180 protein-coding genes, 3 tRNA genes, 1 other RNA gene, 3 pseudogenes and 1 riboswitch (2 of these 188 only partly in view) are annotated in these 230,686 nt (G+C 58.7%); of the genes and pseudogenes, 93 read left to right on the top strand and 94 right to left on the bottom strand.

The window, feature by feature from the left end; translation table 11 throughout:
• The 9 genes from CENROD_RS01835 to CENROD_RS01795 form a co-directional block, all read left to right on the top strand.
• On the top strand, window positions 1–454 hold the end of the coding sequence (locus tag CENROD_RS01835) for a valine--tRNA ligase (protein WP_041193185.1). 2,576 nt of this gene lie to the left of the window's left edge; the window shows 454 of its 3,030 coding nt (coding positions 2,577–3,030); its start codon lies off the left edge, out of view; its stop codon occupies window positions 452–454.
• 152 nt (window positions 455–606) lie between these two features.
• Window positions 607–1,425: a septum site-determining protein MinD gene (gene minD / locus CENROD_RS01830; protein ID WP_022771362.1), complete on the top strand. Its 819-nt coding sequence runs from the start codon at window positions 607–609 to the stop codon at window positions 1,423–1,425.
• The gene (locus CENROD_RS01825; protein ID WP_022771361.1) at window positions 1,422–1,721 is read left to right on the top strand and encodes a cell division topological specificity factor MinE; all 300 of its coding nucleotides are present in this window, start codon (window positions 1,422–1,424) and stop codon (window positions 1,719–1,721) included. The genes minD and CENROD_RS01825 overlap by 4 nt, the downstream gene beginning before the upstream one ends.
• A gap of 130 nt (window positions 1,722–1,851) precedes the next feature.
• Window positions 1,852–3,036 (top strand): serine hydrolase domain-containing protein, encoded by a 1,185-nt coding sequence (locus CENROD_RS01820; protein WP_022771360.1) that lies wholly within the window; start codon window positions 1,852–1,854, stop codon window positions 3,034–3,036.
• 173 nt (window positions 3,037–3,209) lie between these two features.
• Window positions 3,210–3,812 (top strand): 2-oxoacid:acceptor oxidoreductase family protein, encoded by a 603-nt coding sequence (locus CENROD_RS01815; RefSeq protein WP_022771359.1) that lies wholly within the window; start codon window positions 3,210–3,212, stop codon window positions 3,810–3,812.
• The gene (locus tag CENROD_RS01810) at window positions 3,805–5,058 is read left to right on the top strand and encodes a transketolase C-terminal domain-containing protein (RefSeq protein ID WP_022771358.1); all 1,254 of its coding nucleotides are present in this window, start codon (window positions 3,805–3,807) and stop codon (window positions 5,056–5,058) included. Before CENROD_RS01815 ends, CENROD_RS01810 begins: the two co-directional genes overlap by 8 nt.
• Window positions 5,059–5,098: 40 nt before the next feature.
• A complete protein-coding gene (locus CENROD_RS01805) occupies window positions 5,099–6,112 on the top strand; it encodes a thiamine pyrophosphate-dependent enzyme (protein ID WP_022771357.1) in 1,014 nt (337 codons plus the stop codon).
• 91 nt (window positions 6,113–6,203) lie between these two features.
• Window positions 6,204–7,829 carry an NAD(P)-binding protein gene (locus CENROD_RS01800; RefSeq protein WP_022771356.1) on the top strand — a complete coding sequence of 542 codons (1,626 nt, stop codon included), beginning with the start codon at window positions 6,204–6,206 and terminating at the stop codon, window positions 7,827–7,829.
• 81 nt (window positions 7,830–7,910) lie between these two features.
• Window positions 7,911–8,369, top strand: coding sequence for a universal stress protein (locus tag CENROD_RS01795; RefSeq protein ID WP_022771355.1), 459 nt, complete (start codon window positions 7,911–7,913; stop codon window positions 8,367–8,369).
• A 190-nt stretch (window positions 8,370–8,559) separates the two neighbouring features.
• Here CENROD_RS01795 and CENROD_RS01790 read toward each other — a convergent pair whose 3' ends face one another.
• From CENROD_RS01790 to murB, 6 genes are all read right to left on the bottom strand, one after another.
• Window positions 8,560–9,441 (bottom strand): M48 family metallopeptidase, encoded by an 882-nt coding sequence (locus tag CENROD_RS01790; protein ID WP_022771354.1) that lies wholly within the window; start codon window positions 9,439–9,441, stop codon window positions 8,560–8,562.
• Window positions 9,419–10,177 carry a lysophospholipid acyltransferase family protein gene (locus CENROD_RS01785; RefSeq protein ID WP_041193184.1) on the bottom strand — a complete coding sequence of 253 codons (759 nt, stop codon included), beginning with the start codon at window positions 10,175–10,177 and terminating at the stop codon, window positions 9,419–9,421. The genes CENROD_RS01790 and CENROD_RS01785 overlap by 23 nt, the downstream gene beginning before the upstream one ends.
• 104 nt (window positions 10,178–10,281) lie before the next feature.
• Complete coding sequence (gene gmhB, locus CENROD_RS01780) at window positions 10,282–10,869, bottom strand: D-glycero-beta-D-manno-heptose 1,7-bisphosphate 7-phosphatase (RefSeq protein ID WP_022771352.1); 588 nt, start codon at window positions 10,867–10,869, stop codon at window positions 10,282–10,284.
• A 45-nt stretch (window positions 10,870–10,914) separates the two neighbouring features.
• Window positions 10,915–13,134 carry a glycine--tRNA ligase subunit beta gene (gene glyS, locus CENROD_RS01775; RefSeq protein WP_022771351.1) on the bottom strand — a complete coding sequence of 740 codons (2,220 nt, stop codon included), beginning with the start codon at window positions 13,132–13,134 and terminating at the stop codon, window positions 10,915–10,917.
• A gap of 84 nt (window positions 13,135–13,218) precedes the next feature.
• Window positions 13,219–14,139, bottom strand: a complete 921-nt coding sequence (glyQ, locus tag CENROD_RS01770; protein ID WP_022771350.1) for a glycine--tRNA ligase subunit alpha — start codon at window positions 14,137–14,139, stop codon at window positions 13,219–13,221.
• Window positions 14,140–14,364: 225 nt separating this feature from the next.
• Complete coding sequence (murB, locus tag CENROD_RS01765; protein WP_041193799.1) at window positions 14,365–15,453, bottom strand: UDP-N-acetylmuramate dehydrogenase; 1,089 nt, start codon at window positions 15,451–15,453, stop codon at window positions 14,365–14,367.
• A 122-nt stretch (window positions 15,454–15,575) separates the two neighbouring features.
• On the opposite strand from murB, the gene CENROD_RS01760 reads away from it, so the two are divergent.
• The 6 genes from CENROD_RS01760 (at window position 15,576) to hrpA (ending at window position 25,347) form a co-directional block, all read left to right on the top strand.
• On the top strand, window positions 15,576–16,061 hold the full coding sequence (locus CENROD_RS01760) for a YajQ family cyclic di-GMP-binding protein (protein ID WP_022771348.1): 486 nt from the start codon (window positions 15,576–15,578) through the stop codon (window positions 16,059–16,061).
• 24 nt (window positions 16,062–16,085) lie between these two features.
• Window positions 16,086–17,057 carry an HD-GYP domain-containing protein gene (locus CENROD_RS01755; protein WP_051360272.1) on the top strand — a complete coding sequence of 324 codons (972 nt, stop codon included), beginning with the start codon at window positions 16,086–16,088 and terminating at the stop codon, window positions 17,055–17,057.
• Between the two features lie 415 nt (window positions 17,058–17,472).
• Window positions 17,473–18,063 carry a hypothetical protein gene (locus CENROD_RS01750; protein WP_022771345.1) on the top strand — a complete coding sequence of 197 codons (591 nt, stop codon included), beginning with the start codon at window positions 17,473–17,475 and terminating at the stop codon, window positions 18,061–18,063.
• A 126-nt stretch (window positions 18,064–18,189) separates the two neighbouring features.
• The gene (locus CENROD_RS01745) at window positions 18,190–19,065 is read left to right on the top strand and encodes an HDOD domain-containing protein (protein ID WP_022771344.1); all 876 of its coding nucleotides are present in this window, start codon (window positions 18,190–18,192) and stop codon (window positions 19,063–19,065) included.
• A 342-nt stretch (window positions 19,066–19,407) separates the two neighbouring features.
• Window positions 19,408–21,228 (top strand): glutamine--tRNA ligase/YqeY domain fusion protein, encoded by a 1,821-nt coding sequence (locus CENROD_RS01740; RefSeq protein ID WP_022771342.1) that lies wholly within the window; start codon window positions 19,408–19,410, stop codon window positions 21,226–21,228.
• 165 nt (window positions 21,229–21,393) lie between these two features.
• On the top strand, window positions 21,394–25,347 hold the full coding sequence (gene hrpA, locus CENROD_RS01735; protein ID WP_274518148.1) for an ATP-dependent RNA helicase HrpA: 3,954 nt from the start codon (window positions 21,394–21,396) through the stop codon (window positions 25,345–25,347).
• An 86-nt stretch (window positions 25,348–25,433) separates the two neighbouring features.
• On the opposite strand, the gene CENROD_RS01730 is transcribed toward hrpA, so the two are convergent.
• From CENROD_RS01730 to CENROD_RS01640, 19 genes are all read right to left on the bottom strand, one after another.
• Window positions 25,434–26,819, bottom strand: a complete 1,386-nt coding sequence (locus tag CENROD_RS01730; protein ID WP_022771340.1) for an alginate O-acetyltransferase AlgX-related protein — start codon at window positions 26,817–26,819, stop codon at window positions 25,434–25,436.
• A gap of 217 nt (window positions 26,820–27,036) precedes the next feature.
• The gene (gene rpsQ / locus CENROD_RS01725) at window positions 27,037–27,375 is read right to left on the bottom strand and encodes a 30S ribosomal protein S17 (RefSeq protein WP_081699784.1); all 339 of its coding nucleotides are present in this window, start codon (window positions 27,373–27,375) and stop codon (window positions 27,037–27,039) included.
• Between the two features lie 16 nt (window positions 27,376–27,391).
• Window positions 27,392–27,610 (bottom strand): 50S ribosomal protein L29, encoded by a 219-nt coding sequence (gene rpmC, locus CENROD_RS01720; RefSeq protein WP_022771338.1) that lies wholly within the window; start codon window positions 27,608–27,610, stop codon window positions 27,392–27,394.
• A 14-nt stretch (window positions 27,611–27,624) separates the two neighbouring features.
• On the bottom strand, window positions 27,625–28,041 hold the full coding sequence (gene rplP / locus CENROD_RS01715; RefSeq protein WP_022771337.1) for a 50S ribosomal protein L16: 417 nt from the start codon (window positions 28,039–28,041) through the stop codon (window positions 27,625–27,627).
• Window positions 28,038–28,931: a 30S ribosomal protein S3 gene (gene rpsC / locus CENROD_RS01710; RefSeq protein WP_022771336.1), complete on the bottom strand. Its 894-nt coding sequence runs from the start codon at window positions 28,929–28,931 to the stop codon at window positions 28,038–28,040. Before rpsC ends, rplP begins: the two co-directional genes overlap by 4 nt.
• An 18-nt stretch (window positions 28,932–28,949) precedes the next feature.
• On the bottom strand, window positions 28,950–29,333 hold the full coding sequence (gene rplV, locus CENROD_RS01705) for a 50S ribosomal protein L22 (protein WP_022771335.1): 384 nt from the start codon (window positions 29,331–29,333) through the stop codon (window positions 28,950–28,952).
• A gap of 10 nt (window positions 29,334–29,343) precedes the next feature.
• Window positions 29,344–29,622, bottom strand: a complete 279-nt coding sequence (rpsS, locus tag CENROD_RS01700) for a 30S ribosomal protein S19 (RefSeq protein ID WP_022771334.1) — start codon at window positions 29,620–29,622, stop codon at window positions 29,344–29,346.
• Between the two features lie 12 nt (window positions 29,623–29,634).
• Window positions 29,635–30,459, bottom strand: a complete 825-nt coding sequence (rplB, locus tag CENROD_RS01695; RefSeq protein ID WP_022771333.1) for a 50S ribosomal protein L2 — start codon at window positions 30,457–30,459, stop codon at window positions 29,635–29,637.
• A 2-nt stretch (window positions 30,460–30,461) separates the two neighbouring features.
• On the bottom strand, window positions 30,462–30,788 hold the full coding sequence (gene rplW, locus CENROD_RS01690; RefSeq protein ID WP_022771332.1) for a 50S ribosomal protein L23: 327 nt from the start codon (window positions 30,786–30,788) through the stop codon (window positions 30,462–30,464).
• A complete protein-coding gene (gene rplD / locus CENROD_RS01685) occupies window positions 30,785–31,405 on the bottom strand; it encodes a 50S ribosomal protein L4 (protein WP_022771331.1) in 621 nt (206 codons plus the stop codon). Before rplD ends, rplW begins: the two co-directional genes overlap by 4 nt.
• Complete coding sequence (gene rplC / locus CENROD_RS01680; RefSeq protein ID WP_022771330.1) at window positions 31,402–32,091, bottom strand: 50S ribosomal protein L3; 690 nt, start codon at window positions 32,089–32,091, stop codon at window positions 31,402–31,404. The genes rplD and rplC overlap by 4 nt, the downstream gene beginning before the upstream one ends.
• Before the next feature lie 376 nt (window positions 32,092–32,467).
• Complete coding sequence (gene rpsJ, locus CENROD_RS01675; RefSeq protein ID WP_022771328.1) at window positions 32,468–32,782, bottom strand: 30S ribosomal protein S10; 315 nt, start codon at window positions 32,780–32,782, stop codon at window positions 32,468–32,470.
• 13 nt (window positions 32,783–32,795) lie between these two features.
• Window positions 32,796–33,986 carry an elongation factor Tu gene (gene tuf / locus CENROD_RS01670; protein WP_022771327.1) on the bottom strand — a complete coding sequence of 397 codons (1,191 nt, stop codon included), beginning with the start codon at window positions 33,984–33,986 and terminating at the stop codon, window positions 32,796–32,798.
• Between the two features lie 137 nt (window positions 33,987–34,123).
• Window positions 34,124–36,229, bottom strand: coding sequence for an elongation factor G (gene fusA / locus CENROD_RS01665; RefSeq protein WP_022771326.1), 2,106 nt, complete (start codon window positions 36,227–36,229; stop codon window positions 34,124–34,126).
• A gap of 81 nt (window positions 36,230–36,310) precedes the next feature.
• Window positions 36,311–36,784 (bottom strand): 30S ribosomal protein S7, encoded by a 474-nt coding sequence (gene rpsG / locus CENROD_RS01660; protein WP_022771325.1) that lies wholly within the window; start codon window positions 36,782–36,784, stop codon window positions 36,311–36,313.
• Window positions 36,785–37,067: 283 nt separating this feature from the next.
• A complete protein-coding gene (rpsL, locus tag CENROD_RS01655; RefSeq protein WP_022771323.1) occupies window positions 37,068–37,445 on the bottom strand; it encodes a 30S ribosomal protein S12 in 378 nt (125 codons plus the stop codon).
• 269 nt (window positions 37,446–37,714) lie between these two features.
• Window positions 37,715–37,788: transfer RNA gene (locus CENROD_RS01650), tRNA-Cys, on the bottom strand.
• A gap of 59 nt (window positions 37,789–37,847) precedes the next feature.
• Window positions 37,848–37,923, bottom strand: a tRNA-Gly gene (locus tag CENROD_RS01645).
• 150 nt (window positions 37,924–38,073) lie between these two features.
• Window positions 38,074–39,384: a hypothetical protein gene (locus CENROD_RS01640; RefSeq protein WP_151194565.1), complete on the bottom strand. Its 1,311-nt coding sequence runs from the start codon at window positions 39,382–39,384 to the stop codon at window positions 38,074–38,076.
• 114 nt (window positions 39,385–39,498) lie between these two features.
• Here CENROD_RS01640 and greB point away from each other — a divergent pair, with 114 nt between their 5' ends.
• On the top strand, window positions 39,499–40,089 hold the full coding sequence (greB, locus tag CENROD_RS01635; RefSeq protein ID WP_022771321.1) for a transcription elongation factor GreB: 591 nt from the start codon (window positions 39,499–39,501) through the stop codon (window positions 40,087–40,089).
• Here greB and CENROD_RS01630 read toward each other — a convergent pair.
• The 5 genes from CENROD_RS01630 to CENROD_RS01605 form a co-directional block, all read right to left on the bottom strand.
• Window positions 40,078–40,917, bottom strand: a complete 840-nt coding sequence (locus tag CENROD_RS01630) for a creatininase family protein (protein WP_022771320.1) — start codon at window positions 40,915–40,917, stop codon at window positions 40,078–40,080. The genes greB and CENROD_RS01630 overlap by 12 nt on opposite strands.
• On the bottom strand, window positions 40,914–42,896 hold the full coding sequence (mrdA, locus tag CENROD_RS01625) for a penicillin-binding protein 2 (protein WP_022771319.1): 1,983 nt from the start codon (window positions 42,894–42,896) through the stop codon (window positions 40,914–40,916). Before mrdA ends, CENROD_RS01630 begins: the two co-directional genes overlap by 4 nt.
• 31 nt (window positions 42,897–42,927) lie before the next feature.
• Entirely contained in the window at window positions 42,928–43,452 is a 525-nt protein-coding gene (gene mreD / locus CENROD_RS01620) for a rod shape-determining protein MreD (RefSeq protein ID WP_041193181.1), read from the bottom strand.
• A gap of 345 nt (window positions 43,453–43,797) precedes the next feature.
• On the bottom strand, window positions 43,798–44,703 hold the full coding sequence (mreC, locus tag CENROD_RS01610) for a rod shape-determining protein MreC (RefSeq protein WP_022771317.1): 906 nt from the start codon (window positions 44,701–44,703) through the stop codon (window positions 43,798–43,800).
• Between the two features lie 96 nt (window positions 44,704–44,799).
• On the bottom strand, window positions 44,800–45,843 hold the full coding sequence (locus CENROD_RS01605; protein ID WP_022771316.1) for a rod shape-determining protein: 1,044 nt from the start codon (window positions 45,841–45,843) through the stop codon (window positions 44,800–44,802).
• A 541-nt stretch (window positions 45,844–46,384) separates the two neighbouring features.
• On the opposite strand from CENROD_RS01605, the gene gatC reads away from it, so the two are divergent.
• From gatC to gatB, 3 genes are all read left to right on the top strand, one after another.
• Window positions 46,385–46,693 (top strand): Asp-tRNA(Asn)/Glu-tRNA(Gln) amidotransferase subunit GatC, encoded by a 309-nt coding sequence (gatC, locus tag CENROD_RS01600; RefSeq protein WP_041193794.1) that lies wholly within the window; start codon window positions 46,385–46,387, stop codon window positions 46,691–46,693.
• A 90-nt stretch (window positions 46,694–46,783) separates the two neighbouring features.
• Window positions 46,784–48,313, top strand: a complete 1,530-nt coding sequence (gene gatA / locus CENROD_RS01595) for an Asp-tRNA(Asn)/Glu-tRNA(Gln) amidotransferase subunit GatA (RefSeq protein ID WP_022771313.1) — start codon at window positions 46,784–46,786, stop codon at window positions 48,311–48,313.
• Window positions 48,310–49,812 carry an Asp-tRNA(Asn)/Glu-tRNA(Gln) amidotransferase subunit GatB gene (gene gatB, locus CENROD_RS01590; RefSeq protein WP_022771312.1) on the top strand — a complete coding sequence of 501 codons (1,503 nt, stop codon included), beginning with the start codon at window positions 48,310–48,312 and terminating at the stop codon, window positions 49,810–49,812. The genes gatA and gatB overlap by 4 nt, the downstream gene beginning before the upstream one ends.
• Before the next feature lie 205 nt (window positions 49,813–50,017).
• Here the strand turns inward: gatB and CENROD_RS01585 are convergent, their stop codons facing one another.
• Both CENROD_RS01585 and pyrE read right to left on the bottom strand, forming a co-directional pair.
• Entirely contained in the window at window positions 50,018–50,752 is a 735-nt protein-coding gene (locus tag CENROD_RS01585) for a DUF4124 domain-containing protein (protein WP_151194564.1), read from the bottom strand.
• Between the two features lie 15 nt (window positions 50,753–50,767).
• Entirely contained in the window at window positions 50,768–51,448 is a 681-nt protein-coding gene (gene pyrE / locus CENROD_RS01580; RefSeq protein WP_022771309.1) for an orotate phosphoribosyltransferase, read from the bottom strand.
• A 207-nt stretch (window positions 51,449–51,655) separates the two neighbouring features.
• On the opposite strand from pyrE, the gene CENROD_RS01575 reads away from it, so the two are divergent.
• The 4 genes from CENROD_RS01575 (at window position 51,656) to CENROD_RS01560 (ending at window position 56,742) form a co-directional block, all read left to right on the top strand.
• Window positions 51,656–53,941 (top strand): arginine/lysine/ornithine decarboxylase, encoded by a 2,286-nt coding sequence (locus CENROD_RS01575; protein ID WP_022771308.1) that lies wholly within the window; start codon window positions 51,656–51,658, stop codon window positions 53,939–53,941.
• A gap of 232 nt (window positions 53,942–54,173) precedes the next feature.
• The gene (locus CENROD_RS01570) at window positions 54,174–54,665 is read left to right on the top strand and encodes a chemotaxis protein CheW (RefSeq protein WP_022771307.1); all 492 of its coding nucleotides are present in this window, start codon (window positions 54,174–54,176) and stop codon (window positions 54,663–54,665) included.
• 14 nt (window positions 54,666–54,679) lie between these two features.
• Window positions 54,680–56,359: an NAD+ synthase gene (locus CENROD_RS01565; RefSeq protein WP_041193788.1), complete on the top strand. Its 1,680-nt coding sequence runs from the start codon at window positions 54,680–54,682 to the stop codon at window positions 56,357–56,359.
• A 44-nt stretch (window positions 56,360–56,403) separates the two neighbouring features.
• Entirely contained in the window at window positions 56,404–56,742 is a 339-nt protein-coding gene (locus tag CENROD_RS01560; RefSeq protein WP_022771305.1) for a P-II family nitrogen regulator, read from the top strand.
• Between the two features lie 57 nt (window positions 56,743–56,799).
• On the opposite strand, the gene CENROD_RS01555 is transcribed toward CENROD_RS01560, so the two are convergent.
• From CENROD_RS01555 to CENROD_RS13430, 3 genes are read right to left on the bottom strand one after another with little or no spacing between them, the layout of a single operon-like run.
• The gene (locus tag CENROD_RS01555; protein ID WP_041193179.1) at window positions 56,800–57,867 is read right to left on the bottom strand and encodes an alginate O-acetyltransferase AlgX-related protein; all 1,068 of its coding nucleotides are present in this window, start codon (window positions 57,865–57,867) and stop codon (window positions 56,800–56,802) included.
• Between the two features lie 36 nt (window positions 57,868–57,903).
• Entirely contained in the window at window positions 57,904–58,599 is a 696-nt protein-coding gene (locus CENROD_RS01550; RefSeq protein WP_022771303.1) for a DUF4397 domain-containing protein, read from the bottom strand.
• A 14-nt stretch (window positions 58,600–58,613) separates the two neighbouring features.
• A complete protein-coding gene (locus CENROD_RS13430; protein WP_022771302.1) occupies window positions 58,614–60,617 on the bottom strand; it encodes a polysaccharide deacetylase family protein in 2,004 nt (667 codons plus the stop codon).
• Window positions 60,618–60,856: 239 nt separating this feature from the next.
• Between CENROD_RS13430 and CENROD_RS01540 the strand changes: the two genes are divergently transcribed.
• The 8 genes from CENROD_RS01540 to CENROD_RS01505 all read left to right on the top strand — a co-directional run bounded on the left by CENROD_RS01540 (window position 60,857) and on the right by CENROD_RS01505 (window position 70,490).
• On the top strand, window positions 60,857–62,788 hold the full coding sequence (locus CENROD_RS01540; protein ID WP_022771301.1) for a BcsE family c-di-GMP-binding protein: 1,932 nt from the start codon (window positions 60,857–60,859) through the stop codon (window positions 62,786–62,788).
• Between the two features lie 9 nt (window positions 62,789–62,797).
• Window positions 62,798–64,363, top strand: a complete 1,566-nt coding sequence (locus tag CENROD_RS01535; RefSeq protein ID WP_022771300.1) for a tetratricopeptide repeat protein — start codon at window positions 62,798–62,800, stop codon at window positions 64,361–64,363.
• Window positions 64,364–64,424: 61 nt separating this feature from the next.
• Window positions 64,425–65,765, top strand: coding sequence for a glycosyltransferase family 2 protein (locus CENROD_RS01530; protein WP_022771299.1), 1,341 nt, complete (start codon window positions 64,425–64,427; stop codon window positions 65,763–65,765).
• Window positions 65,766–65,822: 57 nt separating this feature from the next.
• Entirely contained in the window at window positions 65,823–66,047 is a 225-nt protein-coding gene (locus tag CENROD_RS01525; RefSeq protein ID WP_022771298.1) for a hypothetical protein, read from the top strand.
• A gap of 52 nt (window positions 66,048–66,099) precedes the next feature.
• Window positions 66,100–67,968, top strand: a complete 1,869-nt coding sequence (locus CENROD_RS01520) for a polysaccharide deacetylase family protein (protein ID WP_022771297.1) — start codon at window positions 66,100–66,102, stop codon at window positions 67,966–67,968.
• 172 nt (window positions 67,969–68,140) lie between these two features.
• Window positions 68,141–68,926: an exodeoxyribonuclease III gene (locus CENROD_RS01515; protein ID WP_041193785.1), complete on the top strand. Its 786-nt coding sequence runs from the start codon at window positions 68,141–68,143 to the stop codon at window positions 68,924–68,926.
• A 150-nt stretch (window positions 68,927–69,076) separates the two neighbouring features.
• Complete coding sequence (locus CENROD_RS01510) at window positions 69,077–69,535, top strand: NfeD family protein (RefSeq protein ID WP_022771295.1); 459 nt, start codon at window positions 69,077–69,079, stop codon at window positions 69,533–69,535.
• A 40-nt stretch (window positions 69,536–69,575) separates the two neighbouring features.
• Window positions 69,576–70,490, top strand: a complete 915-nt coding sequence (locus CENROD_RS01505; RefSeq protein WP_022771294.1) for an SPFH domain-containing protein — start codon at window positions 69,576–69,578, stop codon at window positions 70,488–70,490.
• Window positions 70,491–70,530: 40 nt separating this feature from the next.
• On the opposite strand, the gene dusA is transcribed toward CENROD_RS01505, so the two are convergent.
• Window positions 70,531–71,568 (bottom strand): tRNA dihydrouridine(20/20a) synthase DusA, encoded by a 1,038-nt coding sequence (dusA, locus tag CENROD_RS01500; RefSeq protein ID WP_081699781.1) that lies wholly within the window; start codon window positions 71,566–71,568, stop codon window positions 70,531–70,533.
• 56 nt (window positions 71,569–71,624) lie between these two features.
• Here dusA and CENROD_RS01495 point away from each other — a divergent pair, with 56 nt between their 5' ends.
• From CENROD_RS01495 to CENROD_RS01485, 3 genes are read left to right on the top strand one after another with little or no spacing between them, the layout of a single operon-like run.
• Window positions 71,625–72,791 (top strand): SPOR domain-containing protein, encoded by a 1,167-nt coding sequence (locus tag CENROD_RS01495; protein WP_022771292.1) that lies wholly within the window; start codon window positions 71,625–71,627, stop codon window positions 72,789–72,791.
• 54 nt (window positions 72,792–72,845) lie between these two features.
• Window positions 72,846–75,500 carry a sensor domain-containing diguanylate cyclase gene (locus tag CENROD_RS12300; protein ID WP_051360271.1) on the top strand — a complete coding sequence of 885 codons (2,655 nt, stop codon included), beginning with the start codon at window positions 72,846–72,848 and terminating at the stop codon, window positions 75,498–75,500.
• Window positions 75,497–78,526 (top strand): bifunctional diguanylate cyclase/phosphodiesterase, encoded by a 3,030-nt coding sequence (locus CENROD_RS01485; RefSeq protein ID WP_022771290.1) that lies wholly within the window; start codon window positions 75,497–75,499, stop codon window positions 78,524–78,526. Before CENROD_RS12300 ends, CENROD_RS01485 begins: the two co-directional genes overlap by 4 nt.
• Window positions 78,527–78,564: 38 nt before the next feature.
• Here the strand turns inward: CENROD_RS01485 and miaB are convergent, their stop codons facing one another.
• From miaB to CENROD_RS01465, 4 genes are all read right to left on the bottom strand, one after another.
• Window positions 78,565–79,899 (bottom strand): tRNA (N6-isopentenyl adenosine(37)-C2)-methylthiotransferase MiaB, encoded by a 1,335-nt coding sequence (gene miaB, locus CENROD_RS01480; RefSeq protein ID WP_022771289.1) that lies wholly within the window; start codon window positions 79,897–79,899, stop codon window positions 78,565–78,567.
• Window positions 79,900–80,027: 128 nt separating this feature from the next.
• Window positions 80,028–80,480, bottom strand: coding sequence for a hypothetical protein (locus tag CENROD_RS01475; protein ID WP_151194563.1), 453 nt, complete (start codon window positions 80,478–80,480; stop codon window positions 80,028–80,030).
• The gene (locus CENROD_RS01470; RefSeq protein WP_041193176.1) at window positions 80,480–81,421 is read right to left on the bottom strand and encodes a GGDEF domain-containing response regulator; all 942 of its coding nucleotides are present in this window, start codon (window positions 81,419–81,421) and stop codon (window positions 80,480–80,482) included. Before CENROD_RS01470 ends, CENROD_RS01475 begins: the two co-directional genes overlap by 1 nt.
• Before the next feature lie 52 nt (window positions 81,422–81,473).
• The gene (locus tag CENROD_RS01465) at window positions 81,474–81,716 is read right to left on the bottom strand and encodes a TIGR04438 family Trp-rich protein (protein ID WP_022771286.1); all 243 of its coding nucleotides are present in this window, start codon (window positions 81,714–81,716) and stop codon (window positions 81,474–81,476) included.
• 160 nt (window positions 81,717–81,876) lie between these two features.
• Here CENROD_RS01465 and CENROD_RS01460 point away from each other — a divergent pair, with 160 nt between their 5' ends.
• From CENROD_RS01460 to murI, 4 genes are all read left to right on the top strand, one after another.
• On the top strand, window positions 81,877–82,188 hold the full coding sequence (locus tag CENROD_RS01460; protein ID WP_022771285.1) for a c-type cytochrome: 312 nt from the start codon (window positions 81,877–81,879) through the stop codon (window positions 82,186–82,188).
• A gap of 15 nt (window positions 82,189–82,203) precedes the next feature.
• A complete protein-coding gene (locus tag CENROD_RS01455) occupies window positions 82,204–82,821 on the top strand; it encodes a YqhA family protein (protein WP_022771284.1) in 618 nt (205 codons plus the stop codon).
• A gap of 115 nt (window positions 82,822–82,936) precedes the next feature.
• Window positions 82,937–84,508, top strand: coding sequence for a fumarate hydratase (locus CENROD_RS01450; protein ID WP_022771283.1), 1,572 nt, complete (start codon window positions 82,937–82,939; stop codon window positions 84,506–84,508).
• On the top strand, window positions 84,498–85,307 hold the full coding sequence (murI, locus tag CENROD_RS01445; RefSeq protein WP_022771282.1) for a glutamate racemase: 810 nt from the start codon (window positions 84,498–84,500) through the stop codon (window positions 85,305–85,307). Before CENROD_RS01450 ends, murI begins: the two co-directional genes overlap by 11 nt.
• A gap of 88 nt (window positions 85,308–85,395) precedes the next feature.
• Here murI and CENROD_RS01440 read toward each other — a convergent pair whose 3' ends face one another.
• Window positions 85,396–86,763 carry an undecaprenyl-phosphate glucose phosphotransferase gene (locus CENROD_RS01440; RefSeq protein ID WP_022771281.1) on the bottom strand — a complete coding sequence of 456 codons (1,368 nt, stop codon included), beginning with the start codon at window positions 86,761–86,763 and terminating at the stop codon, window positions 85,396–85,398.
• Window positions 86,764–87,228: 465 nt separating this feature from the next.
• Here CENROD_RS01440 and CENROD_RS01435 point away from each other — a divergent pair, with 465 nt between their 5' ends.
• The 12 genes and pseudogenes from CENROD_RS01435 to CENROD_RS01385 all read left to right on the top strand — a co-directional run bounded on the left by CENROD_RS01435 (window position 87,229) and on the right by CENROD_RS01385 (window position 100,993).
• Window positions 87,229–88,377 (top strand): methyl-accepting chemotaxis protein, encoded by a 1,149-nt coding sequence (locus tag CENROD_RS01435; RefSeq protein WP_022771280.1) that lies wholly within the window; start codon window positions 87,229–87,231, stop codon window positions 88,375–88,377.
• Between the two features lie 9 nt (window positions 88,378–88,386).
• A complete protein-coding gene (locus CENROD_RS01430) occupies window positions 88,387–88,755 on the top strand; it encodes a response regulator (protein WP_022771279.1) in 369 nt (122 codons plus the stop codon).
• Window positions 88,752–89,069, top strand: coding sequence for an STAS domain-containing protein (locus CENROD_RS01425; RefSeq protein ID WP_022771278.1), 318 nt, complete (start codon window positions 88,752–88,754; stop codon window positions 89,067–89,069). The genes CENROD_RS01430 and CENROD_RS01425 overlap by 4 nt, the downstream gene beginning before the upstream one ends.
• Window positions 89,059–91,239 (top strand): chemotaxis protein CheA, encoded by a 2,181-nt coding sequence (locus CENROD_RS01420; protein WP_022771277.1) that lies wholly within the window; start codon window positions 89,059–89,061, stop codon window positions 91,237–91,239. Before CENROD_RS01425 ends, CENROD_RS01420 begins: the two co-directional genes overlap by 11 nt.
• Window positions 91,240–91,392: 153 nt before the next feature.
• A pseudogene (locus CENROD_RS14210) lies at window positions 91,393–92,703 on the top strand (MCP four helix bundle domain-containing protein); the annotation flags it as partial.
• A 3-nt stretch (window positions 92,704–92,706) separates the two neighbouring features.
• Window positions 92,707–94,260, top strand: a complete 1,554-nt coding sequence (locus CENROD_RS14205; protein WP_476577877.1) for a methyl-accepting chemotaxis protein — start codon at window positions 92,707–92,709, stop codon at window positions 94,258–94,260.
• Window positions 94,261–94,272: 12 nt separating this feature from the next.
• Entirely contained in the window at window positions 94,273–94,842 is a 570-nt protein-coding gene (locus tag CENROD_RS01410; RefSeq protein WP_022771275.1) for a chemotaxis protein CheW, read from the top strand.
• Between the two features lie 67 nt (window positions 94,843–94,909).
• Window positions 94,910–96,559, top strand: a complete 1,650-nt coding sequence (locus CENROD_RS01405) for a methyl-accepting chemotaxis protein (RefSeq protein ID WP_022771274.1) — start codon at window positions 94,910–94,912, stop codon at window positions 96,557–96,559.
• A gap of 100 nt (window positions 96,560–96,659) precedes the next feature.
• Window positions 96,660–98,324, top strand: a complete 1,665-nt coding sequence (locus CENROD_RS01400) for a HAMP domain-containing methyl-accepting chemotaxis protein (protein WP_022771273.1) — start codon at window positions 96,660–96,662, stop codon at window positions 98,322–98,324.
• Window positions 98,325–98,492: 168 nt separating this feature from the next.
• The gene (locus tag CENROD_RS01395) at window positions 98,493–99,302 is read left to right on the top strand and encodes a CheR family methyltransferase (protein WP_041193175.1); all 810 of its coding nucleotides are present in this window, start codon (window positions 98,493–98,495) and stop codon (window positions 99,300–99,302) included.
• Window position 99,303: 1 nt separating this feature from the next.
• Window positions 99,304–99,837 carry a chemotaxis protein CheD gene (locus tag CENROD_RS01390; RefSeq protein ID WP_022771271.1) on the top strand — a complete coding sequence of 178 codons (534 nt, stop codon included), beginning with the start codon at window positions 99,304–99,306 and terminating at the stop codon, window positions 99,835–99,837.
• Between the two features lie 88 nt (window positions 99,838–99,925).
• A complete protein-coding gene (locus CENROD_RS01385; protein ID WP_022771270.1) occupies window positions 99,926–100,993 on the top strand; it encodes a protein-glutamate methylesterase/protein-glutamine glutaminase in 1,068 nt (355 codons plus the stop codon).
• Window positions 100,994–101,063: 70 nt separating this feature from the next.
• Here the strand turns inward: CENROD_RS01385 and flhC are convergent, their stop codons facing one another.
• Together flhC and flhD are read right to left on the bottom strand one after the other, a co-directional pair.
• Window positions 101,064–101,615, bottom strand: a complete 552-nt coding sequence (gene flhC / locus CENROD_RS01380) for a flagellar transcriptional regulator FlhC (protein WP_022771269.1) — start codon at window positions 101,613–101,615, stop codon at window positions 101,064–101,066.
• 58 nt (window positions 101,616–101,673) lie between these two features.
• Window positions 101,674–102,000 carry a flagellar transcriptional regulator FlhD gene (gene flhD / locus CENROD_RS01375; RefSeq protein WP_022771268.1) on the bottom strand — a complete coding sequence of 109 codons (327 nt, stop codon included), beginning with the start codon at window positions 101,998–102,000 and terminating at the stop codon, window positions 101,674–101,676.
• 188 nt (window positions 102,001–102,188) lie between these two features.
• Between flhD and rimO the strand changes: the two genes are divergently transcribed.
• Window positions 102,189–103,577, top strand: a complete 1,389-nt coding sequence (gene rimO / locus CENROD_RS01370) for a 30S ribosomal protein S12 methylthiotransferase RimO (RefSeq protein ID WP_022771267.1) — start codon at window positions 102,189–102,191, stop codon at window positions 103,575–103,577.
• A 133-nt stretch (window positions 103,578–103,710) separates the two neighbouring features.
• On the opposite strand, the gene CENROD_RS01365 is transcribed toward rimO, so the two are convergent.
• From CENROD_RS01365 to CENROD_RS01340, 7 genes are all read right to left on the bottom strand, one after another.
• Window positions 103,711–106,140: a penicillin acylase family protein gene (locus CENROD_RS01365; RefSeq protein ID WP_022771266.1), complete on the bottom strand. Its 2,430-nt coding sequence runs from the start codon at window positions 106,138–106,140 to the stop codon at window positions 103,711–103,713.
• A 127-nt stretch (window positions 106,141–106,267) separates the two neighbouring features.
• Entirely contained in the window at window positions 106,268–106,630 is a 363-nt protein-coding gene (locus tag CENROD_RS01360) for a cyd operon YbgE family protein (protein WP_238551802.1), read from the bottom strand.
• Window positions 106,631–106,639: 9 nt separating this feature from the next.
• Complete coding sequence (gene cydX / locus CENROD_RS12925; protein ID WP_041193174.1) at window positions 106,640–106,765, bottom strand: cytochrome bd-I oxidase subunit CydX; 126 nt, start codon at window positions 106,763–106,765, stop codon at window positions 106,640–106,642.
• A gap of 25 nt (window positions 106,766–106,790) precedes the next feature.
• Window positions 106,791–107,927: a cytochrome d ubiquinol oxidase subunit II gene (cydB, locus tag CENROD_RS01350; RefSeq protein WP_187292345.1), complete on the bottom strand. Its 1,137-nt coding sequence runs from the start codon at window positions 107,925–107,927 to the stop codon at window positions 106,791–106,793.
• A gap of 14 nt (window positions 107,928–107,941) precedes the next feature.
• Window positions 107,942–109,519: a cytochrome ubiquinol oxidase subunit I gene (locus tag CENROD_RS01345; protein ID WP_022771263.1), complete on the bottom strand. Its 1,578-nt coding sequence runs from the start codon at window positions 109,517–109,519 to the stop codon at window positions 107,942–107,944.
• The gene (cydP, locus tag CENROD_RS14525; protein ID WP_022771262.1) at window positions 109,516–109,689 is read right to left on the bottom strand and encodes a cytochrome oxidase putative small subunit CydP; all 174 of its coding nucleotides are present in this window, start codon (window positions 109,687–109,689) and stop codon (window positions 109,516–109,518) included. The genes CENROD_RS01345 and cydP overlap by 4 nt, the downstream gene beginning before the upstream one ends.
• 157 nt (window positions 109,690–109,846) lie before the next feature.
• Window positions 109,847–110,194, bottom strand: coding sequence for a carboxymuconolactone decarboxylase family protein (locus CENROD_RS01340; protein ID WP_041193764.1), 348 nt, complete (start codon window positions 110,192–110,194; stop codon window positions 109,847–109,849).
• A 203-nt stretch (window positions 110,195–110,397) separates the two neighbouring features.
• On the opposite strand from CENROD_RS01340, the gene CENROD_RS01335 reads away from it, so the two are divergent.
• Window positions 110,398–111,891 carry a sigma-54-dependent transcriptional regulator gene (locus CENROD_RS01335; RefSeq protein WP_022771260.1) on the top strand — a complete coding sequence of 498 codons (1,494 nt, stop codon included), beginning with the start codon at window positions 110,398–110,400 and terminating at the stop codon, window positions 111,889–111,891.
• Window positions 111,878–112,471, top strand: a complete 594-nt coding sequence (gene ampD / locus CENROD_RS01330; protein ID WP_022771259.1) for a 1,6-anhydro-N-acetylmuramyl-L-alanine amidase AmpD — start codon at window positions 111,878–111,880, stop codon at window positions 112,469–112,471. Before CENROD_RS01335 ends, ampD begins: the two co-directional genes overlap by 14 nt.
• Before the next feature lie 52 nt (window positions 112,472–112,523).
• Here ampD and purB read toward each other — a convergent pair whose 3' ends face one another.
• Complete coding sequence (gene purB / locus CENROD_RS01325; RefSeq protein ID WP_022771258.1) at window positions 112,524–113,903, bottom strand: adenylosuccinate lyase; 1,380 nt, start codon at window positions 113,901–113,903, stop codon at window positions 112,524–112,526.
• A 182-nt stretch (window positions 113,904–114,085) separates the two neighbouring features.
• On the opposite strand from purB, the gene CENROD_RS01320 reads away from it, so the two are divergent.
• Window positions 114,086–114,715 carry a glutathione S-transferase family protein gene (locus tag CENROD_RS01320; protein WP_022771257.1) on the top strand — a complete coding sequence of 210 codons (630 nt, stop codon included), beginning with the start codon at window positions 114,086–114,088 and terminating at the stop codon, window positions 114,713–114,715.
• A gap of 156 nt (window positions 114,716–114,871) precedes the next feature.
• Here the strand turns inward: CENROD_RS01320 and CENROD_RS01315 are convergent, their stop codons facing one another.
• On the bottom strand, window positions 114,872–116,113 hold the full coding sequence (locus CENROD_RS01315) for an HD-GYP domain-containing protein (RefSeq protein ID WP_022771256.1): 1,242 nt from the start codon (window positions 116,111–116,113) through the stop codon (window positions 114,872–114,874).
• Between the two features lie 91 nt (window positions 116,114–116,204).
• Between CENROD_RS01315 and rfaE2 the strand changes: the two genes are divergently transcribed.
• Window positions 116,205–116,729: a D-glycero-beta-D-manno-heptose 1-phosphate adenylyltransferase gene (gene rfaE2, locus CENROD_RS01310; protein ID WP_022771255.1), complete on the top strand. Its 525-nt coding sequence runs from the start codon at window positions 116,205–116,207 to the stop codon at window positions 116,727–116,729.
• Window positions 116,730–116,871: 142 nt separating this feature from the next.
• Here the strand turns inward: rfaE2 and rpoH are convergent, their stop codons facing one another.
• The 3 genes from rpoH to CENROD_RS01295 all read right to left on the bottom strand — a co-directional run bounded on the left by rpoH (window position 116,872) and on the right by CENROD_RS01295 (window position 119,844).
• On the bottom strand, window positions 116,872–117,792 hold the full coding sequence (gene rpoH, locus CENROD_RS01305) for an RNA polymerase sigma factor RpoH (RefSeq protein ID WP_238551801.1): 921 nt from the start codon (window positions 117,790–117,792) through the stop codon (window positions 116,872–116,874).
• A gap of 135 nt (window positions 117,793–117,927) precedes the next feature.
• Window positions 117,928–118,707 (bottom strand): serine O-acetyltransferase, encoded by a 780-nt coding sequence (cysE, locus tag CENROD_RS01300; RefSeq protein ID WP_022771253.1) that lies wholly within the window; start codon window positions 118,705–118,707, stop codon window positions 117,928–117,930.
• A 93-nt stretch (window positions 118,708–118,800) separates the two neighbouring features.
• Window positions 118,801–119,844, bottom strand: a complete 1,044-nt coding sequence (locus CENROD_RS01295) for an inositol monophosphatase family protein (protein WP_081699780.1) — start codon at window positions 119,842–119,844, stop codon at window positions 118,801–118,803.
• Between the two features lie 143 nt (window positions 119,845–119,987).
• Here CENROD_RS01295 and CENROD_RS01290 point away from each other — a divergent pair, with 143 nt between their 5' ends.
• Window positions 119,988–120,740, top strand: a complete 753-nt coding sequence (locus tag CENROD_RS01290) for an RNA methyltransferase (RefSeq protein ID WP_022771251.1) — start codon at window positions 119,988–119,990, stop codon at window positions 120,738–120,740.
• 23 nt (window positions 120,741–120,763) lie between these two features.
• Here the strand turns inward: CENROD_RS01290 and thiL are convergent.
• The 5 genes and pseudogenes from thiL to CENROD_RS01265 all read right to left on the bottom strand — a co-directional run bounded on the left by thiL (window position 120,764) and on the right by CENROD_RS01265 (window position 128,899).
• Window positions 120,764–121,741, bottom strand: a pseudogene (gene thiL / locus CENROD_RS01285) (thiamine-phosphate kinase).
• 23 nt (window positions 121,742–121,764) lie between these two features.
• Window positions 121,765–122,877 carry a cell division protein ZapE gene (gene zapE, locus CENROD_RS01280; RefSeq protein WP_041193757.1) on the bottom strand — a complete coding sequence of 371 codons (1,113 nt, stop codon included), beginning with the start codon at window positions 122,875–122,877 and terminating at the stop codon, window positions 121,765–121,767.
• A gap of 52 nt (window positions 122,878–122,929) precedes the next feature.
• Complete coding sequence (lpdA, locus tag CENROD_RS01275) at window positions 122,930–124,366, bottom strand: dihydrolipoyl dehydrogenase (protein ID WP_022771248.1); 1,437 nt, start codon at window positions 124,364–124,366, stop codon at window positions 122,930–122,932.
• Between the two features lie 128 nt (window positions 124,367–124,494).
• Window positions 124,495–125,763, bottom strand: coding sequence for a 2-oxoglutarate dehydrogenase complex dihydrolipoyllysine-residue succinyltransferase (gene odhB / locus CENROD_RS01270; protein ID WP_022771247.1), 1,269 nt, complete (start codon window positions 125,761–125,763; stop codon window positions 124,495–124,497).
• Between the two features lie 178 nt (window positions 125,764–125,941).
• Window positions 125,942–128,899 carry a 2-oxoglutarate dehydrogenase E1 component gene (locus CENROD_RS01265; protein ID WP_022771246.1) on the bottom strand — a complete coding sequence of 986 codons (2,958 nt, stop codon included), beginning with the start codon at window positions 128,897–128,899 and terminating at the stop codon, window positions 125,942–125,944.
• 312 nt (window positions 128,900–129,211) lie between these two features.
• Between CENROD_RS01265 and CENROD_RS01260 the strand changes: the two genes are divergently transcribed.
• Both CENROD_RS01260 and CENROD_RS01255 read left to right on the top strand, forming a co-directional pair.
• Window positions 129,212–132,022: a hypothetical protein gene (locus CENROD_RS01260; RefSeq protein WP_022771244.1), complete on the top strand. Its 2,811-nt coding sequence runs from the start codon at window positions 129,212–129,214 to the stop codon at window positions 132,020–132,022.
• A gap of 148 nt (window positions 132,023–132,170) precedes the next feature.
• Window positions 132,171–133,211, top strand: a complete 1,041-nt coding sequence (locus tag CENROD_RS01255; RefSeq protein ID WP_151194562.1) for a hypothetical protein — start codon at window positions 132,171–132,173, stop codon at window positions 133,209–133,211.
• Here the strand turns inward: CENROD_RS01255 and CENROD_RS01250 are convergent.
• From CENROD_RS01250 to rsmD, 3 genes are read right to left on the bottom strand one after another with little or no spacing between them, the layout of a single operon-like run.
• Window positions 133,178–133,654, bottom strand: a complete 477-nt coding sequence (locus tag CENROD_RS01250; protein ID WP_238551800.1) for a universal stress protein — start codon at window positions 133,652–133,654, stop codon at window positions 133,178–133,180. The genes CENROD_RS01255 and CENROD_RS01250 overlap by 34 nt on opposite strands.
• Window positions 133,655–133,693: 39 nt before the next feature.
• On the bottom strand, window positions 133,694–134,200 hold the full coding sequence (gene coaD / locus CENROD_RS01245) for a pantetheine-phosphate adenylyltransferase (RefSeq protein WP_022771241.1): 507 nt from the start codon (window positions 134,198–134,200) through the stop codon (window positions 133,694–133,696).
• Entirely contained in the window at window positions 134,193–134,888 is a 696-nt protein-coding gene (gene rsmD, locus CENROD_RS01240; RefSeq protein ID WP_081699779.1) for a 16S rRNA (guanine(966)-N(2))-methyltransferase RsmD, read from the bottom strand. The genes coaD and rsmD overlap by 8 nt, the downstream gene beginning before the upstream one ends.
• Before the next feature lie 335 nt (window positions 134,889–135,223).
• Here rsmD and ftsH point away from each other — a divergent pair, with 335 nt between their 5' ends.
• The 3 genes from ftsH to glmM are packed head-to-tail and all read left to right on the top strand — an operon-like array spanning window position 135,224 to window position 139,403.
• Window positions 135,224–137,140: an ATP-dependent zinc metalloprotease FtsH gene (ftsH, locus tag CENROD_RS01235; protein WP_022771239.1), complete on the top strand. Its 1,917-nt coding sequence runs from the start codon at window positions 135,224–135,226 to the stop codon at window positions 137,138–137,140.
• A gap of 33 nt (window positions 137,141–137,173) precedes the next feature.
• Window positions 137,174–138,061: a dihydropteroate synthase gene (gene folP, locus CENROD_RS01230; RefSeq protein ID WP_022771238.1), complete on the top strand. Its 888-nt coding sequence runs from the start codon at window positions 137,174–137,176 to the stop codon at window positions 138,059–138,061.
• Window positions 138,062–138,068: 7 nt separating this feature from the next.
• Entirely contained in the window at window positions 138,069–139,403 is a 1,335-nt protein-coding gene (gene glmM / locus CENROD_RS01225; RefSeq protein ID WP_022771237.1) for a phosphoglucosamine mutase, read from the top strand.
• 34 nt (window positions 139,404–139,437) lie between these two features.
• Here glmM and CENROD_RS01220 read toward each other — a convergent pair.
• From CENROD_RS01220 to pdxA, 4 genes are all read right to left on the bottom strand, one after another.
• Window positions 139,438–139,513, bottom strand: a tRNA-Thr gene (locus CENROD_RS01220).
• A gap of 34 nt (window positions 139,514–139,547) precedes the next feature.
• A complete protein-coding gene (locus tag CENROD_RS01215) occupies window positions 139,548–140,060 on the bottom strand; it encodes a ClpXP protease specificity-enhancing factor (protein WP_238551799.1) in 513 nt (170 codons plus the stop codon).
• Between the two features lie 37 nt (window positions 140,061–140,097).
• On the bottom strand, window positions 140,098–140,709 hold the full coding sequence (locus CENROD_RS01210) for a glutathione S-transferase N-terminal domain-containing protein (RefSeq protein ID WP_022771235.1): 612 nt from the start codon (window positions 140,707–140,709) through the stop codon (window positions 140,098–140,100).
• A 331-nt stretch (window positions 140,710–141,040) separates the two neighbouring features.
• Window positions 141,041–142,132 (bottom strand): 4-hydroxythreonine-4-phosphate dehydrogenase PdxA, encoded by a 1,092-nt coding sequence (pdxA, locus tag CENROD_RS01205; protein WP_022771234.1) that lies wholly within the window; start codon window positions 142,130–142,132, stop codon window positions 141,041–141,043.
• 69 nt (window positions 142,133–142,201) lie between these two features.
• Here pdxA and CENROD_RS01200 point away from each other — a divergent pair, with 69 nt between their 5' ends.
• Entirely contained in the window at window positions 142,202–143,896 is a 1,695-nt protein-coding gene (locus CENROD_RS01200) for a hypothetical protein (RefSeq protein ID WP_041193171.1), read from the top strand.
• 171 nt (window positions 143,897–144,067) lie between these two features.
• On the opposite strand, the gene CENROD_RS01195 is transcribed toward CENROD_RS01200, so the two are convergent.
• From CENROD_RS01195 to CENROD_RS01180, 4 genes are read right to left on the bottom strand one after another with little or no spacing between them, the layout of a single operon-like run.
• A complete protein-coding gene (locus CENROD_RS01195; RefSeq protein WP_022771232.1) occupies window positions 144,068–145,435 on the bottom strand; it encodes a THUMP domain-containing class I SAM-dependent RNA methyltransferase in 1,368 nt (455 codons plus the stop codon).
• Between the two features lie 5 nt (window positions 145,436–145,440).
• Entirely contained in the window at window positions 145,441–146,778 is a 1,338-nt protein-coding gene (locus CENROD_RS01190) for a 3-deoxy-D-manno-octulosonic acid transferase (RefSeq protein WP_081699778.1), read from the bottom strand.
• Window positions 146,779–146,791: 13 nt separating this feature from the next.
• Window positions 146,792–147,835, bottom strand: a complete 1,044-nt coding sequence (gene waaC, locus CENROD_RS01185) for a lipopolysaccharide heptosyltransferase I (RefSeq protein ID WP_238551836.1) — start codon at window positions 147,833–147,835, stop codon at window positions 146,792–146,794.
• 27 nt (window positions 147,836–147,862) lie between these two features.
• Window positions 147,863–149,251 (bottom strand): phosphomannomutase/phosphoglucomutase, encoded by a 1,389-nt coding sequence (locus tag CENROD_RS01180; RefSeq protein WP_022771229.1) that lies wholly within the window; start codon window positions 149,249–149,251, stop codon window positions 147,863–147,865.
• 94 nt (window positions 149,252–149,345) lie between these two features.
• Between CENROD_RS01180 and CENROD_RS01175 the strand changes: the two genes are divergently transcribed.
• Entirely contained in the window at window positions 149,346–149,891 is a 546-nt protein-coding gene (locus CENROD_RS01175) for a methylated-DNA--[protein]-cysteine S-methyltransferase (protein ID WP_022771228.1), read from the top strand.
• Window positions 149,892–149,913: 22 nt separating this feature from the next.
• On the opposite strand, the gene CENROD_RS01170 is transcribed toward CENROD_RS01175, so the two are convergent.
• From CENROD_RS01170 to coaBC, 3 genes are all read right to left on the bottom strand, one after another.
• Window positions 149,914–150,348, bottom strand: coding sequence for a DUF192 domain-containing protein (locus CENROD_RS01170; protein WP_238551835.1), 435 nt, complete (start codon window positions 150,346–150,348; stop codon window positions 149,914–149,916).
• Between the two features lie 89 nt (window positions 150,349–150,437).
• Window positions 150,438–152,099, bottom strand: a complete 1,662-nt coding sequence (locus CENROD_RS01165; protein WP_022771226.1) for a putative transporter — start codon at window positions 152,097–152,099, stop codon at window positions 150,438–150,440.
• Between the two features lie 210 nt (window positions 152,100–152,309).
• Entirely contained in the window at window positions 152,310–153,569 is a 1,260-nt protein-coding gene (coaBC, locus tag CENROD_RS01160; protein ID WP_041193169.1) for a bifunctional phosphopantothenoylcysteine decarboxylase/phosphopantothenate--cysteine ligase CoaBC, read from the bottom strand.
• A gap of 207 nt (window positions 153,570–153,776) precedes the next feature.
• Here coaBC and CENROD_RS01155 point away from each other — a divergent pair, with 207 nt between their 5' ends.
• The 7 genes from CENROD_RS01155 to CENROD_RS01135 all read left to right on the top strand — a co-directional run bounded on the left by CENROD_RS01155 (window position 153,777) and on the right by CENROD_RS01135 (window position 159,548).
• Window positions 153,777–155,444 (top strand): CTP synthase, encoded by a 1,668-nt coding sequence (locus CENROD_RS01155; RefSeq protein ID WP_022771224.1) that lies wholly within the window; start codon window positions 153,777–153,779, stop codon window positions 155,442–155,444.
• Window positions 155,445–155,492: 48 nt separating this feature from the next.
• A complete protein-coding gene (gene kdsA / locus CENROD_RS01150) occupies window positions 155,493–156,362 on the top strand; it encodes a 3-deoxy-8-phosphooctulonate synthase (RefSeq protein ID WP_022771223.1) in 870 nt (289 codons plus the stop codon).
• 175 nt (window positions 156,363–156,537) lie between these two features.
• Entirely contained in the window at window positions 156,538–157,821 is a 1,284-nt protein-coding gene (eno, locus tag CENROD_RS01145) for a phosphopyruvate hydratase (protein WP_022771222.1), read from the top strand.
• Between the two features lie 58 nt (window positions 157,822–157,879).
• Window positions 157,880–158,155, top strand: a complete 276-nt coding sequence (locus CENROD_RS01140) for a septum formation initiator family protein (protein WP_022771221.1) — start codon at window positions 157,880–157,882, stop codon at window positions 158,153–158,155.
• A 167-nt stretch (window positions 158,156–158,322) separates the two neighbouring features.
• Window positions 158,323–158,451 carry a hypothetical protein gene (locus CENROD_RS14455; RefSeq protein ID WP_274518147.1) on the top strand — a complete coding sequence of 43 codons (129 nt, stop codon included), beginning with the start codon at window positions 158,323–158,325 and terminating at the stop codon, window positions 158,449–158,451.
• Window positions 158,452–158,629: non-coding RNA, 6S RNA (gene ssrS / locus CENROD_RS14630), on the top strand.
• Between the two features lie 109 nt (window positions 158,630–158,738).
• Complete coding sequence (locus CENROD_RS01135) at window positions 158,739–159,548, top strand: sulfite exporter TauE/SafE family protein (RefSeq protein ID WP_041193168.1); 810 nt, start codon at window positions 158,739–158,741, stop codon at window positions 159,546–159,548.
• Between the two features lie 132 nt (window positions 159,549–159,680).
• On the opposite strand, the gene rplI is transcribed toward CENROD_RS01135, so the two are convergent.
• The 4 genes from rplI to rpsF are packed head-to-tail and all read right to left on the bottom strand — an operon-like array spanning window position 159,681 to window position 161,186.
• Window positions 159,681–160,133, bottom strand: a complete 453-nt coding sequence (rplI, locus tag CENROD_RS01130; RefSeq protein WP_022771218.1) for a 50S ribosomal protein L9 — start codon at window positions 160,131–160,133, stop codon at window positions 159,681–159,683.
• Window positions 160,134–160,144: 11 nt separating this feature from the next.
• Window positions 160,145–160,429: a 30S ribosomal protein S18 gene (gene rpsR, locus CENROD_RS01125; RefSeq protein WP_041193167.1), complete on the bottom strand. Its 285-nt coding sequence runs from the start codon at window positions 160,427–160,429 to the stop codon at window positions 160,145–160,147.
• Window positions 160,353–160,802, bottom strand: coding sequence for a primosomal replication protein N (gene priB / locus CENROD_RS13425; protein ID WP_022771216.1), 450 nt, complete (start codon window positions 160,800–160,802; stop codon window positions 160,353–160,355). Before priB ends, rpsR begins: the two co-directional genes overlap by 77 nt.
• Before the next feature lie 12 nt (window positions 160,803–160,814).
• Window positions 160,815–161,186: a 30S ribosomal protein S6 gene (gene rpsF, locus CENROD_RS01115; RefSeq protein ID WP_022771215.1), complete on the bottom strand. Its 372-nt coding sequence runs from the start codon at window positions 161,184–161,186 to the stop codon at window positions 160,815–160,817.
• Between the two features lie 268 nt (window positions 161,187–161,454).
• Here rpsF and CENROD_RS12920 point away from each other — a divergent pair, with 268 nt between their 5' ends.
• From CENROD_RS12920 to CENROD_RS01095, 5 genes are all read left to right on the top strand, one after another.
• A complete protein-coding gene (locus tag CENROD_RS12920; protein WP_187292317.1) occupies window positions 161,455–162,180 on the top strand; it encodes an energy transducer TonB in 726 nt (241 codons plus the stop codon).
• Window positions 162,167–162,862: a Bax inhibitor-1 family protein gene (locus CENROD_RS01110; protein ID WP_041193166.1), complete on the top strand. Its 696-nt coding sequence runs from the start codon at window positions 162,167–162,169 to the stop codon at window positions 162,860–162,862. Before CENROD_RS12920 ends, CENROD_RS01110 begins: the two co-directional genes overlap by 14 nt.
• Window positions 162,863–162,897: 35 nt before the next feature.
• Window positions 162,898–163,296, top strand: a complete 399-nt coding sequence (locus tag CENROD_RS01105; RefSeq protein ID WP_022771212.1) for a hypothetical protein — start codon at window positions 162,898–162,900, stop codon at window positions 163,294–163,296.
• Between the two features lie 282 nt (window positions 163,297–163,578).
• On the top strand, window positions 163,579–165,447 hold the full coding sequence (locus CENROD_RS01100; RefSeq protein WP_022771211.1) for an Lcl C-terminal domain-containing protein: 1,869 nt from the start codon (window positions 163,579–163,581) through the stop codon (window positions 165,445–165,447).
• A gap of 381 nt (window positions 165,448–165,828) precedes the next feature.
• Complete coding sequence (locus CENROD_RS01095) at window positions 165,829–167,844, top strand: transglutaminase TgpA family protein (RefSeq protein WP_041193742.1); 2,016 nt, start codon at window positions 165,829–165,831, stop codon at window positions 167,842–167,844.
• Window positions 167,845–167,876: 32 nt separating this feature from the next.
• On the opposite strand, the gene CENROD_RS12915 is transcribed toward CENROD_RS01095, so the two are convergent.
• The 4 genes from CENROD_RS12915 to CENROD_RS01070 form a co-directional block, all read right to left on the bottom strand.
• Complete coding sequence (locus CENROD_RS12915; protein ID WP_022771209.1) at window positions 167,877–170,042, bottom strand: caspase family protein; 2,166 nt, start codon at window positions 170,040–170,042, stop codon at window positions 167,877–167,879.
• Window positions 170,043–170,167: 125 nt separating this feature from the next.
• On the bottom strand, window positions 170,168–170,707 hold the full coding sequence (locus CENROD_RS01080; RefSeq protein WP_187292316.1) for a hypothetical protein: 540 nt from the start codon (window positions 170,705–170,707) through the stop codon (window positions 170,168–170,170).
• A 237-nt stretch (window positions 170,708–170,944) separates the two neighbouring features.
• Window positions 170,945–172,456 (bottom strand): Do family serine endopeptidase, encoded by a 1,512-nt coding sequence (locus CENROD_RS01075; RefSeq protein WP_202961168.1) that lies wholly within the window; start codon window positions 172,454–172,456, stop codon window positions 170,945–170,947.
• Between the two features lie 102 nt (window positions 172,457–172,558).
• Complete coding sequence (locus CENROD_RS01070; protein WP_022771206.1) at window positions 172,559–173,050, bottom strand: hypothetical protein; 492 nt, start codon at window positions 173,048–173,050, stop codon at window positions 172,559–172,561.
• Window positions 173,051–173,609: 559 nt separating this feature from the next.
• Here CENROD_RS01070 and CENROD_RS01065 point away from each other — a divergent pair.
• From CENROD_RS01065 to CENROD_RS12290, 3 genes are all read left to right on the top strand, one after another.
• On the top strand, window positions 173,610–174,890 hold the full coding sequence (locus CENROD_RS01065) for a tetratricopeptide repeat protein (protein WP_238551797.1): 1,281 nt from the start codon (window positions 173,610–173,612) through the stop codon (window positions 174,888–174,890).
• Between the two features lie 160 nt (window positions 174,891–175,050).
• The gene (locus tag CENROD_RS01060; RefSeq protein ID WP_022771203.1) at window positions 175,051–176,484 is read left to right on the top strand and encodes a toll/interleukin-1 receptor domain-containing protein; all 1,434 of its coding nucleotides are present in this window, start codon (window positions 175,051–175,053) and stop codon (window positions 176,482–176,484) included.
• Window positions 176,481–179,912: an nSTAND1 domain-containing NTPase gene (locus tag CENROD_RS12290; RefSeq protein ID WP_022771202.1), complete on the top strand. Its 3,432-nt coding sequence runs from the start codon at window positions 176,481–176,483 to the stop codon at window positions 179,910–179,912. The genes CENROD_RS01060 and CENROD_RS12290 overlap by 4 nt, the downstream gene beginning before the upstream one ends.
• 314 nt (window positions 179,913–180,226) lie before the next feature.
• Here the strand turns inward: CENROD_RS12290 and istB are convergent, their stop codons facing one another.
• From istB to CENROD_RS01030, 5 genes are all read right to left on the bottom strand, one after another.
• Window positions 180,227–180,964, bottom strand: coding sequence for an IS21-like element helper ATPase IstB (gene istB / locus CENROD_RS01050; RefSeq protein ID WP_041193651.1), 738 nt, complete (start codon window positions 180,962–180,964; stop codon window positions 180,227–180,229).
• Window positions 180,965–180,977: 13 nt separating this feature from the next.
• Complete coding sequence (gene istA / locus CENROD_RS01045) at window positions 180,978–182,519, bottom strand: IS21 family transposase (RefSeq protein WP_022771022.1); 1,542 nt, start codon at window positions 182,517–182,519, stop codon at window positions 180,978–180,980.
• 111 nt (window positions 182,520–182,630) lie between these two features.
• Window positions 182,631–184,538, bottom strand: a complete 1,908-nt coding sequence (locus tag CENROD_RS01040) for an NAD-binding protein (protein WP_022771201.1) — start codon at window positions 184,536–184,538, stop codon at window positions 182,631–182,633.
• Window positions 184,539–184,725: 187 nt separating this feature from the next.
• A complete protein-coding gene (locus CENROD_RS12285) occupies window positions 184,726–188,184 on the bottom strand; it encodes a WD40 repeat domain-containing protein (protein WP_022771200.1) in 3,459 nt (1,152 codons plus the stop codon).
• Entirely contained in the window at window positions 188,181–189,518 is a 1,338-nt protein-coding gene (locus tag CENROD_RS01030) for a toll/interleukin-1 receptor domain-containing protein (RefSeq protein ID WP_022771199.1), read from the bottom strand. The genes CENROD_RS12285 and CENROD_RS01030 overlap by 4 nt, the downstream gene beginning before the upstream one ends.
• Before the next feature lie 318 nt (window positions 189,519–189,836).
• Between CENROD_RS01030 and CENROD_RS01025 the strand changes: the two genes are divergently transcribed.
• Both CENROD_RS01025 and CENROD_RS12280 read left to right on the top strand, forming a co-directional pair.
• A complete protein-coding gene (locus CENROD_RS01025) occupies window positions 189,837–192,152 on the top strand; it encodes a RyR domain-containing protein (protein WP_022771197.1) in 2,316 nt (771 codons plus the stop codon).
• A complete protein-coding gene (locus CENROD_RS12280; RefSeq protein WP_022771196.1) occupies window positions 192,149–193,771 on the top strand; it encodes an SUMF1/EgtB/PvdO family nonheme iron enzyme in 1,623 nt (540 codons plus the stop codon). Before CENROD_RS01025 ends, CENROD_RS12280 begins: the two co-directional genes overlap by 4 nt.
• Before the next feature lie 344 nt (window positions 193,772–194,115).
• Here the strand turns inward: CENROD_RS12280 and CENROD_RS01015 are convergent, their stop codons facing one another.
• Window positions 194,116–200,859 (bottom strand): CHAT domain-containing protein, encoded by a 6,744-nt coding sequence (locus CENROD_RS01015; RefSeq protein WP_022771195.1) that lies wholly within the window; start codon window positions 200,857–200,859, stop codon window positions 194,116–194,118.
• 300 nt (window positions 200,860–201,159) lie between these two features.
• On the opposite strand from CENROD_RS01015, the gene CENROD_RS01010 reads away from it, so the two are divergent.
• Window positions 201,160–204,099: a VIT domain-containing protein gene (locus tag CENROD_RS01010; RefSeq protein ID WP_151194558.1), complete on the top strand. Its 2,940-nt coding sequence runs from the start codon at window positions 201,160–201,162 to the stop codon at window positions 204,097–204,099.
• A gap of 298 nt (window positions 204,100–204,397) precedes the next feature.
• On the opposite strand, the pseudogene CENROD_RS12910 reads toward CENROD_RS01010, so the two are convergent.
• Window positions 204,398–204,742: pseudogene (locus CENROD_RS12910) on the bottom strand (transposase); the annotation flags it as partial.
• A 249-nt stretch (window positions 204,743–204,991) separates the two neighbouring features.
• Between CENROD_RS12910 and CENROD_RS14025 the strand changes: the two are divergent.
• The 4 genes from CENROD_RS14025 to CENROD_RS00985 all read left to right on the top strand — a co-directional run bounded on the left by CENROD_RS14025 (window position 204,992) and on the right by CENROD_RS00985 (window position 212,028).
• Window positions 204,992–205,432: an Rpn family recombination-promoting nuclease/putative transposase gene (locus tag CENROD_RS14025; RefSeq protein WP_022771190.1), complete on the top strand. Its 441-nt coding sequence runs from the start codon at window positions 204,992–204,994 to the stop codon at window positions 205,430–205,432.
• 28 nt (window positions 205,433–205,460) lie between these two features.
• Window positions 205,461–205,709: a hypothetical protein gene (locus CENROD_RS14020; RefSeq protein ID WP_022771189.1), complete on the top strand. Its 249-nt coding sequence runs from the start codon at window positions 205,461–205,463 to the stop codon at window positions 205,707–205,709.
• A gap of 146 nt (window positions 205,710–205,855) precedes the next feature.
• A complete protein-coding gene (locus tag CENROD_RS12265; RefSeq protein WP_022771188.1) occupies window positions 205,856–208,585 on the top strand; it encodes a CHAT domain-containing tetratricopeptide repeat protein in 2,730 nt (909 codons plus the stop codon).
• Window positions 208,586–208,671: 86 nt separating this feature from the next.
• Window positions 208,672–212,028, top strand: a complete 3,357-nt coding sequence (locus tag CENROD_RS00985) for a caspase family protein (RefSeq protein ID WP_022771187.1) — start codon at window positions 208,672–208,674, stop codon at window positions 212,026–212,028.
• Between the two features lie 159 nt (window positions 212,029–212,187).
• Here the strand turns inward: CENROD_RS00985 and CENROD_RS13420 are convergent, their stop codons facing one another.
• Window positions 212,188–212,463, bottom strand: coding sequence for a hypothetical protein (locus CENROD_RS13420; protein WP_151194557.1), 276 nt, complete (start codon window positions 212,461–212,463; stop codon window positions 212,188–212,190).
• 157 nt (window positions 212,464–212,620) lie between these two features.
• Here CENROD_RS13420 and CENROD_RS12260 point away from each other — a divergent pair, with 157 nt between their 5' ends.
• The gene (locus tag CENROD_RS12260; RefSeq protein WP_022771185.1) at window positions 212,621–216,481 is read left to right on the top strand and encodes a tetratricopeptide repeat protein; all 3,861 of its coding nucleotides are present in this window, start codon (window positions 212,621–212,623) and stop codon (window positions 216,479–216,481) included.
• 88 nt (window positions 216,482–216,569) lie between these two features.
• Complete coding sequence (locus tag CENROD_RS00975) at window positions 216,570–216,911, top strand: Rpn family recombination-promoting nuclease/putative transposase (protein ID WP_022771184.1); 342 nt, start codon at window positions 216,570–216,572, stop codon at window positions 216,909–216,911.
• Window positions 216,912–217,257: 346 nt separating this feature from the next.
• Here the strand turns inward: CENROD_RS00975 and CENROD_RS00970 are convergent, their stop codons facing one another.
• Window positions 217,258–217,893 carry a HEAT repeat domain-containing protein gene (locus CENROD_RS00970; protein ID WP_041193160.1) on the bottom strand — a complete coding sequence of 212 codons (636 nt, stop codon included), beginning with the start codon at window positions 217,891–217,893 and terminating at the stop codon, window positions 217,258–217,260.
• A 69-nt stretch (window positions 217,894–217,962) separates the two neighbouring features.
• Here CENROD_RS00970 and mltB point away from each other — a divergent pair, with 69 nt between their 5' ends.
• The gene (gene mltB, locus CENROD_RS00965; RefSeq protein WP_022771182.1) at window positions 217,963–219,162 is read left to right on the top strand and encodes a lytic murein transglycosylase B; all 1,200 of its coding nucleotides are present in this window, start codon (window positions 217,963–217,965) and stop codon (window positions 219,160–219,162) included.
• Here mltB and CENROD_RS00960 read toward each other — a convergent pair.
• Both CENROD_RS00960 and CENROD_RS00955 read right to left on the bottom strand, forming a co-directional pair.
• Window positions 219,108–221,153 carry a TonB-dependent receptor gene (locus CENROD_RS00960; RefSeq protein WP_051360266.1) on the bottom strand — a complete coding sequence of 682 codons (2,046 nt, stop codon included), beginning with the start codon at window positions 221,151–221,153 and terminating at the stop codon, window positions 219,108–219,110. The genes mltB and CENROD_RS00960 overlap by 55 nt on opposite strands.
• A gap of 73 nt (window positions 221,154–221,226) precedes the next feature.
• Window positions 221,227–221,458: riboswitch (cobalamin riboswitch) on the bottom strand.
• Window positions 221,454–224,930 (bottom strand): class I SAM-dependent DNA methyltransferase, encoded by a 3,477-nt coding sequence (locus CENROD_RS00955; RefSeq protein ID WP_041193722.1) that lies wholly within the window; start codon window positions 224,928–224,930, stop codon window positions 221,454–221,456. It overlaps the preceding riboswitch by 5 nt.
• Window positions 224,931–225,083: 153 nt before the next feature.
• Here CENROD_RS00955 and CENROD_RS00950 point away from each other — a divergent pair, with 153 nt between their 5' ends.
• From CENROD_RS00950 to CENROD_RS00940, 3 genes are all read left to right on the top strand, one after another.
• Complete coding sequence (locus CENROD_RS00950) at window positions 225,084–225,938, top strand: HDOD domain-containing protein (protein WP_022771179.1); 855 nt, start codon at window positions 225,084–225,086, stop codon at window positions 225,936–225,938.
• Between the two features lie 36 nt (window positions 225,939–225,974).
• Window positions 225,975–226,862: an MBL fold metallo-hydrolase gene (locus CENROD_RS00945; RefSeq protein ID WP_022771178.1), complete on the top strand. Its 888-nt coding sequence runs from the start codon at window positions 225,975–225,977 to the stop codon at window positions 226,860–226,862.
• 92 nt (window positions 226,863–226,954) lie between these two features.
• Entirely contained in the window at window positions 226,955–228,448 is a 1,494-nt protein-coding gene (locus tag CENROD_RS00940) for a bifunctional ADP-dependent NAD(P)H-hydrate dehydratase/NAD(P)H-hydrate epimerase (RefSeq protein WP_022771177.1), read from the top strand.
• Between the two features lie 18 nt (window positions 228,449–228,466).
• On the opposite strand, the gene yaaA is transcribed toward CENROD_RS00940, so the two are convergent.
• Window positions 228,467–229,255 carry a peroxide stress protein YaaA gene (gene yaaA, locus CENROD_RS00935; RefSeq protein WP_022771176.1) on the bottom strand — a complete coding sequence of 263 codons (789 nt, stop codon included), beginning with the start codon at window positions 229,253–229,255 and terminating at the stop codon, window positions 228,467–228,469.
• A 159-nt stretch (window positions 229,256–229,414) separates the two neighbouring features.
• Here yaaA and ahpC point away from each other — a divergent pair, with 159 nt between their 5' ends.
• Together ahpC and ahpF are read left to right on the top strand one after the other, a co-directional pair.
• Window positions 229,415–229,978 (top strand): alkyl hydroperoxide reductase subunit C, encoded by a 564-nt coding sequence (gene ahpC / locus CENROD_RS00930; RefSeq protein WP_022771175.1) that lies wholly within the window; start codon window positions 229,415–229,417, stop codon window positions 229,976–229,978.
• Between the two features lie 94 nt (window positions 229,979–230,072).
• Window positions 230,073–230,686 carry the 5' portion of an alkyl hydroperoxide reductase subunit F gene (gene ahpF / locus CENROD_RS00925; RefSeq protein WP_022771174.1) on the top strand. 940 nt of this gene lie beyond the right edge of the window, so only the first 614 of its 1,554 coding nucleotides appear in the window; it begins with the start codon at window positions 230,073–230,075; its stop codon lies beyond the right edge, outside the window.

Raw genomic sequence — 230,686 nt, 5'->3', positions numbered from 1 at the left:
AAACTGGGTGGATGCTTGTCGCAACCTACGCAGCCAGATGGCCTTATCTCCTGCGGCCAGGCCCGCATTGCTGCTGCACCCCGCGCCCGGCGTGGATGCCGTGTTCCTCGACATGGCAACCCCTTTGCTTTGCGGGTTGGCTAGGCTAGAAGGGGTACGTATCTTGCACGATGAAGCAGCTTGGAACACATCGACGCAATCTGCCCCTGTCCTCGTTGCCGCTGACGCGCACCTTTGCCTCGCCGTGGCCGTCGATGCTGCGAGCGAACAAGCCCGGCTGCGCAAGGAATTGGCACGGCTGGAGGCAGAAATTGCCAAAGCACGCGCCAAACTTTCCAATCCTGCCTTCGTTGCCAAGGCCCCACTGGTCGTTGTGGAACAAGAACGTCAGCGATGCACGGAGCATGAGGCAGCGTGCGCAAAAGTACTTCAACAATTGCAGCGATGGGAGTAATACCTTCGCCAGGAACCTGTGGTAGACCCACTGCATGCAGGCTGCGCTTCCTACGTCCCCCATCTTCCCCCATCGGCCTTGCATCGTGGCGGCCAGAGTCCGGTCGAGACCGAATCCGGTATAGTCAGACAGCATTATTGAAAGATTGATTCATGGCAAGAGTAGTCGTCGTTACATCCGGCAAAGGTGGAGTGGGAAAGACCACCACAAGTGCAAGTTTTTCATCAGGATTGGCACTCAAAGGGTACAAGACTGCGGTCATCGATTTCGATGTGGGGTTGCGCAATCTCGATCTCATCATGGGGTGCGAGAGGCGTGTCGTGTATGACCTGATCAACGTCATTCAAGGGGAGGCCACCGTCAACCAGGCTCTGATCAAGGACAAGCACTCTGAAAATCTCTACATCCTGCCTGCATCCCAAACGCGGGACAAGGATGCCCTCACTGTCGAGGGTGTCGAGAAAGTGCTCCACGATCTGGCTGCAATGGGGTTCGACTACGTCATTTGTGACTCCCCGGCAGGTATCGAAGCTGGTGCCTTGATGGCCATGTTCTTCGCGGACGATGCTTTGGTCGTCGCCAATCCGGAAGTTTCTTCGGTACGGGATTCGGACCGGATTCTTGGACTACTTGCCAGCAAGACGAAGCGGGCTGTCGAGTCCCAGGAGCCTGTGAAAGAGCATTTGCTGTTGGCACGCTACGATCCTGACCGGGTCACTGAAGGGCAGATGCTTGAAATGAAAGACATTCAGGACATGTTGCATGTCCCGCTGATCGGTGTGATACCGGAAAGCGAAGTGATTTTGAAGGCTTCCAACGAAGGCATTCCTGTTATCCATTACCATCGTACCGAGCCTTCCGAGGCATACAAAGATGTCGTAGAGCGTTTTCTGGGATCTGTATTGCCCATGCGCTTCACAGAGCCTCGTCCCAAAAGTTTCCTGCAAAAATTATTAGGACCACGAAAATGAATATCGAAACCAAAGAATCCAAGTCCGATTTGTCTACTGCGCTGCTCAAATGGTTTTGGGCTCGCAATTCGGATCGGCAGGAGTCCAGTGCCAAGGTTGCCAGCACTCGCTTGCGCGCCGTGTTCAAAGATCAGGAAACATGGCACAGCCTGCTCCCCGAGTTGCAGCATGAATTGACGGAATTGATCCGGAAATACTATCCCCCAGTTGATCGCGATGCAGTGGTCATCAGTCGCGAAGTGCAAGGTCAACTCGAATTGATCCGCCTAGAGGTGGGAATCAGTGTCACGCACTGAGTTTTGACGCTGTTGGCGTGACGGCAGTCGCGATGGTTCTCGCGACATAACCATGTGTGCTGGCCCTAGCCGGATTGGTGTGGGTTGTCGCTGTCTCCATGGGGCACGATGAATTTCCGACTTCTTGTCGATGCGCTTGCAAGAATCCCCTGCCGATGAAGTAGGCATGTGTCCAGCACGGCTGGATCGCTTGGGGCGTGTACTGCACGAAGAAGTACGCCTCGGCAGACTGCCCGGGGCTGTCGCGTTGGTAGTTCGGCGCGGGCGATGTGTACTGCGCAGCGCAGTGGGAGTGCGTGACCCTGCCTCAGGCAGCTCCATGCCGATCAATGCGATATTTCGCATTTACTCGATGACCAAGCCAGTGATTTCCGTCGCTGCGCTGATGCTCGTCGAAGAAGGCAAATTGCTACTAGGTCAGCCAGTAGCGAACTATCTGCCGGAGTTTTCTTCCCAGCAAGTACTGCACGAAGACGGCGCCCTGCCTCGGCCCGTGCGCCGCCCTATGACTGTCCACGACCTCATGCGGCACACCGCAGGGTTGAGCTATGGTTTTCTGGGCAACAGCAGCGTTCACCGTCAGTACGCCCGTCTGCGTACTCCCTCGTACCCTGGCAGTTTGGCGGAATGGACACAGGAATGCGCACGAATTCCCCTGGTCTGTGACCCTGGGGCTGCTTTCGAGTACGGTCACGCGACAGATGTGTTGGGCCGGGTGATCGAAGTCGTTAGTGGGCAACCCTTGCCATTGTGGCTGCGCTCCCGCATTTTTGAACCCCTCGGCATGGTGGACACGGGTTTTGGCGTGCCGGATTGGCACCACGTGCGCATCGCCGAACCTTTTGCCAGTTGTCCACGCAGTGGGGTACCCGTTCGTCTCCACGATGTTCGCCAACCCGTACCCATGGCTTCTGGCGGAAGCGGGCTGGTCTCGACGGCGACGGATTACGCCCATTTCTTGCAATGCCTATTGCAGCGCGGAGAATTTGGTGGCCAACGCCTGCTCAGCTCGTCGATGGTTGATTTCCTGACTACCGACCACGTGCATGATTTGCCAATATGGAGCGCTGGGTCTCGCACCTTGCTCAGCGATTCGCATGGTTTCGGGTTGGGTGTTGCCGTGCGCACCCGTCGCGGTCCTTCTCTCGTCGCAGGGTCGGTCGGCTCCTACTTCTGGGGTGGGTTGGCCGGGACAACCTTTTTCGTCGACCCTGCAGAGGATTTGCAAGCGATTCTCATGTTGCAAGCCCCCAATCAGCGCGAGTACTACCGCGAGCTATTTAGTAACCTGGTGTACGCCGCCGTGGTGGACTGACTGTCTGACGACATCGTAGCGTAGCCCCGATATCCCCCACACCAGAACCATTGTCGGCAAAAGTTGTCCGCAGCTTTGCCCTGTTGCCCGTGATGTAATCGCGGGTGTTGTCGTCGAAACCCACCGCACTGGCCCGTAGCCTTTCGCGGTGGTGTTTTTTTAAGGATCCAACCATGTTTCAGGTACGCATTCACGGTCGTGGCGGCCAAGGCGTTGTCACCGGAGCGGAGATGATGTCCATCGCCGCGTTCCTCGGCGGGCGTCATGCACAAGCTTTTCCCAGTTTTGGCTCCGAGCGCACCGGCGCTCCGGTCATCGCCTATTGCAGGATGGACGATATCGAGATCCGGCTTCGCGAACCCATCATGCAGCCTGATGCCATCATCATTCAGGATGCCACCTTGCTCCACCAGGTTGGCGTGCTCACCGGGCTGCATAAAGAGGGATACATCCTGATCAATTCCACCCATTCTTTCGAGGACATGGGCCTGGGGGAATTCATCCAGGGCTTGCGCCCCGAGCGTGTGGCCACCGTCCCTGCGACCGAACTGGCGCTCAAGCACGTTGGGCGCCCCGTCCCCAACGTTCCCCTGTTGGGCGCCTTTGCTGCGCTTGGTGGCCCCATCAGCCTCGACGCAGTGCTCCACGCCATAGAACACAAGTTTTCCGGCGCAGTCTGTAGGGGCAACCAGGCGGCAGCGCGGGAAGCCCACGCCATCGTGTTGCAAAAGATGCAAAACAAACAAGACAAACAAGAAGAGGTATGCCATGCTTGAACAGTGCGAAGGTTCCCACGCCGTTGCCAAGGCCGTTGCGCTCTGCCGCCCGGAAGTCATCTGCGCATACCCCATCTCCCCGCAAACCCACATCGTCGAGGGATTGGGGGAATTGGTGAAGTCGGGGGAAATCACCCACTGCGAGTTCCTCAACGTCGAGTCCGAATTTGCCGCATTGAGCGTGGCCATCGGTTCCTCCGCCGCCGGGGCGCGTTCCTACACCGCCACCGCCAGCCAAGGGCTGCTGTACATGGCAGAAGCCGTCTACAACGCTTCCGGATTGGGGCTGCCGATCGTGATGACCGTGGCGAATCGTGCCATCGGCGCCCCCATCAACATCTGGAACGACCACACCGACAGTATGTCGATGCGCGATGCTGGCTGGCTACAAATTTTTGCGGAAACGAACCAAGAAGCGCTTGACCTGCATATCCAGGCCTTCAAGATCGCCGAAGAACTCTCGCTACCCGTGATGGTGTGCATGGACGGCTTCATCCTCACCCATGCCTACGAGCGCGTGGACATCCCGACGCAAGAACAGGTAGACCGCTTTCTGCCTGCCTACGAACCCCGCCAGGTGCTCGACCCCGACGCCCCCGTATCGATCGGCGCAATGGTTGGCCCCGAAGCCTTCACCGAAGTGCGTTACTTGGCCCACGTCAAACAGATGCAAGCCCTCGACCTGATTCCTCAGGTCGCCGAGGAATTCCGCAAGGAGTTTGGCCGTGATTCCGGCGGGCTGATCAAAACCTATCACATCGAAGACGCCAGCACCATCGTCATTGCCATGGGTTCCGTGCTGGGGACGATCAAGGACACCGTCGATGAGCTGCGTGCCCAAGGTGTTTCGATCGGCGTATTGGGAATCACCTCGTACCGTCCCTTCCCGATTTCTGCGATTCGAGAAGCCACAGCAGGCGCATCCCGCATCGTCGTCGTCGAAAAATGCTTTGCCGTCGGGATCGGCGGAATCGTCTCGCGCGATGTGCGCAGTGCCGTGCGTGATCGGCCCCAGACGGTGCTGACCGTCGTTGCCGGTCTTGGCGGACGCCCCATCACCAAGGCTTCGCTGCATACGCTCTTCGAAGACGCCATCGCCGACAAGCTGGAGTGGATGACCTTCCTCGATCTGGACTGGGATGTCGTCAAACGGGTGTTGGAGCGCGAAAAAGCCACCCGCCGTTCCGGGCCTATCGCAGAAGGCATCCTGCGCGACATCGGCGTCGTCGCTGCAGGCATCGCCTGACCTCTGACCTCTTCGGGATCACAGCAAGGATCACAGCACTATGGAACCGACCACCATCAAGTTCTACCAGACGGGCACTTTTACCGTCGGCAACCGGCTGCTAGCGCCGGAACAACGCAGCGTGCAGGCCGATGTGCAGCGCTGCAACTCGCTCAACTCTGGCCACCGCGCTTGCCAAGGTTGCGGGGAAGCGCTTGGGGCGCGCTACGCTATCGATGCAGCCGTGTCTTCCACGGGCGGCAAGCTCATCGCTGCGAATGCCACGGGCTGCCTGGAAGTGTTTTCGACCCCCTACCCCGAAACCTCGTGGCAGATCCCGTGGATTCACTCACTCTTCGGAAACACTGCATCCGTCGCGACCGGCATCGCTGCCGCACTCAAGGCCAAGGGCCGCACCGACGTGCGCGTCATCGCCCAGGGTGGCGATGGAGGCACTACGGACATCGGCTTTGCCTGCCTTTCCGGGATGTTCGAGCGCAACGATGACGTGCTCTACATCTGCTACGACAACGAAGCCTACATGAACACCGGCGTGCAGCGTTCCAGCGCAACGCCGCCAACGGCCCGTACCGCGACAACCATGCCCGTCGGGGACCATCCCGGCAACGAGTTCGGCATTGGCAAAAACGTTCCCCAGATTGCCATGGCGCACGAGATTCCCTACGTCGCCACGGCGACCGTTGCCGATCTGCGCGACCTCGAATACAAGGTCAAAAAGGCGATGACGATCCGCGGAGCGCGATACCTGCACCTCTTCGTCCCTTGCCCGCTCGGGTGGGGATCTGCCTCGCACGACACGATCCGGCTCGCCCGGCTTGCCGTCGAAAGCGGGATGTTCCCGGTGTTCGAGGCAGAACGCGGGGAGATCACCGATGTCCGCAAAATTCGCCGCCAGGTTCCTGTCGAAGAGTACCTCCGGCCCCAACGGCGCTTTGCCCATCTCTTCGGCAAAAGCCCGGATGTGGCAACCCTTGCCCGCCTGCAGGCCATTGCCGACCGCAACATCCGCCGCTACGGGCTGCTCAACACTGTGGCAGATTCGGCCAGCGCCTGATCCCTCTCTGCCCCCGCGCAAGGCTTGTGCGCCGACAACGCACCGATAGCGCGCCGCTGCCGGGGGCCTCGCATTTTCTGGAGCACTAACCATGCAAAAACCCTTTGCCATCACCCTGGACGTGGGCAGTTCGCTGGCCAACCACACCGGCTCGTGGCGTACTTCCCGTCCGGTATACCTGAACCGCATTCCCCCCTGCAACCTGCAATGCCCTGCGGGGGAAAACATCCAGGGCTGGCTCTTCCATGCCGAATCCGGCAATTACGAACAAGCCTGGCGCACCCTGGTCGAAGACAACCCGTTCCCCGCCATCATGGGGCGGGTGTGTTACCACACCTGCGAAAACGCCTGCAATCGCGGCCAGCTTGATGCGCCTGTCGGTATCAATTCGGTAGAACGCTTTCTTGGTGACCAGGCGCTGGAGCGCGGGTGGACATTCGATGCTCCCCGCACACGATCTGGCAAAAAAGTGCTCGTCGTCGGCGCCGGCCCATCGGGGCTGTCCGCCGCGTACCACTTGGCGCGCATGGGTCATGGGGTCACCGTCCTCGAAGCCGGGCCACTGCCTGGGGGAATGATGCGCTTTGGTATTCCGCAGTACCGGCTCCCACGCACGGTGCTCGACGCCGAAGTGCAGCGCATCGCTGAGCTGGGGGTCGAGATTCGCTACAACGCCAAAGTCGGCAATGTGCTTGAAACACAGCAACAAGGCGGATTCGACGCTGTCTTCTTGGCTGTGGGGGCGCACATTGCCAAGCGTGCATTCATCCCTGCCGGGGACTCTGCCAAGATCCTCGACGCCGTTTCCGTCCTGCGGTCGATGGAAGGTGAAGAAAAGCCCCTGTTGGGCCGCCGCGTCGTCGTCTACGGTGGTGGCAACACCGCCATCGACGTAGCGCGAACAGCCAAGAGGCTCGGCGCCACCGAATCGATCATCGTCTACCGCCGCAATCGCGAAAAAATGCCTGCGCACGACTTCGAGGTCGAAGAAGCGCTGCAAGAAGGCGTGCTGATCAAGTGGCTCTCGACGATCAAACAAGCGGGCGAATCATCGATCACGGTCGAAAAAATGGCCCTCGACGAGAAGGGTTTTCCCCAGCCCACTGGCGAGTTCGAGACCCTCGAAGCCGATTCCGTCGTGCTGGCGCTGGGGCAGGATGTCGATCTTTCCTTGGTCGATGGCGTACCGGGGCTCGTCGTGCAAGATGGGGTAGTACAGGTCGACAAGCAGATGATGACCGGCCATGCAGGCATCTTTGCCGGTGGGGACATGGTTCCTGCTGACCGCAACGTCACCGTTGCCGTTGGTCATGGCAAGAAAGCCGCACGCTGCATCGACGCTTGGTTGCAAGGCAAGGTCTATGACCCACCGCCCAAGAGCGAAGTCGCCTCGTTTGACAAGCTCAACACCTGGTACTACAGCGATGCGCCAAAGACCGTTCGTCCGATGCTCGACATCATTCGCCGACAGTCCACCTTCGAGGAAGTACAAGGCGGGCTTGACGAAAGCAACGCCCTGTTCGAGGCGCGGCGCTGCCTCTCGTGCGGCAATTGCTTCGAGTGCGACAACTGCTACGGGGTGTGCCCGGACAACGCCGTGATCAAACTGGGGCCTGGCAAGGGCTTCGAATTCAACTACGACTACTGCAAGGGTTGCGGGATCTGCGTGGCCGAATGTCCCTGCGGCTCCATCAAGATGGTTCCCGAGGACATCTAAGCGTTATTTCCGTTCCCCCGTATTGCAATTGCCATCGCCGCCAGCCTCGCCCATGTTGCGTCCAGCCTCGGGAGCCCAAGCATGTTTGAACGGATCCTCGTCCCCGTAGACGGCTCACCCACCTGCCACAACGCGGTGGTCAAGGCCGTTGGCTTGAGCAAGGCGTTTTCCAGCGCCGTCACGATCCTCTACGTCATCGACCCCTACCCTTTCACAGGGGTGGGAGCGGACTTTGCCTACGGACAGGCGGAGTATTTGAGCGCAGCCTTGGCGGAAGCCCATTCTGCAGTCCATGCCGCCAAGGAACTTTTCGAGGCGGAAGGCATCGCTCCCGGCACTTCCGTGGTCGAAGCGCACACCGTCTGGCGCGGCATCGTCGAAGCTGCGGAATCGTCCCATGCCGACCTGATCGTCATGGGCTCCCATGGCCGCCACGGCCTGGGCAAGCTGGTACTCGGCAGCGTAGCCCACTCGGTGCTATCGCACACCAACCTGCCGGTGCTGGTGGTACGGGACCCTGGGGCACGGCACAAAAAATAATCGCCGCTCGCACTGAGAACCTATTGCAGTAGGCAGGCGAGCCGAAGCAGTGTGCGTGGCGCCGGAGCGCAGGAACCGGAATGTACTGACAGTACATGAGGATTCCGAGCACCGCCGCCGCGTGCAATGCGATGGCGCAGCCCCTACTGGAATAGGTTCTTAGTCAACCAGCCTGGGCCATCAATACCAGTTATCGCGCTCCCAGGCTCTGCTTCGCTCCACCCTGGCTACAGGGCGGTGGTCTCCGCACTGCGGGCCCGCCCAGGGTGATGCCCGGCATCTGGCGTGCAATAGCGCGACGTTGCCGGTAGTCCGCCAACACAGACTCGATCAATGCCCAGAATTGGGGGCCGTGGTGCATGTGGCGCAGGTGGGCTAGTTCATGGACGACCACATAGTCCACGAACGCCATGGGGAAATGGATCAGACGCCAATTCAGACGAATCCGGCCATCGCGGCGCGCGCTGCCGAATCGGGTGCGTGCATTGCCAAGCCGTAGTTGCGTCCACTGCACCCCCAGCATCGGCGCGTAATGATCTAAGCGCTCCTTGCCGAGTTCCATGGCCTGCTGCATAAGCCACGATTGCAGCAGCCCATGGACATTCGCCATGCTGCGCATTGCCATACCCCGCAACGGGGTGACGTTGCCCAGCTCGATCTCGACTACCTTGCCCTCTTCGGCAATGGGGTGCAGAGACAAGACGCTGCGTTCCTCCACAGCAGGAACGTGGATGCGATACATCGCACCCAGAAATGGCAAAACGTCCCCATCTTGCCAAGCATGCTCCGCGCTAAGGGGGGGCTGCACAGGATTTTTGGGGATCCGCAGCCGATCCAGCACCCACTGGGCATGAGCGTGGATCATGCGCTCGATCTGCGCAATCGTCGCATTCCGGGGCGCACGCACCTCCAGCCCCAACACGGTGATGACCAATCGCAAGCGGGTAGTGCGCGTGGTTTTGTGCAAGTAGCCAACCAGCACATCGCCCAACTGCACGGTGCGCTGGGCCTGGGGATGCAGGTGCTCTTCCAGAGGGCACTCCTCTCCCTTATTCCAATCCTTTGGCTTCATCGCAATCCGGATAGGCCTCGGGGTCAATACGACGCATTTCCCCTTCGATCCACGCCTGCACGGTATGCAGCAGTTCCCTGGGTTCCTGCCCCTGCGTTGCGATGGGCTGCCCGAACGCCACGCGCACCACGCCGGGCAATTTGCAAAACCCCTGCTTGGGCCAGCAACGCGCTGTGGCCACGGCCACCGGGACAATCGTTGCCCCCGCCTGCACAGCAAGGCGAACTCCGGCGCTTTGGTATGTGCCTGCCTTGCCCCGGGGGACGCGCGTCCCCTCCGGGAACATGATGATCCACGTGCCCTGACCCAGCAAGCGCGTTCCTTGCTCGATGACCTGCTTCATCGCAACCGCCCGCGCGCTGCGGTCGATGTGAACCATGTCGAGCCGCGCCATCGACCAGCCGAAAAACGGGATCTGCAATAGCTCTCTCTTGAACACGAACGCAAGACGGTGCGGGATCAAAGTCGGAATCCACAGCGTCTCCAGCGCAGACTGGTGTTTGCACAACAAGACCACAGGCCCTTCAGCAGGCAAGTGCTCCAGCCCCAACACTTCCATACGAATCCCCAGCAGGTGGCGAGTACCCCAGATCACGACACGGAACCACCCCACCGCATACCACCAAGCCTGCGCCGGGGATCGCAACAGGGATACCCACCACACGGCCATCGTCCAGGGAATAACCGTGATCCCCATCCAGATCATGTGGAGGAGAGAACGCAAGCAGCGAAGCATGATCCAAGAGAACGGTGCGGGAAAAAGATCGATCAGGACCGGTAACGACGAGTACCGACTATGGCCGACTCGTGAAGACTGTCAACAATGAGCGCTACGCACCGCTACGAAGTGTGAGTACAGCGATCCTTGGCTTGGTGCCGGTCGATCCAATACTGGGCAAAGGCTCCCAGATCAGGGTGAACCATCGTATTGGGCGGAAATTCCGCAGGGAGCGGCGCACCGTCTTCCACAACCGTGTTGCCCGAACACACCAGATGCGGCTCACACCCCACATTGGCGCCAGCGACAAGATCGCGGGCCGAATCCCCCACCACAGGCACCCCGGAAAGGCTGGTTCCGAAACGCTCCGCAATCTGCTCGAAAAGGCCAGAGCGGGGCTTGCGACAGTGGCAGTCTTCATCAGGGGTGTGGGGACAAAAGAAGATCGCATCGATGCGCGCACCGACAGCGGCAAGCTGCTGGTTCATCCGGGTGTGGATCGCGTTGAGATCGGACACTTCCGACAGACCACGCCCTAGGCCAGATTGGTTGGAAGCCAGCACGACGTGCCACCCTGCATGATTGAGGGCAGCAATCGCCTCGAATGCTCCGGGCAAGGGAATCCATTCTTCCAGCGACTTGATGTATTCCGCGCTATTGCGGTTGATCGTTCCGTCGCGGTCGAGGATGACGAGCTTGATAGGGGTCATGGGCAGTCTCCCGGAAGTCGGAAGTCAAGGGGAAATGAGGGGGAATCAAGCCAGCCGTGCCAGATCGGCCACCTGGTTCATCGCCTGATGCAGCGTGTGCAACAGCCGTAACCTGTTGCTGCGAACGACCTGCTCTTCGCACAACACCATCACTTCATTGAAAAAGGCATCGACCGGGGAACGTAACGCTGCCAGTGCTTGCAGCGATGCCGTGTCATCGCCCTCTGCCCGCTTGGCCTGGGCAATGGCCAAAGTGCTTTGCATGGCTTGGTAGAGGGCGCGTTCTGCGGCTTCGGTGAACAGACTTTCTTGCAAAGAGCCAGAGGCCGCCACCGTCGTATCGGACTTGCCCAACAGGTTGGCGATGCGCTTGTTGGCTGCTGCCAGCGCAGCAGCTTCGGGCAATGCCGCAAAGGCGCGCACTGCGGCCAAGCGCCGGGGCAATTCGCACAGACGCTGGGGACGCAAAGCCAGCACGGCATCCACTTCCCGAGTGGTGTACCCCCGTTCCCGTAAATATCCAGCCAGCCGGTCCAAAAAGAAGGTTTGCAATGCGGCGCATACCCCAGCATCCCAGCCTCCTGCCGGGGACGCAGCCCGCACCGCCCCAAAGGCTGCATGGGCGTCGGTCAGCAGCGTGTCAAGATCGAGTGGCAAACCCTTGTCGATGAGCATTCGCACGACGCCCAGCGCGTGTCGGCGCAGGGCGAAGGGGTCTTTTTCCCCGGTGGGAAGGTTGCCAATGCCAAACATGCCGACCAAGGTTTCGAGCTTGTCCGCCAAGGCCAAAACGGTGCCCACAGGGTTGCGCGGCAAGGTGTCTGCGGCAAAACGGGGCTTGTAGTGGTCTTCGATGGCCTCCGCCACGTCCTCGGGCAGCCCGTCGTGCCGTGCGTAGTACGCTCCCATGACACCCTGGAGTTCGGCAAATTCGCCAACCATGTCGGTCAGCAGATCCGCTTTGGCCAAGCGGGCAGCGCAACGAACACGATCCACCAGGGTATCGACTGAAATATCTACGAAGTTGTCGACCAAGGTATCGACCTGGGTGGTATCGCACCTTGCAGGAATGCGCTTGCCTACGGCAATAAGCCTGCCTGCGATGCGTTCGGCAATCGATTCCACGCGCCGCACCCGATCCCCCAACGAGCCTAGCCGATGGTGATAGACGACTTTGTCCAAGCCCGCGACGCGGGATTCCAAGGTCTTTTTGCGATCCTGGTCATAGAAGAAACGCGCATCGCTCAGGCGCGACCGCACCACACGCTCGTTACCGCCCCGGACGGCGGCAGGGTCTGCGGGATCGATGTTGCTGACGACCAAGAACCTGGGTAGCAGCTTGCCCGCAGCGTCCAACAACGGGAAATACTTCTGGTTGGCCTGCATCGTCAGGATCAGGCACTCTTGCGGCACCTCCAGAAAATCCGCCTCGAAGATGCACACCAGCACGCGAGGCCATTCGACCAGCGCGGTGACTTCGTCGAGGAGTGCCTCGTCTTCGAGAACACGAGCACCCTCCCCTTCTGCGGCTTCATGGAGTTGGCGCAGGATCTCTTGCTTACGCTGGGCAAACCCGCACACCACTTTGCCATCCCGGTACAGCACAAGCTCGTATTCGTCAGCGCTGGGGATCGACAACGGCCCCGAAGCCAGGAAACGATGGCCTTGGGTAGTCCGCCCAGCGTGGAGGCCCAGAACGGTCACGTCGACGACAGCATCTCCGTACAGCGCGACCAAGCCATGCGCAGGGCGCACGAAACGCACCACGTTCCATCCGGGCAGGGCGCAGTCCGATTCCAGCGGGTAGCTCATCACCTTGGGGATGGGGAGACGGTCCAGTGCGGTTTCCAGCGCCTGCTGCAGGCCCGCTTGCAGCGTCGCGCCGACGGCAGTTTGCTCGAACCACAGCGCTACGGCCTTGCCATCGGGAACCTGCAGCAGCGTGGGCACCACGGCTTCGACATCGGCCACGCCCAACGCCAGCAGCTTTTTGCGCAGGGCTTGCGTGGGCTGGCCCGCAGCATCCAACCCCACGGAAACGGGCATGAGGCGATGACGCACGGGTTTGTCCGGCGCCTGCGGCAGCACTTGCGTGACGTGGACGGCCAGCCGTCGCGGGGTGGCAAAGGGGGTAATGACCGACTCCGCACCCGCCAAGCCCAGTTGCTGTAACTGCTCCCACAACACCTGGGCCAACGCTGCCCCCAATTTGGCCAGCGCCTTGGGGGGCAGCTCCTCGACCAGCAATTCAACCAAGAGATTCATAACGCGAGATTCATGGCAGGAAAAGACGCACGCAGCGCCGGGGGAAGAGGCAGAGAGCCTATGCAAAGCGAAAGAATGGGCGCTTTAGGAGCCGATGCCTGCCATGCTAGCGACCCATTGCGGCGGAGCCATTGGGAAACCCAGCCGTTGCCGACTGTCCAGATAGCTTTGCGCCACCAGTCTTGCCAGCGTGCGGATGCGGCCAATGTAGGCGGCACGCTCCGTCACGCTGATCGCACCGCGTGCATCAAGCAGATTGAAGGTGTGCGCGCATTTGAGTACTTGCTCATAAGCCGGCAACGCCAACTGCGCTTCCATCAATCGCTTGGCCTGGGCTTCATGGGCGCTGAACGAGGCGAAGAGGAATGCTGCGTCGCTGTACTCGAAGTTGTAGGCAGATTGCTCAACCTCGTTCTGCTTGTACACGTCCCCATAGCGCAGAACGGAACCGTCTGGCGCCTGAGTCCAGGCCAGATCGAACACGTTGTCTACCCCCTGCAGGTACATGGCCAAGCGCTCCAACCCGTAGGTAATCTCCCCGGTGATAGGGCGGCAATCGATCCCGCCAACCTGCTGGAAGTACGTGAACTGTGTTACTTCCATGCCGTTGAGCCAGACTTCCCAACCTAACCCCCACGCGCCCAGAGTGGGGTTTTCCCAGTCGTCTTCGACGAAACGGACGTCGTTGACTCGCAGATCCAGCCCCATCGACGCCAAACTACCCAGATACAGATCGAGGATGTTGCGCGGCGCCGGCTTAAGGACGACCTGGTACTGGTAATAGTGCTGCAAGCGGTTCGGGTTGGCGCCGTAGCGGCCATCCTTGGGGCGGCGACTGGGCTGCACATACGCGGCTTTCCATGGTTCCGGCCCCAGCGCTCGCAGGAACGTGGCGGTGTGCGAGGTCCCTGCGCCCACTTCCATATCACAAGGCTGCAACAACGCACAACCCTGTGCGTCCCAATAGGTCTGCAATTGCAGAATCAACTGCTGAAAGGTCAACATTCGGGGAAGCAGGCCCAAGCCAAAAAGAAAAAGGAGCGGAACAAAGACGTTGGGAAGGTATCAACGCAACCCACGCACCGCAAGAAGATTGCCGAAGGTGCCGTGCAAACAATGCCGTGCCCAAGCAAGAAAAAGCAAGAAAGATTCTACGTAGGGCCTTTGGAGCAGCCGCAAGGCCCAAAAAAATGCCAGGTCAAGGTTCCCATATCCATGCTGGGACAGGCGCTACACCACGACAGGTTCGATTTCAAGAACAACCCCGAACCGCTCGCACACACTGGCCTGGATGGCCCGGGCCAACGCCAGCACCTCCGCACCGGCCGCAGGCCCGCCAGGATGCACAAGCACGATGGCATGACGTGCATACACCCGCGCTGGCCCCATCGACTGGGCCTTCCAACCGCAAGCATCGATCATCCACGCAGCGGCAAACTTGATCGTTCCATCGCCCAGGCGATAGTGAACCAAATGCGGATGGCGACCAATGATGTGCTGAAACTGTTCCTCGCTCACCGTCGGATTCTTGAAAAAACTCCCCACATTACCGAGTCCGGGTTCGCGCGGGTCGGGCAACTTGGCGCTGCGAATCTCGCATACCCAATCGAAGAGCGTGCGCGCATCCGGCTCTGCCCCTCCAGCAGCCAGTAGTCGCTGTTCGATGTCGGCGTACCCTAGCACCGGCTGATACACCTTTGGCAAGGCAAAACGCACGCGGGTGATCAAGGCATGGCCTCGCAGGGATGCCGCACCCTGCTTGTCTGGTTCCTCTTGGCCCGCTCGTTTTCCCTCTGCAAGCCAAGTACCGTAGCGAAATATGGATTGGCGGTAACCAAAGCCACATTCGGCAGCACCTAGTGTGCCGGTCTGCCCCGTGCGCAGGTCGATGTAGTCGAGTTCGTCAAAACGATCTTGTAGCTCCACCCCGTACGCGCCGATGTTCTGCACCGGGGCAGCGCCCACCGTTCCAGGAATGCCTGCGAGGTTTTCCAGCCCGGGCCAGCCGTTATCGAGCGTCCAGGCAACGAAATCGTGCCAAGGCTCGCCAGCGGCAGCCTCGACGATGCGAAGGTGCTCGGTCTCTCGAACCAGCCTGCGCCCGCGCAGCGCAACAGAGAGCACAAGCCCGGGAACGTCGCGAGTCAGCACGATATTGCTGCCCCCGCCCAGAATCAGTATCGGCACGTCGCGCCACGTCGCGTCCCCGAGCAAGGCATGAATATCGGCCTCGCAAGCCACTTGCACCAAAGCTTGCGCTTGCACATCCGCACCCAAGGTGTTGAACGACCGCAGAGAAACATTGCGCAAAACGTCCATGGCAGAATTGTCGCACCCCCCTGCCAAGGTCGATTCGACGCCTGCGTGCATTCCCTCGATACCCATGCAGCGGTGATTTCCGCTCCGGTGCGCGCTTTCTGGTACGTTTTTTTCCTTCTTTTATGCCCTCCTTTGACACGATCTGTGAAGCCTCGGTGGTCGATGTCCGGCACGCTGTCGACAACACCAGTCGCGAGGTAGCCACCCGTTTCGACTTCAAGGGAACCCCCGCAGCGATCGAATGGAAGGACAAAGACATCGTCCTGATCGGCAATGCGGACTTCCAACTCACCCAAATCGAAGACATCCTCCGCAACAAGCTCACCAAGCGCAATGTGGATGTGCGCTTCCTGCAAAAGGGCGACATCCACAAAGCGGGGGGGGATCGGGTCACGCTGACCATCCAGATTCGCAGCGGCATCGATACGGAGCTGGCCAAAAAGATTCAGCGCGTGGTCAAAGACAGCAAACGCAAAGTGCAAGCGCAATTGCAAGATGGCAAGCTGCGCATCAGTGGCGCCAAGCGCGATGATCTCCAAGCCACGATTGCCCTGATCCGGCAAGAGTTCCCCGACGACCCCTTGGGGTTCGACAACTTCCGGGACTGATACGGGAGCCCGCTGCGGTTCTTCGTGGATCCCTATTCCATCGTGGGCGTCGTTCTCCATTCCGAAGACGAGTACGAAGACCTTCTGGCACTCTGGTCGGATCTGGAAGCTGGCCTGGGGGTGGTGCTGACCCACCCTTCCCAAGTCCAAGAGTTTGTGCAGCGCATTGCCCAGTACGACCAGTGGATGCGCGACCTGCTCCAGCGTGACGCCGACGTGGGCTTGTATCTGTTGTTTCAGCTTGCCACGCATTCCCCCGTGGGATACAGCACCTCGCATGCGCTGGTTTGTGCGGTGCTCTGCCACCTGGTATCCCAAGAATTCGCCCTGCCATCAGAGCAGCGGGACGGTTTGGTATATGCAGCAATGACGATGAACATCGCCATGACGACGCTGCAAGACCAACTGGCTACGCAGGGCAGCCGTCCTACCCCGGAACAACAACAGTCGATTTCGGTACACGCCAGCCAGGGCGCGATGTTGCTCGCACGCTTGGGTATCGATGACAACCTGTGGCTACGCATCGTCGAGCTGCACCATAACGAATCTCCCTCTTCTGCACCTGTGCGCTCTGCGCCCACCGAAGAGACGCTGGCGCGCATCCTGCGAGTGATTGATCGCTACGCAGCGATGATCAGCCCGCGCCGTTCCCGCGAAGGGCGCAGCGCCGAAGAATCCGCCAAATACCTGCTGGAACAGACACGGCAATCCGGTTCGGACGTTGAACAAGCGCTGGTTCGTATCGTTGGCCTCTATCCCCCAGGCACCTTCGTGCGCCTGGACAATGGCAGCACGGCCATCGTGACGCGACGCAGCGCTTCCCTCAACCAACCTGACGTCGTCATCGTGCTGCAAGAAGGGGGTGGACTGCTCAAACCCCCGTTGATGCACCCCACGTCGAAGGGGTCACCCAAAATCCAGGCTGCATTACCGTCTTCTGCGGTACAGGAACGTCTCAGCCACCATCGCATCTTGCAACTCGTGGCTCCGGGCTGATTGATTCGCTGTGATTCGAACGCCAAAACACTACTTGAAGTAGCCTATTCCGGCAGGCTACTACACCAAACGTGAACCCAAAAAATCATTCGCTATTGGCTCGGCTGACTGTTTTGCGTGGCACCCCAATGCCCAGCGTCTCTTGCATGTTGTAGAACAGAGTCCTATCGCAAGGGTTGTACAGTGGATTTTTTCGAGCCTTTTTGTCCTGCAATAAGAATCTATTTCAGTAGGCAGGCGAGCCGAAGCAGTGTGCGCAACGCCGGAGCGCAGGAACCGGAATGTACTGACAGTACATGAGGATTCCGAGCACCGCCGCCGCGTGCAATGCGATGGCACAGCCCCTACTGGGATAGGTTCTAAGGCGGTGGTAGACTGGAAATTGGTTCGTTGTAAGCAGGACAGGAGGTTTGCCATGAGTGTGCGGTATGTCAATGTCGTCAACCACCTGCCCGAGACCAAGATGCGCATGTACCCCACCAAAGTCATCAACATCATCGGTGGCCCGGGTAGCGAAAAGTCGCTGTTTTCCGCTGCGATCGTCCTGTACCTCACTTTGCACAACAAGTCGGTCGAAACCATCCCCGACTACGCCAAATCATTGGTGTGGCAGCAGAATTTCGAGGTACTGAAAAACCAGTACTTCATTGCGCAACGCCAGTATCAGATGTTGAGCCTGATCGACGGCCAAGTGCATTTTTTGGTTACGGAATGTTCCTTGCCACAGATTTTGTTCTATAACGAAAACTACGTGGACAACATCTGCGATGTGGCCAAAACCCGGGAACAAATTCTGGAGTGGTACCGCCAAAACGACAACGTCAATATCCTGGTATTGCGTGGAGATCGCAAGTACGTGCGTTCGGGACGATTCCAGGACGAAGAACAGGCGCTGGAAATCGACCGGGGAATGCGCGCCATCCTCGATCGAGAGCAGCTTCCTTACACCGCATTGCCGCCGGAGGTTCCCTCCATTGAGGCTTTTGTCAGGCATCTCCTAACCTGAATCGACCGCATCTTCCCAAGGCTACTTCTTCCCGAGGCCATTCCGTCTGCCTTCCACTCATTGGTCACGCCGCATGGGTTCTGTCCGTTTCCGACAGCATCTAGCCACAACTCCAGAAGCACAACAATGAACCGACCTTCGAGCATCCAGCAAGTCGAGCAAGAACTTTCCGACTCGCAAACCCACAGCATCATCAAAAGCATCGGGATCCCTGCGCGCCCGATGACCTTGGTCAAATTACAGCAGGAAGTGCAGTCGGATGACCCTGATTTGCACAAGATTGCCGAGCTTGTCGTCAGCGACGTCACCATCTCCGTTGCAGTGCTGCGTACCGTCAACTCCTCGGCCTTTTCCCTTTCCCGCAAATGCGAGACTGTCGAGCAGGCTGTAGCACTCGTCGGATTCAAGCGCTTGGAAAATCTGGTCACGACTTTGGTGCTGCGCAACCTCGTCAAGGGAGACCCCCAAAAACTCACCTACTTCTGGGATATTTCTGCCAAGCGCTCCTACGTGATGTCGCGTCTTGCGCGGGGGTTGGGGGTGATCGATGAAGACATCGCGCAGTCCTTCGGGTTGTTTTGCGATGTAGGCATCCCACTACTGATGCAGCGGTTCCCAGAGTACGAGCGCACGCTCGTACTGTGCAACAGCGAAACCGAACGCACGTTCACCGAGGTCGAGCAAAGCATCCATCAGACCGACCATGCGCTCGTCGGTGCCATCATGGCCCGTTCTTGGGAACTATCGACCACGTTATGCCTGTCGATCCGTCTGCACCATGATTACGCCATGCTGGAAGACACCAGAACCCCGGAAGCCGTGACAAAGCTCGTGGCGATGAACCTGATCGCCGAGGCAGCCATCCAGCGCTTTCATTTCATGAAGAGCGTGGAATGGATGAAAGGTGGCAAAGCTGCGGCTTTTGCTCTTTCACTGAGCGACTACGAAGTGGAAGACTGGATCGACCGTCTTTCGTACGATTTGACTTCTTGGTCTGTCTAACGTTTGTAGTACGTACGCAAAACCGCCCCAGCACCTTTATACCCACTTTCCGTACTGCTTTGTACTATCTGTGTGGGGTTGCCTAACTGGGACAATTTTGCGTAAGAACCCATTTCAGTAGGCAGGCGAGCCGAAGCAGTGTGCGTGGCGCCGGAGCGCAGGAACCGGAATGTACTGACAGTACATGAGGATTCCGAGCACCGCCGCCGCGTGCAATGCGATGGCGCAGCCTCTACTGGAATAGGTTCTAAGTCCAAGTTTGTTGGGCAGTCCAGCGCAACACCACAACAGGGGTGGACGGACGTGCGGGAGGGGTCAAGGTAGGCCCCATACAATGAATAGATGAGTTCCCCTACCCCATCTGTCTGCCAGGGCGGTGGTACCCAACCTCCTGGCAAGCCCCTCCCCCCAAGCAATTTCCTTCGGCAAATCATTGAGTCCGATTTATCCCGGAACGCCTATGCCCAGCGCTGCTGGGGGGGCACTCCGGGGGATGCGGCGCACCATCGGCGCGGGGTTCTAGATCCGGCTCGCATCCGTACACGCTTCCCCCCGGAACCGAACGGATATTTGCACGTTGGCCACGCCAAAAGCATTTGCCTCAATTTCGGGCTGGCGCGGGACTATGGCGGGGTATGCCATCTCCGCTTTGACGACACCAATCCGGAAAGGGAAAACCAGGAGTATGTCGACGCAATCATCGACGCTGTGCGCTGGCTCGGGTTCGACTGGCATGATGGGGAAACCAGTCATCTCTACCAAGCCAGCGACTACTTCGATTTCATGCTGCGCGCAGCGGAATACCTCATCGACGCGGGGCACGCCTATGTCGATGAGCAGACCCCGGAACAAATTCGCGCGCATCGGGGCGACTTTGAAACCCCTGGGGTGAACAGTCCATTCCGCGACCGCCCACAGGCAGAAAGTCGGCAACGCTTTGCCGACATGCGCCAAGGCATGTACCCCGATGGGGCCATGGTGCTACGGGCACGCATCGACATGGCCAGCCCCAACCTCAACCTGCGCGACCCCGTGATTTACCGGATCCGGCATGCCACGCACCACAATACGGGGGATCGCTGGTGTATCTACCCGATGTACACCTTCGCGCACCCCATCGAGGATGCGCTGGAAAACATCACCCACAGCATTTGCACCCTCGAATTCGAGGACCAACGTCCCTTTTATGACTGGCTGCTGGAGCGGCTGCTAGAAGGTGGATTGATCCAGGCGCCCCCTCCCAAGCAGATCGAGTTTGCCCGTCTCAACCTCAGTTTTGTGGTCACGAGCAAACGGAAGCTGGCCCAATTGGTATCCCAGGGCCATGTACAAGGATGGGATGACCCCCGTATGCCCACCATCGCCGGGCTGCGCCGTAGGGGGTACACCCCGGAAAGCCTGCATCTTTTTTCGGAACGGATCGGCGTTTCCAAGAGCGATAGCTGGATCGACTACCAGACGCTGGAAGGTTGTTTGCGCGAGACACTGGATCGCAACGCCCAGCGTGCTATGGCCGTGCTCGACCCCGTCGAGCTTGTTCTCGATAACTGGGACGAAGTCATGGGGACAGGCTTTCTGGATGAATGCCATGCTCCCGTACACCCCCATGACCCGGAGCGCGGCCAGCGTTCTTTCAAGATGGGCAAGGAGCTGTGGATCGACCGCAGCGATTACCAGGACACGCCTGCCAAAGGGTTTTTCCGGCTGTTCCCTGGCAACAAGGTGCGGCTGAAATATGGTCATGTCATCGAATGCACGCATGCCGACCATGACGAGCAAGGCCAGGTTCTGCGCGTGCATGCCCGTCTGCTGCCCGACACCAAAAGCGGCACCGCAGGCAGCAATGCGGTCAAAGTCAAAGGCGTCATTACATGGGTGGCACGTGCTGACGGCATTCCTGCCGAAGTGCGCTGGTATGACCGGCTATTTCGGGATGCCCAGCCCGACGCCAGTGGCAAGGACTTCCTGGAATCGCTCCAGCCCAACAGCCTGCGCGTGTTGTCGGCATTCATCGAACCTTCCTTGGGCAACGCCCGCAAGGAAAACCGCTTTCAATTCGAGCGGCACGGGTACTTCGTCGCCGACCGCATCGACCACACTCCAGAACGGCCGGTGTTCAATCTGGCCGTGGGGTTGAAGGATTCGTGGAATCCGCACGCTTGATGCATGGATCACACTGCTGCATGGGCTGACGTGCCCTGCTGACCACGGTCTCACGTGCTGTAGTGAACGGTTGACGCCCTTTCCTCGAAAAACCAACACCGGTTTGCAACCCCGCCCTTCAGGGCGGTAAGCCGTAATCCCGGCCTGAAGGCCGGTTCTGGATAGTTGCTTCCTTCCTCCATCGTCAGCCTTTCCCGGGAAGGCTGCTTCCCGTTCGTGAAGCTCGAATTTCCTTCTTCCCTGCCCGTCAATCTCCATCGAGAAGAGATCATGGCGGCCATCCAGGCCCACCAGGTCGTCGTCGTTTGCGGAGAAACCGGATCGGGCAAAACGACCCAGCTCCCCAAAATGGCGATGGCCCTGGGGCGGGGACAACAAAGCCACGGCAAACGCCAGCGCATTGGGCACACCCAACCGCGCAGAATCGCCGCCAGCAGCATCGCCCGCCGGATTGCCAGCGAACTGGATACGACCGTCGGGCAGATCGTCGGGTACCAAGTCCGATTTGCGGATCGGGTCGGTAAGGACACGATCCTCAAGCTGATGACAGACGGCATCCTGCTGGCCGAAACACAAAGCGACCCCCTGCTGCGCGCCTACGACACCCTGCTCATCGACGAAGCGCACGAACGCACGCTCAATATCGATTTCCTTTTGGGGTATCTGCGGCGCATCCTGCCACAAAGGCCGGATCTGAAAGTGATTGTGACTTCGGCCACCCTTGATGCCCAACGCTTTGCAGAGCATTTCGCACTCTCTCCACCGGGTGGTGGCGCGCTCATTCCAGCGCCGGTGATCACGGTTCCGGGCCGGTCTTTTGCTGTGGAATACCGGTACCGGCCTTTCACTTCTACCAAAGATCATGACTGGACCGATGCCATTGCCGATGCAGTCGATGAGCTGTGGGCACCCATACACCAGGCGGGTGACATCCTCGTATTTCTGCCGGGGGAACGGGAGATTCGCGAAGCCAGCGACCATCTGCGTGCCTATGTCGCCAGAAAACCCATCTGGGGCCATACCGAGGTGTTGCCGCTCTACTCACGCATGGGCAGCGACGAACAGGATCGCATCTTTTGCGAGCACCACCATCGCAGGATCGTGCTGGCTACGAATGTGGCAGAGACCTCGTTGACCGTCCCGGGAATCCGGCATGTCATCGACATCGGGACTGCGCGGGTCAAGCGCTATAGCTACCGGAACAAGGTAGAACAGCTTCTGGTCGAACCGATCAGCCAGGCCGCCGCCATGCAACGCGCTGGCCGTTGCGGACGGGTGGCAGACGGTGTCTGCATCCGGCTGTACGACGAGGCATCGCTGCTGCAACGACCGCGTTACACCGACCCGGAGATGTTGCGCAGTTCCCTGGCCAGTGTGATTTTGCGAATGAAATCCCTAGGCCTGGGCGCAGTGGAAGACTTCCCCTTCCTGGACCAGCCTTCCGGCAGGTCGATTGCAGACGGGTACCAACTCTTGCAAGAGTTGGGCGCCGTCGACGAACGCAATGCGCTGACCGATACGGGCCGAACCCTGGCCAAGCTCCCACTGGATCCCCGCGTGGGCAGGATCTTGCTGGAAGCGCAATCCCGCCAAGCGCTAGCGGAAGTGCTGGTCATCGCCAGCGCCTTGAGCGTGCAGGATGTACGGGAGCGGCCTGCCCATGCTGCTCCGGCTGCAGATCGTGCCCATGCCCGCTTTGACGACGAGCGCAGCGAATTCACGGGGTATCTGACCCTCTGGCACTGGCTGCACGAGCAACGCGGCGATGGCAAAACCCGGCACAAACTAAGCCAACGCAAATACGAACAGCTCCTGCGCGAGCATTTTCTACACACCCGCCGCGTTCGGGAATGGATTGATGTGCATAGCCAATTGCTGACAGTCGCGACCGAACACCGCTGGCTGCTGTCCACCAGCCCTGCAAGCTACGAACAAATCCACCTCTCGCTGCTGGCTGGCTTTCTCGGAAACCTGGGAGTCAAGCTGACCAAGGACAAAGACGCCGGAAGCTATCTCGGCGCCCGGGGCATCAAATTCCTTCCCCATCCAGGCGCACGGTTGCGCAAAAAACCCGGTTCCTGGATCGTCGCCGCCGAACTGATGGAAACGACGAAGCTGTATGCGCGCACCCTGGCCACGATCGACCCGCAGTGGATCGAGATCGTCGGCGCCCACCTGCTCCAAAAGCAGGTACTCGACCCACAGTGGGACGAACATAGCGCGCAGGTCATTGCACTGGAACGGGCCACCCTGTATGGCCTGGTGGTGTACAGCGGACGCAAGGTGCGCTACGCAACGACGGATCCGGCGGGAGCGAGGGAAATCTTCCTGCGAGAAGCCCTCGTGGCTGGACGATGGAACAACACATTGGCCTTTTTGGCGGCGAATCAGCGCTTGATTCAGGACATCGCCAAACTGGAGCACAAGCAGCGTAGACAGGACGTATTGGTCGATGACGAGGTGATCTTTGCGTTCTACGACCGGCACGTTCCCCAAGATGTGTGCTCGGGGAGTACCTTCGAGTCTTGGTACCGGGATGCAGTAAGGCTAAACGCCGATGTACTGAAACTGACCCGATCCGAACTGATGCGGCACGAAGCCGCCAGCGTCACCAGCACGAACTACCCCCGATATCTACGGCTAGGAGGGGTGGACTGCGCAGCACGGTATCTGCACGATCCCGGTCATCCCGCAGACGGGATGTCGGTGGATGTGCCCGTATTCGTTCTCAATCAAGTGCAGGAAGCACGGTGTGAATGGCTGGTTCCCGGAATGCTCGAAGAGAAAGTGTTGGCCCTGGCCAAAACCTTGCCACAACGAGTTCGGGCCAGACTCGTTCCCGTGCCGCAATGGGCGCAGAAAACCGCCATGGAACTCGCTGCACCGGAGTTTTTTGGGCAAGGCTCCCTGCTAGATGCAGTGCTGAAAAAGGTACACACTGACACCAGCTTTGCGGTACAACGCAGCGATCTCCGGCTGGAGGCGATGCCTGCACACCTGCTCATGCACTTTCGAATCATGGATGAACATGGGCGCGTGATCGACCAAGGACGCTGCCTTGCCTCGCTCAAAGCCGCATGGAAAGACCAAGCACGCAGCGCTTTCCAGGCACTGGCCAGTCTGCGCAGCACCGTGCCGACGTGTACTGCGCCACACACTGGCAACGATGCTCCCCGGCAGTCCACAAGAGGAACGTCTGCCCCCTCACCCAGCACCAGCTCCGTACCCACAACCATGGACGCCGAGATACGGTATACGACTTGGGCCTTTGGGGAACTGCCTGAAATGCTGGAAGTACACAAAAAAGGGGTGCAGCTCATCGGCTACCCCGCGCTGATCGACGCAGGAGAGTTCGTCACCATCGAAGTCTTCGACGAAGCAGGCATCGCTCAAAAGAAGCATCGCGAAGGGCTGCGCAGACTGGTTGCCCTGCAGATCGGGGCACTGCTCAAAACGCTGGACAAACGCCTGCCACCATCGATGGATCGGTCTTTGTTCACGCTGCTTCAGCACAAGCTGGCGGCGGAATGGGGCCTTACCAAATCGGTCGAAGAGTTGCGCCCGCAAATCATGGCTGTGGCTATCGATAGGGCTTTTTTACAAGGACCGCAACCAACCAATCCAGAAGAATTTCAGGTAGTGCTGGAGCAAGGCAAAGGGAGGCTTGCACTAGTACACCAAGAAGTCTGCAAACAGTGCCTGGTGATACTGGAGGAATGCACAATCGTGCTACGCAAGGTGCGTGATGGCGCTTATCCCACAGATACCTTGCAGGATATACGGAGGCAACTGGGGCACTTGCTGCACAAGCATTTTCTTGTAGAAACACAGTGGGAAGCCTTGCAACACTTCCCACGGTATCTGCGCGGCATGGCACTGCGGCTGGACAAATGCAAGGACGACCCTGCGCGTGACCAGGAACGAACCAAGGAAATTTGGGCAGTCGAATCGCGATACTGGAAGACAGTGCAGGAACGTGGCGGCCCAACAGAAGGGCGACTACTAGACTACCGTTGGATGCTGGAAGAATTGCGCATCGGTTTGTTTGCACAAGAGCTACGAACCGCGTACCCCGTCAGCGTGAAAAGACTGGAAAAAACCTGGGTTCAAATACGCTGAATCGGGGCTATCACACTGCAGAAAATGCACCAGTCTTGCAAGATACAGAAGTTTTGCACCTTCTTGCAGACCCAGACTAGGAGAACCTAGGGAAGGCTCTGCTGACACACTTTCCACTGACGCAGTGCAAAAGACCCACTTGCACCGGGATAAATGCGTACACGATCTACCGATTGCTGACCAAAAGCGACGGGCGTTTTCAACACGTGTTCTGCACCATCGTTGGCCACTTCCAAAGAAACACGCCGCGCAGGCTTGGATTTTTCAAATGCTTCCACAGTGATATTTCCACCAGTAGTCGATAGCATCACGTTAATGTAGTCTTTGGCCTGTAAGGCTGGATGGAAAGAAAACTCGACAAAATCCGCATCTTTGGTATTGGATGCGGAAATCCCCTCAGCAACTTTGGCCGATATACCCAAACTTAGTGGAGAAATACTGGTCGTGATGGTAGACGGTGTGCATGTTTGCTGAACCCAAGCACCAGCGCGGGAGAGCCATTCAGCATTGTCGAATCTGTTGCGTTCTGCACGATACAAAAAATTCGGTGGAGCGATCATCGCTCGCTCCGGTATCTCCCAAAGCAAAATTTTGGCCGGAACACTATGGAAGGCATCATTTCTCAAATACTTCAACATTCCCACCCACGGTCCTTGATCTGCATTGACTGCAACAGTCAATACCTCACGTTGCAATACATACCGCAATGCGTCAGAAAAACCAGTCCAGTCTTGAGAATAACTGGTTCCCACCAATGCAATGCTACCTAGCGAGGTTGCACCCATAACGTCTTCTTTCACCGCAGATTTGCTGACACTTACTTGATAATACCTATCTAATGGATAACGATGAGCAGGAGAATCTTGCGGTAACATCATTAATAAATCACGAATTTTGGAATGCACCTTACGCTTACTCTGCGTGAGAATGTAATTCGTACTTGGAATCGAATTCAAAATATCTTGAAATTCTTTTTTGTTTGCCAGATATTCTTTGATAGTTTTTGCAGAAAATATGACCCCTGTTGGCGACCAATGGGTATCCATTCTGAAGAAAAATGGCATATCAGAGTCACGATCTGAACTCTTCAACATCGCTGTATTCAGATCAACAACAGCTACATTTTGTTCGCCCAGTTTCTTGAGGATACGATCATAATTCTCTGCCATGAAAGGTTTCATGATCAGATCGTTCGGTAAATACTTTTCATAAATCCTCATCTTCACAGGAACCAGAACAAAAACTAACTGGATCCCATTAGATTTGAGTATCTTGTCAAATTTCCAAATTACATCTATAGAATCCTGAATGCCTGGGGAAAAACTCTCATTGATCAGATCGTACTCATAAAATAACCACGGCTCTTTACCAAGGATGGCTTTTTCTTCTGCGGATACACTACTAGAAAAGAAAAATAGATTAACTACCGCTAAAAAACAGAAAATTTTACTTAATGAAATGAAACTAAACATAACTTCATTGCAGATCGTTAATTTTCATTTAATACAGCACACGACAACATAAGAAGTAATATATTAAACCAGTAGACTATACTTATAGAAAAAAATTGGTATGCACACGCAAAAAAAAAGGGAACCAACAAAGTCCCCTTTTTTTCTAACTATAGTACTGGCTTATGCACATTTTACGTTGGCACATTTTACGTTGCCGTCATCGCATGTTCACACTTTACACCAACGACGCTTCCCGCACCAAACGCGACACTACCCAGCACTTTGTTTTGGAAATCGGCCTACATTCCACAATTTCCACCATGTCGCCAATCTTGTACTGATTGTCCTCGTCGTGGGCGTGAAATTTGTTGCTACGGGCAACAACTTTGCCATACAACTTATCCCGAACACGGCGCTCAACCAAAACAGTTACAGTCTTGGCGCGTTGATCACTGACCACCTTGCCTACCAAAGTTCTACGCAAAGACTTTCTAGGTGCGCTTGCACTATTTTGCACATCATCCGCAGACACTAACCCAGGAGTCACTTCGGCTGCCAAATTTTCACTAGACATGCTTCACCCTTTGTTTTCAGGCAGTCAAGGAAGACCGCAACTTTTCCACAAGAATCGTCTTCGCTACGGCAATACCCCGTCGCGCCATACGCAATTGATGTACAGAAAACTGAACATCGGTCTTGCGTGTCATTCGCAGAGAGAAATACGCCTTTTGACGCTCTCGGATTTCTTTGCGCAATCCTTCGATGTCCATGGCGCGCAATGTAGTCAACTGATTCGTTTTTATTTCCATGATGACTCCAGCATTTACTGTCCAACCATGCGTGCAACAAACGTCGTACGCAAAGGTAGCTTGGCCGCAGCCAACTGAAAAGCTTCTCGCGCGAGCTGTTCCGCAACGCCAACAATTTCAAAAACTATTTTGCCTGGTTGAATTTCCGCTACATAGAACTCCGGATTGCCTTTTCCATTTCCCATGCGGACTTCTGCCGGCTTCTGCGAAATAGGCTTGTCAGGAAAAACACGAATCCACAACCGCCCGCCACGCTTGACATGGCGGGTGATGGCGCGGCGCGCGGCCTCGATTTGACGAGCAGTCAGACGACCGCGATCCACACACTTCAACCCATAATCACCAAAAGCTACTGTGGCACCACGCGTGGCAACGCCTGTATTCCTGCCTTTTTGCTCTTTGCGGTATTTCCTTCGCGCAGGTTGCATCATGCTGATTCTCCTTTGGCGTCAACTTGTTCCACCTTGGGAACGCGACGCAAAGTCGTTTTGGGGGTAGCGCCCTCTTCAGCAGAGGGACGTTCTTCTTTCTTTTCCACGGGTTCTGTGGCGACACCAACGACACGCCGTGGCTGACGAACACGATCTGCTCCCGGGCGATCTACTCCTGGCCGAGCCGCACGTTCCTCTTTGCGGGGAAAGCGCGCCTTGCGATCTTCTTCGGCCTTCGGATCAATGGCAACACCATCTGTACGACCCAGAGTATCACCTTTATATACCCAAACCTTCACTCCAATCACACCATACGTCGTCTTGGCAACAGAAGTACCGTAATCAACGTCAGCACGCAACGTGTGTAGCGGCACACGACCTTCGCGATACCACTCCGTGCGTGCAATCTCGATGCCATTGAGGCGCCCTGATGACATGATCTTGATACCCTGAGCACCAGACCGCATTGCGTTTTGCATGGCACGTTTCATCGCACGGCGGAACATGATACGTTTTTCCAACTGCTGCGTGATGGAATCAGCAATCAGTTTTGCATCCAGTTCTGGTTTGCGTACCTCATCGATATTGATGGCCACAGGAACCCCGAGCTGACGACTCAGGTCACGCTTGAGATTTTCGATGTCTTCTCCTTTTTTACCGATGACGACACCAGGCCGAGCCGAAAAAATCGTGATTCGGGCATTGCGCGCAGGTCGCTCGATCAACACCTTGGATACCGATGCGTTCTTAAGCTTGACACGCAGGTAATCACGCACTTTGATATCTTCAGCGAGCATGCCTGCAAAATCTCTATCATGCGCATACCAACGAGAAGACCAGTTGCGACTGACGGAAAGCCGAAATCCCGTAGGATGAATTTTTTGTCCCATATCTCAATCCGTTTCCAGCTATTTCGTGACGGTTTGTGTGCCAGCTTTTTGCATAGCCAAAGCCAGGTACACATGGCACGTGGGCTTCCTGATTTGGTTACCCCTACCCTTGGCACGGGCTGTAAAACGTCGCAAACTCGTTCCCTGTTCGACGTGGATAGTATGTACACACAAGGTGTCGATATCCCAGCCTTCTCCGAATTCGGCATTGGCTATCGCCGACTCCAGAACCTTACGAATAATCTGGGCAGCTTTCTTGGGCGTAAACCGGAGAATATCCATAGCTTGCGCAATGGGTTTACCACGGATCATATCGGCTACAAGCCTGCCTTTTTGGGCAGATAGCCGCACACCGCGCAGGCTAGCCCGCACGAGATCTTTATCAACACTGGAGGCATTCATGCGCAGATCCTCACTTCTTCTGAACCTTTTTATCTGCAGGATGCCCTTTAAACATCCTAGTCAGTGCGAATTCTCCGAGCTTATGACCAACCATTTGATCAGTAATATACACGGGAACGTGTTGCCGTCCGTTATGCACGGCAATCGTCACACCGATGAACTCGGGTAGGATCATCGAACGACGAGACCAAGTTTTGATCGGCCTTTTATCTTTGGTAGCAATGACCTTTTCGACTTTTGCTACGAGGTGGTGGTCAGCGAATGGGCCTTTTTTGAGAGAACGTGTCATCAGGGCTCTCCGTTATTTCTTGCGGCGTGAGATGATCATCGACTGCGTGCGCTTATTGTTCCGCGTCCGATAACCTTTGGTCAAGTTGCCCCATGGGTCAACCGGGTGACGCCCCTCTCCGGTACGTCCTTCACCACCACCATGGGGGTGGTCGATGGGATTCATCACGACACCACGAACAGTGGGACGAATCCCCATCCATCGCTTTACGCCAGCTTTGCCGAGTTGGCGCAAGCTGTGCTCTTCATTGGAAACCTGGCCAAGCGTGGCACGGCAGTCGATGTGCGCAAGCCGCATTTCCCCGGAACGCAGTCGTAGCTGCGCATAGCTTCCTTCCCGAGCAAGTAGCACCGCAGACGCCCCAGCAGAGCGCGCAAGTTGACCACCTTTTCCAGGTTTGAGTTCCACACAATGCACTACGGAACCCAAAGGGATGTTGCGCAATGGAAGCGTGTTTCCAACGCGAATGGGAGCATGGGGGCCACTGACGACAGTGGAACCGACCTCCATCCCACGCGCAGCAAGGATATATGACCTACATCCATCTGCATAACAGACCAGCGCAATGTGCGCAGAACGATTGGGGTCGTATTCGATACGCTCTACTTTTGCGGGTATTCCATCGCGGTTGCGACAAAAATCCACCATGCGGTAGTGGTGCTTATGCCCCCCACCGTGGTGCCGTACCGTAATATGACCATTATTATTGCGTCCGGCCTTTTGGTGCGTATGCTCCACCAGCGAGAAATACGGCGCCCCTTTGTGCAAATGGTCGCGGAGTACCTTGACCACACCACGCCGTCCAGGTGACGTGGGTTTCATCTTAACGACTGCCATGATCAGCTTACTCCCTCAACGTGGTGCAATACGTTACCTGGGGCCAAAGTTACAAATGCTTTTCTCGTCTTGGCCCGGCGACCAATCTGGTTTCCACGGCGCTTGAGTTTGCCGCGCACATTGGCTACCGTCACCCTGGTTACCTGTACGGAAAGCAATAACTCTACCGCCGCCTTGACTTCCAACTTTGTTGCATCCCGAAGAACACGGAAGATATAGGTATTTTGTTGCGTGGCACAGTTCGTCGCTTTTTCGGTAACCCAAGGCTCTATCAGCACTTGCATCAACCGATCCTGCGAAGAGCTTCGATGTATGTTTCGGGGATTCATGCAAACATCTCCTGGAGGGTAGCGAGTGCTGGGCATGCCACCAATACTTTGCGGAATCGAAGCAGGGAAACAGGATCCGCGTGCTTAGGCTCCACAACTCCTACGTGCGGTAAATTCCTGGATGCAAGATACAAGTTCTCATCGATTTCTGGTGCAATGACCAGTACCGAATCAAGTTGCATCGCCCGAAATTTGGCTGCAAGCACCTTGGTTTTTGGCGTATCGACTGCAACAGATTCCACAGCAGCAAGACGACCTTCACGCAGCAATTGAGACAGGATGCACGACATCCCAGCGCGATACATTTTTTTGTTCAATTTTTGCTGAAAGTTCTCGTCAGGCATATTGGGGAAAATTCGCCCGCCTCCACGCCACAGTGGTGATGAAGTCATCCCTGCACGTGCACGCCCAGTACCTTTTTGCTTGAAAGGCTTTTTGGTCGAGTGATGCACTTGGGCCCGATCTTTTTGTGCCCGGGTACCCTGACGTGCATTGGCCTGAAAAGACACCACAAGCTGATGAACCAGACTTTGGTTGTATTCCCGTGCAAACACTGCGTCCGCTACCTCTATGGTAGAAACCGGCTGTCCTTGCTCGTTAAGAATATCGATTTTCATCCCTGCCCCCCTGCCTGGATCACGGATGCAACCTTGGCTTTTGCTGCAGGGCGAACCATAAGAAAACCACCACTGGCACCCGGAACCGCCCCTTTGATCAACAAAAGCTGACGTTCCTGGTCGATACGGACGATTTCGAGATTTTGCACCGTGACCGTTTCATCACCTAGATGCCCAGTCATGCGCTTCCCTGGAAAAACCCTCCCCGGATCCTGCGCCATCCCGATAGAACCGGGAACACGATGGGAGCGGCTGTTGCCGTGCGATGCACGCTGCGAAGACATGTTGTGTCGCTTGATCGTACCGGCATACCCTTTCCCGATTGATGTGCCTTGCACATCAACCTTTAGCCCAGGCTGGAACAGTGCATTGACAGGTACGACGCTACCTGGCTTGTACTGACTAATGAGATCGGGATCAAGGCGGAATTCCCTGAGTAATTCGCCAGGTTCCACGCACGCCTTGGCAAGATGCCCAGTGAGTGGACGATTTACACGGGATCTTTTCCGTGTTCCGAATGTGAGTTGGACAGCAGCGTAGCCGTCTTTCTCGGGGGTTTTGACCTGGGTGACGCGGTTGTCGGCGACTTCCACCACGGTGACTGGCACTGCCAGCCCATCGTCTGTGAAGATGCGCATCATTCCAACCTTACGGCCCAGCAACCCCATTTGATTGCTTTGAACCATGGTATTTTCTCCGTTATCGTTGATCAGCATGACTGCAATTGGCCATGCCGACTTTTCCTGGATGCATGCACTACACGTACTACTTTCGCATACGGTAAAAGAGCGTCCAATCCGCGAAAAGCCTACTATTCTAATGCATTCCGCAGCACACTTTTTTGCAGCGAAAAACTGGTGAACCCAGCACTAGTGAACCCAGCCCACCATGGCAAACATGCCATGGCATAGGCTAGGTTCGAACCACTGGGATGCAAATCTTCGTGGAGTTGCGAGGCGCTCGCTGTACATGCAGCAGCAAGGGCGATACGCCCTTGTGACCGCCCCAGACCGGAATTGCGATCCAGTCTGTCGCATCGCATCTACAGAAATGCCTGAAAAATTACTGAAGCTTGATCTCCACGTCCACCCCAGCAGCCAGATCCAGCTTCATCAGCGCATCCACGGTCTTATCCGTCGGATCGACGATATCCATGAGCCGCTGGTGCGTGCGAATCTCGAACTGATCCCGACTGGTCTTGTTGACGTGGGGGGAGCGCAAGATATCGAACCGTCGCATTCTGGTAGGCAAGGGCACAGGCCCTCGAACGATAGCGCCAGTTCTTTTCGCCGTTTCGACGATTTCCTGCGCTGATTGATCGATCAGCTTGTAATCGAAGGCCTTGAGGCGGATACGAATTCTCTGTTTGTTTGCCACATCCGTCTCCTGCTTACGCAATGATCTTCGTTACCACCCCAGCACCCACGGTCTTGCCCCCTTCACGAATGGCAAACCGCAACCCCTCTTCCATCGCAATCGGCGCAATCAGCTTCACCGTGATCGTCACGTTGTCCCCAGGCATCACCATCTCCTTGCCTTCCGGCAATTCAATCGCGCCCGTCACGTCCGTCGTCCGGAAATAAAACTGCGGACGGTAGTTGCTGAAAAACGGCGTGTGCCGCCCGCCTTCGTCCTTCGACAGCACGTACACCTCTCCCACAAAATGCGTATGGGGCTTGATGCTCCCGGGCTTGCACAGCACTTGTCCACGCTGCACATCTTCCCGCTTCGTCCCACGCAATAGCACGCCCACGTTGTCCCCGGCCTGCCCCTGGTCGAGCAGCTTGCGGAACATTTCCACCCCGGTGCATGTCGTCTTCTGCGTGTCGTGAATCCCCACGATCTCGATTTCTTCCCCCACCTTGATGATCCCGCGCTCCACGCGACCCGTCACCACCGTTCCACGTCCGGAAATCGAAAATACATCTTCCACCGGCATCAGGAACGTCCCATCTATCGCACGCTCCGGCGTCGGGATGTAGCTGTCGAGAGCCTCAGCCAGCTTCATGATCGACCCTTCACCCAGCTCGCTCTTGTCTCCTTCCATCGCCATCTTCGCCGAACCATGGATGATCGGCGTCTTGTCGCCAGGAAAGTCGTATTTGTCCAGCAGTTCCCGCAACTCCATCTCGACCAGTTCGAGCAACTCGGGATCGTCGACCATGTCGCACTTGTTCAGGTACACCACGATGTACGGCACTCCCACCTGACGCGCCAACAAAATGTGCTCGCGTGTCTGCGGCATCGGGCCGTCTGCTGCGGAACACACCAGAATCGCTCCGTCCATCTGCGCAGCACCCGTGATCATGTTCTTCACGTAGTCCGCGTGCCCGGGGCAATCCACGTGCGCGTAGTGCCGTCCAGCCGTCTCGTATTCCACGTGCGCCGTGTTGATCGTGATCCCCCGCGCCTTTTCTTCCGGCGCGGCATCGATCTGGTCGTATGCCTTCGCCAAACCACCGTACTTCGCCGCCAGCACAGACGTAATCGCCGCCGTCAGCGTCGTCTTCCCATGATCCACGTGTCCGATCGTTCCCACATTCACGTGGGGCTTGGTGCGTGCAAATTTTTCCTTGGCCATGTTTTGCTTTCTTCAATGAGCTTTCCCGTGTCGTGGTTTTGCGTCTGCATTCCGTCACGAACTCCCAGGGCACGGGCACCCCGGGGTGCGCAATCGCAGACGTTTGCGGCAACGATGCCGATACTGTTTCTCTGCTACTACTTGGAGGATCGTGCTGCAACGATCGCCTCGGAGACATTGCGTGGCGCTTCGAGGTAGTGCTTGAATTCCATCGTGTACGACGCACGCCCTTGCGACATCGACCGCAATGTCGTTGAATACCCGAACATTTCCGACAGGGGCACTTCAGCACGGATCGCTTTGCCACCACCAGCCATATCTTCCATCCCCTGCACCATGCCACGGCGTGACGACAAGTCACCCATGACATTGCCGGCGTAGTCTTCCGGAGTCTCGACCTCCACAGCCATCATCGGCTCCAGAATGACCGGATTGGCCTTGCGGCAGCCTTCCTTGAAACCGAAGATGGCCGCCATCTTGAAGGCGAGTTCGCTGGAATCGACTTCGTGGTACGAACCAAAGTGCAACGTCACCTTGACATCGACTACCGGGTAGCCAGCAAGAACCCCTTGCATGACCGCTTCATTCACACCCTTCTCTACCGCCGGGATGTACTCACGGGGGACGACCCCGCCCTTGATGGCATCAATGAATTCAATCCCCTTGCCCGGCTCGTTGGGCTCGATCTTGAAAACAACGTGGCCATACTGGCCCTTACCACCAGACTGGCGAACAAATTTGCCCTCTGCATCTTCCACAGTCTTGCGCACCGTTTCCCGGTACGCCACCTGAGGCTTGCCAACGTTGGCATCGACGCCAAACTCGCGTTTCATGCGATCTACGATGATTTCCAGATGCAATTCCCCCATTCCTGCAATCAGGGTCTGCCCGGATTCTTCGTCGGTTTTGACACGGAATGACGGATCCTCCTGCGCCAAGCGTTGCAAGGCAATCCCCATTTTTTCCTGGTCGGTCTTGGTTTTGGGCTCCACTGCCTGGGTAATGACTGGTTCAGGGAAAACCATCCGCTCCAAGGTGATCGGCGCAAGAGGGTCACACAAGGTTTCGCCAGTCGTGACATCTTTCAGTCCCACGCACGCGGCGATATCTCCAGCACGAATTTCCCCGACCTCTTCCCTCTTGTTGGCGTGCATTTGCACGATACGGCCAATCCGTTCCTTTTTGCCACGCACGGGGTTGAATACCGTGTCCCCTTTGGTCAGTACGCCAGAGTACACACGCACAAACGTCAATTGCCCCACGAAAGGATCAGTCATCAGCTTGAACGCCAACGCAGAGAACTTCTCGTTGTCGTCGGCTTTGCGGAAGGCTTCGGCACCATCGTCGTCGATCCCTCGCACCGGCGGAATATCTACCGGGGAAGGCAGCAGGTCGATGACGGCATCAAGCATGAGCTGCACACCCTTGTTTTTGAAAGCCGTACCACACAGCATGGGCTGAATTTCCGTTGCAATCGTGCGCAAACGCAAGCCCTGCTTGACATCCGCTTCGGTCAAGCTCCCCTCTTCCAGGTACTTGTTCATGAGATCTTCCGAAGCTTCCGCAGCAGCTTCCACCATTTTTTCGCGCCATTCCTTGGCCAGGTCCATAAGATCCGCAGGAATATCGCGGTACTCGAAACGCATCCCCTGGGATGCTTCATCCCAATAAATAGCACGCATCTTGATGAGATCGACCACACCGGCAAAGTGCTCTTCCGCCCCGATCGGCACCACGATAGGCACGGGATTCGCCTTCAAGCGCAGGCGCATCTGCTCGTAGACCTTGAAAAAGTTGGCACCCGTTCGATCCATTTTGTTGACAAATGCCAAACGGGGAACCTTGTACTTGGTGGCTTGGCGCCAAACGGTTTCAGACTGCGGCTGCACCCCACCCACGGCGCAATAGACCATGCAAGCACCATCGAGTACACGCATCGAACGCTCTACCTCGATGGTGAAATCGACGTGACCAGGGGTATCGATGATGTTGATGCGATGCTCTTGGTACGTCGCATCCATGCCCTTCCAAAAGCAAGTCGTCGCGGCAGAGGTAATGGTGATACCGCGCTCCTGCTCTTGCTCCATCCAATCCATGGTGGCTGCGCCGTCATGCACTTCACCGATCTTGTGGTTGACGCCGGTATAAAAAAGGATGCGCTCGGTCGTGGTGGTTTTGCCGGCATCAATATGCGCAGAAATACCGATATTGCGGTAGCGCTCGATAGGAGTATGACGAGGCATGATGAATCCTTGGATACGCAAACAAAAAAACGCAAGGGGCTGCGCGCACAGCCCCTGCATGAATACGAGAACAAGAAAAAGCTAGAACCTGAAGTGCGAAAAGGCTTTGTTGGCTTCCGCCATGCGATGTACTTCATCGCGCTTTTTCATCGCACCACCGCGCCCTTCCGCAGCTTCCAACAACTCATTGGCCAAGCGCAAAGCCATCGACTTTTCACTGCGTTTGCGCGCTGCATCTTTCAGCCAGCGCATCGACAAAGCCAGCCTGCGTACTGGGCGAACTTCGACGGGTACCTGGTAATTGGCTCCCCCTACGCGGCGGGATTTGACTTCCACCAAAGGCTTGACATTGTTAATCGCCAGCATGAACGCTTCCAAAGGATCTTTGCCAGGCTGCTTTTTTTCGATTTGATCGAGCGCGCCATAGATGATCCTTTCCGCTACAGCTTTCTTGCCACCTTCCATGATGACATTCATGAACTTGGAAAGCTCGACACTACCAAACTTGGGATCAGGAAGAATTTCCCGCTTGGGAACTTCACGACGACGAGGCATATCACTATTTCCTTTCTTGCTTCAGTTGGCGCCGGACGACGTTGAGCCACGTCACTGTGCAGTAGCTTGCGTCCCAAACACCCAGGGGAGCAAATTTCTCCCCACTTACTCGACCCTTCGCAGGGCCACCTGCCAAGCCTGCATCGTTCGCTTGATACGTTCGCTGCATTGTTGGCTCACCGAGGACGAAACCCGGCACTGCATGCACCGGGAAACAATTCCCCAAAAAACCAGGCCATGCACACACACTGAATGCGTGCATGGCCTGGGTATCCATACCCACTTACTTGGCTTTGGGCCGCTTGGAACCGTATTTGGAGCGGGCCTGTTTGCGATCTTTGACCCCTTGCAGATCCAAAGACCCCCGCACGATGTGATAACGCACACCGGGCAGATCCTTCACCCGACCACCACGCACGAGGACCACGCTGTGTTCCTGCAGGTTATGCCCTTCGCCTCCGATATAGGAAATGACCTCGAACCCGTTGGTGAGACGCACCTTGGCTACCTTGCGCAAAGCCGAATTGGGCTTCTTGGGAGTGGTGGTATAGACGCGAGTGCATACACCACGTCGCTGCGGAGACTCTTCCATCGCGGGGCTTTTGGACTTCACCCGCTCTACCGTACGCCCATGACGAATTAGCTGATTGATGGTTGGCACCGATGGCTCCTGAAAAAATGATTGTCTTGGAAGAACCTTGGGAAAAATACCGCACCCAGATTCGGAAAAGGCCGCGATTCTATCCAGCAAGCCCAGATGCACTGCATGCACCCGCGCACAGCAACAGAACACCACGACAAGGCAGCCCCGGTACCACTACTGTGGTGTCGAAACCCACTTCGTCCTTGCCGCAACAGAGCAGCAATATGCAGGCAGACGCACAGAGGCAGAGAAAACAGGCACAGGCAAATGAATCAGGGAAAAATTGGTGGAGGCGCGACCCAGAGTCGAACTGGGCTCTCCGGATTTGCAGTCCGTTGCATAACCGATTTGCTATCGCGCCTCACGGAAACTGCATGTGCCCCATGCTTTCACCAAGCTATTGCGAACGTTGGTGAAGTGTGGAGCGGGAAAAGAGTCTCGAACTCTCGACCTCAACCTTGGCAAGGTTGCGCTCTACCAACTGAGCTATTCCCGCGCCGGAAAACCAAAATTCTATACCATCTCGGCAAACACGCCGACGGTTATCCACGCCAACGTCTACGAAAACAGGGCAACGACGTACCCAAGATACGACAACGACAGAGCAACGACTAGACGGCCGGACAGCGCCAGCCGCCAACACCCGCTAAAAGACAAAGCTATACGACACGCCAACAGAGTGGATTGATCTGTCCCACCCGGCCACACCACTGGGAATATCCACCATGTCCACCATGCTTGGTACCGATCCAATCCGGGTGCGCACCCACTCAATCTTGAGCTTCTGATTGGTAGTCATCGAATACGAGGTTCCGATGGCCCACGATCCTTGGTCAAAGGGTTGCAAGGAATCTGCGCCAATGATTTGCGAAGCCCGTATCAAATCTGCGCCAGGCACTGCGCTGGGTACTGTCGTTTGATCCATGGCGTGGTAAGTCTGGAGCACTCCGCGTTGTGACCGGAGATGCGCTACGGAAACGTACGGAGTCCATGCCCCCCAGTCACGGCGTACTGCAACATATCCGCCCGTCGCATTCAGCCCCTCGAACTTCCGGTCAGACCTACGTACTGCGACCTCCGCGCTCATACGGTACCGATCCCCCAGTCCAACGTCGACGCCAGCGTTCAGAATCCACAGCGCCAGGCGCTTGTATCCATGCCGTTCCGCGCTAGGAAATACATCGTAGAACTGCACACCGGGGATCGGCTCGACCAACATCGGCCGGGGCCAAAAATTCCCTTCGTCATTCTCGCTATGGATGTGATGCAAACCAATCTGGTACACATCATCACGCATTCTGTACGCCAGCAATGCACCGCGCAGATCCAGCGACAACGGCATGAACTTGGTTCCAGGTTCCAGCACACCGGGCAGTCCTTCCCGGAAGAACATGCGCCAATGGATGTTGCTTTTGCCCCAGTACGCATCAAGGCCGATATCTCCAACGCCCCACGCCCACTCTTTGTTGAGCAGCACGCCAGTAATGTCCATCGAAGGAGAGAGGGAGTACATCTCTATCGGCAACTGGGCGTACGCGAACGTACTGCCAACATCCATGTTCTCCGCGTGCAAATATCCTGGTGCACGAACCTTGCCGACCCGAACCCTCCAATCGTCTTCAGGCCGCCAAGAAAGGAAAGCCCATGGGAAAGTGTGTTCCCAACGATCATCGCTTTGGATGGACGGGGCTAGTCTCGACTGCACCGTGGCGCGCCAACCCGGTTGCAACTCTGCATCAAGCTGCAACCCGAAGACGCTCCCCCGGTTCCATGTGCCCTGGTCATCGACGAAGCGCCTGTACCGGTATGGACTATCGGAACGTGCATGTTCGATCGTTCCAAAAACACTCACGTCCACCCGTGCAGAGTGCGCAGAGGAAGGGAACCCTAGGCCGACGAGCACAGCAAGAAATGCAGCGGCAACCACACCCATAGGCGCAACCCTGGCCTCTGCCAAGCCAATTCTCCAAGCAGATCTCACAGCTCTCCACCCCATGGTGGTATCTTACCTGTGGCCGTTTTCCCCCGCGCTATTCCACCCAAAGCGGGCCTACAAATTGAACCCCACCCCATGAGCAAGGCTTTCACCAAAGAGCAAACCGACACTGACCACGCAGACGATGACAGTTCCACGCCTGCGCTGCCGGCGGGAACCAAGAACTACATCACCCCCGCAGGCTTTGCTGCTCTGCAAAATGAGTTGCACAACCTGGTCGATATCGAACGTCCGAGCGTGGTAGAGACCGTCCATTGGGCGGCAAGCAATGGTGACCGCTCTGAAAACGGGGATTACCTGTATGGCAAAAAACGACTGCGGGAAATCGACCGCCGCATTCGTTTTCTCGTCAAAAGACTGGAAAACGCCGCCGTCTGTGACCCCGCGCTACACCACGGCAAGACGCAGATTTTTTTTGGGGCCACTGTCACCTATGCCAGCGCCAACGGGGTGCCCCGCACTGTACGGATCGTAGGCATCGACGAAGCGGATAGTTCTCGTGGGGATGTGAGCTGGATTTCCCCGATCGCACGCACCTTGATCAAGGCTGATGAGGGCGACAGACTGCGGCTATCCACGCCTGCGGGTATCGAAGAAATCGAGGTGATCACCGTACGCTACCCTGCGCCCCAAGAAGGAGCCATGGCACACAACTCACGGGGCTGATTGCGCTGCAATGTCAACAGCGTCGAGTCGATCCCACTCGGCCAGCAACCGCACCAAGGAATGCGCGGCAGCTTGCAAGATGGTGTGTCCGAGCTCGGCAGTCGCAGCAGCGGCATTGCCCACCGCACCACTCGAATGCAAATCTTGCGCAAGCCATGTGCGTTTGGCCCCACATCCCCCAAGGATCGGGAACCGTTCATTGCGTTCTTCGGCAGAGGAATGGAAATCCTGTGCCCACTCCATCGCCACCCACTCCGGGGCCAAGGCCAGCATCAGGGAAGTTTCGATTTCTCCGGCATGGACGCCATAGCGCAACTCCCGGCTCGTGCAACGCGAGCGTACTTCTTCGCCCGTTGCATCCAGCCATGGCAAGTCGAACCAGTTTGCTCTGTACACGCACAACCCGCAACGCAACCGCAAGTCACGGGCGACGACATCCATCGGCCCCACGTTGCCCCCGTGTCCATTGAAAAACAGCAATTTGCGTATCCCACATGCTGCAACCGATTCCCCCAATTCGGTCCACAGACGCAACACTGTTTCGGCCCGCAAGCGCAACGTCCCGGGGAAACATGCGTGCTCGGTACTCAGCCCAATCGCTTGTACCGGAAGGAACAGCACCCTAAGCGAGGCAGGCAACAAGGGCACGGCCTGCGCGATGATTCCCTCCACGATACGTGCATCGACTTGCAATGGCAGATGTGGCCCGTGCTGCTCTACCGCTGCGATCGGAAGCACCGCAATGGTGCTGGCGGCATGGCCCGATCGACCCAGCTCCGCAAAGTCCCGGGTGCTCCAGTCTGCCCAATAGCGCGAAGCAGTGGTCATGGTTGCAAGGCTACCGTGGTGGCACTGGCGGGCAGCGACGGAGGAGACGATGGGTCAGGAATCGCCATGCGCGGTGCCTGTAGCGGAGCCAATGCCTGCCCTTTTCGCACGGCAGCCATATCTTCTTCATTGGGTAACTGGTGCAAGAGCCAGTAGTCGAAAACCCGGCGCGCAATGGGTGCAGCCGCCGCTGCGCCAAAGCCAGCGTTTTCGACGATGGCAGCCAAGGCAATCGTTGGTGCGTGCGCCGGTGCAAAAGCGATATAGAGCGAATGGTCTCGTTGTCGTTCTGCCATGCGCGCAGCGTTGTAGCGCTCGTTCTTGCCCAAGGAAACGGCTTGCGCCGTACCCGTTTTGCCGCCACTCACATAGCCCGCGCCAGCAAAAACCCGCGCCGAAGTACCTTCGGTCGTCACGCCCACCATCGCATTGCGGACGACTTCCAGATGTTCCCGGCGCAATCCCAGATTGACAGGAGGCTGTTTTGTCAACGGGACTTCGGCATCCGTACTTGTATCCTGGACGGAAAGAACCAGTCGTGGCGTATTGCGAAGACCATGATTCGCAATGGTGGCCGTTGCCAGCGCGAGCTGCAGCATCGTGAAGCTGTTGTATCCCTGCCCGATCCCCAAAGAAATCGTCTCTCCCGCATACCACTTTTGCAATGGTGCGCGGCGGTAGTAACTGCGCTTCCAAGCTTGGCTTGGCAAGATGCCCCGCACCTCCCCCGGAAGGTCGATTCCCGTGATCTGCCCCAACCCCAACGACTGCATGAAATCATGGATGGCATCGACACCCATCTCATTGGCCAAGGAATAAAAGTAGGCGTTGCTGGACTCGACGATGGCACGATGCATGTTCATCATGCCTCCACGCTCGTTTTCCGGGCTGCCAAAACGGTGGCCACCAAAAACGTAGTACCCAGGATCATGAATCACGGTCGATGCAGAACGGGCTCCCGTCGATAACGCAGCCAAAGCCATGAACGGCTTGTACGTAGACCCCGGTGGATACGTTCCCCGCAACGCCCGATTGAGCAAGGGCTTGTCCGGAGATCCATTGAGCAGTTGCCAATTGTCCTGATCGATGCCCTCCACAAACAGGTTGGGATCGAAGGTTGGTTTGCTCACGAATGCCAATACCTCCCCATTGCGAGGATCGATGGCAACGAGCGCGCCCCTGCGGTCACCGTACAAGTCTTCTACGAGCTTTTGCAAGGTGATATCGATAGATAACCGAACCGTATCACCCGGCTTGGCGCTCTGGCTGGCCAATCGACGCACGGCCCGCCCAGCGGCTGAGGTTTCCATGGCATCGATCCCCGTCGTACCGTGTAGCAAAGCTTCGTAGCTTTGCTCGATGCCCAGCTTCCCGATGTACTGCGTTCCCCGGTAATTGGCAGGATCTTCGGATTCTTCGATCTTCTCCTGCTCTTCCACATTGATCCTGCCGATGTACCCCACGACGTGGCTTGCCAACGTGCCCTGGGGATAGTGCCGAAAGAGACGTGCTTTGATATCCACTCCAGGGAATCGGTACCGCTCCACTGCGAAACGTGCCACTTCGGCGTCACTCAATCTGCTGCGCAACGGGATCGAACCAAAATTTCTGGCTTCTTCACAGAGTTTTTTGAAACGCCGACGATCCCAGGGTGTCACTTCCAGAACCTTCGCAAGCCCATCAATGGTGCTGTCGAGGTCCTGGACTTTCGACGGGGTAATTTCAAGCATGTAGGCCGAATAATTGTTGGCCAGCACCAGGCCATTGCGATCCAGGATCAGCCCCCTATTGGGAACGATGGGGACGATGGCAGTGCGATTGCTTTCGGCCTGCTCACGCAATTCTGCATGGCGAATCACCTGTAGAAAAACGAGCCGCCCCAGCACCAAGGCAAAGCACAACAACACCAATACCGCTGCGACCAACACCCGCAATCGGAACTGGGCGATTTCTTGCTGAATGTTGCGAAAAACGGTCATGCACGCAACGGATCGTCCAACCCCATGCTACTCACAACGTCCCATCCGGATCTGCGGACTGCGTCTGGGGGAATAGCAACAACAACGTGACCACAGGCCAGAGCATGGCTTCCAGCACGGGCGCCAGCAACATCGACCCGTTGGGGATCTTTTCCGAGATCGCCATTTCCAAAATCAGCACGACCCCATGTCCCAACAGGAACAAGGGGAAAACCTGCACTGCTTGCTCCCACAAACCGAACCATTCGAGTCTGCGCCGCATTTGCAATGCAAAAAAACCGAGCAACGTATACGCCAACGCTTGCTCGCCAAGCACGCTACCGCAATGCACATCCCGGATGAGTCCCAACGCGAAAGCCATACCCAGTCCAACCCGGTCTGGCTGGTGCAGCATCCAAAACACGAGCACGACCGAGAGCACGTCCGGAACCCACACTGCACGATTCGGCACCAGCGTCGGCAGCAGAATGCCCAAGATTAACGCCACCACCAGGCTACTCCAAATGAACCGGGGTTGCGCGGGAAGCAGCAACGGCTTTCCACGGCGCATCACCATGACCCTGCACCCTTCTTACCGCATACCAAAATTGCTGCGAATACGTCAACGTCCGTCCAGATTGCTTGGGGCCTATTTCGGTAAGAGTACGTGATCGCCCTCACCCCCGCCCCTCTCCCGCTGGGAGAGGGGCGTTTGTTGCCCTCTCCCCCAAGGAGAATGTGAAATACAACCAGCGGAAGTATGGGGAATGCACCCAGTAGGAGAACATGGCGTGCATCCAGCGAAAAAAGATTCCCCATCACCATCGGGACAAGGTACCGCCCAAGGGGCGGGTGCGGAATGCCTTGCATGGGAGCTTGCATGGGAGCGCAGCCAGTGCAATAACCTACCAACATAAGGCCTTCAGTGCGAAGCAGCTTGCGGCGGCGCCACGGCCTCGGCAGTCGATGCCTGGGCAAGCAAGGGTTGCAGCACAAGTACATGGACTGTGGACGCCATGCGTGCCACAGGCAAACAAGAAATCCGGGCAAAGGCCGAATCGCTGACGCGATCGACGGCCAATACCCGCGCTACCGACAACCCCGGTGGATAGACCCCATCAATGCCGCTAGTCGTCAGCAAATCCCCTGGGGCCATATCGACATTGGTTTGGAGGAATCGCAATTCCAGCGTACCCCGTCCCGGAATGCCGTCCCCGAAAGCCAGTCCACGCACGCCGGAGCGGACATTCAATACAGGAATCGCTTGATTCTTGTCAATCAGCAAGGTGACTTCGCTGGACATGGGATACACACGGGTGACTTGGCCTAACACACCGTTTTCATCCAGCACAGGCGAACCCTGCACCACGCCGACAAGCCCCCCTTTGTCGATGACGAGCTTGCGGGCATAGGGGTCGGGGACGTCGTACAACACCTGCGCCGCTTGTGCCGAAACAGGCAGACGTTCCCGAAGCCCGAGCTGGGACCGCAATCGTGCGTTTTCGAGAATGAGTTGCTCTACTTGCTGCGCACGCTGCGAAAGCAGATTCGAGCGGTGCCGCGCAGCAGCCTCTTTGGCGCGCGCATCTTCAATGGTATGAAAGTACTGTGCCGCACCATGCATCCATGCCACTGGACGCAGCAGCAGCATCTGCACGGGATAGAGAACCACCGCAATGGCAGTGCGGATCGGTTGCATGACACCCAAACGGGCGTCACCCACCATGAACAACAACGACAAGGCGCCAAAAAACAATAGCCTCAACAGCGCCGGAGGGCCCTGCTTGAAGAATGGGGATGGAGCACTTCCCAGCGTGCCAGCCTGCATCAGACGCAACAAGGAGGAAAAACGATAACCACACGACAGCCCAAACTTGCAGCCTGTGGAGCTTGATGGTTGCTGGCTCGATGCCAGTTCGCCGATTTACTCGTTGGTGAAGATAGAAGCCATCTGCTCAATGTGCTCCAACGCCAGGCCACACCCCCGGGCAACACAGGTCAGCGGATCTTCGGCAATGAGCACGGGTAGCCCCGTTTCTTCTGCAAGCAGACGATCCAGGTCGCGCAACAAAGCGCCCCCCCCCGTCAGCATCATTCCCCGGTCAGCAATGTCCGCTCCCAGCTCGGGCGGAGTCTGTTCGAGGGCATTCTTGACGGCAGAGACGATGCTGTTGATGGGATCGGTCAGCGCTTCGAGAATTTCATTGCTGAAAATTTTGAAACTGCGCGGCACCCCTTCCGACAAATTGCGCCCCCGCACTTCCATGGTGCGCACCTCACTGCCCGGAAACGCGGAACCGATCTCCTTCTTGATGATCTCTGCGGTCGGCTCGCCAATGAGCATGCCGTAGGTTCGGCGGATGTAACCGATGATCGCTTCGTCGAATTTGTCGCCACCAACACGAACACTGCCTTTGTACACCATCCCTCCCAGCGAGATGACTCCCACTTCGGTGGTACCCCCGCCGATGTCTACAACCATCGAACCCCGAGCCTCTGCCACCGGCAGACCGGCACCGATTGCAGCCGCCATCGGTTCCTCGATCAGGTACACATCGCTGGCCCCGGCACCCAGTGCAGATTCCCGAATAGCCCGGCGTTCCACCTGTGTCGATCCACAAGGCACGCAAATGATGATGCGTGGCCCCGGGCGGAAGATGCTTCGCGGGTGGACGATTTTGATGAACTGCTTGAGCATTTGCTCCGTGACGGTGAAATCGGCAATGACCCCGTCTTTCATCGGGCGAATCGCTTCGATGTTGCCAGGCACCTTGCCAAGCATGGCTTTTGCGTCTTTGCCCACGGCTTGGATGATCTTCTTGCCCTGGGGGCCGCCTTCATGGCGAATGGCGACAACAGACGGTTCGTCCAGGACGATCCCCTTTTCACGTGTGTAAATCAACGTATTGGCAGTTCCCAGATCAATCGCCAAATCGGTCGAAAAATAATGTCGGAACGCTCCAAGCATACGAATTCATCCTAAAAATACCCTATTCCTCGTCGCGGCAAGCATCAGCCATCGCAGCTTGACACGACAGCACCAACTTCCGCTGTAGGCAAACCAACTGCCCACGCACTTCAAAAATGGAAGTAGTAAGGGATAGGGAAGAGAGAAAAAGGGAAGATGTTGAAAAAAAGCAAAAACGGGACGAATAACGCCAACAACCCCTTGTGCATCCACCCTACCATGCCTACGCGCAAGCAGGGAAAAACCGGACACAAATGGGGAGTAATGGAGAAGTAATGGGGAGGCAGGAAGAAGAATACAGCGAGCAAAGGGGAGCGTGAAGGCAAAAAAAGACCTCATGCAGGCCAAACCAAACGGGGCAAACTCCATAAGTGCCCCCAACCCAATGCACATCAAGCCCCAAACACCAAGCCCCAAAATTGGGCAGGGGGATAATACCCGACGGGTACGCAGCCTTGCGTACCCTAGGGCCTGTTCACCCTATCTCGTGCCCCCTGTCACGACCAGCAGCGCAGCCTGCTTCAGCCGCTCCCCGCTTGCCATGCCCCTTTCCCTCGCTGACATCGACCGCATCGCCAGGCTTGCCCGGCTCCACCCCGCCCCCACAGAGCGGGAATGTTTGCACAAGCAACTTGATGCTTTTTTCGGCCTCGTCGAAACCATCCAGTCCGTCGATACGACGGGGGTCACACCGCTGGCGCACCCCATGGACGTTGGCTTGGAAGTTCCTTTGCGTCTGCACGAAGACCGCGTCGGAGAACCCCCATCCTTGGACATGCGTGCGCTCTTGCAGCGCAACGCCCCTTCTGTCGAAGAAGGGCTGTTCCTGGTTCCCAAAGTGCTGGATTGATCCCACTTTGCGCCATCTCCTCTGCGCCGTCATGCAACGGCCACCAATGCTGCGCCGCCAAGCGCTATCGATTTCATCTATTCCCCCGTCATGACCCCCTTCCCCAGTGACCCCGCCACATGGACTGTGGCCAGCCTTGCCGCGCAATTGCGCCAGCGCACGCTCTCTGCCGTCGAAGTCGCCACGCACTATCTGCAACGTGCCCGTGCCCACGCCGACCTCGGTGCCTGGCTCGACATGCGCGAAGAGATCACCCTGGCCCAGGCACGCGCTTGCGACGAACGCCTTGGCCACGGGACTGCTGGCCCGCTGGAAGGGGTTCCGCTAGGGCACAAAGACATCTTTGTCACCAAGGATTTTTGTACCACTGCTGGTTCCCGAATGCTCCAGGGGTACCAATCCCCCTTCGACGCCACGGTCGTTCGCAAGCTCCACGAGGCTGGTGCCATCACCCTGGGCAAGCTCAATTGCGACGAATTCGCCATGGGTTCTGCCAATGAGAACTCGGCCTACGGCCCAGTGCGCAATCCCTGGGATCGCACCCGCATCGCAGGGGGGTCTTCGGGCGGCAGCGCAGCAGCCGTAGCCGCCGGACTGGCCGCCGCCGCTACGGGTACCGATACGGGAGGATCGATACGCCAGCCTGCCTCGTACTGTGGCGTCACTGGCATCAAACCCACGTATGGACGCGCATCGCGGTATGGAATGGTTGCCTATGCGTCGAGTCTGGATCAGGCTGGGGTGCTGGCCCACACGGCAGAAGACTGCGCCCTGCTGTTGCGCACGCTATGCGGCCCCGACCTGGAACACGATTCCACCTCGCTGGATATTCCCCCTGAGGACTTCACTGCGCAATTGGCCGACGATCTCACGGGGCTGCGCATCGGCATTCCTGACGAATTCTTCGCCCACACCCTCGATGAAGACGTGCGCTGCGCCGTCGAGGCCGCCCTCGTCGAAATGGAAAAGCTTGGTGCGCGCCGGGTGCGCATTGCCTTGCCCCGTACCGCCCTCTCGATTCCCGTTTACTACATCATTGCCCCGGCAGAGGCTTCCAGCAATCTCGGCAGGTACGACGGGGTTCGCTATGGCTTCCGTGCCGCGAACCCCGTCGATCTCGACGATATGTACGTTCGCACGCGCACCGAGGGCTTCGGCATGGAAGTCCAGCGCCGGATCATGATTGGCACCTACGTCCTCTCGCATGGGTACTACGACGCCTACTATCTGCAAGCCCAACGGATTCGCAGAATGCTTGCCGATGACTTTCGCCAGGCATTTCTGCAGTGTGATGTGATTGCCGGCCCGGTATCGCCGACAGTCGCACGCTTGCTGGGCAGCCACGATAACGATCCACTCGCGGATTACCTGTCCGACATCTTCACCCTGCCTGCTTCGCTCGCTGGCCTGCCTTGCATGAGCGTCCCTGCCGGGTTTGGGAAGTCGGGACTGCCGATCGGAATCCAATGGATCGGTCAGCACCTCTCGGAATCGCGCCTGCTCAACATTGCGCACCGTTTTCAGCAACACACGGACTGGCATAGACAGCGCCCACGACTGGATTCCCCCTCCCCCGTGGTTTGCGCCACGCCCAACCAGGCAGGAGGGCCATCCGCATGACTGCACCGTTGATCCATGGCTACGAGGTCGTCATCGGTTTCGAGACCCACGTGCAGTTGTCTACCCATTCCAAAATGTTTTCGCGGGCATCGACGGCATTTGGCGCCCCACCCAACACGCAAGCCTGCGCTATCGATATGGCACTCCCAGGCACGTTGCCCGTCATCAATGCACAGGCCGTCCACTGTGCGATTCGTTTCGGGCTGGCGGTGGATGCAAAGATCGCCCCGCGCAGTGTCTTCGCCCGCAAGAATTACTTTTACCCTGATCTGCCCAAGGGGTACCAAATCAGCCAGTTTGACATCCCCGTCGTACAAGGCGGGCTGGTCAAGGTCGAATTCGAGGGTGCATCCTTGATCGTTCGCTTGGTGCGCGCCCACCTCGAAGAAGACGCGGGCAAATCCTTGCATGAAGATTGGACGGGGCACACCGGCATCGACCTTAACCGTGCGGGAACGCCTTTGCTCGAAATCGTCACCGAACCAGACTTGCGCTCCAGTGCCCAGGCCGTTGCATACGCCCGAACGCTGCACAAGCTGGTGACCTGGATCGGCATTTGCGACGGCAATATGCAAGAAGGCAGTTTCCGCTGCGATGCCAATGTTTCCGTGCGCAAACCCGGTGCCCCCCTCGGAACGCGGCGGGAGATCAAGAACCTCAACAGTTTCCGGTTCATGCAACAGGCCATTGACTACGAAGTGGCGTGGCAAATCCGGGAACTCGAAGAAGGACGGGCCATCATCCAGTCCACCGTGCTCTTTGCTCCCGATACCGGAGCAACGCGGGCCATGCGATCCAAGGAAGACGCCGCCGACTACCGCTATTTCCCCGACCCCGACCTGCCACCCTTGCACATTGCCCCGGCATGGATCGACGAGGTACGAGCGGAAATGCCCGAGCTGCCACAAGTCGTTGCCGACCGCATAGTGCATGGGCATGGGCTGTCTGCTATCGACGCTGCCCTACTCACGCAGGATCGTGACGTCGCAGCCTATTTCGAGGCTGCAGTAGCCGCGTGTGGCCGACCCAAGGCTGTTTGCAACTGGATCACCGGCGAAATGGCGCGCCGCCTCGAAGGCCAATCCATTGCTGTATCGCCAGTCACCCCCGCCATGTTGGCGTGCCTGATCCAGCGTGTGGAAGAGGGCATCCTGTCGATCAGCGGTGCCAAGACCGGGTTCGACCACCTCTGGAAAACCCAGCCTACCCCCACCGACGACACCGTGCCAACGCACGGAAAAACGCACGGAAAAACCCACGCAGCAACGTATATCGATGCCCTCATCGCCGACCTGGGGCTGCAACAGCTTAACGACACCGGGGAGTTGGATGGCATCGTCGATACCGTGATCGAGACCCACCCCAAAAACGTGGCCGAAGTGCGCAGTGGCAACGCCAAAGCGTTCCATGCGCTCGTCGGTCAAGTCATGAAAGCCAGCCGGGGCCGCGCCAATCCGCAGCAGGTCAACGAGCTACTGCGCCAAAAATTGTTGGGGTGAACGGGTGAATGACCAGCCCCTCTTCCGCTGTGCGAGGGGAGCTTCGAGAAGCCGCTTCGCGACTTGCACAGGAGCGCTACCGCCCCACTCCATCGGATGGCTTCCTATTCCACGAACAAAGCGCTGCTCTCAGAACCTATTCCAGTAGGGGCTGCGCCATCGCATTGCACGCGGCGGCGGCTCGCCTGCCTACTGCAATAGGTTCTCACTCCGTAATGGGGGGCGGGAGATCTTCTGCCGGTGCGTCTGAAGGAATGTAGGCCTCTGCTGCCATGCGCCATAGCGGGGTCAGGCGAGCGAACTCCTCGTCGAAACGCTTGTTGATCCGTTCAGCCTCTGCATTTTGTTCTGCGAGGAAGCGATCTTGTGCCGCCAAGGCCTGCCCCACTTCATCGATCTGATGGGATAGCTTGGCCGGCATCTTGCTGCGGTCCTGCTTGTAGAAATCTGCCTCAGCGAGCAGTTTCTGCCGATCTTTCTTCAGTTCCGCAATACGTCGTGCAGCAATTTGCTTGATCCGGTCGATATTGGCCAAGGCTGCTGCACGATCTTTGCTGTGCAATTCCGGAGTGGGATAGCGCGCCAACAATGCCCGATCACGCTTCTTTTCCTCCAACAGCCGATCCTGTTCCGCCTTTTCCCTGCGACGTTGCGCTTCCAGCAACCCCAGCTCCCGTTCGGTCAATACCGGGCCGATCCGAGCTTTGACCGTGCCGCTGGGATTGAGCATGAGTTGCTCACGATCCCGGCATTCCTTGATCGGACGATCCGAAGTCAGCTTGCGTCCTTGCCCATCGATGCATGTGTAAATCTCTCCGGCCATCACACCAGAGGCATACCCCACCGCCATACCCACAGGCAGGAGCCACCGCAATCCGCGAGCCAGCGCCCCTTGCACGGCACTGTGCCCCATTGCCTGTTTCCAATTCCTCAGATTCATGTACCGGTTCACAGCTTATGCGCCGTACCTTTGGCGGTACGCCAAAACCCGGTCGTACACCCCGGCGAACACCTCATCATGGCTGTAGCGCAGATGGTCCAGCAGATCGTCCAGCCGAGCGATCGATACCACCTGCATTCCGAAACTACGCTCGACAAAACGGACGGCACTTTCTTGTACCCCGTCCTCCGTAGCCCTTTCCTGGCGGTCGAGCGCAATCAGCAGGGCACTGGGTATAGCCCCAGCTTGGCGGATGAGGGAAACACACTCGCGCACGCTAGACCCCGCAGAAATCACGTCGTCAACGATGAGTACCCGCCCCTGCAGCGGAGCGCCAATGAGCAAACCACCTTCCCCGTGATCCTTGGCTTCCTTGCGATGGTAGGCAAAGGGCTTGTTGTGCCCGCGCCGGGCCAGCTCTACGCTCAAGGCCGCTGCAAGGGGTATCCCCTTGTACGCAGACCCGAAGAGCACATCGAATTCGACACCCTCTTCCAACAGGCGACGCGCATAAAACTGCGCCAGACGGTCGAGCCTGGCACCGTCACAAAACAAGGCGGCATGAAAGAAATACGGACTCAAACGGCCTGCCTTGGTTCGGAATTCACCAAAACGCAGCACCCCGCACTCCAACGCAAAGCGGACGAACTCCTGGGCCAGTTCATCAGGTACAGCGGGAGGGGTAGCGTCGTTCATCCGGACAAAACAGGGAATACAACACGAAAAAGTACAGGGGCACAGACACAAATCGAAGATGCCCCAACGGCTCCAAAGCATTGTAGGCGGGCACTTTCGCCCGCCATCGACTATACGGAGTAGCCAGAGAAAGAGGAATCAAAACCCCCCTGCCCCGTACACTTTCTGCCTTTTTTGCCTCATCAGGCCAGTGCGAGCGAGTGATCCATGAAGTTTCGTTTCCCCATCGTCATCATCGACGAAGACTTTCGGTCCGAAAACACCTCGGGGCTGGGCATCCGTGCCTTGGCGCAGGCCATCGAATCGGAAGGCTTCGAGATACTGGGGGTCACTAGTTATGGAGACTTGAGCCAATTTGCCCAACAGCAAAGTCGTGCCAGTGCCTTCATTCTGTCCATCGACGACGAGGAGTTCTCAGCCGGGCCAGGTCTCGACCCCGTCGTCTTGAACCTGCGCCACTTCATTGAAGAAGTACGCCGCAAAAATGCTGACGTACCTATTTATGTCTACGGGGAAACCAAGACGTCCAGGCACCTGCCTAATGACATCCTGCGCGAGCTGCACGGATTCATCCACATGTTCGAGGACACGCCCGAATTCGTTGCACGCCATTTGATTCGGGAGGCCAAAAGCTACCTCGAAGGCGTGCAGCCTCCATTCTTCAAGGCCCTCCTGGACTACGCCGAGGACGGTTCGTACTCGTGGCACTGCCCCGGACATTCCGGCGGCGTGGCCTTCCTCAAAAGCCCGGTGGGGCAGATGTACCACCAGTTCTACGGGGAAAACATGCTTCGCGCAGATGTATGCAACGCCGTCGAAGAACTGGGCCAACTGCTCGACCACGATGGCGCGATCGGCAAAAGCGAACGCAATGCCGCACGCATCTTCAATGCCGACCACTGCTTTTTCGTGACTAACGGGACAAGCACAAGCAACAAGATGGTGTGGCACCACACCGTGGCGCCCAACGATGTGGTTGTCGTCGACCGCAACTGCCATAAATCGATCCTGCATGCGATCGTCATGACCGGCGCGATTCCCGTATTTCTCAAACCCACGCGCAACCACTTTGGAATCATCGGGCCGATCCCCAGCAGCGAATTCGAGCCTGCGAGCATCCGCGCCAAGATTGCGAGCAACCCGCTCATTCGCAAGCACCTGCCCACACTGCAAGCGACGACGATCCGACCGCGGATCCTGACGTTGACACAGTCAACCTATGACGGGGTGCTCTACAACACCGAAACGATCAAGTCGATGCTCGACGGCTTCGTCGAGAACATCCACTTCGACGAAGCCTGGTTGCCCCACGCAGCGTTCCATCCGTTCTATGGCACTTACCACGCCATGGGCAAAGAACGCATCCGCCCCAAAAACACGATGGTGTATTCGACGCAGTCGATCCACAAACTGCTCGCCGGGATCAGCCAGGCCAGCCATGTGCTCGTGCAGGATGCCCAGTCGATCACACTCGATAGGCACCTGTTCAAAGAGGCATATCTCATGCACACCAGCACCAGCCCGCAGTACAGCATCATCGCAAGCTGCGACGTGGCTGCCGCGATGATGGAACCGCCTGGGGGCACGGCACTGGTCGAGGAAAGCATTGCCGAGGCGCTCGACTTTCGGCGTGCGATGCGCAAGATTGCGCAGGAATATGGCAATGACTGGTGGTTCAGCGTCTGGGGCCCGAATTCGCTGGCCGAAGAAGGCATCGGTCAACCCAACGACTGGGTGTTGCGTGGGGAATCACGGTCTCAACGCATTGGCACGGACTGGCATGGATTCGGCGAAATCGTTGATGGCTTCAACATGCTCGATCCGATCAAATCCACCGTGGTTACCCCTGGGCTCGACTTGGACGGACGATTCGCACCCACCGGCATTCCCGCAAGCGTGGTCACCAAATTCTTGGCCGAACACGGGGTGGTGGTGGAAAAGACCGGGCTGTACAGCTTCTTCATCATGTTCACCATCGGCATCACCAAAGGGCGGTGGAATAGCATGGTCACTGCGCTACAGCAATTCAAGGACGACTACGCCAAAAACCAGCCGATGTGGAAGTCGATGCCCGAGTTCTGCCAAAAGTTCCCACAGTACGAAGAAATGGGCTTGGCCGACCTATGCCAGCGCATCCACCAACTCTACGCCAGGTATGACGTTGCCCGCCTGACTACCGAGATGTACCTTAGCGAGTTGGCGCCGGCCATGAAGCCCAGCGAAGCGCATGCGCACATCGCGCTGCGCAAGACCGTCCGCGTTCCCATCAACGAGCTGGAAGGCAAGGTGACAGTGGGGTTGGTGACCCCATACCCCCCTGGGATTCCTTTACTCATCCCGGGCGAAGTCTTCAACCGCAGGATCGTCGACTACTTGCGTTTCTCTCGCGAGTTCAACACGCAGTGCCCGGGTTTTGAAACCGATATCCACGGCTTGGTCGAGGAAGTCCAGCCCGATGGCAGCGTGGGGTACTTTGCGGATTGCGTGCAGTAAATAGGCTCCACGCTCGCCGACATAACGCAAAGCTACACTCGGATTCGTCTCCTGCGCAGTGGCCGGTGCGACGCACGGGCAGTCAAGGGTTGCGGACATTTTCCGCACTAACGCTCTGCGTTTCCTCTATAACGCATAGCGTTTCCTCTATAACGCATAGCGTTTCCTTTTCATAACGCATAGCGTTTCCTTTGCGTTTCCTTTACAGAGCGTTTCCTCCAAGGATCGTTGCATGAACTCTCCAGAACCATCCAAGATTTCCCCCTCTTCTACCGCTGGGATTGGCGAAAGCGAGTACCTCAGCCTGCGCCTTGGCACGGAGGAATACATCATTGGCATCCTGCAAGTGCAGGAGATTCGTTCGTATGAAGAGCCTACCCGCATGGTCAATGCCCCGATGTTCGTCAAGGGAGTCATCAACCTGCGGGGGGTGATCGTCCCGATCGTCGATATGCGCTTGAAACTGGGGCTGCCGGATGCCGAATACAACGACTTCACAGTCGTAATCGTCCTGCGCGTGCATGGAACAGTCATCGGCGTAGTCGTCGATGCCGTCTCTGACGTCGTGAGCGTGCGTGCGGATACGATCAAACCCGCTCCCCAGTTCCAGACTATGGTCGATAGCCGGTTCATCACCGGGTTGGTCACCCAAGGGGAACGCACCCTCATCGTCATGAACATCCAAGCCTTGCTCGATCCTTCCGAACTGGGGATGAACCATTGATGCCTGAGGCAGGCATGGTCTGCCGAATTGCCGTTGCCCAGTGCAACCTGGTCGTCGGGGATTTCGAAGGCAACACACGCCAAATCATCGCTGCAGCTCGCCGTGCTTACGAGGCCGGTGCATCGTTGGTACTCACGCCTGAGCTATCCATCTGCGGGTACGCTGCGGAAGATCTGTTCCTGCGGCCCTCTTTCGTTGCTGCATGCAACGATGCCGTGCGAGAACTGGCGGAAGCATTGCGTCCCCTCACAGGGTTGGCTGTGGTCGTGGGCCACCCTTTTGGCCGGGATCACCGTTCGCGCTCCATGGCCATTTCTTCGCGGTTCAACGCAGCCAGCGTCGTGCGTGATGGCCATATCGTTGCGCGGTACGCCAAACGGGAGCTGCCCAATTACCAAGTTTTCGACGAGCGTCGCTACTTCGCTTCCTCGCGGGATACCTGCGTATTCGAGGTATGTGGGCCGGGGAAAACCCCCATCAAAGTGGGGTTGCTGATTTGCGAGGACGCTTGGTACGAAGCGCCTGCGCGGGCCGCCCGGGAAGCCGGCGCCCAATGCCTGGCAGTCATCAACGCTTCCCCTTTCCATGGGGGCAAAGGCGTGGAGCGCGAGGCCATGATGCGCAGACGGGTGTTTGACTGCGGTTTGCCTCTGGTATACGCTCACTTGGTAGGGGGACAGGACGAGATGGTTTTCGAGGGGGGTTCTTTTGTGCTCAACGCGGATGGCACACTCGGCGGCATGTCCCCCTGTTTCGTCGAAGACGATTTGCTCATCGACGTCGAACACACAGCCACCCACCTCTGGCTGACAGCACCCATCGCACAGCAGCGTTCTGCCGATGCTGACCTGTGGGACGCACTCGTGCTGGGCGTTCGGGATTACGTCGAAAAAAACGGCTTCCCCTCTGTACTGCTAGGGCTGTCCGGCGGTATCGATTCCGCGCTCGTGTTGACCATTGCCGTCGACGCACTAGGGCCACAGCGCGTCCATGCCATGATGATGCCTTCGCCCTACACCGCCGATATCAGCCTGACCGATGCCCGGCAGTTGGCGCAAACCCTGGGCGTACGCTACGACGAGTTGTCCATCGTTCCTGCTCTCGATGCGTTCCTGGCAACGTTGGCTCCACCATTCGCAGGAACGGATCCCGATACGACAGAAGAGAATCTGCAAGCACGCATTCGCGGCACCTTGCTCATGGCGTTGAGCAACAAATTCGGTTCCCTGGTGTTGACGACGGGAAACAAGTCCGAACTGGCAACCGGGTATTGCACGTTGTATGGCGATATGGCCGGGGGGTTTGCTGTTATCAAGGATTTGTACAAGACGGTCGTGTACCGCCTCGCGCAATGGCGCAACGAGAACGATCCCTATGGACGCGGGGTATGTCCCATCCCAGACCGAATCCTGCAGCGTGCGCCCAGTGCAGAGCTGCGTCCTGACCAAACAGATCAAGATAGCCTTCCGCCCTACGATGTGCTCGACGCCATCCTCCTTCGGTATGTGGAAAACGATGAAAGCATTGAGGACATCGTCCGGGCCGGTTTCGACCGGGCAGTCGTCACCAAAGTAGTAGGTCTGTTGCGCGCCAACGAATACAAAAGGAAGCAATCTGCCATCGGTATCCGGGTAACGCACCGAAGCTTTGGCAAGGACTGGCGTTATCCCATCACCCAGCGCTATCGGGCATGACCGGTGCGCAGTGCCCCACACGCCATGCAGCAGGAGGACACGCAATGAAAATCATCACCGCCATCATCAAGCCATTCAAGCTAGAAGAAGTACGCAGGGCCTTGTCCGATTGCGGCGTGACCGGGATGACCGTCACGGAAGTCAAAGGCTTTGGCCGCCAGAAAGGCCATACGGAGCTGTACCGGGGTGCCGAATACGTGGTGGACTATCTACCCAAGGTCAAAATCGACGTCGTCGTTGCCGATGAGAACCTTGATCGCTGCATTGATGCCATCCTGCAAACCGCCAGAACCGGCAAGATCGGGGACGGCAAGATCTTCGTCACACCGGTAGATCGCGTGATCCGCATCCGTACCGGTGAAGAAGACAACGCGGTGGTGTGAGTGCAGAGATTGCGGGTACTCACCTACTCCCGCACTCCCTACACACCACAACGCTGTTCAGCGAACCGCAGCGCCTTGGGGGCGCAATAGTTCCGTGAGCGATTCCAGCCATTTGGCGTTGTCCACGATATAGCGCGGATCACGGAAAGGATAGTTGGGCGGAGAACGCAACTCTCGCTCCGGGATTTCCCACAAGATGATCTTGGGCGGCGTTTCCCGAAAAGAAGCGTCACGCAGGTATTGATCCATCCCATACCAAGGGCCTTGGTCAGTAGGGAGCGAGATGTCGAGCACATCGCGCTGCAGGGTATAGCGCAAGGCGTCCGGGTACCCCGTGCCTGAAAAGGTGAAGCTGCTTCCAATGGCCGTGATGGCGACAGTAGATGCCGCTGCCAAGGGGTCTGCATTGGCTGTTCCCGCCCCCCCTTCCCGCTCTACGCGGTAGTACAGGATTCTTTCGATAGGCGGTGCAGTGGTTCCAGCAGGAAGCAAACGCGCCAGATCCCGCGTGCGGCTGGCTCGCGGTTTGGCATCCCGGTGGAGAAGGAATGGGGCAGGCGGAGTCGCCGCCAAGGCTGCGCGCAAGGCGGGGTCGGCGTCGAAAGTCGCTCGGACTCTCTCGGCAGCCAGCATCGCCCCTGTTGGAGTCCAGTGCGTATCCGTCTTGAAAAACAGGAGGGTATCGCTGTCACGCAAGGGGCTCGTCAAGAAGGGCTTGTGCAGGTCCACGACGGGCACCCCCCCTGCACGCAGCGTCTGCACAGCGTAGTCATATTTCTGCGCGGTGTATGCGTCCAAGGGTTTGTCATCGGGCAGATGGTGCGCGTACACACGAATCTTGTGTGGAATGAGCACCAGCACCATCGCGATGCCCCGCTGCGCAAACAACGCATGGGCTTTCTGCAGCATGGAAAGGCTGGCTTCGGTATCGACCTTGTCGGCTTCGGTAGCGAATTCATAGGGAGTGAAGAGCCAACCGTCCTTGCCTATCACAACGGGACTGGCGTGGGCAGGGGCAGCCTGCGCACCAGGCAGCATGAGTGCGCACAGCACCAAGACAACTCCACAGAACGCAAGCGCAGCAAGGTCAGTACGGAGGATGGAACGAAAGGAAAAAGTGTGCATAGTCAACCTCATCGTCAGGAATAAACACAGGGGAAATCAGGGCTTGGGGGTATAGCGTTCTGTCTGGTTTTGCAAAGTCAACAAAGTGGGGTGTAGCGTACCGGGCAGCAGGAATAAGCTGTAGGTGCCCCCCTGCTGCAAGGAAACGGATGCCGTAGCAAGTTTGTTGGTCGGGTTCCCGGCATCCATGGCGTCGAAAGTGACCGAAACCGGGTTGACCTGCATGCTGGCCGTCTTGCCGAATGCAACGTTGGAAAACACCGTTCGGGTACCTGCTTGCAGATGCACAGGGCCTGCCTTATCGGCCAAGTGGTATAGCGTGATACGTGCCTTGAGCCTGTTGGTATTGGCCTGATCCTGAAAACGCAAGGGAGGTTGACTCCCTGCAGCATCCGGAAATACCAGCGTCGTCGCGCCAGAGGGAGTGAGTTCCACATCGATATACCGGTAGGGGCTACGTGAACCCGCAGCACGTACCCCCACGCGGTGACTACCAGCCCGGACGATGCGGTATGCGCTGACCTTTTGGGCATCGACCCCATGCACGGCATCGCCCAGGCTGACTTCCAGCGAGCCTTGCACCGCAGACAACACATAGCGCAGGTAGGCAGAGTCTGCTGGGGGTACGGGGTCGTAGAGCTGGCCCGCAGGCTGGGCCTGGGCACCGGTGCTGCCAAGCAGCGCGCAGCAGATCCACGAAACGATACGTTGAGGATGAGAGAGGTGCAGCATGGGAATAGGGGGGATCAGTGGATGGAAAAAACCTCGCGATGGAGGGGAAAGTCCAGGTTCCAGCGGTGCGTACCGGGCGGAATGCCTTCCAGCGATACCGCCACCCGCCACGGATCGACAGTGTGGATCGCTGGAGTAGGCGTGGAAGATGCCACCGGGGACAGTCTTGCAGTCACATCCGGGCTGGGAAGATGAAGATACACGGCAGGACTGTATGTCGCCCCTTCGGGTACCGTCACAATGAGTTGGAGCATGCTTGATTGAAGCCTGCTTGCAGCAGAGACGATAGGTTCGATACGCACCGAGGTTTGCTCCCGCTGCGTCCACCATCTCGCAACTTGCCCTGCCTGCGCACGCCATACCTCGGGAGGCATGGCTTGGGCCGTCGAGAAAAACAGCCGAAGCTGTTCAGCCGGTACCATGGATGCGGTAGGCAGGGTCACGATCGACAGCCCACCCATGCGGTCATTGCGGTCGAGCATCGTGAAGAAATCATCCACGCCGGTATCTGGGTTGTCAAGCAGCCAATCTTCCAGCCCCATCAGGGTTCTGGGCAGAAACACCAGCGGGATAGCAGGCTTAGGCCCCATGAGGTTAGTGGGAGCGATTTTCGGAACGCAGGCATCGGTCACATCCATAAAAGCAAGTTGGTGGCCAAACCCCATTTGGGCCAGCAGCGCGCTGGTATGTACATCGTAAGACTCGAACGGCACACGAAACCCCGCATCCTTTTCCACGGGCAACCCAGCTTTGCGAACAGCATCGCGCATCGCTTCCAACCGCTCGGCCTGCACTTCGGGGGTCTGCCGCGCAAAGCCCTTGAGGTGATCGCCATAGTAGGCAAACTCATGGAACCCGTCGGCAAGAATCGATTGCATCGTCTCGACAACTTCCGGAGCATCCAATTCTTCGCTGGGCAGGTAGTACGTGGCACGCAGACCCGATTTCCGCAACATGCGCGCAAAGTCGATGTCCACATCGGTCACACCATCGTGCCCTTCGATCGCGACGACAAAAGCACTGCGATAGGGATAGGGCCACGTTGCCAAGTAGGCATCGGGCTGGCGCAACGTCCACAACAAGCCATTGTGGAGGATGGCTTCGAGGAAACGCGCATCGGCTCCGCCCCAAACTGCTTCTGGAACACCCCACACCACGGAACGAGATAGGTGCCCGGATTCGTAGCGCTTTTCGTCATACAGAATAGGACCTCCCGGGGTGTGTGCCTCGAAGGATCGTCCCCAATCCATCATGTGCGCCGCAGCGGGTGCGCCCGCTAACCGTAGCGGGTACCACCCCGGAGTGCGTGGCAGCCACACGCGCGCTCCCGCAGAGAGATGGTGGGTGACGGGGGAATCACCATACAGGGTCAGAAAAAACATGGTGTCGTCATCCCGGGTATCGCCAAGCAAGGTTACGCCCAAGGTATCGCGCAAAAAACCCAGCCCCAGCCATTTCCCATCCGGCGAACGGGTACCGGCCAGCCATGTGGCGAATACGCTGCCCCCACGTTGCCGGTACGCCAGGATTGCGTCGCGCTCCTGCGCGTCGAGAGCGACCTGGGACGGAAGCACCAGCGTCCCCACCGGCGCCTGGGCAAGCTGCGAGACCACAGAGAGCTTGCGATACGGAATCTTGTATTTGCGCAGGAACCCTTCCCAAAGCTTGGGCGCCTGCGCAGGGTCGAGCCCTGCGGCACGCATCCATACCGCGTTGGCGGCAGAGGTGTACAGCAGCACCTGATCCATCCGTGCAGCGCCGAAGCGGGGTAGCAAGCGGTCTGGATCGAAGGCTGGGGAACGCGGCAGCGTTGCTGTAGGCACGGGTTCCTCCAGCGCCGAGGCAGGCAAAAACAAGTCCTCCGCGTTGTGCTGCGCAGACTTGGGTGCCGACGCCGCTCGTTGCGCGGCAGCGGCGGCAGCCGTTGGGGCACTGCGGGAAGCAGGGAGGAGAGAACAACCCGCCGTGGATACGACAATCCACCACAGGGTCAGAAGAAGCAGAAAACGGTTTTTCATGGAAAGAAATCCGGCAAGAAATCTCTGGCGGAATTGTGAATGGCAGATTCGCCGAAAGCCTACGGAATCCAGCACGGCAGTACTACGTAAGCACGGCAGAGTCTACAAGGCAGCAGGCGACGTATTCGCCAACCGGAATCGGATTTGAAAAATCCATAAACCCATAAATCCCTAAGCCCTCGTTTGCGTGAAAGCGTTTCCTCTATCATCGACTGCGAACCGATTGCCACGCTAAACCAATGGACACCTTTCCTGCGGACACACAAACTGTCCGGCTTGCCATCCCCGGGCTTCCCAATTTGACGGATGGGCTGGCTGCGGGGGGCGTATACATCCTCGTCGCCGAAACGGCTGCTGCTCGCTTTCCCATGCTCGCGAGCAATCTGGGCGATGCCTTGGCCAGCGGAATTCCCTGCGTGCTCTTGCTCCCCGCACCGCCAGAAGTGTTCTTGCAGCGCATCGAGTCCTACCGCACCTTGCAGGTTGGTCACGCCATCTCCATGCACCAGTTGCAGGTATTTCTGCTGCAAGACGAGTTTGCCAAGAAGATTTTCCGCTTCGGCGCTGATGCTTTCGTCGCCGAACTCGACCATTTTTCCGTGCAGGATGGGGGATACCTGCTCTTCGATCAGGCCGATGACCTCCTATCGTTGCACGATGTGATCCTGGCTCTCGATCAAGTGGCCGTGCTGCATCGCTGGGCATCTGCACGCCGCATCACCATCCTGCTGGTATTGACACGCACCTCGGATACCCACGACAACACGATCAATGCCCTGATGGATCAGCTCAACGGAGTCGCACGCCTCGCTGCGTCCCGCAATGGGCTGGAACTGTCCTTCGACTACTGGCAATCGCGCGATGGCACCGTCGCAGGGCGCAGCTTTCAGTTGACCACCGCCGATGCGGGTCTGTACCACGCCAGCGCTGCACGCATGGGCAACACAGATGACGGAACGGCTTCCGAAGCCAGAGCAGACAGGGATGCACCACCGCCGGATACGGGGGAAACGCGGTACTTTTATATGGACCCAGACGTGGATGCCTTGGTACAGCAAACACCCGGGGTGTGGCAGCGCGTCGATACCCTCGTGGGGATGATGCATGCCACGCGCAATCTGCGATCTGCAATATGCATCCTGATTTACGAACGCAACACCGTCCTGCGACAGCTCGCCGAAGCCGTGCATACCTTGCGCATGGGCATGGGACGCTATGCCCGGATCATCGTCCAGGAAAAAGCGGCCTCGCTGCGGTACCAGAACGAAGCGCTGCTACTACGGCTGGGGCTGAACCTGGTCATTCACCGCGACGTACCCCTGGCGCGATATCCCCTGTTGCTGGATTCGCTTAAAGGGCAAATTTTCAGCCGTGACGTCGACATCAACTTCGAGGCTGCCCTCTCCAGCGTGCTGCCTACGCGCTTGCACGGCTATCTGCTGCCCCAGCGGTTTGCGCAGGAGGCGCAGCAAATCCTTGATCGTGCGTCGACCTTGAACATCCCCTGCTCGCTGGTCATCGGCCAGCCATGCACGGGAATCCCGATGGCAGACATCATTGCGAACGTCGGCATTTCCCGCCCTGGGGACTTGATTACGGCAGACGAACACTGTTGCTATCTCTTTCTCAACGCCTGTCCACAAACGGTATTGCCGGAAACTCTGGAACGTCTATTCAAAGTGCGGCACGATGCCACGGGTGCGGAGGGGAGTAGCGCATCGGGAGTGGATGCGATCTTGACGCACTTGCGCTTCATCGTTCAGCCCGAAGAAATCCAGCTCGAACTGGAAGCGCTGGCCCATTTGGCGCAGCGTAGCACCTTGCCCGATTACAGTGCGCTGGCTGCACTCAGTGCGGAGCAAGTCGAGGCGCTCACTGCGCAAAGCACACAGCCTGCGACACCGCCGATGACGCGCACAATGCCGACCCATCGCACTGTCGAGCTTGCTACGGCCCCCGTGCAACCTACACCCCCCGTTGTGTCACCACGCGCCGAAGCCGTGGCTGCCAACGTAGCAGTCAAAGTAGCCGCCAAGGTAGCGCGGCCTGACCCCGATCCTGAGCCAGTACTCTACAAATACGCAGGAGACGGCGAAGTGGTCGTCGTCGCCAAAGAAAACATTCCCCGTGCCCGCAGGTCGGCGCGGATGTCCTCTGGTTCACCTGGTTGAGGGGCTGCGATGCGTTGGTTGTATGGGCTGTGGATAGGAGGAGTGTGCTGCTGCGCACCCTTATGGGCTGCCGGGCCGCAGGTACGCTTGCCTTCTTTCCCGGCTGCCTGGGCAGTACAGGCAGCACAGGCAACCAATGTTCCGGATCAGACCAATCCGCACCAAGAGGGTCCAAGCCAAAAGGTCGACCCAACCCACAAAGCCCATGCCAACCAAGGTGGGAACGCGACCAACCCTCAGAACGCCGCCGAGACTACAGTGCCTGTCCAGGTTTCTGCAGCCACTGCCGCGACGGTTGCTGCATTCCTGCCCTCTTTCACGTATGTCCCCACACCGACGCCGTACCGCCCGAAGGTGGATCGACCCGTGACCCGAACGGCCAGCCAGAAAAAAGTGATGGATCTCTTCACTGCTGGGCAATACCGCGAAGTTGCAAAGCTGGGGTCGACACTCCATGCCACGGAGCCGATGGACGACGAACTGCAACTGGCAGTGGCCAATAGCCTGGCGTGGACGGGCAAGATGCGCGAAGCCGTTCCGCTGTACCAGCCTTTGCTGCGTGGCCCCTATGCCATCGATGCCACCTTGGGTCTGGCAAACCTGCAGCGGTGGAGCGGGCGTGATGATTTGGCACGCCCCATGTACCGCAGCGTCCTATCCAAGGATCCAGACAATGAAACAGCCAAGGAGGGGCTAGAGTTAGCGAATACGGCCTTGCGCCCGCGCACCACATACGGGCTGGGTACGTCTTCCGATTCGGGGGACATTCAAGCGCAATCGGCCTTCGTTCGCCACCAGTGGCGGGACGACAGCGGATCGCGGATATTCGAAGTCGAAGTCGACCAATACCACAACTGGTTGCCGATGCCGTGGCCCAATGAACACGTCGAGTCGCTGACTTTCCGCTACCGCGATCCCACCCTCCCATTCAAACCAGGCGTGGAAGTGTCCACCCCGATCGGGGATCAAGCCAAGCTGTTCCTCGTAGGGCGCATGCAATTCTTCAACGATGCGCTCCACGTTGCCACCGGGACGATGTACTGGGGCAAGATGGCCGGTAGCCCACATGCCTTGCAAAAGGAACTGACTGCAAGCTTTGTGACTGCCGATGCGAACTTCTCCTTCACGATGGGCAGCGTGTTCGGGCGCATCCAGTACTACGAGATATCCGACGGCAACGAGCTTGCCACCTCAAGTTGGAGCTATTCCCCCAGCTTCCTGCCTGGATGGCCGGTGTGGGGTGGCAAAGTCAAGCCCATATTCGGCTTGGAGACCCGCCACGCAGCGTTCAACACCCCCAATTACTGGTCTCCATCGCAAGGTTCGGGGACGGCCTTTGCAGGCCTGACTGGAGAGTGGCTCATCCAGGATTGGTTGCTCTACGGCTCTGGGCAGGTCGGAACACGGATGTACGGCGACGCCGGCAATAGCTGGAGCTTCAGCCTTGGGGGGCGATACCCCTTGACCAAGGACACCACGATCCAGGCAGGGCTGTGGTCGATGGCCAGTTGGCGAGATGGCGCTACCTACCGCGCCCAATCGGCTACCGTGCAGTGGGAAACGCTATGGCGCTGAAGCAGCGGTTTTTCGATCAGTCTCATCGATTCACGATACGGAGTTCTTGCCAGTGAGGCAAATGCTGCGGTACGCCGTGGCGTTCCTGGTCGTGTTTGGCTTGGGCTGGCTGCTCGTTGCCAGCTACCAGACAGTCAGCGATGAGGAAAGTTCGCTTGCTGCGTTGTTCGAAGGCTATGTGCTATCGCTGGTTTCCCTATACCTGCTCGTCTTCCTGTCGCTGCTGGTTTTGCGCTACGCAGTGCTAATTTTTTACTCGTTCCTCGACCACATCGAGTCCCTGTACAAGGTACGGGCATCCACCGGCCCCTTGTACCGCGAAGAAGAATCGCTCCCCATGGTGAGCGTCGTGGTTCCTGCGTACAACGAGGGGGTCGTGATCCAGCCTGCCTTGCGGGCCTTGCTGGTACTGGACTATCCCAACTACGAAATCATCGTCGTCGACGATGGATCGACGGACGACACCTACGAAAAAGCGATGGCCGTCGCACGCGAAAGCCGCACCGTGCGGGTTCGGGTTGTCACCAAGCGCAATGGAGGCAAAGCCGAGGCCCTCAATACCGGCATGACGCTCGCACGTGGGGAATTTGTCCTCAACATGGATGGCGATACCAAGTTGTCCCGCAACACGCTGCGCGTCTGCGTGCGGCATTTCGAAAATCCTGCAATCGGTGCAGTAGCGGGCAACGTCAAGGTGCTCAATAGGGAAAATGTCTGGACCAATATTCAATCCCTCGAATACATTGAGGGGCTGGCGATGGCCCGCAAGGCGCAGAGCTTCATTCGTTCCGTCAACATCATCCCAGGGCCTATTGGTCTGTTCCGCAAGTCGGTGTTACAGCAAGTGGGCGGCTACGACCACGACACCTTTGCGGAAGATTGCGACCTCACGCTCAAAATGCTCATGCGGGGGTGGCATATCGCCTACGAACCCAACGCCATCGCATGGGTCGAATCGCCAAGTCGTCTGCTCGACCTCATCAAACAGCGTTACCGCTGGACCCGTGGCATCCTGCAAGCGATTTCCAAGCACAGCCACGCGCTATGGAGTCCACGCAAGTCCGGAATCAACTGCTTTATCCTGTGGTACATGCTGTTTGAAGGGATCATGTGGCCCTTCTCCACCCTGTTGGGCAATCTGTTTTTCGTCTACGTCAGTCTGTCGATGGGGCTAGCAAGCCTTTTGTTTTTCTGGTGGCTGCAACTGACCATGCTTGACGTCGTGGCCGCTGCATACTGTGTCATCGTTGAAGAAGAAGACCCTGCGATGATCCTGTACGCAGTAATGTTCCGCTTGTTCTACATCAATATCACCGACATTTCCAAGGTATTCGCGACGATCGAGGAATGGCGGGGAAAATCCATGACGTGGGGCAAGCTTGATCGCGAAGGGAAGCTATGAGGCAGCCTGGGCGCAAGCTTCCAAGAATCAACAAGACATCGATAAGGAAGTGCTGACATGGATCTGATTTCCATCCTCGCAACGGTCATCCTCGTGACGACGATCGGAACGATGATTGTCGGCGTCGGCGCTTTTTTTGCCTTCAAATTGCGAGACAAACGCAAACCCAGTCGATCAAAGCTCGACCCGACCGCCAACGTCAGCGGTGTACAGGACCCAATTTTCCTGACCCCCTACACCCCGTCCGCCCCCCAGGACGTAGCCCAGTCCCCACCAGTGTGAAGCAAGGCCAGTGCGTTGGCGCATTACAGGCTACCCACGGAGCACCCCAGCCATGGACATCGACGATTCCTCTTCCCAAGACCGCCGCAGTCGGCGATCGCCATTTTTGCGCATCGGCTTATACCTGCCTCTGCTGGCCATCATGGTCGTTGCCGGGGCCGTGCTCATCTTCGTCATGACGATGCAGCAAATAGGCTGGCGGGTTCCTGTCATCGGCGTTTCCGGCGCCATGGCCCACTTTGCCCAGCCCGGGCAACAGGTCGTTCTCTACGCATCTCCCAACACAACCCGGTACTTCCAGCGCATTGGCGGCAATTACACCAACTTGCTCGACCCCTGGAGAAAGTATTTCGAGGGGCGCAATCTCCCCTTCGACGAGATTGATGACCCTGCGCTCCTTCAAGCATTGCCCGCCGGGGTGCTGGTACTGCCTTCCGCCCTGGCGCTGAGCCTGCAAGAACGCGAGGCCATCGAGGGGTTCCGTAGTCGTGGAGGCGGGGTGCTGGCCACTTGGGCAACGGGAACCCGTTCGGACACCGGAGATTGGGCTGGATGGAAGTTCCTCGAAGGGCTGGGAGCGAAATGGGTGGGGGAACTCCCAGCCGAGTCCGAATCCCGCCACTTGACGATGAACGGGGAAATGCCTGTCTCCTCCCAAATGGAAGCAGGCAGCCGACTCTGGATGGGCAAGACAACGGAAGCCCTGTTGCGGCTTAGCGGGGAATCCATCGCAGGACGGTTCATGAATTGGCCCCGTATCCTGGAAGAAGAACGCAAGGCAGAGGGTGCGGTACTGTATTCCGAGACGTCTCCCAGCGTGGGCAGGGCTGTGGTGTATGCCTTTGCGGAAACGAGCTGGGAGGCACGCCCCCTTCATGCCCACCAGATCATCGACGACACCCTGCGGTGGCTACGTCGGGAGCCTGTGATCGTTCGCGCCGCATGGCCCAACGGGGTACAAGCTGCGCATATTCTGGAGATGGATACCGAAGAGGGGTTCCCCCATGCGATCGACTTCGCTGCCATGCTGCGGGACATTCGTGGAAAAGCGACTTTTTATTTGCTGACTTCCCTGGCCGTGCAGTATCCGCAAGTCGTGCAAGCGTTGGCCGCCGAATTCGAAGTCGGGTACCACGGCGACGAGCATGTCTCCTTTCGGGGCCAGCCGGCTACGGAACAGGAACAACGCATCGTTCGCATGATTTCCCAGTTGCAATCGGTGCTGGGGGATACGTCGCACATACGCGGGTTCCGTGCTCCCACGGAAGGCTACGACCCCACGACAGAAATCTTGCTACAAAAACACGGAATCCGCCACCATGCCGCAGACCCCAACCGGCAAGAAGGACGCCTGCCATTCATCGCGAAGTTGGAAGGCATCAAGCCCGATCAATCGCTGGTGGTGCTGGCCCGTACACAGCGTGACGACATCAACCTCGGGCTGGCGGAACAAAACTCGCAGCGCACGCTGCAAGCGCTAATCGACGACTTCGATTTGGCGCAGTCGATGGGAGCATTGGGCCTGCTCAGCGTCCATAGCCAGAATTTCGGCCCGGGCAGCGTGTTGCGTTCGGCCATGCCCCCGTTCCTTGCACACGTGCAGCGCTACCGGGATAGGCTATGGCTGGCGTCTGCGGGCGAAGTGGCGCATTGGTGGCAGGATCGGGAGCGGGTGAAACTGTCTTCCGTGTACGCGGGTAGGCGTCTGGAATTCGACGTGACAGTGCGGGGCGCCGAACCGGTATACGGACTATCGTTGACGCTGTTCACCCCAGAAAAAGGCAAGATGCCCACCATCGTCGGAACCAAAGTGGGTACCCGCTTGCCTACCGTGCGCAGCATCGACCCGTATCGCGCAGCCCTCGTTTTCGATCAATTGGCCCCCGGGAACTATGCTTTCCGGGCGACTTTTGCCGAATAACTGCCCATTGCCATGACATTGCATAGCATTGCACAGACTCCCTCCATCATGAAAGTCATGGCAGTTTCCCTCCCAACCAACCCCTCTCCCGCTGGGCGAAGGGAGCTTCGAGAAGCCGCTTCGCGACTTGCACAGTAACCTGTGCCGGTCCATTCCCATGTCCGGGGATTCCATGCCGACGATCATCACCGCCAACCTCAATGGAATCCGCAGCGCGGCATCCAAAGGATTTTTCGATTGGATGCGTGACTGCGGCGCCGACGTCGTTTGCGTGCAGGAGGTTCGTGCGCAGTACTGCGACCTCCATGAGACCCTGTGCAACCCTGAGGGGTACAAGGGGTATTTCTACCTTGCGCAACGCAAGGGCTACGCCGGGGTCGGGATGTACTGTCGCACACAGCCCTTGCGGGTCATCGAAGGCGTGGGCGACCCGCAATGCGACGAGCAAGGGCGGTTTTTGCGGGCCGATTTCGAAGGTTGGAGCGTGGTATCGGTGTACGTTCCCTCGGGATCGGCCAGCGCCGAACGACAAGAATCCAAATTCGCTTTTCTGGCGATGTTCCGCCCGGTGATGGATGCCTTGCTGCGGGAAGGACGGCCCATCGTCGTCTGCGGAGACTGGAACATCGCCCACCGCGAAATCGACCTCAAGAATTGGCAAGGCAACCGCAAAAACAGCGGTTTTCTGCCCGAAGAGCGTGCCTGGCTTGATGCACTCTACGCGAGCGGTTGGGTCGACGTATACCGTTCGCTGTACCCTGACGCCGCAGGGGAAGGCTACACCTGGTGGTCGAACCGTGGACAAGCCTATGCCAACAATGTGGGATGGCGCATTGATCTCCACGTCGCCACTCCTTCGATGGCTGCGAAAGCCGTGGAAGGCGGGGTGATCAAAGACCGCAAATACAGCGACCACGCGCCGCTATGGGTGCGGTATGGCGTCATATCGTCTTTGTAGGATTAGCGCCGCAGAACGCATTTCTACAGCACAATGCCTCCCTGCCCATTGGGTGGAGCAATAGATACGCCGCGCTTTCGCAATGGACGATAGCCCCCCAAAAAAAGCAGTTGTTTTTTTTTGGGGAGTAATGCAAAGAAGGTACATGCAATGGAACCAACCGAGGCAACATGGTGGTGGGTGGCTGCGGGAATCCTCGTCGCAGCCGAGTTGGCGACGGGCACGTTCTATCTACTGCTCATCGCCGTTGGGCTTTGCGCGGGCGCACTCAGCGCCCATGCTGGTCTTCCCGAATCGATGCAGTGGTCTGCAGCAGCCCTTGTCGGCGGTGCTACGGTACTGGCCTGGCGCTCATACAAGTCCAGCCAACCCCCCAAACTTCCGGCGCAAGCCAGCGGAGATGTCAACTTAGACATTGGCACTGCCGTCCACGTGGAACGGTGGAATGACGACGGCAGTTGCAAGCTCAAATACCGTGGCGCGCAATGGGAGGGCGCTTTGCGCACATCCACCGGCGGCATACTCCCCAGCCCAGGCCGGTACTACATCGCAGCTATCGAAGGGACTCGTCTGCTCCTGGAGCCTACACCCCCCGTTTCCAATACGTAGACTTTTGATTCCCCTGTCCCCGTTGTTACAAGGAGTTGCCATGGAAGTCGCCGTCATCCTCTTCATCATTGCTGTGGTCTTCGTCACCCAGTCAGTCAAGGTCGTTCCCCAACAACATGCCTGGGTCGTCGAGCGGCTGGGCAAGTACAACGGTACGCTCACCCCAGGGTTGAACCTGCTCATGCCTTTCATCGACAGGGTCGCGTACAAGCACGTGCTCAAGGAAATTCCCCTGGATATTCCCAGCCAGGTATGCATCACCCGCGACAACACGCAGTTACAGGTCGATGGAATCCTGTATTTCCAGGTCACCGACCCGATGCGCGCAAGCTATGGAGCCAGCAACTACATCGCTGCTATTTCGCAGTTGGCGCAAACGACGCTGCGTTCCGTCATCGGCAAGCTCGAACTCGACAAGACGTTCGAGGAACGAGAAATCATCAACGCCCAGATAGTACAAGCCATTGATGAAGCCGCAACGAACTGGGGGGTGAAGGTCTTGCGCTATGAAATCAAGGACTTGACCCCGCCCAAGGAAATTTTGCACGCGATGCAGCAGCAAATCACAGCCGAGCGCGAAAAGCGTGCGCTTATCGCCGCTTCCGAAGGCCGCAGGCAGGAAAACATCAACATCGCGGCTGGCGAGCGCGAAGCCTTTATTGCCCGTTCCGAAGGGGAAAAACAGGCCGAAATCAACCGCGCCCAAGGCGAAGCCCAGGCCACGCTGGCCGTTGCCGAAGCCAACGCACGAGCCATTGAGCGCATCGCTGCTGCGATCCGCCAGCCCGGGGGGGAACAAGCCGTGCAGCTCAAAGTGGCAGAAAAGTCTATCGAAGCCTATTCGCGTGTCGCCGCCGATGCCACGACCACACTCATCGTTCCGAGCAATATGACCGAACTCAGCGCACTGCTGACTTCGGCCATGAAGATGACGCAGGTCAACAAGGGGGCGTAGAGACTTCCCGCAACACCTGCCTCTACGGCTGCCGCCGCTCCTACAACTGCTGCGCGGCGGGAGGCATCTTGGCCAAAGCTGTTTGCCTGACCGGCAGCACGCCTATGCGTGCCCACTCCATCACCCGTTCCGGTGCTTCCTGGCGCAAGGAGGCATCGCCCCACACTTGCCGCCAGCGCCGTGCAGCAGGCAAGCCATGCCGCAGCCCCAGCATGTGCCGGGCAATCGATGGCCATGGGGTGCCGTTTTCCCGGGCTTGGCGGTGCATGTACTCGACCATCTGCCGTTCGATGGCATCCCGATCCAACGTCCTGGGCTGTGTGCCGAAAAATGCGCCATCCCACTCGTGCAACAGCCACGGGTATCTGTAGGCCGCCCTGCCAAGCATCACGCCGTCCACTGGATCCAAGTGCATCCGTACTTCTTCGTTCGTCGTCACCCCACCGTTGAGGACGATGCAAAGTTGGGGAAATTCGCGCTTGAGCTGGTACACCCACTGTGGCCGCAAAGGGGGAATGCTACGGTTTTGCGCCGGGCACAGCCCCTGTAACCAGGCGTTGCGGGCATGCACGATGAAAGTGTGGCACCCGGCCTCGTGGACAGTACCGACGAAATCTCGCACAAAGTCGTAGCTTTCGATCTTGTCGATACCGATGCGGTGTTTGACGGTCACCGGCACGGAGACTGCGTCGCACATCGCCGCCACGCACTCTGCCACACGGTGCGGCGCCTGCATCAGGCTGGCCCCGAATGCACCCCGTTGCACCCGCTCGCTGGGGCAGCCGCAATTGAGGTTGATTTCCGTGTAGCCCCACTGCTCCCCCAGCCTGGCGCACTGCGCAAGTTCTGCTGGGTCGCTACCCCCGAGCTGCAAGGCTACGGGGGCTTCGTCTTCGTCATGGCGCAAATGGCGTGGAACGTCGCCATGCAACAAAGCCCCCGTAGTGACCATTTCGGTATAGAGCAACGCACGCTTGGTCAAGAGCCTGTGGAAATGTCGGCAATGCCGATCCGTAAGGTCGAGCATCGGCGCAACACAAACAGTGTGGTGGGTAGCGCAAACGGAGGGTGTAGGCATTGCAAGCAGGCGTAAGCGCGTCGAACCATCGGAAAGGGTGCGTGCAAGAATAGTGCATGGCCGAGACCGAACCTCCCCTATCGCTGGATCGCTTTCCTTACCCTGCCGTATCCTCCCTGTACCGTGCCATCGTCGGCGAACTCCATCCCGACCACTACCTCGGCGTATTCGCCAAACTCGAAGCCAGCAACCGCACGAGCTGGTACGTTCCTTCCTGGAACTGGGCCGCCAGCCTGAACACCATCAATTGGATGGTGTTCCGCAAGATGTGGGGGGCGCTGCTTGCGTACCTGGCCCTCGTCACGGCCATTCCCTTGCTGGTACTGGGCTTGGGGCGCCTGGTTTTGCGCTGGCCGCAGCCCATTGAGCTTGGTATCATGGCCTCGCTCTTGGTACTGGCTTTCCTGATTCCCGGAGCCGTCGGCGACCTTCTCTTCCACGCACGGTGCCGTACTCTGGTCTACCGTGCGCTGGCTGCACATCCCACCTTGCAGGATGCATGCACGGCACTGGAACAGATCGCCAGTACGCGTCGGCGTCTGATCCGCATCCTCATGGCCAACTTCTTCGTTTGGATACTCGGGCTTTTGGTGTTTGTCCTATTCCCCGCCAAGCCCGCGCTTCCCCTTGCCCCTGGGGCGGTGTCTGCCGCCAGCGCTTCCGGCCCCGTCGTCCCGGCTGCTTCTGCGGCGCTCACTCCAGCTTCCTGCCCACCAGTCACTTGTCCGGCGGTTCCTGCCGTTCCTATGGCACTGCCTGCCTCCGAGACTGCATCTAGTGCAGTAGCCCCGGTATCTTCGCCTTCTTCAGAGCCTCAGGCGACTGCCGTCCCATCCCCAGCTTCTTCCTCTGGGGAACCCCCTGCCCCCGCGCCAGCGGTAGACGCACCGATCTTGCAGCCACTTCCCGCGCCGGCCGTTTCCGCAGCAGTGCAGGCTGTGCCTCCCGTGCCACATATCCCACCACATACTGCCCCAGCCGTGCCCGCAGTGGCTCGTCCGTATTTCGTCAACGCAGGTCTTTTTGCCAATCCAGCCAACGCCCACGCAGTACAAGCAAGGCTGATAGGCCATGGTTTCCCAGTGACTTTGCAAGAGGTACGCGCCCGTGGCAAAGAGCTGACCCGGGTTCGCGTAGGTCCTTTTTCCTCCCGTGTGCAGGCCACGCATGTCATAACCAGGATTCGCGCACTCCAGCTCGAAGCCACGCTCGTGCGCCCTTGAATCTCTCCTTTTTGTACTTCCCTGTCGTTCTGCCGTTTCCTCCTGGGGCGGCGCGTGCTTGACCTCCTGCCCCACATGACTTCCCGCTCTTCCCTTGCCGGGTTGGCTACGCTGCCGCAGTCCCTTGCTGCGCGATTGGCTTGGCTTGCAGCCTACGTTCTGGCAGGGGCATTTGCGCAGCACGCTTTCACCATACCGATTTGTGGTGGCCATCTGCTCTGGCCTCCAGCCGGCATTGCCCTGGTTGCGTTGATCCTGGGAGGACGTGGGTACATCCCCGTTGTCTTTCTTGGCGCATGGCTACTCCAACTTCAACAGGGATACCCATGGTGGAATGCAGCGCTGATCGCGATGGGATGCACCGCTGCTGCCGCGCTCTCTTGCAGGGTGCTTGCCCATGATGAACGCTTCGACCCTGGGTTTGGGCACCCTCGGGATTTTTTTGTGCTGGCAATGTCCGCATCACTGGGGGCAGCACTCCATGCGATGGTTTGGTTTTTGTCCCAGCAATTGGCGGACATCGTCGATGACCCGCTCCCGCTTGCCATCCATTGGTGGCAGGGTAATGTTTTGGGCGTGTTGCTATTCACTCCTCTTCTTCTTGCACTGTGGACGTGGTGGGCGCATCGCACCTTTCCTTCTTCCTCCGACATCCGGGCCTTTCTTGGATGCTTGGTATTGCTTGCTACGGTAGGAAGCCTGCCGTTCTGGAATGACAAGGTCGAAACAACGTATGGGCTGGTGTCCTATTGCCTGACATTGCTGATCGTGCTATGGGCTGCTATCCGTTTCGAACGGGTGAGTGCGTTACTGATCACCACTTTCGCCGTTATCCAAACCCTCATGAGCGCGCACCTTGCCCATGTTGCCTTGGCTCATTCGCCCTCGTATCACCATGGGCTGTTCTTTTGGGCGCTCGCTCTCACTCTCGTTGGCGTTGGAGTCTGCGTCCTTCTGCTGATGTCGCATCGCAGGTCGGTAGAGGCGGCATTGCATGACAGCCTCGCTTTTCAGGTGCAAATTCTGAATTCCGTGGCTGCAGAAGTCGCCGTCCTCGATGCCCAGGGTGCGTTGATCCGTGTCAACGAACGCTGGCGTGCTTTTGCCGATCACCCAGCCCACACGGCATGCCGTAGCTGCAGAATAGCCCCATCTGGTCAGGACTACCGCTCCAGTTGCCCTCCCTGCCACGATTTTCCGAATCTATCTGCCGGCATCGAAGCCGTACTCCATGGGGAATCTCCCCTCTTTCAGGCAGAGTACCCTTGTCGTTGTCCCGACGAGCCTGTGCGCTGGTTCCACTGCTGTGTCCTGCCATGGCACATGCACGCGCAAACGGGGGTGACGATCACCCATGTCGATATCTCTGCGCTCAAGGCAGCCCAACATGCTTCGCAGGAGAGTACAGCAGCGATGCAGACCATCATCAACACTAGCCTTGATGGTTTCTGGAAAACCGACGCAGAAGGTCGGCTGCTGGACGTGAACTACGCCTACTGCCAAATGTCTGGGTATTCCCGCGAGGAATTGCTGCGTATGCGCATCCCCGATCTGGAAGCCGTGGAAAACGCAGCATCCACCGCACAGCACCTCGAGAAGCTGATGCGGGAAGGCCGCGATCTTTTTGAAACTTGCCACCGCCGTAAGGATGGTTCTGTCTGGAACGTCGAAATCAGCACCATCGTTCATCGCAGCGATGCCATGCACCTATTCGTTTTCTTGCGCGATGTCACCGAACGCACCCAGATCCAGGCGCGGTTGGCCAAGCACGAAGCCATGCTTTCCCGCACGGAAGGCATTGCCCACGTGGGAAGCTGGGAATGGCATATCGGCACAGATACCGTCACCTGGTCGCAAGAGATGTTCCGCCTTTTTCAGCGTGACCCTGCCGAGGGTGCCCCGCCCTTTGCCGAACATGACCAGTGCTTCTCCACGACATCCATGCAACGGTTGCGGGAAGTCATCGACAAGGCACTACACGACAAAGAACCCTTCGAGCTGGAACTGGAAATTCTTCGTGCAGATGGGCAAACCCGCATCTGCCTGGGGCGAGGCTACGTCCATACCGGTGCGGATGGCAACGTCGAACGCTTATTTGGTTCGATGCAAGACATCCATGACCGCAAGGAACGCGAAAACCAGGTACATCGGATGGCGTTCTACGACCCCCTTACCCAACTCCCCAACCGACGAATGCTGGGAGACGCCCTGGCGCAAGCGATGACATCAAGCCAGCGTAGCGGGCGCCATTGCGCGGTGCTGCTGCTCGACCTGGACAATTTCAAACCGCTCAACGACAACTACGGGCACCTGGTAGGCGATGCGCTGTTGATCGAAGCGGGTCGGCGAATCTCGGCATGTGTGCGTGCTGCGGATACGGTGTCCCGTCTGGGGGGCGACGAGTTCGTCGTACTGCTGACCGAGCTGGACGAGGAACGAGCGTACTCAGCCTCGCAAGCCCAGCACATCGCCAAGAAAATTTGTACAGCCCTGTCAGTACCCTATACCCTCACGGTGGACACTCCCCGATCCCAGACCATCGAGCACCTCAGCTCAGTCAGTATCGGTGTGACCCTTTTCGTGGGTAGCCAGCTCCGCCAGGACGACATCCTGCGCAATGCCGACACCGCGATGTACCGCGCCAAGGCCTCCGGGCGCAATGCTGTCCAGTTCGATACCCCAACCTTGGATACAGAGCACACAGCATGAAGTCGAAATGGCCCATTCGCTCGTTGCTGATCGTCAGCCTGGTATGTAGCAACATCCTGGTTTTCGGCTTGTCCTGGTACTCCCTGCACCGCAGCAAGTTGCAGCACGAAGCCAATGCACGCACCCTATCCCAAAACATCGCACGGGCTGTCAACCGCGAGGTGGCCGATGGCATGGAAATGGTCGATCTGGCGCTCAGTGCCCTTGGCGATGAACTGGAACACCAACTCCTTGCGCATGGCAGCATCGATCTTCCAGCCATGGGCGCCCTGGTCAACCGTTATGAACAGCGGCTGCCCCACATCGAAGCCATTGCTGTCACCGACGCGCAAGGCTGGATACTGATTGACCGTACTGCCGACCCCCGCACCCGTGTCCACGTCGCCCATCGGGAACACTTCTCTCGCCACCAAGAACGCCCCAACCTGGGCTTGATCGTCACCAAGCCTTTTCTGCTACGCGCTCCTGATCGATACGCCATGGTCCTGAGCAAGCGGTACGACGCAGTGGGCGGACACTTTGCAGGAACTGTCTATGCCATGACGACGCCGGAGTACTTTGCGCGAATGCTCTCCCGTTTCTCGATAGGCCCGCAAGATGCCATCGTCCTGCGCGACGCTGACTTGGGTTTGATTGCACGCTACCCCTCCATTGCTGATCGCGTAGGCGGTCGCATCGGCGACAACAAAGTGTCCGAGCGATTGCAAAAGTTGGCAGCTTCCGGCGTCGAATCCGCCACCTACGATGCCACGGTCAACAGTGACGGCATCGATCGGATCATCACCTTCCAACGCATGGGTTCCACGCCCATGACGGTGTTGGTGGGCCTTGCGACCGAAGACCACCTCTCGAACTGGAAGCAAGAACGCACCATGACGCTCGGGGTGGCATCGGGCTTTTTGCTGCTTTCCATGCTACTCGGCTGGATCATGTTGCGCATGCTTCAGCAAGCCATGGCTAGGGAAGACATGCTCGCGCAGCATACCGACGCTTACCAAAGCATCCTTGCCACCACGCTGGACGGCTACCTCTCGCTCGACGGTCGCGGACAAGTTCGGGACGCCAACCCCACCTACTGCAGACTGTCCAAATACACCCGTGACGAATTGCTCGGAATGCGTATCCACCATCTCACCACCCAGGAAGACGCAGCCAGAACCCTCAAGCACATCCAGGAAATCATCGAAGAAGGCAATGCGCAGTTCGAGTCCATCCATCGACGCAAGGATGGCTCGCTGTGGAACGTCGAGGTCAGCACCACCTACCGGGATGTACCTGGGGGGCAGTTCTTCGTTTTTCTGCGCGACATCACCGAACGCAAGCAAGCCGAGACGAATCTCCGCATCGCAGCGACGGTCTTTGAATCGCACGAAGGGATGATCGTGACCGACGCAAACCAGGTCATCCTGCGAATCAACCGTGCGTTCACTGATATCACGGGCTACACCGCAGGGGAAGTGTTGGGGCAAACCCCCAGCTTGTGGAAAACCGCCCGCCAGGAATCCTCGTACTACGATGCCATGTGGGCCGGAATCCGGTTCACGGGGATGTGGCAGGGTGAGTTGTGGAACCGCCGCAAAAACGGAGAGGAGTACCCTGCCTGGTTCAGCATCAGCGCCGTACGCGAGGCTGCCGGAGTCACGACGCATTACGTCGCCATTTTTAGTGACATCACCCAACGCAAGGCTTCCGAAGAAAGCCTCATGCAGCTTGCGTTCTACGACCCTCTGACCAAACTGCCCAACCGGAAATTGCTTGCCGACCGCCTGCACCAGGCGCTGGCTTCCAGTGCCCGCCACCAACATCAGTGCGCGCTATTGCAGGTCGATGTGGATGATTTCCGCACCTTCAACGATGCGCTGGGGCACGAAAAAGGCGACCAGCTCTTGCAACAGGTCGCCAAGCGTCTGACAGCGTGCGTGCGTGAAGGAGACACGGTGGCACGCCTGGGCGGCGACGAATTTCTCGTCCTGATGGAGGACCTCAGCGCCCAGCCGCAAGACGCCGCCAACCAGGCCAAGATGGTGGGGGTGAAGGTCCTCGCAGCGCTATGCCAGCCCTACACCATCGACGAAGTCGAACACCGGCGCAGTTGCAGCATTGGCATCACCCTGCTTGATGGCGCCAAGATCGACGGAATCGAAGAACCTTTGAAGTGGGCCGAGCTGGCGATGTACCAAGCCAAGGAAGCTGGACGCAACACCCTGCGGTTTTTCGACCCACAGATGCAGGCCATCGTCAACGTCCGCGCCTCGATAGAACACAACCTGCACCGCGCTTTGCAGGAAAACGAGTTCCGCTTGTACTACCAGCCCCAAGTCGACGAATCCGGGCGTATCCTGGGCTTCGAGGCATTGATCCGTTGGCTAGACCCGCAACGGGGTATGGTGCCGCCGGGAGAATTCATCCCCATGGCGGAAGAAAGCCACTTGATCGTTTCCATAGGGCGGTGGGTATTGGAAGAAGCGTGCAGACAGCTTGCAAGCTGGGCTGACGACCCTGCCACGGCACACTTGACGATCGCAGTGAACGTCAGCGCCAGACAGTTCCACCAAGATGAATTCGTCGAACAGGTATTGCACACCCTGCACCATTCCGGTGCCCGTGCCAACCATCTCAAGCTCGAATTGACCGAAAGCCTGTTGATTTCAACGGTTGAAACGGTCATCGGCAAGATGAATGCGCTCAAGTCGATCGGGCTGCGCTTCTCGCTGGACGACTTCGGAACGGGTTATTCGTCCCTGGCGTATCTCAAACGGCTGCCACTCGATCAGCTCAAAATTGACCAGAGCTTCGTGCGCAACATCCTCGTAGAGCCGAACGACGCAGCCATCGCGAGGATGGTGATCGCCCTTGCACAGAGCATGGGTCTATCGGTCATTGCAGAAGGGGTGGAGACCGTTGCCCAGCGCGACTTTCTGTACGACATGGGTTGCCACAACTACCAAGGCTATCTATATGGTCGCCCGATGCCGATTGCCGACCTCACCCGCTTGCTTCATCCCGTCATGCAGGCTACGTGTTGAACCCTGCAATGCCCATCGCCCTGTTGATCACCGCTTTCCTAGCAACGATGGAACGTCTGTAGGCACTCCCCACGCAGGCTGTAGGTGCGGGTCTCGGTGATCCGCACTGGAACCATCTGCCCAACCAGGGAAGGCACGCCTGGGAAATTCACCACTCTGTTGCATTCCGTGCGGCCCGCCAGTTCTGCGCTGTCACGCGCGGAAGGCCCTTCCACCAACACGGTCTGCACTGTGCCGACGAGCCTGGCACTGATGCGTTCGATGTTCTGCGTGATTGCTTCTTGCAACTGACGCAGCCTGCGCTGCTTGACCATGCGCGGGGTATCGTCCTCCAGCAGCGCTGCAGGCGTATTGGGGCGGGGGCTGTACAAAAAACTGAAGCTGTTGTCGAATTCGACGAGATCGACCAACTTGATGAGCTGTGCAAAATCCTCCTCGGTTTCGCCAGGGAACCCAACGATGAAATCGCTACCAATCGACATGCCTGGGCGGACCGCTCGCAATCGTTGCACCAGGTCGATGTATTGCGCCACGGTGTAGCCCCGCCCCATTGCAGCCAAGATGCGATCGCTACCGTGCTGCACTGGTAAGTGCAATTGGCTGGCCAACTTCGGGATCGTCCCGAACGCATCGACCAGCCCAGGAACAAAAAACCTGGGGTGACTGGTCAGAAAGCGAAGGCGTTCGATCCCAGCGACGTTGGCGACTTCCTCCAATAAGGTATCCAGCCCCAGGCCGGACTCTGCTGGCAGCGGAGAAGCCCACGCATTGACGTTCTGCCCCAACAGGGTCAGTTCCTTAACACCCTGGCTCGCCAAGCAGGTCACTTCCCGCAGTACCTCGCGCATGGGGCGGCTCTGCTCTTCGCCACGGGTCAGGGGCACCACGCAGTAGCTACACCGGTTGCCGCAACCTTCCATGATCGAGACAAAAGCGCTGGCGCCATGTACCTGCGGCATAGGGAAGTATGTGAATTTCTCGATTCCCGGAAAACCCACATCGACCTGCGGGTTACGGGTGCGGAGGTACTCCTGCACCATGGCCCCCACCCGATGCAGCGTCTGCGGCCCAAAAACGACGTTCACGCAAGGCATGCGCTCGATCACTGCGGTGCCTTCCATGCTGGCCACGCACCCTCCAACGGCAATCAATGCGCTGGGTTTTTTGCGCAGACGAACCCGCCCCAGCTCCGAATACAGTTTCTCCCGGGCTTTTTCCCGGACGGAACAGGTGTTGAAAACGATCAGGTCTGCGTCTTCGACGTCTTGCGCCTGCGCATAGCCCCAAGTGCAACGCAGCACATCGAGGATCTTGTCCGAGTCGTACTCGTTCATCTGGCAGCCATACGTCTTGACGAAGACTTTGGCACTCATGTCGTACTCCCACTTTTTGGGCTCACCATGTACGCGATCCCTCTCCAATCCCTGTCCCAACCCGGGTGTCACCGACTGCAATGCATAGACGGCGCAAAGGACCGCGATAGCGACAAAGACGAGACTGCTTACAGAGCAGCGCCACCGATGCCAGACGAATCTTCACCCATGATCCACACCTCGTGGATCAGCGCTTGAGGGTCGCGGATGTATCGCACCTTCCACGGCCTGCCCACCAAGGATGCGGACATGACGAGCATTCGGTGGGTTCCCCAAATTCTCGCCCCCGGGGACAACCGCTCCACCTTGCCGTCGATACGTATCCAGGGAGGCGCAGTGACTTCCAGCACACCGCCCGGCGCACTGGGCGGAATCGTATGGTGGGCACAGAGCGCGACTCCTGCACCCCCCAGCAACCACAGTGCAACAACAGCACGCAGCACTGGAAACCTGATCGCAGACGCAAAAAACGTAGAAGCCTTGCGGAGCATGGGCTGCAAAGCAGCTACTGCATCACACACCACATCACACACCACATCACACACCACATCACACACCACAGCGCACACTACTCCACACACTACGTTGCAGTCACCGCGCAGTTCCGCCCCCGCTGCTTGGCCTGGTACAAGCGGGAATCGGCCTGCCGGAACATCCCCACCAAAGCACCCGAGGCATGGGGCGCCCACTCCCCGCCCACGGAGACCGTGACCACACCCCAGTCACCGTTGCGTTCGTGGGGGATGTTTTGATTGCGCACGGTATACACGACCGACTGCGCCAGCGCCTCGAAATCCGCAACATCGACCCCGGGGACGATCACTGCGAATTCTTCCCCACCATACCGTGCCGCAAACGCCGTACTACCGGGATGCTGCTCCCGGAACACGCCCACGCACCGATCAATGGCTTGGGCCACGATGCGCAAACAGTCATCACCAGCCTGGTGCCCATAGTGGTCGTTATATTTTTTGAAGTTGTCGATGTCGAGCATCAACAAACCAAAAGCATCACCGCGCGCCGTGGATTCGAACCAATACTGATCCGAACGCAGATCCATCGTGCGCCGGTTGCACAACCCCGTCAACCCATCCTGGCTGGCCAAATCATGCAACTTTTGGTTGGCGCGAGCCAGGCTCTGCCGCAGCATCGCAATCCGGCTCATGGCCTTCATCTTGGCATTGAGCACAGGTTCGGGCACAAACTTCGACATGAAGTCGTCCCCACCAGCCTCGATGGCTGTGACCAGGTTTTCCACCGTGTCGGAAGAGGTGAGAAAAATGATCGGTGTCCACGCCCATTGCTGGGTCGCTTCGATGGCACGGATGCGGTTGGCTGCCTCAAAGCCGTTCATGATGGGCATTTCCACGTCCATCAACACCAGATCGGGGGCCTCTTTCGCATACACCTCCACCCCTTCCTGACCATTGGGGGCTGCAATGACGTCGTACCCATAACTCGATAAACGCGCAGTCATCACCATGACGACAGACCGTGCGTCATCCACCAACAATATCTTCATGCACTTTCCTTGGGAAAATCCACCCTGACGGCACGATTCGAAATACCGGCTATCACCGGCCATCGCGGTGAATTCCACGGAGATTGTCTTGGATGCGCGCACGCCGTTCGCTACTGCGCTTGCTTTCCCGTTCCATCGCCTTGCGCTTGGTATACCCGCTGGCATCCGCCCACGACCACCACGCCGCTGCCAGTACGAAAGGAAGCAATACCTGCCACCACGACCACTGTGCCACAGGGTCTACCTCCAGCACTTTCAAGGCCAATAATGCCAAACCCAGTCCCAGCAGATACATGATTCGCTCCCACGTGTTCCCGATGATAAACAGCGGCCAGATGCCCTCCTACAATGGCTTGCGCCTCCCCAAGGGTTTGTGGATGATGACCTCGTCGACATCGTCGCATGGTTCGTAGCCTGGGAGGCGTGTGACGTCTGGGTTGGCACAGGATTGCATCATGGTACGTATACCGCTTGGCATCGCTCTCGGGGTCGTTCTTCCCCTCCTCCCTACCCTGTCGCTTGCGGATCTGACGCTGGCACAGCAGAAGAACTGCATGTCCTGCCACGCTGTATCTAACAAGGTCGTCGGCCCCTCTTTCGAGAGCATCGCCGAAAAATACGGCAAGCAAAATGCCTCCAGCAAATTGGCGAGCAAAATCATGCGCGGCAGTTCTAGAAACTGGGGCGCCATTTCCATGCCCCCCAATCCGCAACTGACCCCCGACGAGGCACAGGCCCTCGTCAAGTGGATCATGAGCCTACGTTGACTGACAGGTAAAGCTGTGTCCACCAAACATCCCCTCCATACCTCCGTGCTGCGTCCCCTGCAGCCGGTATCGCGTTTTATCTTCGCCAGCCGTTGGCTACAGCTCCCCTTGTACTTGGGGCTGATTGCCGCGCAAGGCGTATACGTCTTCCACTTTTGGGTCGAACTCGTCCACCTGCTCGAAGCCGCATGGGGAAATCCCCATGCGCTGCAAGCGCTTGTTACCGGGATTGGCTACAAATCGGACGCTACGGTCACTACCCTCAATGAGACGATCATCATGCTCGTCGTGCTCGCGCTCATTGACGTGGTGATGATTTCCAACCTGCTCATCATGGTGATCGTCGGAGGGTACGAAACCTTCGTCAGCCGCCTGGGGCTGGAAGGCCACCCCGATCAACCCGAATGGCTCAGCCACGTCAACGCCTCGGTGCTGAAAGTCAAGCTGGCCACGGCCATCATCGGCATCAGCTCCATCCACCTGCTCAAGACTTTCATCAACGCGGCCAATTACGAAAACCGCGTCCTCATCGCACAAACGGCGATCCATATCGCGTTCTTGTTTTCGGCCATGGCTATCGCCTATACCGACAAGATCATGAGTTCACACGCTGCTGCATCGGCTTCACATTGACTTTTGCGATTTCCGTGGGAGCCTGCCTCGTTCGATCCCACCCTATTCCTCCCTATTCCTATCTCCTTCTTCTTCTCCCATTCCATCCTCTTTCCTTCTGTACCGCTTGCGTTCTATGACTACCACCATCCGCCAGGACGATCTGATCGAGTCCGTCGCTGCTGCCCTGCAGTTCATCAGCTACTACCATCCCGCAGACTTCATCGAGCATCTGACCCGTGCCTGGGAACGTGAGCGCAGCCCCGCTGCCAAGGATGCCATTGCGCAAATCCTGAGCAACAGCAAGATGTGCGCCACGTCACACAGGCCGATTTGCCAAGACACGGGGATCGTCAACGTCTTCCTCCAGGTTGGGATGGACGTGCGCTGGGAGGGGTTCTCCGGCAGCATCGAAGACGCGATCAACGAAGGTGTGCGCAAGGCGTACCTGCACCCGGAAAACACCCTGCGCGCCAGCGTCGTCGCTGATCCGCAATTCCTGCGCAAAAACACGAAGGACAACACCCCCGCCGTCGTGCATTGCCGACTCGTTCCCGGCAACACCGTCGAAGTCACTGTTGCCGCCAAAGGCGGGGGCAGCGAGAACAAAAGCAAGCTGGCGATGCTCAATCCCGGGGACTCCGTCGTCGATTGGGTGCTCAAAATGCTCCCGATGATGGGTGCAGGCTGGTGCCCTCCGGGCATCCTGGGGATCGGCATCGGTGGCACAGCAGAGAAAGCTGTCCTCATGGCCAAGGAAAGCCTGATGGACGCCGTCAATATGTACGAATTGCAAGAGCGCGCAGCAACGGGGGCCGTACTCCTTCCCGAGGAAGCGCTGCGGCTGGAGCTGTACGAGAAGATCAATGCGCTGGGCATCGGCGCACAGGGCCTGGGTGGGTTGACGACAGTGCTCGACGTCAAACTCAAGATGTTCCCCACTCACGCTGCCAGCAAACCGGTGGCGATGATTCCCAATTGCGCCGCCACCCGCCACGCCCACTTCACCTTGCGCGGCGATGGCCCGGTCTACCTCACCCCCCCCAGCCTGGACTCGTGGCCACAGGTCGATTGGGCTCCCAACGATGCGTGCCGCCGCGTATCCCTGGATACCTTGACCCGCGAGGAAGTGGCGAGCTGGAAACCCGGGGAAACCCTGCTTCTGCACGGCAAGATGCTGACGGGGCGCGATGCAGCCCACAAACGAATCCAAGACATGCTCGCACGTGGTGAACCCCTCCCCGTCGATTTCCGCAACCGAGCAATTTATTACGTAGGCCCCGTCGATCCCGTCGATAACGAAGCCGTAGGCCCCGCCGGCCCCACGACGGCCACGCGCATGGATGGCTTCACCGAGATGATGTTGTCGCAAACCGGGTTGCTCGTGATGATCGGCAAGGCAGAACGCGGCCCCATCGCAATTGAATCGATACGCAAGCACGGTTGCGCGTACCTCATGGCCGTCGGCGGCGCGGCGTATCTGGTTTCCAAGGCCATCCGCGCAGCCAAAGTCCTTGCATTTGCCGACCTGGGCATGGAAGCCATCTACGAATTCGAAGTGCAGGACATGCCCGTCACCGTTGCCGTGGACAGCCAGGGCACCAGCGTGCATACCACCGGCCCAATCGAATGGCAGCGACGGATCACCCTGGGTGTTACCGATGCATCGATAGCCTGTCCGGACCTTACCCGGCAGCGTGATTGTTGACGCACAGCCCGACGCCGATGGCTGCATCGGCGTATTTGACAGCGGCATCGGTGGGTTGAGCATTCTGCGCGAGTTGCGCGCAGCCTTGCCCCACGATAGTTTTGTCTACGTCGCGGACAACGCCCATGCCCCGTACGGGGAGCGCGATGCGGCTTTTGTCGTTGCACGCTCGCGGACGATCACTGCGCAGCTCGCCCACGCTGGCTTGCGTGCGCTGGTCGTCGCTTGCAACACCGCCACCGCAGCGGCTATTCACGTGCTGCGCAGCGAGTACCCCAGCCTACTCATCGTGGGGGTAGAACCTGCGCTCAAGCCCGCAGTCATGCTGAGTCGCAGTAGGCGGATCGGTGTACTGGCAACACGGGGCACGCTCCAAAGCCCGAAATTCTGTGCCTTATCGACTTCTCTTGCCGATTGCGCGCACTTCGTCTACCAACCCTGCGACGGACTGGCCGCTGCCATCGAGGCAGATGACCAGCCGCAGATCAAAAGTCTATGCACCCGGTACCTTGGCGCCCTCGCCCCCTTCGGCGTTGCGGGCATCGACACCATCGTGCTCGGATGTACCCATTACCCTTTTGCCCTGGACACCATGCAGCGCATTGCAGGAACCGAGGTGCGATTCCTCGACACCGGCATCCCCGTGGCTCGCCACACCGCACGCTTGCTACCGCCCCGTAGTCCTGTCATGACCGCGCCAACATTGCGGCTCATGGCCAGCGGCAACCCCCATGCTGTGCGCAATGCTGCCCAACGCTGGCTGGGCATCGACGCCCCAGTGCTCCCTTTGCAGGCGTAAAACCTATTTCAGTAGGCTATTTCCAGGCTGGACGGCACTCTTTCCTCCAGCGGGGGATGCTGTGAGGAGGGCGGAACCAGAACTACCATCAATAGGCGTTGTGGTGTACCCAGCCTTTGAAGACCGTCATCAGGATGATCTTGAGGTCGAACCAGATCGACAAATGGTTGATGTAGTACATGTCGTAATCGACCCGGCGCTGCATCTTCTCCAACGTATCCGTCTCCCCGCGATAGCCATTGATCTGCGCCCAACCTGTAATGCCGGGTTTGACGGTGTGGCGGCGCATATACCCCGGAACCAGTTCCTTGTAGTACTCGTTGTGCGCAACGGCATGAGGCCGCGGGCCAACAATCGACATCCTGCCTTGCAAGACGTTGAGAAACTGCGGCAATTCATCCAGGCTGGTTTTGCGCAAAAACGCCCCCACCCGGGTGACGCGGGGATCGCTGCGGGTGGCTTGCGTGACCTGGAAATCCGGTTCCTGGTGCTCGACCATCGTGCGGAATTTGTAGACCCAGATCGGTTTGCCGTTCCAGCCATGGCGCAGTTGCTTGTAGAGCACCGGCCCCCGGGAAGTTACCTTGATAGCCACGGCAATAGCCAACATCGGAATGGCAATCAAACATAGGATCAGCGAGGCTCCCACGAAGTCTTCCACTGCTTTGGCCAGACGCATCGTCCCGGTCATGGGTGTCGTGGAAACGTCGAGCAATGTCACCCCAGCCAGTTCCTGCACCCCACCATGCAGATAGCGCGAGACGGCCGCATCCGGCACGATGCGAATATTCGCCATACTGTGGCGCAAGGCATGCAACGCGGACTGGATGGCGTGGTCGTCACCCAAAGGCAGGCACAGCCACACTTCATCACATGCCTGCATGGACGCAGATGCCGCAGGCAGGATTCCCGGAGCCATCGAAGCACGCACCCTGTATCCGCACCACGGATTCGAGGCAACGGCCTTCCGCACCTTGTCACATGCACTGTCGTCTCCCACGACAAGGATCGACTGTGCGCTTCCTTCGCGCCCCTGCAACCAGCCAACCGCAGCGAGCAAGGCCATGCGTTGCAACACCAGCATCACTGGGGTGATACATGCCCATACCAAGAACCACAAACGGGAGACCTCGATCGAAGTCTTGGTCAAAAACAACCACACCACCAAAGCCAGCACCGCTACGAACCACGCAACTACAACTGCTCGCAGTGATTGCTCAATCGCCATCCATCGCTGTCCCCCCATCCCACCCAGGGAAACCAACAACAACACCAGAGTACCCAAAAGGCTCAGCTCCGCGTAATAGTTGGGAAGCAGGCCCAAAACCTTGGGAACATGCGCTTGGTACACGAGCACACGGTATGCCAGACCTGCGCAGAACCAGACCGCCAAAACATCCAAGACAGCGGCGCAATGGTGAGCCCATGGCGCGTCTATGCGAGCGGGAATGTGCATGGAATGGAAGGAAGAAAAAAGGATAGGCAGCCACCGGGACGTACTTGCATGCTCAGCGCCTGCCGATCCATTCTACGTAGGCACACTATCCCGAATCGCACATGGAAAAGCGTTGTAATGACTAAGAAAAAGCGAAAGAAAACAGCGTCGCCACACCATTCGTAGCACGCTGTATACCCCAGAGAACAGTCCAGGGCATTCATGCATAATGCGCCCGCCCTGCTGCTTTGGGGCCCCGATTTGGAGGCGGATTCTTACCATACGCCGACCATTCGATACGCCCGTAAGGGTGTGTAGTGGGCGTATGGGGAATGCAAATCGCCATGGCAAGCAACATTGCCTATTGCGCATTTCCTCCGACATCACGGCAGGGTTCGTCCGACCGGTTTTCACGTTGGGGTGTGCAAACGCAGTGGTTGTTTCCCGGGGTGCTGACATCACTCCGAAGTGCTGCATCGGGTTGACATGAAAGTGCCTCAGCGGTTGCAATTTGAATTTTGGTCTTGCGTGACCTTGGGTGGTGCTGGTGCATTGGCCCTGCTTGTCATTGCCGACTTTGGCTGGGTTCCCTGCATCGTTGGTTCGCTACTGCTGGCAGGCGGCGTTTGGCTGGGGGCTACCATGCAGGCGCGTTCCCTCGCCGTGCAACTCGCCATTCACCATTTCGTCGAAGGTCAAACTCACCTCGGGGAAAAAATCATTCCCGTCTGGAAGAACCACATCGGTTCCTCCAGAGACCAAATGGAAAGCGCCACCAACGATCTCGTACGCCGCTTCGGAGAAATCGTGGACAAGCTCGACGCCAGCGTTCGCGCTGCTGCGCAGGAAACGAGCAACATGGAGCATGACAACGCCATGGCAGCTCTTTTCGCTCGCAGTGAAGAGCAATTGCGAACCCTGATCGAGGTGCAACAGTCCGCCATGCAAAGCCTGCAAGCGATGTTGACCAAAGTGCAAAGCCTGGACCGCTTCACGAGCGAATTGCAAGAGATGGCTGCTGACGTCGCACGCATTGCCCAACAAACCAATCTGCTCGCGCTGAATGCAGCCATTGAGGCTGCGCGTGCGGGCGATTTGGGAAGAGGGTTCGCAGTCGTCGCCAAAGAGTTCCGGATGCTTTCCAACCAATCCGGAGAAACTGGCAAGCGCATCGCGGAAAAAGTCAACGTCATCAGCGCTGCGATCACCAACACTTGTGCCGTAGTGCAGGAATCGGTCAGCCAGGAAGGGGGATCAATGGATGTGGCAAACCAGACCATCTCCACCGTGCTGACGGAATTTCGTTCGATCCTTGATGCCTTTGCGAAAGCCAGCAACTCGTTGCGCACGGAAAGCGTCGGCATCCAGGATGAAGTCAATCAGGCACTCGTTCAGATGCAGTTTCAGGATCGTCTCAGCCAAATCCTGACCCAGGTGGAACGCAATATGGATCGCTACCCGGCAGTGTTGCACGAACAATTGCAGCGGTTCACTGCCGAAGGCATGCTGCAACCGGTAGATGTCCATCAATACCTGGAGGATATGAAAAGCAGCTACGTCATGAGCGATCAGCACATCGTTCACGACGGCGGAGTGGCTGCTCCCACCGGCAACACAGACATTCGGTTTTTTTAGAGGAGTACCATGGCAAAAACGATCCTGATCGTCGATGACTCTGCCTCCATGAGGCGTGTCGTCGGTATTGCCCTCAAAAGCGCGGGCTACGATGTGGTGGATGCGGTGGACGGTCGGGATGCACTGTCCAAGCTCAAAGGGCAGAAAATTCACCTCATCATTAGCGATGTCAACATGCCCGTCATGGACGGGATTGCGTTCCTCAAGGCGGTCAAGCAAATGCCGGTGTACAAATTCACCCCGGTCATCATGCTGACTACCGAGTCGGACGAAGCCAAAAAGCGGGAAGGGCAATCTGCCGGGGCGCGTGCCTGGGTTGTCAAGCCTTTTCAACCGGAACAACTGATCGGAGCCGTACACCGGCTGTGCCTGCCATGAGTGTTGCCAATGTTTTGCGCATCGAAGGAGAGCTGACCATCTACCGTGCGATGGAACTCAAGACTGCGCTGCTCCCCAATCCACCGTTGACGGAAATCGACTTGTCCGGTGTCACGGAGATCGATACCGCAGGGGTGCAGTTGTTGATGCTGGCCAAGAAGACGGCACTCGCCGAACACCGCAAATTACGGTTGATGGGGCACAGCCCACCGGTGCTGGAAGTTTTCGAATTGCTAAACATCGCAGCGTATTTCGGTGACCATCTGGTCATGGGGCCGCGTGTTGCAGGGGGAAGGAGCGGAGATGGACATTGATGACGCACTGGAAACTTTCATCATCGAGAGCAGGGAACTGCTCTTGGATATGGAGACCGCCTTGCTTACTGTAGGCAAGTCGGATGATTTGGAAGAGGTAGTCCATGCTGTCTTTCGGGCAGCCCACACCATCAAAGGTTCTGCGGGGCTGTTTGGCCTGCGCCATATCGTTGGATTCACCCACATCGTCGAGAGCGTGCTCGACCGTGTGCGGGGAGGATCTCAACCACTGACGAGCGACCTCGTTGCCCTCCTTCTGGCTTGCTGCGACTATGTTGGCACGCTGATCAATGGACTGGCAGCGGGGGAACGGGAACCCAATGCAACCTTGGTGGAACAAGCAGAACCTCTGTCCACCCGGTTGCGGGTCTACATGGATACGCCCAAACCGGCGGTTCCTGCCGCCGCCGAGCCTGCCGCAGTCGTAGCCAAAGGCGACAACCAGCAAGACGCCGACAGCGTGCAACGCATAGGAGGAAGCAGCGCAGTCACAGACTATTGGCATATCTCGGTGCGGTTTAGCCCTGACGTGTTGCGCAATGGAATGGACCCCTTGTCCTTCATCCGGTACCTGGGAACGATGGGCAAGATCATGGGTATCGAGACCGTCACCGACGGACTGCCCGATGCCGCCCAGATGGATCCGGAACTCTGCTACCTCGGCTACGAAATCGCGTACCAAACCAGGGTAGACAAAGCCACGATCGAGAGTGCTTTCGAATTCGTGCATGACGACTGTCAACTCATCATCCTGCCGCCGCATAGCCTCATTTCCGAGTACGTGAACCTCATCGGCCAACAGCAAGGAGAGATGACCCTGCTGGGAGACATGCTTGTTCGCTGCGGCACCCTCACCGCACAGGAACTGGAAGTGGCGCTGAAGTCCCAGGCACGCACTCCGGAAAAACCCATCGGGGCCATTCTGGTCGAACAAGGTTCAGTGCGGCCCGAGGTAGTCGAAGCTGCACTATCCAAGCAGAAACAGATCAAGGAAATGGGCGCGGCGGAAAGTCGTTCGATCCGCGTCGATGCCGACAAACTCGATCAGCTCATCAATCTGGTGGGCGAGTTGATCATCGCGGGGGCAAGCGTCAACATGATTGCGCACCGCACGATGATCCTCGAGTTGCAGGAAAGCACATCCAAACTCGCCACCCTCGTCGAAGAAGTGCGCGATAGCGCTTTGCAGTTGCGCATGGTGCGCATTGGCGCCACATTCAATCGTTTCCAGCGCGTCGTACACGATGTCTCGCGCGAGTTGGGCAAAGACATCACGCTCATCATCGACGGAGAAGATACCGAGCTTGACAAAACGGTGGTCGAAAAGATCGGTGATCCCCTCATGCACCTGGTACGCAATTCGATGGATCATGGCATCGAATCTGCGGAAGTGCGTGCGGCGCAGGGCAAGCCCGTGCAAGGTACCTTGCGTCTCAATGCCTACCACGATTCAGGGTCGATCGTCATCACAGTGGAAGACGATGGAGGTGGTCTCAAGCGCGACCGCATCCTGGCCAAGGCTATCGAACGGGGCTTGGTCGAATCCGGTCACCACCTCAGCGATAGCGAAATTTTTGGATTGATCTTTGAACCAGGGTTTTCCACTGCGGACAAGATCACCAATCTGTCTGGCCGTGGCGTGGGGCTCGACGTGGTCAAGCGCAACATCGCGAGTTTGCGCGGAACAGTCGGCATCGACAGCGAAGCAGGCGTCGGAACCATCGTCACGATTCGCCTGCCGCTAACCCTGGCCATCATCGACGGCTTCCTCGTCAGTGCGGGCAAATCCGTCTATGCCATTCCGCTGGACATGATTGAAGAATGCGTGGCGTACTCCGCCGAACCTGGGCACGATTACACCAATCTGCGGGGGGAAGTGCTTCCGTTCATCCGCATCCGGGAACTGTTTTCCATTCCTGGCAAACCTGCCAAAGGGGAAAATATCGTCGTACTCAAACACGCCGGACAAAAAGCCGGGTTGGTGGTCGATGCCTTGCTGGGAGAATTCCAGACAGTCATCAAACCACTGGGGCAATTGTTCAGCCAGTCCCGGTGTATCAGCGGTTCGACCATCCTGGGCAGTGGCGAAGTGGCGCTAATCTTGGACGTTCCCGCTTTGGTGAGACATGTTATGGAAAAGGCTGGGCAAGCCATGCCCGAATTTGCATAGCTATTGCAGATATGGTTCCATCTTTATGTACTTGGACGCAATACGTAGCATCCACCGCTCCGTATGTTCCAACTATGCGGGATAGTTGGTTAGTGTTTTGTTCTGGTTTGTGCGTTTCGGTGTTTTTGGGTAATTTTTAGGAAAGGGTATGCAATGTTTTCCAATCTGAAAATTGGTATTCGTCTCGCCATAGGTTTTGCGGCAACCGTGGCATTACTCGTTGTGATTGCCATCATTGGCATTGGGCGCATCACCCAGCTCGATCACGATGTGCAAGAGCTTGTTACCGACGCATATCCCAAAGTTGTTGCCGCAACCACGATTGCGGAAAACGTCTCGGTCGTTGCGCGGCATTTGCGCAATGCGTACCTGTTCAACGGCGCCGAGCGCCAAAAAGCGTTGGATGGGTTGATGCAAGCTCGCCAGAAGATTGTTGACAACATCAACGTTTTGGAAAAACGTATCACTAGCGATAAGGGCAAGGAAATGCTTCGGGATCTCAACGCCGCACGGCAAGGGTATCTCCAAGCGCAAGAGAAAGCGCTGGAGCTTATCAAGGCGGATGCACCAAGGGAAGTGTTTGCTGCCCTCCTGCAAGGGGAAGTGCGCACTGCCCAAGCTGAGTACCTCGACAGTGTGGCCAAGCTCAACAAATTCCAGGACGAATTGATGACCGCTGCCGGCACCAATGCTGCGGAAGAAGCGGCTGCCGCCACCCAACTTCTCACCATTCTGGCGTGTATCGGCGTATTTCTGAGCGTAGTGATTGGCTGGCTCATCACCCGGAGCATCACCATCCCCACCAGCTCGCTGGTTGCTGGGGCAGAAAAAATGGCTTCCGGGAACTTCAACTTCCAGCTTGATGTCTCTGGTACCGATGAAGTCGGCATACTTGCCAAAGCCATGCAGACGATGCAAGCAGCAGTGCAGGCCATGATCGCCGATGCAGTGATGCTTTCCAAAGCAGCAGTGGAAGGGAAGTTGGCAACCCGTGCCGATGCTGCCAAGCATCAAGGCGACTTCCGCCAAATTGTCGAAGGTGTCAACAAAACCCTGGATGCGGTCATTGGCCCGCTCAACGTCACCGCTGAATACGTGGAAAACATTTCCAAGGGCATCATTCCACCCGTCATCGTCGACCATTACAACGGAGATTTCAACATCATCAAAGGGAACCTCAATGCTGTCGTAAAGATGATGAGCGATTTGCTCGCTCAAACCGACATCATCATCCAGGCAGCAGCCAATGGGGAACTCGATAAACGTGCGAATGCCGATCTCTTTGTCGGTGGGTGGAATAAGCTCGTCGTCGGTGTCAACGAGACTGTCACCAACATCGTCAACCCTTTGAATGTCACAGCCGATTACGTAGAGCAGATATCCAGAGGCGTCATTCCACCTATCATCACGAAGGAATACAAAGGGCAATACAACATTATCAAAGGCAATCTGAATACCGTCGTAAAGATGATGAGCGATTTGCTCGCTCAAACCGACATCATCATCCAGGCAGCAGCCAATGGGGAACTCAAAAAGCGTGCAAATCCCGACCTGTTCCAGGGGGGATGGAACAAGCTCGTCGTCGGTGTCAACGAAACTGTTACCAACATCGTCAACCCCTTGAATGTCACTGCGGAATATGTCGATCGCATTTCCAAGGGGGACATGCCGCCCAAGATCACTGCTGCATACAGCGGCGACTACAACATCATCAAAAACAACCTCAATGCATTGATCGACGCCACCAATCAGCAAGCCAATGCTGCCTTGGCCATCTCCAAGGGCGACCTGACCGCAGTGGTCAATGTCCGTTCGGACAACGACATGCTGGCGAAAGCGCTGATTGATGTCATCAAGGCAGTGAATGCCCTGGTTGCTGATGCCAATATCCTTTCCAAAGCCACTGTGGAAGGTGAACTGAGTATTCGCGCCGATGCCACCAAACACCAGGGTGAATTCCGCAAGGTGGTTGAAGGCCTCAACGGCGTGATGGTTGCTGTCAACCAGCCAGTCCAAGAGCTGCGGGACGTACTGGGCGCCATGCAAGGCGGTGACTTGACTCTACCCATGAAGCGGAACTACTCTGGCACCTGGGACGAGCTGAAGAACGCAGTCAACAACACCCTGAAGAAATTGACCGAAGTCGTGGCCGAAGTCAACAGCGGTGCCCAGGCCTTGGCTAGCGCTTCCGAGGAAGTCAGTGCCACAGCGCAATCTCTGAGCCAAGCTGCCAGCGAACAGGCTGCGGGGGTCGAGGAAACCAGCGCATCGATCGAACAGATGACATCTTCGATTGCCCAAAACACGGAAAACGCCAAGATCACCGACGGCATGGCCAGCAAAGCCGCCAAAGATGCGGCAGACGGTGGGCAGGCCGTGGAAGCGACGGTCTCCGCCATGAAGCAAATCGCCCAGAAGATCGGGATCATTGACGACATCGCTGCGCAAACCAATCTGCTTGCCCTGAATGCTGCCATCGAAGCAGCCCGCGCCGGCGAGCATGGCAAGGGTTTTGCCGTGGTAGCTGCCGAAGTGCGCAAGCTGGCAGAACGCAGCCAAATCGCCGCGCAGGAAATCGGGGAAGTCGCCAGCAGCAGCGTGGAGCTCGCGGAAAAGGCAGGCAAGCTGCTCAACGAGATCGTCCCCAATATCCGCAAGACCTCCGACCTGGTGCAGGAAATCACTGCTGCGTCGACGGAACAGTCCAGCGGCGTGGGCCAGATCAATGCCGCCGTCAGCCAGCTCAACCAAACTACCCAGCAGAACGCATCCAGTTCCGAAGAGCTTGCCGCCACATCGGAAGAGATGAGCAGCCAAGCAGCCCAACTACAACACACGATGTCGTTCTTCAGGCTGGACAGTGCTGCGCAGGCCAGCAGCAACAAGTCCCCCGCCCCGCACCAGATGCAGAAGTCTGGGCCTAGAAATGCTCGATCCTCCGCGCCAACAAGGCAAGTATCGTCAGCACACTCCCACGCATCCAGCGAAGATCTGGACGAATCGCAATTCACCAAGTTCTAAGGAGAAGCGCCCGTGAACGCACTCGTCAAAGCTGGTTCCAAAAGCGCGCTGGCCATCAGGGCTGCCGCAGCCCAGACCATGGTGGAGGAAAAGCAGTACCTTACCTTCATGCTCGGGGGGGAGATGTTCTCCCTGAGCATCCTCTGCATCAAGGAGATCATTTGGTATTCCAACCTGACGGAAGTTCCCATGATGCCGAGTTGCATCCGAGGTGTGATCAACCTCCGAGGTGCAGTCGTCCCGGTCATGGATTTGTCTACCCGTTTCGCCAAACCTTCCACCCCGGTCACGAAGAGCACGTGCATCGTCATCATCGAACTCGAGACCGGGAGCGAAGGAGAACACCAGAACATGGGGGTGGTCGTGGACTCTGTGCAGGCAGTGCTGGAAATTCCCACTTCCGAGATCGAGCCACCTCCGACCTTTGGCGCCAAGATTCGCTCGGACTTCATCGAGGGAATTGCCAAAGTCAATGGCAAGTTTGTGATTCTTCTCAATGTCGCACGCGTGCTGTCTACTGAAGAAATCAGCCAGATGGGGCAGGTTGCCGCCATTGCCGAGGTAGCGCCCACATCACTGTGAGACCAAGAGACTGTCCTACTGTTCCGGATGCACCCTTTTCGGGTGCATCTTGTTTTGGAGAAACATCATGTTTGCAAATTTGAAAATTGGCGTACGTTTATCGTTGGGTTTTGTGTTCATCTTGTCCCTCATGCTCGGACTGGCTTTCGTCGGAATCAACGGCATGGCCAGCGTGCAATCCCGACTCGATGAGATCGTCAACGACAACATGCACAAGATCGACCTCAACTCCAAAATGGTTCGATCTGTCAACGATGTGCAGCGTTTGCTGCGTACCTTGCTGTTGATGAAAGATCCCGATGCCCAGGCAGTGCAGCGCAAATCTATCGAAGCCGCCCGAGCACAGTACAACGATGCCTTTGAGGAACTCAACAAACTGCCCGCCAGCGAACAAGGCAAGGCATTTCGCGCCAAGATTCGGGACACTGCACAAATTGCCCGGCCGCTCAACGACAAGGTTGTCGAGTTGAGTTTGCAGGGCAAAAACGAAGAAGCCATCGACTTGCTGATGAAGGATGCACGCCCGGCATCCCAAGCCTGGCAAGCGGCCATCGACGACAACGTCGCATTCCAGGATCAAGGAACCCGTGCAGACTACGAAGCCGCGCAAGCTGCTTACGCGTCTGCCAGCCAAATGATGATTACTCTCGCTGCTTCTGCAGTGGTGTTGGGATTGCTCTTGGCATGGTTCCTGACACGTAGCATCACCATCCCTGTGCAGGAGGCGCTCGAAGCTGTCAACCGACTTGCCGATGGGGATCTAACCGTCCACATCGATGCGAAAAACAAAGACGAAACCGGCCAAATGCTCTACGCCATGGCTGCAATGATTGAGCGACTGACCCAGGTCGTAGCCAACGTCAACGCTGGCGCACAGGCACTTGCCAGTGCTTCGGAACAGGTCAGTGCTACGGCGCAGTCACTCAGCCAAGCGGCCAGCGAACAGGCTGCCGGGGTCGAAGAAACCAGCGCATCCATCGAGCAGATGACATCTTCGATCGCGCAGAACACCGAAAACGCCAAGATCACCGACGGCATGGCAAGCAAAGCCGCCAAGGATGCCGTGGACGGTGGGGAAGCCGTGGAAGCCACAGTCACTGCAATGAAACAGATCGCCACCAAAATTGGCATCATTGATGACATCGCAGCCCAAACCAACCTCCTCGCACTCAATGCGGCCATCGAAGCAGCGCGCGCCGGGGAACACGGCAAAGGCTTTGCTGTCGTCGCGGCAGAAGTGCGCAAGCTCGCTGAACGTAGCCAGATCGCAGCCCAAGAAATCGGAGAAGTCGCAAGCAGCAGTGTGGCCTTGGCAGAAAAAGCCGGTCGCCTGTTGTCGGAAATCGTCCCCAACATCCGCAAAACTTCCGATCTGGTGCAGGAGATCACCGCAGCATCCACAGAACAATCCAGTGGAGTAGGCCAAATCAACGCAGCCGTCAGCCAGCTCAATCAGACCACGCAGCAAAACGCCTCCAGCGCAGAAGAGCTTGCTGCGACTTCAGAGGAAATGAGTGGCCAAGCCGAGCAATTGCAACAAACGATGACCTTCTTCAAAGTGGATGGTGGTTCCCATGTACCCGAATCCCACCCTACCCGCAAAGCGGCCCCACGCACTGCGGCTCCCCATCGCACACCTGTTTCGTCCAAAAAAACCGGTGCAGCAGCACATGCCCCCCATGCAGATCTCGACGAATCCTTGTTCACAAAATTTTGATTCTTAATCGCCATGTATCTGCTGGGTGGATCGATAGTGTTAGGTCGGCGGTTTGTCCAGTACTCTGGGCATGTTGTTTTGTTCCTCTCAGGAGTTGTCGATGTTTCGTGATCTTTCCATCCGGTGGAAACTTGTTGTGCTCGTCGCTTTGATGCTTACTGCGCTGGCTACGGCCAGTTTTGTGGGGTATAGGGGAATCGTCCGTGTCGGTGAAGCCGTCACGGAAGTCGGTGTAGTCCGCCTTCCATCGGTACATGGTTTGCTGATCATCAGTGAAGGCCAGACGGCCGTCAAATCTGCAACGCTGGCAGCGGCCATCTACGAAAACGACTACCAGGCCAGCAAAGAATTTGCTGGAGTACTGGCGCTACGCCAAAAGGCCTGGAGCAATATCGATCATGGATTCCGCATCTACGAACCACTGCCCCAGACTCCCGAAGAGACCATCATGTGGAAAGAGTTTCAGGTCGACTGGGCGCAGTGGAAGAGGATGGATGAACAGTTGGGTGAAACCCTTGCGGAATTGGCCAAAAACCCCGGGCCAGAACACCAGAAAGCGCTGTTCGTCACCTTCTACAGACAATTTCTCGACGCCCGCCCCTTCTTCAACAAGGCAGAAGCCAGCCTGCTCAAGGTCGTCGATCTCAACACAGCCATTGCCGATGCCAGCGTCCAAGACGGGGCCGTACAAATCGCTGCCGCCCAGCGCAATATGCTGATCGTCGCGGGCGTTTCTCTGGTGGTATCCGTGCTCTTGGCAACTTGGATTACCACCAGCATCGTTCGTCCCCTCTCCTTTGCCGTCGATGTGACGCACCGGATTGCTGGAGGGGATTTGACCGTCGCGATTGATGCTCCCTCCCGAGACGAAACAGGGCAGGTACTGCTGGCGATGCACGAGATGGTGGCGCGTCTTTCCCAGGTAGTGACCGATGTCAATAGCAACGCCCAAGCCTTGGCGAGCGCGTCAGAGGAGGTGAGTGCCACTGCGCAAAGCCTGAGTCAGGCAGCGAGCGAACAAGCTGCAGGCGTGGAAGAGACCAGTGCATCGGTGGAAGAAATGGCAGCGTCCATCGCGCACAACACGGAAAACGCCAAGGTGACCGATGCCATGGCCAGCCAAGCTGCCAAAGATGCCGAAAAAGGTGGGGAATCCGTCAATGCCACGGTTGAAGCGATGAAACAAATCGCCACCAAGATTGGCATCATCGACGACATCGCCGCCCAAACCAACCTGCTCGCACTCAATGCGGCGATTGAGGCTGCCCGTGCTGGGGAGCATGGCAAAGGCTTTGCTGTCGTTGCCGCTGAAGTCCGCAAGCTGGCCGAACGCAGCCAAATTGCCGCGCAGGAAATCGGGGAAGTCGCCACGAACAGCGTCGCGCTGGCAGAAACCGCCGGGGCCTTGCTCTCTGCCATCGTTCCAGCCATCCGCAAAACGTCCGACCTCGTGCAGGAAATCACCGCAGCTTCTTCGGAACAGTCCGGCGGTGTCAGCCAAATCAATACTGCAGTAGGACAGCTCAACCAAACCACCCAGCAAAATGCATCCAGCGCAGAGCAGCTTGCCGCTACCGCAGAGGAAATGAGTGGTCAGGCAGAACAACTCCAGCAGATCATCTCGTTTTTTCGACTGGCCACGCACGACCCAATCCCAGCCTCCCTCGCCTCTACCCACACGGCGCTAACGCCCTCCCATTTCCACAAAACGGCTATGCGTACCGCCACCCACGCTGCCAAGGCACAGCGTCCTGCTGCCTACTGATACCCGCATCTCCATACCCAATACCCCGCAGCATGGAGCACGCCGCCAGCCCCCACCAGACCTGATTCCCTGCACATTCCCTACCCCGTTTTTGCACCGTAGCAGCCTGCCTGCAGCAAGGGGCGTAGTGCTTGGCTCTTCTCCACGCACCGCAGCATCTTTTCCAACGTGTCCCTACAAAGCATCACCGACGCAGAATTCATGAAATTCCAGCGCTTCATTTACGAAGTAGCTGGCATTTCCATGGCAGACGCCAAAAAACCTTTGGTTACGGGCCGCTTGCACAAGCGGCTGGCGCACTACGGCCTGGATTCCTTTGGCCAGTACTTTCAGTTGCTGAGTTCTGGCCAGTACCCGGACGAAGTCCAAATGGCGGTAGACTTACTCACGACCAATGAAACATACTTCTTTCGAGAAATCAAACATTTCGAGTTTCTGCGCAAACTTGCGCTGCAGGAACGCGACAGATCAGCGATGTTTCGGGTGTGGAGTGCGGCCAGTTCCAGCGGGGAAGAGGCTTACAGCATCGCCATGGTGCTCGCGGACTGCATGCAATCCACCCAGTGGGAAGTGATGGGTACAGACATCAGCACCCGTGTACTCGAAGGTGCGCGGCGTGCTCTCTATACCTTGGAGCGGGCGCGCCACGTACCGGACAACTACCGCAAAAAGTTCTGCCGCAAAGGAACAGGACAATACGAGGGCTACTTGTTGATTGATCGCAGTCTGCGCACCCATGTCTCGTTTCGGCAGGTCAACCTCAACAATACCCTTCCGGAACTAGGTCAGTTTGACGTCGTTTTCCTCCGCAACGTCATGATCTACTTCAACAACGAAACCAAACGCCAAGTGGTGGCGCGTGTCATCGCGAACATCAAGCCCAAGGGATATTTCATGATTGGCCATTCGGAAAGCCTCAACGACATCAGCCAGGCCGTTCAAATGGTTGCCCCGTCGGTGTATCGCAAGGGAGCGTAGATTGGCGCGCATCAAGGATTTGATGGATATCTTCCTCCAGCCGGGGGAATTTTTCGTTGCAGATGCCAACTTTCAGATCCGCACGATCCTGGGGTCTTGCGTCTCGATCACCTTATGGCATCCGAAGGCACGCATCGGTGGCATGTCCCACTTTCTTCTGCCTTCACGGGGCAGCGCGACCCCACCAGATGAACTGGATGGGCGCTACGGGGACGAGGCCTTGCAGCTCATGGCTCGCGATCTCATGGCGTCCGGCGTCAACCCCAAGCAGTGCAAAGCCAAAATTTTTGGTGGAGGCAACATGTTTCCGGGCCAAACCCGTTCGACGGTCGTGACGATAGGCCAGCGCAACGGTGAAGCTGCCCGCACCCTGCTCCAACAGTGGGGGATCGAAGTGGTGACTGAAAGCCTGTTCGGCGTGGGACATCGCCAGATTATTTTCAACGTCAGCAACGGCGATGTCTGGTCACGCCAGGTACGGCCATCGTCTCAAGAAATTGCCTCGGAGCTTGACGTGCAACAGCACTCCCATTGACTCGGGGTACGTCATTACGGGCTTATGACCGTCCCGGATGATGTGATGGATAAAGGGATCGGCACTGCAAGTGCCTGCATACGTACTGATGAGCAAAATCAATGTTTTGGTAGTCGATGACTCGGCCGTAGTTCGACAAGTGTTGTCCGGCTTGCTTTCTGAAGATCCCGAGATCGGAACGGTGACTGCGGTAGCCGACCCCATCCTGGCCATGAACCGGATGAGCGTGCAATGGCCCGATGTCATCGTGCTCGACATCGAAATGCCACGCATGGATGGCATCACCTTCCTCAAAAAAATCATGGCGGAACGGCCTACCCCGGTCGTAATTTGCTCCACCTTGGCTACAGCAGGAACAGAAACTTCCATGGCAGCGCTCGCTGCCGGTGCGGTGGCGATCATCACCAAGCCCAAAATTGGGCTGAAACAATACCTGGAAGACGTTAGCGACGACATGGTCACCACCGTCAAGGGTGCAGCCAAGGCCAATGTCAAAGCTCTGGCCGTCACGGCCAAGCATTCTGCCGATGTCATCATGCCGGCTGCTGGCAAACACTCTGCCATGATCCAGACTACCGATCGGGTCATCGCGATCGGCACATCGACAGGTGGAACGCAAGCACTGGAAGTGGTCCTCGTCGATCTGCCCCGGGTCACGCCGGGAATCGTCATCGTCCAGCACATGCCCGAAAAATTCACCGCAGCCTTTGCGGAGCGCCTCAATGGGTTGTGCCAGATCGAAGTCAAGGAAGCGCAAAACAACGACCGGGTCATCAACAGCCGAGCGCTGATTGCCCCGGGTGGCAAGCACATGGTGTTGCGCCGTACCGGTGCGCAGTACTACGTGGAAGTGCTCAATGGCCCGCTCGTCAACCGCCATCGCCCTTCCGTGGACGTGCTGTTCCGTTCCGTAGCCAAGTGTGCAGGTCCCAACGCTTTGGGGATCATCATGACCGGAATGGGCGACGATGGCGCTGTGGGGCTGCTGGAAATGCGCAAAGCAGGCGCGCAAACCCTGGGTCAGGATGAGGCAAGCTGCGTCGTGTACGGCATGCCCAAGGAAGCCGTCAAACGCGGAGGAGTGGAACGTTCGGTTCCGCTACAACAAATCAGCCGGGAAATCATGCAGCAGCTTTCAGGCGTGATGGTGCGGTAAGCACGCTGCTGCATGTGCATTGGCCTATTGCTGCGTGCCGAATCTGCATGCACATTGCGCCGCAAAGCAATCAGTGCAACTGAATCCCACCTGAGGTGGCCCCTTTGCCAGCCCGCGCTGGAGGGGTGCATAGGCCGCATTCGTAGTGCCGGGCGTTTTCGTACGGCTCGGTCACAAAGTGGCCCCCACACTTGCTGCACTTCGTCATCGACAGCATTTTGGCATCAAGGAATTTCACCAAGCGCCACGCCCGGGTGATGGACAACTGTGGTTCCATCCCGCACTGTTCAATCTGTTCCTTGTACAAGCGAAAGGCCTTCATCAGTGCGTCCACGTCGTCCAACGCACTGACCTTGCTCAGGTATGCGTGGATATTCGCAAACAGGGAGGAATGGATATTGGGCTGCCAGGTCAGAAACCAGTCCGTGGAAAAAGGCAATTGCCCTTTGGAAGGTGAACGCCCTGCCACTTCCTTGTACAGCCGCAGCAGCCGCTCGTAGGAAAGATCCGTTTCGCTTTCCAACACCTGCAAGCGCGCGCCAAGCTGGATGAGCGCAACGGCGCGCTCCACTTGCCGGGAATCGTTCCACACGCTCTTGGTGGCTACTGCTGCTGCGGTCATGGCGTTCTCCTGAATCCTGGGAAATGAGAGGAAAGTGGGGAATAGGAAGGAAGGTGAATCAGAGAGCCTGGGCGTACTTGCCAGCCATCAAGATACTGGCATGGAGCTTGGTGGTCGATTCGTTGTTGATCTTGCTGGGAGCATGGTTCGTCAGCAACCCCCATACGACGTCGTCATCGACGCGGAATCGGCACAACAGCATCGGGCTGGAAGCAATCTTCAGAATCTGTGCCGGGGACAGCATCGCGATCAAATCGGCGGCTTCTTCGGAGACCCCCAACCGAAATAACGCTTCGGCCTTGTCCTTGCGGATGATGTTTTGCGCCAGCATCAGGTAGGACAGATTGGCGTCACGGATCTCTTGGGTCAGTTGTTCGTCGTTCATTTCCGGCTCCACGTTCAAATTGTTGCGTTGCATTCGTCGATCACCATGGAGCGAATTCTGAAGGGAAGCCCGTTCACCTTGAATCGGCCTTTGGATAAGCTCTATGTCGTCCTGGCAGCCCTGTCGTGTCAGGCAAATTCCTACAAGATGTCCCCTGCCCTCCCTTTTTCCTTACTCTCTGCCCTCGGATGACTGCCCCCAAAACCCAGCTCTCCCCCCCGCCCGCCATTGCTTTCGCCAGCCTCGGTTGCCCCAAGGCACTCCACGATTCCGAGGCTATCCTGACCCGGCTCACTGCCGAGGGGTACCGCACCTGCCAATCCTTCGGCGATGCCGATCTGGTCATCGTCAACACCTGCGGGTTCATCGATGACGCGGTGGAAGAAAGCCTCGACACCATCGCCCAAGCCCTTTCCGACAACGGCAAGGTGATCGTCACGGGGTGTTTGGGCGCAAAGGTCGGCACTTCCGGCAAGCGCTGGGTTCACGAACGCCATCCCAAGGTGCTCGCCGTCACTGGCCCCCAGCAGACACTGGCGGTGCTTGATGCCGTGCATGCGCACCTTCCCCTGCCCACGGCCACCGGCCCCGATGCCGAGTTGGCGATGCGCCCGGTAGGCATCAAACTCACCCCTAGGCACTATGCTTACATCAAGATCAGCGAAGGCTGTAATCATCACTGCACCTTCTGCATCATCCCCTCGATGCGTGGGCGCCTGGTCTCCCGCGCCATCGGCGACATCTTGCAAGAAGCCCGTGCGCTATTCGATTCCGGCGTGAAGGAGCTTCTGGTCGTGAGCCAGGACACTGGAGCGTATGGAGTGGATGTACGCCACCGCACAGGATTCTGGGAAGGCCGCCCCCTTCGCACGCAGTTGGTCGAACTGGTGCGTACGCTGGGAACGATGGCAGCGCCCTACGGGGCCTGGGTGCGCCTGCACTACGTCTACCCCTACCCCAGCGTGGACGCACTCCTGCCAGCAATGGTGGCAGGGCACATCCTGCCGTATCTGGACGTTCCCTTCCAACACAGCCACCCCGCCGTATTGCGCAGAATGCAGCGCCCTGCCAGCGGAGAAGCCATGCTCGAACGCATCGCGCAATGGCGCCGCGAATGCCCGCAACTCGCGTTGCGGAGCACGTTCATCGTCGGCTTTCCCGGTGAAACCGAAGAGGAATTCGAGGACTTGCTGTCCTTCCTGCGACAAGCCCGGATCGACCATGCAGGGAGCTTTGCCTACAGCGACGTACCCGGCGCAGCAGCCAATGCCTTGCCTGGAATGCTCCCCCCCTCAGTGCGGGAGGAACGCCGACTTCGCTTCATCCAGGTAGCGCAAACCATTGCGGAAGAACTGCGTGAACAGCGGATTGGTAGCATCATGCAAGTGCTGATCGACCGCTCGTGGTCGATGGGCAAAAAAGGCGCTCTAGGCAGGACCTATGCGGACTCCCCGGAGATCGACGGCATCGTCCGCCTGCTACCCCCTTCCAAAATCAGCACATCCTTGCATGCCGGGGAATTCGTCAAGGCACGCATCATCGACGTTCGGGATGGCGCGCTGATTGCGCAGCCCTGAGGAGAGGGTCGTTCATCCTAGAAAAAAACGGGAATCCATTGCCGAATGCGTGGTGATTCGGTGATGCCCGGACTTCTGGAGGAAGAGTACGGCTGACCATCCCCAGCACCTTCTGACCCTTGCCCCTCACCCATCAATGCCCGGCTGAAGCCACCGGCGCGGCAACCCGTGGGTACAGCAACAGGATGCTGCGCGTATTGGTCAGCACATCGCGGTCTTCGACGTACTGTGGCATGTATCCGCCTACTACGAAAGCTGCTGCCTGGTCAGCGTAATGCCGGTCTGACCAAACGCCGCTTTGCCCTACAGAAAGCAAATCGACGGCGCGTGTGCGCTCCCCAAAATCGACCACCCGTCGCGTCGAAGGGCCTATGCTGACTTTCCAGGGCGCGGGGCCGATGGGGGTCGCCATCTGGTTGGGGACTTCACGCCCGCCAGGCGCGGAAAAAGGGCCTACATTGAGCCAACGGCCCATCGGCACGATGTCTGCCAAGGGGTGCGCGAAGGTGATGGTGTGCGCCATGCCCCAACCCCAACCATTCGGGCTCTTGCCCAGCACTTTGCGCAAATGCGCAGAAGATGCGCGCCAGGCTTTGGCGATGATGTCTGCGCGGGTTTCGGTCTCCGGCGTGCGGTGGTCGTCCCACCACGGGGATTCCGCATCCTCAGCCAGTTTGGGTAGGGCGTGATCGAGTGCGCGGGTCTGCCGCAACAGGGCAAACATTTCCGGCCCCAATTCATCCGCCATCGCCGCTCGAACCAGCTCGAACGTGAATTGCGAGTACACCGTCGGCGGGATGTTGAGGGTGGAATAGTCCCCGTTCCACTGCGACAGGCTGTCCAGCACCGACCGTTCGAGGGGGTCTTGCACCACTTCGTACAACTCTTCCAGCAACGGGTGCAACACCCGCAAGGGGTAGACAGACTGGGTACCCATCTGCAACTCCTGGGTTTTGACGAGGTTCCACGCAAGGGACTCGTCGAGCAGCTTGTCGTCCAGCACCCTCGCTCGGTCTGGCGGGCTGTAGTACCCCGGTATCGGCACTCCACTGACCGATGTAGGCTGCTGGTTTGCCGAGAGGATGTAGCCACGCGGCGGGTTTTCTTCCTGCGGGTTGTCCTCGAATCGGTAGAACCCGAGCTTTTCCGCGCTGCCGTCCGTGCCGTCGAGCACGAAAGCAGGCTGTACCTCCAGGGGGCGAATCGGTAGCCGGGCAGCAGCCCACCAGCCGATATCGCCGTCGGCGTTGGCCCACAGGATGTGTACGCCCGGCGCATGGATCTTGCTGGCGGCAGCGCGGGCCTTGGCTAGGGTATCTGCGCGATTGAGCTCGTGGTAGGCATGGAGCAACTGGTTTTCCGCTTCCCAATACGTCCACCACATCGACAAGGCCGTGTTTTCCGGTGCTTGACCCGGCAAAGCACTGGTCACAAGCGGGCCATGGGGGGAGCGCTGCACATCCACCGTCACCGGATTGGCCCCTTTGACGACGATCACTTCTTCCCGCACCGGCATATCTACCCAGCCGTCACGGAACCATACCTGATCCGGGTTTTCAGGATGAATCGCTTCCCGGATCAAATCCATGTCGTCGTTCTGAAACATGGTCAGTGTCCAGGCAAAGTGGCTGTTGTGGCCGAGCAGCGCATGGGCCATCAGCGCATGAAAATGCCCATGCAGCTCGAAGCCAGGAGCGCTGAGGTGTGCCTCGTACCACTGCGATGGCAATGCGTACCCCATGTGCGGATCGCCAGCCAACAGCGGCGCCCCGCTTTCCGTGCGCTCCCCGGCAATCACCCAACCATTGCTCCCCTCGAACCAGCCCAACTTTTCCTGGGTCTCGCGGGCCATCCCGGCAAGCTGGCTCCACGCAGTCCAGCGGGCCGCGCTGGCATCCTCCGGCTCGGGCTTGCGCAATACGCCCATGGGGTTCCATTCCAGGTCGAAGACTTGCAGATACGCCGCGCCCAGGTTGTCCCGGATATACGTCAGGACGGGTGCAGTCTGGAACGACACAGCATGGGCAAAGGCCAGCGAGCCCCACACTGCCATGGTGTCGACCAGGGTGAATTCGCGCTTGGGGATACCGAGCCAGTCGAACTCCATCGGCGCAGGGTGCGAGCTTTGGAATTGATTGACGCCATCCAGATACGCCAGTTGGGCCAACACGGCAGGATGTTGCCTGTCCAAACCAGCAACGACCTGCTCGGCGTTCTCACGCAGCCCTAGCGTGCGATAGAGCCGATCCGTGCGTATCCACGTTGGCCCCAGAATTTCGGAAAGCTCCCCGCGCGCAAGGCGACGAGCCATTTCCATCTGGAACAGGCGATCTTGGGCATGGACATACCCGAGCGCACGGTAGAGATCGGCCTGGTTTTCTGCGTGGATATGAGGGATTCCTCGCTCGTCATAGCGAATCTCTACCGGTTTGAGCAGCCCGGGCAGCGTCTGGTGCCCCGCTCGTTGGGGCATCTTGCCACCCAGGTAGGCATAGACGGCAACCACCACGGCAACGATGGCAGAGACCAGCACAGCCAAGAAGACGTGCAGCAGCAACTTCATGGCAGCGACCTTGGGGGAAAAGCACCCAGCATGATCACACCGACGATAGCCCCCTACCGCATCGGGGAAAACAACCCAGCAGAAAGAAGCTGGATGGGCGCAGAAACACCAATACTCAGGCCAACGCTCAGGCGATCATCCAAGCCTGAGTTCGAAGGAATGCGGCCAAACCTAGGGCAAACAGACATGCCCAGCCAGAAAACAACCAGCGCCATGGCGCCCATCGAGGCACGAAACCGACCCCATGCACCAGCCCCGCGCACATGGCCCACAACAGCACCATGACATAACCATGATGCACAGGTTTGTCCGCCGGAGCGCCGGGCAGTGTGAAAAAGAAGGGGTAGGCACTACCGACCACCATGATGGTCAAGGCAATGCACAGGCTCAGTCCCCTCCACCCCGACTGCGCGGCAGACGACTGTGATTCCTTGGTCGCCGGAAGCACTTCGGGTGACAGCACCACAGTGGAATCACTCGATGTAATCACTCGATGACATCAATGGGAACCTGGATGCTCCAGTGCCGTAGCCTCCCGTGCGGCGCGATGTTCATCCCACATCGCCACGACGATGGCGAAGAGCACTGCGAAAGCGATCCCCAAAACCCAGGCGAAATACCACATGCTTGTTCTCCAACTCGCCGCGCAATCAGTACGCGGCATGATCGTTTTCACGGACGTAGGCCGCAGTCACCTTGCCACGCATCACCCTATATGCCCAGGATGTGTAGAAGATGATCAAGGGCATGAAGATGAGCGTAGCCCACAGCATGATGCACAAGGTGCGATGGCTGGACACACTGTCCCACACGGTCAAGCTCGCGGAAGGGACGGAGCTCGACGGCATGATGAACGGAAACATCGAAGCCCCCGCCGTGCCAATGATCCCCACCAAAGCCAGTGCCGATGACACAAAAGCCAACAAGGTTTTCCTTTGCGCCAGCAATACGAACGCACCGGCAGCTCCTGCAATGCCCAGCAGAGGGAGCAGCCACAGTGAAGGGCAGCTTCCATAGTTGGCCATCCATGCCCCTGCTTCCTGCACGACGGTCTTGGCCACCGGATTCGGCAAGGCACTAGGCTCAGCCCCACCGGTGATGCGATACCCATCGATCCCTTGCAGCCACAGCCCAGCCAAGACGAAAGAGACGATGGTCACGATTGCCGCAATACGCGCATAGCGGATCGTTCTTTCCTGGATGACACCTTCCGTTCGATGGGCGAGGTACGCCCCGCCGTGCAGGATGATCATCGCGCTGCTGACGACACCGGCAAGCAATGCAAAGGGGTTGAGCAACGCCCAGAACGAACCCGTGTAGATCGGCACGAGGTAGGAGTCGAAATAAAACGGTACCCCTTGCAGCAGATTGCCAAACGCCACCCCAAAAATGACGGGTGGAATGAATCCCCCAACAAACAAACCCCAATCCCACACGCTGCGCCAAGTGGGGTGCTCAATCTTGCTGCGGTAATCGAAACCTACCGGTCGGAAAAACAGCGCCCACAATACGATCAACATCGCCCAGTAGAAGCCACTAAACGCAGTGGCATACACCAAAGGCCACGCGGCAAAAATGGCCCCACCCCCGGTGATGAACCACACCTGGTTCCCATCCCAATGGGGGCCTACCGTGTTGATAACGACCCTGCGCTCAATGTCGTCTTTCCCAACGAAGGGAAGCAGAGCGCCAACGCCCATGTCGTGCCCATCCATCACGGCAAAGCCGACCAGCAAAACGCCGACGAGCAACCACCAAATGACCTTGAGAGTTTCGTAATCGAGCAACATGGTCATTCCTTTCAGTGGTGTGCGTGGGCAGTCTGGGGCGCTGCCTCTCCCTCATACCGGCCCGTAGCAAGGCTGGCCGGCCCGAGACGGGCAAACTTGACCATCAGGAACATCTCGACGACAAGCAGCACCGTATAGAACCCGATGAAACCTGCCAGGGAACCATACAGGCTTTCGACGCTGAGCGCGGAAACGGACAGGTGGGTGGGCAGGACTTGGAAGATCGTCCAAGGCTGGCGACCATATTCCGCGACGAACCACCCCAGCTCGCAAGCGATCCACGGCGCGGGCAACATCCATAACGCGGCGCGCAACAACCAGGGATGGTGCGCTACCCCGTTCTTCACCGCGCTGACAAAAGCCCAGCCAAAGAGGAACAGCATCGCAAAACCCAGCCCCACCATGAACCGGAACCCCCAGAACAACGGAGCCACCCGAGGCACCGTATCGTGTACGGCACGCTCAATCATGTCAGGGGTCGCCTGGGCTACGTCCTGGGTGTATTTCTTCAAGAGCAGCCCAAAACCGAGGTCCGCCTTGTGCTGCTCGAACACTTGCTTGGCCGCAGCATCTTTTTGATCCCGGCGCAGTGCTTCCAGGGCTGTCACCGCCTTGATTCCACTTCGTATCCGCTCGCGGTTGGTATTCTTGATGTCGTGAATACCGGGGATTTCCTTCGTCAGCGACCTTGTTCCGATGATTCCCATCACCCAGGGAATCTCCAGCTCCCAATCGTTCTTTTGCTCTTCCTCGTTGATGACGGCCAACAAGGTCAATCCAGCAGGGGCGGGTTTGGTTTCCCACATGGCTTCCATCGCTGCGAGCTTGGACTTCTGGGCCTCGACGACGGTATAGCCCGATTCGTCGCCCAGCACGATGACGCTCAAGACGGAGGCCAGACCAAAGGCCGCAGCCACGGCAAAGCTACGCCGCGCAAATTCCACATCTCTGCCACGCAGCAAATACCAGCTCGAAATCGAGAGCACGAACATCGCCCCCGTGGTGTAGCCCGCAGACACCGTATGCACAAACTTGGCTTGCGCATCGTGGTTGAAGACCACGTCCCAGAAACTGGTCATCTCCATCCGCATGGTCTCGAAACTGAACTCGGAGCCGACCGGGTTCTGCATCCACCCATTGGCTATCAGAATCCAGAGCGCGGAAAGATTCGTTCCCACTGCCATGAGGAACGTCACCAGCCAGTGCTGCGTTCGTGACAGGCGATCCCACCCGAAAAAGAACAGTCCGATCATCGTGGATTCGAGGAAAAAGGCCATCAATCCTTCGATAGCCAATGGTGCCCCGAAGATGTCCCCCACGTAGTGGGAGTAGTAGGCCCAGTTCGTGCCGAACTGGAATTCCAGCGTGATCCCCGTCGTTACCCCCAGGGCGAAATTGATCCCAAACAATTTGCCCCAAAACCGGGTCATATCCTTCCAGACGACCTTACCAGTGAGAAGGTAGACACTTTCCATGATGACCAGCATCCACACCATCCCTAAGGTTAGAGGGACGAAAAGGAAGTGGTACATCGCGGTTGCAGCAAACTGCAACCGGGACAAATCAACCAGGGTGGGATCGGCAGTCACGGGGAATCTCCTTGGGAGGGGGAGGAAAAAAGAATCGAGGTCACCCACTCAGGATCGACGGCAACCCGATGATCACGGACAAAAGCCCACCACAGGATGGTCAACACGACCAGCTTGAGGAGAACCGCCACAACGAGCTTCCTGAGTAGGGATCGATCGAGAGGAGCCATCGGGAACACTGTCTGACTGATTGACTGATCCAAAGGGAAAGTGCGCAAGGATCCGCAGAATGAAGCAAGACCCCAAAGAGGTGGCGTAACCAGGGATACGCGCTGTACGCCGAAGTACTGTTTTTGCCGAAGGAGAGTTACGCCGAATTGCGCCGAATTACGCCGAAGCAAAGTCGTCCCACGCCTGCAACGCTTCGGCCACGTACATCAGCCCAGGGCCGCCACCCATGTAGACGCACACAGCCAGCATTTCCTCGAATTCGGCCTTGGTGCAGCCCAGCTTTTGCAACGCCTTGACGTGAAACCCGATGCACCCCGAGCAACGCTGGCTGATTCCGATAGCCGTGGCGATAAGCTCCTTGTGCTTGGCACTGACGTTGCCTTCCGCCATCGCTGCCCGCGCCAACTGGCCAAAACCTTGCATGGCTTCGGTTTGCGACTTGCGAAAAGTGGCCAGATTGGTATTGATCTTTTGCGTCAATTCAGCATGCTCGAAAGTACTCACGTCTCTGTCCTCTATATCGAAATTTATCAATTTGCAGTGTAGCAAAGCCGATTTCAACAGTCCTTGGGGCCTTTCGTTTTGCGCTGCAAAGGTATTTCCCACGCGCTTGGGGTGCATCGCCACCTCTCCTAAGCCTACTGCTCACGCCTATTGCCCATGCCTGTTTCCGGCATCCGTTGTACGATCAATGGACGAGATACACCATGCCGAAAACACCGCCGTCCCACCGCAGTATTCGCATCTTGGTCGTTGACGACGAGCCGGATTTGCGCACGCTATATGAGCTAACCCTGCTGCGGGAGTTTTACCTCGTGGACACCGCAGAGTCGTTGCGCCAGGCACGCGAGCTGCTCGCTCTCCATAGCTATGACGCACTGATTACAGACATGCGTCTGCCCGATGGGTTGGGGATGGAGTTGATTACGCAGATCAAAGGGCAGCAACGCGCAGAACGCTGCATCGTCATCACGGCGTACGGTTCGACGGCCAACGCCATCGATGCCCTGAAAGCCGGGGCCTTCGACTACCTCACCAAGCCGGTGGACATCCAGCAATTCCGCAGCGTCGTCGCCTCAGCAGTGCGGCACGTGGCGGATTCCCAAGCATCGGCACGTCCCGCATCAGCGCTGCATCCGATTACCGAGAGCCTGCAATCGGAAGGGCAGCGTGTTCTGGCCAAGTTAACGGGGCGTTCCCAGTGCATCCAGGCATTGAAAGCACGCATCGTAAAAATTGCCACGAGCATGGCACCCGTGCTCATTACCGGGGAATCCGGCACCGGCAAGGAACTGGTCGCCTACGCCATTCATGCCAACAGCCACCGGGCTTCCGACGCATGGGTCGCCGTCAATTGCGCAGCCATCCCGGAAAACCTCTTGGAAGCCGAGTTCTTTGGCGCCCGCAAAGGCTCTTTCACCGGTGCCAATCAGGATCGCATCGGATTTTTTCAGGCTGCACAAGGGGGAACCCTGTTTCTCGATGAGATCGGGGATCTCCCCTTGCCGATGCAATCGAAGCTGCTACGTGCCATTCAGGAACGAAAAATCCGCCCCCTGGGCACCACGCAAGAAGAACCGGTGGACGTCCGCATCATCAGCGCGACGCACAAAAGCCTCTCTGCGGAAGTAGGTGCCGGTCGCTTTCGGCAGGATTTGTACTACCGCCTGAACGTCATCGACATCGTTACCACGCCGCTGCGCGACCGGCTCGAAGATTTGCCGGATCTGTGCGAAGCCCTGCTGGCCAAAATCGCCCGGGAATCCGGGCGCGCTGCGCCGCCCGTCGATGCAGCCTTTCTGACCGAACTGTCCCGCATGCCGTTGACCGGCAACGTCCGAGAGCTGGAAAACCTCTTGCACCGCGCCATGGCGCTGGGTGATGACAACCACCTCGAATTCGACGTGCCTGTTGCCACCGTGGTGGCTAACCCTCCTCCCGATTTGCATTCCCACTCCGCCCCCGAATTGCCTCCCGATGCCATCCGCTCTGGGGAGGTTCTCATCCCCAGCGATTTGCAGCAGTACCTTGATGACCAAGAGCGGGGAATCTTGCTGCGCACCCTGCAGGAAACCCGGTTCAACCGCACTGCCGCCGCTGCGCGTCTGGGCTTGAGCCTGCGCCAGATTCGATACCGGATGGGCCGCCTGTGCATCGACGTGCCGACTTCTGCCTCCGAATCGGGCGATGATGCCTCCTGACCTTCCTTGCGGCATCGATGCGGATGGATGGCACCAAGAGGCACAGCGGGTTCTTTCCCCCAACTTCGGTTTCCGTCCCGCCGGGGCAGTCATCGACCTGATCGTGGTACACGCCATCAGCCTGCCCCCTGGGCAATACGGTGGGCCGGAAATCGTCCAGTTGTTTTGCAATGACCTCGACACCACCGCGCACCCTAGCCTGGAAGAACTGCGGAATCTGCGGGTGTCCAGCCATTTCCTGATCCAAAGGAATGGCAAGCTCTGGCAGTTCGTGGGTTGTGCAGACCGCGCCTGGCACGCGGGAGCGTCGAGCTATCGCCAAAAATTCGATTGCAACAACGACAGCATTGGCATCGAACTGGAGGGCATAGTCGGGGACACGTTCGAAGACGCGCAATACGCAGCGCTCACCGAGCTTTGCACGCTGCTATGCAAGCGATACCCCACTATCGCGTACATCGCCGGCCACGAACACATCGCCCCCGGCCGCAAGCAAGACCCCGGGCCGGGTTTCGACTGGGAACGCCTGCGTACCTTGCTAGGCGCCGTCACGTTGCACTTTCCGCAGCCGCTTTGCTAACTCCGGCGGGGTACCCAACCGAAGCGACTCCCCCACGACTTGCACCCCCAACCTACACCCGGCGCGCCAGTTCCGCAGCTTTCCCGGTATAGGCAGCAGGGGTCAATTCCAGCAATCGCTGCTTTTCCTCCGCTGGCAAAGCCACCGTCGCCAAAAAGGCATGCAATGCCTCCCGCGTGATGCACTGGCCGCGAGTCAACTCTTTGAGCAGCTCGTACGACTGTGGCACCCCATACCGGCGCATCACCATCTGTATCGGCTCCGCCAACACTTCCCAGGCCACACCGAGATCCGCCGCAATCGCAGCGTGATGCACCTTGAGCTTGCCCAACCCTGCCAGCAACGACTGGTAGGCCAGCACGGCATGACCAACGGCAACCCCAGTATTTCGCAACACGGTGCTGTCCGTCAAATCTCGCTGCCAGCGGGAAATGGGCAAAGTTTGCGAAAGATGACGTAGCAAGGCGTTGGCGATACCCAGGTTCCCTTCGGCATTTTCAAAATCGATCGGGTTGACCTTGTGGGGCATGGTGCTCGAACCCACCTCCCCTGCACGCAATTGCTGCTTGAAATAGCCTAGAGAGATATACCCCCACACGTCCCGCGCCAAGTCGATCAGGATCGTATTGACCCGCGCAATGGCATCAAACAATTCCGCCATGTAGTCGTGGGGTTCGATCTGCGTGCTGTAGGGCTGGAAAGTCAAACCCAACCCCAAAGGCTCTGGGGTCTCGACGACCTTTTTCGCAAAGGCTTCCCAATCGAACCCCGGGCAGGCCAAGATGTGCGCGTTGTAATTTCCCACGGCGCCGTTCATTTTGCCCATCAACGTGACCTGGCCAACCTTGTCGCGTGCCTTTTCCAGCCGTACCACCACATTGGCGATTTCTTTGCCCAACGTCGTAGGGCTGGCAAGTTGACCATGCGTACGGCTGAGCATCGCCACGTCGGCATGTTCATGCGCCAGGGTACGCAAAGCCTCGACCACAGAATCCAGAAAAGGCAACACGACGCCATTGCGAATGCTTTGCAACTGCAAGGCGTGGCTGGTGTTATTGATGTCTTCGCTCGTGCAGGCAAAGTGGACGAATTCCTGCACGGCAAGCAACTCCGGCCTGGCTTCAAACCGGGATTTGAGCCAGTACTCGACCGCCTTGACGTCGTGGTTGGTGCGCTTTTCAATGTCCTTGATGGCCCGGGCATCCGCTTCCGAAAACTTTTTGACCAAGCCAAGCAGATACGTGCGTGCCCCTGGCGAAAGAGGGGGGAATTGCGGAAAACCGCAATCGCTCAGGGCAATGAACCAAGCAACCTCTACCTGCACTCGGCGGTGCATGTACCCCATTTCACTGGCAATGGGGCGCAACCTGGCGAGTTTGGGGGCATAGCGCCCGTCGAGCGGAGATAAGGCAGAAAGATGAGAAGTTGTCATGAAATTATTGTAGAACCCACACTTGGCGCAGCCATTTGGTCTGGAATCTGGTCTGAGCCGTCTCCCTAGAATGCTTGGCGCTTACTGTTCCGCCTGCCTGCATCTATCCAGAACCGGCCTTCAGGCCGGGGCATGGCTTACCGCCCTGAAGGGCGGGGTTTCCAACCGGTGTTCTTTTTTCGATGAAAGTTGTCGGCTCCACCTCCAACCCCTACGTCCGCAAGGTACGCATCGTGCTCGCAGAGAAAAAACTCGATTTCGATTGCGATTTCCTGGGCCAAGGCGCAAGGACCGACGCTCCACCGCCCTACCCCAGCTCCCTGGGCAGTCCCTTGGGCGAAGCCCCTTGCCTCGTCACAGAAGGGGGGGAATGCATTTTTGATTCCCGGGTGATCGTCGAGTACCTCGACACCCTCTCCCCCGTCGGCAAGCTGCTGCCCGCAGTGGGCCGGGAACGCGCAGCAGTCAAGACGTGGGAAGCCCTCGCCGATGGCATGCTTGAAGCAACAGCGCTGGCATGGCTGGAGAGCCACTGGGAAGGCCGCGACGCATCGCAATGTTGTCAGCGTTGGATCGACCACCAACTCGGCAACATCGAGCAAACCCTTGTATTCATGAGGAATAGCCTGGCGGAACATGCCTATTGCATGGGTGCGCACTTTTGCCTTGCGGACATTGCCGTCGGCGTAGCGCTCGACCATCTCGACTGTCGTTTTCCCCAACTGGGATGGCGTGACCGCCATTCCAATCTGGCTTCGCTGCACAACCGGCTATCCCAGCGCAGCAGCTTTATGGAAACGACCCCACCCTGACCTGCTACAGGCAAGTAGCGTGGTACCCCAAGGATGTACGCCAAACCGCCATGGTGTTGTGGTATCGCCTCGCGGTACCGTCATGTACTGTCTTCGTCGGTACGCCTAGCCGGGGCCATGTTGCGTACGTCCTACCCCAGATCGTTGCTGGGCGCATCACCACCAGGGACGCTCGACAGAGCCTTGTTTGACCAGCGCCAGTAGCCGCTCCAAGCTGCAATGCACCTTCACATCCCGGGGCGCAAGGCTGCTCACGATGCGGAACTCCGCCGCACTGGTTTCGCGGATGATGGGTTCCCCCACAGGTAGCCCCTGCCGATTGACCAATACGGCCACACGAGGCATGGTCGTATTGAGACCACGGCGAACGACGACGGCAATTTCCTGATTGACCAGCTTGACGAAGGTGCCAGGGGAATAAATACCGCACGCCTTGATGAGCGCAGCCCCGGCTTCGTCCATCTGCCGCTGTTCGTCGAAATAGCAGGACTGCATCGCCACCGCCGGCGCCCCTGGGGGACGCGCCGCCCTGGGGGACAGTTTGGCAGCCAGCATGTCCGCCCGCTGCAGCATCCGCGCAAGGCGCTCCCCCACTACACGCTTGGCCAGCGGCCCTGCCTGGGTGGATCGATGCTGCAAAACGGCGTCGATCCAGATCTTGTCGTCCACCCCCACGTCGTACAGCACATCGCGTGAATGATCCGGATGCTTCTGGATCACTCGCAACTGTTCCGGGCTGGGCGGCTCCATCTGCAACGCCATGCGGTCGTGCAGTTCTGTCATTCCCAGATTCATCGTCAGCGCTGCATTAAACAAAAGCTGCGATTCTTCCTCCCCCCATCGCAATACATCCTTGGAAGCCAGGGTGCAGACTGCTGCGACCAGCAAGGCATGTGTCGCGCTGTATCGCTGCAATTCCGTCGCAGCAAGGTGAATCAGCGCGAGCAGCGTGCCATCCGGGTTGCTGCGCAGGGGACGCACCAATGCTGCACTGAGTTTGTCCAGCCGCCCCAGAAAGCCGGGCGACCGCACATCGCGCAGCACGCTGTGCGCCAGTCCTTGGATATCGAACCAGTCCTGCTCCTCGTCCTGTTCTCGAACAGGAGACTGCTTTTCCAGCACCGGGGACAAGCCCGTACCGGCAATCTGCCCCAATTCCTTGTCTTCGCGAACCATGTCGTGGAGCTTGCCGACGTAAGCACGGTGGTGCTCTTCGGACTCCGTGATATCGATGCACAGCGACCCACGCCGTTTGCGCAGCAGATCCAAGTCCGAGCGGCGCGCAATGATGTAGCCCTTGGGGGCCAGCAATGCACCGTCCTTCGTCCGCAGCGAAAAAGGCAAAGGGTGGTTGAGACGGATCGTCTCGATATCGATGGGAATCAGGGTCATGCTCATGCTGATGTCGCCCCCTGGGTAAGCCCGCTACATTCGGACGGCAACATGGGAAGCATAAACGACCGGATTCGTACCGCCCACATGAATAACCATGCGTGAACTCCCCTTTTTCTGCCCATCCCCAGCCACCACTCCCGATTACCTGGACAAACTCTGCACACGGGATACCTTGCCCATCCGCTTACCACGGCTTGCGCGCCCACTGGTATTCACCAACGGCGTTTTCGACATCCTGCACCGGGGGCATGTGCAATATCTTGCCCAGGCCCACTCGCTAGGGCAAAGTCTGCTCGTGGCCCTCAACACGGATGCATCCGTCCGTCGTCTGGGCAAGGGCGCAGACCGCCCACTGCACGCGGAACGCGACCGTGCCGAGGTGATTGCAGCACTAGCCAGCACCGATCTGGTGACGTGGTTCGACGAAGACACCCCGCTGGCCCTGTTGGAACTGGTTCGACCGGAAATCTACGTCAAGGGGGGAGACTACGATGTCGAAACCCTTCCGGAAACCCCACTGGTACGCAGTTGGGGTGGGACGGCACTGACCGTCCCCTTCGTCACCGGCTATTCGACGACCACCCTGGTGCAACGCATCCGTGCTGCCACGCAGGGATAGCACAGTCGGCAGCACAGCCCTTTAATGTGAAAGTCGCGAAGCGGCTTCTCGACGCTCCCCTCGCCCAGCGGGAGAGGGGCGGGGGGTGAGGGACACTGCCATGACTTTCATGATCCAGGAAGTCTTCACAAAGTCATGGCAGTTAGACGAACCGCGCCAGCACCATGCGCATCTTTTTCATCGCAGCGACTTCGATCTGCCGGATACGCTCTGCACTGACCCCGTAGATACGAGCCAACTCGTGCAGGGTCATTCCCCCGGCACCGGAGTCGTCGCATTGGAGCCAACGCTCTTCGACGATGTGGCGGCTACGGGGATCCAGGGTATCGAGCGCCATGCGCAGCCCACCCCCGGCAAGAGCATCGCGCTGGCGTGCTTCGAGGATGGCCGTCGGCTCCTGCTGCGGATCGTGCAGATAGGCGATAGGCCCGGACAGCTCGTCCCCATCGGTGGTGGGCGTGCTTTCCAGCACGACATCGCTGGCGGACATGCGCGCTTCCATCTCGATGACATCTTCCCGCTTTACCTGCAATTCCGATGCCATGGCATCGATTTGCCGCTCGTCGAGAGCGTCCCGAAACTCCCCGCCATCCTGCATCTCCTGCCCCTTGAGGCGTTGCTTGAGCGAGCGCAGATTGAAGAACAGCTTGCGTTGTGCTTTCGTCGTCGCCACGCGCACCATACGCCAGTTGCGCAGAACGTAGTCATGAATTTCGGCCTTGATCCAATGCAAGGCGTAGCTGACGAGACGCACCCCCTGTGCAGGGTCGAAGCGCTTGACTGCCTTCATCAGCCCGACATTGCCTTCCTGGATCAAGTCGGCATGGGGTAGCCCATACCCCAGGTACTGGCGCGCCACAGACACCACGAGCCGCAAGTGCGAAAGCACGAGCTTCCCCGCAGCTTCGAGATCGTTATGTTCCCGGAACCGCCGTGCCAGGCTTTGCTCTTCTTCCAGACTCAACATCGGAATGCGGTGAACCGCTGCAATATACGCATCCAGATTGCCGAGCGCAGGGACGACAAACCACGGATTTTTCAGCGCAATGGCAGTGTTAGACATGGTTAGGCAATCAGACATGGCAATACCTCCAAGTACTCCCCATAACAACTCCGTCGATATTAGCACTCTGTCGAGTAGAGTGCTAATAATGCGCCCGCATCGAACAAACGACAAGAGGCACAGATCACGCAGCAGTTATTCAGAAAGAAACCGGCCCAGACGCTCGATGTCTTGGTGCTCTTGCAACGTCGCATCGCTAGGTACGCAACTGTTCCGATCAGCCAGACTTTGGAGGGCTTCCACCGCTTTCCAGAGCATCGCAATCTGGTGCTCATGTCCACAGGCGTTGTCGATGAGCCCCTGCATGGCGCGTGCCCAGGGATCGTCACCCTTGGTCACCCCGTAGGCGGAAAAGCCCATCTTGGCCGCTGCTTCCTCCCGTCGCGCGTCCTGCTCTGCCAAGATGATCCGCGCAGGGTTGCCCACCGCAGTGGCCCCGGCTGGAACCGGCTTCGTCACCACGGCGTTGGAACCGATCTTGGCGCCGTCCCCGACCGCAAACCCCCCAAGGACCTGCGCACCCGCTCCGACGATGACGCCCCGCCCCAAGGTAGGGTGCCGTTTCGTACCCTTGTAGAGCGAGGTACCGCCCAGCGTTACCCCCTGGTAGATCGTGCAGTCGTCGCCGATCACCGCAGTTTCCCCAACGACCACCCCCATCGCATGGTCGAAGAACACACGATTCCCGACGGTCGCCCCAGGATGGATTTCGATCCCGGTCAAAAACCGCGTGCAGTGCGAGATGAACCGCCCCAGCCAGCACAACCCGCGTACCCAGCATGCATGGGCCAGCCGATGCAAAACGACGGCATGCAGTCCGGGATAGCACGTCAGCACCTCCCACGCGCTACGCGCAGCGGGGTCCCGCTCCAGAATGCAGCGAACGTCCGCGCGGATTTGTGAGAACCAAGTCATGCCTTCCCATCCTTCCCGGATACGAGGGCTTGCCTCGCCCTGCCTGTACGCTCCCACGCAGAGGTGCCAGGGCCGGGGCTTGCACCGATTGGGCTACCAGGGCGCATCCCGCACGGCAGGCGGAGTGTCGATGCCAGGCTGCGGCACCCCATGCTCCACAGCCGGTGCCGCAGACGATGGTTGTGCCGAGGAGGATTCGGCAGGCAAGGTTTCCGCAGTGGTGGTTTCCGTAGCCAAGGGAGCCGTGGGTACGGATGCTGGCAGCAAGGGTGCGAGGGAGGATGCTTCCATGGATGGTCGTGGTTCCCCAGACGCTACAGGCTGTTTGCCCACAGCGCTGTACGAGCGCAGCACGGCCACCATTTGCGCATAAATGCGCGGGCTGGCCGCGACACACTCCCGTTGTTCGAGGAATGCCGCATCTCCGGAAAAATTCCCCACCAAACCACCGGCTTCCTGCACCAACAGCGAACCAGCGGCAACATCCCAGGATTGCAGCCCTTTCTCGAAAAATCCGTCGGTGTACCCGGCAGCGACATACGCCAGATCCAGCGCCGCAGAACCCAGCCTGCGCATCCCGGAGGAACGCACGATCATGTCGCCCATCATCCGCAAGTACGTGGGCACGTCGTCGCCGGGCCGAAATGGGAACCCTGTGGACAACAGGCACGTTTTGAGGTGCGTGCGCTTCGATACCCGCAAGCGCTGCTGGTTTTTGAAAGCGCCCCGACCCCTTGCCGCGATGAAAAGGTCGTTGCGCGTGGGGTCGTAAATCACCCCCAGTTCCACGCGCTGCCGCACGAGCAATGCGATGCTCACGCAGTAGACAGGCAGGCCATGGAGGAAATTCATCGTGCCATCGAGCGGGTCGATGATCCAGACGGAGGTCGCATCAGGGTTGCCGCGCTCACGCCCTGACTCTTCCGCCCAGATGCCGTGCGCGGGGTAGGCATCGAGCAAGATGTCGATGATCAATTGCTCCGCAGCCTGATCGACTTCGGTGACGAAATCGTTGCCCTGCTTTTGCGAGACCCGGATGGACTCGACATTGGGCGCTGCACGGTGGATGGTGTCCCCCGCAGCACGGGCTGCCTTGATGGCAACGCTGGCCATGGGATGCAAAGTCGAGGTAGCCATGTTCGGTGAATGGAGAGGGCGCAGCGCCCGGGTACAGTGCCCCACGGCGCATCGCAGCAGGGCATGATGCCCACCGGATTCCTCTGGGAACCTGCGGCACACCGGGGCCGTCCGCGCAAAGGGGCGGATTCTATCGACCGACCATGCATACCCGATTCATCCTCATCGAACCCAGCCATGCGGGGAATGTCGGCGCCTGCGCCCGGGCCATCCGAACCATGGGCTTCGATGACTTGGTGCTCGTTCGTCCCCGATGGCCCGACGTATTGCGTCGCGCCGAGGCTATCGAACGAGCCGGCGCGGCCTGGGCCGTACTGGAATCGGCGCGGATCGTCGATCGGCTTGACGATGCCCTGGACGGTATCGACCACCTTTGCGCCACTGCAATGACCCCGCGCGATTTCGGCCCGCACACGCTGACCCCGAGAGCGCATTTCGAGGAACTATTGCGTGGGTGCATGATGGATGCCCCCCCCCGAACAGCCCCCCCGGCAAAAATCGCCCTGCTATTCGGCCCGGAACGATTTGGCATGCGCAACGAGGATGTATACCGCTGCCACGCCTGCTTGCAAATTCCCAGCGACCCGGATTGCGCTTCGCTCAACCTGGGCGCTGCGGTACAGGTCATCGCTTACGAATGGCGGATGGCGCTGGGTGCCTTTCCGATCACCACCGCCCTCCCCCCGGCCCAGATGGCCGACGCCGCGCAAGTCGAAGCAATGCTGGGGCATTGGTTGCAAGCGTTGTGCGCAGTGGGCTTTTTCGACCCCCGCGCGCCCAAAAAATTGCTGCACCGACTACGCCGCCTGATGTTGCGCGCACGGCCTACCCAAGAGGAAATCCACATCCTGCGCGGCATCGCCCGATCCATCCTGCGCAACACACACGATACCTAACGATACCTAACGCCGTCTGCGACTCACGCAAAATGATCGTACGAATCATGGTGATGCAGGACGGCCCTTCCGTCGCTATCGACCCACCGCACTCCCGGTTCCGCTTCGATCCGCCCAATCGGGAAGACCGGGGTTTGTGCCACTGCAGCCGCTTGCGTCACCGATGCCGCACACGCTGGTGGAGCGGTGAATAGCAGCTCGTAATCGTCCCCACCGCTGAGCGCCCATTCGCGCCACTGCAATAGGGGCTGTACCCATTCCGGGAATACCGTGCGAATGCCTACCCGCGCAGCAACGGCATCGACATCGATCACCGCCCCGACCCCGATGCCGCCAGGATGTGGCCCAGATCGCCGACCAATCCGTCGCTCAGATCGATGGCCGCAGTCGCAACGCCACGCAATGCCACGCCCAAGGCCACGCGGGGGTGGCATTTCCAGCCGATCCCGCGCCCAGCGCAACACCTGCGCAGGCAGTTCCCGCTTGCCTTGCAAGGCTTCGAGCGCCAATCGGGCATCGCCCAGGGTTCCGCTGACGTACACCGTATCCCCGGCCCGTGCGCCACTGCGCAGCAACGCTTGGGAACAGCCCTCCGCCAGCGGGATGTCCCCGAAGACGGTGACGCAAAGGTTCAAGGGACCCTTGGTCGTATCGCCGCCGATCCAATCGCAATCGGTCGCATCCGCCAATGCCGCGATCCCGTCAGCCAGGGGGGCCAGCCAGGCTTCCCGCGCTTCAGGCAGGGCAATCGCCAACGTAAACGCCAAGGGCTGCGCACCACACGCGGCCAAGTCGCTGAGGTTCACGGCCAAGGCTTTGTGCCCCAGCCGAAAAGGGTCCACATCGTCAAAAAAATGTCGGCCTGCGACAAGCATGTCGCTCGATACAGCCAGCTCATACCCTGCGCGTGGACGCAACAAGGCGCAGTCGTCCCCACCCCCCAGCGCAGCACGACGCACGGGACGGCGGAAATACCGCTCGATCAATCCGAATTCACCCAGTGCCGGGCAGCGGGTCACGCCTTTCACGCCCGTGCGGTGAGCGAGGTATCCACTTCCCTACGCTCTGCGGCAAGGAATGCGGGGGTTTGCATCTCCCACAGACGCGAGATCGTGCGCTGGAACTCCACCATATCGATGCCCTCGGCACACAGCTCCTCAATCGGTACAGCGCTCGACAAAATCAGCTTGACCCGGCGGTCGTACAGCACATCGACCAGCCACAGCAGGCGCCGCGCTTGCGAGGACATCGGCTTCGTCAACCGGGGAACGTCGCTGAGCAGCACGGTGTGAAAGCGCGAGGCCAGTTCGAGGTAGTCGATCTGTGACCGCGCGCCCCCACACAAGGTGGCGAAATCGAACCAGACCACCCCACCCGCCCTCCGCAAGGCACGGACTTTTCTGGATTCGATATGGAGCACGGGGTCTTCGTCCTGCACCTCGGCAAGCAACGCAAAGGTGTGCTCCATCGCCCGCGCCGTCTCGGGCCCCAGCGGGGTCAGGAACGTGCGCACTCCGGCAAATGCCCGTGCCCGGTAATCAATGCCAGCGTCCACATCCAGCACCGTCATGCGTTCCTTGAGCATGGCAATCGCTGGCAACAACCGCTCGCGATTCAGCCCGTTGGGGTACAGCGCATCGGGGTGGTAGTTGGACGTCGCAACAACCCCGACTCCCTGCGCAAAGAGCGCTTGTAGCAAGCGATAGAGCACCATCGCATCGGTGATGTCCGAGATGTGAAACTCGTCAAAGCAGATCAACCGGTACCGCGATGCCACATGCTTGGCCAACACGGCCAGCGGGTTGGCGTACCCTTTGAGCGCAAAAAGCTCGCGGTGTACCTCGCGCATGAATTCGTGGAAATGCAAGCGGGTTTTGCGCCGCACTGGTACGGCACAGTAAAAGCAATCCATCAGAAAGCTCTTGCCCCGCCCTACACCGCCGTGCAAATACACCCCATGGGGAACGGCAGGGCGGTGGATCCACTTGCGTAGCACGTTGGAACGCTTATGCAGGTACACCGCCCATTCCTGCGCGCAGTGGTCTAGCACTTGCACCGCGCGCAACTGCGCGGCGTCGGGGGCATAGCCCTTTTTGTGCAACTCGGCTTCGTAGACCCGATGCACGCTCCCTGGCATTCCCATACCGTGCCGCTACACCATGCTGGGCCAGACCGGCACGCGCTCGGGATCAGGAATTCAGCGAACGCTGATCCACAGCCAGTGCAGCTTCCTTGACGGCCTCGCTCAACGAAGGATGCGCATGGCAGATGCGGGCAATGTCCTCGCTGCTGGCGTGAAACTCCATCGCCATCACGCATTCGGCCACCAGCTCGCTGGCCATCGGCCCGATCAGGTGGACGCCCAACACCTCGTCGCTATCCGCGTCGGCAAGTACCTTGACGAAGCCCGTCGTATCCCCGAGTGCCCGGGCGCGCCCGTTGGCAAGGAACGGGAAAGCGCCACTGCGGTACTGCACCCCATCGGATTGCAATTGCTGCTCGGTACGGCCTACCCAGGCGATTTCCGGGCTGGTATAGATGACCCACGGAATCGTGTCGAAACGCACATGGCCGTGCTGCCCTGCAATCCGCTCCGCCACAGCAACGGCCTCTTCCTCCGCCTTGTGCGCCAGCATCGGGCCACGCACCACGTCGCCGATGGCCCACACCTTTGGCAGATTGGTACGGCATTCCTCATCGACGACGACGGCACCGCGCCCATCGACTTCCAAACCGACGGTATCGGCACCCAGCGAAGCCGTATGCGGAACGCGCCCCACCGAGACGATGAGTTTGTCGAACTCGACCGACTGCTCGACCCCCTGCGCATCGGCATACACCACGCGCACGCCTTCGCCCTCTCGCTCCACACTGCGAACGGTGACGCCCAGCTCGATACGCAACCCTTGGCGCTGGAACGCTTTGCGGGCTTCTGCGGCAATCTGGGCATCCGCAGCAGCCAGGAACGTCGGCAGCCCTTCGAGCAGCACGACTTCCGCCCCCAGCCTGCGCCACACCGATCCCAGCTCCAACCCGATGACCCCGGCGCCGATCACCCCCAGCCTGCGTGGAACGCTGCGCAACGCCAGCGCCCCCGTATTCGAGAGCACCGCCGTTTCGTCGAACGGCGCCCCGGAAAGCTCCCTAGGGTGCGAACCCGTCGCAACGATGACATGCTCCCCAACGATGTCGTGGCCGACCTCCTTCCCCAAGGGATCGACATGCACTAGGTATCCCTGTTCGGTGCTGCCTGCAAACGACCCACGCCCATGGAAGAACCGCACCTTGTTTTTCTTGAAGAGGTACAGGATGCCGTCGTTGTTCTGGCGAACGACCTTGTCCTTGCGGGCAATCATGGCCGCGACGTCGATCGACACCCCCGTGGCGGTGATGCCATGCTCCCGAAAATGGTGCAGCGCATGTTCGTAGTGCTCGCTGGACTGGAGCAAGGCCTTGGACGGTATGCACCCCACGTTCGTGCAGGTACCTCCAGGCGCCGGGCTACCGGCTGCATGGGTACCTTCGTCGATGCAGGCCACCGACTTGCCCAATTGCGCTGCGCGAATGGCAGCCACGTAACCACCTGGGCCTGCACCGATCACGATCACGTCAAAACACTGGTTCATGCTGATTGCTCGAAGGACTAGAAAAAACCCAATTACCCCGGTTCCCGGGTGGCGAATACACCCACCAACATGTGGCTGCACAAGGCGATGCTTGGTAGCGATGGGAAATGCTTGCTGCCCTGTCCCGCTCAAATATCGAACAACAACCGCGCCGGGTCTTCCAGCGATTCCTTGATCGCTGCAAGACCCAGCACGGCTTCCCGGCCGTCGATGATGCGGTGGTCGTAGCTCAGCGCAAAGTAGTTCATCGGCCGCACGACGATGTGCCCGTTTTCCACGACAGCACGATCCTTGGTCGCATGCACGCCGAGGATCGCGCTCTGCGGGGGGTTGATGATCGGCGTAGACATCATCGAACCGAAAGTACCCCCATTACTGATGGTGAATGTGCCTCCGGCAAGGTCTTCCATTTCCAGCTTGCCGTCACGGGCCTTTTGGGTGAAATCGACGATCTTCTTTTCGATCTCCGCAAAGCCCAATTTGTCTGCGTTGCGCAGAATCGGCACGACGAGACCACGCGGAGAACCAATGGCGATGCCAATGTCGAAATAGCCGTGGTACACGATGTCCGTGCCGTCGACCGAGGCATTGAGGATCGGAAACTTGCGCAGCGCATGCACCACTGCCATCACGAAGAAGCTCATCAACCCCAGACGCACGCCATGTTCCTTTTCAAAGGCTTCCTGCATGCGCTTGCGCATTTCGAGCATGGGGCCCATGTTCACTTCGTTGAAAGTGGTCAAGATCGCATTCGTCGCCTGGGATTGCAGCAACCGCTCCGCCACCCGAGCGCGTAGTCGACTCATCGGCACCCGCTGCTCTGGGCGATTGGCCAGCGCAGCTTCGCGTGCAGCAGCAGAATCCTTTCCCCGGGGCAGAAAGCTGACAGGCGAACTGGGCGCAGCGCTCTCTGCCCCCCGCGCCTCAACCGCACGCAACACATCCCCTTTGGTGATGCGCCCATCCTTGCCTGTTCCCGCCACGGCTCCAGGCGCAAGCTGGTGATCCGCCATCAGCTTGGCCGCAGCGGGCATGGCAGAGGCCCTACTCGGCGTGAGGTTGGGGGCATGGTTCGGCGCAAGATGTTGCGCTGGTTGTTGCGCTAGGTGTTGCGTTCCATTCGCAGCAGCAACGGGTGCAGACACCTCCGCTACGGCACCCGGCTCGATACGCGCAATGGTCTGCCCGCCGAACACCGTGTCTCCCTCTTGCGCCAGGATTTCGACAAGAACGCCCCCAGCAGGCGAAGGAATGTCCATCGTGACCTTGTCGGTCTCGACGCCCGTGAGGATCTCCTCGGCGGCTACGGCGTCTCCCACCGATTTTTTCCACGCGAGCATCGTGGCATCGCTAACGGATTCCGACAGTTCTGGGACGGTGACGACTACGGTAGACATGGGAACACTCTTTGGTTGGGCTGGGATGGGGTATCTTTGGCCGAATACAGGGAGAAGCAGGTGCGGAAACCATGCGCAGAAGCAATGCGGCCAGGGCTAGATATCGAGAATTAGGTATCGAAGGCTAAGCATCAAGGGCTAGGCATTGAGGGCTAAGCATCAAAGGCTACATAGCGACTCAGGCGACAGGCTGGGCATGCGTCCGCCAGCCGCAAAAGCTGGCGCCCAACCCCGCAGGATCCGGCGCGAAGGCTCCATCGACCAACGCTCGCTGCTGCTCCTGGTGCAGATGAGCGTAGCCCACGGCAGGGGAAGAACTCGGCGCACGACCGCAGTACCCCAACCGTTGCCTTGCCAGCAGGTGCTCTGCCAAGCAATGCTGCACGAAGAACCACGCCCCCTGGTTGCGAGGCTCGTCCTGTACCCACAGCCATTCTGTGGCCACAGGGTACCGCTCCCATACACGCAACAGCGCAGCATGGGGGAAGGGATACAACTGTTCGATGCGAACGATGGCGACATGGCGCGCTTCCAAAGCTGCACGCTTTTTGACCAAGTCGTAATACACCTTGCCCGAACACAACAATACCCGCTGCACCGTGTCGGGTTCCGTGGCCTGCGCATCGTCGATCACCGTACGGAACACGCTATCGGTGAATTCGGCGATGGGCGAAGCGGCATCACGATGCCGCAGCAGCGACTTGGGGGTGAACACTACCAGGGGCTTGCGTACCTTGCGCAACATCTGCCGACGCAAAACATGAAAAATTTGGCTGGCCGTCGTCGGTTGGACGAGCTGCATGTTGTCGTCGGCGGCAAGCTGCATGAATCGCTCGATCCGCGCCGAGGAATGCTCGGGCCCCTGCCCTTCCTGGCCATGGGGCAGCAGCAGCGTCAACCCATTGAGCCGCCCCCACTTGACCTGCGCAGAGGCCAAAAACTGGTCGATCACCACCTGGGCGACGTTGACAAAATCGCCGAACTGGGCTTCCCATGCGACGAGGATGTCCGGCGCATTCGATGCGTAGCCGTATTCGAAGCCCAGCACCGCCTCTTCGGAAAGGATCGAGTCGATGACGACGAAAGGCGCCTGCCCCTCTGCAACGTTTTGCAGGGGCACGTAGGTCCCCTCGTCCCACTTCTCCCGATTCTGGTCGTGGATCACCGCGTGGCGGTGCGAGAACGTTCCCCGCCCGGAATCTTCCCCGGAAAGCCGAACGGGAACCCCCTGCGCGACCAGCGAAGCAAACGCCATGTGCTCGCCCATCCCCCAGTCCACAGGAATGTCCCCCCGGCCCATCGCGGCGCGGTCTTCATACACCTTGCGCACCAGGGGATGCAAGGTGAGCGTTGGCGGCAGGGTAGTCAACCGCTGCGCCAGGCTGGCCCAGCGTTCGAGGGGGATCGCGGTACGGCAATCCATGCCCTCGTCATCGCTGCGCCCCGCCAAATACGGCGTCCAATCGATGGCAAAGGGGTATTTGTGGACGCCGAGCACGGACACCGCAGTCCGCTTGCCGGTATCCATCGCAGCGCGGTAGGCGCGGGCCATGTCGTCCCCAAGGGTGTTGCCCAAGCCTTCCACAGCCAGTCGCTCTGCATACAGTTGTCGTACACCGGGGTGCTGCGCGATTTTTTTGTACATCAGGGGCTGGGTCAGCGCCGGGGTGTCCTGCTCATTGTGGCCAAGCTTGCGGTAGCACACGATATCGACGACGACATCCTTGCCGAATTCCATGCGGTAGTCCAACGCCCACTGCACGGCCAGGACGACGGACTCGGGATGATCCCCGTTGACGTGCATCACCGGGGCTTCGACGGCTTTGACGATGTCGGTGCAATACACCGTGGAACGAAGGTCGCGGGGGTCGGAAGTCGTAAATCCGATCTGGTTGTTAATGATGAGGTGGACGGTACCCCCCGTCGTGTAGCCACGGGTCTGAGCCAGGGCCAATGTCTCCTGGTTGACACCCTGCCCGGCAAAGGCTGCATCCCCATGCACCAGCAACGCCAACACCTTTTTGCCAGTGGGGTCTCCACGCCGATCCATGCGCGCACGGGCCGCCCCTTCAACGACGGGGTTGACGACTTCCAAGTGCGAGGGGTTGAACGCCAGGCTCAGGTGTACCGGCCCCCCGGGCGTCTCGATATCGGAACTGAAACCCTGGTGGTACTTGACGTCCCCCGCAGCCAATTCCTCCGGCGCGGTGTGATCAAACTCCGCAAACAAATCCTTGGGCAGTTTGCCCAGGGTGTTGACCAGCACGTTCAGTCGGCCACGGTGCGCCATGCCGATACAGATTTCCTCCACCCCTCGTGCGCCAGCACGCTGAATCAATTCATCCATCGCGACGATGAAGCTTTCCCCCCCTTCGAGGGAAAAACGCTTTTGCCCAACGTATTTGGTATGGAGAAAACGCTCCAGCCCCTCCGCAGCGGTCAGGCGCTCCAGGATGTGCCGTTTTCCGTCTGCATTGATGGCAGGCTGGCTCTGGATGCTTTCCAGCTTGTGCTGCCACCAGCGTTTCTGCCGCTGATCGGTCAGGTACATGAACTCTGCGCCCAGCACGCCGCAATAGGTTGTGCGCAGCGCATCAAGCAGGGCATGCACCGACATCGTTGCAGGGCCAAAGAAGGTGTTGCTGGTGTCGACCTCCAGGTCGAGGTCGGCATCTTCCAAGCCATAAAAGGAAGGATCCAGCTCGGGGATATCTGGACGGCCTGCGCGTTGCAAAGGGTCGAGGCTGGCCCAACGCACGCCGATGTTGCGATGCGCGGCAATCAGTTGTTGCGCGGCGGTGTGCTTGCGCCCAGGCGTCGAATCCAAAGGACATGCCGCGCTTGCCGACGACCATCCCGGCGACCACTCTCCCGCCCGTTCATAGCGCACGCGGGCTGCAAAGGCCTCGACCGCAGCGCGCATGGGCACATCAGGGGCTTTCCCGCCATCGGAAGCCGGAGCAGCCGCTAGGGTATCGAACCATTCTCTCCACGACGCAGCAACGCTATCAGGGTCATCCAGATAGCGTTCGTAGGCATCTTCGATGTACGAAGCGCTCCCGGCAAACAAGTGGGAATACGCACGCAGAACTTGGTACAGCGACTGCGAGGGGTTCTCCGGCAGGGTTTCATCCATGGGCAGCCACCAAAGGTGTGTGCGGAGTGCGCGAATCTCGTTTGAGAGCCAGGCAAAGAGGGAGCAAGAGGGGGAAGAAAGGCAAAAATGAACGAGAAATTGTGCCACCTTCCTGCCATGCGTCTGGAAGCCAACCCCGTTGCATTCGGGGAATATTCGGGGGATGCAAACCAGTCAGCCAAGCACTCCGAGCGACCCAGCTTGTGACGATACGGTATCCATAGAGCCGACACACCACCAGCACCCTAAGTGAGTTGTGCTAAATTGACCGATGGGTACTTCTTCCTTATCACTTTCCCGCCGGAATTCGCCATGAAAATCAACCAGCTCCTTTTGACTCGTATTGCTGCAGCGTGCTTCTCTATCACGGCGGCAGCCCTTTTGACCTCCGGCTGCGGTGGCGGCGGGGGTGGAGAACCCGTAAAAAACCCAGGCACAGTGGCTGACGGGTACGTCAGCGGTGCGGTGGTCGTGCTAGACCATAACGATGATGGGGTTTGCGACGACAACGACAGGGATTCCCGCCTGGGTACTACCACAGACGCGCAGGGCAAGTTTTCCTTCCCCGCAGCGTTTGGTTCCCACATGACTTGCGCCAAGGGTGGTACGGATATCACCAGTGGACAAGCTTTCATCGGAGAGCTAAAGGCCCCCGCCGGAGCATCCGTAATCACCCCGTTGACTACATTGGTGCAGGCAACCATTGATGCAGCGCCCGCAGGCAGCAAACCTACCCCTGAAGCCGCTGCCCAACAAGTGGCAACCAAGTTGGGCTTGGCTGATCTCGGCACTCAAATCCTCAGTACCGACCCGGTTGCATCCGCAGCAACCATTCCAGCGTTGACCCAAACCACCACGGCTGTGCAAGTGCTGCTGGTACAAACAGCCAGGACGATTGCAGCAGCGGCTGGCTGGAATGCCAGCACAGATCAAACCGCAGCCCTGTACCGGGCGGCAATTGTTGGGTTGGCTGCAGCCGTCAATACGAGCAACCCGACGGACTTGAAAAATTTGGCATCGGCGACTGCATTGATCAAGACTGCCATGAATCAGGCAGTCGTCAAAGCCCAAGCTGAAGCCATCATCCCCGCTTTGGCAAATTTGGCACCAGCAAGCATTGCTGCTGTGGCTTCCGGGAACATTGCCACAGTGACCCAGGGTGTTGCAAACTCTACGAAATCGTTGCTGTCAGCGCTGCAAGATACCTTCGCTTCGCAAACGACCGCACTCCTGGCCCCAGTGCTGACTCAACAGGTTGCAGCCAGCGGTGTGGAAGGCTTTGTGGACACGCTTTCCACGACGGCTACTGCAGTTGCCGCTGCATTACAGCAAGGGAACATCAATAATGCGGCATCCCCAATCCAACAGCTTCTTGCTAAGGTCAACGCAGTTTCTGAGCCAGATATCACGATCCCGCTTCCTACTGGAGGCAAAGTAGTTGACGGGTACGTGGAAGGTGCCACGGTCGTTCTAGACAAGAACGACGATGGGGTTTGCGACGACAACAAGACTGACTCGAATCTCGCGACGACAACCGACGCGCAAGGTAACTTTTCCTTCCCGGCAGCGTTTGGTTCCCACATGACTTGCGCCAAGGGTGGTACGGATATTTCGACTGGGCAAGCCTTTATTGGGGAACTCAAAGCGCCTGCGGGTTCGACCCAGATTACTCCCTTGACGACGCTGGTGCAGGCGACCATGGAGGCTGAAGCCGGTAGCGGTGTATATGTCAAGCCTACCTCGGAACAAATCGCCACGGCTGCTGAAAAGATTGCGACGAACCTAGGTTTGGACATCGGCGCAGAAATTCTGACTACCGACCCCGTTGCAGCGGCGGAGACCAATTCTGCACTCACCCAAACCACGATAGCAGTGCAGGTGATGCTGGTGCAAATGGCCAATACGATTGCTTCCGCCGCGACTGGCCAAGAGACTACGACTACCACGGCAACGCAGTCCGCCGCGCTGTATCAGGCGGCCGTCACTGGGCTCAGTAATGCCGTTGCCACTGTGCAAGCCCCAGTAACGTTGAGCAATTCCAGTACTACCTCAACCACGGCGGTACGTGCTTTGGTGACAGAGGCCGTCACTAAATCGGTCGATGCGGCCAAGGAGTCGGCTAGTGCAAACACGAATGCAAATATTGGGAACCTAGCCGGTCTGGATTCTGCAAGCGTGGCTGCCGTGACTGCCAACAATGTGGCCCAAGTTACCCAATCTATAGCATCCAAGCCAGCAGCGGTTCTGGTGCAGGCAACGGCAACGCAGACAGAAAACCAAGTGCTGCAAGCACTGCAAGACACCACTGCACTCCAAACGACTGCAACCCTCGCCAATCTTTTGACCACAACGGTCGCTGAGAAAGCTACGGCAAGCAACTCTGTGACCCAATTGCAAGAATTGGCAACTGCTATAACCACTGCAGTCCAAACTGGGGATGTCAGCGCCGCTGAAACCGCGATTGAGGACCATGTCGAAGCGGTCCAGGAGGAAACAGGTACAACCATTACTGTTGAGCTGCCACCAGTCGCCCCCCCACAAAACATGCTCGTTCTTTCCGAACCCAAAGTCAATAGCGTTGCCGTAGATACGACCAAAGCCTTGCCATACCGCGTTACCGTACCCGGCCCGCTCACCACGGCCAGTTTGAAGCTGACGGCACTGGATCAGCCTGTCTTTACCAATCCCACAGTCAAGCTCAATGTGCTGGAATACGGTACAGGTTCGCGCCAGTTGAGGCTCAGCATTGCCCCGGTGACTTTCGGGCTTGATGGGAATTCCGTCACCCTTCAAGTACCCACCACGGCAACGGTATCGGTCACCGGGGTGAATTCCAGCGGTCAGACTTTTACTGCGGTATTGGATGACATTGCCCAGCAGGTTCTTGTTTTGCAAAACCAAGTTTTGGCTTTCAATTGGGAACCCGTCGTTGCGCAACTGTCGCAACAAACAGGTTTTGGAACGATTGGAATCACATCCGGCACGTTCTCGGTCGATGCGAAGCTCGAAGGTGTCAGTTCCGTAGCGCGACTTTCCTCCGTGACAGGCGCAGTACCCGTGAAGCTGGCGGATGGCACGGAGACGATCATCGTCACGATCCAAGCCTCGACCACCAACCCCTGACCCATCCCGTCACCCGCCCCGCTCCACGCGGGGCAACCCCGAGGGGAACGATCTGTTCCCCTTTTTTTCGGGCAAAACATAGGGAGAAGCCACCTTGCATTGCACAGGAACACATCCAAAAATCGCAGCGAAACTCGTGGGCTTGGTCATGGCAACCATGGGGGTATCGACCGGCTGGTGCGCCCCCCTTGATGCCCTGCTCACTGCAGATCAGTTTCACTACAGCGGAGAGTTGCGCTTTGAAGTCGGACTGGATGCGATGAACGATACGCTCGACGTGCTGCACCTGCGCGCCAAAGACCCCACTTATGGCGGCACGCAAGTGGGGGACTATTCCGGGCAGCATGTCCGCGTTGCCTACGCAGTGCGACCCACCCTGCTGGTAGAGGGCGCATTGGCGCGCCGGTCGGTGCAATACCGCACCGATGAAGAATCCATCGATAGCTGGCAAATGGCCGCCCAGCAGCGCCTGTACGGCAACGCTGACAGCCCCGCGCACGCGGCGGTTCGCCTCTCGCTCTGGGGGAACCGTTCCGATGAGTTGCGCAAAAGTAGCGCAACGGCGGTGCAAGGCCTGACGGTACAGGATCTCCGTGTGCTGGACCTTTCCGACCACCAGGAAGAGCTTGATCTGCTGGGTTCGTGGCGGCTGACCGAGGCTTCGACCCTCTCGGCATTCTTCGGGATCGGCCGCAGTGCCGTATCTACCGGCGACATGACCGCGACCTACGTGGATGGGCAAGGGTGCCAATACGCCATGTCCTTCACCCCTACGCAGACTTCTGGCACCCGTATCGCGCCCTGCGGGTCAAGCTTGGCCGCCTTTTCGACCAGCCTCAGCCCGTTGGCTGAGTTCTCCTACGGCGGCTCGTACACGCAGTGGGGGGGCATGTGGCAGTGGCAGCGTGGCCCATGGGCGCTGCGTGCCGGGATGCAATGGCTACGACTTGACCGCGACAACGTCGACGCGAAGATCGCCCAGAACGGAGGAACCCCCTACGAGGACAACCAGATCCTCGTCGTCGACGTGATCCATGCCTTGAACGAACAGATCGCCATCTTCGTTCGCGGGCAAGCGATGCGCCACCAGTTCGTCGGGGAAATTCCTTTCCTCTACAACAGCGCGACGGCGCACAAGTTCGACCGGCGCTACGGCTACGTCTCGGTCGGGCTGCACGTCGCGTTCTGACCGCTGGGGCCCTCGCCCTCCACTGCGGGGGCAACCACGAGCACCGGCACGCTGGACAAGGCCAGCAGTTCTGCAGCGACCGACCCCAGGGCGTCTTCACCGCGTCCCAGCACGACCATCTCGCATCCCTCGTCTTCGAGGATGTCGGCCAGCGTGTGCGAAGGCTCGCCATGCGCGACTGTTGTCGAATACGACACCCCCGCAGCGTCCAACAATGCCTGCGCGGGCTGCAAGATGTGCCGTGCGGCATCGGTACTGGCTTTGTCGATGACTTCGGGATCGTGCGCGACTACCATTTCGTACAGGGAAGCGGGTTCCTGCACATTCGCCAGCACCACGTTGGCTTTCAGCCCCGCTTGCACCAACGCTACCACCCACTGCACGGCGTCGAGAGACGCACGGGAACCATCTATGGCTAAGAGCAATTTCATTGGTGCATTCATGGCAATTCCTTGGTCATCGTTGCGGTAAGCCCAAAAATCCTACAGTCTTTTCGAGGTAGAAGCATCGGCACGTCTGGACACAAGCCGCGCATGGACGGCAGTCCCTACGAAGGGACGCACATCCCCCCCCAGTGCCAGAATCTCCCGAACGAATGTCCCGGAAACAACGCTGTAGGGTTGCGCAGCCATCAGGAACACTGTTTCCACGCCGGGCATAAGGTGGCGATTCACGCCCGCAAGGCGGAACTCGTAATCGACATCGGCGGCAGTGCGCACCCCCCGCAGCAGCGCCGTGGCCCCATGCGCCAAGACAAAGTCGCGCATCAATCCCTCGACCACCGCGACCTCAACACCGTCGATCCCTGCCAAGCTGTCCACCACCATATCGCGGCGCTCTTCCAGGGAAAACATCGTGCGTTTGTGATACCCCGCAGCCACTGCGACGATGACCCTGGCGAACAGCGAACGTCCGCGCCGAACCACATCTTCGTGCCCCAACGTCCAAGGGTCGAAAGTGCCGGGGTAGACAGCGAGGACTTCAGCCATTCTTGCGTCCTTCCATGCCGACATGCGCGCACACAGTCGCACTGACGTGCGCATTCCCATCCACCAGCGAAGCAGCCCCATCAGCCCCAGGCACCAGCAAATGCGCATGGACAGCGCCAGCGCGGGTGTGGCGATGCAGGCGCAAGGGATGCAATGCCTTTGGTTCCCAAGGCTGGCCGGACTCCAGATAGACGCAGCCATGGGGGCCAATAGCTCGCGCCGCCCACCGCAAAAGGTCCGCCATTGCTACGTCTTCCTGAAAAGGAGGGTCGAGAAAGACGACATCCATGCTCCCCGCTGCGCAACGCTGCAAGGCAGCCATGGCATCACCGCACTGCACTTGAACCTGCCCTGCCCCCAAGGCTTTGCATGCTGCACGCAACCGCGCAACGACGGCGGGATTGCGATCCACCATGGCCACCGCAACAGCCCCGCGCGACGCAGCCTCGAAACCCAGGGCGCCGGTACCGGCGAACGCATCGATACAGCGCCGTCCACGCAAATCTTGCCCCAGCCAATTGAAGAGCGTCTCCCGTACCCGATTCGGCGTGGGGCGCAAGCCGGGTGCATCAAGCACCGGCAACTTTCTGCCACGGAATGCGCCTCCAATCAGGCGCACCGTGTGAGGCGCTGTAGGCCGCACCAGGGGCTGCACCGAAAGTCGTTCCGTAGACGATGAACCGCTCATACAAACACGGTCGAGGCGGGTTATCGAAGAAGAATCCACACCGAAGAGGAATCCACACACCATCCCCTATCGGGCGAAGCAAAAAAAGGAGGAAGAAATGGGAACAAGAGGGAAAAGAGGACAAAGCAGCGTGCCATGCAAACCACGGCGTAGGGGTGCAATGCCCCAAAAGCGTGCAGGCATTGTGCCATCGGGGTTTTGGCCCCCCCACATCAGCCATATCGCCCACATCCGAGGCATATCCCATGGCCGCGAGGCCATGACAAACAAAAAGGCGACAGCCTAGAATCTTTGGCTTCCCTGGAGAATCCTCCGGGCGATTGTGGGAGTGCAACTTGAACCAGTCTTGGCTCAGCAAAATCGTGGTTTGGGCGGTCATCGGGGCCGTGCTGTTCACCGTTTTCAAGCATTTCGAATCGCGACCCTCTACCGGGGTCGCCTACTTGGGGTACTCGGACTTTCTCGAAGAAGTGCGCGGCAAGCGCATCAAAAGCGCCGTCATTCAGGAAGGTGCTTCCGGCACAGAAATTCTGGCCGTAACCAGCGACGATCGCAAGATTCGCACCATGGCGACATACCTCGATCGGGGTTTGGTCGGGGATCTGATCGCCAATGACGTGCGCTTCGACGTGCGAGCGCGAGAGGAAGGTTCCCTGCTCGTCACCCTGCTGATCAGTTGGGGCCCGATGCTCCTGCTCATCGGCGTGTGGGTCTACTTCATGCGGCAGATGCAGGGAGGCGGCAAGGGTGGCGCCTTTGGCTTTGGCAAAAGCAAAGCCCGGTTGCTCGACGAAAACGCCAACCAGGTCACATTCGCCGATGTCGCGGGCTGCGACGAAGCCAAGGAGGAAGTCAAGGAAGTCGTCGACTTCCTCAAAGACCCTTCCAAATTCACGCAACTGGGTGGGCGCGTCCCCCGTGGCGTATTGCTCGTTGGCCCACCGGGCACAGGCAAGACCTTGCTGGCCAAATCCATCGCTGGGGAAGCCAAAGTGCCGTTCTTCAGCATTTCCGGGTCGGATTTCGTCGAAATGTTCGTCGGCGTCGGGGCATCCCGGGTGCGGGACATGTTCGACAACGCCAAGAAGCACAAGTCCTGCATCATCTTCATTGATGAGATTGATGCGGTGGGCCGCCAACGTGGCGCAGGGTTGGGTGGGGGCAACGACGAGCGCGAACAAACCCTCAACCAGATGCTCGTGGAAATGGACGGCTTCGACACCAACGCCGGGGTCATCGTCATGGCCGCGACGAACCGCCCGGATATTCTGGACTCCGCCCTGCTGCGTCCAGGGCGCTTCGACAGACAGGTGTATGTGACCTTGCCGGACATTCGCGGCCGCGAGCAGATCCTCAACGTCCACATGCGCAAGCTGCCCCTCCATGCCAACGTCGATGCCACGATCATCGCTCGCGGCACCCCGGGGATGAGCGGCGCCGATCTGGCCAACCTCTGCAACGAGGCCGCGCTAATGGCCGCCCGCCGCAATGCCCGCACGGTGGAAATGCAGGATTTCGAGAAAGCCAAGGACAAGATCCTGATGGGCCCCGAACGCAAAAGCATGGTCATGCCCGAAGAAGAACGCCGCAGCACGGCATACCACGAATCCGGCCATGCACTCATCGGCAAGCTGCTGCCCAAATGCGACCCCGTCCACAAAGTCACCATCATCCCCCGTGGCAGGGCGCTCGGAGTGACGATGAGCTTGCCCGCGCAGGATCGTTACAGCTACGACAAGGAATACATGCTCAACCAAATCAGCATGTTGTTTGGCGGGCGCATCGCCGAAGAGGTATTCATGCACCAGATGACGACGGGGGCGAGCAACGACTTTGAACGCGCCACGCAAATCGCCCGCGACATGGTCATGCGCTACGGCATGTCCGAAGCGTTGGGGCCGATGGTGTATGCAGAAAACGAGGGGGAAGTCTTTCTGGGCAGGTCTGTCACCAAGACCACCCACATGAGCGAAGAAACGATGCAGAAGGTGGATGCCGAGGTTCGTCGCATCATCGACACGCAGTACGCACTGGCCAGGAAGCTGATCGAGGACAACGATTCCAAGATGCACGCAATGGCCAAGGCCTTGCTCGAATGGGAAACGATCGACAGCGACCAGATCAATGACATCATGGCCGGCAAGGAACCCCGCCCCCCTCGCGAAACCGCTCCCTCTGGCGATACCCCTTGTCCTGATCGCCCAGAAGGTGGGGATGCCCTGCCTGCCGATTCGGAACCCAAGACTGCCTGACGACCACGGTCCCACGGCCCTTGCGTGACCACCATGCCGACCCAGGCGTTTTGGCGCACCAGCCGCTACCAGATCAATTTGGGCCGTCCCCAAGTGATGGGGATCGTCAACGTCACCCCGGATTCCTTTTTTGACGGGGGAGCGCACTTCACCACCCGCGATGCCCTGCGCCATTGCGAACGGCTGATCCTCGACGGCGCGGACATCCTCGATATTGGCGGAGAGTCTTCGCGCCCCGGCGCAGCCCCGTTGGGGGTGGAAGAAGAGCTGCTGCGCATTGGCCCTGTCGTGCAAGAAGTGGTGCGTTGGGGCATTCCCATCGCCATAGATACGTACAAGCCCCAGGTGATGCAGGCCATGCTTGATGCGGGCGTGGACATCGTCAACGACATCTGGGCCTTGCGGTGGGGTGGCGCGCCGAACATCCCTGTGCCCTCGTCCATCATTGCTGCCCACCCCCACTGCGGCGTGTGCCTGATGCACATGCACCGCGACCCCCAAACCATGCAGATCGAACCGATGCATGGGGATGCCGTCCCTGCGGTACATACCTTTCTTCAGCAGGTCAGCGCGGAATTGGTGGTCATGGGTGTGGCACGCGAACGCATCGTCCTCGATCCCGGCATTGGCTTTGGCAAAACTGCGCACCAAAATTTCTCGCTGCTGCAACGGCAATGCGATCTGCTCGACCTCGGGTATCCCTTGCTGGTCGGCTGGTCACGCAAGTCCTCCCTGGCCAACCTGAGCACAGGGGCAGCGTTGTCCGTCCACGAACGCCTGCCAGCCAGCCTGGCAGCCGCCGTGCTGGCCGTCGAACGTGGCGCACGCATCGTCCGCGTGCATGACGTCCGCGAAACCGTGCAGGCATTGCGGCTGTGGATGGAAGTGCGTTTGCAGGGCGGGGTTTTCAACAGGGGGTAGTTTTTCGATGAATCGACGTTTTTTTGGCACCGACGGCATCCGTGGCACGGTCGGCATTCCGCCCATCACCCCGGATTTCGTATTGCTACTGGCCCATGCCGTCGGCCGCGTGCTGCGCCGTACCCTTCCCAAGCCCACCGTACTGCTGGGCAAGGACACGCGCATCTCGGGCTACATGCTGGAAAGCGCGCTCGAAAGCGGGTTCAACTCCGCAGGGGTCGATGTCGTGCTGCTAGGCCCACTCCCTACTCCAGGGGTGGCCTACCTTACCCGCGCCCAACGGGCTGCACTCGGCGTGGTGATCAGTGCCAGCCACAACCCTTTCGAGGACAACGGCATCAAATTTTTCAGCGCCCAAGGCAGCAAACTGCCCGATGCCTGGGAATGCGACGTGGAAGACATGCTCGATCAGCCTCCGCAGTGGGCGTCTTCCTCCGATTTGGGCCGCTCCCGTCGGCTGGACGACGCCACGGGCCGCTACATCGAGTTCTGCAAAAGCACCTTCGCCACCCATCTTTCGCTGGGCGGCCTGCGCATCGTCGTCGATGCTGCGAACGGGGCGGCGTACCAGTTGGCTCCCAAGGTCTTTCATGAATTGGGTGCGGAGGTCATCGCCATCGGTTGCTCTCCCGACGGACGGAACATCAATCGCGAATGCGGGGCCACGCACCCGCAGACGCTGGTGCAAGCCGTACTGACACACCATGCCGATGTGGGCATTGCCCTGGACGGCGATGCGGATCGCGTGCAGATGGTCGATCGCAATGGTCGTTTGTTCAATGGCGACGAGCTGCTGTATCTGATGGTCGACGAACGCCTGCGTGCCAACGAAACCGTCCCCGGCGTAGTCGGCACCCTGATGACCAACATGGCCGTGGAACTCGCGCTGTCGCAGCGCGGTATCGCCTTCGCGCGGGCCAAGGTGGGAGACCGCTACGTGCTCGAAGAGCTGGAACAGCGCGGCTGGCAACTGGGGGGGGAAGGCTCGGGCCATTTGCTTGCGCTCGACAAACATTCGACCGGCGACGGGTTGATTTCCGCCCTGCAAGTGCTGCAAGCGATGGTTCGCAGCGGGCGTTCCCTCTCCGAACTCTTGGCCGGATTGACGCTGTTCCCCCAAACCTTGCTCAACGTGCGGATTCCGGCAGGGCAGACCTGGCAAACAATTCCCGGCGTCACTGAAGCCATCGACGCCGTGCGCGCCGAGCTAGGCGAGACAGGCCGGGTATTGATCCGCCCCAGTGGCACCGAACCCGTCGTGCGGGTGATGGTCGAAGCCCCGGATGCCCACGAAGCCGAGCGTCACGCCCAACATATCGCAGCCCTGTTGGAGCAGAACTAGGCAGGTACTTTGGCCTGTATTCCCATCCCCGCTATGGTGCCGACTAACAGAATCGAACTGTTGACCTACCGCTTACAAGGCGGTTGCTCTACCAACTGAGCTAAGTCGGCATGGGGAAGTTGCTGTATTGGACCCCACGGGGCCTTATTTGACCCGACGAAGCGCTGGGCGACCTCGGGGGGGTGGCGGAGGATCGGACTTTCCTTCCATTTCCTCCAGCAAACCGGGCATGCTGTGCAAACCTGAGGGCCATTGTCGGGGGTTGCTGGAATGCGTGGAGTGCGAATAGGCAGCATCGCTGGCCTGCGGAGCTTCCTCCGGCGGGCCGAAGAGCATACCCTGCCCATTCTCCCGCGCATGGATCGACACAATGCGGCCTATGGGAACCCAAACCTGCCGGACTACCCCGGCAAAGCGCGCCTTGAATTCCAGCACATCGTTGCCGATGGACAAGCTGGACACGGCCTCAGGCCCAACGTTGAGGACGATCTTGTCTTCCTTGACGTATTCCTGCGGAACACGCACCGTGCCGTCCACCGCCACGGTGAGGTAGGGGGTCAGATCCTGATCCACACACCATTCGTACCAAGCACGAACGAGGTAAGGACGGATGGGAGCCAAAGGCGGCGTGCGTTGCATCGCGTCTTCCTGCTGCAAGGGGGCTTTTGCTGGAGCGTACTTGCGTTGGCTTGGGCTACTTGCGCATCACCTTTTCGGAAGGCGTCAGCGCGTCGATGAAAGACTGCCGGGAAAAGATGCGTTCACCGTATTTCAATAACGGCGAAGCATTTTTGCTGAGTTCGATACCGTAGTAGTCCAGCCTCCACAACAAGGGGGCAATCGCAACGTCGAGGATGGAAAAGGTATCTCCCATCATGAATTTGTTTTTGAGAAAGACGGAAGACAACTGCGTCAACCGTTCCCGAATGTACGTGCGCGACTTCTCCATAGCCTTTTCCGTGATCTTGTGCGACCGGCTTTCCAGCACGGTGACATGCGCGAACAATTCCTTTTCAAAATTGAACAGGAATAGCCGAACGCGCGCACGATCCACCGGGTCCCCAGGCATCAATTGCGGGTGGGGGAAACGCTCGTCAATGTACTCGTTGATGATGTTCGATTCGTACAAGATCAATTCCCGCTCGACCAGGATCGGAACCTGCCCATAGGGGTTCATGACCGAAATATCGTCCGGTTTGTTGAACAGATCGACATCGCGGATCTCGAAATCCATGCCTTTTTCGAACAATACGAAACGGCATCGATGCGAAAAAGGACACGTGGTACCCGAATACAGCACCATCATGGCTGGATCTCCTGAAACACAAAAAAGTGGGAAGCGTTGCGAAGATCGTGGACAACTCGTGCCACCCTTCCCGGGTCTACCGGGAAGACATCGCTACGCATGCGAAAAAGCCGGGTGACCGCAACATCAAAACTGGAGGCGGCGCCATCGACAGCATTGCAGTCACCATGCAACCACCGTACACGGCCTTGACGAAAAACCTTGTGGAAAGGCCTTGTGGAAAGCTCCCCGCATCACCCCGGCAATTCCAAAAAACCGCGCATTCTATCGCTGGCAACTTTTTGCATCGGCGCCGCAAACGCACTGCGCGGCGATGCTGGGGCAATGCAAGTCAGCCTACCGCGCCGGGCAGCGGATGCGCGCACAGCAGCCGGGCGATGCGCACGGCTTCGACGAGACTGGTCGCATCGGCCACCCCCCGACCGGCCAGCCCCATCGCCGTCCCATGATCGGGACTGGTACGCACGATCGGCAAACCCAGGGTGATGTTGACCCCCCGTTCCAGCCCCAGGTACTTCAGGGGAATCAGCCCCTGGTCGTGGTACATGGCCAAGACGACATCGAACTCTCCTGCCCCAGAGGTACGGGCACGCATAAACACCGTATCGGGAGAATATGGACCCGTCGCAGCGACCCCCAGACGCCTTGCATCCTCAATGGCCGGCACCAGTACGTCGATCTCTTCCCTGCCGAACAGCCCTTCTTCCCCTGCGTGGGGGTTGAGGCCTGCAACGGCGATTCGTGGCGGCCTGCCCAGCAATCTGGGCAACCATTGGTGGGTCAGCAACAGCGATTGCACGACGCTTTCGCGGGTGACTGCGCGAATGGCATCGCGCAGCGACAAATGCGTCGAATGCAGCACGACACGCAATACGTCGTTGACCAGCATCATCCGCACGGGAATCTCTGCCACAGACTGCTGCAAGTGGATGGCCGCCAATTCCTGCAGCATCTCGGTATGACCGGGGTATGCGTTGTAGGGGGGGCCAGCCATCGCCATCGCAGCCTTGTGCAACGGGGCAGTGACCACGGCAGCCACGTCCCCGCGCAGCGCCGCATTGGTGGCCCACACCACACATTCCCCGGCCCAGTGCCCTGACTGCGCGCTCGGTTGCCCTAGCGGCGCCGGGTCATGCATGGCCTGGGCCAGGCTCCCCTGCGGTGGCCAAATCGGTATGCAATGGGCGGGGCAATGCATCGCTTGCGCTGGGTGTTCCAACACCGCCAGTGGGATGGGTATCGCGTTTCCCGCGACGATGCGGGTAGCCCTGCGCATCGTCACGACATCCCCGACCACCAAACAATGCTGCAACAGCTTGGGATGATCCCGAAAGGCTTGGACGATGATTTCCGGGCCGATGCCTGCCGGATCCCCCTGGGTGATGGCGATAACCCCTATAGCCCCTATAACCCCTTCATGCACGACCGATTCTCCTGGAATCAGCCATTCTACGGAGCCAGTAGCGCCCACATTCCCACGGACAATCGACCCATGCAGCCCACCCCAGCGATCGTGACCCAGGAAACCGTGGGCCGATTTCCCCGCTGGGCGCTTTGGCTGTTTTGCACCGCGTACATCCTCCCTGGTTTTCTGGCCCGCCACCCCTGGAAGCGGGCGGATATCACGGCATTCGGGGTGATGCTCGACATGGCGCGGGGCACAGGGGGTTGGATCCACCCCACGCTGGGCGGCATTCCCGTGCAAGATGCAGCCTTGCTTCCCTATTGGATCGGCGCATGGGCCATCCGTATCGCACCAACGTGGATGTCGGCAGACTTGGCAGCGCGCATCCCCTTCATGCTCGTGCTGGCCCTGACTTTCCTGGCCACGTGGTGGGCGATCCACCTGCTCGCGCAAACCCCTGCGGCACAGCCCGTGGCCTTGGCTTTCGGGGGGGATGCCGACCCCCGGGACTATTCCCGCTCCATCGCCGACGGAGGGTTGTTGGCGCTGCTTGCCTGTCTGGGTTTGGCGCACCTAGCGCACGAAACCACTCCTGCACTGGTGCAACTGGGCTGCGCATCGCTCCTCTTTTTGGCAGTTACCGCCCTGCCTACATCCCCTGGGCGCGCCATGGCTGGTATCGCGCTGGGAACCGTGGGAATGGGGCTTTCCGGCACACCAGGCATTGCGCTTGCGATGGGCGCGGGAGCAGTGTTCCTTCACTGGCTGCGCCGACCCTCTTCCACGCGCTATGCGGCTGCGTTCCTAGTATGTCTGGCTTGCGCCGCCGCCATGGGATGGGGAAACCTGGGGGACTGGGGGTGGAGATGGGATCCCCAACCTTTCGATGCGACGTATTGGAAGCGCCGGATGCATCTGCTCGTCTGGTTTCCCTGGCCCGCTTGGCCGCTGGCGTTCTGGTCGCTGTGGCGGTGGCGGTTGCTGCTGCGTGCTCCGCTTTCTTGCCCGCATTTGCTCTTGCCCCTATGGTTCATCGCGGTCGGAGTGGCAGCCATCGTCACCACGCCTTCTGCGGACCGAGTGCTTTTGCTGACGCTCCCGGCATGGGCCGCGCTGGCTGCGTTTGCGCTCCCCACGCTGGGGCGCAGTCTGGCAGCGTTGATCGATTGGTTCACCCTGCTGTTTTTCAGCGGTTGCGCACTGGTGATCTGGATTGTGTGGATAGCCCTGCAAACCGGGCATCCTTTCCAACCCGTGCGCAATGTCGCCCGCCTGGCTCCGGGGTTCACCCCGACGTTTTCTTTCTGGGCCTTTGCCATCGCCCTGCTTGCCACGGGTACCTGGGCTTTGCTGGTGCGTTGGCGCACAGGCCGCCATCGGAATGTCCTATGGACTCGGGTCGTCCTGCCTGCGGGAGGAGCCACCCTGTGCTGGCTGTTGCTGATGACACTGTGGATGCCGCTCCTCGACTATGCCCGCAGCTATGTGCCCCTGACCCGCCAGCTTTCCCGGCTGATCCCGGCCAACGCGGGTTGCGTTGCCACCCTGGGCCTAAGCCCGAGCCAGACAGCCGCCTTGCAATGGCACACCACCTTCCAGTGGGCACCCACACAGTCCGGCACGCCCTGCGATTGGCTGCTGGTCAACGGCGAAAACCCTGCCCTGCTTCAGGGGTTTCGAGCGCCATGGTTCCAACAGGGCAGCGTCTGGCACCCCGTTGATCGCAAGGAAATTCTGCACGTCTTTCACAGACGCCCATCGCCGCAAAAACTGCAGAAGTAAGGGCCATGACATGGCGCAGACACCTTGCATCAGGAAAGTCATGGCAGTTTTTCCCTCACCACCAATCCCTTTCCCGCTGGGCGAAGGGCGCTTCCAAAAGCCGCTTCGCGACTTGCACAGGAACGCAACTCCAGGCATGAGGGGATACATCCCCCTCTGGTAATGCCCCAATTACAGCGAACTGTCCTTGGGGTACCCCGCTCCCGTAGCAGCTATGGCCCCACCCGCCGCACCAGCGTGAAGATCGAAGCGCAGCAACCGGCATTCGATGGCACCGTTGTAGAGCGGGATGCGCGCCGAGGGGCGCAGCCGCAGCATGGTGTGCAGCGCCTTGTCGGATGTCAACACCCAGGCGCTCCATCCGGTGTAGTGCTTTTTCCAGTGCGTGGCCAGCCGGTCAAAAAATTCGTGGGCGGCCAAGGTCGGTGGGTCTTCTGCCGATGGTGCCCATCGCTCTTGTTGCTGCGCTTGCTGCTGTTGCCGCCCATCTCGATGCCGATCTTGCTGCCGCTCGGGTTTCCGATGCCCGCCGCGTTGTTGCATCCCGGCTTGCGCCCCAGCCTGCCCGCCTACTCCCATCCTCACTCCATACGGGGGGTTCATCAGCAGGACGCCGGCCTGCGCCCCCATCGGCGGCATGCGTTCGAGCGCATCGCCGCCACGCAACGACAAAGCGTCTGCCACGCCCGCACGCCGCGCATTGCGCTGTGCAAAGTCGATCATCCTGTGCGATACATCGCTGCCGTACACCCTGGGTTCGTCGCCAGGGCGCGGCAGAGTCCGCGCATCCATCGCTTCCTCTCGCAGCCGCTGCCAGGCGGCAACATCGACAGGGCGTAGCCGTTCGAACGCAAAGCGACGCGCCAGCCCCGGAGCGATGTTGCAGGCCAGTTGTGCCGCTTCGATCGCAATGGTTCCGCTACCGCAGCAGGGGTCATAGAGCGGGCGCGCATCCGTCGCAGACCAGCCAGTGGCCAGCACCATCGCAGCAGCCAGGGTTTCCTTCAGCGGCGCATCGCCGACCTCGACCCGCCACCCCCGCTTGAACAACGGTTCGCCCGAGGTATCGACGTACAGAAAGCAGGTGTCTGCATCAAGGTGTACGGCAATGCGCACGTCGGGCTGATGGGGGTCGACGTCTGGTCGTACCCCACCGGCCTTGTCCCGAAACCGATCGCAAACCGCGTCCTTCACGCGCAATGCTGCGAAGTGCAGACTACGCAAAGGGCAATGCTGCGCGGTGATGTCCACGCGAAAGCGCTCTGCGGGCGTGAACCAGTCTTCCCATGCAATGGCTGCCGCCGCTTCGTAGATGTCCTGTTCACGCCGGTACGGAGTGCGAGAAAGCTGGATGAGCACACGCTGCGCAAGACGGCTGTGCAGGTTGATCCGCAAAACATCGCGCATCGACCCGCGCAACGACACCCCCGCACGAATGGCAGCCTCGGCAGGCAGTTCCCGACCTATACAGCGGGCCACTTCCTGCGCAAGCAACCCTTCCACCCCTACCGGGCAGGGCAAAAACAAATGCAATTCCATGCTCTTTAGCCTATAACACCAGCGCTGCGTTCCAACAAAGCCCGAATAGCCTGCGCAAGGCGCAGCGTCGCGCCCCGATGTTCCCGGGCAAAGGCGTGGGAACATGCCGAAACGTGGTCGAGCAAGACGGGGTTCGTGGCAAGCGCACACGCCATATCCACACCGTGTGCAAGGTCGCAGGCACGCCAGGCGGCTGCGCGGGCAATGGCTTGGCGTGCTGGCTGGGCGAAGTGAAAGGTATAAGGCCCCATCACCACCGGACACCCGCACGCTGCGGCCTCGATCAGGTTCTGCCCGCCAAAGGGCAGAAAACTCCCCCCCAGCAACGCCGTGCTGGCCAAACCGTAGTACAGCGGCATTTCGCCGATGCTGTCCCCCAGCCACACGCTGTTCCCGGTCGCCATGCTTTCCTCTCGATCCCCAACGGCGGGGCCTTCCGTTCCCCAGGCGCTACGGCGCTCTACATGCCACCCCGCCGATTCGATTTCCCTCGCAACGGCATGGAATCGCTGCGGGTGGCGGGGAACGATCAACCATTGCACATCGGCCAGCCGGGCTTGCATGGGAGGGGGTGCGCTACGCAACGTGGTAAGCAGCGCACGTTCCTCCCCTTCCCGTGAGCTGGCAAGCACGATGACAGGCTTCGCGCAGCGCCTTTTCCACTGCTTTCCCCGTTCCAGCAACGCAACATCGGGTTCCAGGTCGAATTTGAGGTTGCCCCATACCCCATCGACCCGCGCACCAAGCCACCGAAACCGCCGGGCATCGTGCGCCGTCTGCACCCACAGCGCAGCGAGAGACTGCACACAGTCACGCGACACCTTGCCCAGCCGCGCTGCCTTGCGCAGGGAACGGGCACTCAAACGCGCATTGGCCAGCGCCAACGGAATGTTGCGCTGCCTGCACGCCCAAACCAGGTTGGGCCACAGCTCGGTTTCCATCAAGATGCCCAATGCAGGCCGATGGTGGTCCAAAAACCGCGCCACTGCCCCCGGCGTATCCCAGGGCAGCCAGGCTTGTGCATCGCCAGGACGCAAGCACTTGGCGCCTTCCTGAAGGCCCGTTGCGGTGCCATGGGTTAGCAGCAGGCGCATGGTGGGCAATTGCTCGCGCAAGATGGCGATGACTGCGATGGCTGCACGCATTTCCCCCAGAGAGACGGCATGAATCCACACCGTAGCAGGCTGCGCAGTACCGGCAGATGCAGGAGGTGTGGCATACCAACCAAAACGCTCGGGCAAGGCATGCCAATAGCCCCGCTCCCGAAACCCGCGCCACCAAAGCTTGCACAGCACCAATGGCTGCGCAAGCCATACGAGCACTGTGTACAAGTCCCTGCTCACTACAAAGTCCTGCTCACGACGCAACGATGCCGGATACGGATTGCCATGCCGCCCACACCACGTCCACCGTCGGCTGCCCCACGACGCTGCATTGCCGCACAGCGCAGCCTTCCTGCCCATCGACCCCCTCCTCCCTGACTGGGGGGCCTGTGCGCCAAAAGGTATCGGTGTTGTAGAGCTGCACGTGCGGTAAGTCCAAGGCGACGGCAATGTGGCTCAACCCCGTATCCCCCCCGATCACCCCTGCGCAATTGGCCATGGCATCGACCAGGGCATCAAGCGCCATCCTTGGCCACACCCGCACATGGGCACCGGCTTCGGCGATGGCATGCGCACTGCGTTCTTCGGCATCGCAACCATGCACCAGGGCAACGGCATACCCCGCCCTGCCCAAACGCCGCGCCAAATCGTGCCAATGAGCAAGGGGCCACTGCTTGGCTGCACGCGATGCACCGTGAATCAGCAATACCGTTTTGGGTTCCGTCGGCAATGAAGATGTCGCTATGCCCGCCTTGTCTGGCAACGCCATACGCTGGGGAACCAGGCCGTAGTCGGGTGCGACGGTCATGACCTCATGCAGCGCATACCCCATTGCCGCAGCACACACCCTGCGCGCACGCTCGACGGCGTGGACATGCAAGGGCATCGACACGGCCACATCGGCCACCCAACGGGTAGGGGCCTCATAGCTCGAACCCTCGGTGCGATGCCCCAAGGCAAAGCGCTGCCCCTGTTCGGTCAGCCTGGCCATCCAGGAGACCCATGCCGATTTGGTCAACCCCTGCAAATCGATGACCGCGCCATACGACGAACGGCGCAAGTCCGCACGAAAGGCATTCCATGCCCGCAGGGTATCGAGGGACAACGGCGCTTTCCGCCAGCGCCGCAATCCAAAGGGAATCACGCGAGACACCCCCTTGCAGCGTTGCACCAGTGGGGAAAAAGCCTGTTCGACCACCCAGTCCACCTGCACTGCCGGGACATGGCGCAGCACATCCTGCACTGCGGGCATCGTATGTACGACGTCCCCCAGGGAAGACAGCTTGACGATCAGCACCCGCAAGGGGAACCCTAGCGTGAAAGCTCAATGCGCGGGGCCATCGGTAGCGATGGCCGCATCGGGCTTGACGGAACGCAGCAAATCCATCATGGCAGATTGGATACGTTGCAACGCTTCCGGGGTATGCCCTTCGAACCGCAAAACGAGCACTGGCGTGGTGTTCGACGCACGGATCAACCCAAAACCATCGGGCCAGTCGACGCGCAGCCCATCGGTGGTATCGACCCGCGCAGGTTCGGGAAAAGCCACCTTCGCGAGCAAGGACTCGACGACCCGATGGGGTTCCCCTTCCGCGCAACGCACGTTCAGTTCCGGCGTAGAGCAGCTCGTGGGCAGGGCATGCAGCGTAGCAGTTGCGTCGGGATGCCGACTCAGAATTTCGAGCAGACGGCATGCGGCGTAGACCCCATCGTCGAACCCATACCAGCGTTCCCGAAAGAAGATGTGCCCGCTCATTTCCCCCGCCAACGGGGAATCGACCTCCACCATGCGGGCCTTGACGAGGGAATGCCCGGTCGGGCACATCACCGGGTGCCCGCCAGCCGCTTCGATGAACGGAGCCAACCGCTGCGAGCACTTGACGTCGTAGACGATCGTCCCCCCCGGAACACGGCCCAGCACGTCAGCGGCAAAGAGCATTAACTGCCGGTCGGGGTAGATCGTTTCGGCATCGCGCGTCACGACCCCCAGGCGATCGGCATCGCCGTCAAAAGCAAGCCCCAGTTCGGCATCCCCTTGGCGAAGCGCCTCGACGACATCGCGCAAGTTCTCAGGCTTGCTCGGATCGGGATGGTGGTTGGGGAAGTTGCCGTCGACCTCCGAAAACAGCGGGATGACCTCGCAGCCGATGGCGCTCAACAACTCCGGAGCGCACACCCCAGCCACCCCATTGCCACAGTCGACGACCACTTTCATCGGGCGCGCCAAGCGAATATCGCCAACGATCCGGTCACGGTACGCCTGCCCAATATCGACCTGGCGCACCGTACCCCCGGGGGCGCTTTCCCATGTTTCGGTTTCCACCATGCTGCGCAGCGCTTGAATATCCGCGCCATACAACGCCCGCCGGTCAATCACCATCTTCAACCCGTTGTAGTCCTTGGGGTTGTGGCTACCGGTGAGCTGGATTCCGCTTGCACACAGGGTATGCGCGGCAAAGTAGAGCATCGGGGTCGTGACCATCCCTACATCAAGCACCTGCACCCCTGCCTGGCAAAGCCCTTCGATCAACGCTGCCGCCAATTCTGGGCCGCTCAGCCTTCCATCGCGACCGACCGCCACCGTGGTCTGCCCCCTGCGCTTCGCTATCGTCCCGAAGGCACGCCCCAGCGCAGCGACCACTGCGGGATGGAGGGCATCGGGAACCACCCCACGAATGTCGTAGGCCTTGAAAATCGATGGAGATACTTGCATACGATCCCGATATAGGGAAAAAATATGGGGAAGAAAACAGGCGAATTAGCCCGAATTAGCCAATCGAAACGAGGGGCATTGTAAGTTTTGGGGTATGAACACAGCCTTACTCTGCACAGGAACGCTGTATTCCAGTCCTTTCCCCAGTCCACTTCCCAGTCCATTTCCCAATCCATTGGGCTGCCTGGCATTGGCAAGCCATGCGGGGGAGTTGATTGGCGCTTGGTTCGTCGATGCGCGCCCTGCATGCACGGCGAGTTGGAACGTGCAACCTGGCATGTCTCCAGTCCTGGATCAGGCGGTAGAAGAACTTGCGGAATACTTTGCCGGGAAGAGAACGCGCTTCGATGTACCCCTGGGCCATCGGCTGGGTAGCAGTTTTTGCCATGCCGTGTGGGAGCAAACCCGGGCGATTCCCTATGGAACCACCATCGCCTACGGGGCACTGGGCAAATACATCGCCAAAGATGGCAAGGCTTGCGCGCCCCGCGCCGTGGCGGCAGCGTTGCGAGCCAACCCTTTGCTACTGTTTCAGCCTTGCCACCGCGTGGTGTATGCCAGTGGCGCCCTATCCGGCTACGCAGCAGGCACGGACCGCAAAGCCGCGCTATTGCGCCTGGAGAGCGGGCTGGGCATCTGACGACATCGCGCCCTGAGCACGGTCAAGGGTCGAAAGGCCCGCCGTGGATGCGCATCCCTTCGCGTATCCCACGCTGGGCAAACCACCCCTGGTGCATTTCCAGCACATAGCGCACTGCCACCCTACTGCAATGCGAACGGTTACTGAGCGGCTCCATATCGGCAAACTGCACGATCGTCCCATCCTCTGCCACAAAGGCCACGGTCAGCGGCAGGACAGTGTTTCGCATCCAGAAACACTGGATAGTAGGGCGCTCAAAAACGAAAAGCATGCCTTCGTTCTTCGGCATGTATCGGCGATACATCAGCCCCAGCTCACGCTGCACAGGGTCAGCGGCAACCTGGGCATCAATGCGATGCATTCCCACGACCAGAACATGCCTGGACAGATCAAGTTGTGGGCCGGGCAGGGGCAGTTCCCCATGCACTGTCCCCTCCTGGGCATGGGCAAGTGGAATCCCCGAGAACCCTACCCATGCCACCAGTACCCACCAAAGCAAAAACCACCGGAACGGTGGTTTTTGCTGGAGGGAGCGGCAGGGCAACGCTATGCAGCCGTCCACAACAGGAGCGCGACGATCTGCGGAGCAGCAATCCGCATGAACATCACCAAGGGATACACCGTCGCGTAAGCAAGAGCGGCTGCACCGCTGGTGGGATGCATGGCATTCGCAAAAGCCAGCGCCGGGGGATCGGTCATCGAACCTGCCAACAACCCGCACAAGGTCAGGTAATTGATCTTGTCGACGATCCGCGCAATGAACCCGACGATCAAGAGAGGGACCAACGTGACCAGTACACCGTACATCAGCCAATCTGTACCCGATCCATGCAACAGGGTATCAAGGAATTTGCCACCGGATAGCAGCCCGACTACGGCAAGGAACAGCACGATGCCCATCTCCCGCAATGCCAAGTTGGCACTGGGCGGCATGAACCAGTACAACGACCCGACGCTACCGATTCTGGAAAGGATCAAGGCGACGATCAGCGGCCCCCCTGCAAGCCCCAACTTGACTGGCGCCGGGAATCCAGGCAAGTAGACAGGAATGGAACCCAACAACACCCCCAAGCCAATCCCGATGAATACAGGCAACATGTGTACATGCTGCAACTTCTGGTGCGCGTTGCCAACGAGGCCGGATACCTCTTCGATGGCATCCTGCATCCCGACGAGGTTCAGGATATCGCCAAACTGCAAGGTGGTGCGATGGTCAGGGATGAGTTCGACGCCGGCACGGTTCAGGCGAGAAATCACCACATCGTAGGTTTGGGGCAAAGCCAGTTCCGAAATCTTTTTGCCGATGACTTTGGTACTCGTCACCACCACGCGCTCGACGCGCATATCGGTTCCATGGGTAGACAGGGACTCTTCCACTTCCTCCCCGATGACCAACTGCACGACGCGCAGATCGTCGCGCTCCCCGACGAGGTGAAGGATGTCATCCACCTCCATAGTCGTTTGGGGCCTGGGCACTGACAGCACGCCATCGCGCTTCATCCGCGAACAAACCACCTTGCCATCTGCGAGCACGGGAACGTCGCGCAAAGCCAATCCATGCAGGTTGGCATTGCGCAGCGCGACATTCATCGTCCCGAGCTTGTTCTTGCCCAGACCAGCCTGTTTGTCAAAGTCCGCTGCTTCCGCATGGATATCGATACGGAGAAACAACCGAATCAACCACATCGTCAGCAAGATCCCACAGATGCCGAAGGGATAAGCCATGGCATACGCCATGCCCATGCTTGCAATGCTTTCAGCAGGCGTGCCCAGTTCAGCAAGGATCTGCTGGCCCGCACCAAGCGAAGGGGTGTTCGTCACCGCGCCGGAGAACACCCCGAGCACTTCATGCAGGGGCACATCGAGCACGAGGTGAATACTCGCAGCGACCATCACGCCCAAGGTGACGAGCATCGCGGCGTACCCATTGAGGCGCAACCCGCTACTACGCAGGGAAGCGAAAAAGCCAGGCCCGACCTGAATCCCAATCGTGTAGACGAACAGAATCAACCCGAATTCGCGGACGAAATGCAAGGTATGCAAATCCAGATGGATGCCATACACCTGCACGAAGTGGCCGACGAACAAACCACCGAACAGGACGCCGCCGATCCCCAGACCAACCCCCCTGTACTGGAGGCCGCCGAGCCACAGCCCCAGCACTGCCACCAGTGCCAACAAACTCGTCGTAATCGCTATTTCGCTCATAAAAGCATCCCTGATGGGTGAGTGTGCAACCGACAAAACTACCGAACAAACTGCTGCGTCGTTGGCATGGTTGCAAGCCGAGCCGCATGGCCACTGCTGTGCGATGGGTATCCACCGAATTCGACGAATGTACTTCGACAAATTCGATGGATGCCGACACCACACAAAAGCAGAAAATTCTACTTTGGATAGAGCACTGTTCTTGGCACGCTACCCTCCTGCACCGGACTGCAATCTGCGAGCAATCTGCGCAACCAGTTCCCGCGCCAAGTCCGGTTTGTCTGCGCGTGGCAGCGCTTGCAGCCCATCGGCATCAACGATGGTCAGGGAGCAGGCATCGGTTCCGATCGCATCCTGGGCCAAGTTGGCAACAAGCATCGGTACCCCTTTGCGCACACGCTTGGCTTGGGCATTGGCACACAGGTTCTCCGTTTCCGCAGCAAAACCCACGCAAAACAACTTCCCTTCCTGCGCACGGGAAGAGTGCGCAATGCTCGCAAGGATGTCGGGGTTTTCCACGAGGTGCAAGGAAGGCGCGCCGTAGGTTGTGGAATGGGCTGTGGAGTGGGTCACAGTATCGGAACCACCCTTCTTGAGCTTGCGATCGCTGATTTCCGCGCAACGCCAGTCTGCCACTGCAGCGGTGGCAATGAACACGGTGGCATCTTGGACTGCCGCCACTACCGCACTGTGCATGTCCAAAGCCGAAACAACGTCGATACGACGCACTCCGTCAGGGGTCTCCAATGCCACAGGGCCGGATACGAGGATCACGTCCGCCCCTGCCTCGTGACATGCCCGCGCCAACGCAAAGCCCATCTTGCCGCTGGACCGATTGGTCAGCCCCCGCACGGGGTCCATCGCCTCGAAAGTCGGGCCTGCGCTGATCACCACCCGTTGCCCCGCAAGGAGTTTGGGCTGGAAAGAAGCCTGAAGAGCTTCGACGATCTGCGCCGGTTCGAGCATCCGGCCCTCCCCTTCCTCGTTGCACGCCATAGGCCCTGTGCCGACGCCCAGCACCACAGCCCCATCGGCAGCGACTTGCCGCAGATTCCGCTGGGTCGCGGGGTGTGCCCACATCGCGCAATTCATCGCGGGAGCCAACCACAAGGGGGTTTGGGGAATCTTGCGCGCAAGGCAAGCCAAGGCTAGAGCATCGTCCGCCAGGCCCGAAGCAATCCTCGCAAGAAAATTGGCGCTACACGGGGCCACCAAACAACCATCGGCCCAACGGGCCAGATCGACATGCGCGACTCCCGGTGCTGGATGCTCCCATGGCGATAGCACAACTACCCTGCCACTGAGCGCTTCCATCGTCATCGGCGCAAGAAATCGGGTGGCAGAGGTAGTCATCACGACTTGGACCTGCGCACCAGCTTGCCTCAGCAGGCGGCATATCTCGGCCGCCTTGTAGCAGGCAATGCTGCCCGTCAACCCCAGCAAGATGTTTTTGTTGACCAACATACCCATGCAATCCAATGTAGCATCTTGACTCTTTTTCTTCTCCTCGGCTTTCTCGGTTTCCTACCCTGCACCAAGCCGAATTGGCGCCGACTGTAGGGTCTTGCCCATTCCACGGCGCCCCGGTTTCTTCTCTTTTCCTGCGGCGTCATTTCCTCTTTTCCGCCATGTCCTTGCCTTCCGTAGCATGACTGGCGCGGTGTATTTCCCTATTCCATGACCAAGTTCGTATTCGTCACCGGCGGCGTCGTGTCGTCTCTCGGCAAAGGTGTAGCTGCTGCTTCGCTGGCTGCCATCCTGGAATCCCGTGGGCTTCAGGTCACGCTCATCAAGCTGGACCCGTACCTCAACGTTGACCCCGGAACCATGTCGCCGTTCCAGCATGGCGAAGTTTTTGTCACAGACGATGGAGCGGAAACCGATCTGGATCTCGGCCATTACGAGCGCTTCATCGAAACGCGGATGAACAAAGCCAACAATTTCACCGCTGGTCAGGTCTATACCAGCGTTCTGGAAAAAGAACGCCGTGGGGATTACCTGGGCAAAACGGTGCAGGTCATTCCGCACGTCACCAACGAAATCCAGCTCTTCATCCAGCGTGGCGCAGGGGTTGGTACGCCCAAGGCAGTCGATGTAGCCATCGTCGAAGTCGGTGGCACGGTCGGCGACATTGAGTCACTGCCTTTTCTCGAAGCCGTTCGGCAACTGAGCCTGCAGGCAGGTCGCAATGACACGGTGTTTGTGCATCTCAGTTACGTTCCCTGGATCGCCGCTGCGGGGGAACTCAAAACCAAACCTACCCAACACACCGCTCGCCAATTGCGCGAAATCGGTATCCAGGCCGATGCCTTGCTCTGCCGCGCAGACCGCCCCATTCCCCAGGAAGAGCGGGAAAAAATTTCCCTGTTCTCGAATGTGCCTGTGTGGGGGGTGATCTCTGTCTGGGACGTCGACACGATCTACAAAATCCCGCGCATGCTCCACGAGCAAGGGCTGGACGGACTCATCTGCGACAAGCTCCGCCTCAACACCCCCCCCGCCAACCTGCGACGCTGGGATGATCTGGTTCGCGACATCGCCAACCCGCAGGGGGAAGTCCACGTAGCAATGGTCGGCAAATATGTCGAGCTGGGGGATAGCTACAAATCCCTCAATGAAGCACTGCGCCATGCTGGCCTGAAAAACCACGTTCGCGTCAACATCCACTACATCGACGCAGAATCGCTGAACAACGACACGTGGGCAACTTTGGAACGGTTCGATGCCATCCTCGTTCCCGGCGGTTTTGGCGTGCGCGGGGTGGAAGGCAAAATCTGCGCGGTGCGCTGCGCCCGCGAACACCGCATCCCCTTTCTGGGAATCTGCCTCGGTATGCAAGTCGCGACCATCGAATTCGCCCGCAACGTCGCGGGCTTGGCCGACGCAAACAGCACCGAATTCGACCCTGCCTGCCCTTGCCCGGTCATCGCGCTCATCACGGAATGGCAAGATGAAGCAGGCCAAATCCAGACGCGCAGCCCGGATTCCGATTTGGGCGGAACGATGCGCCTGGGTGCCCAGACTTCAGACGTGGTGCCTGGAACGTTGGCCCACCGCATTTACGGCAATGTCGTCACTGAACGCCACCGTCACCGTTTCGAAGCCAATACGCGGTATCTTGACGTACTGCAACGCGCAGGTTTGGTGGTCTCCGCAATGACCCAGCGCGAAAAACTCACCGAGATCATCGAATTGCCCCCTGCCATACACCCATGGTTTATAGGGGTACAGTTCCACCCCGAATTCAAATCGACTCCCTGGAACGGCCACCCGCTATTCAATGCTTTCATTCAGGCTGCCATCAAGCACCAGCAAAGCCGTGCGCCCACGCCGACAGGTTCCTAGGGCATCCATGCCCCCCTTTTATGCCTCCACTTTTTCTGGAACGAACCCATGAAACTCTGTGGCTTTGAAGTCGGCCTGGATCGGCCTCTGTTCTTGATCGCAGGGCCTTGTGTCATCGAATCCAAACAGATGCAAATGGATACGGCGGGCACCCTTCGCGACATCACCAGCAGACTCGGGATTCCTTTTGTTTTCAAGAGCAGCTTCGACAAAGCGAACCGCTCTGGAGCGCAATCGTTCCGTGGCCCGGGAATGGAAGAAGGGTTGGCCATCCTGGCCCAGATTCGCCACGAATTGGGGGTTCCCGTGCTCACGGATGTACACACCCATGAACAAATCGAAGACGTCGCTGCCGTCGTCGATGTGCTGCAAACCCCTGCTTTTTTGTGCAGACAGACCGATTTCATCCACGCCGTTGCCCGCTGTGGCAAGCCGGTCAACCTCAAAAAGGGCCAATTCCTTTCCCCCGCTGAAATGGGCAATGTCGTCGACAAAGCGCGCCAGGCAGCCGCAAGCCATGGGCTTGATACGGATCGTTTTCTGGTGTGCGAACGCGGCGCCTGCTTCGGCTACAACAACCTCGTCAGCGACATGCGGTCGCTTTCCCTGCTGCGAGAGACCGGCGCACCCGTCGTGTATGATGCAACGCACTCCGTGCAAATGCCTGGTGCGCTGGGCAACGCCAGCGGTGGGCAGCGCCAGATGGTTCCGGTACTGGCTCGGGCGGCAGTTGCAGCGGGGATCAGTGGCATCTTCATGGAAACCCACCCCGATCCTGATCGGGCGATGAGCGACGGCCCCAATTCCGTTCCGCTCCACCTCATGGAAAGCCTGCTCGAATCGCTGATGGCCATCGATTCGGTGGTCAAGCAGCGTGGATTCCTCGAACAGCGTCTTTCCTGCCATGCAGGGTCATGATGCCAGGGTGCTGCCGAATCGGGTGCTGGCGAATGTATACGTTGCCCTCGACTCGCTGCTCTTGACATCTCTCCCCCGATTTTTTCCCCTGTAGCCAGCACACCGTGTGCAGCAATGTGCAATATGGAGTATGGCTACGTTTTTCTCCCCTTGTTCATCAACCTGAAAGAAGCAAATGAGCGCTATCGTTGACATTGTCGGCCGTGAAATTTTGGACTCCCGTGGCAATCCCACCGTGGAATGTGATGTGCTCCTCGAAAGTGGAAACATGGGCCGTGCTGCGGTGCCCTCCGGCGCATCGACGGGTAGCCGGGAAGCCATCGAACTTCGCGATGGCGACAAAACCCGGTACCTCGGCAAAGGCGTGCTCAAGGCAGTCGAATACATCAACACCGAAATTTCCGAAGCCGTGATGGGGCTTGATGCCGGCGAACAAGCCTTCCTGGACAAGGCCCTGATCGATCTGGACGGCACCGAAAACAAATCACGTCTCGGCGCCAACTCCATCCTCGCCGTATCCATGGCTGCTGCCCGCGCTGCGGCGGAAGAATCCGGGCTGCCGCTCTACCGCTACTTTGGCGGAATGTCTGGCGTGCAAATGCCCGTGCCCATGATGAACGTGGTCAACGGTGGCGCACATGCCAACAACAGTCTCGATCTGCAGGAATTCATGATCATCCCCGTTGGGGCATCCAGCTTCCGTGAAGCGCTGCGCTACGGTGCTGAAACCTTCCACGCACTCAAAAAAATCATCGACGACAAAGGCATGAGCACCGCCGTTGGCGATGAAGGTGGTTTTGCCCCTTCGGTCAAAAGCCACGAAGAAGCCATCCAGCTCATCATCAAGGCCATCGAAAAAGCGGGATTCGTTCCTGGCGAACATATTGCCATCGGCTTGGACTGCGCCGCCAGCGAGTTCTACAAAGACGGCAAATACCACCTTGCAGGGGAAGGGCTGGTGCTGGACGCACAGCAATGGACAGACATGCTCGCCACGTGGGTGGACAAGTACCCCATCCTGAGCATCGAAGACGGCATGTCCGAAGGCGACTGGGATGGCTGGCGCTTACTGACTGATCGACTGGGCAAAAACATCCAGATCGTTGGCGACGACCTGTTCGTCACCAATACCAAAATCCTTCGCGAAGGGATCGACAAAGGTATCGCCAATTCCATCCTGATCAAAATCAACCAGATCGGCACCCTGTCCGAAACGTTCGCCGCCATTGAAATGGCCAAGCGTGCCCGCTACACGGCGGTCATCAGCCACCGTTCCGGCGAAACGGAAGATTCGACGATCGCCGACATTGCCGTGGGTACCAACGCTGGTCAGATCAAGACCGGCAGCCTGAGCCGTTCCGACCGGATGGCCAAGTACAACCAACTGCTCCGCATCGAAGAAGACTTGGGCGATGTTGCGGTATATCCCGGCCGCAGCGCGTTCTACAACCTTCGCTAAGCAAGGCACGCTAGGCACATAAGGTGCGTTGACGACTCTTCTGGGCGGGAAGACAACCATGGGTTCGCGGTACTTTGCATGGCTGCTGATCATCCTTCTGGTCATGCTGGGTGTCCAAATCATGTACGGACGTGGCGGAAGATCCGACGTCGCACAGAGCCGCGCCCGCCTTGCTGCCCAGAAACAAGTCAACGACCGCATGGAGCAAGAAAATCGTTTTCTGGCCGCAGAAATCGCTGGTTGGGATTCGGGTACGGAAGTATTGGAAGAAAAAGCGCGAATGGGGTTTGGAATGACCAAACCGGATGAGGTATTCGTTCGCGTTGCCCAGTAGGTGTCCCCTACATCCCTCCTATATCCCTCCCTACATCCCGTGTTTACACCGCCGCTCACCCCGGCGGTTTTTTTTGCTCCCAAACCGACGCACCCCTTTACAAGCCCGTCAAAGCCTGGACACCAATAGCGCCAGCAGCGATGAACCGGAATGTGCAGAGCGACGGAATGCGCAGACCCTCTATCCTGCCTTGGGTCAACAAGGACGGTACCCAGGAGTACGGCACACCCGAGGCTACGCACCGTCGCTATGCAGGCGGGATCTGGGAAATCGGTCAGGTTCCTGGACTAGAATGACTTTGTCTGCCACGTTCGTTGGGCTTGGTAATTCTTGAACCAATTCTCATTGAGCCAGGGTTAGGAATATTTCCGCGTCGGCGTGATCTTCTCGCGTTAGAACTTCCCAAGGCGCGGGTGACCTTACCCACCTGAACCCCGGTTCAGTCATCGGTTCAGCGGCGTGCGCAGACCCTTCTCCCTCCAGCCTATCCTGGCTATTCCCTCCCCGCTTCCCGCCCTCTGGTCTGCATGTCTGCCGCGCCGGTGTTGTCTTGACTGTTCTCGGTCTTCATGGCCCGCTTTGGATGGGCTTGGTATTCCTGGGCCTGGGTGCCGGGTTCCTTGCAGGACTTTTTGGAATAGGGGGAGGCGTGATCGTCGTACCCGGTTTGTTCTGGCTGCTGCAAAGCGGGGGCTATTCGCCTGCATCAGGAATCAAGGTAGCCATCGCCACTTCCTCGGCGGTCATGGTGTGTACAGCTCTCTCCAGCGTAGCCGCACACTTCCGCCACAACACCATCCGCTGGGATGTGGTGCAAGGCGTCGTGCCAGGTTTGCTTGCCGGAGCTGGGATTGCCAGCGTAGGTGTTTTTTCGACGATCCCTGCCGACTGGCTTGCCATACTCTACGCAACGTTCGTAGTGTTCTCCGCCACCCAACTGCTGCATGAAAAAGTGTCTGACCATGCGGACCATGCGGAGGGTGGCACGCTACCAAGCCTACGGGGGATGCTCCCCGTAGGCACCGTGATCGGGTTCGTCAGTGCACTCGTCGGAGCCGGTGGAGGATTTTTGAGCGTTCCGTGGTTGGTGCGGTGCAACCTGCCAATGCGCAACGTGATCGCCACCTCCGCAGCCATGGGCCTTCCCATTGCGGTGGTCAGTACTGCCGGATACCTGCTTTCTTCTACTGGTGCATCAGGCTTGTCATCTGGTACTGTGGGGTATATCAGCCTGCCCGCTCTCGCTGCCGTGGGTTTGGGCAGCCTGATTGCAGCGCCAGCAGGCGCCTACACCGCATACCGAATCAGCAGCCTTTGGCTACGTCGAGCCTTTGCTGTACTGCTGTACTGCGCTGCTGTACACGTGCTGCTCCGCACTTTTGCAGGTACGTGACGGCCGTTGTAACAGCAAGTAGCGGAAGTAGCACCTTCAGCACTTTCAGCACCTTCGATGCAGCCTGCATCGCACGATGCTTCCTCCCGCAACACCGGCTGCACGGTACCCATGATCCAACCGCAAGCGCAATCAGGCAGTTTCCCCGTAGACAGCGATAGCCAATTCCACCGCGACATCCGTGTGTAGTGCCACCTTGACCGTGCAGTCTCCCACGGTTTTGATATGACCCGAAGGCAAGCGGATTTGCGATTTATGGACGGTAAAGCCATTGCGGCCTAGTTCCTCTGCAATATCGGCGTTCGTGACAGAGCCGAACAGTCGCCCGTCGACACCCGCTTTCTGCGTCAATTTGCACACAAAGCCGGAGAGCTTTTCGCCCAGCGCGACAGCCAGTGCCTTTTTTTCTGCGGCAACCCGTTCCAGCTCCGCACGGCGTGCCTGAAATTCCTGCAAGGCGGCTGCCGATGCGCGACGCGCACGGCCACTGGGAATGAGGAAATTCCTTGCATACCCATCCTTGACGCGCACCACGTCGCCCAAATTGCCTAGGTTGATGACCTTATCGAGCAAAATTATTTGCATCTCTTGCTCCTTCAGACCTTGTGCTGGTCAGAGTAGGGCAACAGTGCCAAGTACCGCGCACGTTTGATCGCAGTATTGAGTTGCCGTTGGTAAATGGCGCGCGTCCCAGTCAAGCGAGCCGGAATGATTTTTCCGTTTTCCGCAATGAAATCGCGGAGCGTATCGAGATCCTTGTAGTCGATTTCCTCGACCCCAGTCACCGTAAAGCGGCAGAAACGCTTACGACGGAAAAGCAAATTCTGGGCAGCGCGTTTGGGGCGCCGATTTTTCGTGAGTGACCGCCTCGGTCCAGCCATGATGGGCTCCTTCTTGTTCCGAAAGTTGGGGGAAAGCCAAAAAATCCTGAATTTGGTATACAACCCGACCGCTACGGGGAGAAAACAAAAAACCCCGAAACGACCAGCAGGTACCCAAGTCTTGCTGCGCAAGCCGTTCTGCAACGCATCCGAAACAGACCGCCCGAAGCACCAGCCGTACTACCCGTTGCACTCCGTCTTCTTTGTTGACGGACTCATGCGCCAGCGTGCAACCCAGAATGGGTACACCCGCCGGGGAGTAACGCAATTGCGCGATTTCCGCAATCGTGGCAACGATGCACAAGTGATTCGTATCGTGATCTGTAGCCTGGCTCGTATCCTGTGCAGTCGTCCGCTGCGTCGTCGAAACCACCTGCGCGAACGCTCAAACCGACGGCGACGGCTCGGTAGAGGCTACCTTGCGCGCATCCTCTCGTTCCGCAGACCGCATCATTGCGGAAGGCGCGGTCTCGGCCTTGTTCCGGCGTACCGTGAGGCTGCGCAGAATCGCGTCGTTGAACCGGAAAGCATGTTCCAGTTCCCCCATGACGTTCTGGTCGGCCTCGATATTCAAGCACAGGTAATGGGCTTTGGAGAGACGGTCGATGGAGTACGCCAACACGCGACGTCCCCAGTCTTCCACCCGATGGATGCGCCCATTCCCGGCAGTAACCATGTTTTTGTACCGTTCCAGCATGGCTGGAACCTGTTCGCTCTGATCCGGATGGATCATGAGCACCACTTCATAATGACGCATTAGTTCACCTCGTTCCTTATGGATAGGCCTTGTGGCCGTGCTCCCACCCCCGGCGTCGAATGGGGTGTGGGAAGGAAAACCAGCGATTCTAGCGATGCGTTTCCCCTGTTTCCGTACCCCATATTTCCGTTTCCCGTTTTCCCCTGTTTCGATAGCAATGCTCTCTCTCGCCATCACTGTGGCGCACGGAGCGCTCTTTGCCAGCTTGAGACTGTCAACGCTATCAACGATATCCGAGACATCCCCTTCGACAGGTTCCTCTACGCTGATGCAGCCCCCACCGCTGCATCACCCGATACCGCACAGACTGCGCATAGTCGCGGCCTTGCACGTCGAGACTCCATCCATCCCCATTCCCACCACGACACCAGCAACTCCCTCGCCCCCCTCGGTCGCGACGGTTGCCACAGTCGATCCTGCTCCCCCACAGCGCATACCGAACCCGCAGCGACGCGGTTTGCTGCCGGTGGCCGGGCCTGTAGACAGTCCCGTCGCCCCCCATGCCCTCGTCAGCACTACGTCCGATGTCGCCTCTACACAAGGGGCTACAGCACCCACTCTCCCAAAATCGAATACCCCAGTCTCCATTCCAGCCGACTCGCCTCCCATCCTGACCGACGCCGAACCCATTGATGCCCCAGCACCGGACTACCCAGCGTTGAGCCGCAGGTATCGGGAGGAAGGGAGCGTCGTCGTTCGGGTCTCGATCGGCAAGGATGGCACGGCGAAGGATGCGCACATCCACCGTTCCAGCGGTTTTCGCCGCTTGGACACAGCCAGCCTCCGCACCGCCTTGTCATGGAAATACCGTCCTGCCATGCTTGCCGGTGCCCCCCAAGAACGATGGCACGACGTGCCTTTTCGATTCGAGCTCACATCGTCCACACGACACACCCACACTGCCGCACAAGCTGCAACTTCTCGGCTTTCTACAATCGAATCCTCTTTTTTCCACCCTTCTTCCCTAGGAGATCTACGTCATGACGGATCGTGAACAAGCACTGCGACCGGTATTCGGCTATGGCACCGCTGCGGTGGATCGCAACAAAGTGCTGCGCAACACGTATGGATTGCTCGCGCTGAGTTTGGTACCCACCGTGGCCGGTGCATGGATCGGCGTAATAACCGGCATGGCGCAGTTTTTCCACGGATGGCTGGGGTTGCTGGTGTTTCTTGGCGGCGCTTTCGGATTCATGTTTGCTATCGAAAAAAATAGCCACCGCGCTGCGGGGGTCTACATCCTGCTCGCGTTTACCTTTTTCATGGGTGTGATGCTTTCCGGGTTGATTGCCTCCATCCTCGGGTTGCGCAACGGCGTGGCCCTAATCATGACGGCCTTTGCCGGTACAGCCAGTATCTTTGCCGCCATGGCTGGTCTTTCCACCGTCATCCGCAGGGATTTGTCCGGAATGGGCCAATGGCTCTTCGTCGGCGTGCTCGCGATTCTGGTTGGGGGCGTGATCAACGTCTTCGTTGGCTCCACGGCAGCAATGATGGCGCTATCCGTTGCCGCCATTGGCATATTCAGCGCCCTCATGTTGTACGACCTCAAACGCATCGTCGATGGAGGAGAGGACAACTACATCCGTGCCACGCTGGCGCTGTACCTCGACGCCTTCAACGTGTTTCAGAGCTTGTTGGCATTGCTGGGTATCTTCGGCGGCGAACACGACTAACCCTCCGCTTTCAGCGCGATACACGCCCCCTTGCCATGCGCATTGCAGTGTTCGGTCTGTGTCTTGCTGCACTGTCCGGCTGTGATTTCGACCTCGGGATGATCGGGCTAGGCCCCGATCCCCGGCTGGAGGCCGAGGCGCGCGCTATCGGCGCTTCCTGCCGGTTCGGAATGCGAGGCATCGAGGACTGCTATACCTTGCACCGCAACATAGATAAAGCAGCCATCTATGCTGGATGGCGCGAAATGGATTCCTACATGCGGGAAAACCAAATCGAGGGAATCCGCGCGGAAATTCCCCTCCCGCCCGAGCCTCCCCCTTCGGCTCCAGTATCAGCTCCCCCGCCGCCGCCCCCTCCCCCCAAAGAACACTCCGAGGAGGAAGAAGAAGAGGAAGAAGAGCCGGAACAGGGCGGCCACGCAGCACAACATTGATCCGGTGATCCTGCCCCCACCCGCATGGATGGGGATTTTTCTCTGCATTTCCCGGTGTTTCCCTGCACGAGGCTCGGCAGTTGCTGCGATGTGCCCACGGGGGTAATTTGTCGATGCAATGGACTGGATCACGAATTTGTGCTCCGATTCCATGTCCGATTCGTGATATTTCGCACCCCATCTATATTTCACATCGTCCCCAGTGCTACGTATAGCGTGGCTAAAATCCACGGGCTATCCTGCTGCGGGTGCAGTGGGTAGATTCACGAAAGGAACCAATTTATGACTATTGCTCGCCGCCTCCTCCCCTCGTTGCGTTTGCTGGCAATCGCAAGCTGTGTCGTGGGTGCCAGCCACTCCTTCGCAGCCAAAACCTACACAGACAACGGTGATGGCACCGTGACCGACCCCACCACAGGGCTCACCTGGATGCGCTGCGCCGTAGGCCAAACCTGGAACGGCACCACGTGCAACGGTGAAGCTACGCTCATGAACTGGGCGGACGCCAATGCACATCGCACCACCTTTGCAGGTCGCAATACTTGGCGTTTGCCTACGATCCGTGAATTGCAAACGATTGTTGATACCAGCAAAACGTACCCTTCCATTGACGGAACGGTTTTCCCCAACGCTGCTGTTTTCCCTGCTACAGCGCTGGAAGGTGAAAGATTTTGGTATTGGTCCAGCACTTCCTCGCTTTTCACACAGGAATCCCAACCCAATACGAATTTTGCTCATGCAGTCAAATTTGCTTTTGGTGATGTCCAATACTTTGGTACCAGTGGTAATCTGGCCCTACGCTTGGTAACTGGCCCAACTACATCGGCATTGTTGAATGTGGAGCGTCCGGATTCCCAGTACGTAGCAAACAACAACGGCACTGTCATGCACAGCCCGACGGGGTTGATGTGGCAGCGCTGTGCCATGGGCCAAACTTGGCAGCTTGATGCGCAAACCAATGCCTACACCTGCTCCGGCACGGCATCGTTATTGAATTTTGCTCAAGCTAAACAATTGGCAGACGAAAATTCTTTTGCCGGGTACAACGACTGGCGCTTGCCTACCCTCGACGAAATGCTGAGCCTCGTCGATTTCAAGAAGTTCGATTCTTCTTTGAATAGGATGGTATTTCCCAATGCCAGCAATGGTTATTTTTATACCAACACACCAATCAAAGAACCTGCCCAGGCAGGCTATTATGCCGATAGCTCTTGGCTCGTGCATTTTTGGGACGGCAGCTCTACTGGAGATTACTTTCAGACCAATTCCGTCCGGCTCGTTCGCGGTGGCATCCCTGTAGATGCTTACAACTTGACTGTGACCAAGACTGGGAGCGGAGAAGTCACGAGTACTACTTTGGCAGGTATCAACTGTGGTACCCAATGCACTGGCACCTACACCAGCGGCACGCAGGTCGCTTTGGTGACTACCAACCCCTTCGCGACATGGGAAGGCAATTGTCAAGAAAAGAACGCCGAAGGGGTGACCTATGGCCGCCAATGCACCGTGACGATGAGCGCCAACATGGCAGTGCATGTGACGATGAGTTCCCTCCCCGTTTCCGCCGGGTGGAACTTGCTTGGCAACGGTCGGAATACCACGATGAACGTGGCTGACTTGATCAAGGATCCAACGAAGGTCAGCACAGTGTGGAAGTTCGATCCGGACTCTGCAACGTGGCAGTTCTACACCCCGTCGATGCCCGCCGCAGATTTGGCTACCTACGCTGCAAGCAAGCGGTACGGTGTCCTGTCAGAAATCAAGCCTGGTGAGGGTTTTTGGGTCAACGCCATCACGGCTTTCGATCTACCCGTCCCCACTGGCGCGCCTGTCACCGTCACGGCCTACCAGGAAGGTGGTACACACGCTCTGAAGTCCGGTTGGAGCTTGATCGCCTTTGGTGAAGATCGCACGCCTCAGTATTTCAATATCAATATCGGCACCACAGCTCCACCTACTGGCGTCATTCCTCAAAACTTCTACACACTGTGGGCTTGGGACAGTCCCCAAGGCAAGTGGTACTTTTACGCTCCGGAATTGGACAACCGTGGTGGAACGCACTTGGCTGATCACATTCAAGCCAACGGCTATCTTGCCTTCGGCCAGAAAAAGCTTGGGCAAGGTGTGGGATTCTGGGTCAACAAGCGCTGATCAACAACCATCGTCCTTGATCCTGCAAGGAGGGTGTAGCGGTGTGCATCTCTGCGATGCGTCACTTTGTAATGCATCCCTTGGTGATACATCCCTCTGATCCTTCTTGCTCCCCTGTGGGTTTGCCCCCAAGGGGCATCCGTTGGTGTGGGGATGATGCGCAGTACCCGTACAGCAATTCAGTGCGGTAGTTCATCATCTCGATTGCTTTCGACCACTGCCAGGTTCGCCCGGCAGTGGTTTTTTTTTGCCTGCAAGTTTGCCCATACCGCTTTGCAGCGTGCGCACTGCGTGTACGCTGTGCTTCCTGCCGATTCCGCAGCCACCAGTGCAAGCTGATTCCATCCTTTCGATATCCATCCCCTTCCCATGAGGAACCCCGTGCTAGCTTCCGCGTTCCTGCGCCTTCCCCGTGACGCACGGGATACGCTGTTCATCCTGGTTGTGCTGCTCTGGGTGGCGCTGCCGCAGTTCCGTTTCACCCCGTTGTGGTGCGGGCTGGCTTGTGCGGCCGTCCTTGGCTGGCGTGCCATCCTGGCATGGCGTGGGATGCCCCTGCCGCCTAAGTGGCTCGTCGGCGGCTTGCTGCTCGCTGCGGTGGTATCGACGGCGCTGACGTACCGCACCCTGCTAGGTCAGGATGCGGGGGTGTGCCTGCTCCTGCTCTTGCTCGTACTCAAAACACTGGAATTGCGTGCGCGGCGCGATGCCTTCGTGCTGTTTTTCGTGGGGTTTTTCCTGCTGCTGGCGCAGTTTTTCCATTCGCAATCCTTGCTGACCGCAGCAGGGATGCTCGCCGGGCTTTTGGGGCTGCTGACCGCGCTGGTGCATGCACACCGTATCGGCAATTCGCCTGCGTTGCGTCAGTCCGCCTACACAGCAGGCCGCATCCTGCTCTGGGCTACCCCCCTGATGCTGCTGCTTTTTCTGTTCTTCCCACGCCTGTCCCCGCTATGGGGCACACCGGGCAATGCACTGACCGGGCGCAGTGGCTTGTCCGGCAGCATGACCGTTGGCGACGTCACGCACCTTGCCCTCGACGACGGCATTGCCATGCGCATCCGCTTTGCAGGCCCGATTCCCGACCCCACCCAGCTCTACTTTCGCGGGCCGGTCCTGTGGGCCTTCGACGGCAGAACCTGGCGCGCACGCAACCATTGGATGGTAAATACCCCCCTTCCCGAACCCGAGCTGCGCATCCACGGCAACCCCGTGCGCTACCAGGTGACGCAGGAACCGAATCGACTCCCCTGGCTACCTGTGCTGGAAGCCGCCGTGGCCATCGAAGGCCAGCGTGCAGTGATGACCCGTGACCTGCAATGGCTGCACCCGAAGCCCATCATGGAAGTACTGCGGTACGACGTCGAAAGCTACCCCCACTTTGAGCACGGCCCGCGCACCGCCGAACCCTCCCTGCTCCCCTTTCAGTGGCTTCCCACATGGAGCAACCCCCGCACCCAAGCCTGGGCCGCACAACTGCGCAATGACCCCCGCAACGCTGACAACACAGCCCTGGACTGGGCCCAATTTGCCCTGAATCACCTGCGCCAAGGCGGGTACCGCTACACGCTCGACGTCGGCATCTATGGCCTGCACAGCGCAGACGAGTATTGGTTCGACCGCAAGCTGGGTTTTTGCGAGCACATTGCATCGAGCTTCGTCATCCTGCTGCGTGCCCTCGGCATCCCCGCCCGCGTCGTGACTGGCTACCAGGGCGGAGAACGCAATCCCATCGATGGGCTGTGGACTGTCCGCCACAGCGACGCGCACGCCTGGGCCGAGCTATGGATGCCCGGGCGGGGATGGTTTCGCATCGACCCCACTGCCGTTGTCGCCCCCGCCAGGATCGGCACCCTGCAACGCGCACCGATGACGCTCGGCAATACGGCCCTGTTTGAGCGCGTACACCCCCGCCTGGCGTGGGAACTGCGCGCACTATGGGACGCAGCCAACACGCGCTGGAACGATTGGGTATTGCACTATGGACAGACCCGCCAGTTCGACCTGCTGCGCAACCTGGGTTTCGACAGCCCAAGCTGGCAACATCTCGGCATCGCTCTCTTCGGCACCATGGCAACCATCGCCGCCGTATGGGCCGCGTTGCGATACCTGCTGCGCCAACGGCAAGACCCCTGGTTACGCCTATTCCACGCCGTGACCACAAGACTGCGCCAACGCGGGTGGCCCCTGCCCGTGCACCCCACCCCCCGGGGCATTGCAGCCTTGCTGGCGCTCCAACCTACGCCAGCGCTGCAAGGCTGGCTGCTGCGCATGGAAACCCTGCGCTACGCCCCACCCAAGCCGCAGCAGGGTTCTCTCTCCCAGCAACTTGCCGCGCTACGTAGGGAGTGGAAGAGGCTGGCAAAGGCGGTACCAGTCCACACTACTTCAGGCTAATTCCGGTGTGTGAAATTCGTTTCCACGTTTCACTAGGGTCGCGACTCCACCTTCCACCAGAATGCCTGCATCCCTGTTGCAGACAATGAAGGGCTAGGACTTGCACTACGAACTGCGTATTCTGGAGCGCCCATACCCCGAATAAATTGATCAAGAATCAACCGATCTTGCTCTGCTGTCCCTCGGCGAACAATTTCGCTCGGAACTGCATCTTGTTGCAAAAAAGAAAAATCTGCCCGATCGGAATGTTCTTTGGCCTCCACTACCACCAGCACAATCTGTTCCATTCCCAAAGTAGAATCAGTAATCTGGAATTCGAACGGAAAGCTGGCTCCAGGCTGTAGTCGATTGCTTGACCCCACCGGATTCGGAAACATAATCGTTATTCCAAACTTGCTATCTACATATAGTGCAGTGACATCAAGATTTTTTAAGCCAGTATTCTTCATGCGAACCTTGATAACATCTCCTGGATAAAATGTAGGAATAGCTTCATTAGGATTTATTGGCAATTCCTGTCTATCTTTCGTTCGAGATATTTTAACTTCCAAGGAATTGTTTACGGACTGATTGGATAGGCTTGCAGCAGCACGAGCAATATTGGTGGCTTTCCGCACCGACCGCAAATTCTGTACCAATTTTGTACGTATCCCTTCAGCAGTTGCCTTTGGACCGAGATCCAGATACACATAGCGCTTTTCGGGCATTACGGAGTCTTCTACTTTCAGCGAAGCCACACTCTGTGGCAAGAACCACAGTCGGGTACCTTGCGCACGCAAAACCACTTGTGCCTCATCCGCATGATCGACCCAACGTACATCTCTGATCGCATCTGCTTGCTGTGGCGCAGTGGCCAATTTGTGTAGCGGTTCCGCAAAAGGACAAGGTATCTTGCATTGCGTCAAATCTGTGGCCACAGCCAGAGAAAATGGCACAGATGACTGCACCAGTCTGGCGATCTTGCCAACTTGTAACTGTGACTCCGAAAACGCAGGCTTTTGCCCGAAGGCCACCGGGGCCAGCTCCGCGCTGGTAGCACTAGTATGGATAGCTTGAACGTAGCCCAATGCTTCTGTCGATTCTGCAGTTGCCGAAGGCAGAATGGCAAACACAGCACCCTCGTACACCTCAGCCAACTCTCCGGCCGGAATACTCATTGGCGGTTCGAAGTCGAGTTGCCACTGCCGATATGAAACGGCAGGCTTACCGAGCACATCCTCGTCGAGTCCCGATCCAGAAAACAGTGGAGTAGCCTGTGCATCTCCACGACCCATTGCCCGATAGCGAGTCAAAATCTGCTGCGCCAATTGACGGTAAGTCATTCCCGCACCACCCTCCAGCGCTTGCTGCAGCGTGTGACTGAAAAGGCCGTAGTCGACACCACCCTGCTTCGCCCTTTCCCGAACATCTCTAGGGAAAGGCATTTCGGGTGCTTGTTCATCAGTCTGTGCCGCATAAAAATACACAGAACGCCCACTTCCAGAAGAGCTACGTTGGCGCTGCACGCTTCCAGATACGGAAGCTGCACGACTGGCAGCTTTTGTGATGGCACTCTGGGGAACTCCCAAGTCCGATGGTGACACCTGTCGCAGTCGTACATCCCCACCCCGCACCATCGTGGCAGAGTGACACGAATCAAAAATTGCCCAAACAAAGGCGCCCGCTGTCGCAATCCGATCTACATGGGCGCGAATTTCGTGATCCACAATCGCTTGGTTTTGCTTCGCATCGCCATCTTGCTCATCGCCTTCCCAACGTGCAATATCCCGTGGCAAAAAAACCTCGAACAAACCATCCGGCTCATCTATCGCGAAAGGGCTGCGCTCTGGTACAGGGAGCTGGCTCCCATGCCCTGCCATAAAAAGAATGACGTAGTCTCCAGGCAAGGTACTGTCAGCAAGCTGCTTCAAAGAAGCGAGAATATCTTTGCGGGTTGGCATAGACACAGAGCCTTCCACCCCATCCGCCAAAACGGTGATATTCCCTTTGGGGACACCATAACTTGCCAACAATTCGCGCATCTTGGCAACATCATTTTTGGGACCGTATAGATCTCTTTTTTGGAGCAATGGATACTCCGACACTCCAACAAGAAGCGCCCGGTATCTTGACGGAGTGGGAGACGCACTTGCTGCCATGGAAATAGCCCACACGACAATACCCAATACACAACAACGCATGAAACGATGGACGTTCATAACAGAGACTCAGCAAAGTGTGAGACACACAGCGACATGGGAAAACCCCCACAGACTGTTGTCAAGAAGGCAGCCATGGCAGGCCGACATTGCCTGTACCTGGAGCCATGTGCTGCCCTACAACATCAGTTATGGACGATCGTGTAGTAATTGGCCATACCCAGGTTTTTGACCTTGATCGTAAACTGCCCAGTCCATCTTGGCGACCAACGGCACAGCATCCGATCAGTGAGGTCTGTATCACTACAAATCAGGTTTTCATTCTCGTCATATACATACAAGTCCAGATCGGAGTCCCCGTCCCCCGCAGCAAACACAATGGCTGGCTCACCGCCACGAAAAGCTACCTGATATACGTCCTGCGTACCTCTGTACACAAGGGTACTCTTACGCCCAGGGCCATGCACGGCACCGCGCCCTCCTACCCTGGCTGCATCCTCCGCCAAAGCTACCAGATCCTTGCGATCCCCGGCATACTGCTTGGCCCTGGCCAAGATTGCTTCCACAGTCAACGTGTCTGTTTTCTTGTCTGCCGATGTTGTTTGACCAGAGCCCTTGACGACTGCGGCCTTCGAGGGACTATCACCCACCTCCTTCATGATCCGGGCAGCCGCAATCATCGCCAGTGCGTCCTGCTTGCTATCTCCATAACGGACCAAAGCCATTGCTGTTTCCCAATGATCGACAGCAGTCGAACTGGCCGTGGGCGCAGTAGCCTCTCCCACATTCGAACTCTTTGGATTGCCATCAGCAAAAACCGGGATGCAGAACAGCGATACCGCTGCAAAAGCAAAGGGAACCAAACGAGTCTGAAACGACATACAAAACCCCCAAAAAAAATTGAAAATAATGAATTGACGACAGCAACGGCCAACGTGCCACGCAGTCGTCGCTGGGCCGCCCTAGCCCACATGCAATCGCAGCTTGACCTCCCCTCTCAAAACGGAAATGACCTTGCTGCCACTTCGACGAAGTACAGCACCAAATTCTTGGACGGTAGAAACCGGCGCCCGATCAACCCCCAGAATCACATCGCCATTGCGAAAGCCTAGCGCATGAGCGGGGGCACCCGCACGCACGCCACTCACCAACAACCCATCACGCCCGCGGGACAACTGCATCCCTTGGAGTACGGAGGTGGACTCGGGGGCACTAGGCTTGGCCACACCGGGGGCACTACTGGCAGGCGTCTGCTGCTGTGCCTTGGCAACTTCGTCGGCACTGACGGCCTCAACCGGGACTTGCAAAACCGACTGCACACCGCGCCGCCAGACTTTCAGCCGAATCTGGTTCCCCACGGGGATCAGCGCCACCCGGTTACGAAGGTCTGACACTGTACGCACCGGACGACCATCCACTTCCAGCACAACGTCATTTACTCGGAGACCCGCCCTGTCTGCCGAAGAACCGCTGGCTACGGAACGCACCAACGCCCCGGCAATAATGGGAAGTCCTTCCCGTGCCACCACGGCCTCGGTAACTTCTTCCGCCTGTACGCCAATGCGGCCACGCATGACTTCGCCGAATCGAATGATCTGATCCAGCACAGCCTGCGCCATACTGGTCGGAATAGCAAAGCCAATGCCGATATTCCCGCCTTGCCCTCCCCTTCCACCACTCAGAATGGCCGTATTGATTCCAACGAGTTCACCGCGCATATTGATCAGCGCGCCACCGGAATTCCCAGGGTTGACGGCAGCATCGGTCTGGATGTAGTCCTCGTACCCTTCTGGGGAAAGTCCCCTGCCCATTGCAGACACGATTCCTGAGGTCACTGTCTGCCCCAACCCGAAGGGATTGCCTATCGCCACGACGAGATCCCCCACGCGCAAGGCATCGGAATCTCCCACTGGCACTGCTGTGAGCTTCTCGGGCCGCACACGCAGTACAGCCACGTCTGTCCCAGGATCAGAGCCCACCAGTTCTGCCAGCAGTTCGCGGCGGTCATTCAACATCACCATAAGGCGCGAAGCCCCTTGCACAACGTGGTGGTTCGTCAGCACCAAGCCGCGCGCAGCGTCCACCACGACACCGGAACCAGCGGGCCGCATCACGGGCCGATCAGTGTGCGAAGCACTGTCTCCATGACCACGCTCACCCTGCAGATCTTCGAAAAATCGCCGAAAAACAGGGTCATTCAGCAATGGGTTGTCTGCAGACCGGGACTGGCTTACCGAAATACCCACTACTCCTGGGGCGACCTGCGCAACGACTGCCGCGAAACCCGAAGACCCCGAAGCTGCTCCAGGCAACTGGACCTGAGCCAACGCGTGCTGGGCCAGCATGAAAGGCAATGCCAACCACACCATCCACAGAACACGGAATCTGCGCCAAAACGCCAATTCCGTTGCTGTGGCTGCATTGCAGCCAATGCTTTGATCATCCGACATGCATTGAGAAACGCTGTATCGCATACCGCCTCCATCACCAAACCCAAACAAACCTCCGGATGCGCCAAGGAACTGTCGCAACGTACAAAAGGGAAAATAACTTACAGTTGCAGGCGAACGTTGATCTCAAAATTCATCTTCACTGGTCAGCTCCTTCTCCATTGGATCTGCAGTTTTTGTTACCGCCAAGATTGCTGCAAGCAAGGACTCTCCATCGGAATTGGCATCAATCTTTGCTGAAAACACAGCAACAAAATTATTACTCATTTTTCTCAACTCCCATGCTCCAAGTTTTACCTTGGAATTTTGCGTAAGAAGCTGATTAGCGATATCTGCCGTAAGAGGAGTTTTTGATCGGTATGCGACAGCCCATACTTCTCTGATCTCCAGCGATCCTAACTCAGAAGTATCGGAAGAAATAAAAATAATTTGTGATCTATCATTCCCTGCAGAATTATATAAAAGAAAATCCCCATCCTTATCAACAGTGTATTTCAAATCTTGTTCTTTTAGCAACCGTGCTATACGAATATCTCCAGCTTTTTCTTCTTTATCCTCGCCTGCAATAGTGGAAAAACAAAACAGTCCAGCAATTATGGCAGTAATCATGATTTTCATTATCACACTCCTTTTGGTTAGCAAGAAAAATATATTGTTAACAAATCTATCTAATGCAATAGATATTCACGGCATCTTCATTCGATACTGTAAAAATACCGCCCATCGCATACCATCTGGACATCATGCCCAACGTTCCATCAACACGAGTGGTGCCCACAACTAGGGGTAGGTGCAAAAGGACAGCAGGGAGGCATGCAACAACAGTCGCCAGCACAAAACACCAAGGATAGAGATGCTACGCTTTGGTAGAAGCGACGGAAGCCGCGATGGATTCTGAAAGCCGAAAAATGGATGTATACCGTACATACCGTAGCCGAGGTTGCACTGTATCCATTTCCTTTTCCCTTGCATGCTCTTGCTTGCTCTGGCAGCCCTGCAGAAAAAATTTTGCAGGGTAATTACAACACATCTGTTGAAAAACAACTTGACAAACGGCAAGTGCATCGTCTATACGTGCATTGTCCCCCTCAAAGACACCTGTCTGGTCTTTGCGATCGGTAGCATCCAGCAGCAATCGCGAGGGTACTGCAACATCCTTCCTCTCATGCAAATCACCATGGCTTCCACATTCCACGCAATCCCAACCACCCAAGTCACCCATACCATGCATCCTCTCCCCCATGCTACAGCCCGGCAACCTCGGCGCTCATCGCGCCTGGCAATGATGCTACGCCTATGCCTTTGCCTTGCCGCGCCGCCAGTGGCTGCAATGGCCGACACCACCAATGCAACAGCCTGGCGCGGGGAATTGGAGGTGCGCCAACACGTCGGCAGCGAATGTGGCGCGCAACCATCGCTACCTTACCGATTGACTGTTTTTGGCTTGATGTCTACAGAACCGGGCGACCAATCTCCTGATTCCTCTCCTCTATGGATGCTATGGGGAGACATGCACCCCATACAACTTCGTTGGGGCCCGGGCGCATCGACCGCAGCGCTACTTTCGCTGTCTACCAACCAACACATCGGCGTTCTCCAAGCCTCCGCTGTGGCAGGGAACTGGTCCGCAACCTGGCGTGAGGAAGCCAACGAGAGCGGTTGCAACTTCGTAGACGCAGCACTGCGTATGGTTCGCGTGGAAGATGCAACCCAGGCAGCATCAATCCGCCGCGATGCCGAGTACTTGGCAGAGGTTTACGCGACCCAGCGCCGGGTTGTCGCTGCCATGTCCCCCGATGCCGCACGGGAACCCCTGGCACAAATGCTCGCCTTGGCAGGGCGGCTTCCCCAAGCCAGCGCGGCAGACCAAAGCCTCGCTTGGGCATTTATGGCAGCAGGGGAACACGCCCTCCTGCTCGGTAACAAGGAAACAACCCTGGGGCTGCACGGTGCCGGAACCACTCTCTATCGCCGCCTACGCACACCACACCCCGAAGACACCGCGCTGGCACTTGTTGCACAAGCCCGTGCGTTCTACCGATACCGGGATCGCCCCCAAGCTTTTGCCTTGCTGGAAGAAGCGTTGACCATCCTGGATCAGGCAGGGAAACAGATCAGCGCCGCCGCCGCCAATGTGCGCGGACTGCAAGGGGTTTGGCAGCTATTGCGTGGTGACAAAGAAGCAGCACTGCAAACCCTGACCCAAGCAGCCTCCATCGATATGCAACGCAACGCTCCCCCAGACGAAAGGGTTGCCACACTCTTGAACCTGGGTATGGTGCTATCGGAATCGAACCGCACGGCCGAGGCACTGGCCGTATACCAACGCTCCCTCGATCTGCTACGAAGTGCCACCGAACACCCAGGAACCAAACAAGCCGACATGCAATCGCTGCGCGACATCCTTGAGTCCCGAATCCAGGAGCTGAAAGGAATGCAGCCATCCAAGCAAACCTGATTGGCTAGTTGACCAGACCATTGATGCCAATTCATCGACCGTAACCTGACCTGGGCAGAATGGCAAGAGTTCCTTGGCGATTGCTTTCCTTCCGCAAAACCTGACCCAACCTGCCAAAGCCTGATTGAAGCCAGGTGCCAGATCCCCAACCAAACCACCCATGGCTATCAAAACACAGCCCACTGAAAAATTCTGGAACACCCTGCTGGCCAAAATTGAAGAAGGCCGGGTGATTCCGGTCGTTGGCCCGTGGCTGTTGCAAGTCACCGTGGATGGCCGTACCGAGCGGCTGGAACAGGCTATTGCCCGGCGGCTGGCAAGGCGCTTTGATGTTGAGGTCGATGCTGTCGACGACGAAGACATATCGCTCCACGCTATCGTGGCCCAGGCACAGCGTGCAGACCGGCTTGAACAAACCATTACCGACTACCACACCGAAGTACATAACATTTTGCGTGGATTGTGCGCACTAGAACCACCCGAACCCCTGCTTGCCTTGGCGCGCATCGAGGGCTTTCGGCTTTATCTCAGCCTGTGTTTTGACACGCTGCTGATCCATGCGCTGGAAAAGAACCGTGATCTTCACAACCCCAAAAAGCAGCATATCGGCTATGCCCCCAACCTGCGCCGCACTGAAATCGATATACCTGCCCCGGCCAGACAACTCGACGAACCCCATGTGTATGCACTCTTTGGCAAAAGCTGCGCGGCGCCGGAGTTTGTCATCAGCGAAGAAGACCTGCTGGAATGGATTGCCTCGCTGCAAGACACCGACCACCAGCCCCAGCACATCTTCGATGCCTTGCGTTCGCACCATCTGCTCTTTTTGGGCTGCACACTGCCCGACTGGCTGCTGCGGTTTTTTGTCCGTCTGACGCGCGAAGGGCGACTTTCCGAAACGCTAGCCCGCAATGAAAGCGAAACCATCGTGGATACGCGCCTGCCCAACCAACCGGGCCTGGTCACGTTTCTGGACCATTTCAGCCCACGCACCCACTGCCTTCAGGTGGACCCAGCAGCTTTTGTCACCGAGCTGGAAACGCGCTGGCAAGCGCGCAGACAAAGCTCCTCTCCCACTGTCGCCGCCGATGTGCCCCCTGATTTACACCCTGGGGGTGTGTTTCTGAGCTACGCCAGCGACGACGCCGTCGCCGCCACCAGCCTGCACGGCGCCATGACTGGTCGGCGCATCGATGTCTGGTTTGATGCCAAACGGCTTGGCAGCGGCGACAGCTATGAAAAGATCATCAAGCGCAACATCGGTCTGTGCGGGGTTTTCGTTCCCGTCCTCTCACGCGCCACCCTGGCCCGACTCGCCAAATGGCGCGACGAGCATCGGAATGATCCGGCACATGAGCCCTATTTTTTGAAGGAATGGAAACTGGCCTTGGCCCGTGCCGAGCTTTTTGAAGGTAGCTTGGCCATCAAGCTGGTTCGCATCGACGATGTGGGCTTGAACGACCCGCTGCTGCCAGCCGGTCTGCGTGCCCTGACGTGCCAGCATCTTCCAGACGGCATTACGACCGAACAGTTTCTGGATCAGGTCAAGGCCAGCGTGCGTGAAAGCCGCAAAAGCGCGAAAGATCGAGCATGACAGCCCCGAACGCCACGCTGATCGACGATAACGCCCCCTGGCCGGGTTTGCAAAGCTACGATGAAACAGCCAGCCGCTGGTTTTTTGGGCGCGATACCGAAACGACCGAACTGCTGCGCTTGGTGCAGCGCGAAACGCTGACCATCCTCTATGGCCGTTCCGGCCTAGGCAAAACCTCGCTGCTGCAAGCAGGGTTGTTCCCCCGCCTGCGGGAGGAGAATTTTTTCCCGATTCGTATTCGCCTGGACTTCAGTGACGAGGCTCCAGACATTCTGACGCAGATTCAGGCGGAAATTGCCCAGCAATCTCGACTGCACGACGCGCAGTCGCCCGTGCCGCAGGAAGGGCAGACCACGCTGTGGGAATACTTTCATCAGCGCGAAGCCGATTTCTGGAGCGCTGACGACCGGTTATTGACCCCCGTTCTCGTCTTTGACCAATTCGAAGAAGTCTTCACCCTGGGGCGGCAGGATGACAAACACCGTGCCCGCTGCGAAGAACTGCTGGAACAGATTGGCGACCTGGTGGAAAACCGTCGACCCGAAGCCTTGCGCGCCCGCATTGAACAAAACCCTGACCTGGCAACACGCTATGCCCCGCGACACGAACGGGTGCGGGTGGTGTTCTCTTTTCGTGAAGACTATCTGCCCGATTTCGACGTGTTGTACGACTACATCCGTGGACGTACCAGCAACCGGCTACGCCTGCAACCCATGGAAGCCCCGGCTGCCGAAGCCGCCATCCTGGCTGCCGGTGGCGGGCATATCGTTACCCCAGCGGTAGCGCCCATCATCGTCCGTTTTGTGAGTGGCACCAAAGCGCAACGTGGTGCCCAAAACGTTGAGCCTGCGCTGCTTTCGCTGGTTTGTCGGGAATTGAATGCACAACGCCTGGCGCGACAGGAAGCTGCCATATCGGTGGCCCTACTGCAGGCAGACCACGCCAAACTCATCTTGGAACAGTTCTATGAGCAGGGTTTGGCTGGCCTTGGCAACGCTGTGCGCTATTTTGTGGAAGATCGCCTGCTGACTGCGGCAGGCTACCGCGATAGTTATGCACTGGACAACGCACTGGCCGAACCCGGCATCAGCGAAGTCGCCCTGCAAACCTTGGTGGATCGGCGCATCCTGCGCCGTGAGGAGCGTGGGGGGCAGGTGCGGCTGGAACTGATTCATGATGTGTTGGCCGGGGTGGCAAAGGCCAGCCGCGATCAACGGCGAGAAGCACAAGCCCAAGAAGAGGCGCGCCTGCAAGTTCAGAGAAATCGCCAAAGAGTGCGCCGCATGGGTGCATTGGCGATGTCGATGTTGGCGCTTGTGCTGGTGATGGTCGGCTTGAGCTGGAAGATGTTTCAGGCGAAGGAGGATGCCTCCATGGCCTTGGCCGAATCCCGCAAGCAGCAGGCTCTGGCCAATGACAGCCGCAATGCAGCCCTCACCGCTGAACGAGTGGCCCAACAGCAGCGTGAACAGGCGGAGGCTGAACGCAAGGCAGCATTGTGGGCCCGGGAAGAAACGGCGCATGCACTCCAAAAAGCCCTGTTGGCTGAACAGCAGGCACGCAACAGCCAAGCTGTGGCCCATGCACAGGCAAAGGTGGCGCTTGCACGATCATTGGCCATACAGGCCAATGAGATATTGGGGGGGCGTTCGGCTTACCCCTGGGTGCTGGGGTCTTTGCTGGCGCTGGAGGCCCATGCCATTGCCCCGGACTTTGTAACCCGGGGGGCATTGCTCAACGCCAGACAGCACAATGAAGTGCCATCGTCCGTCTTGTCCGCAGGCACCACAATCAGTGGAGTCGCCTTTAGCCCGGACGGCAAGGTGCTCGCTTCGGGCAGTAGGGACAAGACCGTGCGGTTGTGGGACGTTGCCACCCGCAAACCCTTGGGCGAGCCTTTGCGGGGGCATGAAAAGGGGGTCAATTCCGTCGCCTTTAGCCCGGACGGCAAGGTGCTCGCTTCGGGCAGTAGGGACGACACCGTGCGGTTGTGGGACGTTGCCACCCGCAAACCCTTGGGCAAGCCTTTGCGGGGGCATGAAAGTAATGTCACTTCCGTCGCCTTTAGCCCGGACGGCAAGGTGCTCGCTTTGGGCAGTGGGGACAACACCGTGCGGTTGTGGGACGTTGCCACCCGCAAACCCTTGGGCGAGCCTTTGCGGGGGCATGAAAGCTGGGTACGTTCCGTCGCCTTTAGCCCGGACGGCAGGGTGCTCACTTCGGGCAGTCTGGACCAGACCGTGCGGTTGTGGGACGTTGCCACGCGCAAACCCTTGGGCGAGCCTTTGCGGGGGCATGAAGATACTGTCTATTCCATCACCTTTAGCCCGGACGGCAAGGTGCTCGCTTCGGGCAGTAGGGACAAGACCGTGCAGTTGTGGGACGTTGCCACCCGCAAACCCTTGGGCGAGCCTTTGCGGGGGCATGAAGCTGATGTCAGTTCCGTCGCCTTTAGCCCGGACGGCAAGGTGCTCGCTTCGGGCAGTGGGGACAAGACCGTGCGGTTGTGGGACGTTGCCACCCGCAAACCCTTGGGCGAGCCTTTGCGGGGGCATGAAGCTGATGTCAGTTCCGTCGCCTTTAGCCCGGACGGCAAGGTGCTCGCTTCGGGCAGTGGGGACAAGACCGTGCGGTTGTGGGACGTTGCCACCCGCAAACCCTTGGGCGAGCCTTTGCGGGGGCATGAAAAGGGGGTCAATTCCGTCGCCTTTAGCCCGGACAGCAAGGTGCTCGCTTCGGGCAGTTGGGACAAGACCGTGCGGTTGTGGGACGTTGCCACCCGCAAACCCTTGGGCGAGCCTTTGCGGGGGCATGAAAAGGGGGTCAATTCCGTCGCCTTTAGCCCGGACGGCAAGGTGCTCGCTTCGGGCAGTTGGGACGACACCGTGCGGTTGTGGGACGTTGCCACCCGCAAACCCTTGGGCGAGCCTTTGCGGGGGCATGAAAAGGGGGTCAATTCCGTCGCCTTTAGCCCGGACGGCAAGGTGCTCGCTTCGGGCAGTTGGGACGACACCGTGCGGTTGTGGGACGTTGCCACCCGCAAACCCTTGGGCGAGCCTTTGCGGGGGCATGAAGCTGATGTCAGTTCCGTCGCCTTTAGCCCGGACGGCAAGGTGCTCGCTTCGGGCAGTGGGGACAAGACCGTGCGGTTGTGGGACGTTGCCACCCGCAAACCCTTGGGCGAGCCTTTGCAGGGACATGAAGATGGTGTCTTTTCAGTCGCATTTAGTCCGGACGGCAAGGTGCTCGCTTCGGGCAGTAAGGACAACACCGTCCGGCTTTGGGACATCAACCAGGCCAGTTGGCGGGACCACCTGTGCCAATGTGTCCACCGCAACCTGACCCGCGCGGAATGGCAAGAGTTTCTTGGCGATTTTCTGCCCTACCGCAAAACGTGCCCCAACTTGCCCCTTGATGCCGACCGTTGATGCTGCGTGGGCATCAGTGGTAGTTCAGCTTGGCTTGCCCAATCGGTAAGGGGAGCCTGGTGCGTATTTCGCGGAACGTGACCGGTGATTTCACGCGAACGTGACCGATAGTGGGTGCGAAATGGATAGGGCTAGATGGTAGGTTCAATCGGTCACGCTTTCGTGAAATGGCGGACACGCTTTTGCGAAACGCCGGTCACGATGGCATGAAATGGGTACGGGGATAGGGTTATCCACGGTGCCGTTCGCCGCAGGTATCTTTCCTGCCGGAGGTGGACGGCGCGGTGGGTAACCCGGTTTGGATGGAACCGGTCTCACTGAAGTTCTTTCTGTTTGCGCATGGATTCGCCCGCTAGGGCAATCTTGTGCGCAGCATGGATGACTCGGTCGAGAATGGCATCGGCCAGTGTGGGATCGTTCAGGTAGGCATGCCAATGCTCGACCGGCAATTGGCTCGTTATCAGGGTCGATCGGGAGCCGACGCGATCGTCGAGAACCTCCAGCAGGTCATTGCGCTCGGACTGGTTGAGCGCAGCCAGGCCCCAATCGTCCAGGATCAGCAAGTCCGTCTTGGACAGGCTGGCTAATTTCTTGCCGAAACTGCCATCACCGTGCGCGATGCGCAGTTCCTCGAAGAACCGGGGGGTACGAACATACGCCACGGACAGTCCCTGACGGCATGCGGCGTTGCCCAGTGCGCAAGCAAGCCAGGTCTTTCCACACCCCGTGGCACCCGTCAAAATCACATTTTGATGCGCTCGTATCCACTGGCAGGAACCTAGCTGCGCCATGGACGCTTTGTCCAGTTTCCGGTCGGTGCCGTAGCGCACATCCTCCAGGCACGCTTGACCAGACTTCATGCGGGCCTCGCGCAGCAGACGAGAAACACGGCGGTTTTCCCGCCAAGTCTGTTCACGATCGACGAGCATGGCGAATCGTTCGTCGAATGACAGGCTGGCGGCTGCGCTATTCGTCTGCTGCTCTTCGAATGCGGCAAGCATGCCAGGCAGACGCAGGGTCTTGAGAGTTTGTACGGTCTGTTCCATCAACATGATTCCTCCTTCATCAGTGGTAGTAATCAGGCCCACGCACATTGGCATGGCTGTGCAAGGGCGTGTCAGTTTTGGTGGGATCGACGGGCTGGCGATCGAGACCTTTGTCCAGGATCGATGCCACCGACCGGAAGCGATACGCGCCAATAGCCAGTGCCCGGGTACAGGCGGCTTCCATCCGTTCCGCGCCCACCTTGCGGGCCAAACGCATCAGGCCGAGGCAGGCGCGGTACCCTTGCTCTGAATGCTGCTTTTCCAGGAGCATGCGCTGAACCAATTCGCCAGTGGCAACGCCTACCAAAGTCCCCCAGGCGATCAACTTCCCAGGTGTCCACTCTGCATGGGCGCGGTGCGCCGCCGGCATGTGTTCGGCCACGGTCGTGTAGTTGCCTTTGCTGGTATTGCGCGCATGGCCTGCCACCCTGCGATTGCGAGCCAGGATTTCCACCATTCCTTGCGTAATGCGCAATTCGACTTCCTGCCGCGCCAGCACATGCGGTACGCTGTAGAAATGGCCCTCGAACTCGACGTGATAGTCGATATTGACACGTGCGCGTTTCCAGTCTGCCAGTTCGAATCGGGTGGTCGGCAGGGCTTTCAGGCACGCAACGTCCAGCCTCTCGAATGCTTCCCGCCGGGAACCAGGCAGTTTCTTGAATGGCCGGTCGTTCAGCACTGGCAATAGTTCACCTACGGCACTGTCCAGTTCCACCAGCGAGAAGAATTGGCGATGCCGTAGTCGCGCCAGAATCCAGCGCTCGACCACCTGAACACCCACTTCGACCTTCGCCTTGTCCTGCGGCTTCTTCGGTCGCGCAGGCAATATCACCGTTCCGTAGTGTTGGGCAAATTCGGCTGTTGCCCGGTTCAGTTCCGGCTCATAAGCGTTGGCGACTTTGACCAGCGCCTTGGGATTGTCCGGAACGATCAGTTCTGTCACGCCACCTATGAACTCGAGCGCCCTGGCCAGCCCGCCCAGCCAGTCTGCCTGCGTTTGCCCAGCCGTTGCACAAGCAAAGGTGTAGCTGGATGCGCCCAGCACGGCAACAAAGATGCTCGCCACTCTGCTCTCACCAGTGTCGGCATCGAAGATCGCAACGGTCGGGCCCGCAAAGTCGGCAAACAGCTTTTCACCTGCACGGTGAATCTGACGCATCGAGCGCTTGAGCGAACCAGCCCAAGCTCTGTAGCGGGTACAAAAAGCTGTGTACTGGTAAGCCGTTTCCCCGGCCTCTTGCTTGTACTCTTCCCACAGCAGGGTGAGAGTGACACCTTTCTTCTTCAGCTCCTGGTGGATCAGCGCATGGTCAGGCTCAACAAATGCCGACTCCCGGGCAGCCAATTGGCGATACAGCCGATGCTCCAGAGCGCCGTCATCCAGGTCGTCTGGCAATGGCCATTTCAGCCCGGCGTTCTCCGCCAGCTTCAGGTATTTCGATACCACCCCTTTCGATAGCCTCAGCGCCCGGGCAATCGCCTCCAGACTCAGGTCAGTGTCGTTTCGGTAACGCAGTACGTCTCGAATTTTTCTCATGGATAGTCTCTCTTGTGGCATCCCCGCTCGCTTTCAAAAAAAACAGCAAGGCTACTTCGGACTATCCATCACGCTCCCACTCAGCGGTCACGTTCACCGTGAAATCGCGGTCACGCTTTCGTGAAACGCCGGTCACACTTCTGCGAATTCGCGGTCACGTTCGCGTGAAATACGCACTGGCAATGCCGTCACTGCACGAACAATCCCGGGGATGGCCTCGATAGACGCCTGGTTTTTATGGCGTTCTTCGGCTGGCAAGGCATCGTAAGGAACCAGGGTGGCGTTGAGCCACCGGGCTTTGCGTTCCCGAACCAGCGCACGGTCTGCCGTCGGGCGCGCCCATAGCCAGCCCGAAAGCAACCGCTCCACGCAAAACCTGCGATGCTCCAGCCGCTGCAGCTCCTCGGAGCGCGCAAGTACAGCCGTTTTCAGGTCTGCCAAAAGCGATACGTCCACCCCACGCGATGCCAGCATCCGCGCATCCCCCCGTGGAATTCGTTCCAAGACAAAACCCAGCAGACGCAATTTGACGAACAAATGGTCTGCTGCATACCGGTTGGACCAGTCCAGGGTGTCGATGGGTTCCCAGGCTTCTTCCGCCGCTTTGTGCAAATCGAGGGGGGAGGACTGCCACAACCAGTCCAAATTGCCCATGCGGGTGTACACCAGATGGATGAGTTTGGCCAGTGTGTCCAAGTCGGAGCCTGGATAACACTCTCCGGGCGATATCTGATCCGAGACGGCGTGGAAAAACCCGATCCCTGCATAGCGTGGTTCCACCCCGGCAGGGGTGCTGCCACTACCGTTCGTCAGCACAATGGCTTCGTATTCCGACCGATGACCAAAGCGGGCACCCTGCACGCAACACACTACCGCATACCGCCTGTCCAGTGCCTCCGCAGTCTGGCGCAAGTGGGCGGCGGTTTCCAAACACAAGTCGTCCGATTCGACGGCGACATATATCTTGTGTAAAGGGCCGTGCCTGCATTCCGCTGCCATGATGGCTGCAGGGTCTGCAACCCCCGGCGCCATGGGAATGTGGTGAATCCGTGCAATAGGAGTCACCCCCTGGTATGCATTGCAGGCTTGCGCATCGGGCCGCAACGCTGGGTACTGCAAAAACAATCGATCCAACGCCGCCGTATCGTCCGTAAAAATCGTGATGCTGGGCACGTCGTCCTCCGAGCCAATGCACTGCTGGATGGCGTGCAACACCAGCGCGTGCAACAACGCCCCGGATCCAACGAAACCGATGTGTATAGAACACCCCCCCGTATGGCCGCCGATGGGGGGGTACTTTTCCAGCAACGCACGCGCAGCACCGGCGTACCAATCGAACCAGAACACTTGGCACTGCTCTATACCCTGCAGTTCCGGATCAGTCGAAGCAAGCAATGCCAAGCTGGGGTCGGTCACCCCGACGACAACGATGGGGGGCTTTGCTGCACGGATTGCACGGATCCTGCTAATCACCTGCCTTGCCACCAGCGCGTTGCGATGGTCATCTCCAGTCAGGATATAGACCGTACTGGCTCTGTGCAGGGGCAGTTGGCACACCACCCGGTGTTGCGTGGCATCGGCCTGGATCAGCGAGGCAGTTCTGGATCGCCTGGCATTCAGCCTGTCTGCGTGGCGGTTCGTGATGTCAATATCGATCGCCAGCACCCGGCGGTTCGATTCCAGGCACGACGCAACGCCCGTTGCCTTGCGCCCGCACCCCAGCAGAATGGTGTCCGCCCCTGCCACCCGCAGGCTCAGCCACTGTAATCGCGAACTCAGTGCAACGAAAACCGCCGCAACCAGGGACGTGGCCGTGAGTATCGGAAGTAGGAACCGCATCCACACCAGCAGGCCATTGGCAACCGTATCCCGCAAATCCAGCCCGATCACCAACATCTGTGCCGTGCGGTACAACGAATCGCCCACCCGCCCGCAAGTTTCGGAGTGCGCCGGACAGTGGATGAAATGCCCCAGCCACCCCAACCCAAAACACCCCACCAGGGCCACGGCCAAAACCCAGCGCCAACTTTTGGAAATCATGGACCGTACTCCCCATCGTTCATCGATGTATCCACGACAAGCCGCAGCAGTAGGCTCACAGCCCTATCGCAGACCTGCCATGCGCTGACATTCTGGCGCGATCCGAGGAGCTTGCAGCGGCTGGATGCCAGGTTCCCCTTACCGATTGGGCAAGCCAAGCTGAACTACCACTGGTTCCCACGCGGCATCAACGGTCGGCATCAAGGGGCAAGTTAGGGCAAGTTTTGCGGTAGGGCAGCAAATCGCCAAGAAACTCTTGCCATTCCGCGCGGGTCAGGTTGCGGCCGACACATTGGCACAGGTGGTCCCGCCAACTGGCCTGGTTGATGTCCCAAAGCAGCACGGTGTGGTCCCAACTGCCCGAAGCAAGCACCTTGCCGTCCGGGCTAAAGGCGACGGAAGTGACCAGGCTTTCATACCCCCGCAAAGGCTCGCCCAAGGGTTTGCGCGTGGCAACGTCCCACAACCGCACGGTCTTGTCCACACTGCCCGAAGCAAGCACCTTGCCGTCCGGGCTAAAGGCGACGGAACTGACAATATCTTCATGCCCCCGCAAAGGCTCGCCCAAGGGTTTGCGGGTGGCAACGTCCCACAACCGCACGGTACTGTCATGACTGCCCGAAGCTAGCACCTTGCCATCTGGGCTAAAGGCGACGGAATTGACATCAGCTTCATGCCCCCGCAAAGGCTCGCCCAAGGGTTTGTGGGTGGCAACGTCCCACAACTGCACGGTGTTGTCGTCACTGCCCGAAGCGAGCACCTTGCCGTCCGGGCTATAGGCGACGGAAGTTACCCAGTCTTCATGCCCTAAAGGCTCGCCCAAGGGCTTTCGGGTGGCAACGTCCCACAACCGCACGGTCTTGTCCAGACTGCCCGAAGCGAGCACCTTGCCGTCCGGGCTATAGGCGACGGAACTGACATCAGCTTCATGCCCCCGCAAAGGCTCGCCCAAGGGTTTGTGGGTGGCAACGTCCCACAACCGCACGGTCTCGTCCATACTGCCCGAAGCGAGCACCTTGCCGTCCGGGCTAAAGGCGACGGAATTGACCCCCTTTTCATGCCCTAAAGGCTCGCCCAAGGGCTTTCGGGTGGCAACGTCCCACAACCGCACGGTGTCGTCCCAACTGCCCGAAGCGAGCACCTTGCCGTCCGGGCTAAAGGTGATGGAATAGACATCAGCTTCATGCCCCCGCAAAGGCTCGCCCAAGGGTTTGCGCGTGGCAACGTCCCACAACCGCACGGTGTCGTCCATACTGCCCGAAGCGAGCACCTTGCCGTCCGGGCTAAAGGTGATGGAATAGACATCAGCTTCATGCCCCCGCAAAGGCTCGCCCAAGGGTTTGCGCGTGGCAACGTCCCACAACCGCACGGTCTCGTCCATACTGCCCGAAGCGAGCACCTTGCCGTCCGGGCTAAAGGTGATGGAATAGACATCAGCTTCATGCCCCCGCAAAGGCTCGCCCAAGGGTTTGCGCGTGGCAACGTCCCACAACCGCACGGTCTTGTCCCAACTGCCCGAAGCGAGCACCTTGCCGTCCGGGCTAAAGGCGACGGAACGGACACTCTCTTCATGCCCCCGCAAAGGCTCGCCCAAGGGTTTGCGCGTGGCAACGTCCCACAACCGCACGGTCTTGTCCCAACTGCCCGAAGCGAGCACCTTGCCGTCCGGGCTAAAGGCGACGGAACTGACTTCAGCTTCATGCCCCCGCAAAGGCTCGCCCAAGGGTTTGCGGGTGGCAACGTCCCACAACCGCACGGTCTTGTCATCACTGCCCGAAGCGAGCACCTTGCCATCTGGGCTGAATGCGACTGATTTGACATCAGCTTCATGCCCCCGCAAAGGCTCTCCCAAAGGTTCGCGGGTGGCAACGTCCCACAACCGCACGGTCTTGTCCAGACTGCCCGAAGCGAGCACCTTGCCGTCCGGGCTAAAGGCGACGGAACTGACAATATCTTCATGCCCCCGCAAAGGCTCGCCCAAGGGTTTGCGGGTGGCAACGTCCCACAACCGCACGGTGTTGTCGGCACTGCCCGAAGCGAGAACCTTGCCGTCCGGGCTATAGGCGACTGCAATGATTATGGTGCCTGCGAACAAGACAGACGATGGCACTTCATTGCGCTGTCTGGCGTTGAGCAGTGCCCCCCGGGTTACAAAGTCCGGGGCAATGGCATGGGCCTCCAGCGCCAGCAAAGACCCCAGCACCCACGGGTAAGCCGAACGCCCCCCCAATATCTCATTGGCCTGCATGGCCAATGATCGTGCAAGCACCACCTTTGCCTGTGCATGGGCCAGAGCCTGCTGCTTGCGGGATTCAGCCAAGGCTATGGCAGTCTCCTCCCTCGCCTCAAACATCTTCCAGCTTAACCCCGCCATCACCAGCACCAATACCACCATGGCACCCGCAAACGCCCACATCCTTTTCAGCTTGCGCCGGTTCTTTTCCCGTTCCACCGCTTCGCGCCTTCGGTCTCGGTTTTCTCTGACCACGGGGGCCAGCAGGTCGTGGGTGAGTTCTAGCCACTCCACGTCGCCGCGTGGCTCCATGCGCAAAATGCGCTGGGTGACCAGGCCCTGAATGGCATCTCGCCCCACACCGGTGCGCTGCATCAGGTCTTGCAGCGGGTACTGGGCGCGGTGGCCTCCGTCGGTCAGCAGGTGTTCTTCCAGTCCTTCGACCAGGGCGGCAGGTTGATGGATCAGTGCCCGTGCTACCAGTTCGCGCAAAATTTCATGTTGCCCCAGCTCCAGCATGTCCGCACCAATCTGGTCGGCGTGCCGGCTGATGCGCCGTTCGTTGAGTTCGCGACAAACCACCGAGAGCAGCGCTGGTTCGATGGTCAGTTCCTGGAGCGGGCGCGGTTTCTTTTCGGCTGCCACAAAGCGCACGATGTTTTCTGCCAGCCCTGGTGCCAGCAACTGGCCGCCAGAGTCTTCCAGCACCTTGCACGCTGCGCTGCCGCTCAGGCGTTCCAGTCGCAGGCGGTTCAAAAATAGCGAGTGGATGCGTCCTTTGAGCGCTTCAAAGTCGGGTAAAAAGTCTTCCCGAAAGCTCAGCAGCAGTTTGCCCACCACTTGGCCGTTGTCCTGCCCGTCAGCGGGGGCTTGATCGGGCTGGCGGTTTTCAATCAGGTCGGCCAGTTCGTCCAGAAAGGTCTGGCTGCGTTGGGCATCGGCGCGGCCCAGGGTAAAAATTTCTTCAAACTGGTCAAATACCAGCACGGGGGTCAGCAAGCGGTTGCGAGCGCTCCACCATTCCAGGTCGCGGCGATGAAAGTAGTCCCACAGCCCTTCATCTGGTTGGGGTAAGGGGGCATCGAGTGCTTCGCGCTGGATGACGGCGGTGATTTCGGCCAGCACCTGTTGGGCCAGCGGGCGTGCCTGGGTGGTGTAGTCCAGGCGCAGGTAGATGGGTTGCAGGTCAACTGCACGCAGGCGGGGGAAGAGTCCGGCTTGCAGCAGCGAGGTTTTGCCCAGGCCTGATTGGCCAAACAGCACGGTCAGGCGTTCGCGGCGGATGCGACGGGTCAGGTCTTCGGCCTCAGCTTCACGGCCAAAGAAGTAGGCGCTGTCGGCTTCGGTGTAGGCAGCCAACCCGGGCCAGGGACGTTCGCGGCTCAGGCTATCGGGGGTGGGGGTGGCGTTCATCGGACACCTCGACGCAGTTCACGCACCAGACTTCTCAGTCGGGTGACAAAGGCCTCATCGACCACACCGTCGGGGGCTGAAGTCCACTGGGTGGCATTGAAAGATTCTTCGACACGGGCACCGTAGGGCTGGGTGTTGTCAATGACTACGGGCAGCAAAAATGCTCGGCTGTGGTGTTGGGCGTGTTGGCGTTCGCTGGCCCAGCGCCATTCGCGTCTGAAAAAGCCTTCCAGTCGCGCTTCGGTGTGTTGCGAGATGACGGGCACAAAGAAGTCGCAGCGCTGAATGGCTTCCTGAATTTTGTGGGCATAGAGGTCACCGCTCTCCAGCCGGTCACGGTCAAACCAGGCATCGATGCCACTGTCATGGAGTTGTCTGGCCAACTTTTCAACGGCGGGACGGTCTTCGCTGGCGTAGCTGATAAAAATTTTGCCGTGGCAGGTGCGGGGGTCTGGCAAGGCGGCTTCGTCTTCGCCTAACTGAGGCACTGGCGGGCGTGTTTCCATCCAGCGCCGGTGCAGTTCGGCCACAAAGGCTTCGGTGCCGGAGCTTACGGTGGTGATGTCGCCACCAAACTGGCTTAAAAATTCGGCCAGTGTGTCGTGGGTCGATGGCATGACCAGGTATTCGGTGGAATCTCGCCGACGTGACAGCAGGTCACCCCGCAACAGTCGCAACAGCAAACGCATGGCCCAGTCGGGCAAATCAACCCCCAGGATGAGCAGGTGCTGTTCGGCGAGTGCGCCAAAGAGGTGCTCAGGGCGCTGGGTTTCGCCGTGCAGCGCGTTGAGGAATTCAAGCAGGTCTTCGTCGGTGACAACGTGGTCAGCGGTATTGGAGCTTTTGCCCAGCAAGTGATAGACCGTGGGCAGGCTCAGAGATTCAATGGGCAGGGGCAAATCATGCTCTTGCTTGTTGCGCCATCGCGGCTTGAAGGCCCGCACATCCACTTTGCCCCGCGCCCCGCGCACGGCATCGGCCAGCAGCGGGTCCACACCCAGCGTGACCATCAGCGGAAAGTCAGTGATGTCCGCCAGTTGTTGCAGAGCGGGTGGCAGTGGCGGTGGGTTCTCGTTCAGCAAGGCTGCCAGCCGCAGGTACAAATCACGCGGCTTGCCCCCCTCACCCACATAGCGCCCGGCCACCGATCGCAGGTCGTCGCCGGGCAAGTATTCCAGCTTCAAGCGCAATGCAAGCTGTCGCGCCAGATAGCAAGACAGCGTCAGCCCGTCGTCGCCAGGCATCAGTACGCCGCTTCCAATGACCGGAATCACTCGGCGGTCACGGATATAGGAAAGTAGGTCGTCCCAGGGAAAAGTGGTGAGGTCGTTCATGGCGCAACATGGAGATAGTGATAGTGATAGTGATAGATTGAAACAGTCATCGATGGCATGGGAACAATCCGTTTCCTATGGTGCAAAAAATTGGTTCAAAATAACCAAGGAACAGAGGTTTTTTAGTCATGAACGCCCGCACTTTCTACGCAATACGTTGAATCAATTCTATTTATACGTGCAATTCCTCTACAGTATTCATCTGGCATCAATTATGATTTATATACCAACACCACTTCCTTCGGCACCTCCGTTCCCGACAACCGTAGTCGGCGTTTGATGGGCTGGGGGACTGCACGGTTACCCGTGTTTCACACGATGGCACATCCAGACATTAGGCATGGGTTGGCAGATTGGCGTGGCCGCACTGTTGTGGTTGCGGTGTTTCTGCTCTTGGCAGCGCACGGGCTGGCGCTGTGGGGCTTTGCCATAGGGCTGCCCCCGGCCCCGTGGGGGGACGAAGTGCGCCATGCCCAGCGTGTTGCATTCGGGGCGCTGGGGTTGGTTTGGGCACCCTGGCAAGTGCCAACGCCAGATGCTGCATGGCCTGCCCCGATGGGGCGCTGGGTGCTGCCGGCATTGGGGCTGTGGTTGTGCGCAGAAGGATGCGCAGTGGGCCTGCGGCGTTACCTGCGGCGGCGGTGGATGGTGCAGCGCGGAGGGCACGCCGTGTTGCTGGGATGGTGCCCAGTGACATGGGAACTGGTGCAGCCCTGGCTGCGTGCAGGGCGCCAGGTTTTGGTGGTGGCGGAAAACGAAGACGCACGCCGGGCAGCCTTGCAAGCAGGTGCTGCAATCGTCTCTGGACGATGGGACGATGAACGCGTCCTGATCCATAGCGGCATCGCCGCAGCACACACGGTAGCCTGCATTGCTGGGCGTGACACCGAAAACATCGACGCAGCAGTGCATGTGGCTCGCCTCGTCGCAGCACAGCGCGACCGCTCCCTCATCCCGTTGCAGTTGCTGGTACACGTGGGCGACCCCTTTTTGCGGGCGAGTGTGGGTGGCCAGATCGACCAGTTTGCTGCGCGGGAGGTGGTGCAATGGAAACTGTTTTCTACGGCACAGATTGCGGTGCGCCGGTTGCTGCGCGATGCCCCCCTGCATTTCTGGCGTGTTCCCTCGCAGCCGGTGGCCAGTCTGGTTTGTTGCACAGACGAGGAAACGCTGCCCCGGCAAGGACAGTCTGCACCGCATTCATCGCCATGCCAGCAATGCGCAGCCGATGTCGATACACAACCAACGCTCCAAGATTCCGAACGGTACCAAGCACCTCGGCTATGGATCGTGGGCACCACCCCCCTGGCGGAAGAATTGGCGGTAGCCACCTTGCGCCAGGCCCGATACCCCAGTCTGGCGCTGGTGGGACGCGACGCCGAAGAATTCCGTGCATCCTTTTTGGCCCGTTGGCCTGGAGCCTGCGCCGTGGCCAATATGGTGTTCCTTTCCGCACCGGCGGAACTGGGCGAAGCGGGGTTGTCCCACTTGCTGTCGCTGCTCCCCAACCCCACCGGCATCCATTTCTGCCACGAAGACGATGGGGTAAACCTGGCTGCTTCCCTGACAGTGCAGCGCGCTTTTGTACAAGCCAACTTTCCCCTTCCGCCGCTGTACCTGCATTGTGTGCATCCAGGAAAACAGGCACTGCGTGGGGCGTTGGGAATGCACCCATGGTTCCTGCACTTTGGCACTGCTGCGGAAGTGGCACAGGAAATCCTGATGGGCGAACAGCTTGATGCCGTGGCGGAACGCATCCATGAGCGCTACGTCAATGACTCCCTTGCACGTGGCGATGCGCTGGGTTCCCGCCGCTCACTGCAACACTGGCCCTTACTGGCCGAAGACCTGAAAGATGACAACCGATGGGCGGCAGACCATCACTTCATCAAGGTGCAAGATCTGCGCCTTGCACTGGTGCCCCGCCAAGAGGTACCTGGCACCTTCCAGTGGAATGCCGCGCAAGTGGAAGCCTTGTCCCGCACAGAACACGACCGCTGGATGGTGCAGCGTCTGCTGACCGGGTGGCAGTACGCAGCCGAGCGTGACGATGCCCGCAAACAGCACCCTGACATCGTGCCGTGGGAAGAGTTGCCAGAGAACCGGCGGGAGCTGGATCGCGAGGTGGTGCGGCAGATGCCGGAGCTTTTTGCGCAAATGGGCTGGGCACTGTGTCGATGCCAGTATCTACTTGTGCGTGGCCCGCGTACACCGTGGGCTTTTCCCGAAGCGTTCGACCACGCCATCGACACCATATTGGCAACGGCCTGCACAGCACCACCACAGGCCGTTGTGCTGTGGTTAGGGGCGGACAGCGCCTTGGCGTGGCGGGTTGCCGAGCGCATGCAGGCTGCCAAGCGCGGGCGCATCGGTTTGATCCTCACCGAACCTTTGGATGGGTACCTGCGCGGGTTGCCAGACGACCCTACCCGGGCGCGGGTGCTGACCCTGCTGCGCCAGGCATCCGGTGTGCTGTACCTACCCGACCGACGCGACGCCATGCCTGCCTTGCAGCCGGATAGGGTGTTGCAGTTGTCCATTGACGGCAGCGACTTGCCCACACAGGGCTTCGATTGGGCCGTGGACGCAGCCGGGCGCGTGTTGCGGCGCCCACCACACGAGGCAGCACCATGAAGAAAACCCTATGGGGCATTGCACTATGGATGGCTGCCTCGCTGGCCACTGCGGTACCCCCGCCGCCTACAGCCGAGCGAGGGGGTACGCCAGTTTCCACCCCAATCAATATGCAGCGAAAGGTAGCGCTGGTCATCGGCAACGGCAAATACCAGAATCAGCCCTTGCCGAACCCCCCGCTGGATGCCCAGGCAATGACCATCCGATTGCATGAGCTGCAATTCGAGACCGGCTACACACTTATCGACGCCGACCGCACGGCCATGCTGCGTGGACTGACAGACTTTCGGGAAAGGCTGCGTGGCGCAGGCGTAGCGCTGGTGTACTTTGCAGGCCACGGCATCCAGATGGAAGGGCAGAACTATCTGATCCCCACGGACAACGACATGCAGCAAGAAGATGCTGTGAAATACAACGCCATCAAGCTTCAGGACGTGCTCGACGAGCTGGAGCGCAGTGGGGCACCGGTCAAGGTCGTCATACTGGATGCTTGCCGCAACAACCCTTTCGGCCGCAACCGTGGCGGCGGTGGCGGGCTGGCCGCAGTCAGCAACGCAGCGCAGGGCATGCTGATTGCCTATGCCACCTCCCCCGGGAATGTGGCGATCGACGGACGCCCCGGTGAAAACGGGGTCTACACGGCCCATTTGCTCAATGCACTCGGACAGCCGAATCTGACCATCGAGGACGTATTCAAACGCACGCGCCTTGGGGTAGCCCAAGCTACCCGGGGCAAGCAGATTCCGTGGGAAACCACTTCCCTGACTGGCAACCTGGTTCTGCGCCCAATTGGAGCACCTACAGGAACGATGACTGCTGCCGCTACGGTCAGTAGTGATGCCGTAGTTGGGGCTGCGCGGTCTGCTAGACCCGGCAGGTCGATCAAGGATGACGAGTTTCGGGATTGTGAACGCTGCCCGACGATGCATGTGCTACCCGCAGGCAGGGTACAGATTGGTTCCCCCGAAACCGAGCCGGGACACCACCTTGGCGAAGGGCCACAGAAGGAAGTGACCTTTGCCAAACCCTTTGCCATCGGAAAAATGGAGGTGCGTTTTCAGGAATGGGAGATGTGTCTGCTCGATGGGGGCTGTACCCATTGGCCGCAGGACAACGGATGGGGGCGCGGCAATCGGCCTGCGATCCACGTAAGCTGGGAAGATGCGCAGCACTATGTGAACTGGCTTTCCAAAAAGACTGGGTACACGTACCGCCTGCCTTCGGAATCCGAATGGGAATACGCCGCACGCGCTGGCACGCGCACCGCTCGACCATGGGGGGATGACATCGGCAATGGCAGTGCTCGCTGCCGCGACTGTGGGGCCAGTACGAACCGACCAGGCACCTCGGAGGCAGGCGCTTTTCCCGCCAACCCTTGGAAGCTCCATGACTTGCTAGGCAATGTGTGGGAGTGGACACAAGACTGCCACAGCCCCGACCTGCGGGACATTCCCCAAAACGGGCTGCCCACCACCCTGGGGGATTGCTCCCGACGAACCCTGCGTGGTGGTTCCTGGGATACAGCAGCCAAGGGGGTACGCAGCGCAAGCCGGTCAGCGTACCCAGTCAGCCGCCGGGAAGACAACATCGGGTTTCGGGTGGTGACAGAACTGGAATGAAGTACTGGCAAACATGCTGCCCACCAGGTACCCACGCCTGGTACCCACCCCGCATACGCAGCACATGTGCATCACATTGGTCACGTCCGTGCAGTCCCTATGCCTGAACCCTTACATCTTGTAGCCCGGCAATGAAAACCCTCGCACTCATCGCGCTAGTCACCAGCCTTGGGTTGTTTGTTCCCCAAGCGCGTGCTGACGCAGCGGGCAATAGGCCCCGCAAAAGCTCTGAAAAGAAAATATAGCCAGAATCAAGGGCCATAGAGCGAAGGCATGACCCTGAAAATCAACACCCTGCTAATGGATTATTTGGGTTCATATCAACAACCGACGTTAAATTTGGTTTACGGTCGGCCGAAGGCAAGGAAACCGGACCAAGCAGCGGGCGCGGCCAGGGAGCCGCCGGAGCTGATCATGTCCCGCTGGGCCGAGGACAAAGCGGAGAAGACATCCCTACCGTTCTGCCGGTGGCTGTAGAAGCGCTCCATGAGTCGGGCCGTAGCGTCATCGTTCACCCGCCACAGGCTGGCCACCACGGAGGGCGCGCCAGCGTAAGCGAAGGAGCGGGCCAGGGTGGCGTAATCCATGCCGTTGGCCCCTACGCCGCTTTCGCAGGCGGACAAAACCACCATTTCCGTATGCGTCAAGGGCAAGAGCATAGCGTCCACCATGGACATGCGGGTGCCGCCAGCAAGGACAAGGAAGCTCTTCGACGGATCCTGAGCATTCAGGTTGCCGTGGGTGGCCAGGTGCAGCCACCTGGTATCCCCTGCGCCGTCCTTCAGGGCCTGCATCGTGGCCGCTGAACCGATACGAACAACGCTGTTACTGCCGACAATGCTGCGGATGGTTTCCGCCTCCCGCTCGGCTCCAGGCAGGGTGCCATCAGGATTTCCGAATATTGCCGCCCCGCCCGGATGGGATTCCCGGGCCCGCAGAACCAGATCCATCAGGTACAACGATGGCAGCACGCCGATGTCCATCCTCTGCGCCACGTATTCGGGGAGGGGTTTTACGCTGCGCACCAGCGCAGAAAATGGCAGATGGGCAAGCGACCCCACGGGCACGATGTAAACGTGCTGATACCCGGCTAGGTCGTGCTCGACGGGACGCAGCAATTGCTCATAGAGCCAGTGCAGTTCCTCCGTCAGCCCCTCTGCACCACGAGACTTCAACTGGAAGGTGAGCAAATCGTCTCCCGTGAGGACAGGATTTGCACCACGATCCATCCTCAATCGTGCGGCCTCTTGGGCGATGACCGTACTCACAGCTTGGGCACGTGCGTACAGTTCCTGGCTTTTCACCGCCACCTCGCGCACTTCGCCGCCCCCGCGCTTGGCGATGTGGATGAGCAGTCGGTCAGCGGTGGGCAGGTACTGGACCACCACATCCTCCGGCGACAGCCGTTTACGCCATATGTCCAAATCGATGGGCTTCAGTTCCAGCATCTGATACAGGCCAAAGGCATCACGCTCAATGCGCGTCAACAATTCACGCTGTGCCCGTTCGCGCTGGTCCAGTTCCTGATCCAGGTTAGGCCCGGGCATCAACGATGCCGTTTCCTTGCCACTACTCTGCGTAGCTACAACATCTACCAGCATGGGATTGGGCCGGTCGCGTCGTGCTTTCAACGCGGCAATCTGGGTGTTGCCTGCGCTGAACTGTTGAGCCATCTTGCCGGTGATGCTATCTTTGGGCAAGCCGGGCAGGAGAGCACCGGCTTCGGCCCGCAATTTTTCGGACTCCAGTTCCCCTAGCGCCAGGTCGGAAAGATTTTCAGTAAGCAGGAACTGCATGGGATCGGCCCCGCCCGTCTCATAGATCAGAAGCCCCCGGTCGGTGCCTGCATATATTCGGCCAGCAGCATCGGTGGCGACGGCATGCACCATGCGACCACCATAGGACGCCAGGTGACGGTCTGGCAGTAGCCAGTTGAGACGATCTGGCAGTATCCAGCGGCCACCGCGCAAAGCCACCACGCCGCCGGCCGTGCCGAACAACCACATATCCTCGCCTAGACGGGCCCCACGGCTGCCCAGGAACAGCATGGGCTGGCGTTTCTTCAAATCACTGTACGAAGCCTCCTTCAGGGATTCCACCAGATCGTAGCGCTGGCCACTCTGGCGGGCAAATCCGGCAGCAGTGCCAACAATGGCGGAATCCGGGCCGATATTGGTGTAGCTGCTGATAAACCACGACCCATCCTTCGGAGTTTCCTTAATGACAAATCGCCTTCCATCCCACTCTAGCAAACCGCCTTTCATGGCCTGGCCACGGAAATAAAGATGACCTTCGTCAGAGGCCACCACCCAGATGCGCTTGTCCACAGTCTCCAAAACCCTGGAAATCATGTGGCTACGGGCAGGAAAGACCTCTGGATCTTTGTAGATGCTGAATTCACTGGTCTGGCCATCCTTGTGTCGGAAGACCGATGCCCCGGACGAAACCCATATCGTGCCATCGGACGCGACTAGCAGACTTGTGATCGCGTCGAAATGCTGCCCCCCTTCTCCCTTGGCCCTAGCGTCGAACAGTTCCGTCGGGGACATGCTATCAGCCGGAAAGCGCAGGATGGTCGTACCATCGTTGGTGATCAAGCCGCCCGCGACATCCAGCGCCAGGCGAGTCGACTTAATGTCGCTGAACGGACGTGCGCCGGCTCGTGGCCGGGTGAGGGTAACCACTTCCAGCCGGTCGCCGCGTGCAACGAAAGTTACCCCGCGGCCCGTATCGGTAAGCAGATCGTAAACGCGTCCGTCGTTGTCACCCGACACCTTGTCGCGGTCGAGCGCATAGATACCCTCACTGGTAGCCATGAAGGTCTTGCTCCCCGCCGAGGCCAGCAGGGAGACAACCGCATCCCGGTCGGCCAGAGGCAGCTTCTTTTCCTCGAAATGCTCGTCCCTGAATAATGACAAGCCCAGGTCGGTGAGCACCGCAAGAACCTGGCTGCCGTCATCGGCCAGCAGGGCGGACAGGCCTTCTATCTGGCGCGAGAAATGGATACCACCTGCATCGGCGATCCTCTCCGGGTTGCCCGGCTTGCCCTCGCCAGTCCACGTGGCCACGGTCACATCGTTCTGACGCAATATGAATACCCGGCCATTGAGCCATTGGGCATCGCGCACGCCCTGGCCGGTCACAAGGGTCTGTACCTGATCTCCGCTCACGCCGACAAGGGTGTTGTCGGTCCCAATCAGTACCACTTGCGCGTCATCCGGTGCCTCCTGCGCTTTGAGCAGGGTGATGCGGCTCGCCTGCTGGGGCGCGAGGGCTGGCGGCAGGATTCCGGCGCCCTTTTCGCCATAGAACATCAAGCCTGCCGGGGTGCCGGCGAGCACTCCGTCACGATATGGCGCAAGCCGTTCGACCCGGGGTGCGGGCAAGGTCCAACGCCCAGCCGCGCCGCCATAGTCTCCGGCAATGCGTACCAGACCATTGTCGGTACCTACCCACAACGCACCCTGGCTGTCCTCCGCCAGGGACAGCACCGCGAGAGCCCTTCCGGCTGCGTCGTAGGAAATATCCGGGGAAAACCGCTCACTGGCGGTGTCCCAGGCAAACCATTCCCAGAAGCCGCGGCGCAGCACCGACAGGCCCACCCGGGAACCCACCACCACATCGCCATTGCGCCGCACCAGCACGGCCTCAGCACGGGCATTCTCCGCCAAGTTGGCCGGCACTACGCTGCGCATCGGATAGCGCTGCCAAAAGCCCACGTTGTCGATATAGGAACGGGGCAACCAGTGGGCCAGATCCATCAGTTTGAGCGGATCCTTCGAAAACTGGGCCAGCACCTTGGCACTCAAGGCCACTAAAGAAGGGGCTTTGGTAGGCATCTCGCCCAGCCAGGCCTGCAAGCGGCTCCACTTGCGCCAGTCCTCCTCGGCGACACCATGGCTGTGCAACCTGAGGGTCACCCGATGCCACAGGACGGCGGCATCAAGGCCGGCCCGGAGGGTGGCAGGTGTCGCGCCCGGCTGCCATGCGGCTTCCAGGATGGCAGCCAGCCTGTCCCCCAAATCACGGGCATATTTACGGCGATCCCCGAGATGCTCGGCCAGCCAGGTGGCGGTGGCGAGTTTGGCCTTGAGAATCCGTTCCGCCAGGGCATCCCGATTCTTGCCGGGTTTTCCTCGCACGGTCGCTTCAACTGCACTCTCCGCTTGCTCAAGCTTCTCGAAAGCACTATCTTGAACCGGCAAATCTGGCACTTCATCCGCACTCGCCCGCTCGAATCTCTTGGACAGGCCGAGAAGCTCCTGAAAGGCCGAGGTTACGCGCAGCGCCACTTTGGGGCCACCACCGGCCACCACCTTGCTGATCTCGTTGTTCGCGTCGTATTCGATCTTTATGTCACCGACCCCCTTCACGCTGATGCGGGAAGGCTTGCTATTGGGGGCGTACTCAAAGCTGAGTTCATCACCTCCCTTTTGGGTGATGCGGGTGATGAGGTCCTGGGCATCGTATTCCAGGCGAATTTCAGATCCCCCCGAGTCCGCCAGCCGCAGCAGATTAATGCCCCGCGCATCGTATTCCGCACTGACCGAGGCGGCACCGACCCGCAGGAAGGTCAGGCGGCCGGTAATCGGATGGTAGCCACGCTCCACCTCGATGCCGCTGGGGTCAACGATGGTGGCGTGCATATGCACCAAATCTAGTTTCTCGGGCAACAAGAAGGATCGATTCGACTGTGCCTGCCCCCGGGCCGATTCAAACCAGCCCACATAGCGGTCACTTGGCGCAATCGATGAAGAACCATCGTATGTAGCACGGTAGTGGTCTTGGTGCGCTCCGAGACTATTGAGCGCAGTACTCTTGTTGTAGATAGGCCTCCACTCCCGCGCTACGCCTGGAGCCCTTTCTTCAAGTAGCCTGCTGTAGGCCAAGCCAACCACAGGGCTGCCACCCCACTTCGCGTGGCGCTCCAGACCCTCCGCCAGACGCTGCCCATCGTAAGGATTGCGATGAATATAGCGATTCAGTGCCAGGAAACTGCGGGCACCAATGGCGTTGTCGCTGAATTGAAAGAGAGTCGCCACGGCGCTCCCATCATCCGGCGATGCCGCGCTCCAGGCCATCAATTCCCGGGCTGCCTCCGGGTTTCTGCTGAGCAAGGACAATATGTCGAAACGTTGGTGATGAACTTCTCCCAGGCCGTAGCCCCCCTTTTCCGCTTCATCCAGGTCAGCAAGCGCCGCCCGCAGGTGATCGGCATTGACCACCGGCCTTTGCTTTTCGATCTTCGACGTCAGCGCGGCCCTCTTCAGAAGCAGTTCTGTTCGCCGCCCCTGCAAATCTGCGGGCATAGCCGCTAATCCCCGGGTAATGTGCGCCTGCATTTCCTCATAATTCCCAGCCTCGGCCGCTTCCCAGGCGCGGTAGTAATAGGGCCAGTAGGCCTGCGGCGCCAGGGCGATCGCTTCGTCGTCCATGACCTGAACCGGATGTCGATCCTTGCCGGATCGCCGCAACAACCGAGTCTCGAGCCTGTCCGCGATCAGCGAAGCTTCGGGGAACTCCCGCCGCAGGCGTTGTATTTCCACCTCGCTGCCCGCCGCACCGTGAATGTCGTCCACCAGTTCAAAATAGCGGTCAGCCCCCCAGGCGGTGAGTCCGTCTTCCACGAAAGAACGGCGCAGTTCTTCCAGGGCCTCGGGTTTTCGTCCCAGCTTCTGTAAGGACAAGGCTAGGTTGCGTAGCGTCCACCCCCCAAGATGGCGCTCGCTCTCCCGAGATCGCACGGCCTTCACCGCTTCTTCATGTTCCCCCCGCGCTTGCAACACACCCAGCATGACGTTGAAGAGGCGTGGGTCAGGCTTGCCAACCGCCGCCAGGGCATCCCGGTAGGCGTCCAGCGCCTGCTGAAGTTTGCCGTTCGCCTGACTGGCCTCCACCAAGCGGGACCAGGCATAAGCATTCTTTGGCTCTAGGAGAAGCACCCGGCGCCAAATGGTCACGGCCTCCGCAGGGCGATTGCTGCCCTGCTCCAGTTCCGCTTTGGCATTGAGGAATTCCACATCGTCGGGCCAGCGATTCAATGCCTGATCGAGAACACTGCGTTGTTCGCCTTGCTCCCCGGCTTCCTGCAGTGCCGCAGCCAGGTCAGCAAGAGCCTGTCGCTCGGTAGCGACTCCGGTTGGCGCATACCGCAGGGCATTTTGGGCCAGCATGCGCCGGGACTCCTCCAGGCGGTTGGCACGAATCATGGCCTTGGCCATGCGCACGCCCGGATTGCGGAAGGGAAAGGCGGATTCGGCGCGCCGCTGCAGTTCGATGGACTCATCCCAGCGCTGGCTGCCATAGGCCATGCTCGCCCGATAGCGCAGGGCGTGCCAGTCGCTGGTATCGTTCCAGAGTTGGGCAATGGACGCATAGTCAAGTCCATACAGCGCACGATCCTGCGCTATTCTCGCTACTGCTGGACCACTACGGGTAGCGGCAAACGTAGCCGCCATCTCCAAGGCCTTCTGACGGTCCGTAAGCGTGTTCTTCGAAGAGAACTGGTCGATGAAATTCCAAACCGGGCTAAATAACTGCGGGTTGAGCTGCCAGCTTGCCATGCGGTAGGCGAAGGCCAGATCCAGACGTTCCTCGGCTTCTGCGGCCGAAATCAGGAGAGTCACAGCCCACGGATCATTGAATTTCTTTAGGTCGCCGACGGGAAACCGTGCCAGCAACTCGTCGTTGCGACCTGCCCCTGAAAGGCTTTCTATGTCTGCGATAGCCGCCAGCTTTTCCTGCGCAGCGGCAGGAGCCAAGGATACCGCTTGCAGCGGCTTCACGCCCAAACTCTCCTGAACCCGCAGCCAAACCTGGGCGGCGAAGGGATGGGGAGCATTGCCCGCCAAATCCGCCGCCACTGCTTCTACCACGGCGGACTTCCGTTCCGCCAGGAAGTCGGCGGACCAGAGTTTGACGCGGGCATCATCGAAAAGATTTGCCGCACTGGCCGACAGCGGCGTACCGCTCACAACCGTACCCTCGGCTTTGTCTACCGACCAAGCTGAAGGTGTAACCGCCACCCCCCCGCATAATGTCAAGGCCATGACCGATTGCGCCAGACGCGAAACACCGTACTTGAACATGGAAATCCCTTTCGATATGAGTCTTTAGCATAACTTCTGCCGAAGCGAATAGTTCGACTGCATTTGTCGCCTATAAACCTAAATCTAAACCTGAATCCGTGTTTACCCAGCCGCCATGCACACTAAAGTTCACGTCGATTACTATTCATTTTGCGGGCGTTCGATGTCGGATTGAAGAACTTCATCTTGCTAGAAATGGCGCGCCCGCACCCGAATTTCTTGCCTCAACCGGCGAAATTCAGCTTCGGAATGGGAGGTTTGCAAGAGGCTCCTATTTGATTGAACCCACGAGGACCCTGCATGACAAATATCGTTCACACCCTGATCTCTGTGGCGCTGTGGCGCTGTAGGGTCTGCATGGCGGCGAGCTTGCTGGCCCTTGCGGCCTGCCATGCCGCCATGGCCGCGCCTCGCTTGATGGATACCTTGGGCGGCGAGCGGCCCATCCGGCTGCAAAGCCTGCACATCGATGCAGACATCAGCGGCTGCCTGGCACTCACCACGGTGCGCATGGTGTTTTTCAACCCCAACCAGCGTGCCCTTGAGGGACAGTTGCAGTTTCCATTGCTTGACGGCCAGCAGATCACGGCTTTTGCCCTGGACATCAATGGCCAGATGCGCCCTGCGGTTCCGGTCGAAAAAGCCAAAGGCCGTCAGATCTTTGAAGCCGTTGAACGACGCAAGACTGACCCCGCCCTACTTGAAAACACCCAGGGCAACAATTTCAGTCTGCGCGTTTACCCCATCGCTGCCAAGTCCACGCGCACGGTCGAGCTGAAATATGTGCAAGCTCTGGGACGCGAAGGTTCACAGTCCGTCTATCGCCTGCCGCTTGCCTACCCGGATCAACTGAAAGACTTCAAGCTGACTGTCAATGTGAAGGGCACGGCTGTACCGCCCACTGCCAGCGGTGCGCTGGGGCCGATCCAGTTTGCGCGCACCCGCCAGGGCTTGACGTCAAAGGTCGATAAAACCCACTATGTGGCCAACGGCCAACTCAAATTGCTGATGAATGCCCCCGCGCAAGCGACCACCTACGTGCAAGAGCATGAGGGAACGACCTATTTTGTGACCGAGATCCCGGTGTCACCCCAACGCAGCCCGCGTGAGTTGCCCAAGGTGGTGGGTTTGTTGTGGGACAGTTCAAGCTCAGGCGCGCTTCGCGCCAATGATGCGATTTTGCGGGTGCTGGATGACTACTTCAAGACAGTTGCCAACGTCGAGGTTCGCCTGACACACCTGCGCGACCGAGCCGACCCACCGCAAAACTTCAAGATCGTCAATGGCCGTTGGGACGAGCTACGCCAAAGCTTGCAAAACACGGTGTACGACGGTGCCAGCAACCTGGCCGATTGGCAGGAACAAACCGATGTCAGCGAGTACCTGCTGGTCAGCGACGGCCTGCACAACTACGGCAATGCGCGCTTTCCAACGCTGGCAGCAGGGCAACGTTTGTACGCCCTGAACGCATCCGTGACCGCAGATACCGCACGCCTTGCGGCCTGGGCGCAGGCCAGTGGCGGAGAGTGGGTGCAGGTGCAGGCCGACCAACCCAGCGCAGCAGCGCAAGTCCTTTTGACCCAAGGGCCGCATGTGCAATCGCTGCGCGCCACGGGTGCTGGCGATGTGCTGGTGGATACGGTGGACCCGCGCCAGGGCTTGCTGCGCCTGGTTGGCAAATTGACACAGCCCAAGGCTGAGGTAAGCCTGACACTGCTGGAGCACGGAAAGCCCAAAAATATCACCCTCGCAGTCTCAGCCAATGCGCCAACCCATGCGCTGGCTGCGTATTTGTGGGGCAACTATCGCTTGCGCCAACTTGAAGGCGACTTTGAACTGCACCGTGGCGAGATTCGCCGCATCGGGACAGCGCTGGGCATTCCAACTCGTGAAACCTCGCTGATCGTGCTCGACAGCGTGGAGGATTACGTTCGCTACGAACTGACACCACCGGCAGACCTGCTGGCCAGCTATGAACAATTGATGGATCAGCGCCGCCTGGACAAGACTGGACGGCAACAAAGACATCTGGAACAAGTGGTGCGTGACTTTGAGGGCAAAGTGGCTTGGTGGGAGCGGTCTTTTCCAAAAGATAACCCGCTTGCCTCTATTGCAACACCCTTAAGCAGTGACGTGGCCCGAATGTCAGTTGCGCCGCCTGTGGCAGTAGCCGTACCTGAATCAGAAGATGTGTTTGTTATGGCCCCACCTGCACCCGTTGAAGTGGGTTCTGCGGCACACTCCCGGCCCGAGGATGCCATGGCCAGGCTATCCCCCAGCTATCAGAGCAATGCCAGTCTGAACCAGGAACCGAGCAGCCCGGTCGTCGGTATCGCCCTGAAAAAATGGACATCTGATGCGCCCTACATTGCGCGACTGGGTGCAGCCAGTGCAGACACCCTGTATGCACAATACTTGGACGAAAAACCGTCTTACGCCGACAGCAGCGCATTCTTTTTGGATGTGGCTGACTTGCTGATCGACAAGGGCTTGCGTGAACTGGCTTTGCGGGTTCTGTCCAACCTGGCAGAAATGGACTTGGAAAACCGGCACGTTTTGCGTCTATTGGGTTACCGGCTGTTGCAGGCAGGTGCGCCAGAGTTGGCCGTATCCGTCTTTGAAAAAGTGCAGTACCTGGCGCAGGATGAACCGCAGTCATTTCGAGATCTGGGCTTGGCGCAAGCTGCGGCCGGACACCCTCAGCAGGCCATCGACCAGCTTTACGAGGTGGTCATTCGCCCGTGGGAACGCAGGTTTGGCGACATTGAACTGATTGCTTTGGCAGAAATGAATGCCATCATCGCATCGCAACCAACCGGCAAACTCGATACCAGCCGCATCGACCCACGCCTGAACAAAAACCTGCCGATGGACTTGCGCGTGGTGCTGACCTGGGACGCAGACAACAGCGACATGGATTTGTGGGTCACTGACCCCCGTGGAGAGAAGTCCTTCTATGGGAACCAACTGACCTATCAGGGCGGGCGCATGTCCACTGACTGTACATTGGGGTATGGGCCAGAGGAGTTTTCGCTGAGAAACGCCCTACCTGGCAAATACAAGATCGAAGCCAATTTCTATGGCTCACGCCAGCAGATCGTGGCCAATGCAACCACCCTACAGGTCAAACTGAGCAGTGGGTTTGGCACAGCAGAGGCGCAAGAGAAAATGATGACGCTTCGCCTGAAAGGTGAAGGCCATGTGGTGCAGGTGGGTGAATTTGAGGTCAAACCCAGGTAGGGGTGTCTTTTATGGTTGAGCCTCTTGCAAAACTCCTGCCGAAGCGAATAGCCGACTGCATTTGTCGCCTATAAATTGCGATTTTTTGGAGTCAAAGGGCTGATTCCGGAGTGGAATCGTTCCTGTGTCTATCCTGAAGGTCGGTATTTCATGATTCAGCGCGAACGGAAGCCGACATCTGCGGATGCCGTGGATTCCAAGGCGGGAGAAAGGGGGATCATGATCACAATCGCATCAATTGGTCAGCGGACAGCGCCAGTACGCCGAACATCAGGTGGCTCATTACTTTGGTAGCGCCCCTGACCATGAGGTGGCTTGCGCCAAACTCGTCCTTGAGACGAGCATTGGTGCGCTCTGCAGCGGTACGTTCGTTGTAGCGTTCGATCAACCCCACCGTCGTGGTAATCCCCAATACCACCTTGGCGACAAAAGCGTTTGCCAGCCACGAGCGTTCGTGCGGCGGGCGACCGAGACCGCACCACGATGCCCGTACATATTCCTCAAGGCGAACCCACTCCAGGGTATGGATCACTTTCTCCAGTTTGGGTGTCAACGGCCCCACCTCATTCCAGAGTTCGGGCAAAAGCTCTTCTTGGACAATGCTCCAACGTTGTATGAGAAGTTCACGTCGATTACTATTCATTTTGCGGGCGTTCGATGTCGGATTGAAGAACTTCATCTTGCTAGAAATGGCGCGCCCGCACCCGAAATTTTTGCCTCAACCGGCAAAATTCAGCTTCGGAATGGGGGGTTTGCAAGAGGCTCTATTGGGCACCGTTTATTTTGATGGGGAATTGGTTGTAAGGGAAATAGCCTGTAGCGACCAATAACCAAGACGAATGGCCCGCACCAGTAAAGTGGCGCCTCATTCACGACCCACCACGGAGTCACCATGCGCTTTCTTGATGTCAGAACCGATTTTGCTTTCAAAAAAGTTTTTGGTTCGCAACAGTCCAAACCGGTGTTGATCGACTTTCTCAATGCCATGCTTGATTGCGCTGGCGAATTTGCCATTGCTGACCTGGAGATTGTCGATCCCTACCAAATTCCCCTGCTCAAGGGCATGAAAGACAGCTTTGTCGATGTCAAGGCCGTGCTGGCCAATGGCAGCCAGGTCATCATCGAAATGCAGGTGCTCAATGTGGAAGGCTTCGAACAACGCATTCTCTACAACGCTGCCAAACAATACTCCAGCCAACTGCACCAGGGCGAGCATTACAAAATGCTCAACCCCGTCATCGCACTCACCTTTACAGATTTTGTTTTATTAGCAAAAATGGATTTACTTCATCAAAAACGCAGGCAAACTCGACATCATCCCGCAAAGCCTTGACACCCCGTGCATTCACCAAGCCTTTGAGATGATCAACGAGGCGGGTTTAAGCGAAGCAGAACTAGAAGCCCAACACAAACGGCGGGACTTTATTATTTTGCAGCGGGATGCATTGACAAAGGCTAGGAAAGATGGTGAGGAGGAAGGCCGTCTGGCCGAACGTCATGCCGTCATTTTCAACGCACACCGAAACGGTCTGCCACCCCAATTGATCACCAGCCTAGTCGGCTTAAGCGAAGCGGAGGTCACTCGGCTGCTTCAACGCCATGGGATCTGATCGGATAATTTCCAATCAAAAATTCCTATAACCCAAGTCCTGATTTCATTTGTATTCATGAATTCTGTAACAGCCTAAACGGATGTGACATCCATCGTGAGCATTGTCCAACCCTGATGTAACTACTGCCAACTGGAGGTCTTTTGATGAAAACACTCACCTTAACCGGGCTACTGTTCAGCCTATGCCTGCAACTGCCGCAGGCGCAAGCACAAACACCTGAGGCATCCCAGTCGCCTACGGCTGAGGCCAGTAGCCAAGCTGAAATTGACCGACTCAACAGTGAAGTGATCAAGCTCTACCAAGCAGGTCAATACGCCGCCGCGCTGATTCCTGCCCAACGCGCACTGGCCATCTCAGAAAAAGCCAATGGCCCCGAACATCCTTCAACCAGCACGAGCCTGAACAACCTGGCCGGGCTGTACGAATCCATGGGCCAGTACGCCCGCGCCGAGCCGCTCTATGTGCGCGCATTGGCCATTTCAGAAAAAGCCAATGGCCCCGAACATCCATCAACCGGAACGAGCCTGAACAACCTGGCCGGGCTGTACCGATCCATGGGCCAGTACGCCCGCGCTGAGCCGCTCTATGTGCGCGCTTTGGCGATCTCTGAAAAAGCCAACGGCCCCGACCATCCCTCAACCGGCACGATCCTGAACAACCTGGCCGGGCTGTACCGATCCATGGGCCAGTACGCCCGCGCTGAGCCGCTCTATGTGCGCGCTTTGGCGATCTCTGAAAAAGCCGAAGGCCCCGAACATCCCTCAACCGGAACGCGCCTGAACAACCTGGCCGGGCTGTACCAATCCATGGGCCAGTACGCCCGAGCTGAGCCGCTCTATGTGCGCGCTTTGGCGATCTCTGAAAAAGCCGAAGGCCCCGACCATCCCTCAACCGGAACGAGCCTGAACAACCTGGCCGGGCTATACCGATCCATGGGCCAGTACGCCCGAGCTGAGCCGCTCTATGTGCGCGCTTTGGCGATCTCTGAAAAAGCCGAAGGCCCCGACCATCCCTCAACCGGAACGAGCCTGAACAACCTGGCCGGGCTGTACCAATCCATGGGCCAACCCACCCAAGCCGAGCCGCTCTATCGCCGTGCCTACCGCATAGCCTTCAAGGCCGGCAACCCCGAGTTGCTGCGACACGTTCAAAACAATCTCAGCGATCTGTTCAAGTCCCAAGACAAGCCCGATGCCGCCATCTTCTTTGGCAAGCAGGCGGTCAATACCTTGCAAGGGTTGCGCGCCAATGTGGCCGAGTTGGGCAAGGACACGCTCAAGAGCTTTGATGCCACCATTGAGGGCACCTACCGCAGTCTGGCGCACCTGCTTATCGCCCAAAGCCGACTGGTTGAGGCAGAGCGGGTGCTTGAACTGCTCAAAGAGCAGGAGCAGTTTCAGTTTGTTCGCCGCGATGCTACTTTGGCCTCTACATCAGGGCGAGCCACGTTGACTGCTTTTGAAGCCACCCAGGACAAGATGCTGCTTCAAGCCGGTGCGCCGTTGGCACAGCTCTACAGCGAATTCACCGAGCTTGACAACAAAAAGAACCGCAGTGCCGCCGAAGACAGCCGCCGCCAGAGTCTGCAAATCCAGTTGGATCAAGCCGGAGAAGCCTTCCAGCAAGCCTTTGACCGGGTGCTTGCCGCACTCACCACCACGCGCCCCGACAAGGTGGATGAGATCAAGGACGCGCAGGGGTTGCAAGACATTCTGCGCGAGCTGGGTGAACGCCTGGGCCAGCCCGTGGTGGCCCTTTATACCGTGGTTGACCCAGAGAGCTATTCCCTGATCCTGACCACAGCCGAGTACCGGCGTGCCCACACCGTGCCGATCAAGGCCAGTGCCCTTAACGAGCAGATTGCCGCCTGGCGTACCACCCTCAAGGCCCCAACCCTGGATCCGGTGCCGCAAGCACGTGCATTGCTGGATGTGATTCTGCCCCCGGCGGCGCGCGCCGAACTGCAACAGGCCAAAGCTGGCACTCTGATGTGGCACCTGGATGGTGTTTTGCGCCTGTTGCCGCTGGCGGCGCTGCATGATGGCGAGAAGTACCTGGTGGAGCGCTACCGCCTGACCACCTTCACCCCGGCCAGTCTGGGCAACCTCAAGGATGCCCCCAAAACCCGATGGAACGCGCTGGGCCTGGGCGTGAGCGAAGCGCGCACGGTGGAGCAAAGGAGTTTCATGGCGCTGCCAGCGGTGGCGCGTGAGCTTGATACCGTGATTCGCGTGCCTGGCGGCCAGGGCGTGATGCCAGGCACGCGGCTTTTGAACCCCGAATTCACCTGGGCCACGATGCAAGACGAACTCAAGCGCAAGGGCAAATACCCGCTGATCCACGTCGCCAGCCACTTCAACCTGGAGCCTGGCAACGACACCATGAGCTACCTGCTGACCGGTGCCGGAGACCCGATCACCCTGGCGCAGTTGGTTCGGCAAAACAACCTCTTTGGCGGGGTTGACCTGCTCACCCTGTCGGCGTGCGAAACCGGCATTGGCGGCGGCAAAGACAGCAACGGGCGCGAAGTCGATGGCCTCTCGTTCATCGCCCAGCGCCAAGGTGCCAAGGCCGTGATGGCCACGCTGTGGCCGGTGGCCGACGCCAGCACTGCGCTGCTGATGGCGCGCTTCTACCAATTGCGCGAAAGCGATCACCTGACCAAAGCCGAAGCCCTGCGCCAGGCGCAACTGGCCTTGCTGCAAGGCACCGGTGCCAAGGCGGGCGAGCAGCCCAACACTACACCGGAGCAGCGTGGTGCGCAGCTCGTGCCAAGGCAGGGCACCGCTGCCGCCTTTGCCTTTAACCCCACAGCACCCTATGCGCACCCGTATTTTTGGGCGCCGTTTATTTTGATGGGGAATTGGTTGTGAGAACGATAGGCATCACAAGCTTGCTTGGGGTTGTGGTGTTGATGTCCTGGTCAGCTACCTGGGCTGTAGTGAGTGAAATTAGGCTGATGGTGCCACACGCCCATGTCCCGGACGTGATGGCCGTATCGGCAAACGCACAATGGGTTGCAACAGGGGCGGCAGACAAGACCATCAACATCTGGCATCCGGCGTCGGGCCGACAGTGGAAGACCCTCAGAGGACACGGACATGGTGTGCATTCCCTGGCATTTAGTGATGACGGGGCACTGCTGATCAGTGGCGCAGATGGCGCTGAGGTGCGCCTATGGCGGGTTGCAGACGGCAAAGTGGTCTGCGCTTTTCAGTTTGACCATGACCCAAATAGATTCTTTGAAGTTTTAGATTTCATCCGTGTACATGTGAACAATTCAGGCGATGGCTGGGGGCTAACAAACTTTGGGGTGCTTCATCGTTTCCAGGCCAAAGGTTGTCGAAAGCTCGCGCCCCAGAAACTGCACGCAGGGCAACAGGCCGATGCGAGTGGTTTCTTGGCGGACGCACTTGAGCACTCGGACGGCTGGTGGTTGCTGGGTAGCGGCGAGCTACGCAGTCTGGATACAACTGGGAAACTAATCTGGAAAGTTGCCTTGGCTGGTAACGCAGTGCGGTTGATTGCAGCACCTGAGCCCAGTCTTGGCGTGGCAGTTCAGTTGGCTAATGGCACGTTACAGGTTTTCGACAGTAAGGGTAAGCCGGGGCCGGTAACGGATTATGGTGTGGGTGATGCGCGTAATTCATCCATCGCCCTAACGGCAGATGGATTTGTTGCAGCCAGTAGTGGGCGTACGCTGACGCTGATGCGCGGCAGTCAGCGCCAGGAACTTTGGCCGAATGAGAATGCGCAAGGGATGTCGATTGGCGACGGTCTTGGCGATCTCAATTTGGTGGCGATACGGAAGGATGTTGTGGTTGTGGCGGGAAACGCAGGAGTTATTACGCTCAACCGCCACAGTGGAAAACTGCTTGGGCGCATTGCAGTGGTAGCAGCGCCGTCTGACTATGTCATTGCAGCAAGTACCGATGGCCGCTGGTTGCTTCAGGCAGGCCTAGGAAAACTGACGCTATGGGATATGGAGAGCGGCCGTCCTAGTTACACCGTCGAACCCGGGAACCTATGGGACACAAAATTTGCAAGCTTTTTGCCCGATCAGAAAGTGTTGCTGATTGGGAGCGAGGGGCCTGCGAATGATCGCTTCTTGATGATTTACGACTTGCGGGAGGGGCGTGTCGTAGCAAAGAAAGAATTAAACGATCACCCAATGGCTCTTGCAACGGATATAGCGGGACGCCATGCCTTTGTCGCTCGACAACAGGGAGGGGTTGGCGTATATGCTCTACCTGACCTTCAACCCGTCACCGTACTACCGACGCTGCACCAGCCCCAGCGGTTAAGTCTGGATGAAAAGGGGGAGCGCTTACTCATAGGTGGTGCAAATGTTCTCGAAGTGACTGACGTTGCCAGTGGCAGTCGGCTACTGTCCCTACAGCCCACGTCCGACACTTTCTTTTCTATAAGCGCAGAGCAACTGTCTCTTGATGGCAGCGAGGTGTGGATAGCGACTGAGCGCGGGGTGAGTGCCTATGGCGTATCCGGCAACACGGCGCCCCGCTGGCATACACCTATTGCGACCGGGTCTTTTGGTACGCAACTTACGCGCTCAACTGACGGAAAACGGCTTGCACTGCTAGGCACTTGGGGGCAGAAATCTGCTTGGCTTGACACAGTCACTGGTCGCGCAACAGACTTTGGTCAACTCGTTTTCCCTTACTCGGCTGTTTGGCTGGACGCGAGACATTTGGTCGTTCTGGAGGAGGACCATGCTCTGCGCCTGTGGCAGGTTGACCAGCCTTTGCCGTTGCTGGAGATGCGGATTTTTCCTGAAATTTTTGGCAATAACTGCTCAGTGGGGATCTGTCTGCAGATGTTCCCCTGGTTGGTGAACACGTCCGATGGACGATTTGACGCGGGCGATATTGCAGACCTTCGGTCTCTCGCTTGGTATCGAGCCGACCAACCTCTGAAGCCGCTGCCATTTGAATGGTTAGCCCGCTCGGGGTTTGAGCCACGATTGCTGCGGCATACGTTGGCCAATGGCTTGTCCACCAGGCAGGTGAAAGCGTCGGCCAAGTTTGATCCACCGGAGGTGCGCATAAGCAAGGTGGCATCGTCTGCAAGTGACCCTGCTGCGCTGCGGGTGGAAATAGAAGTGCAGTCAAACACCGCCAAGTTGGGAGGGGTGCGCTTGCTTCGTGATGGAGTGCAGGTAAAAGTCTTTAGAAAAGAAGATATGCCTGCGTCATTGGCGGGTAAGGTGCGGTTTAAGCTCATTGTTGATCCAGTGAGCTACAAACCAGGCATTCCGTCACTTCGGTTTGAGGCAACTGCTTATGATTTGGAAGGAGTAAGTAGCACTGCGGCCGTTGACTACAAACCGGTGTGGGATGTCAATAACCTTACCCAGGCACATAGCCGCAAGAGGGTTTTTCTCATCAACATTGGGGTGAACCGCCACGAGAACGCAAGTTTCAACCTGGACTATGCGGCCAATGACGCAAGGCTAATAGGTAACTCTCTGGCTGCTCAATTGGCCAAATTTGGCGTGATGGGCGAAGGGATTCAGGTGTCCTTAGTGTCAGATGACAGCGGCGACACGGCCAGCAAAGCGCGCATCCGTGAGGCAATTCAAATTCTTGCGGGGCAGGCGCCGGCTAGTAGCGACCCTGTGTTGGCCGGGTTGCGTCGTGCAGATATAAACGACACCGTCATCATCAGCTTCGCAGGACATGGTTTGACGGATAACGAGAGCAAGTTTTACCTGTTGCCATCTGACACTGGTGCAGGTAGTTCTCGTTCAATTACCCCGGAGTTGTTAAGTCATGCTATTGCAAGTGAAGAATTGTCTGGATGGATGGATGGACTTGACACTTACCAGACCGTGCTAATTATTGATGCCTGCCACGCCGCTGCATCGGTCGATGCCGAGGGGTTTGTTCCCGGCCCGATGGATAGTCGCAGTTTGGGTCAGTTGGCCTACGATAAAGGTGTTGCAGTTCTGGTTGCTACGCAGGCAGATGACGTGGCGCTAGAAAGCAGTCAACTGAGGCAGGGCTTACTGAGCTATGCGCTGATGGTTGATGGTCTCGACACAAAAGCGGCCGACTTTGCGCCCAAGGACGGAATTGTTGGGTTGGTTGAATGGCTGACTTATTCAACCTTGCGAGTGCCAGAGCTGGCGCGACAAATTCGCTCTGGAACATTGTCTCTTGCTCCCGGCTCCCGAGGGGCGAGGCGCTTGAATTCCGAAAAGACAACCCGCACTGTGGTCGCACAGTCCCCTACACTTTTCTACTTCCGTCGAAGCAAGGAACCTGATGGCTTTTTGTTCTTTGACATAAAAAAATGAGGGGTTCGGAAAAATTGGCACTGGTTCAATTGAATGGGATTTGGCTATGCGGTCAAGGGAATCATGAAAAGTTCGCCCAAAGAGAGCTTCTTATCAAGAATTCCTGGTGCAACAGCCGGAACTTTTTTGTAGTGAAATGCGTCCGGATGAAGTTATGTATCACCCAAAGAACGTCCAGTGTTCTTTGAAGTCCATTCTCGTTTTCGCATATGTATTTGTACGTCGGCCAAAGGCTGGATTGCGACGGCGAAGATCGCTGTTGAACGCTTCGCAGTGATTCGCATGAATATCATTTTCGTTAATATCCTGAACGGTTGGCGGATGTTCCGATTGCGGTTCTTGATATTTTGGACGTTTCGGACCTTTTTTATGAGCTTGGGAGCCTTTGTTTTTTAAACGGAGAGAATGCTTACTGCCTCTGGATGTCGTCCACATTTGTTGGTGGCAAGCGGTGCTTCAAAACGCTTGTTTCGCTTCATCTACCATATTCTGAAGTGGAGTCCCTCAAATCCCATTCAACTGAACCAGTGCCCATCCGGGGTGATAGGATGTTGGGCAAAACGTGCGTTGCTTTCAATGAAAGGACAGAACGATGAAATCTGGTTATTTGACAAGCACAGCCATTTTGCTGGCTGCATGGCTAATGGGTGCCCAGGCGCTGGCACAAGCTGGCGAAGCAAGCAAAGCACCGTTGGGCGAACCCAAAGTGCTTTATGTACTGGATGCCATCGCCAATAACACGACTGCTCAAAAAAGCGATGGGGTGACGCTGGTCATGGTCAGCGAGGATGGCCAACATTTCCGTGCCCTGGGTGGTTTCCACAGCAAGGCTCTGTTTGGCCGCATGGATGCCCTTGGGGCCAAGGCAGCATGTCCGCCTCAAGTCACCGACATGGCAACAAGCTGCTTTGGGTTTGACGGCACACTGCACCTTGGGAACGACGGATCCGGCTTTCCCGCCGACACCCGTGCCGGACTGCACTTGAGTGTGCGTCTGAAAGACGGCAAGGGCACAGGGGACTTTCAGATTGCACCCGTCGGGGAATTGTTGCCCCAAGCACAGCATGGCACTCTGGAACTGCCACAGTCCCGCACCGAACCACAGGCCAGCTTGCAACTGGCGCATAGTCTGCACTTGGGAGCCGAACATGACGCTGCCTTTTCTGTTGAAGAGCGCCTGCTGTCTCGGTATCCAGACAATGCCGACATCTACTGGCAACGAGGTCGGTGGCTAGGAAAGCTCAAGCGTGAAACCGAGGCTATTGCTGATTTACGGCGAGTCACGGCATTAAAACCTGACTTTGCCGATGCCTGGGGACAACTGGGCTGGTTTTTGTTACTTCAGCAGAATGGAAAAGCTGCCCAGGAGGCATGCATCAAAGCACAAACCTTGAAACCAGACAGCTATGCCTGGACAGTGAATCTTGGTCATACCTACTTATTGCAAGGCGATCGGGAAACCGCCTATGTTTGGTACAAAAAAATCCTGCCGCTGATTCCCGACGAGGCTTCCCTGACATCCGGGCCATTGGCTGATTTCGAACTTTTTATTCAGAAGGGCTGGCAAGTTGAGCCCAGCCGAACAGCCAAAGACTGGTTTACTGTGCATGGTCAGGCAGCAATAGCCAGCAACGCTGAAATTGACCGACTCAATAGTGAGGGGATCAAGCTCCACCAAGCAGGTCAATACGCTGCCGCGCTCGTCCCCACTCAACGCGCACTGGCCATTTCAGAAAAAGCCAATGGCCCCGAACATCCCTTGACCTGCACGAGTCTGAACAACCTGGCCTTGCTGCATCAAGCCATGGGCCAGTACGCCCGCGCCGAGCCGCTCCTTGTGCGTGCCCTGGCCATCTCAGAAAAAACCAATGGACCAGAACATCCAACAACCGGCATGAGCATGAACAACTTGGCAAAGTTGTACCAAGACATGGGCCAGTACTACGCCCGCGCCGAGACGCTCCTTGTGCGCGCACTGGCCATCTCAGAAAAAATCAATGGCCAAGAACATCCAACAACCGGCATGAGCCTGAACAACCTGGCCGATCTGTACCAACACATGGGCCAGTACGCCCGCGCCGAACCTCTTTATGTGCACGCATTGGCCATCTCAGAAAAAGCCAATGGCCCCGAACATCCCTCAACCGGCACGAGCCTGAACAACCTGGCCTTGCTGTACCAACACATGGGCCAGTACGCCCGCGCCGAGCCGCTCTATGTGCGTGCTCTGGCCATCTTAGAAAAAGCAATTGGCCCCGAACATCACGAAACTGGCAGTGTGCTGTCCAACTTGGCCACGCTGTACCAAGACATGGGCCAGTACGCCCGCGCCGAGTCGCTCTATGTGCGCGCACTGGCCATCTCAGAAAAGGCTGAAGGCCCCGAACATCCCTCAACCGGCACGATACTGAACAACCTGGCCGAGCTGTACAGAACCATGGGCCAGTATGCACGCTCCGAGCCGTTCTATGTGCGCGCACTGGCCATCTCAGAAAAGGCTGAAGGCCCCGAACATCCCTTAACCGGCACGAGCCTGAACAACCTAGCCTTGCTGTACCACGTCCAGGGACGATTCGACGATGCCTTGCCGCTTTATGAGCGCGCTCTAGCCATATCAGAAAAGTCCCAAGGCCCTGAACATGCCTCAACCGGCAGGCAACTGAACAACCTGGCCGGGCTGTACGAATCCATGGGCCAGTACGCCCGCGCAGAGCCACTCTACCTGCGCGCATGGCGCATTGCCAGCACTGCCGCAACACCAGAACTGTCCTGGACTGTCCAAGACAACCTCAGTCGTTTCTACACCCCATCCCATCCAGAACTCGCCATCTGGTACGGCAAGCAGGCCGTCAATACCTTGCAAACCGTACGCTCCACCAATACCGCACTCGATACCGCCACCCAAAAAAGCTTCCTCGACAAAAACGAATCCACCTACAAAAAACTGGCCGACCTGCTCTTTGCCCAGGGGCGCCTCGCAGAAGGCCAGCAAGTGTTGGCCATGCTCAAAGAAGCCGAATACTTCGACTTCATCCAGCGCAACAACCCCACAGACCCCAGAACCACCCGAGTGGTTTGCACCGGCCACGAACAGCCGTGGTGCCAGCGTTACGAGCAAATCAGCAATCAGCTTGCCGCCATCGGCAAAGAACACGAATCCCTTCGCAAAAAAGCCAAGGACGATCCAGCCAGCTTGACCGCTGAGGAACAAGCACGCAAAACCCAACTGGAATCCGACCTCGAAGTGGCACGCAAGGCCTACGACGCCTTTATGGTCGCATTGAAACGCGAATTCACCCAAAACGCTTCCGCCGATCGTCTGCAAGATTTCGGTGAGAAAAACCTGGCCAGCCTGCGTGCCCTACAAGGCACCCTGCGCGACCTGGGACATGGCGCCGTCACCCTGCATTACCTCATGACCGACAAGCGGCTGTGGATTCTCCTCACCACCCCCACCGTCCAAATCCAACGTGAAAGCCCCATCAGCGAGGCCGACCTGAACCGCCAGATTGGCCACTACCGCGAAGCCATTAAACGGCGCGACCCCAACATCAAGACACTGGGCAAAGCGCTCTACGACCTGCTCATCGCCCCTGTGGCCGCCGACCTGCAACAAGCCGGTGCCCAAACCCTGATGCTCTCGCTGGACGGTGCCATGCGCTACCTGCCCATGGCTGCGCTCTACGACGGAGAACACTACCTGTCCCAACGCTACCGCCTGGCCATGTACACCTCGGCTGCCAAAGACAAACTCAAGGACAAACCCCAAACCACCTGGACACTGGCCGGCTTCGGTCTAACCCAAAAAATCAAACACTTTGCAGAACTTCCTTCCGTAAAAAGCGAATTGGAAGGCATCCTGCAAAACATGTCAGGCCATATCAAACTCGACGGTGACTTTACCGCCCAAGCCTTCAAAATCGGACTAGAAAGCGAACCGCCGGTCGTTCATCTCGCCAGCCACTTTGTGTTCCAGCCCGGCAACGAGACCCATTCGTTCCTGCTCATGGGCGATGGCTCCGAACTCTCACTCCAGTCCATCAAGGACGGTTACCAATTCATCAATCTGGACTTGTTGACCCTATCCGCCTGCGAAACCGCCGTCGGCGGCGGCAAGGATGAAAACGGCAGAGAAGTCGAAGGCTTTGGAGCCTTGGCACAAAACCAGGGCGCAAAAGGCGTGATTGCCACACTTTGGTCCGTGGCTGACCAAAGCACCGGCCAGTTCATGCAACTCTTCTACGGCTATCGCCAGCACAACCCGGGCATTACCAAGGCACAAGCCTTGCAAATGGCCCAACAAGCCTTCATCGAAGGCCGCGTAGGCCCTGCCTTGGCCGAAGTCTCCCGTGGGGCAACGCGCATCGGTTCCGTCAAATCCGCCGCAGCGGTCAACACCACCGACCATCCTTATTATTGGGCACCGTTTATTTTGATGGGGAATTGGTTGTAAGGGAAATAGCCTGTAGCGACCAATAACCAAGACGAATGGCCCGCACCAGTAAAGTGGTGCCACATTCACGACCCACCACGGAGTCACCATGCGCTTTCTTGATGTCAGAACCGACTTTGCTTTCAAAAAAGTCTTTGGTTCGCAACAGTCCAAACCGGTGTTGATCGACTTTCTCAATGCCATGCTTGATTACGCTGGCGAATTTGCCATTGCTGACCTGGAGATTGTCGATCCCTACCAAATTCCCCTGCTCAAGGGCATGAAAGACAGCTTTGTCGATGTCAAGGCCGTGCTGGCCAATGGCAGCCAGGTCATTATTGAAATGCAGGTGCTCAACGTGGAAGGCTTCGAACATCGCATTCTCTACAACGCTGCCAAGCAATACTCCAGCCAACTGCACCAGGGCGAGCAGATGCACAGAAGACTGTGATTCTGAATGCTCGCCGAAATGGTCTATCGCCACAGTTGATCGCCAGTCTGGTCGGATTGAGCGAAGCAGAAGTCACACAACTACTGCAAAGCCTCGGCATCTGATTGGTTATGCGGCACGGCAAAAACTGCAGCATAAGAGCAACGAAAGTCGCGATCAGCGCCTGACGCGCATAGTCCGTTACCCCAAGAAGCGCGGCCATCGCGACTTCCGTTGCTCCTACCCCAGCACAATGTCCCCGTTCTCGTTGTAGGAGTGGACGGCCTTTGCAGAGCCTACTGCAATAGGCTTTTGGAACCCATTCATAGGCTTTTGGAACCCATTCATAGGCTTTTGGAACCCATTGTTAGTGCCCATTCATGCCATGCATGATTCGGCTGATGGCCAGATCGGCAGCAAACTGGATGTAGGGTTCCTCGGCAAAGCGATCTTTGAGCTTGCGCAGGGCATCAAGGGCGGCAGGCGTTCCCACCTCGCCCAGCAAATCGACGGCCGTGGCACACACGTTGACTTCGGAGTCGAATTCGGCCACCTCGCACAACCACTGCTCCACACGGGGATGGCGCAATGCTTCGAGGATATTGACGGCAAAAATTCGCACATCGCTATCCGCATCGTGCAGCAAATCTTGCATGACCGGCGCGACGACGTCGGGCAACAACCTCATGGCGCTGACGGCCTCGTTGCGCAGAGCCGCATCTTCGCTGCGCAGACAGTCGATCAGGCCCCGCACCGCCGTGGTGTCCCCCAAGCAGGTGAGGGTCGTCAGGATGACTTCTCGTACCGAAACATCTTTTTCTTGGAGTAAACGCTCTACGAGCACACTGGAACTATGGATGTGATCCAGCATATCCCGGGCCGCCCACCGGCGTGTTTGCGGGTCGGGATCCATCAATTTCGCTACGAGCGCTTCATACCCCCGATCGCTCCTCCAGGAAGGATGCCCACCTTGGGGTACGACATACGACCGAACCAACCCCATTCCCACTCCCAAAAAAACCAGAAACTACAATGAGTTGGAACTACGCAATGCAGCGAAGTTCTATCCACCATGGTGAATGTACCACCCACATCTTCCCTGCACAGCCAGTTTGTGGTCACTGTGAAAGTGCTTGCCGCCGTGGTGTTTGCGTGCTCTTTGCATGCCTGCTCCGCGCTGGCCACTTCGGCGTCCCCAGCATCTTCCGCTATCCAAAACAGCGCCGACAAGGCAGTGGGGGAGTACGCGGAACATCGTCAAGCCGAAGCAGCCGTGCAGGCCATCGCCCAAGCCCACCGCCTTGCACCGGAGGAGGTGCGCAAAGCCTTGGCCCAGGCACGCAAGCTGCCTGCGGTAATCCGCGCTGCTGCGCCCCCGCCAGCAAGCGCCCCGAAAAACTGGGCCGTATACCGGGCAAGGCTCGTCGATCCCCAGCGCATCCGCCAAGGCGTAGCGTTCTGGAACACGCACCACGCCACGCTGTCCCGTGCAGAACGCAGCACAGGCGTCCCTGCGACGATCATCGTCGGCATTCTGGGGATCGAAACCTTGTACGGCCAGCACATGGGCAATTACCGTGTGCTCGACGCGCTCGCCACCCTCGCTTTCGACTTTCCCGACAGCCACCCCCGCGCTGCGGAACGCCGCGCGTTCTTTCTCGAAGAGCTGGGCCACTTCCTGCGGCTATGTCGGGATCGCAACCAGGCTCCCACACAACCGCTGGGCAGCTACGCCGGCGCCATGGGCCTGCCGCAATTCATGCCGTCGAGCTGGCTGCGATACGCAATCGACTTCGACGGCGACGGCCGCATCGACCTGCACGGTAGCGCTGCAGACGCCATCGGCTCGGTTGCTCGCTACCTACAGGCATACGGCTGGCTCCCCGGCGTGCCCACGCACTTCGCCGTCCAGCTCCAGGCAGACCCCATCGACCGCGCCGCGCTCTTGCAACCGGACATCGTTCCTTCCTTCACCCTCGACGAATTCCGTGCGCTCGGCGCAACGCCCGCCCTGCCCTCTACCCCACTCGCACAACGCTACGACGGCAAGTTCGCACTCGTCCAACTCGACAACGGCACGCAACCCCCCAGCTTTGTGGCCGGTACGCAGAATTTCTACGTGCTCACCCGCTACAACCGTAGCAGCTACTACGCCATGGCAGTTATCGAACTAGGAAATGCTGTAGCCCGGGCAGTGGGCACTGCGGGGGCAGCGGCTTACCAAAACCCCACCCGCAAACCCGCAGACAGGGTACGCCCGGCCTCCGGATAGATACCCTGGGTTTCCCCATTGGCGCACTGGAAGGCTTGCGTGGCATAACGAGTGTCGAAGAGGTTGTCCACCCCCAGCGTGGCCTCGACCTTGCCTGTCCGGTAGCGGTACCGCAGGTCAAACACGGCGTGCCCGGGAATGGTGCAGGTGTTGCCAAAGTCCACATACTGCCCGGACACCATCGCAGCCCCGAGATGCACGGCGTGCGCCGCCATGGGCTGCCAGTCCACCCCCAGCCCCAGCGTATTGCGGGCCACCAGCGGCACTGTGCGGCCCTGGTGCGGACCCTGCGCAAATTCCGCCTGGCGCAACGCCAGTGCGGCCTGCACCGTCCAGGTGGAGGTCAAGGCATGACGAATGTCCAGCTCCACCCCCTGGCGAACGATGGGATCGAAATTGACGTTGGCACCCAGGTTTGCAAGGTTCCACGGCTGCGGGTTGGGAACGGTGGGGTCGAAGCCAATCTCGCGCTGCACTTTGCTGCGGTATATACGCGCTTCCCGCCTGCCATGGCTACCCGCCCAGCGCAGGCCCAACTCGGCATCCCGCGCCGTTTGAGGCTGTAGCAGCGTATTGGCGAGGGTGTAGCCCATCTCATCGGCATTGGCCAGACGGAAACTGCTGCCCACCCGGGCAAACACGGTGTAGCCGCCCTCCAGCCCCTGCGCGGCGCCCAGCTCCCACGCTTGCTCACGCTCGGGGTGATGGGTATGCAGAATGTCGTCGATGCGAGCCACGTTTTCCTGGCGATACCCGGCAAAAACCCGGCGGTCCGTTGGCAAAAACCAGTCCCCCTGCATCGAAAGGCCGTGGCTGTGCTGCCGCACCTGCCCGCCTCCCCGCACTACCCGCGCCCAGCGCACGTGGTCGTTGCCGATAGTCATGGCGTTGCGCACCATTCCCCATTGCGACTCCCTGTGTGCCCGCAGCGACAAGGTATCGGCGTCGATGTCGTAGTGGTACGGATAGTTCGACATCTCGCTGTCGAGTTCCTTGGTACGGTGCGCAGCATCCAACCCCAACTGCCAGCCTTCCAGTTCCGCTTGGGCAAAGACCGTCGTGCGGGCGTTGCGAATGCGTGCTTGGTCGCCGGGCAGCGCCGTCGACTGCGTCGGGTCAGCGCGGTACTGCGCTGCGGTCAGCGCACCGGGCAATTGCGTGTCAACCTCGTCGCGCAGCGTACCGAGGCCCCATCGCAACCAATCGTTGCTCCATTGCAGTTGGGCGGAAGCAGCATCGTTCTCGCTGCGGAAATGCGCACGGTGGTTGTCGGCCTCCCGGCGCGCGCCATGGGCGTCGAGCGACCAGTCCCCAGCAACGACCGTTGCCCCGGCACGCACATCCCGCAGCCCATGGCTGCCCACTGCGGTGGCCAGTTGCGCCCGTGGGGAGGGATCACGCCCGGAACGGGTCGTGATCAGGATGACCCCACCCGTCGCCCCTTCCCCATACGGCACAGCGCCGCTGCCGCGCAACACCTCGATGGATTCGACCATGTCGATGGGGATGCCCGCCAGCCGTGTCCCGCCCAAGTCCGCTTCGTTGATCCGCACCCCATCGACAACGATCACCTGGTTGTTGCTGGCCGTCGCGCCGAATCCGCGCAAGTCCAACGCATAGTCCCCACCACCGTAGAAATCTGCCCGACCGGGAACGCCCAGCAATTTCTGTAGGGCCTCATTGACCGTCTGCGCGCCGCTGCGCTCGATATCTTGCCTGGTCAATACGCTTACCCCCACAGGCAGACTTTCTGGCGGATCGTCGAACACCCTTGCCTGGATTCGTACCTCCCGCAATACGGGAACGACGGCTTGTGTTGTCGTCGTCCCTTGCGGCGTTTGCACGGCCATGGGCACAGCCTTCGTCACTTCGCTCACTTCGTCTTGCGCTGTCAACGCACCGAAGACATACGTCCCCATCGACGCAGCCACGCAACAAACACCCAGGCGCGCACCTACACGGGCACGCGCCGTCACAGTCAGGAACTTCATAGGGAAAAAGAGATGGATCGTGCCCGTACCGCCTTCCCCGGCAGTCATGGGGCGTCACGACCACCCCATTGCTGGGGCAGCCACCGTGTTGGCCGGTATCCGGGCTTGTGGAACCAACCTCCATCGTCTTCCCGGATGGAACCATCCAGTGACGGGTGATGAAAGCCGGGCCGTACAGGCCCGTCCACGTACCGTTGCGGGGGCAGCGCAGGCTGGGGGAGTACCGGTGGCGATCCCCTCCCTGCTTCCCGTTGAACTGCGGCATCGGAACCTCCGCCGCGAGCACCAACGCTGAAGATTCTAGGGGGCTGTATCGCTCCAACGCTGTGCATCGACCATCCGGGCGCGGCCCAATGCTTCCAGGGTGGCGAGGATGGTGGGAAGCCGGTCACGCCAGCGCCCCCGGGCCGTGAAATGCGCGGCAATCGCATCCTGATCGAGTGGGCGCGTGGACCGCGCCAGCACCTCGGCAACGGCCTTGATCTGCGCGGGCAACCCGGTAGGCCAAGCGCAAGGTTCGATCGGGACAGGGGTGCCCGGGGATTCTTGCGCGCCTTGCTCCGCCAAGGCTAACGCGGATTGATCCTGCGCGGTTTGCGCACGTTGGAAAGCAGGGCGCAGCCAGCGAATGGTTCCGGCTGCTTCCTCGCCAGCGCGCCGGGCATTGAGTTCGACCAAGCGCGCCAGCAACGCAGCGGTCGCATCGGCATCTTGGGGCCAGCGCAAGTCGCCCCAGCCGTAGGCGTCAAGCACGGCGGCGTCCAGCTCATCGTGCAAAGTGCGCAATACGGAAACCAGCCCATGCTCGTGCAAGGTCTGATCCCTGGGCGCGAGCGCAGTGCCGTTGCGCAGCATGTCCAGCACGTTGTACAGCCCCGTCAGCGTCACATCTTCATACAAAGCCTGCCGGGCCTTGCGGTGGGCATCAATCTGTTCGGCCAGAGCACGGATGCGCTGGGCCAGCTCCGGGGTCAGGCCCGTGTCGGTATCGGGGAAAGGGAAGGGATCGAAACAGGTGGATTTGCTGTAGACCGGGTCATTGCCCACCCCCAGCCTCCCCCCCGCAGCAAGCGCCCATTCGCCGTGTACCCGACTGGAAAGCACGCCTAGATGCAAGGCATCGTCGCTGGCAATGGCGATGAGTTTGTCATCGGGCAGGATCGCAGCATCCATCCACTGGAATACGCGATGCTTGGCCACCTGCGGGGTGACGATGTAGCGGAGAAGCCCCGATAAAGCACTACGCAGCTCCGTATTGCGTCGGGCAAACAGCCACCAGTTTTCACGCCGATACCGTTCAGGATTGTGGTCACGCTCCGGCTTCACGCGCTCCCACAACCACTGGAACACTTCTGGGAACCGTACACGTACCTCATCAACAGTCAACCCGTGTAAATCGATGACCAACACACCACGCGGCCGCCCCGTCACATCACGCCCATTGCGATAAGGGCGGATATGCCGATCCAGACCCGGTACCGTGCCCAACCCCAATGCCAAAGCCTGCTCAGGCGTCACGACAAAGCCAGCGCCATGCGGAATGACCCCACGGTTGGAAAGCCGGTCATTGGCTTGCAGCCGAACCACAGCGGTAACGTTGGCGCCCACTGTCAAGTCCGGATGAATCGTCCCCTGCCAAATCTGGAAATCCACGCGGACTTCGCCGTTTTCGGCCAAGGTTTCTTGCTCTGCAATCCGCAACTCCCCTGCCGTACAGCCCGCAGCGCCCACCGTCATCGCAATCCGCACCGCAGCGCCGTCTGCGCTATCGACCCAGGGATGGTCGGGAATGGCAAACGCCAAGCCCAATGGCGGGCTGGCGCTTTGCTGCGCCTCGATAACGCGACGGTTGAAGATCATCGTCAAGCTATTTGTGGTGATCAGCCCGAAGCGCCGCGCTGCGCCGGTGCGCGTCGTTTCCGCCGCTTTCTGCCACCAATACATCACATAGTCCGCGCTTTCCGGTACTTCCGGCCAAGCGGCGCGCAAGGCACTGACGTAGCCGTCGCCCAGCGCATCCCGCATACGCTTGTTGCCGATGAAGGGGGGGTTGCCAACAAGGAAATCGGCCTGCGGCCAATCGGCCTTGCGGGGGGCCACATAGCGCCATTGCACCGTCCGTGCGGATTCGTCCGGCACAGGCTGCCCCGTCACGGGATGCGCACGGTAGGTTTTGGCGTCCCAACAAGTCAGGATGTTGCCGTCGGCGCCCCGTGCGGGAACCCTGTCGTCGTAGGCCAGCACGGCATCCCGACACTCGATGTTGCCGTAGTCATGCACCACGGGTTCGACCACGCTGCCCCGGCCGTGCGTGCGCAAGTGCCATTGCAGATAGCCGATCCACAGCACGAGTTCCGCAAGGGCTGCGGCACGCTCGTTGCACTCGATACCGCGCAACTGTTGCAGCGTAACGGACTCTCCCTCCATCGCCAATGCGGACTGCGTATCCCCCAATGCTTCCATCTGGTTGAGCACTTCGCCTTCCAGCCGCTTGAGGTGTTCCAGCGTGACGTAGAGGAAGTTGCCGCTCCCGCAGGCTGGGTCCAACACGCGCACAGTACACAAACGATGGTGAAAGCGTTCCAGCTCGTGGCGGGCCTCGGCCAGCTTGTCTTTGCGCTTTTTGCCTTCCAGCGTGTTGGCCTCATTGGCCAACAACAGCGCCGCAGCCTGAGCGTCGGCCCATTCACCGCGCAGCGGTTCGATGACCGTCGGCAACACCAGGCGTTCGACATACGAACGCGGGGTGTAGTGCGCGCCCAGCGCATGGCGCTCCTCAGGGCTGAGGGCGCGTTCGAGCAAGGTGCCAAAAATGGCAGGCTCTACTTCCGTCCAGTCCGCTCGCGCGGCGGCAAGCAAACCTTCGATCTGCTCCTGCGCCAGGGGGAGCGCGTAGTAGGCGGAACCGGAGGCCTTGAAGAGCTTCCCGTTGAAGCGCAGCACGTCCTGCGCCAGCGCCGGACAAAACCCGCCGCGATCCATGTCCGCCCACAAGGCAGCCATCATGCGCTGTAAGGTCGGCGGGTCGGTGCGATAGCGCTTGAGCAGGCCCTCAAAAGCCGTTTCGCCCTGAGCCGTGCGTGGCAGCAAGTCCACATCTTCGGCAAACATCGAAAACAGGCAGCGTGCCAAAAAAGCAGCCACATCCTGCGGGGTGTGCCCAGCTTGCTCCAAGCCATGCGCCACCTTCGCCAGACTTTCGGCCACCTCCCTCGTCACCCGGGCACTGATGCGGGAAGGATCAAGGGCAAGGGGATCAACCCACACCGCACGCAGCCGTTCGCGCAACGCGGGCTGGCGCAGATCGTCAAGCTCGATACGGTGGCTGCGTGGATCGGGAAACGGGGTGTACGTGGCACCGCTGCGGCTGAATTCGGCGTACAGCTCAATGACGCGGCCCACATCCACCACCACAACGAAAGGTGGACGCCCTTCTGCGGCAGGCAGAGCACGCGCGTAGTGCTCCCCTTGCGCACGGGCACGCAACAGCGCATCGTCAAAAGCCTTGGTGCGTGCGCCAGCCTTGACTTTCTTGGCCTCCAGAACGAAGTGCCCGCGCTTGTAGCAATCGATGCGCCCCGCACTGGTGGTACCGTCGCCATGGCGAAACTCCACGGGACGCTCGAACATGTAGTCCCGCTCTGCGGTGGGCAGCGGCTGCTCCACCCCTAGCAGAGCGCAAAGGTCGATCACGAAACTCTGCGCCGTCGCCAGCTCGCTGGCATCGACTCCCCGCCAGCGGTTGAGAAACCATTCCACCACGTCATCTTGCGCCATGTGGGGGATCATAGGAGCCAGCATAGGAGCCAGATTACCCATCGTGGCATCCGCCGCTCCCGCACAGTGCAGTAGTGCAAGGCCTACTGGAGGCTTTTTTGATCCCCCACCCGCGCCGTAGCCCGGACAATTTGACGGTACGATTCGTGAACCATGCTGTCCCTGCCCGCAGACCTCGCACTCAAGCTCACCGCAGCGGTGGATGCGATGCCTGCGTTCCCGCGCAGTGTGCAAAAAATCCTGGAGCTGACGCGAGACGTGAACTGCACTCCCAAGCATTTGGTGCAAGTCATCGAGCAAGACCCCGTCGTCACGGTCAAAATCCTCAAAGCCGTCAATTCTGCGTACTTTGCGCTGACGAAGAAGATCACTTCCATTGACCACGCAGTCGTGTATCTCGGCTTCAACACCATCAAAAATCTCGCGCTAAGCATCGCCGCCATCGGCATGCTGCCTACGCGCAACGCTGCGGATTTCGATAGCGCCCAATACCTGCTGCATTCGCTGTCCACCGCCAGCATCGCGAGAAGGCTCGCCCAAAACGTCGACAGGGCGGATGCGACGGATTGCTTCATCGCCGGCTTGTTGCACGATTTCGGCAAGGTCGTCTTCGCGCAATTCATGCCCAGGGAATTCAAACAAGCCCTGCAGGAATGCCAAGCCGACGGCTCTTCCCTGCATCTGGCCCTGCAACGCACCATCGGTGTGGATCACACGGTCGTCGGCGCGATGCTTGCGGAAAAATGGCGATTTGCCCCGGAGCTGGTCGATGCCATTGCATCCCAGTACGATCCTTCCGAGCATTGCACCCCGACAATGGCCTGCGTATTTGCAGCCAATCAAGTCAGTAAAAAAATGGAGTTCGGTTTTGCAGGGAATCCGTACGTTCATCCGCTTACCGAAGCGGTTGGATCGTTCTTGGGCGCCAAGACCCTCGACGATGTGATTGCTTCCCTTCCCGACCTCGACGCCCTGTTTGCCGAAGTCAAAATCTTGGCCAGTGCTTGATTGAGGCCAAGCTCGAAGAATGCGAGAAGGTAAGGCATGAAAGTTCGATTCTGGGGAGTGCGCGGATCTATCCCTTCACCCGGCCCGAACACGGTGCGCTACGGTGGCAACACCACGTGCATCGAGATTCGTACCGACAACGATGAGTTGCTCATCCTCGACGCTGGTACCGGGATCTTTCCCCTATCCCAGACCTTGCTGGGTTCGCTGCCCGTCACGGCCAATGTGCTGATCACCCACACGCACTGGGATCACATCCAAGGCCTGCCATTTTTCATCCCCAACTTCATTCCAGGCAACACCCTACGGTTGCACGGCGCATTCAATCCCGTCTCCGGCAAGGGGGTGGAGCAGGTCATGTCCGTGCAATTGCAGTACAGCTACTTCCCCGTGCGGGAAGAAGAAATGAAGGCGCGCATCCAGTACGTCACCCTCGCCCCCGAACAAAGCGTGCAGATCGGCAGCGCGACGGTTACGCCCTATCTGATGAACCACCCCGTCGTCGATTTCGGATACCGCATCGAGGCCGACGGCAAGTCGGTCTTTTTCACGGGCGACCACGAACCCTCGTACAACATCTACAACATCGACGAAGAGGGCTATGCGCAATACCAGCTCTTCATCGAAGAAAAGCTCGCCACCATCGAAAAAGCCATGCATGGCGTCGATGTGCTGATTGCGGACAGTTCGTATACCGAAGCGGAATACCCCTCCAAAAAGGGATGGGGGCACGGCACTTTCGATTCCTGCATCCAGTACGCCAAGATGGCTGGCGTCAAGGTGTTGTACTGCACACACCACGAACCTACCCGCAGCGACGATGCGCTGGAGGCGGTTTTTGCGCAGGCACTGGCGCTGCACCCCCGCCAGCCCAAGGACCCCGAATACCGCTTGGCCCGCGAGGGCGAGTGCTTCGAGTTTTAGGTTTCGGCTGTAGAGCATCGGCGACAAGGTTCCGGGTTTGCAGGTTTCGGTGTAGTGCTTTTTCACCCTGGGACCATCCCCCCACACCAACCATGTTCCCCGCCGGTGTACACCATTCCCTGCCCTTGTATGACGTTGCAGCCACGCGCGAGATCGAGCGCCGTGCGCTGGACGCGCTCCCCCCGCACACCCTGATGCGCCGCGCAGGGCTGGCCGTTGCGCGGCTGGCGCTTGCTATCGCCCCCCATGCACAGACGTTCTGGATCGCCTGCGGCGCGGGCAATAACGGCGGCGACGGCATGGAAGCCGCAACCCACTTGCGCGCCTGGGGCAAGGACGTGGTGCTCACGCTCCTCCCTCATACCCGCCCCCTGCCTGCCGACGCGCAAGCCGCCCTGGAACACGCCCGCTCTTGCGGCCTGGCCTTTGCCGCAGCGCCGCCTGCTGACTTCGATGTCGCCATCGACGGCCTGCTCGGCATCGGCGCCCGCGCCATTGAGCCGGAATCTGCCCTTGCACCATGTATATACGCGCTATATGGTGGCCATCGCCCCGTGCTGGCCATTGACGTACCCAGCGGTCTTGATGCCAACACCGGTTCGTGTACGGCAGTCTGCGTGCGCGCCACCCACACCCTGAGCCTGCTCACGCTCAAGCCAGGTCTTTTCACCGGGCAGGGGCGCGATCATGCCGGGCAAGTGTGGTTCGACGACCTGGGGGTACAGGCTGCCCACGCAGAAGGCATTTCCCCTTGCGCCCAACTAGCGGTGCCGATGCCGCAGTCCCCCCGCCAACACGCATCGCACAAGGGATCGTTTGGGGATGTGCTCGTCATCGGCGGCGCGGCGGGGATGACCGGCGCCGCCTGGCTTGCTGCGACCGCTGCCTTGTATAACGGGGCCGGGAGGGTCATTGTTGGCCTGCTCGACCCCCATGCCACCCCTGCTTCCGCCCCCCTACCTGACCTGATGGTGCGCCCCATTGATGCGCTGATGGATATGGCGACAGACACGGCAGGCCAAAGTGCGACACAACGATGCATCGTTTGCGGGTGTGGAGGGGGCGAAGCCATCGCGGCCCTATTGGAAAGGCTGCTGTGTACCTCCACGCCATTGGTGCTGGATGCCGACGCGCTGCGCGCATTGGCTGTGTCCTCCACGCTCCAGGATGCTGTGCGCCACCGTACACAGTGCGGCGCACACACCGTGCTCACCCCCCACCCCCGGGAAGCCGCGCTGCTGCTGGCTACGACGACCGCAGCCGTCCAGTCCGACCGCATCGCTTGCGCCAACGCATTGGCGCAACGCCTGCGCTGCACGGTCGTCCTCAAAGGTTCCGGCACCCTCGTCGCGCACCCAGGCCATACCCCGGCGCTGCTGGCGGTGGGCAACCCCCGGCTTGCGATTGCCGGTACGGGCGATGTACTCGCCGGGATGATCGGCGCACGGTTGGCGGGTTCTCTTGCACCCTATGACGCAGCAATCCAAGCAGTACACCACCACGGCACCACCGCAGACCGTTGGCCCGCCGACCGGCCTTTGACGGCCTCTGCGCTGGCTTGCACTGCTCCCTGTGCTACCTCGTAGCCCAGGTCAGTGCCCCGCTCAACGTCCCGTCCGCCGAAACACGAACCGATCGGCAGTCGATGCTTTCTTGTCGAACCTGTAGCCTTCGCTATCGAAGTCTTGCAGCCCCTCAGGTGTCGTGACTTCCTCCATCGCAGCAAAGCGGGCCATCAGCCCCCGAGCGCGTTTGGCGTGTACGCCGACGACGCGAAACGTCCCACCCTTCCCTTCCTGAAAAACGCACTCGACGACCCTCGCGCCCAGCGCCGTCATATCGAGGGCATGGAAGTCCACAGCCTGGAAGTACTCCTGCGAAGCCAAATTCACCACCACAGGGACGGAATGCCCTGGCAGTTCATCCCGCAAAGCCTCGACGATGCGCCCTCGCCAGTGCGCCACCAAGTCACCCCCCCAAGGTAGCCTGATCCGCGTTCCCATCTCCAGCCGATGCGGCTGGATCGCATCCAGAGGCCGCAAGTAGCCGTACAACCCGCTGAGGATGCGCAGATGCTCCTGCGCCCAGGCCAGCGCCCGCTGTGGCAACGTAGCCGCTTCCAGCCCCCGATACACATTGCCATCGAACAGGAACACTGCGGGCCGCGAATGCGGCGAATCCGGCTCCGCCGTCCATTCTTCCCACCGCGCGGCGTTGACGGCGCTGAGCGCGTCGCTGATCTTCATCAATCGGGCCAAGTCCTGCGGCGCATACCCGCGCAATACCGCCGCCAGCCTTACGGCCTCGGACAGATAACGAGGTGGACTCCATGTCACTCCATCGGGAGCTGGAGCTGTACGCAGCAATTTGGCGGGGGAGAGGAGGAAAAGCATCGTGGGAAATCCGTTTGAGCAGTATCCCCTCATCCACGCAATTTATCGCAGCGGTACAAAAAAACCATCGCAGTCACCCGCCCCGTCGCTATCATGAATGCCATCGGGGAACGCCCCGATGTTGTCCAAAACTGCGTAATCCATAGCAAGGAGTTCTCTATGTCCCTGATCAACACGCAAATCCAACCATTCACTGCCCAGGCCTACCATCAAGGCAAATTCGTCGAAGTCACCGAAAAATCCCTGCTTGGGCACTGGTCAGCCTTGGTCTTTTACCCGGCAGACTTCACTTTCGTCTGCCCTACGGAGCTTGAAGACCTGGCTGATGAATACGCCGAGTTTTTGAGGATTGGCGTTCGTATTTACGGCATCTCCACTGATACGCATTTCGCGCACAAGGCCTGGGCGGATACCTCCCCCGCCATCGCCAAAGTGCAGTACACCTTGATTGGTGACCCCACGGGCCGCCTGGCGCGCGCTTTCGACGTGATGATCGAGGAAGAAGGGCTGGCGTTGCGCGGATCCTTTGTGATCAACCCCGAAGGCAAGATCGTGCTTTGCGAAGTGCATGACAACGGCATCGGCCGCGACGCCAAGGAATTGCTGCGCAAGGTCAAAGCCGCGCAATATGTCTACAACCACCCCGGCGAAGTGTGCCCGGCCAAATGGAAAGACGGTAACGCCACGCTCAAGCCCTCACTGGATTTGGTTGGCAAGATTTGAGCCACCGCCCGCCCATGCGTACACCGTTGCGCCGGGCGGGCCGCTCCCGCAGCATCCCTTCGTCCCTCCCATTTCCACCTGACCTCTACCTGCCATGCTTGACGAAACCCTATCCCTCCAACTCCAGTCCCACCTGACGCGCATGCGCGAGCCAGTGGGACTGGTAGCGAGTCTGGACGACTCGGCTGCCTCCCGCGATCTGCAACAGTTGCTAGAGCAAATCTCGCAATTGACGGACAAGATCGCCGTCTCCATGGCAGGAACTGATGTGCGCCGCCCCTCTTTTCAAGTACGCCGCGCCCAGGCTGGGGGTTCGCTGACTTTCGCGGCCATTCCGCTGGGGCACGAGTTCACCTCGCTGGTGCTTGCGCTGCTGTGGGCGGGTGGGCATCCGCCCAAGGTCGAGCCGGAAGTGCTGCGCAGGATCGAAGCCATCGACCGGATCCTGCACTTCGAGGTGTACGTCTCGCTCTCCTGCCACAACTGCCCCGACGTGGTGCAAGCGCTGAGCCTGATGGCCTTGCGCAACCCGCGTATTTCGGCAACGGTGATCGACGGCGCGCTGTTCCCGCAAGAAGCCGAGCAGCGCGAAGTGATGGCGGTGCCCACGGTCTTGTTGGACGGGGAACCGTTTTCCACAGGAAGGATTTCGCTCGAAGAAATCCTCGAAAAATTGGCGCCCGGGCTGCGCGAACAGGCTGCTGCGGA

It is taken from the genome of Candidatus Symbiobacter mobilis CR, assembly GCF_000477435.1.
Taxonomy (GTDB): Bacteria; Pseudomonadota; Gammaproteobacteria; order Burkholderiales; family Burkholderiaceae_C; genus Rhodoferax; species Rhodoferax mobilis.
This window is presented reverse-complemented; position numbering and strand designations above follow the sequence as displayed.

Coding starts and splice junctions, on each gene's coding strand:
- minD (WP_022771362.1), top strand. CDS start 607: ATGGCAAGAGTAGTCGTCGTTACATCCGGCAAAGGTGGAGTGGGAAAG.
- CENROD_RS01825 (WP_022771361.1), top strand. CDS start 1,422: ATGAATATCGAAACCAAAGAATCCAAGTCCGATTTGTCTACTGCGCTG.
- CENROD_RS01820 (WP_022771360.1), top strand. CDS start 1,852: ATGCGCTTGCAAGAATCCCCTGCCGATGAAGTAGGCATGTGTCCAGCA.
- CENROD_RS01815 (WP_022771359.1), top strand. CDS start 3,210: ATGTTTCAGGTACGCATTCACGGTCGTGGCGGCCAAGGCGTTGTCACC.
- CENROD_RS01810 (WP_022771358.1), top strand. CDS start 3,805: ATGCTTGAACAGTGCGAAGGTTCCCACGCCGTTGCCAAGGCCGTTGCG.
- CENROD_RS01805 (WP_022771357.1), top strand. CDS start 5,099: ATGGAACCGACCACCATCAAGTTCTACCAGACGGGCACTTTTACCGTC.
- CENROD_RS01800 (WP_022771356.1), top strand. CDS start 6,204: ATGCAAAAACCCTTTGCCATCACCCTGGACGTGGGCAGTTCGCTGGCC.
- CENROD_RS01795 (WP_022771355.1), top strand. CDS start 7,911: ATGTTTGAACGGATCCTCGTCCCCGTAGACGGCTCACCCACCTGCCAC.
- CENROD_RS01790 (WP_022771354.1), bottom strand. CDS start 9,441: ATGAAGCCAAAGGATTGGAATAAGGGAGAGGAGTGCCCTCTGGAAGAG.
- CENROD_RS01785 (WP_041193184.1), bottom strand. CDS start 10,177: ATGCTTCGCTGCTTGCGTTCTCTCCTCCACATGATCTGGATGGGGATC.
- gmhB (WP_022771352.1), bottom strand. CDS start 10,869: ATGACCCCTATCAAGCTCGTCATCCTCGACCGCGACGGAACGATCAAC.
- glyS (WP_022771351.1), bottom strand. CDS start 13,134: ATGAATCTCTTGGTTGAATTGCTGGTCGAGGAGCTGCCCCCCAAGGCG.
- glyQ (WP_022771350.1), bottom strand. CDS start 14,139: ATGTTGACCTTTCAGCAGTTGATTCTGCAATTGCAGACCTATTGGGAC.
- murB (WP_041193799.1), bottom strand. CDS start 15,453: ATGGACGTTTTGCGCAATGTTTCTCTGCGGTCGTTCAACACCTTGGGT.
- CENROD_RS01760 (WP_022771348.1), top strand. CDS start 15,576: ATGCCCTCCTTTGACACGATCTGTGAAGCCTCGGTGGTCGATGTCCGG.
- CENROD_RS01750 (WP_022771345.1), top strand. CDS start 17,473: ATGAGTGTGCGGTATGTCAATGTCGTCAACCACCTGCCCGAGACCAAG.
- CENROD_RS01745 (WP_022771344.1), top strand. CDS start 18,190: ATGAACCGACCTTCGAGCATCCAGCAAGTCGAGCAAGAACTTTCCGAC.
- CENROD_RS01740 (WP_022771342.1), top strand. CDS start 19,408: ATGAGTTCCCCTACCCCATCTGTCTGCCAGGGCGGTGGTACCCAACCT.
- CENROD_RS01730 (WP_022771340.1), bottom strand. CDS start 26,819: ATGTTTAGTTTCATTTCATTAAGTAAAATTTTCTGTTTTTTAGCGGTA.
- rpsQ (WP_081699784.1), bottom strand. CDS start 27,375: ATGTCTAGTGAAAATTTGGCAGCCGAAGTGACTCCTGGGTTAGTGTCT.
- rpmC (WP_022771338.1), bottom strand. CDS start 27,610: ATGGAAATAAAAACGAATCAGTTGACTACATTGCGCGCCATGGACATC.
- rplP (WP_022771337.1), bottom strand. CDS start 28,041: ATGATGCAACCTGCGCGAAGGAAATACCGCAAAGAGCAAAAAGGCAGG.
- rpsC (WP_022771336.1), bottom strand. CDS start 28,931: ATGGGACAAAAAATTCATCCTACGGGATTTCGGCTTTCCGTCAGTCGC.
- rplV (WP_022771335.1), bottom strand. CDS start 29,333: ATGAATGCCTCCAGTGTTGATAAAGATCTCGTGCGGGCTAGCCTGCGC.
- rpsS (WP_022771334.1), bottom strand. CDS start 29,622: ATGACACGTTCTCTCAAAAAAGGCCCATTCGCTGACCACCACCTCGTA.
- rplB (WP_022771333.1), bottom strand. CDS start 30,459: ATGGCAGTCGTTAAGATGAAACCCACGTCACCTGGACGGCGTGGTGTG.
- rplW (WP_022771332.1), bottom strand. CDS start 30,788: ATGAATCCCCGAAACATACATCGAAGCTCTTCGCAGGATCGGTTGATG.
- rplD (WP_022771331.1), bottom strand. CDS start 31,405: ATGAAAATCGATATTCTTAACGAGCAAGGACAGCCGGTTTCTACCATA.
- rplC (WP_022771330.1), bottom strand. CDS start 32,091: ATGGTTCAAAGCAATCAAATGGGGTTGCTGGGCCGTAAGGTTGGAATG.
- tuf (WP_022771327.1), bottom strand. CDS start 33,986: ATGGCCAAGGAAAAATTTGCACGCACCAAGCCCCACGTGAATGTGGGA.
- fusA (WP_022771326.1), bottom strand. CDS start 36,229: ATGCCTCGTCATACTCCTATCGAGCGCTACCGCAATATCGGTATTTCT.
- rpsG (WP_022771325.1), bottom strand. CDS start 36,784: ATGCCTCGTCGTCGTGAAGTTCCCAAGCGGGAAATTCTTCCTGATCCC.
- greB (WP_022771321.1), top strand. CDS start 39,499: ATGAGCAAGGCTTTCACCAAAGAGCAAACCGACACTGACCACGCAGAC.
- CENROD_RS01630 (WP_022771320.1), bottom strand. CDS start 40,917: ATGACCACTGCTTCGCGCTATTGGGCAGACTGGAGCACCCGGGACTTT.
- mrdA (WP_022771319.1), bottom strand. CDS start 42,896: ATGACCGTTTTTCGCAACATTCAGCAAGAAATCGCCCAGTTCCGATTG.
- mreD (WP_041193181.1), bottom strand. CDS start 43,452: ATGGTGATGCGCCGTGGAAAGCCGTTGCTGCTTCCCGCGCAACCCCGG.
- mreC (WP_022771317.1), bottom strand. CDS start 44,703: ATGCAGGCTGGCACGCTGGGAAGTGCTCCATCCCCATTCTTCAAGCAG.
- CENROD_RS01605 (WP_022771316.1), bottom strand. CDS start 45,843: ATGCTTGGAGCGTTCCGACATTATTTTTCGACCGATTTGGCGATTGAT.
- gatC (WP_041193794.1), top strand. CDS start 46,385: ATGCCCCTTTCCCTCGCTGACATCGACCGCATCGCCAGGCTTGCCCGG.
- gatA (WP_022771313.1), top strand. CDS start 46,784: ATGACCCCCTTCCCCAGTGACCCCGCCACATGGACTGTGGCCAGCCTT.
- gatB (WP_022771312.1), top strand. CDS start 48,310: ATGACTGCACCGTTGATCCATGGCTACGAGGTCGTCATCGGTTTCGAG.
- CENROD_RS01585 (WP_151194564.1), bottom strand. CDS start 50,752: ATGAATCTGAGGAATTGGAAACAGGCAATGGGGCACAGTGCCGTGCAA.
- pyrE (WP_022771309.1), bottom strand. CDS start 51,448: ATGAACGACGCTACCCCTCCCGCTGTACCTGATGAACTGGCCCAGGAG.
- CENROD_RS01575 (WP_022771308.1), top strand. CDS start 51,656: ATGAAGTTTCGTTTCCCCATCGTCATCATCGACGAAGACTTTCGGTCC.
- CENROD_RS01570 (WP_022771307.1), top strand. CDS start 54,174: ATGAACTCTCCAGAACCATCCAAGATTTCCCCCTCTTCTACCGCTGGG.
- CENROD_RS01565 (WP_041193788.1), top strand. CDS start 54,680: ATGGTCTGCCGAATTGCCGTTGCCCAGTGCAACCTGGTCGTCGGGGAT.
- CENROD_RS01560 (WP_022771305.1), top strand. CDS start 56,404: ATGAAAATCATCACCGCCATCATCAAGCCATTCAAGCTAGAAGAAGTA.
- CENROD_RS01555 (WP_041193179.1), bottom strand. CDS start 57,867: ATGCACACTTTTTCCTTTCGTTCCATCCTCCGTACTGACCTTGCTGCG.
- CENROD_RS01550 (WP_022771303.1), bottom strand. CDS start 58,599: ATGCTGCACCTCTCTCATCCTCAACGTATCGTTTCGTGGATCTGCTGC.
- CENROD_RS13430 (WP_022771302.1), bottom strand. CDS start 60,617: ATGAAAAACCGTTTTCTGCTTCTTCTGACCCTGTGGTGGATTGTCGTA.
- CENROD_RS01540 (WP_022771301.1), top strand. CDS start 60,857: ATGGACACCTTTCCTGCGGACACACAAACTGTCCGGCTTGCCATCCCC.
- CENROD_RS01535 (WP_022771300.1), top strand. CDS start 62,798: ATGCGTTGGTTGTATGGGCTGTGGATAGGAGGAGTGTGCTGCTGCGCA.
- CENROD_RS01530 (WP_022771299.1), top strand. CDS start 64,425: ATGCTGCGGTACGCCGTGGCGTTCCTGGTCGTGTTTGGCTTGGGCTGG.
- CENROD_RS01525 (WP_022771298.1), top strand. CDS start 65,823: ATGGATCTGATTTCCATCCTCGCAACGGTCATCCTCGTGACGACGATC.
- CENROD_RS01520 (WP_022771297.1), top strand. CDS start 66,100: ATGGACATCGACGATTCCTCTTCCCAAGACCGCCGCAGTCGGCGATCG.
- CENROD_RS01515 (WP_041193785.1), top strand. CDS start 68,141: ATGCCGACGATCATCACCGCCAACCTCAATGGAATCCGCAGCGCGGCA.
- CENROD_RS01510 (WP_022771295.1), top strand. CDS start 69,077: ATGGAACCAACCGAGGCAACATGGTGGTGGGTGGCTGCGGGAATCCTC.
- CENROD_RS01505 (WP_022771294.1), top strand. CDS start 69,576: ATGGAAGTCGCCGTCATCCTCTTCATCATTGCTGTGGTCTTCGTCACC.
- dusA (WP_081699781.1), bottom strand. CDS start 71,568: ATGCCTACACCCTCCGTTTGCGCTACCCACCACACTGTTTGTGTTGCG.
- CENROD_RS01495 (WP_022771292.1), top strand. CDS start 71,625: ATGGCCGAGACCGAACCTCCCCTATCGCTGGATCGCTTTCCTTACCCT.
- CENROD_RS01485 (WP_022771290.1), top strand. CDS start 75,497: ATGAAGTCGAAATGGCCCATTCGCTCGTTGCTGATCGTCAGCCTGGTA.
- miaB (WP_022771289.1), bottom strand. CDS start 79,899: ATGAGTGCCAAAGTCTTCGTCAAGACGTATGGCTGCCAGATGAACGAG.
- CENROD_RS01470 (WP_041193176.1), bottom strand. CDS start 81,421: ATGAAGATATTGTTGGTGGATGACGCACGGTCTGTCGTCATGGTGATG.
- CENROD_RS01465 (WP_022771286.1), bottom strand. CDS start 81,716: ATGTATCTGCTGGGACTGGGTTTGGCATTATTGGCCTTGAAAGTGCTG.
- CENROD_RS01460 (WP_022771285.1), top strand. CDS start 81,877: ATGGTACGTATACCGCTTGGCATCGCTCTCGGGGTCGTTCTTCCCCTC.
- CENROD_RS01450 (WP_022771283.1), top strand. CDS start 82,937: ATGACTACCACCATCCGCCAGGACGATCTGATCGAGTCCGTCGCTGCT.
- CENROD_RS01440 (WP_022771281.1), bottom strand. CDS start 86,763: ATGCACATTCCCGCTCGCATAGACGCGCCATGGGCTCACCATTGCGCC.
- CENROD_RS01435 (WP_022771280.1), top strand. CDS start 87,229: ATGAAAGTGCCTCAGCGGTTGCAATTTGAATTTTGGTCTTGCGTGACC.
- CENROD_RS01430 (WP_022771279.1), top strand. CDS start 88,387: ATGGCAAAAACGATCCTGATCGTCGATGACTCTGCCTCCATGAGGCGT.
- CENROD_RS01425 (WP_022771278.1), top strand. CDS start 88,752: ATGAGTGTTGCCAATGTTTTGCGCATCGAAGGAGAGCTGACCATCTAC.
- CENROD_RS01420 (WP_022771277.1), top strand. CDS start 89,059: ATGGACATTGATGACGCACTGGAAACTTTCATCATCGAGAGCAGGGAA.
- CENROD_RS14205 (WP_476577877.1), top strand. CDS start 92,707: ATGATGAGCGATTTGCTCGCTCAAACCGACATCATCATCCAGGCAGCA.
- CENROD_RS01405 (WP_022771274.1), top strand. CDS start 94,910: ATGTTTGCAAATTTGAAAATTGGCGTACGTTTATCGTTGGGTTTTGTG.
- CENROD_RS01400 (WP_022771273.1), top strand. CDS start 96,660: ATGTTTCGTGATCTTTCCATCCGGTGGAAACTTGTTGTGCTCGTCGCT.
- CENROD_RS01385 (WP_022771270.1), top strand. CDS start 99,926: ATGAGCAAAATCAATGTTTTGGTAGTCGATGACTCGGCCGTAGTTCGA.
- flhC (WP_022771269.1), bottom strand. CDS start 101,615: ATGACCGCAGCAGCAGTAGCCACCAAGAGCGTGTGGAACGATTCCCGG.
- flhD (WP_022771268.1), bottom strand. CDS start 102,000: ATGAACGACGAACAACTGACCCAAGAGATCCGTGACGCCAATCTGTCC.
- rimO (WP_022771267.1), top strand. CDS start 102,189: ATGACTGCCCCCAAAACCCAGCTCTCCCCCCCGCCCGCCATTGCTTTC.
- CENROD_RS01365 (WP_022771266.1), bottom strand. CDS start 106,140: ATGAAGTTGCTGCTGCACGTCTTCTTGGCTGTGCTGGTCTCTGCCATC.
- cydX (WP_041193174.1), bottom strand. CDS start 106,765: ATGTGGTATTTCGCCTGGGTTTTGGGGATCGCTTTCGCAGTGCTCTTC.
- cydP (WP_022771262.1), bottom strand. CDS start 109,689: ATGGCTCCTCTCGATCGATCCCTACTCAGGAAGCTCGTTGTGGCGGTT.
- CENROD_RS01335 (WP_022771260.1), top strand. CDS start 110,398: ATGCCGAAAACACCGCCGTCCCACCGCAGTATTCGCATCTTGGTCGTT.
- ampD (WP_022771259.1), top strand. CDS start 111,878: ATGATGCCTCCTGACCTTCCTTGCGGCATCGATGCGGATGGATGGCAC.
- purB (WP_022771258.1), bottom strand. CDS start 113,903: ATGACAACTTCTCATCTTTCTGCCTTATCTCCGCTCGACGGGCGCTAT.
- CENROD_RS01320 (WP_022771257.1), top strand. CDS start 114,086: ATGAAAGTTGTCGGCTCCACCTCCAACCCCTACGTCCGCAAGGTACGC.
- CENROD_RS01315 (WP_022771256.1), bottom strand. CDS start 116,113: ATGAGCATGACCCTGATTCCCATCGATATCGAGACGATCCGTCTCAAC.
- rfaE2 (WP_022771255.1), top strand. CDS start 116,205: ATGCGTGAACTCCCCTTTTTCTGCCCATCCCCAGCCACCACTCCCGAT.
- rpoH (WP_238551801.1), bottom strand. CDS start 117,792: ATGTCTAACACTGCCATTGCGCTGAAAAATCCGTGGTTTGTCGTCCCT.
- cysE (WP_022771253.1), bottom strand. CDS start 118,707: ATGACTTGGTTCTCACAAATCCGCGCGGACGTTCGCTGCATTCTGGAG.
- CENROD_RS01295 (WP_081699780.1), bottom strand. CDS start 119,844: ATGGCTACCTCGACTTTGCATCCCATGGCCAGCGTTGCCATCAAGGCA.
- CENROD_RS01290 (WP_022771251.1), top strand. CDS start 119,988: ATGCATACCCGATTCATCCTCATCGAACCCAGCCATGCGGGGAATGTC.
- zapE (WP_041193757.1), bottom strand. CDS start 122,877: ATGCCAGGGAGCGTGCATCGGGTCTACGAAGCCGAGTTGCACAAAAAG.
- lpdA (WP_022771248.1), bottom strand. CDS start 124,366: ATGAACCAGTGTTTTGACGTGATCGTGATCGGTGCAGGCCCAGGTGGT.
- odhB (WP_022771247.1), bottom strand. CDS start 125,763: ATGTCTACCGTAGTCGTCACCGTCCCAGAACTGTCGGAATCCGTTAGC.
- CENROD_RS01265 (WP_022771246.1), bottom strand. CDS start 128,899: ATGGATGAAACCCTGCCGGAGAACCCCTCGCAGTCGCTGTACCAAGTT.
- CENROD_RS01260 (WP_022771244.1), top strand. CDS start 129,212: ATGAAAATCAACCAGCTCCTTTTGACTCGTATTGCTGCAGCGTGCTTC.
- CENROD_RS01255 (WP_151194562.1), top strand. CDS start 132,171: ATGGCAACCATGGGGGTATCGACCGGCTGGTGCGCCCCCCTTGATGCC.
- CENROD_RS01250 (WP_238551800.1), bottom strand. CDS start 133,654: ATGAATGCACCAATGAAATTGCTCTTAGCCATAGATGGTTCCCGTGCG.
- coaD (WP_022771241.1), bottom strand. CDS start 134,200: ATGGCTGAAGTCCTCGCTGTCTACCCCGGCACTTTCGACCCTTGGACG.
- rsmD (WP_081699779.1), bottom strand. CDS start 134,888: ATGAGCGGTTCATCGTCTACGGAACGACTTTCGGTGCAGCCCCTGGTG.
- folP (WP_022771238.1), top strand. CDS start 137,174: ATGCCGACCCAGGCGTTTTGGCGCACCAGCCGCTACCAGATCAATTTG.
- glmM (WP_022771237.1), top strand. CDS start 138,069: ATGAATCGACGTTTTTTTGGCACCGACGGCATCCGTGGCACGGTCGGC.
- CENROD_RS01210 (WP_022771235.1), bottom strand. CDS start 140,709: ATGATGGTGCTGTATTCGGGTACCACGTGTCCTTTTTCGCATCGATGC.
- CENROD_RS01200 (WP_041193171.1), top strand. CDS start 142,202: ATGCAGCCCACCCCAGCGATCGTGACCCAGGAAACCGTGGGCCGATTT.
- CENROD_RS01195 (WP_022771232.1), bottom strand. CDS start 145,435: ATGGAATTGCATTTGTTTTTGCCCTGCCCGGTAGGGGTGGAAGGGTTG.
- CENROD_RS01180 (WP_022771229.1), bottom strand. CDS start 149,251: ATGCAAGTATCTCCATCGATTTTCAAGGCCTACGACATTCGTGGGGTG.
- CENROD_RS01175 (WP_022771228.1), top strand. CDS start 149,346: ATGAACACAGCCTTACTCTGCACAGGAACGCTGTATTCCAGTCCTTTC.
- CENROD_RS01165 (WP_022771226.1), bottom strand. CDS start 152,099: ATGAGCGAAATAGCGATTACGACGAGTTTGTTGGCACTGGTGGCAGTG.
- coaBC (WP_041193169.1), bottom strand. CDS start 153,569: ATGGGTATGTTGGTCAACAAAAACATCTTGCTGGGGTTGACGGGCAGC.
- CENROD_RS01155 (WP_022771224.1), top strand. CDS start 153,777: ATGACCAAGTTCGTATTCGTCACCGGCGGCGTCGTGTCGTCTCTCGGC.
- kdsA (WP_022771223.1), top strand. CDS start 155,493: ATGAAACTCTGTGGCTTTGAAGTCGGCCTGGATCGGCCTCTGTTCTTG.
- eno (WP_022771222.1), top strand. CDS start 156,538: ATGAGCGCTATCGTTGACATTGTCGGCCGTGAAATTTTGGACTCCCGT.
- CENROD_RS01140 (WP_022771221.1), top strand. CDS start 157,880: ATGGGTTCGCGGTACTTTGCATGGCTGCTGATCATCCTTCTGGTCATG.
- CENROD_RS14455 (WP_274518147.1), top strand. CDS start 158,323: ATGCGCAGACCCTCTATCCTGCCTTGGGTCAACAAGGACGGTACCCAG.
- CENROD_RS01135 (WP_041193168.1), top strand. CDS start 158,739: ATGGGCTTGGTATTCCTGGGCCTGGGTGCCGGGTTCCTTGCAGGACTT.
- rplI (WP_022771218.1), bottom strand. CDS start 160,133: ATGCAAATAATTTTGCTCGATAAGGTCATCAACCTAGGCAATTTGGGC.
- rpsR (WP_041193167.1), bottom strand. CDS start 160,429: ATGGCTGGACCGAGGCGGTCACTCACGAAAAATCGGCGCCCCAAACGC.
- rpsF (WP_022771215.1), bottom strand. CDS start 161,186: ATGCGTCATTATGAAGTGGTGCTCATGATCCATCCGGATCAGAGCGAA.
- CENROD_RS12920 (WP_187292317.1), top strand. CDS start 161,455: ATGCAGCCCCCACCGCTGCATCACCCGATACCGCACAGACTGCGCATA.
- CENROD_RS01110 (WP_041193166.1), top strand. CDS start 162,167: ATGACGGATCGTGAACAAGCACTGCGACCGGTATTCGGCTATGGCACC.
- CENROD_RS01105 (WP_022771212.1), top strand. CDS start 162,898: ATGCGCATTGCAGTGTTCGGTCTGTGTCTTGCTGCACTGTCCGGCTGT.
- CENROD_RS01100 (WP_022771211.1), top strand. CDS start 163,579: ATGACTATTGCTCGCCGCCTCCTCCCCTCGTTGCGTTTGCTGGCAATC.
- CENROD_RS12915 (WP_022771209.1), bottom strand. CDS start 170,042: ATGAACGTCCATCGTTTCATGCGTTGTTGTGTATTGGGTATTGTCGTG.
- CENROD_RS01080 (WP_187292316.1), bottom strand. CDS start 170,707: ATGGCTTTGGTCCGTTATGGAGATAGCAAGCAGGACGCACTGGCGATG.
- CENROD_RS01075 (WP_202961168.1), bottom strand. CDS start 172,456: ATGCGATACAGCGTTTCTCAATGCATGTCGGATGATCAAAGCATTGGC.
- CENROD_RS01070 (WP_022771206.1), bottom strand. CDS start 173,050: ATGAAAATCATGATTACTGCCATAATTGCTGGACTGTTTTGTTTTTCC.
- CENROD_RS01065 (WP_238551797.1), top strand. CDS start 173,610: ATGGCTTCCACATTCCACGCAATCCCAACCACCCAAGTCACCCATACC.
- CENROD_RS01060 (WP_022771203.1), top strand. CDS start 175,051: ATGGCTATCAAAACACAGCCCACTGAAAAATTCTGGAACACCCTGCTG.
- CENROD_RS12290 (WP_022771202.1), top strand. CDS start 176,481: ATGACAGCCCCGAACGCCACGCTGATCGACGATAACGCCCCCTGGCCG.
- istB (WP_041193651.1), bottom strand. CDS start 180,964: ATGTTGATGGAACAGACCGTACAAACTCTCAAGACCCTGCGTCTGCCT.
- istA (WP_022771022.1), bottom strand. CDS start 182,519: ATGCCACAAGAGAGACTATCCATGAGAAAAATTCGAGACGTACTGCGT.
- CENROD_RS01040 (WP_022771201.1), bottom strand. CDS start 184,538: ATGATTTCCAAAAGTTGGCGCTGGGTTTTGGCCGTGGCCCTGGTGGGG.
- CENROD_RS12285 (WP_022771200.1), bottom strand. CDS start 188,184: ATGAACGCCACCCCCACCCCCGATAGCCTGAGCCGCGAACGTCCCTGG.
- CENROD_RS01030 (WP_022771199.1), bottom strand. CDS start 189,518: ATGAACGACCTCACCACTTTTCCCTGGGACGACCTACTTTCCTATATC.
- CENROD_RS01025 (WP_022771197.1), top strand. CDS start 189,837: ATGGCACATCCAGACATTAGGCATGGGTTGGCAGATTGGCGTGGCCGC.
- CENROD_RS12280 (WP_022771196.1), top strand. CDS start 192,149: ATGAAGAAAACCCTATGGGGCATTGCACTATGGATGGCTGCCTCGCTG.
- CENROD_RS01015 (WP_022771195.1), bottom strand. CDS start 200,859: ATGTTCAAGTACGGTGTTTCGCGTCTGGCGCAATCGGTCATGGCCTTG.
- CENROD_RS01010 (WP_151194558.1), top strand. CDS start 201,160: ATGACAAATATCGTTCACACCCTGATCTCTGTGGCGCTGTGGCGCTGT.
- CENROD_RS14025 (WP_022771190.1), top strand. CDS start 204,992: ATGCGCTTTCTTGATGTCAGAACCGATTTTGCTTTCAAAAAAGTTTTT.
- CENROD_RS14020 (WP_022771189.1), top strand. CDS start 205,461: ATGATCAACGAGGCGGGTTTAAGCGAAGCAGAACTAGAAGCCCAACAC.
- CENROD_RS12265 (WP_022771188.1), top strand. CDS start 205,856: ATGAAAACACTCACCTTAACCGGGCTACTGTTCAGCCTATGCCTGCAA.
- CENROD_RS00985 (WP_022771187.1), top strand. CDS start 208,672: ATGGTGCCACACGCCCATGTCCCGGACGTGATGGCCGTATCGGCAAAC.
- CENROD_RS13420 (WP_151194557.1), bottom strand. CDS start 212,463: ATGTGGACGACATCCAGAGGCAGTAAGCATTCTCTCCGTTTAAAAAAC.
- CENROD_RS12260 (WP_022771185.1), top strand. CDS start 212,621: ATGAAATCTGGTTATTTGACAAGCACAGCCATTTTGCTGGCTGCATGG.
- CENROD_RS00975 (WP_022771184.1), top strand. CDS start 216,570: ATGCGCTTTCTTGATGTCAGAACCGACTTTGCTTTCAAAAAAGTCTTT.
- CENROD_RS00970 (WP_041193160.1), bottom strand. CDS start 217,893: ATGGGGTTGGTTCGGTCGTATGTCGTACCCCAAGGTGGGCATCCTTCC.
- mltB (WP_022771182.1), top strand. CDS start 217,963: ATGGTGAATGTACCACCCACATCTTCCCTGCACAGCCAGTTTGTGGTC.
- CENROD_RS00960 (WP_051360266.1), bottom strand. CDS start 221,153: ATGAAGTTCCTGACTGTGACGGCGCGTGCCCGTGTAGGTGCGCGCCTG.
- CENROD_RS00955 (WP_041193722.1), bottom strand. CDS start 224,930: ATGGCGCAAGATGACGTGGTGGAATGGTTTCTCAACCGCTGGCGGGGA.
- CENROD_RS00950 (WP_022771179.1), top strand. CDS start 225,084: ATGCTGTCCCTGCCCGCAGACCTCGCACTCAAGCTCACCGCAGCGGTG.
- CENROD_RS00945 (WP_022771178.1), top strand. CDS start 225,975: ATGAAAGTTCGATTCTGGGGAGTGCGCGGATCTATCCCTTCACCCGGC.
- CENROD_RS00940 (WP_022771177.1), top strand. CDS start 226,955: ATGTTCCCCGCCGGTGTACACCATTCCCTGCCCTTGTATGACGTTGCA.
- yaaA (WP_022771176.1), bottom strand. CDS start 229,255: ATGCTTTTCCTCCTCTCCCCCGCCAAATTGCTGCGTACAGCTCCAGCT.
- ahpC (WP_022771175.1), top strand. CDS start 229,415: ATGTCCCTGATCAACACGCAAATCCAACCATTCACTGCCCAGGCCTAC.